This window comes from Nonomuraea sp. NPDC051941 (assembly GCF_044593615.1).
In genome coordinates this window covers 54,714-276,731 of record NZ_JBIUCF010000011.1, presented here as the reverse complement: position 1 = coordinate 276,731, position 222,018 = coordinate 54,714, and the positions used below count along the sequence as shown (strand labels likewise).

The window sequence follows — 222,018 nt, the reverse complement described above, 5'->3', positions numbered from 1 at the left end:
CGCCGTATTGCAGAGGACACAATCCGCTATGTCGGATCAATCACCTCTGTTGCCGATCGCGGCAAATGTGCAGCTCAAAGGTTAAACCTCAAGCTGAGGCGACGCGGGCGGGCCGTGCGCCCAAGGCCGGGAGCGGAAGGGGTGCGTACGGGATGAGCGGGGACCCCGCGACCGGGATGCTGCATCACGTCGAGATCTGGGTGCCCGACCTGCCGCGAGCCGTCGCGAGCTGGCAGTGGCTGCTGGAGACGCTCGGCTACACCCTGCCCCAGGACTGGGAGCACGGCCGCAGCTGGCGGCTGGGGGCCACGTACCTGGTGCTGGAGCAGTCGCCCGCCCTCAGCGCCGACCGGCACGACCGCTGCCGTCCCGGGCTGAATCATCTGGCCTTCCATGTGGGAAGCCGCGCCGAGGTGGACGCGCTGGTCGAGCGGGCACCCGCGAACGGCTGGACGCTGATGTTCCCCGATCGCCACCCGTACGCGGGCGGGGAGCGGCACTACGCGGCCTATCTGGAGGACGGGGACGGCTTCGAGATCGAGCTGGTCGCGCTCGGCGCCTCAGGGTAACCAGGGGTTCCGGTAAGAAGCGAGCGGCACTGCCCAGGTCACCATCACGACCCTGTCGGGGTCGAAGGCGGCGGTCGCCCGCGTTCTGGCAGGCCGAAGCCACTCAGCGCAGTACGGCCGTCAACAGGTCGGCGCCCAGCGCCATCAGATCGGGGAGATTGAGGGTGTGACGGACGTAACGACCGTGCCGCCGGGCCGTGAGCAGGCCCGCGCGGCGCAGGACAGCGAGGTGGCGGGAAACCTCCGGGGGTGAGAGTTCCCAGACGTGGGCCAGTTCACCGGTGGTGTGCGGGCCGCGGGCCAGGGTGCGCAGCAGCCGCAGTCGTACCGGATGTGCGAGTGCCTCCAGCCGTAGTGTGACCGTTTCCAGCGATACCGGCTCTGATGGACTTGCCTCGGCCACGGGGTACTGCACCACTGGCTGCCACCCGGGCGCGTGGACCACCACCAGGTGCGGGTGGCCGAAGACGCTGGGGAGGAAGGTTACCCCGGTGTCGTGGGCGGCGGTCGCCTTGTCCTGCAGCTTGTCCAGGATGATGCAGTTGCCGTCCTGTGCCAGGGTGACGGCGCTGGAGACCGATGCGAGTGCCGCCTCGATGCCCTGGCGCTTCAGCAGGTCGTTCTTCACGCGCAGGTCGGTGGCGAGTTGCACGGCGACGCCTGTCCAGGCGGCGTCGAAGAAGGCCTCGGCGCACTGTTCGAGGGTGTGGCGCACCCGCGCCCGCACGGCGGCCGGGTCCGTGAGCAGCCGTTCCGCGAAGGCCTCTTGGAGCGCGCCGCGGGCCTGGGCCAGGTCCAGGGCCCGCTCGCGCGCCGTCGCGTCGGTGAGTGGCGACGGCGTGGCGAAGTGGACCCGGTTGCTGCCGCACGTGGTGATGAGCGCAGCGGTCACATAGGTTTCATCGTCGATCCGGTCTACATCGTCCAACTCCTCGGCGAGGGTCGGCCGAGGACGAGCGGGGACCAGAAAGTCGGCTCGTGAGGAACGCCAGAGGAACTCCGCCTCCCGCAACCGCTCGGCCAGCTCCGGCCGCAGCCCAGCCCAGACGTCCCCGGCCCAGCCGGCGAGCTGCGGGTGATGCCCGGGTTCGGCCAGCACGTGCAGCATCGCGGTCAGCTCGGCCAGCGGGGAGGCGGCGAACCGCAGTCGCCCGGACGGCATCCCGCTGATGTCGATCCTCAACGTCATCCCCTCATCATCGCTGGTCGGATGGCCGACGACCGCGTCGGTTGACGGTGTCCGTCAAGCGACACTGTCGGCCCGGCGGCCGAACGCACTGTTGACGCCATGGCAACCACCACCAAGATCCGGCCCCGCGCCCTCGTCCGTGCCTCCGGAGGCCCCCGCTATGCCGTCGCCTTGGGCGTGGACGCGCTCGGCACCGGCCTGCTGCGGCCCTTCCTGCTGCTCTACGGGGTGATGGTGCTGAGGCTGTCCGCGCCGGCCACCGGCATCGCCATGACGGTCGGCGTCGTCGTGGGTCTGGTGTGCATGCCCGCGGTGGGCCGATGGTTGGATCGGGGCGCACGCAGCACGGTCGTGGCGGCGTCGATGCTGGTGCGGGTGCTGGGCGTGGCGCTGCTGCTGGCCACCCCGGCGGGGAACGTCTGGCTGTTCGCGACGGCGGCGCTCTTCCTCGGCATCGGCAACCAGGCATGGCCGGCCGCCCACGCAGCTCTCGTGGCCACGGTCGCCCACGGCCGGGAACGCGACGCGGCTCTCGCGGGAGGCCGCGCCCTGCGCAACGCCGGCCTGGGCGCGGGCGCGCTCCTCGCCACCGCGTGCCTGGCGGGCGGCACCACCGCATTGCAGGCGCTGGCAGCCGTCACCGGGCTCGCCTATCTCGCTGCGGCGGCCTTGGTGTGGTCGGTCCACCTGCACGCGCATCCGGCCGCTACCCCGTCCAAGGACGGGCCCGACGGGCCCGCACCCCGGATGCGCGCGCTGCTGGCCGCCAACGTGGTCTACGTCTTCTGCCTCAACGTCCCCGAAATCGCGCTCCCTCTGGTCCTGGTGACACAGTTGCACGCAACCCCGGTGTGGTCGGCAGCCATCTTCGTGGCCAACACGGTGCTGGTGGTCACCCTGCAGGTTCCGATCACGGTCCTGATGTCCCGTTTCGCCCGGCGGACCGTGCTGGCTGTCGCCGGCGTGATACTCGCCGCGTCCTACCTCGGCTTCCTCGCGGCCACCTCACTGGGACACGGCTGGGGTGCCCCGGCCGTCGCCACGGTGTCCGTGGTCTGCACCATCGGCGAGATCATCTATGCCGGCAGCGCCACCGCGCTCGTCACCGCCCTCGCCCCGGCCCATCTCCTGGGACGCGCCCTCGCCCGCTTCCAGCTCTCCACGGGCTTCGGCCTCGCCGTCTCCCCGGCGGTCATCACCGCTCTCGCCCCCCACGGCTCGGCAGCCCTCTGGGGCAGCCTCGCAGCCGCGACGCTCGTGTCCGCCTCCGCCGTTGCCACCGAGAAGGATCAAGGAACGCGGCTCAGCGATTGCCGCCGCCAGGCGCGAGCAGGCTCGTGAGCTCGGCGATCGCCTCTGGCGATGGTTTGAAGCAGCGGCGGACGTTGACCTGGGGCGCATCTCGACTGACGGGTGTTCCGGTTGAGGATCCCCTAACGGAACAGCCGCAAGCGGCAGCCGGTTTTGGACGGCACTCAGCTATGAGATCATCCATGACTTTGACGAGATATCACGTGCAACAGCAGGAGAGGACAACACATTGGCAGATATCGGCTTAACGGACTCCGGCGACGTCTCGCGGGAGAACACTCTGCGGCACGCCGCGTACTCGGGGGACCTGAAGGGCCTCAAAGAGCAGATAGCGGCCGGCGTCGATGTGAACGCCGCCGACGAGCGGGGTTGGACGGCGCTGCTGGCTGCGGCCCACGAGGCGTTCCGAGAGGGCGTCGAGGCGCTGCTCGCGGCGGGCGCGGATCCAGGGGGCGCTTCCACGGGCGGATTCACCGCGCTGCACCATGTGATCCAGCAGACCAAGGACCGGCCGGTGGCCATCGAGGTCACCGTGGTGCGCGACGGCGTCGAGACGGTTCTCACCGGTCGCGACGAGATCCGCGCGCAGATCGGATCCCACCCGGACGACTTGTACGATGACTGCGTCGCCATCGCGCGCATGCTGATCGACGCGGGGATCGACGTTGAGCAGGTGACTTCCCACAAGCAGACCCCGTTGTCGCACGCAGCCTCGCGGGGGACCGCTGAGATCACCGAGCTGCTCATCGCGACGAAGCGGGTCGATCTCGATTCGCGCGACAAGGACGGGGTCTCCCCGCTTCACTACGCCAGCCGCCATGGTCATATCGATCCGGTACGGCTGCTGCTCGAGGCCGGAGCGAACCCGAACATCACCGAGAACTACGGGTTCACCCCGCTGCACGAGGCGGCGGAGAACGGCCACGCCGAGGTGGCGCGTGTCCTGCTCACGGCGGGCGCGGACCCTGGGCGCGGCCTGACGAAGCCGTTCGAGAGCTACCCGGTGGGCACCACACCACTCGACATCGCGCAAAGCATGGGGCGCCAGACGATCGTCGATCTGCTCAACCGCCGGCACTGATCGCCGCGACGGTTTCCGCCGCTACACAGTCGTGTGCCGGCGGCGGAGGTCACCAGTTCGTGCAAATCGGCCCAGGCTTTGGGCATTCTCCTGCCAACGCCATCGCCGCCGATCGGCCCCTCGGAACAAGGAGGGGCCGTCACCGGGGATTGGCATGGGGTTGCTCGCCCGGGTGGCTCTGATCGGCCTTGAACGGCTGTATCGCCCATGAATGGGCAGTTCGGAGTGACTTCACTGCCAGTTCACGCATATGTCAGACAGCGACATTCGGTCGGTATACCGTCAGGTTTCGGTCTGATCCCTAACTGAAGACGGGTACGCAAACATGCGCAAAGTCCTGACGCTCGCCGTGGTCGCCACCGCATCGCTCGGCCTGTTCACCGCCCCGGCCACCGCCGACGACCGCCGTCCAGAGCTGCCGAACGAGATCTACGGCGGCGCCTGGACCGAGGGGCACGTCCAGGGGATCGCCATTGACGAGCGCAAGGGGTACATGTACTTCTCCTTCACCAACATCCTCGTCAAGACCGACCTCAAGGGCAACCCCGTGGGCTCGGTGAGGGGCTTCACGGGGCACCTCGGCGATCTGGACTTCAACGCCAAGGACGGCCGGGTGTACGGCTCCCTCGAGTACAAGGAGCAGGAGTCGTTCTACATCGCGATCTTCGACGTCGACCGCATCACCAGCATGGGCATGGACGCCCAGACCAGTGACGTCGTCAAGACGGTCTACCTCAAGGAGGTCGTCGCCGACTACACCGCCGACATGAACGGCGACGGCAAGTTCGACGGCAACGTGGGCAACACCCCGGATCACCGGTACGGGTGCAGCGGCATCGACGGCGTGTCCTTCGGCCCCGAGTTCGGGAAGAAGCACGGCAGGCAGCTGCTGACCGTGGCGTACGGGATCTACTCCAACACCACCCGGGCTGACAACGACTACCAGGTCCTCCTCCAGTACGACATCGAGCGGTGGAAGAAGTACGAGAAGCCGCTCACCGAGAGCGACCCGCACAAGAGCGGCCCCGAGCAGGTCGACGGCAAGTACTTCGCGTACACCGGCAACACCACCTACGGCGTGCAGAACCTCGAGTACGACGACTTCACGGGCAACTGGATGATGGCCGTCTACAAGGGCAAGAAGCCGCAGTTCCCCAACTACTCCTTCTTCATGGTGGACGGTCGCGAGCGGCCCAGGGAGGGCGACATCGTCGGGCAGCCGCAGCCCGAGCGGGGCCGGCTGCTCACGCTGGCGCCGGGCGGGCTCCAGCACGAGGCCACCGGCGTCAGGGGCTGGGAGTTCGGCGGCGAGTACGGCCTGATCTCGCTCGGCGGGGGACGCTACTACGTGTCCAAGTCCGCGACCATCACGGAAGGCGGGGTCAGCAAGTACACCGGCCACGCCCAGCTCTTCCGCTGGACGGGCCAGACGCCGACCCCGTTCGAGAAGGTCGGCTGATCCGAGCTGCCAGCGGGTGGTCAGTTAAGGCTGTTATGGTCGGTCCGAAATCCCCACGAACGCGTAAAGGCACGGGAGGGTCATGCGGACCACGAGCAAGATCGCGGCATTACTGATCGGGATGACGGCCCCGGTGGCCGTGGTGGCGCCCCCGGCCGGCGCGCAGGCGCGTCCGGCCTGGGTCGCCTACCACGGCCTCACCGCCGAGCAGAGCATGGCGCGGGTCAAGCAGCTCAGGGACCACGGCTTCCGGCCGATCACGGTGAACGTCTCCGACGGGGAGCGGTACGCGGCCGTGTGGGTCAAAGGCGGCTCGCCGGCCAATTGGGGCATCTGGCAGGGCATGTCGGCCGAGGAGTACCAGCAGCGGTTCGACCAGGGGCTGAAGGAGGGGGCGCAGCCGGTCTCCGTCTCCGCCACCGGGCCGGGTGACGCGCCGGTGTTCACGGCCGTCTTCGAGAAGCGGCGCGGGAAGTTCTTCGCCAGGTCGAACCTCACCCCCGCCCAGTTCGCCGCCGCCAACAAGCGGGCCACCGCCCAAGGGCTCGCGCTGACCTCGGTCGACGTGTACGGCACCCCGGACGACCTGCGGTACGTGGGCGTGTGGACGGTCAATACGGGCGGGGCCTGGTACTACACGTACGGGAAGTCCCGGCAGCAGCACGAGGCCGCGTTCTACGCCAAGAAGAAGCAGGGGTTCCGGCCGGTCAAGGTGGCCGTGGCGCCTGACGGGACGTACACGGCGGTGTGGCGCAAGGACGGCGTCAGGTCCTGGGCCCACTACGTCGACATGACCTCCTCCGGCTACCAGAAGCGGTTCGCCGACCTCAAGGCCAAGGGGCTGTCCCCGGTTCAGGTGAACGCCGAGAACGGGCTGTACGCGGCCATCTGGCAGTGAACGAGGTCACCGGGCCCGGAGGATGCGGACGTCTCCGGAGCCGCTCACGGCCTTGATGGCGTTGGGGCTCTTGGCGTCGTCCTTGAGCTCCGAGCGCTCGGTGCCGTCCGTGCTGCGGGCCGTGATCGCGTAGGCCGCACTGGGTACGGTCGCGGTCACCCGGCCGTCGCTGGAATGCAGGTCGAGGGCGGTGGGCGGGCTGGCGAACGACACGTCGATCGCGCCGTCCGACGTCCGGCACCGGACGCTCGGCGACTTCAGCCCTTCGCCCGTGATCGGGCCCTCGCTGCGCAGTCGCAGTTTGCCCGCGGCGCCCGAGACCTGGATGCGGTCCCGGCTGACCACGTCGACGTCCTGGGCGAGGCCGTTCAGGATGACGCCGTCGTCGGCCTCGATCGACAGCGGTAGGCCGGGCGGGACCTTGACGTGGTAGCGGGCGCCGCAGTCGCCGAAGACCATGGTGCAGTTGGCGCTCAGGCGAAGGGTGCCGTCCCGCAGGGACCAGGTGGCGTTGCCGTCGTCGGCGGCCTTGCCGCGTACCCAACGCTCCACCTCGACGCGGCCCCCGGTGCCCTGGAGGACGCGCACGCCGCCCAGGGAGGCATTGATCTTCAGCGCGGTGCCCGTGAACGGGAACGTCTGCGCGGTGTGGACCTCTTCGGCGTCCAGGTCCACCTTGCACCCGGTCAACGTCAGCGCCGCCGCCAGCGTCACCCCTGTCGCCACGACTCGCCTCATGGAGATGCTCATGCCGCCATGGTGGCCGAGCGCCGCCCGCCCGCCATCGACCGTCCGGCCGAACACGGGCAGGCCGCCATCGGCCTTTCGGCCAGAACGCGCGTCAGGCCCGGAGACGGCGCGTCAGGCCCGGAGACCGCGCGTCAGGCCCGGAGAACGCAGGGAACGCGCGTCAGAGGGCCGACAGCAGGGCCGTGACGTGCCGCAGCGGGTCCGGACCCAGCGGCCGCACGGCCACCGTGGCGGCCCCGGCCGCCCACAGCTCCTTGACGTGCTCGGCCGCGGCCTCAGGAGACCCCGACGCCATCGCCACCTCCTCGGGCGCGACCCCGAGGAACCCGGCCTGCCCCGCCACCAGGGCCCGGGAGCTCTCCGGGACCTCGGCCTCGGTGTTGAGGAAGGAGAAGACCACGAGCTCGTGATCCGCGGCACCCCCGATCTGGTCCAGGATCCCGGGCAGCTGCGCGGGCCCGACGCCCTCGGGGATGATCGTCCCCTGGGCGACCCGGCCCGACAGGGCCAGCGAGCGCGGCCCCTTCACTCCGGCCAGCACGGGCGGGGGCGCGGAGGGCGGGTGCACCAGGGAGACTCCGTCCAGGTGGACGGACCTGCCGTGCAGGGTGACCGTCTCGCCGCGCAGCAGCGCGCTTACGGACGTGATCGTCTCCTCCAGGAGCGTCAGCGGTGACGACGGGGCGGCGCCCACCTGGCGCATCCAGTCGCCCACGCCGTGCCCGATCCCGGCGGCCAGCCGCCCGGGGTGCACCCTGGCCAGGTTGGCCAGCTCCATCGCCAGCAGCATCGGGTTGCGCAGGGGAGCGGGCGTGATGCCGATGCCGACCCGCAGCCGGGACGTGACGGCGAGCGCGGTGGCGGCCGAAGAGACGCCTCCCGTCCAGCCCAGGTCCTCCACCACCCAGAGGTCGTCCACGGACGTCTCGTCGAGCGCCTTGGCGAACGGGATCAACTGCTCGGGAGGAAGGTCCCGGTCGAACATGACTCCGAGTCTCACTATGCCCTCCAGTAATAGCGGAACAACCGGCCGACCTCCGAGTATTCAGCACGCAGGAAGGCGTCGGCAGTCGGGACGTTCGCGACGTCCGTGACGGCGACGATGCGCTGCACGCCCGCCTCGGCCAGCGTGCGGGTGCCCCTGGCCAGCAGGTCGTCGACGTAGCCGTGGCCGCGGTGCTCGGGCACCACCCCGATGTACGCGATCGAGTGGTCGTCGGGGGCCACCAGGCCCACGGGGGAGTCGCCCAGGTAGCCGATCACGAACCAGTCGGGCTTGCCCCTGCGGTTGATGAGGTCCTGGTACATCCATCGGGCCTCGTGCTCGGCCCCCGACGTGGCCACCTCGATCCGCGTGTCGTAGTCGAGCGAGCCCTCCGAGATGCGTACGAGGACGTCGATCACCTCGTCGCCGGCCATGCGGCGCGCGGGGCAGTACGTCAGGCGGCCCGGGTCGACCGGGACGTCGTTGCCCGCCACCCATTCGAGCACCAGCCGCTCGACCTCCATGACGAACCCCGCGAGGGTCAGGGCCTCGTGCTCCACGGCGCGGTCGACCACGGGGTCGAGCCCCGGTTTGAGCGAGATGTCGTGGATCATCTTGGCCGGCCCCATCGTGCGCAGGCTGCCGCTCAGCAGCTCCGCGGCGGCGACCGGGTCGGGGCCCGGGTCGAACTGCCAGATGGTCACCGGCTCCGAGCCCGGGAAGGGCGCCCAGAACGCCAGGCGGGCCTGCCCCTTCACGAAGCACCACTCAGGCCGGGTCCTGCCCTCGTCGAAGGCGGCCGCGAGCTGGGAGCGCCCCGGCTCGGGGAACTGGTCGAACAACGCGAAGGCCTCCACACCTGAGGGGCTCCCCATCGGCCCCGTGATGACATGACCATGTTCTCGCACGGAAGCGATCACTCAGACCGTCCCCATCAAGGCTCGATCGAGGTCAGGCGGCGCTGCCGAAGGCCGAACACGCCTCGCCGAGGGATTCGCGCGTCTCGAAGTGCCGGTCGAGGTTGGTGATCGTCAGCAGGTGGCGGATCATGCCGGGGGCCAGCACCAGGATCAGGCGGCCCTTCACGCGCCGGACGTGGTTGAGCGTGGCCACCAGCACCCCGAGGCCCACCGAGTCGCAGAACGGGACCTCGGTCAGGTCGACGACGAGGTTGAGCGGGTCGGCGGCGGCGATGGCCTGTTCGAGCTCGTCCCGCAGCCGAGGGGCGCCTGCCACGTCGAGGTCGCCCACGACGTGCAGCACCGTACAGGGATCCTCCCGCCACGACCTGACCACCATGAGGGCTTCACCTGCCGAACCGCCGACTGTTATTACTGTTTCTTACATATGTTCTGCATTGCCGTTTTGGTGGTCGGTGTAACACTCGGTTTCGCTGACGGCATGGAAGCCGACTTGGATTTCGCGATCTTCGGCTGATCGCTGCCGATGATCACCTCGATGCCCTTGATGTCGGCCTTGTCGAGCTCGGCGCCCGGGATGGCGGCGGCCACGACCTTCGCCTCGTCCTCCTGACCCGCGCCGTAATGGACGACCGTCTTCTTGTAGTCCTTCTTGGTCGTGTTGCCGGGCTGGCCGGGGACCTTGAAGCCGTACGCGACCAGCCCCTCCTTGGTGCGGGCGCCGAGACCGGTGATGAGCGTGCCGTTCTTGACCTTGACCGTGATGCTGCCGGGCGGGATGGCCGACGGCTTGACCGAAGGAGTGGGCGAGGGGGAGGCGGCGGGCTTGGTCAGGTCCTGGTCGGCGTTGATCCGCGCGAACATGTCGCGGGCGGCCGGCTTGTCCCACAGGACCGCGGACTCACCCGTCGGCGCCTTGAAGTCGACGTTGGACAGCGGCACCTCGGCGAAGCGCACGTCGTCGAGCGAGACGTCCCGCATCTGGGTGGCCAGGCCGAGGAGACCGTCGTCGGGGTCGACCTTGACCGTGCTCAGCGTGGAGTTGACGAACGAGGCCAGCTTGGCCGGGTTGGCCAGGGTGTCGGCGCTGAGCGCCCGGTTGAGCAGGGCCGAGATGACCTGCTGCTGCCGGTCGATGCGATCGAGGTCGGAGCGCGCGGTGGCGCGGGTGCGGGCGTAGCCGAGCGCCTGCACGCCCTGGAGCTGGTGGGTGCCGGCGGGCAGGTTGAGCCCGGTCTTGGGGTCGTTGATCGGCACGGGCGTGCAGACGGTGACGCCGCCGAGGGAGTCGACGACGTCGATGAAGCCGAGGATGTTGACCTCGATGTAGCGGTTGATCTGCAGCCCGGTGGCGGCCTCGACGGCCTCCTTGGTGAGCTTGGGCCCGCCGAACTGGTACGCCGAATTGATCTTGTGTTCGCCCTTGCCGGGGATCGTCGTCCAGGTGTCGCGCGGCAGGCTCACCACGGTGACCCGCTTGTGGTCCTCCGACAGGTGGATGACCATCATGGTGTCGGTGCGCTGGCCGGACTCGCGGCCCAGCTTGAGCCGGTTCTGCTGCTGGCGGGTGAGGTCGTCGCGCTTGTCGACGCCCACCATCAGGATGTTCTCGGCGCCGCGGGCCGCCGGCACGGTCACCCCGGCGTCGACGGTGCCGATCTGGCGCGGAGTCGCCCACACCACGCCGGTGGCCACCAGGACCCCGGTGGACAGGAACCCGGCGACGAACACGTTGCGACGGCGGGCCTTGGCGCTCCTGAGCGGCCTGCGGGGACGCGGGTTCGCGAGCTTGACGCCGCCGTAGGCGTCGCCGCCCACGAGCACACCGCCGTCCTCCTCGCCCGGGTCGCGCATCCCGTCCCCCTTTTTGTCACCCGGAGGATCAGGCTTTCGATTGCCCGACTCCCCTGGTCGTACAGTAGCGTGAGCCCCGCCATGAAGCAGTTCCCCGACTCGCCGCAGGCCCCCGCGGAGACGCGTGCCTGGCCCCCCATCTCCGTCGTCATGCCGGTCCTCAACGAGGAGCGGCACCTTCGCGAGGCCGTCGACCAGGTCCTCGCCCAGAGCTACCCAGGTGAGATCGAAGTCGTGCTCGCCGTGGGTCCGTCCCAGGACCGCACCCAGGAGGTCGCCGACGCCATATCGGCGGCCGATCCACGGGTGACGGTCGTGCCCAATCCGACGGGCCGCACCCCCAACGCGCTCAACGCCGCCATCGCCGCCTCGCGCAACGGCATCATCGCCCGGGTCGACGGGCACGCCATGCTGCCCCCCGACTACCTGCGCGTCGCCGTCGAGACGCTGGCCGAGACCGGCGCCGACAACGTGGGCGGCGTCATGGCGGCCGAGGGCATCACGCCGTTCGAGCAGGCCGTCGCCTGCGCCATGACGTCCAAGATCGGCGTGGGCGCCGCCGCCTTCCACGTGGGCGGCACCGCGGGCCCCGCCGACACCGTCTACCTGGGCGTCTTCCGCCGCTCGGCGCTCGACCGGGTGGGCGGCTACGACGAGCACTTCCAGCGGGCGCAGGACTGGGAGATGAACCACCGCATCCGCCAGAGCGGCGGCCTGGTCTGGTTCCAGCCGCGTATGCGGGTCTCCTACCGTCCCCGCCCCAACGTCAAGGCCCTGGCCAAGCAGTACTTCCACTACGGCAGGTGGCGGCGCGTGGTCGCGCGCACCCACGAGGGCACGATCAACCTGCGCTATCTGGCGCCGCCCGCCGCGGTGCTGGCCATGCTGCTGGGGCTGGTCGTCTCGCCGTTCTTCCCCTGGACGCTCATCGTCCCCGGCGGCTACGCCGTCGCCATCGCGGCGGGCTCCGCGCTGACGGGCAGCGGGCTGTCCCCAGGGGCGCGGCTGCGGCTGCCGATCGTGTACGCCGCCATGCACTGCTCCTGGGGCTGGGGCTTCCTCACCAGCCCGAAGAAGCTGGCCAGGCCGCCCGGGTCATGACCCGGCGAAGACCCGCTCGACGGCGGCGTCGAAGCGGGTCAGCGCGTCCGGATATTCCGCCCCGAACAGGTAGCTCCTGAGCTTGATCCTGGCCCGGGCCAGCGAGTCCTCCCCGTCGAGGAACTCCGCGAGCCCGGCCAGGTCCTTCCCGATCAGCACGCCCGCCTCGGTGCTCGGGTAGCGCTCGTGGAAGGCGCGCTCGTCCAGGCCGGCGACGTTCGTCACCGCGTACGGCTTCTCGCTGGCCAGGAAGTCGGCCACGACGCTGGAGATGTCGCTGATCAGCAGGTCGCACCGGTTGAAGCAGTCGTACAGGTGCGGCTCGGGGCCGGTGACGATCAGATGCTCGATCCGCGGCGTCTCCCCGGTCGCCCGCGACGGGTGCCTGGCCTTCGACTTGGCCAGCTCGGCCGCCTCGATCATGGCCACGATCTTCCGGTGCGCGCGGCCGGCGCTGCGGTCGCGGTGGCCGGTCAGCGGGTGCGGCTTGTAGATCACGCGGACCCGCGGCCGGTGGTCCAGCAGCGCCCGCACGATGCGCGGGCCCATGGTGATCAGCGACGTGTGGAACAGGTCGTCGTTCCAGCCTTCCCAGGTGGGGGCGTACAGGACGGTGCGGTACGGCAGCTCCGGCCCCTTCGTCGAGATGCCTTCGAGCTGCGGCCGGCCGACCTCGTGGATGCTCTCGTCCCTGACGCCCACCCTGGCCCGGCGGTAGCGGTCGCGGCCCGCGGGACCGGCCACCCACACCTCGTCGTACACCCGGGAGAACGGGTTGAACGACGCCTCCTTGTCGCTGTCGCCGTGGTTGAGGAACGCGCTGCGCAGGGTCGGGATGCGCAGCATGTGGACGTTCCTGCCGACGTTGGAGACGTACAGGCAGAGCTTGGCGCTGGACAGGGCGCGGAAGCTCATCAGGTCGGCCGCCGACGGGATGCACAGCATCGGCAGCGTGGTCGCGTCGAGGTGGTTGGCCATGCCGCGCTCGCGCAGCACGACGATGGCGCGCCGGCCGATGCGCTCCAGCGTGGGCAGCCACATCCTGGCCTGGTAGGCGGCCGCGGTGGCGCCGGAGAAGTAGAGGATGACCTCGGGCCGGTACTTCTCGACCTGCTCGCCCACGACCGCCAGCACCCTGGCCTTGTCGGTGAGCGGCGTGGCGCGGCGCACGTACGGGATGAGCGCGAGCGCCCCCGCGATGCCCAGCAGGACCGCCAGGCCGGCGCCGATCGCGGCGGGCACGGCGCCGACGGCCGCGCCGGCCACCGGCAGCGCGTCGAGGTAGAGGAAACGCATGCTGCGGCTGTCACGCAGGGACGGCGGCGGCATCTTCGGGATGCGCAGCGCCGAGACGTCGAGGTTGCGGGTGGTCACCGGCATCCGGCTGAGCGTCCCCTTGAGCCGCAGCGCCAGCGCCGTGTGCCCGGCCCGCACCACGTGGATCGCGAAGATGCCCGACGCCAGCGCCACGAACCACGGCGAGTCGACCCCCGCCATCCGCGCCACCAGCAGCAGCGCCATGGTCTCCCTGGCGGCGAAGCGCAGCGTGACCCCGAGGTGCACCCTGCCGAGCAGTTCGGGCAGCGGCCTGGCGGCGCGCGAGGCCGCGTACTCCACCGCATAGGAGAGCACGGCGACCGCCCCGAACACCACCGGAGCGGGCCAGAGGGCCGACCACAACAGCGTGGGGTAGCAGCCGAGCAGGGCCGCGATCACGATGAGTCTCCTCATGTGATCGCACAGTAACAACTCTCAGGTCAAACGTCTGTGACCTATCTGGGCAAGTCGGAGATCGGCGGGGTTGCGGCGAGCTGGAAGAGCAGCTCGGCGATCCGCAGATCGAGGGGGTGGGTGACCTTGATGTTGTGCTCGCTGCCCGGCACGAGGTGGATCGGCACGTCGGGCAGGTAACGCAGCACCACGCCGCAGTCGTCGGTGGCCGGGCGGCCGGCGAACCCGGGGTCGGCCAGCGCCCGCTCGTACGCCTCGCGGATCACCGAGAGCCGGAAGCACTGCGGCGTCTGGCTGCGCCGCAGCACCGACCTGTCCAGCACGTCGCCGATCACCTCGCCGCCGGGCCCCGGCACGGCCACGAGGACCGTGTCGGAGCTCGGGATCGCCACGTTGACGGCCGAACGGGTCTCCAGCGCCTTGACGCACTCGGTGATGATCCGGGGCTCCACGAGCGGGCGTACGGCGTCGTGCAGCAGCACGTTGCACTCCTCGGCCCCCAGCGCCCCCAGGGCCAGCCACGTGCTCTCGGTACGGCTCGCGCCGCCCTCCACGACCTTGCTGACCTTGTCGTAGCCGCCCTTGTCCACGATCTCGCGGATCCGGTCGGTGTAGCCGGGCGTCATCAGCACCACGATCTCGTCGATCTCCGGCGCGTTCTGGAACACCGCCAGCGAGTGCTCGATGATCGGCTTTCCCGCGACCTCGATGAGCTGTTTGGGGGTGTCCATCCCGATCCGCTGCCCCACGCCGCCCGCGAGAAGCACCCCGACCGACCGCAACCGTGAATCCATATCGGCAGCGTAACGGTCCTGTTCCGTGATTCCGCCTTGACCTGTCGCTACGCTGTGCCTACGCACCCCCAAGCCACGCGGCTCCCGCGCGACCGGGAGGAGACCTGCGCTTTGCCCGACTCATTGACCCGCGAGACCACGGCCACATCGGTCGTCGTGCTCGCCACGACCCCGGCATGCAAGCTCTCCAGCTTCGACGTCACCCTGCTCGACCGCGTCACCGACCAGCTCGCCACGCTGCCCGTCCGGGAGATCCAGGTGGTGACGCCGGGTGGCGGCCTCGGAGCCGACCTCAGAGGCGTCGCCAAGATCGCCCGGATCTCCACGGGAGCGGTGGCCGTGCTCCCCGCGGACCTGGTGGCCCACACCGAGGCGCTGGCGCTGCTGCTCGACCACCCCGCGCGCGGCAGCGGGGCCCTGGTCTCCCATGACGCCGCCGCGGCGCCCATGCGGCCGCCCGTCCGCGTCGAAGGAGGCAAGATCGTCGCCGCGGGCAGTTCGTTCCATGTGGTCCCCGAGGCCAACGCCACGTTCAGAGGCGTGCTGAAGGCGGGCGAGGCCGACCTGGGCGCGCTGGCGGACATCGCGGAGGAGCTGGCCGAGCTGGCCGACACCGGCAGGCTCGGCCCGGTCACCCCCGTCGAGGCCGTCGACCTGCTCCTGGTCGGGCTGGTCAGATCGGGCGTGTCGGTGCGGGCGGCCGGGATCGGGCCGCTGCACGCCGACCGGGTGACCGGCCAGCACGCCGCCGACACCGCCGTCGCCAGGCTGGCCGAGGTGGACGAGGCCAAGGTCAGGCTCGACCTGTCCATCAAGGCGGACGACGGCTTCTTCGCCACCTTCTTCGTCTCCACCTGGACGCGCCACCTGCTCAAACCGGCGGTCCGGCTCAACCTGGCCCCCAACACCGTCACCGGCGCCTCGATCGGGATGGCCGCGCTGGCGGCCCTCTGGTTCTCGGAGGGCAGCCAGGCCGGCCGGCTGGCGGGGGCGCTGCTGTTCTACCTGTCGTTCGCGCTCGACTGCCTCGACGGGCAGCTGGCCCGCTACACGCGCACGTTCTCGCCGCTGGGGGCGTGGGCCGACGGCATGGCCGACCGGCTGAAGGAGTACGCCGTCTACGTCGGCCTGGCCCTGGGCTTCGCCGGCACCGGCATCTGGCAGCTCGCCGTGGCCGCCATGATACTCCAGGTCGTACGGCACGCCATCGACCAGTCGTACGCAGGGGCCCGCACCGACGCCGCCCGCGTCGGCGCGCAGTGGGGGCGCCCCGCGCGCTCCCTCCTGGAGTCGGCCGACGGGAGCCGGGCACGGGGCGTGCTCGGGATCGCCCAGCGCCTGGAGCGCGACGCGATCGCCCGCTGGCTCAAGAAGAGCGTCGTGCTGCCCATCGGCGAGCGCACCGCGCTGATCGCCGTCACCGCCGCGGGCTGGAACGCCAGAGTGACGTTCCTGTCCCTGCTCTGCTGGGGCGGCGTGGCGGCCCTCTATCAGCTCGCCGGACGGATCGCGAGGTCGGCACGGTGATTTCGGTCCACATGACGCCCGTCCCCCGCAGCACGGTCGTGGCCTACCGCGACGACGGCCCGCTCTCGCGCGCCATGGGCCTGCTGGTGGCCGGGCAGCTCCCGCCCCTGCCGCCGGTGATCGCGGGCACGTTCGTCACGGGCGTGCTGCTGCTGCTCGGCGTGGCGGGCACGGACGGGCTCGCGGTGTTCGCGCCCGCCGTGACGCTGCTGCTGGCCGGGCCGGGCAGCACGCACGCGCACGACGGCAGGTTCGACTGGCTCGTCCCGCCGATCCTGCGGCTCATCGAGTACACCTTCGTCGCGTCGTGCGGGTTCGCCCACGAGGTGCACCCGGTGGTGATCTTCCTGCTGCTCGGCGCGCTGGCGTTCCACCACTATGATCTTGTTTACCGGCTGCGGCAGCGCGTGTACGCACCGGCGTGGCTGTCCACGTTCGGCCTCGGCTGGGACGGCCGGATGATGGTGGTCTCGCTGGTCGCCCTCACGGGCTGGCTGACCGGCGGCTATCTGCTGCTCGCGCTCTATCTGTGGGCGTTCTTCGGCTGGGAGAGCCTCACGTGCTGGCTTGCCGCGCCCCGTTCCGGGGTGGAAACACCCGATACGGGAACGCAAGACTAACGCCGGATTACCCGCTCAGGGCCCAAAGACGAATACTCTTTGGGCTCACGAAGACATGCTCGACTGAGGAGTGCACGTTGCTGGGAATGGTTCTGGCCGCTGGAGCCGGACGACGTCTGCGGCCGTACACCGACACGTTGCCGAAGGCGCTCGTGCCGGTCGACGGCGAAACCACGATCATGGACATCTCCCTGCGCAACCTCGCGGCGGTGGACCTGCGGGAGGTCGTGGTCGTCGTCGGTTACGCGGCGCAGGCCGTCCACGACCGCAAGGAGGCCCTGGAGCAGCGGCACGGCGTCAAGCTCACCCTCGTCCACAACGACAAGGCCGAGGAGTGGAACAACGCCTACTCCCTGTGGTGCGCCCGCGACTACTTCTCCCAGGGCGTGCTGCTGGTCAACGGCGACACCGTGCACCCGGTCTCGGTCGAGAAGACGCTGCTGTCGGCTCCTGAGACGAGCGGCATCCTGCTGGCCGTCGACAACGTCAAGAAACTCGCCGACGAGGAGATGAAGGTCACGCTCTCGCCGGAGGGCTCGCTGCGCCGCATCACCAAGCTGATGGACCCGGCCGAGGCGTACGGCGAGTACATCGGCGCCACCCTCATCCGGCCCGGCGCGGCCGACCTGCTGGCCGACGCGCTCAAGACGACCTTCGAGCGTGACCCCCAGCTCTACTACGAGGACGGCTACCAGGAGATGGTCGAGCGCGGCGAGGTCATCCACGCCGCGCCCATCGGCGAGGTCGACTGGGTCGAGGTGGACAACCACGACGACCTGGCGAAGGCTCGTACCATAGCCGTCCGCTACTGAGGGGGCGCGCATGCCGCTTCTAGCGAGGATGCTGCCGGCGCCGCTGACCATGCAGGTCAGGCGGGGCGCGGTGGCCGAGCTCGGCGCCCTGCTGGCCGACAGCAGGGTGGCCACCTCCGGCCGGGTCGCGGTGGCCGTCGGCCGCGGGCAGGGCGACCACATCGAGAGCTTGATCACACCCCAGCTGGGCGAGGCCGAGGTGTTCCGGGTGGCCGACGGCTCGGTCGACGCGGCCGTCTCCCTCGGCGCCGACCTGCGCAAGGCCGCCTACGAGGTGGTGGTGGGCGTCGGCGGCGGCAAGACCATCGACGCCACCAAGTACGCCGCCTCGCTCGCCGGCATCCCGATGGTCGCGGTGGCCACCAACCTCTCCCACGACGGCATCTGCTCGCCCACGGCCTCCCTGGTCTACGAGGGCGGCAAGGGCTCGTTCGGGGTGCCGATGCCGCTGGCCATCCTGGTCGACCTCGACTTCGTGCACAACGCGCCGGAGTCGCTGGTCAGGGCGGGCGTGGGCGACGTGGTGAGCAACCTGTCGGCCATCGAGGACTGGCAGCTCGGCAACGTCGAGCGCGGCGAGCCCATCGACGGGCTGGCCTGCTCGATGTCCCGCACGGCCGCCGAGGCGCTCGTCGGCCGCGGCGACTCCATCGAGTCCGACGCGTTCCTGACCGTGCTGGCCGAGTCCCTCATCCTGTCCGGCATGTCCATGGTGATCGCAGGGTCGTCCCGGCCCGCGAGCGGTGGAGATCATGAGATCCTTCATGCCGTGGATCAGCTCTTCCCCGGCACCTCCAACCACGGCGAGCTCGCCGGGATCGGTGCCGCCTTCTGCTTCTTCCTGAGGGAGGACGAGGCCCGGGTCACGCAGGTGGTCGACTGCCTGCGCCGGCACAAGCTGCCCGTCGTGCCCGCCGACATCGGGCTGACCGGCCAGCAGTTCGCCGAGGCCGTCGCCCTGGCGCCGTCCACCCGCCCCGGCCGCTACACGATCCTGGAGCACCTGCGCATGCAGGACTCCGAGATCCACGATCGGGTGGGGGACTATGTCCGGGCCTTCGGTAGCTGAGATCCGGCGGGTCGCCCAGCCCGCCGGCCACCTCGAGCGCAGGAACGGCGAGCACTGGGCCGGCGTGCTCTACATGCGCCGGCTGTCCATCTACGTCACCTGGCTGTTCGCCAAGACCTCCGTCACGCCCAACCAGCTCACCTGGGTGATGACGGTGGCCGGGGCCCTGGCCGGGGTCGTGCTCGCCCTGCCGGGCCTGTGGGCCGCCGTGGGCGCCGCCCTGCTGGTGCAGGTCTACCTGCTGCTCGACTGCTCCGACGGCGAGCTGGCCCGCTGGACGGGGAAGACCTCGCTGGTCGGGGTCTACCTCGACCGGGTCGGGGCCTACTTCTGCGAGGCCGCGGTGCTGGCCGGGCTGGGCTGGCGGGCGTCGGCCGTCCTCCCCGACTGGTACACCGTGCTGGGCTTCGCCGCGGCGCTCGGCGCGATCCTCATCAAGGCCGAGACGGACCTGGTGGAGGTGGCGCGGGCCAAGGGCGGTCTGGAGGCCGCCACGGAGGCTTCCGCGGTGCAGTTCCGCTCCGGGCTCCTGGGCCTGGGCCGGCGGGTGCTCTCGGCGACGAAGTTCCACCGGATCGTGCAGCCGATCGAGCTGTCGCTGCTGGCGCTGGCGGCCGCCGTCGTCGATCTGATCCTCGGTGACCTGACGGCCTCGCGGGTCCTGATCGTGGCCTGCTTCGTAGCGGCATGCCTACAGGTTGTCCTGCATTTGGTAAGCATCATCGCCTCGAAGAGACTGGCGTGATCTGATGTCGGAACCGGAGGAGCTCCCCGTCCGTCGTATAGATCGGACGTCCGCCGTTCGGTGGGGGTTCATCCTCGGTTCCGATACGCTTAGCCCCAGCCTTTCCAAAACATGCAGACCAGCAGACTCGGTGATCATGAAAGAATGCTCCGCCCGTGTTCTCAACGCGTCAGGACAGTGATTCGTTGAAGATCTCGTGCGTCATCCTCACCATGGGTAACCGGGTCGCGGAGCTGAATCGGGCGGTCGAGTCCGCGCTCAACCAGGTCGACGGCGACGTCGAGGTGGTGATCGTGGGCAACGGCGCAGATGTGCCCGAATTGTCGGCGACGCCACCCGAAGGGTCGGCCGCGGTCGTGAAAGCGATCCGGCTCGACCAGAACACGGGCATCCCCGCAGGCCGTAACCGCGGCGTGGAGGAGTGCTCGGGAGACGTCGTGCTGTTCCTCGACGACGACGGCTGGTATGCCAACCAGAAGGTCGTCGCGCACGTACGCGACCGCTTCGCCACCGAGCCGGACCTCGCGGTGATCTCCTTCCGCGTCATGGACCCCGACGGCGGCATCGGCCAGCGGCGCCACGTGCCCCGGCTGCGCGCCGGCGACCCGCAGCGCTCGTCGCCGGTCACGACGTTCCTCGGCGGCGCCTCGGCCATCAGGCGCTCGGCCTTCCTCCAGGTGGGCGGGCTGCCCGAGCGGTTCTTCTACGCTCACGAGGAGACCGACCTGGCCTGGCGGCTCCTGGGCGAGGGCTACCGGATCGAGTACGACGCCGAGACGGTGATGTACCATCCGCAGGTCCCGCCGACCCGGCACGTCGAGTTCTACCGGCTCAACGCGCGCAACCGGGTCTGGCTGGCGCGGCGCAACCTGCCGTGGCCGCTGGCGTTCCTCTACCTCACCAACTGGGTCGTGCTCACCCTCGTGCGGGAGCGCGGGGCCGGGCCGGCGCTCAAGGCGTGGTTCAGCGGGTTCTTCGAGGGCCTGCGCACCCCGGCGGGCGAGCGACGGCCCATGGCGTGGCGTACGGCGTGGCGCATGGTCAAGCTGGGCCGTCCGCCGATCGTCTGACCGCGGCGGGCCATCGGGGCGTCAGACCTCGACGGCCTCGCCGAAGGACATCGCGGCCCGCGAGATCGTGCTGGTGAACATCGCCCGCCTGGGCAGCCCCAGCTCGCTCAGCTCCTTGGCGATGGGATGGTTGCCCAGCCGGATCAGCGCCCCGCTGGGGCGGATCCGGGCGCCGCGGGCCCGTACGGACCAGGGCACGCGCCGCGTGATCCCGTCCCGGTGCGTGTAGGCGTCGAGCGGCGCCATCACCGTCGCTCCCGGCGCGGGCACGCCCGGCTTGATCAGGATGTCCAGCACGAGCCGGCCGTCCCTACGCAGGACACACCGTTTGTACGGCGTGCCGAGCCGCAGCTCGATGTCCGCCAGCTCCTTCGGGAACCCCCACAGCGTGCGCCCGGCCTCCAGCGTGAACGGCTGGTCCACGGGCAGCCAGTGCACGAACACCCCGGCCTGGCGCAGGTCCCAGAGCCCTCCGGTCCCGGACACGCCTGGGGGACGCACCAGGAACGCCATGCCGAACTCGTGATACGGGTCCAGATCGCCGTCGCGGTAGTCCACGAACAGCAGCACGCAGACGGCCTTGCCGGGCAGGAACTCGGCCACGTCGAGTCCGGAGTACGCGATCACCGCCCTGGCGGCGTCGGCGCGCACCGCGTAGAAGGCGCTGCACACCTCCGCGTCCCGCACCCGCACCGGCATGGCCACCGTCCGGCCCTGGATCAGATGCGTTGCCATGGCCCCAGTACATCAACCCGTCAGTCGTGTCGCCATTCCCACCCCCGATGTCCTTCCGTGGTGCCGCACTCGCCGCCCGGCCTCCGGCGTGTCGCCCGCGCTCCCGGAAGGCCGGCCGTTCCGGTCAGACGGCCAGAGCGTGGGTGGGGAGACCGGCCCAGGACTCGGCGCGGTTGACGAAGGCCGCCGCGTGGTCCGGCCAGTGGTGGTGCAGCCGCGCCTCCGCGTGCCCCAGGGCGCCCAGCCGGGCCCGCCGCACCGGGTCCTCCTTGAGGTCCAGTACGGCGTTCAGCACGGCTTCCACGTCCAGCGGCACCACGAGCCCGCACCCGGTCCGCTCGACCAGCGCCGAGCCCTGGGGAGTCGTGATGACGGGCAGCCCGCGCCCCATGTAGTCCATGATCTTCGTCGGCACCGTCCGCACCGTGTCGTCCGCCAGCGAAAGACCCGCCAGCGCGCCCTCGGCCATGCGCAGCGCGTGCCGGTTGGGCACGTACCCGAACCAGTCGAGCAGCCCGACCCGCTGCGCGTCGCGCAGCAGCGGACGGACGTCCCGGGCCGCCGCGCCGATGAGGTCGAGCCTGACGCCGTACGGGACCAGCCGTTCGGCCAGCCCGATCAGCTCCGACACGCCGCGCTCGGACGAGAGGCGGCCGATGTGCACGACCCTGGTGTCGCCGGGAGGAGGCGGGCTGGGCGACACCAGGGTCGCCTCGGGAACCACCGCGGGCGTGATCACGCGGTGGCGCCTCCCCGCGCGGGCCAGCCGCCTGGGGGAGACCTCTTCGCGTAGGTCCCAGACGACCGGAGGACGCCTGTAGGGCAGCGCGCCCAGCAGCCGGTGCTCGTGCACGATCAGCAGGTCCGCGCCCTTCACGCCGCGTTTCAGCGCCGCGCGCGCCCTGCCGTACGAGGCGTGCCGCGCCACGTCGATCGCGGTGATCCCCATGGTGGGGGTCACGTTGAAGTACGTGAACGGTGCGACGTAGGTGACCTCGTGGCCCGCGTCGAGCAGCGCCCTGATCTGCCGGTGCATGATCCGGGCGTCCTCGGGATGATGGACGGTCGTGGCGACACATGTCCGCATGTGTCGATGCTCCGCGCCTACCAGGTCAAAGGCGTAAATGTGGGTAGAACTGTCGCTTAACTTCGTGATGGGCGGCGATAGAGCCAGATCAGGCGGGGTTCGAGCACCCACTTGAAGACCGTACGGGTCTCAGGCAGGCACAACACGATCGCCAGCGCGAAGGCGCTGGAGGCGATCGCCAGCACGCCGAGCGGCCCGAACAGCCACGGGAGCTCCAGCCAGCCCATCTCCTTGGCGACCAGCACGGGGATGCCGTGCAGCAGGTAGCAGTAGAGCGTGCGGGTGCCGAGGTCGGAGAACCACGTCTCGCCCCGGGGCACCAGCGCCAGGACGGCGAAGCACATGGCCAGCGCGCACACCAGCAGCCCGGCGCGCATGCCGAGGCCCATGTACCACGACAGGTGGAGGTCCTGGAAGCTGGCCTTGAAGTAGAACGGGGAGAGCTTCGCCTGCGGCGCGAGGAGGATCGCCACCCCCGCCGCGCCCAGGATCGTGAGGACCCCCAGGATCTTGATCCACCGCCGGTTGAGCATCTCGAAGTGCTCCGGCTGCATCACCAGGCCGATCACGAAGAACGGCATGAGACCGAAGAAGCGGTCCATGCTGAAGTCGCCCTCGATCTGCGAGAACCCGGAGAGCAGGTAGACGACGATCGCGACCGGCACCGGATATTTCATCCGCTTCCACACCGGGGTGGACAGCCGCCAGAACAGCAGCGCCAGCAGGTACCAGTTGAGCCACGCCGGGTCGATGATCGTCAGGCTCCACTTCTGGCCCACCGAGACGCGGAGCAGGGCGTAGCCGACCTCGACGATCACGTACGGGACCAGGAACGTGTCGACCAGCTTGTTGGTCTTGGCGTTCGAGTTCCAGAAATTTCTGGACAAATAGCCACTGATCAGCACGAACAGCGGCATGTGGAACGTGTAGATGAAGATGTACAGGGCCCTGGAGGAGTCCGCCGACAGCGTCGGCACCAGCGAGTGGCCGACGACCACCAGCGCGATCAGCACGAACTTGACGTTGTCGAGGTACGGGTCGCGCTTGCGCTTGGCCGGCTGGGCCTCCTGCTTCGGCTCCGGCTGCGGCTGGGCCGTGTCGTCCGCCGCGGCCTTCGCCCGCTTCCGCGGACGCCGCTCCTGCGCCGCCTGCGAGGGCTCGTCCGCCGCGGCCGGAGCCTTCGCGGGAGCCTTCGCCGGAACCTTCGCGGGAGCCTTCGCCGGGGCCTTCGCGGGACCCTTCGCCGGGTTCTTCGTCGGGGGCTCGTCGTCCTTGACGGCGGGCTGCGGCTCGGTCAGCTCGCCCGGCGCCATCCAGTGCGGATCGGCTTCCTCGCTCCAGAACGCCTCCTCCGGCAGCGGCCAGCGGGCTCCCGTCTGGGCGGGGCCGCCGGTCTCCTCCTCGGGGCTCCGCGGAGTCGTGACCGGTGGGGAGAATCTGGTGTCAGACACAGGGGAGTCGCTCAGCTTCGCTCGGGGCCGGGGAACACGACGGCAGCACGACCAACGGATGGCCTCTCGGCTCCGGGTCGCGCTGCGTCGCCGACCCGCAACAGACTATCCCGCCCACGCGCCTCCTGTCCCTCGCGTGAGGCGAGAACGCCCGATTCCACAGGGAACTTGGAGGCTCGTCAGGTGCAGGTGTTCTTCTGCTCGGAGGCCGTGATCGTGCTGTTGTTGACGCTGTCGGGCAGCTTGGTCACCTTGACCGACTCGAAGTCCTCGCCCACCACCAGCTGGATCACCGGAGTGCCCTTCGGCGGGGTGCTCGTGGGGGCCGTCGCGGGCGTGTACGGCTGCGGGTTGGTGACCGCGACCTTGCCCGATGCCGGGGCGGGCTTGGGCACGAGGGCCCCGGCCAGCGTCCCGGCGTGGTCGGGCGCCGACTCGATGGTCTTGGCGTAGTGGACCTCGGTCTTCGGCAGGCTCTTGCCGTCGGCGGCCTCGTAGTTGCCGACGCCGACGACGTTGAAGCCCTCCTTGGCGAGCTGGTCGGCGACCTCGCGGGCCTTGCCGAAGGTCTTGGTGCCGTTGAGCACCTGGATCTTCACCTGCTCGGGCTTGAGCGTGACCTTGGGCTTGGTGCCGGTGGCGGTGCCGGTGCTGGCGGACGGCGCCGGGGTGGCGACCTCGGTGTCGGTCTTGATCGAGGTGAACAGCGCGCTGGCGTCGGGCTGCTTCCAGACCACGCGGTTCTTGTCCTCGGGGTCGGGCCCCCACGGGATCGTCGTGAACTTGACGCCGCCGGCGGTCATCTCCTTGGCGCTCAGCGCGATGTTGATGAGCTGCTCGGTGTCGTTGGCCAGCTCCGGGTCCATGGTGACCGAGCCGGCCGCGGCCGCGATGAAGTCCCTGAGCTTGCCGACGTCGGTGAGCAGCTCGCTGCTGGTGGCCTTGGCGACGACCTTGCTCAGGAAGATCTGCTGCCGCTTGATGCGCTGGATGTCGCTGCCGTCGCCGTAGTGGCGCAGGCGCACGTAGCCCAGGGCCTTCTCACCGTTGAGCAGGCTCTTGCCGGGCGGCAGGACCAGCTTGGAGTTCTTGTCGTTGACGCCGGACTTCAGGCAGATCTCGATGCCGCCGAGCGCGTCCACGATGTTCTTGAAGCCGCTGAAGTCGACCTCGACGAAGTGGTTGACGCGGATGCCGGTGAGGGTCTCTATCGTGGAGATCGTGCAGGCGATGCCGCCGGAGTTGTACGCCGAGTTGATCATGTCCCGGCGCGGCGGCATCTCCTGCTTGGTGGTCTCGTTCTTGCACTTGGGGATCTGCACCATCGAGTCACGCGGGAAGCTGATCAGCCGCGCCTTGTCCCGGTTGGGCGAGATGTGCATGAGGATGATCGTGTCGGTGCGCTTGCCGCCCGCGTCCGCCTCCCTGGCCAGCTTCTGGCCGTACCGCGCGTTGCCCTTGCCCGCGCGGGTGTCGGAGCCGACGAGCAGGACGTTGAGGGCGCCGGTGTCCACGGGCCGGGGGTTGATGATGTCGCTGTTGACGCTCTTCTTCTTGATGTTGCCGAAGGCGTCGCGGTAGACCGTGTAGCCGGTCAGCGCGCCGGCCACCATGAGCGAGGTCACGCCGATGCTGACCCAGGCCAGGATGCGCATCTTGTTCTGGCCGCCGCCGTTGCCGCCGCCGCGGTGGCCGCGCGGCGGCCGGTCGTCGGGCGGGGGCGGCGGAGCCGCGGCGGCCGCCGCTCTACGCGCCATCCTGCTGCCGGGCTGGGTGGGGGCAGCCCGGTAGTCCTGCCCGGAGGTGACTACGGGCACGCTCCTGTAGTCAGTCATACGTCCCCTAGCCTCACTTCTCGCGCCTGACGCGCTGGCTTCGTCGCCTCGCGCCACGAGACGAGGTCACGTACGGCGTGCCAGGTGCCATGACCGCGGGGAACGACCGTGACCCGGGCGTGATGTTTCCGCGGCAAAGCATACTCAGAGCTGGACATTACGTGGAATATCATCGCCAAACTCTTTCTTGCTCACGCAGTGTTTTCGCACGTCAGGTCTGATGCTCAGGGCCGCCGCCAAACAGGCCAGGGGCACGGCCGGCAACACGTATCGGTAGTCGAACTCCGCCGCAGCGGCCGGTGTGACCATCAGCACCACGGCCGCTGACCAGGGCACCAGCCAGGGCGCGGGACGCCTGCGCCCGCTCCGGCGGATGGCGGCCGCCACCGGGGGCACCAGCAGCACCCCCAGGAGCACCGGGCCGGGCAGCCGCACCATGTTCTGGTAGGCCCTCAGCCAGCCGGCGTAGGGCTCGACGATCTCCGTGCCGATCTCGCCCCGCTCGTAGAGCTTGGCATAGTCGGCGCCGACCTGTGCGGGATAGCGGCCAGGCGGCCCCGGCTCCGTCACCGGGAACTGGTAGTAGCCGTAGATCTCCGGATCGGGGTAGACCGGGCGGCCCCACGTGAACGTGCGGCCCAGCTCCGTCAGCACCGAGGCGGCGTAGTCGAGCGGCTGCCTGGTGATCGCCAGCGTCGCGAACCGGCCCGCCAGGTCGTCGGTCTCCTTCGTGAACGTGATCCCGGGCAGCAGCACGAGCGGGGAGTCCTTCGCCCAGATGTACTCCTGCGACGGCGGCCGCCGCTCCGGGGGGCGCGGGTCGCACAGGACCCGCAGGTCCGGCGGCGGGTCCATCCTGGCGCAGTCGGCGAACGACATCGTGCGGGCGTACATGAAGACGCCGTTCGCGCCCACGAGCCCGACCCGCTGGTACGTGGCGTAGAACCAGGCGCCGTACGCGATGACCGGCACGAGGGCGGTGGCCAGCAGCAGCCCGGCCAGGCGCAGGCGCCCGCGCAGCACGTACCAGGCGGCCAGGAGCAGGATGAGAGGCTGGCCGACGGTCCTGGTGAGGGTGGCGGCGGCCAGCAGCAGGCCGATGGCGGCCACCGTGCGCCGCCGCTCCGACCCGCACAGCGCCACCGCCGCCACCACCAGGAACATGAAGAGCGTGTCCGAGACGAGCAGGTGCTCCAGCTCGATCTGGTACGCGTCGAGCAGCACCGGCACCGTGGCCAGCGTCGCCACCCACCTCGGCGCCCGTCGCGCGACCCGGTAGATCAGCACGCCGGTGGCCAGGCCGAGCAGGTGATGCGCGGCCGTGACCATCCCGAAGGTGTGGAACGGCTCCAGCAGCTTCAGGAACATCGAGTAGCCCGCCGGGCGGACCAGGTCGGGGCGGGGTTTGAAGACGGTGACGACGTAGGTGTAGGAGTCGGGGAACCACAGGGCCGGCCGGTAGCCCAGCATCGCCAGGGCGCGCAGGGCCGTGCCGAGGGCGAGGACCGCCAGGAACCACCCGTGCCGCCTCCACCGGGACGGATCCCCGACCCACGCCAGGCCTCCGCGAGCGGGCACGTCGGCGCGAGTCTCCGGCATCACCCGCACGCCCTCCCGCTGTCTCTCCGGCATGTCCCGTAGTGCCCACGTACGCTACCCGCCATTCAGTGAACCCCGTGCCAACCGGCCGATAAGGGGTACGCACGCCAGGTCTCCCCGGTTGAGATGAAGATCGCCCGCCGTGTGGCGGAACCCACCGGGACCTCCAGGTTGGATACGCTCGCTCACCGATGGGACTCGACCGATCCGGGCGGATGCTCGCCGTGCTCTCGGTGGCGCCCGCGCTCGCCGTGACGGGCTGGCTGGTGGCGGGGCTGCCGCTGCTGCTGCTCGGCCACTTCGCGCCGCTGCCCGCGGTGCTGCTCGGGCTGCCCGCCGCCGCCCTGCTCTGCCGGGCCGGCACCCGGCGGCTGAGCAAGGTGGCCGAGGCCACGTCCCGGCAGGTCATGGGCGTCGTGGCGGTGGCCGTGGCGTCCGGCGTGTTCAACACGCTCATGCACACCGAGCAGATCGTCGTCAGGCGCGACCCGGCCACGTACGCGCAGTACGCGGCCTGGATCGCGGGCCACGGCTCGCTGCCCATTCCCACGCAGGCCTGGGCGTTCGGCGGCCCGGACCCGTCGCTGATCTTCAAGAGCGTCGGGTTCTACGCGTTCGACGGGGCGGTGGTGCCGCAGTTCATGCCGGGGCCGCCGATCCTGTTCGCGGTCGGCGACTGGCTGGGGATGCCCTTCGCGATCCCGGCGGTGCTGGGCGGGCTGGCCGTGCTCACGGTGGCCGGGGTGGTGGCGCGGCTGGCGGGGGCGCGGTGGGCGGTGCTGGGGGCGGCGGTGTTCGCGGTCAGCCTGCCGATCCTCTACACCTCGCGCAGCACGTTCAGCGAGATCCCGTCGCTGATCCTGCTGTTCGGCGGGCTGGCGCTGGCACACGACGCGCTCGCCCGGCCGGGCCGGGCCCGCGGGCTGCTGGCCGGGCTGGTGTTCGGGCTGGCCGTGCTGGTCCGGGTCGACGGGCTGCGTGACGTGCTGCCCGTGCTGGCGTTCGCGGGGTTGCTGATCGCGATGCGCCGCTTCGCCAGGCCGCAGGGGGCGCTGGGCGTGCCGCTGCTGGCCGGGCTGGTGGCGGGCGCCGGGGCCGGGATGCTCGCGGCGTACCTGCTCTCCCGGCCCTACCTGTCGTACCTGTCGGGGTCGGTCAAGCCGCTGCTGGCCATCTGCGCCGCCGTCCTCGTGTTCACCGCGGTGGGCACGGCCGCCGCCCCGCTGCTGGCCAGGATCCGGCCGCCGGCGTGGGTCCCCGCGGCCGGGGCCGGGCTGGTCGTGCTGCTCATGGCCGGCCTGTACGCGCGCCCGTGGTTCCAGACCGTGACCCGCCAGCCCGTGACGGAGGACGACCGGCGCACGGCCCTGATGATCGCCCAGACCCAGCAGGCCAACGGCCTGCCCGTGGACGACACCCGGCTCTACTTCGAGAACTCCCTGCACTGGGTGACCTGGTACGTCGGCATCCCCGTGGTGGTGCTGGCCACGGTCGCGGCGGCGGTGCTGGTGCGCAGGCTGCTGCGGGACGGCGGACCGTTCGAGTGGCTGCCGCCCCTCGCGGTGATCGGCTGGACCACCGTCACCACGCTCCTGCGCCCCGAGATCACCCCCGACCACCCGTGGGCCGCCCGCCGCCTGGTCCCCATCGTGATCCCGGGCCTGATCCTGCTCGCCATGTACGGCCTGGCATGGCTGCGCGACCTGCTCCGGGCGCACCCGCCGTCCTGGCCGCGCGGGCCCCGGGCGCGGCGGTGGGGGATGGCGCTCGCCGTCCTGATCGTCCTCGCGCCGCCGGCCGTCACCTCCATCGGGACGGCGTTCACGCCGGTCGAGCGAGGCGAGGCGGCGGCGGTGGCGGGGATGTGCGCGAAGTTCCCGCCCGCCGCGTCGGTGCTGATCGTGGAGCGGGTGACCGGCGATCGGTTCACCCAGCTCGTACGCGGCATGTGCGACCGCCCGGCGGCGATCGTGGCCCGCGAGGGTTCGGTGGACACCGCCCCCGAGGCGCAGGTGCGCCGGCTGATCGGCCGGGTGCGCGCCGCGGGCCGCGTCCCCGTCGTGCTGGCCGCCGACAAGGTCCAGGTGGCGCCGTACGGATCTCCGACTCAGGTCTTCGCGCTGGCCTCCCGCCAGGACGAACGCTCTCTCGTGGACGCCCCGAACGGCACCTGGGGCCTGCAGATCGGCGCCTGGATGGCCCTCCCCGAAGGGAATGGATGATCTTGGAAGTGGGAGCTCCCAGTGGGCGCGCGTGGACTCGGCTTTGAGTTGGGCAGAGTACCCTCAAGGCCCGTGAGCACGCTAGAGACCCCGAAGAGTGGACCTGCCGTGGAAGAAGCGCCGTACGTCACCATCGTTCTTCCCTGCTACAACGAGCAGGATCACGTCATCGATGAAGTCGAGCGCATCACCAGGTCCATGGACTCGAGCGGCTACACCTACGAGCTCGTGGCCGTGGACGACTGCTCGACCGACGAGACGCTGGCCAGGCTGAAGCAGGCCGCTCCCGACTACCCCCACCTGCGCATCCGCGCCTTCCACCGCAACGGCGGCGCGGGCACCGTGCGGCGCATCGGCACGCAGGAGGCCAAGGGCGAGATCGTCGTCTGGACCGACGCCGACATGACCTACCCCAACGACCGCATCCCCGAGCTGGTGCAGATCCTGGAGAAGGATCCGATGATCGACCAGGTGGTCGGCGCGCGCACCAGCGAGGAGGGCTCGCACAAGCTGCTGCGGGTCCCCGCCAAATGGGTGATCCGCAAGGTGGCGGAGCAGCTGGCCGGGCAGAAGATCCCCGACCTCAACTCGGGGCTGCGGGCCTTCCGCAGGACGGTGGCCAAGCCCTACCTGCGGCTGCTCCCGCCCGGGTTCTCGTGTGTGACGACGATCACGCTGTCGTTCCTGTCCAACCAGCACGACATCTACTACCTGCCGATCGACTACGCCAAGCGGGCCGGGAAGTCGAAGTTCAGCTTCGTGTCCGACGCGTACCGCTACATCCTGCAGGTGCTGCGGATGATCATGTACTTCAACCCGCTCAAGGTGCTCATGCCGCCCGCGCTGTGGCTGGTGGGCATCGGGTTCGTGAAGGGTCTGTGGGACATGGTCATGCACCCGTTCTACTTCCCGGCCAACACCGTGATGATCTTCCTGTCCGGGCTGCTGATCGGGTCCGTGGCGCTGCTCGCCGACCTGATCGTGCGGTCGCGGGGGGAGTAGCGCGTGCGGATCGCGATCGTCGGCCCCACCTATCCCTACAAGGGGGGCGGGGCCCAGCACACCACCGAGCTGGCGCACCGCCTCGCGGCCCAGGGTCACGACGTGGTGATCGAGTCGTGGCGGGCGCAGTATCCGTCGTTCCTCTACCCGGGGCAGCAGACGATCTCCGCGCCGGAGGGCACGCCTTTCCCGAACACCCTGCGCAGGCTCGACTGGCGGCGTCCCGACGGGTGGGTGTCCGCCGGGAGGCGGCTCAGGTCGGCGGATCTGGTGGTGCTGGCCGTGCTGAGTCCGGTGCAGGTCCCCGCATATTTGGGGATTTTGTACGGGATAGGGCGAAAAGTCAGGACTATTGCCCTCTGCCACAACGTGCTGCCCCACGAGCGCAAGCCGTACGACGAGCCGCTCATGAAGGCGCTGCTCAAGCGGGTCGACGGGGTGCTGACCCACTCCGAGCAGCAGGCCGGGCTGGCCAGGGGGCTGACGGGCAGCCCGGTCAGCGTGGCGGCGCTGCCGCCGCACCTGCCCTCCACCAACGCCGAGAAGTCCACCCAGGTCCATCGCCGGTTGCTGTTCTTCGGCATCGTGCGGCCGTACAAGGGGCTGGACCTGCTGCTCAGGGCGCTGCCCGACGGGATCTCGCTGACCGTCGCGGGGGAGTTCTGGGGCGGGCTCGACGAGACGCGGGCGCTGATCGCCGAGCTGGGCCTCGGTGATCGGGTCGAGCTGCGGCCCGGCTACGTGGCCGCCGAGGACGTGCCGGGGCTGTTCGCGCGGGCGGACGCGCTCGTGCTCCCGTACCGGAACGCGACCGCCAGCCAGAACGTCTGGCTCGGCCACGAGCACGGCGTGCCGGTGATCGCCACCCGCGTCGGCGCGCTCGCCGACCACGTCACCGACGGCGTGGACGGGCTGCTGGTCGAGCCGGGTGACGCCGGGGCGCTGCGCGCGGCCCTCGAACGCTTCTACGCCTCGGGCGAGCCCGAGAGGTTGCGGTCGGGCGTCAAGGCCGTCGATCCCGAGCCGTTCTGGTCGGCGTACGCGGGGACGCTGCTGGCCGCCTGACGGCCGAGCACGAACGAGATGCCCGCGGCCGTCGCGTCCGCCAGCGTGAACGCCAGCCGCGACACGATCGCCACCGCGAGCGCCGCCGGGGTGCCGATGAGCGGCGCGAGCACCAGCACCAGCGCGCCCTCCCTGACCCCGACCCCCGCGGGCACGACGATGGTGAGGATCCCGGTGGCCCACGCGAACGCGTACGCTCCGGTCGCGACGAGGTAGAGGTCGGAGCGGCCGGAGAGCAACCAGATGTGCAGGCCGTACACGAACCAGCCGAGCGCGGTCCACGCCACCGCGACGACCACGGTACGGCCGGGCAGCACGCTCTCCAGCGGCTCCTTGCGCGCGATCCGCAGCGCCAGGTTGAGACCCCAGGTGAGCACCTTGGGATGCAGGCACACGATGATCACCGGCACGAGCAGCACGAGGTACCAGGCCTTGCGCACCGCCTCCAGCGAGCCCAGCGTCGCCGCGGCGATCGAGACGGCGACGCCGAGGTTGATCACCAGGCTCAGCGAGATCGTCGCGAACGTGCGCCGCGGCGGGCTCCCGTGGTCGCGCCCGAGGTCCATCATCGCCGCGTACGCCCACACGGCGCCCGGGATGTACTTGCCCAGCTGGCCCACGAACATGATCCGCCCGGCGATCCGCAGCGGCACCCGCGTGCCCAGCCCCGCCAGGATCTCCCGCCAGGCCACCAGGATGAAGACCTGGCCGAGCAGCACCGCCGCGAACGCCCCGAGCACCGCCCACGGCGACATCGCCGCCACCGCCCCGGTGGTCTCGTCCCAGTTCGTGGCCAGCCCGTAACCCAGGAAGCCGAGGGCGATCAGGGCGAGGACGACGCGCAGCAGGCGACGGAGCATTCGCTCAGGCTACGCGTGCTCCGCCGGGCAGGCCAGACGGCGGCGCCGGAGACCGCGGGCGCGGCCCGCACCGGCTTCGTACCCATGCCCATTTGGGTACTGTGGGTCCTCGTGGGTAAGCAACGAGTCGCGCAGCTCGAATACTCGGAGTTCCAGTCCGCCATGCTCGACGAGGGCAAACGGCGGCGGAAGGCTGCGAAGATCATCGCGGTGCTCGAGCACTTCCGCGGGCCGCTGAGCGGGCTGACGGTGGGCGACGTGGGCTGCTCCGCGGGGTTCATCGCCGACGAGCTCGCGCAGGCCGGGGCGAAGCACACGCTGGGCATCGACATCGACGTGCCGGGGCTGCGCAAGGCCGCCGACCGGTTCGGCGAGCGGGTGGCGTTCGTGTGCGGCGACGGCACCGCGCTGCCGTTCCCCGACGGGTCGATCGACGTGCTGGTCTTCAACCACATCTACGAGCACGTGGTCGACCCCGACTCCGTGGTGGCCGAGATGCACCGGGTGCTGTCCGACGACGGGGTCCTATACCTGGGGCTGGGCAACCGGCTCGGCGTCATGGAGCCCCACTACAAGCTGCCGTTCCTGTCCTACCTGCCGCCCGCGCTGGCCGACCGCTACGTGCGGGCGTCCGGGCGGGCCGACCACTACTACGAGCGGTTCAGGACGCGGCGCGGGCTGCGCAGGATGCTGCGGGCCTTCCACGTGTGGGACTACACCTTCCCCGTGCTGGCCACGCCGGGTCAGTTCGCGGGGGGCGAGCTGTTCCCGGGCGCGCTGGGGCGGATCGCGCAGACCGTGCTGGCCCGCACTCCCCGCGAGGTGCTCAGGCTGCTGCTGCCCCTGGTGCCCACGTACCTGTGGGTGGCCACCAAGACGCCGCGGCGGCCCGCGGGCGCGGCGCTGCCCCAGCCGCCCGAGCGGGTCCGCCCGCTGTGACGACAGTGAAAGAGGAGGCCGTCCCGCGGCGCTCGCCGGTCCGCAGGCTCGTCCGGTACGGCTTCCTGGCCGTCGCGCTCGGCTTCGGCGCCTACGCCGTGGCCAAGCAGTGGGACACCGTGGTGGCCGGGTTCGCCAGGCTGTCGTGGGCCGCGCTGGCCGGGTCGCTGGTCGCCGTGGTCGCCGCGCTGCTCGGTGCCATGCTCACCTGGCGCACCCTCCTGGCCGACCTCGGCTCCCCGCTGCCGCTGAGGCCCGCCGCCAAGGTCTTCTTCGTGGGCCAGCTCGGCAAATACATCCCCGGCGCCGTCTGGCCGGTGATCGCCCAGATGGAGATGGGCCGCGACCTCGGCGTGCCGCGCTCGCGCAGCGCGGCGGCGTTCTTCCTGATGATGCCCATCCAGCTGGCGACCGGCCTGCTCGTCTCGCTGGTCACGCTCGGCTGGGACCGCTACGGCTGGCTGCTGCTGTTCATCCCGCTGCTGCTGGTCCTGCTGGAGCCCAAGGTCATCAACGCCGTGATCGGGTACGCCCTGCGCAAGCTCAAGCGGGAGCCGCTCGAACGCCCGCTCACTCGGCGCGGCATGCTCGCCGCCCTCGGCTGGGCGCTGGCCGGCTGGCTCTGCTACGGCGTGCACCTCTACTTCGTCGCCCCCCAGGGCGGCCTGCTCTTCGCCGTCGGGGCCTTCGCGCTGTCGTGGTGCCTGGGCATCCTGACCTTCGTCGTCCCGGCGGGCGCGGGCGTGCGGGAGGTGGCGATGGTCGCGGTGCTGGCGCCTCACGTGGACGGCGGCGCGGCGATCGCGGTGGCTCTTTCATCCCGCATTGTCATTATTTTGGGGGACCTGATCTGCGCCGGTATGGCGGGAATCGCAGCGCGTCGCAACTCCGTGTGATTTGACCGGCGATTTAGGGGAGGCTGGTCATAAGCTGAACTTCAGAGGGGGACACCAGTCCCACGTTGATCTTGAGGGGAGAAGATCTACGTAATGCCTCGAGTGCTCGTCGACGCGGCGGCGGTCCCCGCGGACCGTGGCGCGTTGATCAGATATGTGGACGGGCTCGTGGCCGCGCTCGACCGGGCCGGCGCAGACCTCGCGGTGGTCTGCCAGCGATCGGAGGCCGAACGCTACCGGCGCCTCGCGCCCTCGGCCCTGGTCCTCCCGGGGCCCGTGGCGATCTCCAACAGGGCCGCCCGGCTCGCCTGGGAGCAGACCGGCCTGCCGCTGCTCGCCCGGCAGGCGGGGGCGGACGTGATCCACGCCCCCTACTACTCCATCCCGCTCGGTTCGGGCCTGCCGACCGTGGTGACGATCCACGACGCCACCTGGTTCACCGAGCCCGACCAGCACAGTCCGCGGGCGTCGTTCTTCCGCTCCGCCACCCGCACCGCCGTGCGCCACGCCCGGCGGGTGATCGTGCCCTCCAAGGCGACCAGGGACGAGCTCGTCCGCGTGCTCGCCGCCGACCCCACCCGCATCGACGTCGCCTACCACGGAGTCGACCTGGGGCAGTTCCACCCGCCGAGCGACGACGAGATCCGCCGGGTCGCGCTGCGGTGCGGGCTGCACGGCCAGCCCTATGTGGCGTTCCTGGGCGCGCTCGACCCCCGTAAGAACGTTCCCAACCTCATCCGCGGTTTCGCCGCCGCCGCGAAGCACCTGGACGCGCCGCCCGCGCTGGTGATCGGCGGCGGGGTCCACGAGGACGACGTCGACGCCGCCTGCCGGGAGGTGGAGGCCACCGTCAGGGTCATCCGGCCCGGCTACCTGCGCGCGCCCGACCTGCCCGGGTTCCTGGGCGGGGCGCTCGTGGTGGCCTTCCCGTCGCGCGGCGAGGGGTTCGGCCTGCCGGTGCTGGAGGCCATGGCCTGCGGCGCGCCGGTCCTGACGACACATCGCTCGTCTCTGCCAGAGGTCGGCGGCGACGCCGTGGCCTACACTGAGCCGGACGCCGACAGCATCGCCGTGGCGCTCGGACACCTGCTGGGCTCCCCCGCCCGCAGGGGGGAGCTGCGGGAGGCGGGGCTGGCAAGAGCACGCGAGTTCACCTGGGACGCCTCGGCCGAGGCGCATCTCAGCTCTTATCAACGCGCGATCGAATAGTTCGGTAACCTCACCGAGTGATGGAGAGCTCTTTGCCAGACCTCGAGGCGATCCTCCTGGTCGGGGGGCAGGGCACGCGCCTGCGTCCGCTGACACTGGGCACGCCGAAACCGCTGCTGCCGACCGCCGGAGTGCCGTTCCTGGCCCACCAACTCGCCCGTGCGCGATCTTTCGGGGTCCGCCGGATCGTGTTCGCCACCTCCTACAAGGCGTCGATGTTCGAGCCCGCCTTCGGTGACGGGTCGGCGTTCGGGCTCTCACTCGAATACATCACCGAGGAGACGCCGCTGGGCACCGGCGGTGCGATCCGCAACGCCGCCGAAGCCCTCACGGCGGGGCCGTCCGACCCGGTCCTCATCCTCAACGGGGACATCCTCTCCGGCCACGACATCGGCGATCAGGTACGCACCCACCTGGCACGACATGCCGCTGTAACGCTCCATTTGACAGAAGTCGATGATCCCTCCCGGTTCGGGTGCGTCCCTACCGACGAGACCGGGCGGGTGACGGCCTTCCTGGAGAAGACGCCCAACCCCGTCACCAACCGGATCAACGCCGGCTGCTACGTGTTCACCCGGTCGGTGATCGACTCGATCCCCCGCGACGAGATCGTGTCCGTGGAGCGGGAGACGTTCCCCGGGCTGATCGAGGCGGGCGAGCTGGTGCTGGGCTACGCCGACCGCACCTACTGGCTCGACGTCGGCACCCCGGCGGCCTTCGTGCGGGGGTCGCGCGACCTGGTGCTGGGGCGGCTCGACTCGCCCGCGTTGCCGGGGCCGACCGGGGAGTTCCTCGCTCTGGAAGGGGCTCAGGTCTCGCCTGAGGCCAAGGTGCAGGGCGGCACGGCGGTCGGCGCGCAGGTCGTGGTCGAGTCCGGGGCGACGGTGGTGGGCTCGGTGCTGAGCGACGACTGCGTCATCGAGGCGGGCGCCTCCGTGACGGACTCCGTGGTGGGGCGGGGCGCGCGGGTCTGCGCGGGCACGGTGGTGTGCGACGCGGTGATCGGCGACGGCGCCATCGTGGGGCCGGGCAACGAGCTGCAGAACGGCGTGCGCATCTGGCCGGGCGTGGAGCTGCCCGAGCGCGCGATGCGCTATTCGAGCGACGTCTGAGCCTCTGCCCTTGCTCCTGCGGCCCGGTCACGGGCAGCGCGGCGGTGGGGGCAGACTGGACGGGTGAGAGAGCGCAGGTGGGTGCCCGAGGGGCCGCTGGACGTGGGGCTGGCGTTGCAGCCGCACAAGCGCGGCGGCGGGGATCCCACCTGGCGGCAGGGCTCTGACGGGTCCGTGTGGCGCACGTCCAGGACGCCCGACGGGCCGTGCACGCTGCGGGTGAGCGTCAAGGCCGGGTGCGTGCACGGGCAGGCGTGGGGGCCGGGCGCGGAGTGGGCGCTGGAGGCGCTGCCTGCGCTGTTGGGGGCACTCGACGACGCTTCCGGATTTGTCGCCAAGCATGAGGTTTTGGCGGAGGTTGTCAGGAAAAATCCGGGTTTGCGGATCGGGCGTACCGGGCGGGTCATGGAGGCCCTCGTACCGGCCGTGCTCGAGCAGAAGGTGGTCGGGCAGGAGGCGTGGCGGGCCTGGCGGTGGCTGCTCGGCCGGTACGGCGAGCCCGCGCCCGGACCCGCGCCCGAGGGGATGCGGGTCGTGCCCGAGACCGTGGTGTGGCGGCAGATCCCCAGCTGGCACTGGCACCGCGCGGGAGCGGAGGCCGTCCGCGCCCGGACGATCGCGAACGCCGCCTGGCACGCCGACAAGCTGGAGGCCGCCGCGACCACCGAGGAGCTCGACCGGCTGCTGCGGGCGCTGCCCGGGATCGGGGTGTGGACCTCGGCCGAGGTGCGCCAGCGCGCGTTGGGCGACCCGGACGCGGTGAGCGTCGGCGACTACCACCTGGCCAAGCTCGTCGGCTACGCGCTGACCGGGGAGAAGACCGACGACCCTGGGATGTTGCGGCTGCTGGAGCCGTACCAGGGGCATCGGCACCGCGCGGCGGTGCTGGTCTGGCTCACCGGCCTGCGCCCGCCCGCGCGCGGGCCCCGGATGTCCGTACGCGACTATCGGTCCTTCTGACGCGCCGGGCCCCTGGGTGCGTGCGGCGAACTCAGCCGTCGTACTGTGCCCGTATGAGTCTCGTCAGTGATTCCGCACTCCGCCGGGCCCTCGCACGTGCCCGCGACGGCAAGGCCCTCGACGTCACGGAGGTGACCGTCCTCCTGCAGGCCAGGGGCGAGCACCTCGACGCCCTGCTCGAACATGCCTCCCGCGTGCGTGACGCCGGGCTGCGGGCGGTCGGCCGCGAAGGGATCATCACGTACAGCAAGAAAGTGTTCATCCCGTTGACCCGGCTCTGCCGGGACCGTTGTGGTTACTGCACCTTCGCGACCGCGCCGCACACGCTGCCCGCGCCGTTCCTGAGCCCTGACGAGGTGCTGGAGATCGCCCGGCAGGGGGCAGCCATGGGATGCAAGGAAGCGCTGTTCACGCTGGGGGACCGGCCTGAGGACCGCTGGCACCAGGCGCGCTCCTGGCTCGACGCGCACGGCTATGACGACACCCTTTCTTATGTGCGGGCCATGGCGATCGGAGTGCTGGAGGAGACCGGGTTGCTGCCGCACCTCAACCCGGGGGTGCTGACCTGGCGTGACCTGCAGCGGCTCAAGCCCGTCGCGCCGTCCATGGGGATGATGCTGGAGACGACGTCGCGGCGGCTGTTCGAGGAGAAGGGGGAGGCCCACTACGGGTCGCCGGACAAGGACCCGGCCGTACGCCTGCGCGTCCTGGAGGACGCCGGCCGGACGAACGTGCCCTTCACCACCGGGATCTTGATCGGCATCGGCGAGACCATCGAGGACCGGGCCGAGTCGATCTTCGCGATCCGGCGGGTGGCGCGCGAGTACGGCGGGATCCAGGAGGTCATCGTCCAGAACTTCCGCGCCAAGCCCGACACCGCGATGCGAGGGCTGCCCGACGCGTCCCTGGAGGAGCTGGCGGCCACGATCGCGGTCGCGCGGCTCGTGCTCGGGCCCCGGGTCCGCATCCAGGCGCCGCCCAACCTGGTGGACTCCGAGTACGCGCTGATGATCCGGGCGGGCATCGACGACTGGGGCGGGGTGTCGCCGCTCACCCCCGACCACGTGAACCCCGAGCGGCCCTGGCCGCAGATCTCCCTCCTGGAGACCCGGACCGCCGAGTCCGGGTTCCAGCTCCGGGAGCGGCTGACGATCTATCCCGAGTACGTGGTGGCCGGGGAGCCGTGGCTGGACCCCCGGCTCTTCGCCCACGTGGCCGCCCTGGCGGACCCCGCCACGGGGCTCGCCCGCCCTGACGCCGAGCTGCGGGGGTTGCCGTGGCAGGAGCCGGACGGCGGGTTCGCGTCGTCGGGACGGGTCGATCTGCACGTGGAGGTGGACACGGCGGGGCGCACGCACGATCGGCGGGACGACTTCGACCACGTCTACGGCGACTGGACCGCCCTCCGCGACCGCCTCCCCTCGGCCGCCACGTCATCGTCCACCGCGCCGTCGGACGGTGCGGGGTCGGATCTCGCCGCACGCGTTGCGCCGAGCACCGCCGCCGGGGTCCCCGCCGCGCCGGCGCCCGGAGCGCGGGTTGCGGAGGGCACGGACGCTGACCCCGTACACCCCGACGCGGGGCCGGCGGGCGCTGTGGCCGGGGGCGCTTCGCTCACCGGCGCCGGTGCGGGGAGCGGGACGCCTGGGGAAGTGCGGCGGGCGTTGCGGAGGGCGGCGGCCGATCCGGGTGGGTTGAGTGACGCCGAGGCCGTGGCGTTGCTGGCCGCCGAAGGCGAGGCGCTGGACGAGCTGGCCGCCATCGCCGACGACCTCCGCCGGCAGGCCGTGGGTGACGAGGTCACCTACGTCGTCAACAGGAACATCAACTTCACGAACGTGTGCTACACCGGATGCCGCTTCTGCGCCTTCGCCCAGCGCAGGACGGACGCCGACGCGTACACCCTGAGCCTGGACCAGGTGGCCGACCGGGCGCAGGAGGCGTGGGACGCGGGCGCGACCGAGGTGTGCATGCAGGGCGGCATCCACCCCGATCTCCCCGGCACCGCGTACTTCGACCTGGCCAGGGCGGTCAAGGAGCGGACGCCCGGGATGCACGTGCACGCGTTCTCCCCGATGGAGGTCATCAACGGGGCCAGCCGCACCGACATGTCCATCCAGGCGTGGCTGGAGGCGGCCAAGGAGGCCGGGGTCGACTCGTTGCCCGGGACGGCAGCCGAGATCCTGGACGACGACGTCAGGTGGGTGCTGACCAAGGGGAAGCTGCCCGCGAAGGAGTGGGTCGAGGTCATCACGACGGCCCACAAAGTGGGCATCCCGACCACGTCCACCATGATGTACGGGCACGTCGACAACCACCTGCACTGGGTCAGGCACATCAAGCTGATCCGCAGCCTCCAGGAGCGGACCGGCGGGTTCTCCGAGTTCGTGCTGCTGCCGTTCGTGCACACCAGCGCCCCCATCTACCTGGCCGGGATCGCCCGCCCGGGCCCCACGGCGGCAGAGAACAGGGCCGTGCACGCGCTCGCCAGGATCCTCCTGCACGGCTCGATCAAGAACATCCAGTGCTCCTGGGTGAAGCTCCGCGACGATCTGTGCCGCCAGGTGCTCCAGGGCGGCGTGAACGACCTCGGCGGCACCCTCATGGAGGAGACCATCAGCCGCATGGCGGGCTCGGAGAACGGCTCGTACAAGACGATCAGCGAGCTGCGCGAGATGGTCGAGGTCACCGGCAGGCCGGTCAGGCAGCGCACCACCGAGTACGGCGTCCCTGCGGACGAACGGCTCGCGGCGTCCGAGGCCAGCGACGGCGTGTGCAAGAGCGTCCGGAGGGTCCTGCCGATGGCGTAGTTGTAACATGTTCTAACAAGGCTTGCGCCCGCCATGGGAGGCGCTGGAAGAATCATCACTCCCCTGGGAGAGAGGTTCACCGTGCGGTTAGGTCGGCACCGCGCTCCGCTGCCCGCTGAGCTGCGACGCAGGAAGGCTTTACGGCGCGGCATGCTGGCGGGCCTGACCGCGGTGGCCATCGTGGCCGCCGGCCTCGTGGTGGTGTTCGGCAGTGGCGGCCTGCTGTGCAGCACACGAGAGCCTGTTCTGGTCAGCGTCGCGGCGGCCGTCGACGTGGCCCCGGCGGCCATGGAGGCCGCCGAGCGGTTCAACGAGACGAAGACGTCCGTGGGTGGCCGGTGCGTGCTGGTCCAGGTGACCGAGCAGTCGCCGGCCACCGTCCTGCGCACGCTGATCGGCGACCGCGCGGGCGTCCTGCGCGAGCGGCCCGACGGGTGGATCGCAGACTCGTCGGCCTGGATCAGGCTGGCCCGCCAGCAGGGCGCGAGCGCGCTGCCCGCCGGTGAGAGCGTGGTGGCGACCTCGCCGCTGGTGTTCGCCACCCGCTCGTCGCTGGCCCAGCGCTTCTCCGTGGGTAAGACCGAGATGAACTGGCGGATGGTCTTCCCCGCCACCGTGCGCGGGCGGCTGACGCCCAACTCGGACGAGCCGGACGTCGTACGCGTACCAGACCCGTCGCTGGCCGGGGCGGGCATCGCGACCGTGGCCGCCGCCAGGGACGTCGTCGGCACGGGGCCGGAGGCGGACAAGGCGCTGACCGCGTTCGTACGGTGGGCGCAGGCCGGCTCCGCCCCCGACTACCGCAGCATGCTGGCGGCGGTCGACGACCACACGTTCTGGCAGCGTCCGGTCGTCATCGTCCCCGAGCAGTCGGTCTGGAACCACAACCAGCGCCCCTCCGCCGACCCGGTCGTCGCGCTGCACCCGCGCGAGGGCACGATCAACCTCGACTACCCGTACGTCGTCACCGCGACCGACCCCACGGTGGCCGAGGCGTCCACGGTCTTCGCCGACTGGCTGAAGGGCTCGCAGGCGCAGGACATCGTCCGGCGGGCCGGGTTCAGGTCGGGCGACGGCACCCTGGGCCCCATCTCGCCGGGGCCGCAGATCCCCTCGGAGACCCCGAAGACCAGGTCGTCGGTGTCGTCGCAGGACATCGACGAGGCGCTGCGGGCCTGGAGCCGGCTGGCCCCGCCGACGAACATCCTCGTCCTGGCCGACACCTCCAAGCACATGGCCGAGTCGCTGAACGGCACCACCAGGATCAGCATCGCGCTGGACGCGGCCAAGATCGGGCTGCAGCTCTTCCCGGACTCGACGCACATGGGCCTGTGGGAGTTCGCCGAAGGGCTGGGCGGCCTCAAGCCCTACCGGGAGCGGGTCGGGCTCGGCCCGATCAACGAGCCCCAGACCGGACAGGTGGTACGCAAGAGCCGCCTCGCCGAGCTGACCGGCACGATCACCGCCCATCCCACCCTGGACAGCTCGCTCTACGACGCGATACTCGGCGGCTTCCGCAAGGTCACCAGCGAGTACCGCGAGGAGATGAACAACGCGCTCCTGGTGATCACGGCCGGCAAGGACGACGGCAAGGGCACGAAGCTGCCGGAGCTCCTCGACAAGCTGCGCCACGAGTGGAACCCCGACAAGCCCATACAGATCATCATCATCGCCTTCGGCAAGGGCGTCGATCACGACAGCCTGTCGCGGATCACGGCCGCCACGAACGGCTCGCTGCACGAGGCCCAGGAGCCGGGGGAGATCATCGACGTCTTCCTCGCCGCCCTGGCCCGCCGGCTCTGCCACCCCACCTGCAAGCCGACCCCATGAGAAAGGGGGCGCTCCTGGCGGAACGCCCCCTTCTGGCTGGCTAGACGCGCTGCCAGAGCGCCGGGACGTTGGGCGGCTCCCAGCCGGCCAGCGCGGTGTGGGCCTGGATGCAGCGGTACGTGACGCCGTTGTAGGTGACGGTGTTGCCGACCGCGTACGCGGTGCCGGCCTTCCACGTGCCCGACGGCGTCGTGGGAGTGGGCGTGGGCGTCGGGTTGGGGGTCGGCGTGACGGTCGGGGTGGGGGTCGGGGTCGGGTTGCCGCCACCGCCGCCGATCTGCAGGTCGATGCACGAGTAGAAGGCGTTGGCGGTGTCGGAGATGTTCCAGATCGCCAGGACCTTCTGCCGGCCCGAGTAGCCGGACAGGTTGACCGTGTGCGAGACCGTCGCGGGCGGCTGCTGACCGTTGCCGTTGAAGACGGCGACCCGCGTGTTGCCGATGTAGTACTCGTAGTTGAGCGTGGCGTGCCTGGCGGTGAACGTCCAGTTGAAGGTCACCGTGGTGCCCACCTGGGCGACCGGCCACGGCTTGCTCTCGTCGCTGAGCTGCGCGAACTGCGACAGGTTGGCGTGGCAGCTCCGCAGCCCCTTCGGGCCCTCCACGCTCTGCGGCTCGTAGATGATGTTGCCGCAGTTGGGGACCTTGCCCTGGGCGCAGTTGGCCTGCCGGCTGGGCGGGGAGTTGACGTAGCCGTGCGCGAACGCCGGCGCCGTGTTGAACAGCGTGGTGGCGACGGCGATCACCACCACGGCGACTAACGTGAGCGTCCTTCTCATGAAGTTGCTCCTTCACATGGGGGGATGCCCCAAATGTAAAGGAAACTTTCCTAACGGTAAATGCCCGTCTGACCTATCCTTTCGGGCCGCGGTCAGCGCGTGACGATGAAGTCGTCCGGGTCGCGGGGCGCGCGGTCGCGCGGCGGGGCGGCCGCGTGGCCGACGGCCACGCAGCCCATCGGGTCCCAGGAGCCGGGCAGGTCGAGCACCTCGCGGACCACCGGGCGGCAGAACATCGTGGACGACACCCACGCCGAGCCCAGCCCCTCGACGGCGAGCTGGATGAGGAGGTTCTCCACCCCGGCGCCGGCCGCCACGACGAACATCTCCCGCTCCGACGCGTTGCGCCGATCGTCGCGGTAGGTGTGGGAGCCCTCCATCACCAGGCACGGCACGACCAGACAGGGCGCGTCGCGCAGCACGTCGCCCCGCCTGATCCGCTTGGCGATCGACTGCTCGCTGAACCCGTCGCCGCGCAGGTCCTCGATCCACGCGTCGCGCATGGCGTCGAGCAGCTTGGTGCGCGTCTCCGGCGACTCGACCAGCACGAACCGCCAGGGGGTCGTGTGGTGCGGCGCCGGTGCGGCGATGCCCGCCGCGACCGCCCTGCGTACCTTCGCCGGATCGACCGGCCGGTCCGAGAACTCCCTGATCGTACGGCGGGCGAACACGACATCCCGCGACCCGTAGCGGAACAGGTCGTCGTCGGCCGGCCGCACCAGCGGCCTGACCCCGGGCCCGTCGTCGTCGGTGACCAGGTGGGACAGCCCGCGCACGATCGCCACCGGGACCCCGCCGAGCTTGCCCTTGACCAGCTCGGCCGCGCCCGCGATCTCGTCGGCCAGCGCGGTGACGGTGGCGTTGAGCTCGTTGCCGTAGCCGTCGGAGGTGCCACGGAAGTCGTCGAGCGGGCGCATGCCCGCCACCCCGATGGCCACGTCGGTGAGCCCGTTGCGCCACGGGCGGCCGAACGTGTCGGAGACGATCACGCCCGCCCGCACGGCCAGGCCCTTCCTGATGCGCCTGGCCGAGGCGTCGGAGTCTTCGGGGAGGAGGAGCACGGTGCCCGGCTCGGTGTTGGAGGCGTCGACCCCGGCGGCGGCCATGACGAAGCCGTGGCGGGTCTGGGAGATCACGGTGTCGCCCCGCCTGGCCACCACGCGCTCGGTCTCGTCCTCGATGGCCTGGGTGCGGTCGGGCGCCCGGCGGACGCGGCCCTCGGCCTTGCTTATGATCTTGGACGTGACGACCACGATGTCGCCGTCCCGCAGGCCGGCGTCCTTGAGCAGCTCCGCGACGTCGTCGCCGGGCCGCACCTCGCCGATGCCCTCGACGGCGATCACCTCGAAACGCCGGGGGGCGCTGGTCATCGGGCGAGCTCCTGGGCCAGGTCGAGCGCGGTGCGGGCGATGTCGGCGGCGGCGTCGGCGTCGTGCATGAGGATCGGCCGGGCGATCACCCGTACGCCGTCGAGCGCGACCCCTTCGTCCTCCTCCGCCACCAGCCACCCGTCGATCAGCTCCGGGCCGTACAGGTCGAGCACGGCCTGCGCCGTCGTCTCCACCCCGATGGCGGTCAGGCAGGCGTCGGCCATGCCCCTGACCGGCGCGCCGCCGATGATGGGCGAGACCCCGACCACGGTCTTGGGCAGCAGGGCGTCGCGGATGCCCGGGACCTGCAGGATCGTGCCGATGCTCACGACCGGGTTGGACGGCGGCAGGATCACCACGTCGGCCTGCTCGATCGCGTCGAGCACGCCCGGCGCGGGCTTGGCCGTGTCGGCCCCCACCAGCGCGAACGACTGCGCCGGGACCGAGGCGCGCAGCCGTACCCACCACTCCTGGAAGTGGATGGCGCGCTTGCCGTTTTCGTCCTCGATGACCACGTGGGTCTCGCAGCGGTCGTCGGTCATCGGCAGCAGCCGCACGCCGGGCTGCCAGCGCGCGCACAACGCCTGCGTGATCTGGGAGAGTGGGTAGCCGGCCTCCAGCATCTGCGAGCGCACGATGTGGGTGGCGAAGTCGCGGTCGCCGAGCCCGAACCACTGGGGCTCCACGCCGTACGCGGCCAGCTCCTCCTTGACGACGTGGGACTCCTTGGCGCGCCCCCAGCCCTGCTCCTCGTCGATGCCGTTGCCCAGGGTGTACATCACGGTGTCGAGGTCGGGGCAGACCCGTAGGCCGAACAGGGTGATGTCGTCACCCGTGTTGCCGATGACGGTGATGGTGGCATCCGGCGCGGTCGCGCGCAGTCCGCGCAGGAAACGGGCGCCGCCGATGCCGCCCGCGAGTGACACGATGTGCATGCCGCCAGTCTTCCATCGGCCCCTGACAGCCCCGTCTCGGGTGTGGTTTTACCCCACTTGTTATGAGAGAAGTGCCAGGTGTAGGCCGAATTGGGATGCAGGAGGTTCCTGGGACCCCCGCCACCCGAGTCGGTCATGTGGCAAACTCCCTTCGGGCTAAAGGGTCCGATGGGGGTACTTGTGAGCAAATTTGACGTCGCCCGGCTGAAGGAGCCAGGCGCATGGATCATGCTCGTCCTCGGCTTGCTGACCGTGCTGTTGACGGTCGGCGACGTCCTGGTCGGCTCGTCGTTGTCCCTGACGAGGCGGGCGGCGGCGAACGTCCTGGACCTGGCGAACCCCGTCGTGCCCGCACTGCTGCTCGGAGCCGTGCTGCTGGTCACCAAGGTCGGCGAACCGTCGCCCAAGGCCAAGCCGATCATGTACGGGTCGGCGGTCGGGCTGGTGCTGGCCACGGTGTTCGGCATGCTGTCGCTGATCCTCGGCCTGTTCTCCGGGCTCGGGGCCTGGCCGACGATGCAGCTGGTGCTCCTTGGCGTGCCTTCCGTCGCGTTGATCGCCGTCGCGCTGGTGTACCTGATCCCGCAGATCCTGCCGGAGCGGCCCGTCGCGCAGGTCTACCACCACCCGAACCTCGGCCAGCAGGCGCCCTGGCAGCAGCAGCAGTTCGGCCAGCCCGACCAGCCGCAGCACTTCGGTCAGCCCGACCAGGCCCAGCAGTTCGGCCAACCCGAGCAGCCTCAGCAGGGCTTCGGGCAGCTGGAGCAGCCGCAGCAGGCCCCCGGTTTCGGGCAGCCCGAGCAGGCTCCCGGCTTCGGCCAGGCCCCTTACGGCCAGCAGCCGCCCTCGGGCGCGTACGGCCCGCAGCCGGGCTTCGCCCAGCAGCCGCCGTCCGGCCAGCAGCCCGGCTACGGGCAGCAGCCCCCTTCCGGCCAGTACGGCCAGCAACCCCCGTCGGGCCAGTACGGCCAGCAACCCCCGAGCTTCGGCGGCCAGCCCGAGCCCCAGGCCGCGCAACCGGAGCCGCAGCCCCAGCTGCACGTGATCAGGGGCGCCCTGCCCGCCGCCCCGTCGGACCAGAGCCAGCCCGAGCAGCCCTACCCCGCGCCCAGCTTCGGCCCGCCGGAGCAGAGCCAGCCCGACCAGTCCTACTCCACGCCGAGCTTCAGCCCGTTGGAGCAGAGCCAGCCGGACCAGCCCTACGCGCCGCAGAGCTTCGGATCGGTCGACCAGAGCCAGCCCGAGCAGTCCTTCGGCCCCCAGGGCTTCGGGTCGGGCCAGCCCGAGCAGCCCTACGCTCCCCAGGGCTTCGGATCGAACCAGCCTGAGCAGCCCTACGCCCCGCAGGGTTTCGGGGCGGGCCAGCCTGAGCCGTCCTTCGCCCCGCAGGGCTTCGGACCGGGGGAGGCGGGCCAGGGCTATTCCTCGCCGAGCTTCCAGCCGGTGGAGCCGCCCGAGCAGTCCTTCGCTCCCCAGGGCTTCGGACCGGGCCAGCCTGACCCGTCCTATGCCCCGCCGAGCTTCGGCTCGTCGGACCAGGGCCAGCCGGACCAGGCCTACGCCCCGCAGGGCTTCGCCCCGTCGGCCTACACCCCCGCCGACACGGCCCCCTCGGCCTCCTCGGCCCAGGAGTACTCCACCCCGCCGGCCGTCGAGTACCAGCCCGCCCCGTACGTACCGGCAGACAGCCAGCCGAGCGCCTACGGCCAGCCCAGCCCCAACCCGTACGCGCCGCCCGGGACCGACCAGCCCAGCCCGTACGCCCCGGCCGCGGACCAGCAGCCCAATTCCTACGCCCCGCCCGCGGACCGCCCGAACCCGTACGCGCCCCCGGAGGCCGCGCCCAACGCGTTCGCCGACCAGGCCTTCCCGACGCCGGCCGGCGACACCGCGCCGAGCGTCCCCTACCCGCCGGCCGCCGAACAGCAGCCGCAGCAGCCGTACTTCGGCCAGAGCGCCTTCGACCAGCAGGGCGGCCAGCCGTTCACCGGCTACTCGGGCCGCGAGTACGCCACCCCGTCCGCGTACCAGGAGCCCGACCCGCCCGTGGACCCGCGCTCCCAGCAGCTCATGGACGCCTACCAGCAGGCGGAGACGTACCAGCACTCCACCGGCCAGCACTCGACGGCCCAGCACTCCACCGCGGGCACCCAGCCGGAGCTGCGCGTGCCCGACTACTCCAGCCAGGCGCCCAGGTCGTACGAGGACCCGCTCGGCCACCCGCAGCCCCAGCAGGGTGGTTACGAGCCTCAGCAGGGCCAGTACCGGCCCACCCACCAGGCGCCCCAACAGCAGCAGCCCTGGCCCCACCAGGCGGAGCCTGTCGGCGACGCGACAATGCGGCTCGACTCCACCCCCTACGGCGCGCGCCCGGGAGACGACCCCATCGACCCTACGGCCATATACACGCCCAACGAGCCCCGCAGGTAACGGACCGGTAATGAACGACTAGAGAGAAGGTGGGGCCTGGGCGGGTGTCTATCCCGCCCTGGTACGGTTCGGACCGCTGACAGGTTGAACGAGCCTTACGACGCCGCGCGCAAAAGGGTGTCGGCCGGGCGTGAACATCACATGCCAAGCACACCGGGGCGAGCTCTGGTCTTTCCCCGGATAGCTGCATGCCGCTTGACGTCAGCTACAGCACACGCGTGTAATTACAACCATGTTGTTACGCCTTCCGATGGGTGGGTAATAAGGAAGGCGTCCATGGGGGGCTCCATTGCGGGCGGGCGGCAGGGAGGTGTGCAGTGACCGATCCGGTCATCGCACAGGATCAGCTTGACGCTGAAGAACTCGGCTGGCAGGAGCGCGCGTTGTGCGCGCAGACGGATCCGGAGGCGTTCTTCCCGGAGAAGGGCGGCTCCACCAGAGAGGCCAAGAAGGTCTGCCGATCGTGCGAAGTCCGTGCAGAGTGTCTGGAATACGCACTCGAGCACGATGAGCGGTTCGGCATCTGGGGAGGGCTGTCCGAGCGGGAGCGCAGACGGATCAAGCGCCAGGCCGTTTAGGTATATGGGCGGAAGGGTCACGCGGTCGAACGCGTGACCCTTTCCGCATCTGCTGTCCCAGCTGTCACAGGTATATGGTGGGCGCGCCTGCTCTACCCCCCTCAGGAGCATCCGCCCATGTCACGTCCCTATGTCACCGTGATCGTCGTCGCGCACGACGGCGCGCGCTGGCTGGGGGAGACGCTGCGTGCTCTGGTGAACCAGAGTCGCAGGCCGGACCGCGTGGCCGGCGTCGACAACGGCAGCAGGGACGGCTCGGCCGACCTGCTCGCCCAGGCGTTCGGCCGCGGCAACCTGATCTCCCTGCCGCGCTCCACCGGCTTCGGCGAGTCCGTCGCCGAAGTCCTCGCCAAGCTGCCACCCGCCGGAAGCGACGAGTGGATCTGGCTGCTGCACGACGACTGTGCCCCCGACAGGCGCGCGCTGGAGGCGCTGCTCACCGCGGCGGCGCAGGATCCGAAGGCCGCCGTGCTGGGCCCGAAGCTGCTCGACTGGCTCGACCGCCGGCGGCTGCTCGAAGTGGGCGTCACCGTGGGCCGTACCGGGCGCAGGGAGACGGGGCTGGAGCCGCGCGAGTTCGACCAGGGGCAGCACGACGGGACGCGGGACGTGCTGTCGGTGTCCACGGCCGGGATGCTCATCCGGCGCGACGTGTGGGAGCGGGTCGGCGGGCTGGACCCGTTCTTCCCGCTGTTCCGCGACGACCTCGACCTGTGCTGGCGGGTGCGCAACGCCGGGCACAAGGTCCTGAACGTGACCTCCGCCGTGGCCTGGCACGCCGAGGCGGCGGCTCGCAGGCGGCGCAGGATCACGGTCAGCGGCGACCATCCCCGCAGGCTGGACAGGCGTAACGCGATCTTCGTGGTGATGGCGAACCTGCCGTTCGGCGCGATGCTCTGGGCGCTGCTGCGGAACGTGCTCGGCTCGGCCTTCCGCACGGCGCTGTTCGTGGTGAGCAAACAGCCCGCGAACGCGCTGGACGAGTTGGCGGCGATGGCGTCGATCCTGCTGCATCCGTTCCGGCTGCTGCGGGCGCGCCGGGCCCGCCGCCCCGCCGGAAACAGGCAGGCCCGCAAGAAGGGATATATCCGCATAAAGCGGTTGATGTCCCCTCGGGGTGCGGCCTGGCGGCGGCTCATCGACATGGTGCAGAGCTTCCTCGCCGGCGAGGCGCCCGTGGACTCGACGGGCCGCCACCACCACGCCACCGCCTCCACCTCCGCCGAGGACGAGTACGAGGTCGTGCCGGCGGACACCGGCGCGGTCAAACGCTTCCTCACCCGCCCCGGCGTCGTCCTCATGCTCGCGCTGACCGCGGTCGCGCTGGTCGCCGAGCGCTCCCTCCTCGGCGGCGAACGGCTCGGCGGCGGCGCCCTCGTCCCGGTCACGGGCGGCGCGGGCGACCTGTGGGCCTTCTACACCGAGGGCTTCCACGACATCGGGCTCGGCTCGAACGCCTGGACGCCCCCGTACGTCGCCGTGCTCGCGGCCCTGTCCACGCTCGCGTTCGGCAAGACGTGGCTGGCCGTGTCCGTGCTGCTGCTCGGCTCGGTGCCGCTGGCGGGCGCGACGGCGTGCCTGGCCACCCGGCACGTCATCCCGGCGGTGCCGGCGCGGGCCTGGGCGGCGGGGACGTACGCGCTGCTGCCCGTCGCGACGGGAGCGATCGCGGCCGGACGGCTGGGCACCGCGGTGGTGTTCGTGCTGGTGCCGCTCTACGCCTCGCTCGGGACGGTGGTGCTGTCCGGCGAACGCCGCCGCGCCCGCCGGGCCGCGTGGGCGCTCGGGCTGCTGCTGGCCGTGGGGACGGCGTTCGCGCCCCTGGTCTATCCGCTGTTCGCCGTGCTGGGGGTGCTGGCGGCCGTCGCGTTCCGCGGCGCGGTGACCTCGATGGCCATCGCGCTGGCGGTGCCTCCGGTGCTGCTCTTCCCCTGGCTGGCGGGGCTGGTGACCTCCCCGGGCAAGATCCTGCTGGAAGCGGGGCTGCACGATCCCGCCCTGGTGGACGCCGCGCTCGCCCCCGAGTCGCTGCCGGCGCTCAGCCCGGGAGGGCCCGGGCTGCCGCCGTTCTGGGTGACCGGGGGCCTGGTGGCCACGGCGCTGGCCGCGCTCCTCATGCGCCGCCAGCGGATGATCGTCGCCATCGGCTGGGGCATCACCCTGTACGGGGTGCTGGCGGCGATCCTGGTCAGCCGCGTCACCGTCGAAGGCGCACGGGCCTGGCCAGGGGTCCCGCTGGCGTTCGCGGGGACCGGGCTCGTGGTCCTCGTGGGCCTGACCGCCCACCGCCTGGCCGAACTCCGTGCCGGAGGCGCGCTGCGCCGGCTGGGGGCGATGGCGGTGGCGGCGGTGGCGTTCAGCACGCCGCTGCTGGCGGCCGGGTACTGGGTCGCCACCGGGGTGCGGGGACCGCTCGTGGGCGACGTGCCGGACGTGCTGCCCGTGCTGGCCGCCGCCCGTACCACGCAGGGGGAGCGCACGCTGGTGATCAAGGGCTCCTCGTTCACCGTGCTGCACGGCCGTACCCCGCTGATCGGCGAGTCGGAGCTCCCGATCGCGTCCGAGGCCCGCACCCGCCTGGGGGCTGCGGTCGAGGGCCTGGTCGGCGGCCGCGGCGGCGACGCGGCCACCCTGGGCAAGCTCGGCGTGGGCATGGTGGCCGTGGCGCCGCCCGTCTCCGCCGAACTGGCCAGAACGCTCGACTCGCAGCCGTCGCTGGCGCGCATGAGCCTGTCGGAGGCGGGCGGGCTGTGGCGGCTGGCCGAGCCGGTCGTCCGCGTACCCGCCCAGCCGGTCAGCGCCCTGCACACGCCCTGGCTGTGGACCCAGGCGGTGCTGGTGCTGGTGATCGCGGTGCTGGCGGCGCCGGGGCGGCGCGAAAGCGCCCCCGAGGCCGTGGAGGCGCCGCCGGCGGTCGCCGCCAGAATGGCTGTGAACGTGGCGGGTGGGCGATGAAGGCGTTCGTGGAGAACCGGTTCGGGCTGCTGACGCTGGTCGTCGTGGCACTGGCGGCCCTGTACGGCGTCGCGTACGTCACCAGGCCCTCCCCTCCGGCGGCGGCCGCCCCGCAACCGCAACCCAGGAAGGTCGCCGTCGAGTCGGTCACCGCGGTGTGCCCCGGCTCCAAGGGCGAGCGGGTCAGTGTCTACCTGCCCGGCACGCTCACCTACGAGCCGATGCGCGACGCCAAGCCGTACGTGACGAAAGGCCCCGGCGGGCTGGAGGCTGGCTACCTCACCCGCGCCACCCAGGGCGCCGGCCGCGGCCTCGCGGGAGTCCGCTGCACCGAACCCGCCCCCACGACCTGGCTCGTGGGCCCCGGCCCCGCCAACGCCGACGTCCGACTGCACCTCACGAACGCCGACAAGGCGCCGGCCCTGGCGGACATTCAGGTCTACGCGGCGGAAGGCCCCATCTCGGGCGACAAGGGCATCGGCCTGGAGATCGCGCCCGGCGAGCACCGCGAGATCGACCTCAAGACCATCGCCCCGTCGGCGGACATCATGGCCGTGAGCGTCACCACCGCCTTCGGCCGCCTCGCCGTCGCCGCCAGGACCGCCCTCGAAACCGGCGGCGTCGACTGGCTCCCCTCGGCCGCCCCGCCCGCCACCCGCGTCGTCGTACCCGGCCTCCCCGGTGGCGGCGGCCGCCGCGAACTCCTGGTCGCCGCCCCCGGCGAGAACGACGCCCAGGTGCGGATCAAGGCGGTGAGCGAGGACGCCGAGTACGCCATGAAGGGCCGCGAGTCGTTGGACGTGCCCGCAGGCAGCGTGGTCTCCCTGGACGTCACCACAGGTGTGGGCGGCTCCTCGGCGGCCCTGGTCCTCACCTCACCCACCCCGATCGTGGCCGGCCTCGTCATCACGGGCACGGGCGGACGCTCGGACGTCGCCTTCACCGCCGGCACCCCCGCGCTGGACCTGGGCAGCACGGTGGCCCGCAACGGCCCGGGCTCCAAGCTGATCCTCACCGCCGTCGGCGTCCCCGGCAAGGTACGGATCCAGGTGATACCCGAGAAGGGCCGGCCGGAGGAGCCGTTCGAGGTGTCGATACCGGCGGGCCGCACGAAGAACGTCAAACCGAAACCGAAGGGGGACTACGCGCTGGCGGTCACGCCGGTCGCGGGGGAGGTCTACGGCGCGAGAGTGATCGAGGACCACCTGAAAACCGGCCTCCTCCTCACCACCCAACCCCTGGCCCCTTCCCGCCTATGGACCCTGCTCCCACCCTTGACCGACACCCCCAACGTGGTTGCGCCTTAGACCCCGGGGACCGCATGGACCTCCGCGTTGCGAGGCGCTTCGCGCGAATCGGCTCCGGGCAGCGCTTCCCAAGGGGGCTCGCCCCCTTTCGATCCCCCAACGGCGAGGTCCTCGCACGGGGGCGCGCTTCGCGCGATGGAGAGCTCGGGCAGCGCCCTGTGGGGGCAAGCCCCCACACCCCCGGCGAGGGGCTTTCCAGCCCCTCGCGCTCCCCGGCCCCGGCCGTTCGGGGAATGCAGGAGTTGGCGGCGGAACAATCCGATATGCGGAGTGTGTGCGAGAAGCGATCTTGCCGTGCTGCATCGCTCCTGGTGGCCGTGGCCCTGGAACAACGAGGAATGCAGGCTGATCTCGAAAGCGACGAGGAAGCTTGGTAGCGCCGGAGGCCGATCAGGGGTCTCCCGCCAGGACTCGTCCACGGAGAGCCTCCAGCTCCCGTCGTAGGACACATGGGCCGACGACCATTTCACCTCGACGTTCCGCGATGAGTTTCGGGCGGTTCGCGAGTCCAACCAGGTGAACCGAACGACAGGAGGCCTGAAGTGGGCGAGCGAGTGAGTACGGGGGTCACCGGCGTCAGGACCGTCGGCGTTCCCGTCACCGACCAGGACCGTGCCGTCGAGTTCTATGTGGGCACACTGGGACTGGAGAAGCGGCTGGACGCGTCCGTAGAACAGCTCGGCGGGCGATGGATCGAGGTGGCGCCGACGGGAGCGACGACCACGATCGCGCTGATCCTGGCGGCTCCCGGAACGGCGGTCGGCGTCGAGACGGGCGTCCGGCTCGGCACGGCGGACGCGGCGTCCCTGCACAAGGAGCTGGTGGAGCGCAAGGCCGACGTGGACGAGCTGCTGCGGTGGGAGGGCGTCCCGCCGATGTTCGCCCTCCGTGACCCGGACGGCAACGGCCTCGAGATCGTCGAATAGCGGAGAGGGGAACCTGCGATGAGTGGCGCTACGCGAGCGGATGACGTGGTCCAGGAGCTGGACAAGGAGTTCACCGCGACACTGGTCAAGAGCCCGAACAAGGGTGGGTGGACGTACGTCGTGATGCCCGGGTCCGCCGAGTTCTTCGGCACCCGGGGACTGGTGAAGATTCGGGGGACCATCGACGGTCACCCGTTCCGGAGCTCGTTCATGGCTCTGGGGGACGGCACGCACAAGCTGCCGGTGAAGAACGACGTACGGGAGCTGATCGGGAAGGGGCCTGGGGACAGCGTCACCATTCGCCTGCTGGAACGAATCAAGTAACGGGGTGCAGGGAGTGCGAGTGTCTGTCGGCCTCCTTCGGCTCGGCTGCACCGGGCCGCATCTCCAGCCTTTGCGGGCCAGAGGACGGTAACCAGTCCGGGCCCTTGTCTCCATCCTGGTCCGATCGGTCAATGGGACAGGTGGGAGGTTTCCGTCGAAGTCCGGCAGTCGATTGCGGCCGCCTGACCGGCCAACTTCCATGGGTGTCATGACCGTCACTCGTGAGGAGATCAGCGCCGTCCTCATTGTCCGGCTCGGTGCCCAGCGGAACGTGCACGCCGACATTGGCATCCAACAGCGCATGAACGTACGTCGCCTCATATATTCGACCGCTCTGGCAGCCCCGGTTCTGTACGCCGCGGTCAACATGACCGCGCTCCAGCTGATCGCCCATCCGACGGGAGAACTCAATCCCTGGTACGAAGAGCCATGGAATGACATGCTGCTGGAACAGCTGGAGCAGGAGGTCACGCATGCGCGGAATGTCACGCTCGGCATCACCCTGGTCCTGGCCGCCGAGGCGATTCTCATCGCCGTGCTCGACCGGCTGAACCATCGATCACCCTCCAGGTCCACCGTGCCGACCGGCGTCTGGTTCATCCTGTACGAACTGACTCTGGTCATGGGAGCGCTGCTCTCTCCCCTGACACGGGTTTGGCTGCTCAATGACGATGGCGATCTTGAGATGATGGCTCCCGAGTGGCATTCTCCGGCGTTGATCGCCATTCCCGTCCTCACTCTTATAGGCCTGATCGCTTGGATGTCCGGCCCGCCGGATGCCGTACCGGGTCCGCGCGATGAGCGGTGAGGAGGTCGGCGTGCCTTGGGGAAGGCGGCGCGCAGGCTTGATCCGTTGACGATGAAGGCGACCGCGGTGCACGAGACCTCCGGCCGTTCGAGCTACACCCACTTCCGCTTTTGCCTTCAAGGCCACGGACACTCGGATCACGCCGCGGCTCGAAGAGGTCATCGCGGTCGCCTGGAGGAGGCCAGTGGATCTGCCTTCCGCGTGCCTCGCGGACAGCGTCGCCGCGATATGACCGAGGGAGAATGGCAGCCATGACCGTCATAGGGTTCGGTGGGGAGCCTTCGTTAGCGAGCGACTTCGGGGTTGTGCGCGGAGTGGTGCCGTCATGTTTCGAGGGGTGAGGCGGCGGGCTGTTTTGACGACTCTGATCCTGGTCGTCGTGGGTGTCCTGGTGGTCGCATGCGTCTTCTTTCTTCCCGCCTGGATCGTCCGGCACGACCTTGGGAGCGGTTCGTCAGGGTTTTCGGCCGGTGACCGGCTCAAGGCCATCAACGACGTACGGGTGACCCTGTTGCAGGGGTTGGCCGCGCTGGTGGCGCTGGGGAGTGTTGCGCTGGGCGCCGTGATGACGCTGCGCCAGATCCGGGTGAGCCGGGAGGGGCAGTTCATCGATCTGTTCACCAAGGCCATCGACCAGTTGGCGAGCGATCACGTCGGAACGCGGATGGGCGGTGTCTACGCGATGGAGCAGATCGCGGGTGCCGCGCCGCACTACCGCGGTCACGCCGCCGCCCTGCTGGCCTCCTTCGTCCGGTTGCACGCGCCCTGGCCGCCAAGCCGCCCGACGCAGGAGGTCGACCTTGAACGGAAGCGCTATCACGGAGGGCTGCGCGACGATATCGGCGCGGCGATGGCGGTGCTCAGCCGACGAACGATGGTCCTTCCAGGCGACAGCATCGAGCTGGAGAAGATCGATCTACGGGCTGCCGACCTGGCCGGGTACGATCTGAGCCGATTCTGCTTCGCCGGATCCAACCTCGAGGGCGCGATCCTGACCGGATGCAACCTCACGGAGGCCACCTTCGCCGGCGCCATCCTGCGGAACGCCGACCTGACCGGCGCCGGTCTTTCTGGAGCGGATCTGAGCGATGCCGATCTCGCAGGGGCTGTCGGCATCGATTCGGGTCGGGCGGAGCCGACTCCGGCTGACGGTCGTGGTGCGGCTGGAGGGCCCTAGAGCGGGGCCCATGGCAGCTGGTGAAACCAAGGGGAGCGCACCGAAACAACGACGCCGGGCTCTCTGTCCCTCACCCCGCCGGCGTGGGCGATCCCCTGAAGCCGACCTCTAAGCGGAGCGCCTGCGTACCGATTCCTTCTCTTCTGGCGGCAGGGCCTCGGCGACCAGCAGCCGCGGCAGTAGTTCCGGCTCCAAGGTCATCGCACGGAAGACCAGCGCGACGCTCACATCATGATCGGGCCGGTGCACGATCTCGACCGGGTCACCGGCGCGGATATCACCGGGCTCGATCACGCGCAGGTACGCGCCCGGCCGTGCGGCCTGTGTGAAACGCTTGATCCAGCCGTCACGCTCCAGCCAGCCCTGGAAGGTCCCACACGGGATCCGCGCGCACGACACCTCCAGGACGACGTCCGGCCCGATCCGCCAACGTTCACCGATCAGGGCACCGTTGACGTCCAGACCCAGACTTGTGAGGTTCTCCCCGAAGACGCCGTTTGTGAGCGGCCTGCCCAACTCGGCCTCCCAGGTGTCGAGATCCTCGCGGGCATACGCGTAGACGGCCTGGTGAACACCACCATGGTTCTTCACGTCGTACACCCGATCGCCGGCGAGACCGACCTCACCGGTGCCCTTCGGGCCCGGGGCTGTCACAGCGACCGGGCCGTGGACGGGCCGCTTGTCGATGCCCGTCGCGCTCAGGCCCTTCCAGGGGTTGGGCCGGGGGCTGCCGATGTTGACGGAGAGGAGCTTCATAAGGCGTGACGGTACGGCCCTCATCCACGCTCTCGCGACTGATTTCTCCTGGACCCGTTGGAAGCTCGTCGCGGGCCCCCGCAGGGCGCCGGCCGAGTTCCCCACCGCGCGAGGACCGCGCCTTCAGGCGATCCGGGCGAAGCGTCCCCCATGCGAGGATCGTGCCCCGGGGATCCGTACGGGGCTCAGCGGCGGTCGTCGTAGCCGGGGTCGACGGTTTCGGGGGAGAGGCCCAGGAGGGTGGCCACTTGTTCCACCACCGTGTCGTGGACCATGGCGCCGAGGGTGTCCCGGTCTCTGGCGCGTGCTTCGAGCGGGCGGCGGTAGACCACGATCGACGCCGGGTTCTGGCCGCTTGCGGCGTCGGCGCGGCCGAAGGGGATCGGGTCGGTGCCCAGGCTCGGGCCGTCGCCGAGTTCGCTCAGCGGAGGGACCTCTTCCACCGCGAACTCCACCGCCGACAGCTGGCGCTCCCAGCGGGGGCGCAGGCGGTCGACCGCGTCCAGCACGAGGTCGTCGAAGCGCTCGCTCCGGGACTTGGCCATGGGCACGTGGGAGGGAGCGAGCGGGCCGCGGAGGCCACGACCGTGGCGATCGCGCCGTCTGGGACCGCGCTTCTGTGTCACGCAAGCAAGTGTACGGGGATGGCCTGTCGATTCTGAGGAACGGTGTCACCTCTCCGCACCTCTGGGTGATGTTCCGAGGTTCTGGGTGGTTGTCGCCACCGTGAAAGGTCGTGGGGCGCTGAGGCGTCGGCTGTAGCCCGGCCTTCGGGTGGGGTGTCGGGGTGCCGGTCGTGCTTCGGCGTTCGGGTGGGCCGGGGTGTGTGATCTCTGGGGGTAGGGTGCGGCGTTGCCGCTCCCCACCGCGCGTTGATCCCCTTAGGCTCTGAGGATGCGTCACCGCTCACCACCTCTACGTGATCCCCCAAGGTCCGGAGGGCCGGTGTCTTCGGGGCATGTGGGTGGAAAGGCTGCGACAGGTGTCCGAATTGTGGCGACACGCTCGTTAAGAGCGCTCAGATAGTGGCGCCTCGCACACTTACCAGATACGGTCCCTCCGTGAGCCCCGTCCGCCGCTGTTCCCGCACCGCCTGCAGTCAGCCTGCCGTCTTCACGCTCACGTACGTATACGCCGACTCGACCGCTGTTCTCGGCCCCCTGGCGACGTACGCGGAGCCACACTGTTACGACCTGTGCGCCGAACATGCCGAGCGGTTGACCGCTCCCCGAGGCTGGGAAGTGGTACGGCTGCCGACGGACGGCAACTCCCCGAGTTCCGACGACCTAGAGGCGCTGGCCAACGCGGTCAGGGAGGCCGCGCGGCCCACGCCGTCCGGCGGTGGTGAGCCGGTCGGTCAGGGCGTGGAGGTCGGTCGCAGGGGGCACCTGCGCGTTCTGAGGTCGGCTCAGCAGCACCGCGACCGGTAGGCTCGATTACGCCGGAGAATCGACCCAAGGGCGGAGCTGGAGAGTGGGCGACCTCGCCAAGATCTTCAAAGCGTACGACGTTCGCGGAGTGGTGCCCGAGGAGCTCGACGAGCCGACCGCCGAGGCCGTGGGGGCTGCCTTCGTCGAAGTGACCGGGGCCGAGTCGATCGTGGTCGCGCACGACATGCGCGAGTCCTCGGTTCCGCTGGCGGAGGCGTTCATCAGGGGCGCCCGTTCGCGTGGCGCCGACGTGGTGCACGCCGGGCTGGGCTCCACCGATCTGCTCTACTACGCCAGCGGCAGCCTGGGGCTGCCCGGGGTGATGTTCACCGCCAGCCACAACCCCGCCCGCTACAACGGCATGAAGATGTGCCGGGCCGGTGCGGTGCCGATCGGCGGCGACACGGGGCTCATCGACATCCGTGACCGGGCCGCCGAGCTGGTGGGCGTCACGGCCACCCCCGGCGGGTCGGTGATCGAGAAGGACCTGCTGCAGGGCTACGCCGACCACCTGCGCACGCTCGTCGACCTGTCGCGCATCCGGCCGCTCAAGGTGGTCGTCGACGCGGGCAACGGCATGGGCGGGCACACCGTCCCGGCCGTGTTCGAGGGGCTGCCGATCGAGCTGACGCCGCTCTACTTCGAGCTGGACGGCGACTTCCCCAACCACGAGGCCAATCCGATCGAGCCGCAGAACCTCGTCGATCTCCAGCGGGCCGTGGTCGAGAGCGGGGCGGACCTGGGGCTGGCGTTCGACGGTGACGCTGACCGGTGCTGGGTGATCGACGAGCAGGGGCGGTCGGTCTCGCCGTCGGCCGTCACGGCGCTGGTCGCGACGCGGGAGCTGGCCAAACATCCCGGCTCGACGATCATTCACAACCTGATCACGTCGCTGGCCGTCCCCGAGATCGTGCGCGAGCAGGGCGGGGTGCCCGTGCGCACGCGCGTCGGGCACTCGTTCATCAAGGCCGAGATGGCCCGCACGGGAGCCGTCTTCGGCGGTGAGCACTCGGCCCACTACTATTTCCGCGACTTCTGGTTCGCCGACTCCGGGATGCTGGCGGCGCTGCACGTGCTGGCCGCGCTGGGTGAGCAGGAGCGCCCGCTGTCGGAGGTGGTGGGGGTCTACTCGCGCTACCACGCCTCCGGCGAGGTCAACAGCACCGTGGCGGACCAGGGCGACGCGTTGCGGCGGGTGCGGGAGGCGTTCGCGGCGCGGGGGGAGTTCGACGAGCTCGACGGGCTGACCGTGACCGGGCCGGACTGGTGGTTCAATGTGCGGGCGTCCAACACCGAGCCGCTGCTCAGGCTGAACGCCGAGGCGGCCGACGAGAGCACAATGAGGGCGATCAGGGACGAGGTCCTCGCCATCGTGGGAAGGGTGTCAGAGTGAAGATCGACGACTGGCTGCTGGAGATCCTGGCCTGTCCGGCCTGCAAGGCTGCCTTGCGTGCCGAGAACGAGGCCGAGGAGCTGGTCTGCACGGGCTGCGGCCTGATCTATCCGGTACGGGATGACATCCCCGTCCTGCTCGTCGACGAGGCCAGGAAGCCGTGACCTGGGAGCCGGAGCGGCTCGACGACCAGCGTCACCTCAGCGAGGCAGATCCCGGCGGGATGCTGCCGGCGGTCGCCTCCTCGGCGGCGCACGTACGCACCGGCTACCGCACCGCGGTCGAGGCCCGCGTCGGCCGCCTGGCCGACCACGGGCGCCCGCGCGCCATCGTGGTCGCGGGCATGGGCGGCTCGGGCATCGTCGGCGACATCCTGGCGGCGATCGTCGGCAACGGCGCGCCGCTGCCGATCGTCACGCTGCGTTCCTACCAGCTCCCCGGCTGGGTGGGCGCCACAGACCTGGTCGTGGTCGTGTCCGGCTCCGGCGACGCCGAGGAGACGGTGTCCGTCGCCACCCAGGCGGTCCGGCGCGGATGCGCGCTGCTCGGCGTGGGCGCCCCCGGCTCCCCGCTGGAGGCCGTCGCCACCCAGGCCTCGGCGATCTACGTGCCGGTGCCGGTCACCGGCCCGTCCAGGGCGAGCCTCTGGCTGCTGGCCGCCCCGGTCATCGTGGCCGCCGCCGCGCTGCGGCTCGTCCAGGCCGACGCCGACCTGTTCGAACGGGTGGCCAAGACGCTGGAGGACATGGCGCACCGGTGCCGGCCGTCCAGCGAGTCGTTCATCAACCCCGGCAAGTCGCTCGCCATGGATCTGGCCGAGAGCGTGCCGATGATCTGGGGGTCGTCGCCCGTCGCGTCGGTGGCGGCGTACCGGCTGGCCTGCCAGCTCAACACCAACGCGAAATACCCCGCCGTCCACGGCGAGCTGCCCGAGGCCGGCCACAACCAGGTCGAGGTCTTCGACGGGCCGCTGGCCGAGCGCGACATCTTCGCCGACACCGCCGGGCGCACGCTCAGGCTCGTCGTGCTGCGCGACGTCGAGGAGCATCCCCAGGTGGCGCGGCGGCGCGAGACGTCGGTACGGCTGGCGCGGGAGCGCGACGTGCCGGTGACGGAGCTGTCGGCGGAGGGCGAACATCCGCTGGAACGGATGGCCACGCTGATCGCGCTCGGCGACTACGCGAGCACGTATCTGGCGCTCGGATATGCCATCGATCCGACCCCTGTGTCAGCGATCACTGAGCTGAAGGCCAGAATTTCGCAATAGGATCCCTTTTCAGGCCTTTGTACGTGATCTTTATGAGTGGAGAAGACCGGTGAGCGCGAGCGGCGGTACTAAAGCGATCATTGCGGCCTTGACCGCGAACCTGGCAATCGCCGTGTCCAAATTCGTGGCCGCGTTCTTCACCGGGTCGTCCTCGATGCTGGCGGAGGGCATTCACTCGGTCGCCGACTCGGGCAACCAGGTGCTGCTGCTGGTGGGCGGCAAGCGGGCGGCCAGGGCCAGCACGAAGGAACACCCGTTCGGCTACGGTCGCGAACGTTACTTCTACGCCTTCGTGGTGGCCGTCGTGCTGTTCACGATCGGCGCGGCGTTCTCGATTTACGAGGGCATCCACAAGCTGTCCGCTCCGGAGCCGGTGGAGGCGCCGATCTGGGCGTTCGCGGTGCTGATCTTCGCGATCATCGCCGAGGGCTTCTCGTTCCGCACGGCCATCAAGGAGTCGAACGCCGTACGCGGCAAGCTGTCGTGGGTCGCGTTCGTCCGCCGGTCCAAGTCGCCCGAGCTGCCGGTCATCCTCCTGGAGGACCTGGGCGCGCTGCTCGGTCTGATCTTCGCGCTGTTCGGCGTGACGATGGCGGTCATCACCGGTGACGGCACCTGGGACGGCATCGGCACCCTGATGATCGGCGTGCTGCTGGCCGTGATCGCGGTGGTGCTGGCCATGGAGACCAAGTCGCTGCTGGTCGGCGAGGGCGCCACCCCCGAGATGGAGGCCCAGATCCGGTCCGCGCTGGAGGGCTCGCCCGAGGTGGCCAGGGTCATCCACATGCGCACGCTGCACCTGGGCCCCGAGGAGCTGCTGGTGGCGGCCAAGATCGCGGTGGCGTACAACGACACGGCGGCCGAGGTCGCGAAGGGCATCGACGAGGCCGAGCGGCGCATCCGCGAGGCCGTGCCGATCGCCCGCGTGATCTACCTGGAGCCCGACCTGGACCGCCTCCGCAGCAGCACCTCCGCCTCCTGACGTTCACGACGTGAGCTGGGCCGGGCGGAGGCGCGGGAGGCGCAGCCGGGGCCTGCGGGGCCGGCCCAGGGTGATGAACGCCTCGGCCTGCAACGCCGAGACACCGATGCGGGGCAGGTCGCGGGCGTTCGGATAGACCACGAAGCGGGGCTCCCAGATCGGCCGGAACTTGGCGTTGAACCGGTACAGCGACTCGATCTGGAACCAGTGCGACAGGAAGATCAGCAACGCCCGCCACGCCCGCAGCACTGGTCCGGCCCCGAGGCGCTCCCCGCGGGCCAGGACCGCGCGGAACATGGCGAAGTTCAGTGAGACCTGCGTGATGCCCAGGGCCGGCGCGGCCTGGAGGGTCTTGACGATCAGGAACTCGTTGAGCCCCGGATCGGCGCCGCGGTCGCGCCGCATCAGGTCGAGCGAGATGCCGTGCGGCCCCCACGGCACGAAGTGCAGCACGGCCTTGAGCTCGCCGTCCTTGTGGGCGGTGGCCACCAGGCACTGGGAGTCGGCCGGGTCGCCGAAGCGGCCGAGCGCCATGGAGTAGCCGCGCTCGGTCTCGGTGCCGCGCCAGGAGTCGGCCGCCTGCCGGACGCGTTCGCGCTCCTGGCCGGTCAGGTCGGCGCTGCGGCGCACGTGGCACGTGTAGCCGTTCCGCTCGGTCCTGTTGACCATCTGGCGGACGTTGCGCATGGCGCGACCCTCCAGCGTGAAGTCGGCGACGTCGACGATGGCCTCGTCGCCGATCTCCAGCGCGGACAGCTTGGCCTCGCGCGTCCACACCTCGCCGCCGGTCTCGCCGCAGCCGATGACGGCGGGCACCCAGGCGTGCCGCCTGGCCTCGTTCATGAACACCTTGATCGCCGCCGGCCACGCCTCGCGGTCGCCGATCGGGTCGCCGCTGGCCAGCATGACCCCGGACACGACGCGATAGGCGATGGCCGCCTTTCCCGAGGGAGAGAACAGGACGCTCTTGTCCCGCCGCAGCGCGAAGTAGCCGAGCGAGTCGCGTTCGCCGTGCTGGGCGAGCAGGGCGCGCAGGCGCCGCTCGTCGTCCTCGGTGAGCTCGGCGGCCGGGCGCTCGGGGCGCAGCGCCAGGTAGAGCGTGGAGACGGCGGTGAGCGTGCCGAGCGCGACCAGGGAGAAGTAGACCAGGTCGGAGATTCGCTCGACGGTGAACGTGACCGGGCCCTCGATCCCGACCAGGCCGAGCAGGACGTGTTCGAGGCGGTCGAGCACGCTCGGATGGCCCACGATCACGTGCGGGCGGGCGCTGATGATGAGGTAGCCGAGGCCCACGTCGATGGCGCCGAGCACGAGCAGGTTTCCCAGGGCGCGCCAGCGCGAGCGCGGGTCGGGCAGCGCGGAGAACTCGCTCCTGCCCCACACGAGCAGGACCAGCAGGGCGAGGCTGATCACGGCCGAGGCGGGACGCAGGTGGACGAAGCTCACGGCGGCGCTCACCGGGAGCAGCAGCACGACCGCGCGCCAGGCGCGCACCTTCCCGCGGCGCAGCGCGTGCGCGAGCATGATCAGCATGATGCCGACGACCAGGGAGGACGCTCGGGCGAAGGTCGTGACGATGCCCGGCAGGATGTCCGTCCACACACCCATGCGGCTGTGCTCGAAACGGGGGAACACCGCCTTGCTGATGTCCAGCAGGCCGACCACCAACGACGCGTAGGCGGCGACGGCACGAATCCAGGAGCGCTTCACACTCCGAGATTGAAGACCCGGCCGGGTAATCTCCATGTTAACTCCCTGCTTACGGCCCTCCCTGTATTCCATGCCTCATGGGACTGAACTCAATCGGCCTGCTGGTCACCTTCTCGGTGCTGGCTGTGGCGGCGCTGGCGACGACGGTGTGGCTGTGGCCACGGCTGAGCGCGGCGCGCCTGAGCGCCGTGCTGGGCCGGGTGGGCGCGCTGACCGTCTGCCAGGCGTTCACGCTGGCCGCCCTCGGTCTGGCGGTGAACCAGTACTTCGCCTTCTACAGCTCCTGGAACGATCTCCTGGGCACCGACACGGGGACGGCGCCGATCACGGTCGCCGCCTCGGGGCTGCAGGTGCTGAGCACCCGCTCGGTGCCGGGCGGGCGGATCGAACAGGTGATCATGCCGGGGCCGTCCACGCGCCTGAGCGAGGAGGCGTACGTGTTCCTGCCCACGGCGTACCTGAAGCACACCACGGAGCGCTTCCCCGCGATCATCGCGCTCACCGGCTACCCGGGGGATCCGCGGAACCTCATGACCCGGCTCGACCTGCCCGGCCGGATGGCGAAGGCGATCGCCCAGCACCAGGTCAAGCCCACGGTCCTGGTCATGATGCGGCCCAGCGTGGTACTGCCGCGCGACACCGAGTGCGTGGACGTGCCGAACGGGCCGCAGATCCAGGCGTACTTCACGAACGACGTCAAACATGACATGACCACTCACTACCGGGTGGCGGAGGGCCGGGACTCGTGGGGCATCCTGGGCGGCTCGACCGGCGGCTACTGCGCGCTCAAGATCGTCATGAGCCATCCCGACCAGTTCTCCGCGGCGGTCTCGCAGTCGGGCTACTTCAAGACGATCGTCGACAGCACCACCGGTGACCTGTTCCACGGGGACAAGTCGGTCGAACAGCGCAACGATCTGATGTGGCGGCTGGCCAACCTGCCCGCGCCGCCCGTGAACGTGCTCGTCACCAGCAGCAGGAAGGGGGAGAGCGACTATCCGGCGACCATGAGGTTCCTGAGCGCGGTGAAGCCGCCGATGCGGGCGTCCTCGCTGATCCTGCCCAGCGGCGGGCACAACTTCAACACCTGGAACCGCGAGCTCCCGCAGGCCCTCCCGTGGCTGGCCCAGCAACTCGTCACCCCCGCCGCCTGAATGGTCAGCGGCCGGAGGGGCGCAGGAGGCGCAACGCCTTCTCCTTCTCGAAGTCCAGGGCCCGGCGCGGCACCTGGATCCGCCCGATCCGGATCCCGAGGTCGCGGACGGCCGCCGCCACCGTGGGCTCGCTGAGCACCCGCAGCGCGAAGGCCAGCTCCGCGGGTGAGACGTCGAACTGCTTCTCCAGCTCCACCCCCTGCGCCACCGCCGCCAGCTCGTCGGGCCCGAACCGCCGGTGCGCCCCCTGCTCCCGCACGGGCGGCAGCAGACCGAGTGCCTCCCGATATCGGAGCATTCGAGGGGACATGCCGAGCCGCTTCGCGGCCTCCGTGATACGCATTCTTACATTCTTACGTCAGTTTCGGCCGCCCCGAGATGCGCACCCCTCGTAGAGCCACCTAAACTCGTCGGGACAACCATCAGTGACGCGAGGGGAAACCCGATGGACTTCAAGGTCGCAGACCTTTCACTTGCCGACTTCGGCCGCAAGGAGATCCGGCTCGCCGAGCACGAGATGCCCGGCCTCATGGCGATTCGCAAGGAGTACGCGGCCTCCCAGCCCCTTCGCGGTGCGAAGATCATGGGCTCCCTGCACATGACGATCCAGACGGCCGTCCTCATCGAGACGCTCGTCGCGCTCGGCGCCGAAGTCCGCTGGGTCAGCTGCAACATCTTCTCCACGCAGGACCACGCCGCCGCCGCGGTGGTCGTCGGCCCCAATGGCACCACGGACGACCCGCAGGGCGTGCCGGTGTTCGCCTGGAAGGGCGAGACGCTGGAGGAATACTGGTGGTGCACCGAGCAGGCCCTCACCTGGCCCGGCGGTGACGCGCCCAACATGATCCTCGACGACGGCGGCGACGCCACGCTGCTGGTGCACAAGGGCGCCGAGTACGAGAAGGCGGGCGCCGTGCCGGCCGCCACGGCCGACGACCCGGAGGAGTGGCACGTCATCATCGACCTGCTCACCCGCACGGTCGGCGACGACAAGCGGTGGACCAAGATCGCCGAGAGCATCAAGGGTGTCACCGAGGAGACCACGACCGGCGTGCACCGTCTCTACGAGATGCACAAGAACGGCCAGCTCCTCTTCCCGGCCATCAACGTCAACGACTCGGTCACCAAGTCGAAGTTCGACAACAAGTACGGCTGCCGCCACTCCGTCATCGACGGCCTCAACCGCGCCACCGACGTGCTCATCGGCGGCAAGGTGGCCGTGGTGTGCGGCTACGGCGACGTCGGCAAGGGCTGCGCCGACGCGCTGCGCGGCCAGGGCGCCCGCGTCATCGTCACCGAGATCGACCCGATCTGCGCGCTCCAGGCGGCCATGGACGGCTTCCAGGTGACCACGCTGGACGAGGTCGTCGGCATCGCCGACATCTTCGTGACCTCCACCGGCAACTTCAACATCATCACCGCCGCCCACATGGCGAAGATGAAGCACCAGGCGATCGTCTCCAACATCGGCCACTTCGACAACGAGATCGACATGGCCGGCCTCGCCAAGCAGCCCGGCATCACGAAGAACAACATCAAGCCGCAGGTCGACGAGTGGGTCTTCGCCGACGGCCACTCGATCATCGTCCTCGCCGAGGGCCGCCTGATGAACCTCGGCTGCGCCACCGGCCACCCGAGCTTCGTCATGTCCAACTCGTTCACCAACCAGGTGATCGCGCAGATCGAGCTGTTCGCCAAGACGGCCGAGTACCCGATCGGGGTCTACACGCTGCCCAAGCACCTGGACGAGAAGGTCGCCCGCCTGCACCTCGACGCCCTGGGCGTCAAGCTCACCGAGCTCACCAAGGAGCAGGCCGCCTACATCGGCGTCCACGTCGAGGGCCCCTACAAGTCCGACCACTACCGGTACTAAATCGTCTTGAGCTCCGGGAGGTGGTTTCTCGCCTCCCGGAGCTTTCCGCTATAACCCGTTTTTACGGCTGCGCACGGTGGGCCGCACGCGCCGACGTCAGTGGCCGTCCGTCATGGCCGGTCGTGAAGGCTCACGGGTCGCTCGCCGTGACGACGCGTGTTCTTGGCCGTCTTCTTCGCTCAAAGGGCTGGCATGGATCTCTGGGAAAGTGGCGAGCGGCAGATCTCCTGGGCCGCTCGTTCGATGCCGGTGTTGACCGCGATCGGAGAGCGGTTCGGCATCGAACGGCCGCTGGACGGGCTGAAGATCGCCGCCTGCCTGCACGTCACCGCCGAGACGGCCGTCCTGATGGGCGCGTTGAAGGCGGGCGGGGCCGAGATCGCGCTCGCCGCGTCCAACCCCCTGTCCACGCAGGACGACGTGGCCGAGGCGCTGCGGGTTTACGGGATCTCCGTGCACGCGCGGGCCGGCGTCGATCGGGCCACCTACTACCGGCACATCCACCAGGCGCTCGACCTCGAGCCCGACCTCGTGCTCGACGACGGCTGCGACCTGGTGAACATTCTCCACACCGAACGCACCGACCTGCTCGAACACGTCACGGGCGGGTGCGAGGAGACCACCACCGGGATCATCCGGCTGCGGCAGATGGCCGCCGAGGGCGCGTTGAGGTTCCCCGTCGTGGCGGTGAACGACACCCGGACCAAGCGCATGTTCGACAACCGCTACGGCACCGGGCAGTCCACGCTGGACGGCATCATGCGCGCCACCAACGCCATGCTGGCCGGGCGCACGGTGGTCGTGGCCGGGTTCGGGTTCTGCGGGCGGGGTGTGGCCGAGCGGGCCAAGGGGTTCGGCGCGCGGGTGATCGTGACCGAGATCGACGCCGTGAAGGCGCTCGACGCGACCCTCCAGGGATACGAGGTCCGGCCCATGGCGCAGGCGGCGATGCTCGGCGACCTCTTCGTCACCGTGACCGGCAACCGCGACGTGATCAGGGCCGAGCACCTGTCGGTCATGAAGGACGGCGCGATCCTGGCCAACGCCGGGCACTTCGACGTGGAGATCGACGTGCGCGCGCTGGACGAGCTGGCCACCGAGGTGCACCGCGGGGTGCGGCCCAACACCGACGAGTACGTGCTGCCCGACGGCCCCAGGCTGCTGCTGCTCGCCGAGGGCCGGCTGGTCAACCTCACCGCCGCCGAAGGCCATCCCGCGGCCGTCATGGACATGTCGTTCTCCGCGCAGGCCCTGGCCGTGGTCTGGCTGGCGGGCGAGCGTTCCCGCCTCGATCCCGGCGTCTACGACGTCCCGGAGGAGATCGACCACGAGGTCGCCAAGCTGAAGCTGGCCGCGGCCGGGATCGGCATCGATGAGCTCACGCCCGAGCAGGAGGAGTATCTCCACTCCTGGAGGGTCGGCTCCTAGAGGGGCCCGAGGGGGCTGTGGGGTTGGCGTGGCCGATGATATTGCAGGATGATCGGATGATCCTGGTATGTCCGGTGGAGAAAGGGTCTGCCACGTGAGTCCATCCCCCAAGTCCCTTCCGATGGGAGGGTTCGCGTTCTCCGCCCTCGGTGTCGGCGCCGTGGTCCTGCAGATGCTGTCCGTCGCCTACCCCGACGGCGACCCGGCCAAGGCGCGCGAGGCCGCACGCCTGTTGCGGCAGCTGGCCACGCGGGTGGACACGAGCCTGGACGACGTGGAGGACGTCGCGCGAACGGTGTGGCGGCCGCCCAGCTCCGGCGCGGGGGTCGACGCCTTCAGGAAATACTTCAACGAAGATCTCGCGCCCTATCCGCCGCACGTGTCCGCGTACCTCCGCGGGCTGGCCGACGCGGTCGACGACTACGCGGACATGCTGGAGCAGACCCAGCACGCGCTCCACACGATGGCCATGATCCAGTGGCTCGAGCTGCTGATGTTCTTCTGCTGGCCGGCCATCGACAGGAAGGTCCAGACGCTGATCAACTGGGCGATGCGCAGGAGGCAGGCGGGGCTGCTGCTCAGGATGTTCAATCACGCGGTGGGCAAGCGGTTCATCTACGCCACCGGGGGCACCCTCGCCTACACGGCCCTCGACCAGGTGCTCGTCGACGGGATCAAGCTGGCGAGAGGCGAGGACATGGGGTCGTGGGGCGACCGCGGCGAGTACATGGTGAAGAACTTCGCGGCGTGCATGGTCTTCTACCATGTGGATCCCGCCAACTTCAAGGCGGCCGCCAACCTGCTGTCGAAGAACAAGGCGGGGAAGAACGCCATCGAATTCCTCGGAAAGGGCGCCAACCTGCTGCCGAAGAACAAGGCGGCGCAGGACGCCATGTGGTTCCTGACCGGGTCCTCCATCTTCACCACCACGGCGAACGCGCTCAACCGCCCCGGCGACGTGATCGACGATCCGGCCAGCCTGCTGCCCACCTGGGAGCAGATGCTCGCCAAGCTGGGTGTCGCCGCAGGCCAGGACCAGTTCAGGCGCTGGCGCGGATACTGACGGCTGGTGACCACGTAGCTATTCCCGGCTGAAACGCCTGACCTCGTCGGCGAACGGGGTCAGGCCGTCCGTCATCATCCCGGCCATCTGCTTGGCCAGGTCCGCGGCGGCGTCGTTCGCGGCGGCGAGCACCGCCTCCGCCAGCGCGTCCGCGCCGAGCCGCATCGCCCGCGGGTCGATGCGCAGGCCGCCGAGCGCGCCGCTCGGCAGCACCTCGGCCTTCACCTGGCCATTGGCCGCCTCACCGCGGCCGCGGATGTCGTTGAGGCTCTCCCGCAGCTCTTCCAGCGGCCGAAGGTCGGCCTGGAACTGGGCGAGAAGGCGCTGCATCTCCTCGTCGAGGAAGTTGGCGCCGTCGTCTGGTGTGGGCATCAGGTCTCCGAACAACGTCAGGGGTTGAGCTTTCCGTCCGACTTCGAGTACTTGGGCGGGTCGGACACTTTCGGCAGGGACTGGATGCTGGCCCAGTGTGCGACGTCGAAGCCGGTCTTCATGCCGGCCAGCCGTTCGGCGATCCCGGGATAGACGTCGCGTAACGCGTTGACGTACGTCTCGGCCTTCTTCAACCCGGTGGAGTAGCCCTGTTTGAAGGTGTTCGCCGTCTCGTCCGTGCCGGCGAAGTCGCCCAGCGCGGTGATGGCGTCGAGGATCCGGCGGGCGTCCCTGGCCAGCTCGTCGTGCTCGGTGACGAAGCCACCGGCCGCCCCTGTGAAGGTGCTCCCGCGGACATCGATGTTCGGCATGCCCGGGCGGCCGAGGCCGGGTGAGCTGGGCGAAGGGGTGGGGACGGGATACGTGGGGGCAGTCGTGGGAGTCGGCGACGCCACAGGCGCTTTGGTCGGCGACGGCGATGGCGTGGGCGTCGGGGTGGGTGTGGGGGTGGGGGAAGGGCTTGGCGACGTCGGACTCTGGCTGGGCGTCGGGGATGGGGAGCTTGGGGTGGGCGTGGGGCTGGACGTGGGTGTCCCAGTGGGTGTTCCTGTGGGGCTCGGTGTGGGTGACCCCGTGGGGGTGGCCGACGGCGTGGGCGATGCGGATGGAGCGTTTGAATCTGCCATGAACGTGACATCCTCCTCGCACATTGCCTGCACTACCGGCAGGGATAGTGTACTTTAGCGCCGGGACGAGGCCCCCGTCCTCGAAGTTCCGGCCTTCCTAAAGGGCGGACTGCATCTGCTGCATGCGGCGGATCTCGGCGGCCTGGGTCACGCTGACGTCACTGGCCAGCTCCTCGACCCGGATGTGCGAGCCGCTCGTCAGCACCTGCTCCGACATCTTGATCGCCCCCAGGTGGTGGTTGATCATGAGCTCCAGGAACATCCGGTCGAAGTCCTTGCCCTTGGCCGCCTTCAGGGCCTCCATCTGGGCGGGCGTGGCCATCCCCGGCATGCCCTCGTGCGCGGCGTGGTGCTCGGGCACCGTCTGCTGCTGCTCCCGCAGCCACGTCGTCATGAACTGGATCTCCGGGCCCTGGGCGTCCTTGATCCGGCCCGCCAGGTTCTTGAGCTGGGCCGACTCGGCCCGGGTGGGCGCGAGGAGCGACATGTCCAGGGCCTGGCGGTGGTGGACGATCATGTCCTGGACGTACTTGATGTCGGACGCGTTGGCCGTGGCCGAGGGCACGGCGGTGGCGGCCTCGCTCGGCGACAGCGTCCTGGCCTGCTCCCCGGGGCGGCCGGGAGCGAGCACGGGCGCGGTCGAGTCGGCCCGTGGAGCCGGCGGCGGAGAGGAGGAGGTGCAGCCGGAGAGGGCAACGACCGTGCCCATGATGACGATGAGCGCGGCGCGCACCCACAACCTCCCTGACTGACTCGGTCGAGAATGCGCACTCTAGGCCATAAGTGGACAAATTAAAAGAGAGTGAACAGGAACAAAATTTGACAAGTTGTCTGCTTGGCCAGTCGAGGGGGGAAACGCGAGGATGGCGTAGATTTATGCTCTCTTTATAGGAGGATCCCTAGTGTTCTCCCTCCGCAGGGCCCTCACCCTGGTCACGGCGGTCGTGGCGATGGCCGGCGCCGTCTTACCGGCTCAGGCCGCGGACATCCCGGCTCCTGGCGAGATCGTCATGAGTCCCAACATCCAGCACGTCACCAACGTGCCCAAGCCCGAGGCTCTGGCCGACATCCACACGGACATGGCCTTCCAAGGCGACTACGCGTACGTCGGCAACTACTACGGCTTCTCGATCTACGACATCAAGCGCCCGAAGCGGACCTCGCTGGTGAGCTCGGTCGTCTGCCCCGGTGGCCAGATGGACATGTCCGTCTACGGCAACCTGCTCTTCGGCTCCGTCGACTCCTCCCGCAACGACGACTCGTGCAACAGCACCTCGCAGCCCGCGTCGGTCAAGGAGTCGTGGGAGGGCATCCGCATCTTCGACGTCTCCGACAAGGCCAACCCGAAGTACATCAAGTCGGTCGAGACCAACTGTGGCTCCCACACGAACACGCTGGTGCCCGACCGCAAGCGCGAGAACGTCTACATCTACGTCTCCTCCTACAGCCCGAACGCCTCGTTCCCCGACTGCCAGCCGCCCCATGACCTGATCTCGATCATCAAGGTGCCGCTGCGCGACCCGACGGCCGCCACCGTGATCGCCACGCCGAACCTCTTCCCCGACGGCGGCTACGGCGGCGTCCAGCAGCCCTACCCGAACGGGAAGTCCGCCACCACCGGCTGCCACGACATCACGGCCTACCCGGAGAAGGGCATCGCCGCCGGCGCCTGCATGGGCGACGGCATCCTGCTCGACATCCGTAACCCCGAGCAGCCCAAGGTCACCGCGACCGTGCGTGACGAGACGAACTTCGCCTTCTGGCACTCGGCCACGTTCAACAACGACGGCACGAAGGTCATCTTCACCGACGAGCTCGGCGGCGGGACCAGGGCGACCTGCAACGAGGCCATCGGCCCGAACCGGGGCGCCAACGCGTACTACGACATCGTGAACGGGCAGCTCCAGTTCAGGAGCTACTTCAAGATCTCGCGCCACCAGGCCGACACCGAGAACTGCGTGGCCCACAACGGCTCGCTGATCCCGGTCAAGGGCCGGGACATCATGGTGCAGGCGTGGTACCAGGGCGGGATCTCGGTGGTGGACTTCACCGACTCGGCCCACCCGCAGGAGATCGCGTTCTTCGAGCGTGGCCCGGACAACACCGCGCCGGCGCTCAGCGGCGGCTTCTGGTCCGCGTACTACTACAACGGCTACATCTACGGGTCCGACTTCAACCTGGGCCTGGACGTGCTGAAGATCAACGACTGGCGTACGAACCGGGCGAACGGCGTCAAGATGCGCTCACTCAACGCGCAGACCCAGACGTCGTATCCCGAATACGGCCACTGATCCCCAGGCGGCGAGGGCCCCGACCGGGTCCTCGCCGTTTTCACTTATCCAGACATATGCGATAAGGAGTCTCGGAGTGTTCAATCCGCGCCGTGCCCTCGTCATGGCCGCGGCCGCCGTCGCGTTAGCGCTGACGAGCGTTCCCGCCCTGGCCACCGACATCCCACCGCCCGACGCCGTGGTCACCAGCCCCAACGTGACCCACGTGCTGAACATCCCCAAGCCCGCCCCGATCGCCGGCACCATCAACACCGACATCGCCTTCCAGGGCGACTACGCCTACGTCGGCAACTACGGCGGCTTCTCGATCTACGACGTCAGCAACCCCAAGAAGGCCAAGCCCGTCAGCTCGGTCGTCTGCCCCGGCTCCCAGATGGACGTCAGCGTCTACGGCGACCTGCTGTTCACCGCCGTGGACTCCTCGCGCAGCGACGACTCGTGCAACAGCACGGCGCTGACCGCCGACCACAAGGAGGCCTGGGAAGGCGTCCGGATCTTCGACGTCTCCGACAAGGCCAACCCGAAGTACATCAAGTCGGTCGAGACCAACTGCGGCTCCCACACCCTGACCCTGGTGCCGGGCAAGGGCCGCGACCGGAACAAGAACGTCTACATCTACGTCTCGTCCTACAACCCGAACGCCACGTTCCCCGACTGCCTGCCGCCGCACGACAAGCTCTCGATCATCAAGGTGCCGCTCAGGAACCCGACGGCGGCGGCGGTCGCGGCCACCCCGGTGGTCTTCCCCGACGGCGGCAACGAGACCCAGCCCGGCCTGCTCCTGCCGACCAGCGGCTGCCACGACATCACCGCCTACGCCGAGAAGGACATCGCGGCGGGCGCGTGCATGGGTGACGGCGTGCTGTTCGACATCTCGGACCGGCTGAACCCGAAGGTCACGGCCAGGACCACGGACCCGAACTTCGCGTTCTGGCACTCGGCCACCTTCAGCAACGACGCCAAGAAGGTCGTCTTCACCGATGAGCTCGGCGGCGGCGGCGGGGCCACCTGCAACGAGGCCACCGGGCCGAACCGCGGCGCGGACGCGATCTACGACATCTCGAACGGGCAGTTCACGTTCAAGAGCTACTTCAAGATCCCGCGCTACCAGGCCGACAGCGAGAACTGCGTCGCGCACAACGGCTCGCTGATCCCCGTCAAGGGCCGGGACATCATGGTCCAGGCCTGGTACATGGGCGGGCTGTCGGTGTGGGACTTCACCGACTCGGCCAACCCGAGGGAGATCGGCTACTTCGAGCGCGGCCCGCGCTCGGCCGGCGGTGGCGGCGGCATCTGGTCCGCGTACTACTACAACGGCTACATCTACGCGGCCGACTTCCACGAGGGCCTCGACGTCGTCAAGGTCACCGACCCGCTCACGAACAACGCCAGGCACGTCCGCACCGACCGGTTGAACGTGCAGACGCAGGAGTCGTACCGCAACTGGTGACCGGTTCCGTCCCTGTGCGCCGCGCTCACTGAGGCGGCGCGAACCCGCCCGGAGTCGCCCTCGGCGGCTCCGGCGCGGGGGGCCGGGGCTGAGGCTGCGGCTGGTAGGACGCCGGGGGCTGAGGCTGGTACGGGCCTGGCTGCGCGTAGGGGGCCTGGGGCGGGCGGCCGGCGGCGCGTTGCGCGAAACGTACCTGCTCCCTCCTGCGGCGCTCGGCCAGGACGGCGCTCAGGTACGCGTGCGGCGGCACCCCGGCGGGCGCCGCGGGCGAGACGAAGGACGCCGTCTGGGTCGCGATCCGCACCCCCATCTCATGCTGGACCTGCGGCGACAGGTCGTGCCACCGCGACAGGTACTGCCGGGCCGCCTGCGCCACCTCGTCGGGGAGCTGGGAGAGCTCCAGCGTCGCCGCCCAGGCCGCCAGCGGCGGCGGCATCACGATGAGCTGACCGGAGTCGCGCGGAGCCCGGTCGGAGATCACGATGGTGCCGGCGAAGACGTCGCCGAGCCGCTTGCCCCGCTGCGAGACCAGCGACGCGATCAGCGCGGGCGCTCCGGAGAGCATCCAGAACTCCACGACCCCGGCCAGGCCGCGGAACAGTGCCTGCCTGAAGCGCTCGGGACTGCCGTCGTCGCTGACCACCCGGAGCCCGAGCGCGAGCTTGCCGAGGCTGCGTCCCCTGGTCAGCGACTCGAAGATCACGGGGTAGCCGACCAGCACGAGCACCATGAACACGATCATCGCGGCCCCGAACATGGCCGAGTCCGAGATGACCGAGAACGCGCCTAAGATCGCATAGGCGGCGATCAGCACCGTGAACTGCACGGCCATGTCGATGACGATCGCCAGCGCGCGCGAGGGCATCTGGGCGATCCGCACTTCGACGACGACCGCGTCGCCGGTCACAACCTCAGACATATGTGGAGCCTAACGGCTATGTACTGGTGTTTGAGCGGCCAGAATGTTCGGGTGGACATCGATGCGTTCGTCACAGCTCACCGCCCCGTGTGGGACCGGCTCGATCATCTGGTCAAGCGCCGTTCGTCGCTGACGGGTGCCGAGGTGGACGAGCTGGTGGACCTCTACCAACGCGTGTCCACCCATCTGTCCATCGTGCGCTCCTCGTCCGGGGACGCGATGCTGACCGGCCGGCTGTCGGCGCTGGTGGCGCGGGCCAGGTCGGCGGTGACCGGGGCGCACACACCCGCCTGGCGGGAGCTGGTGAGGTTCTTCACGGTGTCGTTCCCCGTGGTGGCCTACCGGGCGCGGTGGTGGTGGCTGGGGAGCACGGTGGCGTTCATCGCGGTCGCGTGGGTGATGGGCGCGTGGGTGGCGGCCAATCCCGACGTCCAGGCGACGATCGGCTCGCCGGACGAGATCGCCCAGCTCGTCGACCACGACTTCGCCGACTACTACTCCGAGCACCCGGCCGCCTCCTTCGCCAGCCAGGTGTGGGTGAACAACGCGTGGGTCGCGGCGCAGACGATCATCTACTCGGTGCTGCTCGGCCTGCCGATCCCGTACGTGCTCTACTCGAACGCCGCGAACGTCGGCATCTCCGGCGGTCTCATGGCCTCCCGCGACAAGCTGGACATCTTCTTCGGCCTGATCACGCCGCACGGGTTGCTGGAGCTGACCGCCGTGTTCCTGGCGGCGGCGGTCGGGATGCGCCTGGGCTGGACGGTCATCGACCCGGGGCCGCGCCGGCGGACGGAGGCCCTGGCCGAGCAGGGCCGGGCGGTGATGAGCGTGGCGCTGGGGCTGGTCGTGGTGCTGTTCGTGTCGGGCCTGATCGAGGCGTTCGTCACGCCGTCCGGGCTGCCGACGTGGGCGCGCGTGAGCATCGGCGCGCTCGCGGAGGTGGGCTTCCTGCTGTACGTGATCGCCTTCGGCCGCCGTGCCCTGCGCCAGAACGAGACCGGCGACCTCGAACGCGCCCCGGACGTCGCCCCGACGGCCTGACCCCCCCGGTCCAGGCCCTACAGCCGCCCGGCCGCCTTCAGCGCCAGGTACGCGTCCGCGAGCGCGGGGGCGATGTCCTCCGGGGGCGCGTCCACGACCTCCACCCCGTGCCGCCGCAGCCGCGCCGTGATGCGCCGGCGTTCGAGCTGGGCGTGCTCGGCCGCCGCCGCGTCGTACACCTCCTCGGCCGACGCCCGGCGCCCCGCCATGGCCGCCACCCGGGGGTCCGACACCCCGGCCACCAGCACCAGGTGGCGCGAGGAGAGCTGGGAGAGCACCGGCATGAGCCCCTCGTCCAGAGCCGCCCCGTTGAGGTCGGTGAGGAGCACGACCAGGCAGCGCCGCTTGGCCCGCGACAGGACGGCCGCGACCATGCCCTGCGAGTCGGCCTCGATCAGCTCCGCCTCGATCGGCGCCATCACGTTGACCAGCGACGACAGCAGCTCGGTGCGCGACGCCCCGCTCACCCAGGCGCGCACCGCCCGGTCGTAGGCGAGGAAGTCGACCTGGTCACCGGCCCTGGCGGCCAGCGCGGCCAGCAGCAGCGCGGCGTCCATCGACCAGTCGAGCCGCGGCCAGCCGGGCGCCGGCCGCGGATCCGGCCGTACGAGCAGCCCGGCGCCGCCCGCGGTGGCCCCGGCCATGGGGATGGGCGCGTCGCCCACCCGGCCCGCCGAGGTGCGGCCGGTGTCGAGCACGATCAGCACGCGGCGGTCGCGTTCCGGGCGCCAGGTGCGCACGACCACGTCGTGGCGGCGCGCCGTGGCCCGCCAGTCGATGGAGCGCACGTCGTCGCCCACCACGTACTCCCGCAGCGAGTCGAACTCCGTCCCCTGCCCGCGCACCAGCGCCGGGTGCTGGCCGTCCAGCTCGCGGAGCCGGGCCAGCCGGGACGGCAGGTGCTTGCGCGACAGGAACGGCGGCAGCACGCGTACCGACCACGGCGCCTGGTGGCTGCCCTGGCGGGCGGCCAGGCCCAGCGGCCCGACCGAGCGCACCGTGACCGCCACGGACGAGCGGTCGCCGCGCCTGGTCGGGGCGAGCGTCACGACGATCTTGCGGCGCTCGCCCTTGGGCACGTTCAGGTCGGCGACGCGCGGTGTGGCGCCCGCCGACGGCGGCCAGGCGTCCCTGAGCGCGCCGCGCACCCGGCGGGGGCCCGGGTTCTCGACGATCAGCTCGACCGTGGCCCGCTGGCCGAGCCGTACGAGCGTGTCGCCGGAACGGTGGAACCTCAGCGGGCGTACCGCGCCGGCGAACACCAGGTCCACCACGATCGCGGCGGCCAGCAGCAGGCAGACCCCGGCCAGCGCGGCCCCGGGCTGCGGCGCCAGCAGCACCACGACGATCCCGATCGCCGCGACCAGCCCGGCACGTCCCGTGAGAGCCATCAGCGCGGGACCGGTACGGAGGCCAGGATGCCGTCGAGCAGGCCGTCGGCGGTCGCGCCCTCCAGCTCGGCCTCCGGCCGGAGCTGGATCCGGTGCCGCAGCGCGGGCCTGGCCAGCGCCTTGACGTCGTCAGGAGTCACGTACGGGCGCCCGGACAGCCACGCCCACGCCCGCGAGGCCGCCAGCAGCGCCGTGGCGCCACGTGGCGAGACGCCGAGCTGCAGCGACGGCGAGTTTCTGGTGGCGCGGGCCACGTCCACGATGTAGCCGAGCACCTCGGGCGCCACGTGCACCTTCGAGACCGCCTCCCGCCCGGCCGCCATGTCGTCGGCCGTGGCGACGGGCTTGACCTCGCTCAGGTCGCGCGGGTCGAAGCCGCGGGCGTGCCGTTCGAGCACGGAGATCTCCTGCTCGCGCGGGGGCAGCGGCACGGTCAGCTTGAGCAGGAACCGGTCGAGCTGGGCCTCGGGGAGCTGGTAGGTGCCCTCGTACTCGACGGGGTTCTGCGTCGCGCACACCACGAACGGGTCGGGCAGCGGCCGCGCCGCGCCCTCGACGCTGACCTGCCGCTCCTCCATCGCCTCCAGCAGCGCCGCCTGGGTCTTCGGCGGGGTGCGGTTGATCTCGTCGGCGAGCAGCAGGTTCGTGAACACCGGCCCCTCGCGGAACTCGAACTCCGCGGTCTTCGCGTCATAGATCAGCGAGCCGGTCACGTCGCCAGGCATCAGGTCCGGCGTGAACTGCACCCGTTTGAAGTCAAGGGACATGGCGGCCGACAACGTGCGCACCATCAACGTCTTGGCCACGCCGGGCACGCCTTCGAGCAGCACGTGCCCCCTGCACAGCAGCGCGATGACCAGCCCCGTCACCACCGCGTCCTGGCCGACCACGGCCTTGGACACCTCGGCGCGCAGCGCGCCCAGCGCCTCCCTGGCCGAGTCGCCCGAGCTCGGGACGCGGAACGTCTCCTCAGAGTTCACTGACCTGCCTTTCGATGAAGTCCAAATATCCGGCCAACCCGACGAGCCCGGCGTCGTCCACCGGCGGTGGCCCGTAGAGCGCCGCGCCGACCTGGTGGGCGTCCTGGCCGGTGCGGGCGGCGAGCGCCGCGACGACCTCGTTCGGCCCGGCCCCCGATCCGAGCCCCAGCCTGGGCGTGAGCCGGTCGATCGTGCCCTCGCGCAGCGACTCCGCGGCCCGCTGCCGCGCGCGCCTGGCCCGGTAGAGCCTGCCGCGGCCCTCGACGGTCTCGGCCGCGCGCACGATGACCGGCAGCTTCTCCGTCACCACGGGGCCCAGCCGCCTGCCCCGCCAGAACGCCGTGAGAGCCAGGGCGATGAGGGACATGTAGACGGTCCAGCGGATGCTCTCGGGCATGAGGTCGTACATCGACTTGCCCCGCTCGCCCGGAAGCTCGGCGACGGGTGGCGGGGTCGCGGGGCGGACCAGCCAGGTCACGGGCCTGCCGGTGCCGATCAGGTTGAGCGCGAGCGCGGCGTTGCCGTCCTCGGCCAGGCGCTGGTTGGTCATGAAGCCGCCGTCGCCGACGACCGTGGTCACGCCGCCCGCCTGCGGGAAGCTGACCAGCGTGTATCCGTCGCCGGCCGGGTAGCAGCCGGTGGCCCCGGTGGGGCCCCGGAAGACGGCGCCGCCCAGGTAGGCGCTGCCGGCGGCCCTGGCGGCGGGGAGCGAGCACTCGGGCTCGCGCGAGCGCGTGCGCGCCGGGGCCGGCTCGCTGCGCACGCCGGGGGCGAGCGCGTCGAGACCGGGGAGGTCGCCGACGATCAGCCGGTCGCCCTGGATCCGGGTCAGGCTGTATTCGTCGAAGTACGACATGTCGGTGATCAGCAGCAGCCGGTTGCCGGTCGTGGCCTTGGCGGCGGCGGCTTCCACGGAGTCGACCCGGTCCACCGTCACGCCCCGTGACCTGAGCACCTCGGCCAGCGCCTTGGAGCCCGCCAGAGTGGTGTCGTCGGGATCCAGGGCCCGCGACGGGCCCCGCTCCGGGCCGAACAGGACGCCCGCGACCGCGATGAGCACGACGATGAGGCCGAGCAGGACGATGATCCGGCTGCCGCGCCAGGTGGAGCGCGCGGTGGGCGAGGTCGAGTAGGACGCGCCGTCGGCGGGGCGCGTGAGGACGCTCATGCGGTCCCGCCCGTCCCGGGCCGCTCGCCCGGGGCCGCGCCGACCGGGGTCCAGGCCGTGGCCGCCGCGCCGGCCCCGACCGGGACCGGGCGTGCCTGGCGGAGCTGCTCGTCCAGGTCGGCCATCTCCTCGTACGCCTCCCGCGTGCCCGCCACACCGCCGTACGTCACGTCGTCGAACGACCGGGCGGCCGCCGCCAGCCTCGTGGCGAAGCCGGGCAGCGAGAGGGCCGCCTCACTGGTCAGCTCGTCGGCCGTGCGTCCCGGCATGCCGTCGACGAGCGCGCGTTCCTCAAGGTCACGGGCGATGGCGCGGAGCCGTTCCTGGACGGCCTCGGTCCAGCGCTGCTCGGCGGCCAGCCCGGCGGCCGCCGCTCGGTGCTCGGCCGCCGTCATCACCCGCTCCCCGAACAGCCCGCCCACGGTGAGCGCGTTCTTGCGGCTGGCCTTGCGGAGTTGCCACGAGATCAGCACGATCAGCGCGAGGATGACCAGCACGATGATCACGGAGGCGATGACCCCTCCGGCGGCGCCCCCGCCCGCGGCCGTGTCCACCAGGTCGCCGAGGAACTGCATGACCCGCCGGTAGATCAGGTCGAGCAGGGACTCCTTCTCGTATGCAGGCTTGAGGAGCTCCTCCGCGGCCCGGCGCGCGGCCTCCTCCCTGTCGATCGGGCTCACGGCCTGGCGGAGTTGGAGGGGTGCCAGAGCTCGTCCGCGGAGGAGTGCACCCATCCCTGGCGCTGCTGCTCGATGGCCGCCGTCTGCAGCACGAGGTCGAACGCCTCGCTGCGCATGCGCCGGTCGGCGTAGAGCAGGCCGGCGACCCCGGCCTGGAACGGATAGGTGAGCATCGATCCGAGCGTGCCGCCGAGCGCGATGAGCACGGCCGACACGACGGTGGTGGCCACCGAGCCCGCGCCGAACATGCCGAACAGCGTGCCCGCCAGCGTGAAGGGCACCGACAGGACGCCCGCCACGAGCCCGACCAGCAGGGACGTGAGCAGCAGGATGCCGAAGACGCGCCAGAAGTCGCCGGTCACCAGGTGCCACGAGCGCCGCATGGCCTCGATCGCCCCCCTGCCCTCCAGCACCACGATGGGCGAGGCGAAGGCGAAGCGGGTCGTGAAGAACAGGTAGTAGCCGAGGTAGGCGATCATGAACAGGAAGGTCAGCCCGAGGACCACGCCTGCTCCGCCGGAGGAGACGTTCAACGCGACCACCACGATGAGCAGCACCATCACGACCAGCGGCACCAGCATGATGACGGCCATCAGCGCCACGACGCCGAACAGCGCGGGCGCCCTGCCCTTGACGAGCCGCCACGCCTCCCCGGCGGTGATGGTGCCGCCGAAGACGGCCCGGCCGAGGATCCTGGTCAGCACGCCGGTCAGCAGCGTGACCACGACGAACTGGACCATGTACGAGACGAGCGTGCCGCCGTACTGGGCGGCGACGCCGTACACGCTGGTGAGCTGGTCGGAGGAGGTGTACGCGCTCTCGGGGTCGGTGAACGCGCCGCTCATGGTGTCGAGCACGAACGCCTGGCCGACGGCCACGGGCACGGAGGCGAGCAGGGCGGCGACGGCCGACAGGCCGAGCACGGCCTTCGGGTTGGACCGGATCAGCTTGATCGTGCCGTCGAGGATGTCACCGAGGCCCAGGGGGCGCAGCGGGATGATGCCCGGCCTCAGCGCCGGTGGTGGCGGCGCGTAGCCGTAACCGGGCTGAGGATGCGGATAGGGCGGATAGGGTGTTTGGGGCCCGGGTCCCAGTGGCTGTTGTTGCTGAAGGGGCTCCCCGTACGGCTGCCCGTAGGGCATCTGCTGTGGCGCGCCTGGCGCGGTCCACGGGGAGGCCGGCGGGGCGCTGTAGGGCGGGGGCTGTTCGGCCGACCAGCCTGATGGCGTCTCGGGCGGGGGACCGTGACCGTCTGACATATCCCAATCCTGGCATGCTGAACGGGGCATTGGTGTCGCTGAGCGCATTCGCCGTCTCATCCTTGCCGTATTCGACGGAGAATCCGGTCGAGGTTCACGTCCAGGGGATGGCAGAAAGTTGCTCTGTTACCGCAGACTTGAGATTGCGGTCGCGGGAGGCGGACCTAAAATTCGCCTTTTGCATGGCTCATGTCACACTCATGGGCCCACCAAGGGTAACCTTCAGCGATCGTGCGGGTATGTCCCACAATGCGTAGAACGAATGAGGGGCCATGAAAGGTCGCGTGCTGGTCGTCGATGACGACGCCGCTCTCGCCGAGATGCTGGGGATCGTCCTGCGAGGGGAAGGCTTCGAGCCGTCTTTTGTCTCCGACGGCGACAAGGCCCTCGATGCGTTCCGGGATACACGCCCGGATCTGGTCCTGCTCGACCTGATGCTGCCGGGGGCGGACGGCATCGACGTCGCACGCAGGATCAGGGCTGAGTCGGGGGTTCCGATCGTCATGCTCACGGCCAAGAGCGACACGATCGACGTCGTTCTCGGGCTGGAGTCGGGGGCCGACGACTACATCGTCAAGCCGTTCAAGCCGAAGGAGCTCGTGGCCCGGGTGCGGGCGCGGCTCCGCCGCACCGATGAGCCGACCCCCGAGATCCTCCAGATCGGCGACATCACCATCGACGTGGCCGGGCACTCGGTCAAGCGGGGCGAGGAGACGATCAACCTCACGCCGCTGGAGTTCGACCTGCTGGTCGCGCTGGCCCGCAAGCCGCGCCAGGTGTTCACCCGCGAGGTCCTGCTCGAGCAGGTCTGGGGCTACCGGCACGCGGCCGACACGCGGCTGGTCAACGTGCACGTGCAGCGGCTCAGGGCCAAGATCGAGAAGGACCCCGAGCACCCCGAGATCGTGGTGACGGTCCGCGGCGTCGGCTACAAAGCCGGCCCCGCCTAGTCCACGTCCCGACCTGCCGTGCCCCCGGCGAAGAAGAAGCGTTTCCGCCGACGGACATTCCGCCAGATTCTGGGCGGCGTTCGCCGGCGGGTGCGCCGTGCGGCAGGCAGGACACGGAGCGTGTGGCGGCGCTCGCTCCAGCTCCAGGTGGTCACCAGCACGCTGGTGATCTCCGTGATCGTGGTGGTCGTGCTGGGCACGTTCCTGTCCGAGCAGATCAACCGGTCGGTCGTGCAGAGCAGCCAGCGCTCCTCCGCCAGCGAGGCCTTCGCCGACCGCCTCCAGATCGCCGACGCGCTGGCGCCCGAGACCGACGACCCGACCAAGCCCGCCGACAGCGGCAAGAAGGGCTCGGCCAACCCGCTCGACGACGTCATGGACATCGTCACCGGATCGGGTGAGAACGGCTCCAAGAAGCGCTACGACGTGCTGATACTCAACCAGGCGATCCCCGGCCAGTCGCGGGCGTCCGGGGGCGTCGTGCCGTCCAACGTGCCGGAGAGCCTGCGGCACAACGTGCAGAAGAAGACCGTCGGGTCCATCGAGAAGATCAAGTTCGCCGGCGAGAGCCAGCCCCGGCTCACGTACGTGGTCGGCGGCACCGTGCACGTGCCCTCCAGCGGCCAGAACTACGAGGTCTACCACTTCTTCCCGTTCACGGACGAAGAGGAGCTGCTGTCCAACGTCCGGCTGGCCATCGTCGTGGTCGGCCTCGGGCTCGTGCTGCTGCTCGCCGCCATCGCGTACCTGGTCGCCCGCCAGGTCGTCACTCCCGTGCGGCTGGCGCGCCAGGCCGCCGAGCGCCTGGCCTCCGGCAAACTGGACGAACGGCTCAAGGTTCGCGGCGAGGACGACCTGGCCCGCCTGGCGAACTCGTTCAACGAGATGGCCGCCAACCTGGCGCTGAAGATCCACCAGCTGGAGGAGCTCTCGCAGGTCCAGCGGCAGTTCGTCTCCGACGTCTCCCACGAGCTGCGCACGCCGCTGACGACCGTGCGCATGGCCGCCGACCTGCTCTACGACGCCCGCGAGGACTTCGACCCGATGGCCTCCCGCTCGGCGGAGCTCATGCAGGCCCAGCTCGAACGGTTCGAGTCGATGCTGGCAGACCTGCTGGAGATCAGCCGCTACGACGCCGGCGCCGCGACGCTCGACCTCGACCCCGTGGACGTGCGCGACGTGGTGCTGCGGGCCATCGCCGACTCCGAGGCGCTGGCCGAGCGGCACACGACCCGCTTCGAGCTCCGGCTGCCGAACGAGCCGTGCATGGCCGAGATCGACAACCGCAGGGTCGAGCGGATTTTGCGCAACCTGCTGTTCAACGCCATCGAGCACGGCGAGGGCAGGGACATCGTGGTCACCGTCGGCGCCGACCGGGACGCGGTCGCGGTGGCCGTGCGCGACCACGGGATCGGGCTGAAGGGCGGCGAGGACACGATGGTGTTCGACCGGTTCTGGCGGGCCGACCCGTCGCGGGCGCGGACGATCGGCGGCACCGGGCTGGGGCTGGCGATCTCGCGCGAGGACGCCACGCTGCACGGCGGCTGGCTGCAGGCCTGGGGACAGCCGGGGGAGGGCTCGCAGTTCAGGCTGACACTGCCGAGGACGGCCGGGGCCGATCTGAAGGGCTCGCCGCTGTCGCTGGTGCCGCCGGAGATCGAGATGCGGCGTACGTGGCGTACGGCCATGACGCCGGTGCTGCTGCCGGCCTCGGCGGATGGGGCCGACCATGACGACGACTAGACGGGTGACCGGGCGGCGTGAGCGGGTGGGGCGGCTCGGCGCGGTGTTCGTGATCGGGGTCGCGGTGGTCTGCGCGGGCTCCGGCTGCACCGTGATCCCCGTGACCGGTCCCCTCACCGTCAACGAGGCCGGCAGCGGCGACCCGCTGAGCAAGCCGTTCCACCGCATGATCGCCTTCCCGCCCGACAAGACCTGGAACGAGGAGCAGACGATCAGGGGTCTGCAGGCGGCCATGGCGGCCTACGCCGACGACCCGACCATCCTGCCCCAGTACCTGACCCAGGAGGCGCGGGCGAAGTGGAGCGCCTCGGGGCCGGTGACGGTGGTCGACGACGCGTTCGAGATCGTGCCTCCCACCGAGCGCGAGGCGACGGAGCCGGTGGAGAAGGTCACGGTCAAGGGCCGGTGGGTGGCGCGCATCAAGGAGGACGACTCGTACGCCCCCACCGCCGGTCCCTGGGTGGACTCCTTCGAGCTGGTGAAGGCCGAAGGCGGCGGTTACCTGGTCAAGAGCCTGCCCAACGGGCTGCTGCTCACCGACTCCGACGTGAGCCGCGCGTACCGGGCCACGAACCTCTACTACCTGAACGGCAACAGCCCGAACACGCTGGTCGTGGACCGCGTGCGCCTGCGGCTGAAGCCGACGGAGACGTACGCGCAGACCATCCTGCAGCGCCTGCTCAAGAGCCCCACCTCGGCCCTGCAGGGGGCGGTGACGACGAGCTTCCCGCTCGACACCAAGGTCGAGTCGATCAGGTCCGGCGAGGACCGCGTGGTGATCAACCTCTCCGGCCCCCTCGACACCCTTGACCTGGGCGCCGAGGACTCCCTGCGGGCCCAGATCAGGTACAGCCTGAACAAGAACGAGATCGCCAAGGGCCGCGTCATCGAGATCCAGGTGAACGGGGAGTCCTACTCCATCGACCGGCCCGACTCCGACGACGACTGGCTGGACGCCACCAGCGACGCCGCGTACTACATCAGCAAGGGCGCGGTCCACTACATGAGCAAGGACGGGCCCGCGGGCAGCGTGCCGGGTCCGGCGGGGCAGGAGCGCGACGGCTTCCACGGCTTCGCCCTGTCCAAGGACGGCGGGTACGTCGCCGCCCAGACCTCCACCGGCATCTCGGTGGCGGCGCTGACGCAGTCGGGGCGCTGGCAGGAGGTCATCCAGGGCACCCTGACCCCGCCCACGTGGCACCGCGACGGGTCACTATGGACCTACGACCAGACGAACTCCGCCCTGCTCCGGTACGACCCGCTCAGCGGGAAGGGACCCCAGCGGATCTCCGCGCCCAAGCTGACCGGGCTGGACGTCACCCGGCTCAGGATCGCCAGGGACGGCGTGCGGGTGGCGGTCACCACCGGTCAGAACACGGTCCAGATCGGCGCGCTCACGGGCGGGGCGGCGGGGATGATGCTGGGCAACTTCCAGGCCCTGACCACCACCGAGGGGGGAAACAAGATCCTCGACGTGGCCTGGGAGGATGACGAGCACCTGCTGGTGCTGGTGGAGGGCCAGGCGGGGCAGGTGCTCAACGAGATCAACGTGGGGGACGGGGAGATCGAGGGAGTGCCGCTGAAGGAGCCGCTCGCGGCGGTGGCCGCGGTGAACGACCGCGTGCTGGCGGAGGCGAAGACGGCCAAGGGCAACCAGATCATGGAGCTCGGCCAGGACCGGCAGTCCTGGACCACCAAGATCGAATCCGGCGCCAGCACGCCGCTCTTCCCCCTGGGTTAGCCGCTCGTCTCTCCCTGGGCCGGCCGCTCGTCGGCCCGGACGGAAATTGTCGGTCGCGGGCGGCATCCTGGCACGCGTGCTGACCACCGTGCTCGACCTTGTCCTCCCGCAGTCCTGCGCCGGGTGCGCCGCCGGAGGGGCGCGGTGGTGCGCCGGCTGTCAGGCCGAGCTCGTCGGCGCGCCCGCCAGGCGGTTGCCCGAGCCCGCGCCGGACGGCCTGCCCGACTGCTGGTCGGCGGCACCGTACGAGGGCGCGGTGCGCAGGGCGGTCGTGGCGTACAAGGAGCGGGGCGCGGTGGCGTTGGCGGAGGTGCTGGCGGAGGCCGTGGCGTTCACCGTCGTGACGGCGGTCAACGGCGCGAAGGCACCCTGGGCCGGCGGGCGGTTCGCGGTGGTGCCGGTGCCGAGCGCGCGGCGGACACGCCGGCACCGGGGCCACGACCCGGTCGGGCGGCTGGCGGTGCTGGCCGCGGGCCGGCTGCGGGCGTGGGGCCTGCGGGCCGAGGCCTGGCCGGCGCTGGGCCAGGCGCGGCGGGTGGCCGACCAGGCGGGGCTGAGTTCCGCCGAGAGGAGCTCCAACCTCGCGGGGTCACTCCAGGTACGGCGGGCCGCGAAAGGCCCTCCAGCGGCCTGTGCGGTGCTCCTGGACGACATCGTCACGACCGGGGCCACCCTCGTGGAGGCCGCCAGGGCGCTGAGCTCGGCGGGGGTGCGAGTGCCGCTGGCCGCGACCGTGGCCGCGACACGCCGAAGATCTTGAAAAGGATTACGGTTACGGTGAGTAAAGAAAGATCCACATCGCTATCCTCACCACGAGGCCACATGTCACTTCCCCCAAGGGGGCGGCAGGGCTGCTCAGTGGGCGGGAGCTCCATCCTCATAAGGGTTGCCGACCGGTTAAATAGGGCATTTGGGAGAGCATGAGGACCTCGGGAAAATCACGGTACGTGATCCTTTGGCCGATCCTCCGGCTGACATTCGCGCAGGATGCGGATAGCGTTCTGACATGGCACCCGTTCGGGTCCGTGGTTGCGCAGGGTCGGGGTCCCCGGCTCTGCTAGCCGATGCCAGCCGCAGGCAAAACGGTCCACGTAAGGCGACTCTTTGTCGACCGATCACGGTGCGGCTTAGGGGTAAGTCCTGCCTTCCCGAGGGTCCAGATGTCCCTCGCCAGAAGAGAAGGGCAGTAGTGGCAACAGAGCTGCGAAACCCTCAGCAGGCGGATGTGGGGTCGAAGACCAGGTCGGCCGGACGGGTGCCAACCGAGTTCCCGGTGACGCAGAGTCGGAAGAGGGTAACGGTGACAGAAAGGCAGACAGCAGACCCCGTCCGACAGGCACGTCGTCGGGCGCTCTTGCTCAGTCGCTAGACCGAAGGGGGGCTGTTGCATGGACATCATCGTCAAGGGCCGGCACACAGGTGTGAGTGATCGGTTCCGTGACCAAGTGACGACCAAGCTGGCCAGGATCGAACGTCTGGACAACAAACTCATCCGAGTCGATGTGGAGGTGTCGAAAGAACGCAATCCGCGCCTCGCTGACCAGCGCGAGCGCGTCGAGCTCACCATTCACTCTCGAGGACCGGCCATCCGCGCCGAAGCCTCGGCCGACGACCGATTCGCAGCCCTCGACATGGCCCTCGACAAGCTGGAAGGCCGCCTCAGGCGGCTGGCCGACCGGCGCAAGGTCCACCACGGCAACCACTGCCCGCCCTCTGTGGCGGAGATCACCGCGGCACTCCCCGACGTCGCGGACCTGACCCCGCGGGAGGCCACCGCCCCCGCCGAGGCCGAAGAGGACGAGCAGGTTCAGCGCGACCAGCGCTACGACGACATCGTCCCGATCGAGATGGACGGCGAAGGGCCGCTCGTCGTCCGAGAGAAGTTCCACAAAGCGGAACCCATGACCATCGACCAGGCCCTCCTCGAGATGGAGCTGGTCGGGCACGACTTCTACCTGTTCCGTGACAAGGAGAGCGGCCAGCCGTGCGTGGTCTACAACAGACGCGGCTACAACTACGGCGTGTTGCGGCTCGTAGAGCCATGATCGCGCGCTAAAAGATCTTCTCGACCACCCGAGAACCGTGGCTCCCGTGCCATCATTGCGGTTCAACGGCTCTGGCCCCCCGACGAGGAGGAGACGTGAGCGAGCTCAGTCAGGTTCAGATGAGCGAGCGAAGCGAAGCGAAGGCTGTCGCGAGGCGGATCAAGGAGGCCTCGTGACCGAGTCTGGCGAGGTCCGTACCTCAGCGACCGAGCCGATCCGCGTGTTGATCGTTGACGATCACGAGCTGATCCGGCGGAGCCTGGCTCTCGCGCTGGCCGCTGAGCCCGACATCGAGGTGGTCGGCGAAGCGAGCGACGGGCAGGAGGCGGTCGAGTTGGCCAACCGCCTCATGCCCGACATCGCGCTCATGGACGTGCGTATGCCACGGCAGGACGGGATCGAGGCCACGAAGGGCATCAAGGCCTCGGTCCCGAGCACGCGCGTCATCATGCTGACGGTGAGCGACGAGGAAGAAGACCTCTTCGAGGCCATCAAGGCAGGCGCCACCGGCTATCTGCTCAAGGACGTCCAGATCAACGACGTGCCGGCCGCGGTGCGCGGCGTGCACGAGGGCCAGTCCTTAATCAACCCGGCGATGGCCGCCAAGCTCATCAGCGAATTCCAGAACATGAGCCGCAAGGAGTCCGAGCGCCCTCCCCAGCTCCCCGTCCCCCGCCTGACCGATCGCGAGATGGAGGTCCTGCGGCTGGTGGCCAAGGGGATGAACAACCGCGAGATCGCCAAGCAGCTGTTCATCTCCGAGAACACCGTGAAGAACCACGTACGCAACATCCTCGACAAGCTGCAACTGCACTCGAGGATGGAGGCCGTGGTGTACGCGGTGCGGGAACGCATGCTGGAGATCACCTAGCCGTCCATGCGGGGAGCCTCACCCCGGCTCTCACCTGGACGGCTCAGGGGCAGGCAACCATCGCCACCCGCGAAGCCGGATCCCCCTGTCAGGGACAGCCAGTCCCCACGCCCCGGCGGCCGTGCCGCCCCCGTTCCCAGCCGGGCGGTCAAAGGACAGGCACAGCCATCGCCGCCCGCAAGCCGTCTCACTCCCGCCCCCATCTGGGCAGCCTGGAGATAGGCAGCTACCCGCGCTCGCTACCCGCGCCGCCCGTCTGGCGCCGTCGTGCTGGGGTGCTATCGGGCGGTGGCGGCGGCGTTCAGGATCGGGACGAGCTCGGGCGGATCGGCGTGCTCGACCCGTACGGAATCGCAGCCCACCCACTCCGCCGCAGACCACAGGGCGTCCGCCAGGGCGTCGGCCCACCTGGCGGGTGACAGGCCCGGCTCCAGGTGGAGCTGCCGGATCACCAGCGTGCTGCCCTCACGGGCCGGGTCGACGCGGCCGATCAGCCGGCCGCCCGCCAGCACGGGCATCGTGAAGTAGCCGTGGACCCGCTTGTGCTTGGGGACGTACAGCTCGAGCGTGTACTGGAAGCCGAAGACGCGCTCGGTGCGGCCGCGGTGCCAGATGAGGGAGTCGAACGGCGACAGCAGCGTCGTGCGATGGCGCCCGCGCGGCTCGGACTCCAGCGCCGCCGGGTCCGCCCAGGCGTTGGGGGAGCCCTTCTTGCCCGGCCAGCCCGAGACCGTCAAGGGGACCAGGCCCGCCGCGCCGCTGCGCAGGGCCTCGTCGAGCATGGCGGCGTACTCGCCCTTCAGGCGCAGGAAGTCGATGAGGTCGGTCCTGTTGGCCACGCCCAGGGACCGGCCCGCCACGGCGGCCAGGCGTACGACGCACTCCTCGTCGGAGAGGTCGTCGGCCAGGAGCTCCGCTGGGACCACGCGCTCCGCCAGGTCGTAGACGCGCCGCCAGCCGACACGGCGGCTGCAGACCAGCTCGCCGATGTCGAGCAGCCACTCCAGGCCGATCTTGGAGTCGGACCAGTCCCACCACGGGCCGCCGTTCTTGGCCCCGCCGACGTCCGAGGTCGTCAGCGGGCCCTGCTCGCGTACCTGCTCGAGCAGCTTGTCCACCCCGTCGGGGACCTCGTGCCAGCGGTAGCGCCGCTTACGGTACGCCCGGCGCCGGAACGAGTAGAGGGGCCAGTGCTCGACGGGCAGGATGCAGGCGGCGTGGCACCAGTATTCGAAGCTCTGGGCGGGGTTGTGCCAGTAGGCCCGTTCGATGCTGGCCCGTCCCACAGCGCCCAGGCGGGCGTAGGCGACCAGTTCGTGGGAGCGGGCGAGCACTGAGATCGTGTCGAGCTGCACGGCGCCCAGCCTGCGCAGCATCGCGTGCGCCCCGCCCTTGCGCGCGTCGGCGCCGATCATGCCCTGTGAGCGGAGGATGATCCGGCGCGCCTCGTCGAGGGTCAGGTCGATGGTGCCGGTCATGGCTGCGATTGCGTATGGCGATGCATGCGAGCAATGTAGCGACGGCCACCGACAAAACATCCCCGCCCGCCCCACCCTTGGGCACACCACCCGCCATCCGCGCCCGGTCTACCCACCGCCAACGCCACCGGCCCCACCAACACCGACCGCCCCCGCCGATGCCTCCCGCGCTGATGCCTCCCGCGCCGATGTGTCCCGCGCCGATGTGTCGCGCCGATGTGTCCTGCGCCCGCCTGACGCCTTGTCGACGTCACCCGCGCTCGTCGGCAGTGAAGGTCGCCCATCGCCCGCTAGCTGGCACCGCCCACACCTGGCCCGCCGCCGGCCAACGTCCGGACTGCCGCCAGCTACTGCCCGGACTACCGCCAGCCCACGCCAGGCGCCCCCGGCTCGCCGCCACTGACGCCATCCTCGCCCGGCGGGCCGCTCGTCAATATCGCCCGGTCCTCGACCGTCGGCGCCACCGCGTCTGGTCTGCGCCGCCGCGTCCGGTTGGCGTTACCGCGTCACCGCGTCAGGTCTGCCCGCCGTCAACGCCAGCCGTCTTGCCCGCCGATACCGACTGTGCCCGCCGATGCCATCTGAGGACGGCTGGGCGGTAGGCGACGGCGCCCGTAGCAGGCCCCAAGGCCTCCAGCGCCGTACGTCCGGCCCTGTGGCTCGTACGCCGCGTACGCAACCCCTCATCCCCGCCCGACACGCGCGACGGGCTCGTCGTTACGGGGATTGTGCTCGTCTATTACGAAAGGCCACGGTCGGCGCCATCGAGGTGCTCGCGGCCGGTGTGGGAGAACCGGTCACCGGCGGCGCACAGAGCGTGGGAGACGGGAGCCGGCGGGGCACCCGTGGGTGGGTGCCCGCCCGGTGAAGCGTGCGTCAGCGGTGATCTTCAGCGTGCATACCCACGCGGGGCGCGTCGATCACGACGTCGGTGAAGATATCGAAGACAAGGGCCAGGACGCCGCCCACGACGAACACTCCGGCGCCGATCCAGACGAGCGTCCAGTTGGCGGCCGTGAGGCCGAAGCCGGCCACCACCGTGCCCACCAGCATCACCGTCACCGCCAGCCACGATGACGCGCGCCCGGCGTGGCTGCCGAGATTCTCCGTATGCCCCGACTTCTTCCCCTCAACCATGATTAATCCTTCCTTTGCCGGTTATCGCGCTTATTGGTGCGAGCCGGCTCTCAACCGGCATACCCTCTGCCTTGACCCATTCTCCCAGATGGGTGTTGCGCCCTCGTCGTCACGGTGGCTGTGTCTGGTTGCGGAACCGCCTACGATGGCAACGGGGAAGTTTGTCTCGGCCTCTCCTCCTGGCGGCGCCGCCGGGGTAGACCTGCGAGGAGCTTTACATAAAGTGGCAGCCATTCTCGACAAGATCCTACGTGCCGGCGAAGGTAAGATCCTGCGCAAGCTCAAGCGGATCGCAGACCAGGTCAACTCCATCGAGGACGACTTCACGAGCCTGTCCGACGCGGAGTTGCGTGCGCTGACGGATGAGTTCAAGCAGCGCCATGCAGACGGTGAAACGCTCGACGATCTGCTTCCCGAGGCGTTCGCGACCGTGCGCGAGGCGGCCCGCCGCGTGCTCGGCCAGCGGCCCTACGACGTGCAGATCATGGGCGGCGCCAACCTCCATCTGGGCAACATCTCGGAGATGAAGACAGGTGAGGGCAAGACCCTCACCTGTACGCTTCCGGCGTACCTCAACGCCATCTCCGGCAAGGGCGTCCACGTCATCACGGTCAACGACTACCTGGCCAAGCGTGACGCCGAGACCATGGGCCGCATCCACCGGTTCCTCGGCCTCGAGGTCGGCTGCATCATCGCCAACCAGCAGCCCGACGAGCGGCGCAAGCAGTACGAGGCCGACATCACGTACGGCACCAACAACGAGTTCGGCTTCGACTACCTGCGCGACAACATGGCGTGGTCGCTCGAGGAGTGCGCACAGCGCGGCCACAACTTCGCGATCGTCGACGAGGTCGACTCCATCCTGATCGACGAGGCCCGTACGCCGCTGATCATCTCCGGCCCCGGCGAGCAGTCGGGCAAGTGGTACCAGGAGTTCGCCAAGATCGTGCCCCGCCTGCGCAGGGGCGTGGAGGCGAAGAACCCGGGCGAGGAGAGCACCGGCGACTACATCGTCGACGAGAAGAAGCGCACGGTCGGCATCCTGGAGGCCGGTGTCGAGAAGGTCGAGGACTGGCTCGGCATCGACAACCTCTACAAGCCCGAGCACACCCACCTCGTCGGCTTCCTGAACAACGCGCTCAAGGCCAAGGAGCTGTTCAAGAAGGACAAGGACTACATCGTCGCCGACGGCGAGGTCCTGATCGTCGACGAGTTCACCGGCCGCATCCTGCACGGGCGCCGCTACAACGAGGGCATGCACCAGGCCATCGAGGCCAAAGAGAGCGTGAAGATCAAGGACGAGAACCAGACTCTCGCCACGGTCACCCTGCAGAACTACTTCCGCCTCTACACCAAGCTGAGCGGAATGACCGGTACGGCCGCGACCGAGGCCAACGAGTTCCACCAGACGTACAAGCTGGGTGTCGTCCCGATCCCGACCAACCGGCCGATGGTCCGCAAGGACCAGGCGGACGTGGTCTACAAGACCGAGGACGCCAAGTTCGACGCGGTGGTCCAGGACATCAAGGAGCGCTACGAGGCCGGCCAGCCGGTGCTCGTCGGCACGACCTCGGTGGAGAAGTCCGAGCGGCTGTCCAAGGCGCTCAAGCGCCGCGGCGTGCAGCACGAGGTGCTCAACGCGAAGAACCACGCGCGTGAGGCGTCGATCATCGCCGAGGCCGGGCGCAAGGGCGCGGTCACCGTCGCCACCAACATGGCCGGTCGAGGCACCGACATCATGCTCGGCGGCAACTCCGAGTTCCGCGCCGACCTCGAGCTGCGCCAGCGCGGCCTCGACCCGGTCGAGACGCCGGAGGAGTACGAGAAGGCCTACCCCGAGGCGCTGGAGAAGGCCAGGGCGGCGGTCAAGGCCGAGCACGACGAGGTCACCTCGCTCGGCGGCCTCTACGTTCTCGGCACCGAGCGCCACGAGTCGCGCCGCATCGACAACCAGCTCCGCGGCCGCTCCGGCCGTCAGGGCGACCCCGGTGAGTCGCGGTTCTACCTGTCGCTCGGCGACGACCTCATGCGCCTGTTCAACTCGGCCAGGGTCGAGATGATCATGACCAGGCTGCAGATCCCCGACGACCAGCCGATCGAGTCGGGCATCGTCTCCAAGGCCATCGCCTCCGCCCAGCACCAGGTCGAGCAGCAGAACTTCGAGATCCGCAAGGAAGTTCTGAAGTACGACGAGGTCATGGACCGCCAGCGCAAGGTCATCTACGCCGAGCGCCACCGCGTGCTGGAGGGCGCCGACCTGCACGAGCAGGTGCGCGGCTTCGTCGGCGAGGTGATCGACGGCTACGTGCAGGGCGCCACGTCCGAGGGCTTCGCCGAGGAGTGGGACCTCGACAAGCTGTGGAAGGCGTTCGGGGAGCTTTACCCGATCTCGATCAAGATCGAGGACCTCGTCGAGGAGGCCGGCTCTCGCGAAGAGCTGTCCGCCGAGTTCATCTCCGAGAAGGTCAAGGCCGACGCGCTCGAGGCGTACGCCAGGCGCGAGGAGGAGTTCGGCCCCGAGACCACGCGCGACCTGGAGCGCCGCGTGATCCTCTCGGTCCTCGACCGGAAGTGGCGCGAGCACCTGTACGAGATGGACTACCTGCGCGAGGGCATCGGCATGCGGGCCTACGCGCAGAAGGACCCCAAGATCGAGTACGCCCGCGAGGGCTTCGAGATGTTCGCCGCGATGCTCGAGGGCATCAAGGAGGACTCGGTCGGGTTCCTGTTCAACCTCGAGGTGGAGGTGCAGGAAAACCCGATCGTCGAGGAGGAGGACGCGGCCATCGCGGAGACCCGCTCGATCATCGCGCGCGGGCTGCGCGGGCCTGAGCGCCCGGCCGAGCTCGAATACTCCGCGCCCGGCGAGCAGGGCGAGGTCGAGCACACCCGCGTCCGCACCACTTCGGCGGAGCGGGCCGCGTACGGAAACGTGGAGCGCAACGCGCCCTGCCCGTGCGGGTCGGGCAAGAAGTACAAGCGCTGCCACGGCGATCCCAAGAACGCCGCCTGACGCTTCTTTTTGAGACCCCCACCTCGTGTGGGGGTCTCTCTTTTTCTGCGTCTTTTCTGCGCCTTTTTATGCTGTTTCAAAGTCGGTGCAGAGCCATTGGACGCCTCTCCGTTCGAGACGTATCGCCAGGACGCGGTTGCGGTCGCCACAGTGCACCAGCATGCACATCTCCACGGCGCCGTCCCTGGGCTCCTTGACGTGCACGCTGCCGGCGAACGGGGGGCGGCTGGTCTTGATCATCTTGCCTGCCTGGACCAGCTCTCGGTAGGCGCGAGCTGTGAGCTTGTCGGCCACGGTCTCCGGCGGGCGGCGGCCCGCGAGCACCTCTGCCAGCGCCTGGCCGAGGTGGCGCAGCTTGCGCTCATCGGGGATGGACCCGGGCGGACCCCATACGAGGGGGTGCGGGTCGAGGGCCAGGGTGCCGTGGATTTCCGGGGGTGCGATTTCCGATGTCGGCTGCTCTTCGTCGTAGGGGGGTTCGGGGGTGGGGGTGACGCCGATGCGGGGGGTTGTTGACACGCATCCTCCAAATTCTTGGACGAAGAAAGAATCGTTATAAGGAGTTTTCGGTCTGGGCTAGGAATACAAATGCCGCCAACTTCTCCTGGGGGTGACTGGGTTTGTCCGTCTTTGATGGAGAAGATTTTTGGAAGTTGGATCCCCTTGGGGTGGGGGTGGGTGGCTATTCCGGACGTGATTGGCTTGGTTGCGGGCGCCCCAAACCCTTTTGGGCATGCGCGTAGTGGGATGGTGGTCGTCCCTTTTTCGGGCGCGCGAGTGGGCTCCCGCCGTTGGTTGGCGCTGGGCGCGGCCGTGGGGCGTCTCGCTGACGCGGCGCTTTGGAGGGCTGGGCGGGGCGAGGCACGTGGGGCGGCGGTGTGGCGCTGCGGCGGGGTGGCCTGGGGCTCGTGGGGCTCGCTCGCGGGGCGTTTGGCCGGGCGGTGGCCGGGGGCTGGGAGGGCGTGTCGTCCGTGGCGCGGTGGTCGTGGGGCTGCGTGGGCGTCCCGTCTATGGCGCCCGAGCGGGGCTGTGGTGGGTGTCGTGTTCCCGCCGTTGGTTGGGCGCCGGGCGCGGCCGTGGGGCGTCTCTGTGGGTGGGTGGAGCGGCTTGGGGCGGGGGTGTGGTGGGAGGTTAGGTTTCGCCTGAGTCGAGGTCGGGTTCAGGTTCGCGGCCCGGTGTGAGGATGTTGAGTTTGCGGATGAGGAAGGTGAAGACGGCGTAGTAGACGACGCCGTAAATCACCCCCAAGATCAGGATCCCGGGCAAATTCTGGGTGTTCGACTTGCTGGCGTTCAGGAGCATGTCGAGCAGGCCGGCGGAGAAGCCGAATCCCAGTTGTCCGCCGATCAACGTGGTCAGGGCCATGGCCAGGCCGGTCAGGATGGCGTGCACTACCAGGAGCAGGGGGGCCACGAAGATGAAGGCGAACTCGATCGGCTCCGTGATCCCCGTGACGAACGACGCCAGGGCGGCCGAGAGCATGATGCCGCCCACCGTGGCGCGGCGGTGGGGTGGGGCGGCGCGCCACATGGCGAGGGCGGCGGCGGGCAGGGCGAACATCATGATGGGGAAGAAGCCGGCCATGAACTGGCCGGCGTGCGGGGCGCCGCCGAAGTAGCAGTTCCAGTCCCCGCCCAGCACCCGGCCGCCCACCTCGCACTGCGGCACCACGTACCAGACGACGGAGTTGACGAAGTGGTGCAGGCCGAGGGGGATGAGCAGGCGGTTGATGAGGCCGTAGATGCCGGTGCCGATCGGGCCGATGGCGGCCAGGGCCTCGCCGGCGTGGCGGATCCACTCGCCGATCACCGGCCAGAGCCAGCCGAAGACCACGCCGATGAGCAGGGCCACGATGGAGGTGATGATGGGGACGAATCGGCGACCGCCGAAGAAGGCCAGCCAGGACGGCAGCTTGATGCGGTGGAAGCGCTGCCAGAGGAGGGCGGCGACCAGGCCCATGACGATGCCGCCGAGGACCTTGGTCGGGTTCTGCATGCCGTAGTTGATGATCTCCTTGATGCCCTGGGCCTGGGCCTCCTTGATGAGGACGGTGTCGCGGATGTCGGAGCCGAAGAACATCACCTTGGTCACCCGGTCGAAGACCAGGTAGCCGACCACGGCGGCCAGGGCGGTGGAGCCGTCGGCCTTGCGGGCGAAGCCGATCGCCACTCCCACGGCGAACAGCAACGGCAGGTTCTCGAACAGCGCCGCGCCGGCCGCGGCCAGCACCTCGGCGACCTGGTTCATCCAGGCGAACCCGGCCACGTCCGCCAGGCCGCCCGGCTCGGCGCCGTTGGAGCCGAGCATGTCGGGCTGGCCGAAGCGCAGCAGCAGGGCGGCGGCGGGCAGGGCGGCGATGGGCAGCATGAGGGAGCGGCCCAGCCGCTGGAGCACGGTCATCACGCGAGCGAACGGCGAAGGCCGGGCGGCGGTGGTCTCGTTCACCGGGCGTTCCTCCGAGCCGGGTGAGGCCTCAGCCCCGTCTTACGGGCATTTCCAGGATGGTGCGCAACTGGTAGCGATCCGCACGATACGTGGACACGCCCAGCTCCGCACAGACGCCGCCGGCGAACGACCTGCGCTGCAGCAGCAGTACGGCGCCGCCGCGCGGGAGCTTCAGCAGGTCCGCGTCGCTCGGGTCGGCGATGCCGCCGTCGATGGTGAGCTCGCCGGCGTCCATGACCAGGCCGTAGCGGCTCTCCAGCAGCTCATAAAGTGATTTATCCGACAAGTCGTGGGAACCCAGGTCGGGGGCGAGCTTGACCGGGATGTGCGCCCGTTCGATGGACAGCGGCTCCCCGTCGGCCATCCGCAGCCGCTCGATGAAGTGCACCTCCTCGCCCGGCTGGATCCCCAGCTCCTTGGCGAGGTGCGCGCTGGCCCGCACGATCCGGCGATCGAGGTCGCGCGAGCCCGGGATCATGCCCCGCGCCCTCATGTCGTCGGTGAACGACGTCAGCTGCAGCGCCAGCTCGATCTTGGGCCGGGCGACGAACGTCCCCTTGCCCGGCACCCGGTGCAGGCGACCCTCGGACACGAGGTGGTCGACGGCCTGCCGTACGGTCATCCTGGACAGGCCGAAGCGCTGGCAGAGCTCGCGCTCGGACGGGATGGCCGCCCCGATGCTCAGCTCGTCGCTGTCGATGAGGTCCAACAGGATCTCGCGGAGCTGGAAATACTTGGGCACCGGGCTGTCCGGATCGATGTGCGCCACGGATCCTCCCCTCGATCGCGACCTTGGCAATGGGTTATGGTTCGTACTGGTCTAGTCCGGACTAGACCACATGTCGCGAAAGACGGTCAAGTCCGCGTCGCAGTCGATCAAGGAAAGAGCCCGAGATGACCACGAAGATGCGCAGCGAGATCGCCGAGCAGCCGGCCGCGCTGCGGGCCACCCTGGACTCCCTGCTGCCGAGGGTCGACGAGGTGAGAGCAGTGGGCGAGCAGACTCGCCAGCTGCTGTTCATCGCGCGCGGTACCTCTGACAATGCTGCAGTTTATGGGCGATACCTGGTCGAATCACACGCGGGCCGCCTGGCCGCGCTGGCCGCGCCCTCGATCGCCACGACGTACAAGCGCAAGCTGGACCTGGACGGGGTGCTGGCCGTCGCGATCTCGCAGTCGGGGCGCACCGAGGAGATCGTCGAGACGCTGGCCTGGGCCAAGGACTGCGGGGCCAGGACCGTCGGCATCACGAACGGCGGCGAGCAGAGCCCCCTCGCGCAGGCCGCCGACGTGGCCCTGTGCACGGTCGCCGGCGAGGAGAAGGCCGTTCCCGCGACCAAGACGTACACGACGCAGCTCGCGGCCCTGGCGGTGCTCGCGCTGGGCCTGGGCGCCGATGTTGACGCGGAGGACCTGCGGCGGGTGCCCGAGGCGGTGGAGAAGCTGATCACCGAGCCGGGCGACCTGGAGGCCGTGGTCGAGGGCCTGCTGGACAAGCCGGGCGTGGTCGTGTCCGGGCGCGGGCTGGCGTTCTCGACGGCCCTGGAGACGGCGCTGAAGCTCAAGGAGGCCTGCTACCTGCACGCCATGGGCCTGTCCTACGCCGACCTGCTGCACGGCCCCATCGCCGTGGTCGACGCCGACACGCCCGCGCTGCTGGTCGCCGCCGAGAACAGCCCGACCCTGTCCGGTACGGTCGCGCTGGCCGAGCGGGTGGTGGCCGCGGGCGCGGCGGCGTACACGATCGGTGGCGGCGACGCGCTCGCACGGGCGGGCACCGCCGCGCTGAACGGCCCCGACCTGCCCGAGTGGGTGGCTCCAATGGGGTTGATCGTGCCCGGTCAGCTGCTCACCGAGGCGCTGGCCCGCAGGCTCGGCATCGACCCCGACGCGCCGCGCGGGCTGAACAAGGTCACCCAGACCGACTGAAATAGCCTGGTCACAAGAGCTCTAGGGAGGGCCGGATGGCGGCTGACGCGAACGCGATCATCGCCGGTTTGGGCGGGGCCGACAACATCATCGAGATCGAGCCCTGCATCACCCGGTTGCGCACGGAGGTGCACGACGCGTCCAAGGTCGATCAGGCCGCCCTCAGGGCGGCGGGCGCGCACGGCGTGATGGCCGCGGGGAACGTGGTCCAGGTCGTCGTCGGGCCGGAGGCGGACACCATCGCCAGCGACATCGAGGACATCATCGGCTAAGGGCGAGACCATGACGACTGTTCTCGCCCCGGTTGAGGGGGCAGCTGTGGGGTTGGCCGCCGTGCCCGACCCGGTGTTCTCCGCGGGGCTGGTCGGGCCGGGGGCCGCGATCGACCCGCTGCGCGGGCCGGGCAAGGCCGTAGCCCCCATTGCTGGAAAAATCATGAAACTGCATCCGCACGCGTACGTCATCGTCGGAGACGACGGCAGAGGCGTCCTGGTGCACCTGGGCATCGACACGGTCCAGCTCAAAGGCCAGGGGTTCGAGCTCCTGGCCGCCGAGGGCGACCGCGTGAGCGCCGGTCAGCCCGTCGTGGCCTGGGACCCGGCGGTCATCGAGGCGGGCGGCCGCTCGCCGGTCTGCCCGGTCGTCGCGCTCGACGCCCTCTCCGGGTCCGTGACCGAGGTCGCGGAGGGGGCGGTTCACGCGGGGGACGAGCTCTTCCGATGGGAATAGCTCCGGAGCGAGCGTGTTCGCCGAGACGGCAGAATGTACACGCGCTATCGCACGAGGGTCCGGCTGGTCTGGACCGGCACCAGAAGGAGGAGTAATGGGTGAGCGCAAGGTCACCGTGGCGGCGGAAGTGGGGCTGCACGCCCGGCCCGCCGCGACGTTCGTCCAGCGGGCGAAGAAGGCCCCCATGGACATCACGGTGACGAAGTCCCACGGCAGCCAGCAGGTCAACGGCAAGAGCATCCTCGCGATCATGGCCCTGGACGTCAGGCAGGGCGAGACCGTCGTGATCAGCGCGGAGGGCGAGGGGTCGGAAGAGGTCCTCGACGAGCTGGCCGCGATCGCCGCGGCGCCATGAACCTGCGGGGGGTCGGGGTCAGCCCGGGCATCGGGCACGGCCCCGCGTACGTGCTGACCGTCTCCGTGCCCGAACCCCCCGAGGGCGCCACCTACACCGGTGAGGCGGATCAGGAGAAGGAGCGCGCGATGGCCGCGCTCACACAGGTCGCGGGAGAGTTGGAGGCCCGGGGGAACCAGGCGGGCGGCGAGGCCGAGGAGATCCTCAAGGCCCAGGCGCTGATGGCCGAGGATCCCGGGCTGGTCGTCAAGGTGCGAACGTTGATCGACCGCGGCCTGGCCGCCCCGAGGGCGGTTTTTGAAGCTTTCACGAAATATCGGCACGTACTGGCTGGGTCCGGGGGCTACCTGGGCGAGCGGGCCGCCGACCTCGACGACATCAGGGACCGCGTGATCGCGCTGCTCTACGGGCACGCCATGCAGGGGCTCCCGGTCGCGCCCGAGGAGCCGTACGTGCTGGTCGCCAGGGACCTCGCGCCCGCCGACACGGCGATGCTGCGCAAGGAGGACGTCGCCGCGTTCGTCACCCAGGAGGGCGGCCCCACCAGCCACACCGCGATCATGGCCAGGGCGATGGGCGTGCCCGCCGTCGTGGCCTGCCCGGGCGCGCTGGAGATCCCGCCGGGCGTCCGGGTGATGGCCGACGGCACGTCGGGAGACGTACGCGTCGAGCCGGCCGAGTCCGACGTGGCAGAGGCGGTCGGCGCGGACGCCGCGCGGCAGGCGGCGATCGCCGCGGCGAAGGGACCGGGCAGGACCGCCGACGGGCACCCGGTTCCGCTGCTCGCCAACATCGGCGGCCCCGCGGACCTCGACGACGCCGTCAACGCCGGGGCCGAGGGGATCGGGCTCTACCGCACCGAGTTCCTCTTCCTTGACAGGACCGAGCCGCCGTCCACGGAGGAGCAGCGGCGGGCCTACCGCGCGGCGCTGGAGGCGTTCCCCGGCGGCAAGGTGGTCGTGCGGACCCTGGACGTGGGCGCGGACAAGCCGCTGGCGTTCCTGCCCGGGCCCGCCGAGCCGAACCCGGCGCTCGGTGAGCGGGGGCTGCGCAGGTTCAGGAGATTCCCCGACGTCATGGCAGCACAGCTCGGCGCGCTCGCGGCCGTCGCCTCCGAACGGCTCCAGGTGATGGCGCCGATGGTGGCCACGGCCGAGGAGGCCGCGTGGTTCGCGCAGGAGTGCCGGGCCAGGGGCCTGACGAACGTGGGCGCGATGGTCGAGGTCCCGTCGGCCGCGCTGCGCGCCCGCGAGTTGCTCACCCGGGTGGACTTCGTCTCGATCGGCACCAACGACCTCGCCCAGTACGCCTACGCCGCGGACCGCCAGGTCGGCGCCGTGAGCGCGCTGCACGACCCGTGGCTGCCCGCGCTGCTGGACCTGGTCGCCATGACCGCGGCCGCCGCCGCGAGAGCGGGCAAGCCGTGCGGCGTCTGCGGCGAGTCGGCCGCCGACCCGGCGCTGGCCTGCGTGCTCGTCGGGCTCGGGGTCTCCTCGCTGTCGATGGGCGCCGCGGCGCTGCCCGCCGTACGCGCCGTGCTGGCCGCGCACACGCTCGAGCAGTGCGAGCGGGCCGCCGAGGCCGCGCGGGCGCAGACGACGGCGGCGCAGGCGCGTGCGGCGGCCCGTGTGCACCTGTCCGGGCTCACCCGGCTGGGGCTGTAACCGGGTCCACATCCGGCCGTCTTGGTAAAGGGACGGTCTGGTGTGGGTTGTCTCATGGATACCTTTGGAGGCATGCTTCGACGGATCGGTACGGCAGGCCTCCTCGCGATCGCTCTGACAGCCTGCGGCGCAGGCGGCAGCCCGGCGGGTGCGACCCCGACCGGAGGAGGCAAGGCCGCACCGCCCGCGCAGACCCCGCAGACGACGCCTCCGCAGGCGACGCCGCAGAGCCCGCCGCAGGCGCGGCCGGGCGCCGTCGAGCGCGTCCTGGCGAAGATGAGCGTCGAGGAGAAGGTCGGCCAGCTCTTCATGCCCGTCCTGTACGGCACCGCGGCCGACACGGTGTCGGGCGAGAACCAGGCCAGGTACGGCGCCCAGACCCCGGCCAAGGTGATCGCGAAGTACCACCTCGGCGGTGTGATCCTCTTCCCGCACAACATCAAGGGCGTCGGCCAGGTCGTCGGCCTCACCAACGGCCTGCAGCGCGCGTCCGCGGACGTCCCGCTCCTGATCGGCACCGACCAGGAGAACGGCCTGGTGGCCAGGATGTCCGCGCTCATGACCGACTTCCCCGGAGCCGCCCGGATCGGCGCCACCAAGGACCCCGACCGGGCGCGGGCCGTGGCCAGGGCCACCGGTGAGGAGCTGCGCGCGCTCGGCGTCAACCTCGACTTCGCCCCGGTCGCCGACGTGAACGTGAACCCCAAGAACCCGGTCATCGGCCCCCGGGCCTACGGCAACGACCCCGCGCGGGTGGCGAAGATGGTCGCGGCGGCGGTCAAGGGGTTCGGCGAGGCGAAGGTGGCCGCCACCGCCAAGCACTTCCCCGGCCACGGTGACACCGACGTCGACAGCCACACGGGGCTGCCGGTGATCAAGCACACGAAGGCTCAGTGGGAGAAGATCGACGCGCCGCCGTTCAGGGCGGCGATCGACGCGGGCGTGGACGCCGTGATGAGCGCCCACCTCGTCTTCCCCAAGCTCGACCCGTCGGGCGACCCGGCCACGCTGTCCAAGCCCATCCTGACCGGCCTGCTGCGGCAGAAGCTCGGCTTCAAGGGCGTGATCTCCACCGACGCGCTCAACATGGAGGGCGTGCGCAAGAAGTACAACGACGGGGAGATCGCTGTGCGGGCCGTGCTGGCCGGGGCCGACCTGCTGCTCATGCCGAACGACCTGCCGAAGGCCTACCAGGCGGTGGTGGCGGCGGTGAGGTCGGGCCGGATCTCCAAGGACCGGCTCGACCAGTCCGTCACCAGGCTGCTCACGCTCAAGCAGGCCAAGGGCTACCTGCCCGAGGCCCCCGCCGCCGACGCGGAGAGGGCGGCCGGCGTGCTGCGCTCCACGGCGCACCGCAAGCTGGCCGCCCAGGTCACGCGCTAGCTAGTGCGCGCCGCGCAGGCCGCTGGCGATGAACATCCCGGCCAGCATGGCGAACAGGAACGCCTGTAGAAACTGGATGAACATCTCGAACGCGGTCATCACGATCGTCATCAGCACGCCGAGGACGCCGAGCCCCGCGCCCAGCGGGGTGAGCCGCTCGAACAGGAACCAGAAGCCCACCGAGCTGAAGAAGGCCACGAGGATGTGGCCGGCGAACATGTTCGCGAACAACCGCACGAAGTGGGTGAACAACGACGTGATGAACACCTCGGCCAGGATCAGCGGGGCATAGAGGCCGTACGCCCAGCCGGGCAGGCCCGGGAGGTGCACGATGCCCCTCAGGTAGCCGCGCACGCCGTGGTGCCGGACGCCGAGGTAGACCTTGATGCCGTACACGATGAGCGCCAGCACCAGGGGGAAGGCGATGTGCGCGGCGACGGGGAACTGGATGAGCGGGACGATGCCCATCAGGTTCCAGATGAGCACGGTCAGGAAGGTCGTGAGGAGGAAGCCCATCCATCGGTCGGAGTCGGCGCCGAGGCTGGGCCGGGCGATCTGGTCGCGTACGAACAGGTACGCGTACTCGCCGATGCTCTGCCAGCCGCGTGGGATGATCTTCGGCTTGGCGAACGCGGCCCAGCACAGGGCGATGGCGATGACCGAGCTGAGCAGGGCGATGAGGACCGGTTTGGTGAACCATTCCGGGCCGCCGGGAAAGATCGGCGCGAACTCGAAGAGTTCCAGTCCCGGGGCGGTCCATCGGTCGGGGGAGGTGATCAGGATCGTCGTCCGCACGGCGGTCCTTTCTGGGTAGCGACTATCGCTGGAAGCACACCTTAACTGGATATATCGGGCGACCTTTTTATAGGGTTTTAACGGTTTATAAGTGCCGGTGACGTTCTATTCTGGAACGGTGCTTACGGGTGTGCTCATCGACTGGGGCGGGGTGCTGACGACCAGCCTTTCCGACTCCATCGCGCGCTGGATCGCGGCGGACAGGATCGACGGCGACCACTACCGCCACGTGATGCGGAAGATGGTCGACCACGCTTACGGCGACGGTGTCGGCGAAAGCGTCGTCCACGCGCTGGAAAGGGGCGAGATCGACGGCTCCGCCTTCGAGCGCGACCTCGCCGCTCGGCTGCTGACCGTCGACGGGGTGCCGCCCGTGGCCGAGGGGCTGCTGGAGCGGATGTTCGCGGGATTCGAACGCGTTGACGCAATGTACGACATGCTCCGCGACGTACGGGAAAATGGTGTCAAAACGTGTTTGGTATCTAACTCTTGGTCAAATGAGTATCCCCGCGCCGACTGGGACGAGCTCTTCGACGCGGTCGTGATCTCCGGCGAGGTCGGCATGCGCAAGCCCGAGCCGCGCATCTACCACCACGCGGTCGAGCTGATCGGCCTGGCCTGCGAGGAGTGCGTGTTCATCGACGACATCGAGGCCAACATCCTGGCCGCCCGCGCGCTCGGCATCGCCGGCATTCATCACAAAGATGCCAACTCGACCATCGAGGAACTCGAGTCTCTCCTCCGTCTCACGCTGCGACGGGCATGATAGAGCCCTTGCACGCTGAGATGTGGCCGCCGCCGAGTGCGGACCTCCATCTCGGCACGCCGAGCTGAGCTCGGCCAGAAAGAAAGCACGAAAGGTTCGTCATGCGCGTCTATCTGCCGTGCACTCTCCCGGCACTGGCCCAGGCGGTCGAGTCGGGAGAGCTGGGTCCGGCCCCGCTGACCGGCTACGCGGTGACCCCCGCGCTGACCGAGTGGTACGCCTCGGGTGACACCGAGGAGCTCGAATACGTGGCGCTCACCGAGGCGGCCCGCGCGTCGCTGCGGATGCTGGCCGCCGACCGCGCCGACGGCGCCGAGACCGCGTTCCGGCGCGTGGTGGTCGCCGCCGAGGTGCGGGAGCGCTCGGTCGCCGCCGGAGTCGACCTGGAGGAACGGGCGAGAGTACGCCTCGCCGACCCGATCCCGCTGGCCAAGGTGGCCGCGGTGCACATCGACGACCACGAGGCGATCACCGACATCGAGGCCGCCGTCGCCGCGCTGCCGGCCGCGGACGAGGGCGACGACGACGCGAGATTCACCGTGGACGGGGCCGAGGCGCACGAGCTCATGTGGTATGCCACGCAGGAGATTTCCGACCTTCTGCGATCATAACAACGACGTTACATCGATCACACTTCCTTGACCGTTTGAAGCCGGGCCTCGCTAGTGTCGCGATCTAGCAAGTGTTGTTTACGCAAGGAGTCGGTCCAAGTGAAGCTTCGAGTTGCCGCTACTGTCCTGGGAGCCGTCGCGGCGGTCCTCCTGGCGGGCGCGCCCGCGCACGCCCAGGCCAAGCCGGGCGACCACAAGGACCCGGCCAAGTCGGGATGCTGGAACTCGGCCAAGGTGGTCAAGACCGGCAACATCAAGAGCCGCCTCGACGGCAACGTCGGGACGATCAAGCTCTGGTGGTCCGGCAAGTGCAAGACCAACTGGGTCGAGATCCGCACGGCCTCCTCGGCGACCGGCACCATCAGCGTCTACGCCGCCGACGGCCGCTACGACCAGTTCCGCTTCAAAGCGGGCAACAAGGGCCGGCACTGGGGCAACATGATCTGGGCCAACAACATGTGCGCCTGGGGCAGTGCCTCGATCCAGTGGAACGGCGGCCGCGGAGGCCAGAACGGCTCCGGCGCCACCGCGAAGGCCTGCGGCTAGCTCTCCCTCCAGGGGCCGTGGCCGGATGGTCGCGGCCCTTGCGCTGGGCGTTCATCGAAACGTCACACGTGCCGTCTAAGCTTGTCGCAACATGACAAAGCACATCATCTGGGATTGGAACGGCACGCTCTTCCACGACATCGACGCCGTGGTGGGGGCCACCAACGAGGTCTTCAAGCCGTACGAGCTTCCTGAGATGACCGCCGACGGTTTCCGCGCGGTCTACACCCGGCCCATCTGGGTCGCCTACGAGCGCATGCTCGGCCGCCCCCTGACCGAGGGGGAGTGGGAGCTGCTCGACGACGGGTTCCACGAGCACTACTTCCGGCTGAGCGACGCCTGCGCGCTGGCCGCCGACGCAGAGCTGGTCCTCGCGAACTGGACGGGCACCCAGTCGCTCTGCTCGATGGCGCCGCACGCGCACCTCGTGCCCAAGGTCGACTCGTTCGGCATCACCCGGCACTTCACCCGCGTCGACGGGCTGCTGGGCACCACAGGCGGCGAGAAGGCCGCGCACATGACGGCACACATCACGGCCCTCGGGATCGATCCTGCCGAGGTCCTGGTGATCGGCGACAGCGTGGACGACGGGCTCGCCGCGCGGCACGTGGGGGCCAGGGCGGTGCTGTACACGGGCGGGATGACGACCCGCGCCGAGCTGGCGAGCATCGGCTTTCCCGTGGTCGACACGCTGTCGGACGCGCTGAATTTCGCGTAAGACTCCAGCCGTAGATGGCAACCTTGCTGGTTGAGGCGAACCTGAGCACCCTGTCGCTGTGGAGTTCAAACCGCACTGGTGTGATGCATTGCTCAAGTGTTCTACGTAGCAGGATCTAAAAAAGGTAACCTAGCGCTCACTTAGAGTGAAGTCCGGAGCGGCGAGGCAGGGTTGCTGGTGAGGCGGAGACTGCTGCTGGCCAAGGGGCAAACCGCCCGAACGGCGTGTGCTCGCGTGCCGCTGCGCGGTGGCGTGGAGGAAAAGACCGGCGAGGTGCTGTCCGCGGCGGTGCTGGCCGAGCGGGTCGGTTGGTGCGCCGCGTTGGTGTCCGGGATCGCCGCGCGGCTGCTTGCCGAGCACTGGGTGGGCGCCGACGTTGCCTTGCTCGCGGGAGGGCTGGACGCCGGCGGGCGGAGGCTGCCGTCGAACGCGTGGATGGCGATGCGTCGGCTGGGCTGGACGGCGGGCGCGCCGGAGGGCGTGACGGTCAACGACCGGATTGTGCGTATGGCCCAAGAACAGGCTGGACGCCTGCTGCGCGCTGCAAACTGGCGGGTTCAGCTCACCGCCGGCGTGCTGGCCACTTGGCCCGCCGATGTGCGCAAGCGCACCGCTGAGGAATGGGAGCAGGTGCGCGCCGCGATCCCCGGCGGAGGGCACCTGCCTTCAGGCGTGATCAAGGCCCGTACCCGGCAGATCGCCACCTACCTGCGGGCCGGCGGACGGCTGCCGACCGATGTGTTCGAGCTGGAACACCCACCTCGGACGGCGCGAATGCTCCTGCTGGCCGCCTGCGACCGCCAGCAGGCCACCATCGAGCGCAGCGACGCCGACCCGCGGAGGGCGCTGCTACGGCTGCAACTGCCTACCCGCCCAGACCCGCGTAAGTACGCTGATTGGTCGTGGGTGGCCTATCCCGTCATGCTGCCACCCACAATCCCGGCCAACGCGGTGCTGCACCTCCCCACCCTGAGTCTGCATGGTGGGAACGTCCGCGCGGAGGTGGCGTACACCCACGCCGTCCTCCAGGCTCAACACATGGGCCACACCGTCGCGCTTGGCGTGGACTGGGGGCTGAACACGCTTTTGTCAGCAGGGGCGGTGCGGCTCCATGGGGACGGACGCTTGACTGCTCTGGGCGGCGGCGCTCAGTTTCGCGCTGCCGGAGTGCTGGCCAAACAACACCGCCTGCGCCGACACAGCGAGCAGTTGCGCGCCAAGGCGGACCACTACCAGCGCCTGATCGATGGGCGCAGGCCCGATCCGGCACTGGCGGACAAGCGCGCGCTGCTGGCAGAGGAGATCCGGCGTCTGTCCAAGCGCCGCAAGAACCTTAACGACGCTCTCGCGTGGGCAGCCGCCCGGTGGGTGGTCGATCAGTCCATCGCCGCCGAGGCCACGGTCATCTATCTGGAAGATCTGCGCTCGCTGGAAGCCTGCGGGATGGGCCGCACCCTGAACACGCGCCTGTCGCAGCAGGTGCGCGGCCAGATCACTGACCGCGTCCGGAGCATCGCCGCCGAAGTGGGCATCGCGGTGGTGATCGTCCCGGCGAAGAACACATCCCGGCACTGCCCGTACTGCCTGACTGTGCTGCGGCACTGCAAGGCGCCTGACCAGCCGGCGGTCGCCGGGTGGAAATGGGCGAGTTGCCTGGGCTGTGGCTGGCAAGGCGACCGTGACCACGGTGCCTGGCTCCGGATCGCCGCCCGTGGCCTCTCTCACCAGGCCACGACCACCGTGGACCGGGCAACTGGTGGGATGGTTATCCGCTCCGTGAGAGACACGCTTGAAGCTCAGGCGGTCATCGCCTCGCCCGCCTCAAAGACCATCCGGACGGATCGGTCGAAGACCGGACCAACACGACATCGCACTCCACGCCCTGTGCCCAGGCGACGCAGGGCACCCTCCCCAGTACGGTCTGTCGGCCAGGCTGGCCAGCGTCCGGAGGGACTCGAACCAACGGACCGGTCTCGGTTGCCGCGCGCAGCTCACCGGCACCAGGTCGGGATGACGATCAGCACACCCACCAGGCGGCACCAACCGCGAGGGGCGGCATTGGGCGCAGGATTTCACCTGCACGCCCATGCCTCCCCGCCACGGTGGGATACGATCGCAGGTGCTACATCTACCAAGGGTCGCTTAGCTGATTAGAGACGCTGCCATCAACCGCCTTGTGCTGTGGAACATCGACCTCACGCTGGTCGACGTCGCCATCGTGACCAGAGACGCCTACGCGGAGGCGTTCCGCGTCGTCACCGGGCGACCGCTGGTCAAACTCGTGCCCCCGCTGGGGCGTCCAGACTCCGAGATCGTCTTCGAGACGCTCGCCGTCAACGGCATCCTGGCCGAGGACGACCATCTGCCCAAGTTCCTGTCGGCGCTGGCCGTGGCCTTCGCCGACCGGCGCGGGCGGCTGGCCAAGGAGGGACGGGCGCTGCCGGGGGCCAAGGACGCGCTGAAGTCGGTGTCCAGGCTCGACGGCGTGATCCAGACGGTGCTGACCGGGACCATCAGGAGCAACGCCGTGCACAAGCTCAAGGCGTTCGGGCTGGACAAGCACATCGACTTCACGCTGGGCGGGTACGGCGAGGAGGTCTACCCCAAGGCGACGCTGCTGCAGGTGGCGCAGTCCCGGGCCAAGGAGCGCCTGGGCACGCCGTTCACCGCGGCGAACACCGTGGTGATCGGGGACTCCACGCGGGACGTCCAGGCCGCCAAGATCGGCGGCGCGGCGATGATCGGGGTCGCCTCGGGCCGGTCCATGGCGGCAGAGCTGCGCGAGGCGGGGGCCGACGTGGTGCTGCCCGACCTCTCCAACGCCTCCGAGGTCGTCGCCGCCGTGGCGGGCCTCACCTCGCCGGTCGGCCGCACCGCGTAGCATCACGTGCCGGCGTTGCCGAGGCTCTTGAGGAAGCGGGCGGCGGCCGGGGCGGCCACGCCGGCGCCGGTGCCCGCGCCTTCGGCGATGACCGCGAAGGCCAGGTCGCCGCGGTAGCCGATGAACCACGAGTGGGTCGGCGGCTCCTTGCCGGACCCGAACTCCGCCGTGCCCGTCTTGCCGGCCGTGCCCTCGGGGAACTGGACGGCGTGGGCGGTGCCGTCCGTCACCACGGCCGGCATCAGCTTGCGCAGGGCCGCCACCACGCCGTCCTCCAGCGGCTGGGGGTTGGTGGGCTGGGCGTCCGGGATCAGCTCCTCCTTGACGAGGGTCGGGGAGATCCAGGCGCCGGAGGCGATGGCGGCCGCGACCGAGGCCATGTTGAGCGGGCTGGCCAGGACGCGGCCCTGGCCGATGGCGGCGGAGGCGAGGTCCGTGTCGTCCTTCGTGTCCGGGAACTCGGCGCGGACCGCGGGCACGCCGGGGGTGATCGGGGTCCCGAAGCCGAAGCTGCGGGCGACCTGCGCCAGCCGGCCGCCGTTCAGCCGGCCCACGCTCATCTCCCCGAACGTCGTGTTGCACGAATGCGCGAACGCGTCCTGGAACGACAGCGTGCCGAAGTCCTCGAAGTCGGCGTTGTGGAACGGGAAGCCGCCGATGTTCTTCTCGGCGGGGCAGGTGACCTGGCGGGACGGCTCGATCCCGTCCGCGACCAGCGCGGAGGCCGTCACCACCTTGAACGTCGAGCCGGGCGGATACTTGCCGAGCAGGGCCCGGTTGAAGCCCCCCGGCTTGTTCACCACCGCGAGGATCTCGCCGGTCGAGGCGCGCAGCGCCACCAGGGACGCCGGTTCCGACACGTCCTCCAGGGCCTTGGCCCCGGCGCGGTGGACCTTCAGGTCGATGGTGGTCTGGAGCGGGCGGTATCCACTGGCGCGGACGACCGTCTGGATGGGTTTGTCCCCCTCGTACAGGTCGATCCGGGAGCGGGCGGGCTTCTTGAAGCGGTCGGGGAACGTCTGCCTGATGCCCTCCACGAGCTGCTGCACCGAGCCGGGCGCGGACGGCGTGTTGATCGCGGTGCCGTCGGCGGCCAGGACCCGCAGCGGGTCGCCCCGCTGGGAGATCACCCGCAGCGAGCGACCCTTCTTGAGCAGCGGGTGGATGGTGGCCGGCGTCCAGGCCACCTTCCAGGCGCGGTCGCGTTCGACGAGCTTGATCTGGCCGTCGTAGTCCCAGTCCTCCTGGCCGGTCAGTTTGGCCTGGAAGCCGATGTCGTCTCCGTAGGAAGCGAAGACGCCCGACGCCGTGGGGACGTAGAACCGCGCGTCTGTGAGCTTGAGGTCGGTGCGGAAGAGGCGGTGCCAGGTCTCGAAGTCGGCGGGCGGGTCCGCCACCAGGGCGCGCATCCCCGCGTAGTCCTGGGCCGACCACGCCGCCAGATACTTGTCGGCCGTCTCCTTCGGCGAGCCCTCCGTGCGGAGCGCCCATACGACGACTCCCGCCGCGACGACCGGGATCAGGAGCCCCGAAAGGATCCACGGCCAGCGACGCTTTATCCCCCTTTGTGGTGCCATGAGGCAGAGGACACCAGAGGGGCGGCAAGGGTGTCCAATACTGATATGAGCTCCTTACAGATATAAATCTGGATATAGTGGCTGGTCGTGGACCTCGTCCGGCACCTTCGCTACTTCACCGTCGTCGCGGAGGAACTCCACTTCGGCAACGCCGCCATCCGGCTCGGCATGGCGCAGCCGCCGCTCAGCCAGCGCATCAAGCGCCTGGAGGAGGAGCTCGGCGTGCGGCTGTTCGACCGCTCGGCCCGCCAGGTGCGGCTCACCGAGGCGGGCCGGCTGCTCCTGGGCGAGGCCCGCGAGATCGTGGCCCGGGTGGACCGGCTGCACGAGCTGGCCAGGCAGGGCGAGGGCACGGTGCTCAAGGTCGGCCTCCCGCCCGACCTGGCCGCCGCCGCCATCGCCGCCCTGGTCGCGGGCTTCCGCGAGACCAATCCCGCGGTACGCCTCGCGCCCGCCGAGATCTGGACCGCCGACCAGGTGACGGCGCTGGCCGAGGGGACGATCGACGTCGGCCTCGTCCGCCATCCGGTCGCCGCGCCCGGTCTGCGGTTCGGCCAGGTGCTGGCGCAGCCGCAAGGTGTGCTGCTGGCCGAGGGCGACCCGCTCACCGGAGTCGGCGAGGTGCACCTGGCCGACCTGGCGGGCCGGGAGCTGCTGATGCCGCCCCAGGAGGGCGAGCCGGGGCTGTACGCGGAGATGCTCTCGGAGTGCCGCCGCCACGGCTACGTCCCCGTACAGGTGCACGAAGGCGCCGGGCTCGGGCTGGTGCTGGCGGGCGCGGCGGTGGCGTTCGGGCCGAAGGTGGAGCTCCCGGGGCTGGTCTGGCGGCCGCTGCTAGGCTCGCCGATCACGTGCCGGGTCTCCACCGCCTGGCGCCAGGCGGTGGCCGCCCCGATCGACGAACTGGTCGACGACTTCTCGGCCGTCGCCGTACGCACGCTGAAGGAGAGCGCCGGGATGACGGACGAGGGCGCGGTGTCCGTGCGGCGGATCAGCCGCAGGCCGGGGATGCTCGCATGAGCACGCCCGACTTCGAGGCGCTGTTCCGTGCGGCGGGGGTGCGGGGCTGGTTGTACGCGGCCGACATCGACTCGGGGCGCGAGGTGGGGCACGGGCCGGACGAGCCGGTGCCCACGGCGTCGATGTTCAAGGTGCCGCTGCTGGTGGCGCTCTGCGGGCAGGCCGACGCGGGGCTCCTGGACCTCTCCGAACGCGTGACCGTGACGGCCGAGGACAGGGTCTCGGGGCCGACGGGGCTCTCGGCGATGCTCGACGACGTGACGATCTCGCTGCGCGACCTGGCGTACCTGATGATCGCGGTGAGCGACAACACCTCGGCCGACGTGCTGCTGGGCCGGGTCGGGTGCGAGGCGATCAACACCATGCTGGCCGGGTTCGGGCTCGACGGGACGCGGGTGACGCAGAGCGCCCGGGAGCTCCTCGGCAGCATGGCCGTCGACGCCGGGCACGCGTGGCCGTTCGTGGATCCGGAGGACATCGCGCGGCTGAGCGTGCTCGACCCCGCGCGGGCGAACCGGTCCACCCCGCGCGAGCTGGCCGCGCTGTTCGGGATGATCTGGCGGGACGAGGCGGCCTCGCAGGAGTCGTGCGCCTGGATGCGCGGCGTGCTCAACATGCAGGTGTGGCCGCACCGGCTGGCCTCCGGCTTCCCGTACGACGACGTCGCGGTCAGCGGCAAGACCGGCACGCTGCCCACGCTGCGCAGCGAGTCGGGGGTCGTCGAGTACCCGGACGGCCGGCGCTACGCCGTGGCCGTGTGCACGCGTTCGTTCAGCACCGCGCTCAACCAGCCGCGCGCCGACGCGGTGATCGGCACGGCGGCGCGTATGGCGGTGGACCACCTACGGAGATAGCAAGTTATGTGGGGGTCCGGGTATGACTTTCCCACCGACGGGCGACAGGATGGGCACATGGTTGCTGAGGGCGAGCTTCTCTGGGAGCCGAGCGAAGGGGTCGTCGCGAAGGCCGGGCTGACCCGCTACCTGGAGTGGCTGGGACGGCCGGGACCCTATGAGGACGTGTGGCGGTGGTCCGTCGAGCACCCAGGCGAGTTCTGGACGTCGATCTGGGACTACTTCGACGTGGTCGGCGACCGGGGCGACGGGCCGGTGCTCTCCGGGACGATGCCGGACGTCACGTGGTTCGACGGGAGCACGCTCAACTACGCCGAGAACGCGCTGCGCCGCACCGAGGGCACCGCCGTGGTGTTCGTGTCCGAGGACGGCGCCCGCCAGGAGCTGACCTGGGACGAGCTGCGCGAGGAGGTCGCCCGCGTCCGGGCGGGGCTGGCCCGCCTCGGCGTGCGGCGCGGCGACCGGGTGGCCGCCTACCTGCCGAGCATCCCGCAGGCCCTGATCGCCTTCCTGGCGACCGCCTCCCTGGGCGCGATCTGGTCGGCCGGCTCGCCCGACTTCGGGGTGCCGAGCATCGTCGACAGGTTCAAGCAGATCGAGCCCAAGGTGCTCATCGCGGTCGACGGCTACCACTACAACGGCAAGACCTACGACCGCTCCGACGCCGTCAACGAGATCGCCGCCCAGCTCCCCACGCTGCGCGCGACCGTGTGGATCCCCTACCTGGCGGCGCTCGACGAGGGCAGCGCGCCCCAGCAGGCCGGGCCCGCCGAGGCGCACACCCGGGAGGTGCCGCACGGCGAGGTGATCGGCTGGGAGGGGCTGCGGGCCGAGGAGGGGCCGCTGGAGTTCGAGCGGGTGCCGTTCGGCCACCCGCTGTGGATCCTCTACTCCAGCGGCACGACCGGCCTGCCCAAGCCGATCGTGCACGGGCACGGCGGCGTGGTGCTGGAGCACCTCAAGTCCCTCACCTTCCAGCAGGACATCGGCGAAGGCGATGTGTTCTTCTGGTACACCACCACGGGCTGGATGATGTGGAACTACCTCATCGGCGCCCTGCTGGTGGGGGCCACGCCGGTGCTGTACGACGGCGCGGCCACCTATCCGTCGCCGGCCGCGCTGTGGCGGATCGCCGACTCCGAGAAGGTGACCTACTTCGGGGTCGGGGCGCCGTACATCATGGCCTCGCTGAAGGCCGGGATCCACCCCCAGGGGCTGGAGCGGCTGCGCGGCGTCGGCTCGACCGGGTCGCCGCTGCCGCCGGAGGGGTTCTCGTGGGTGGCCTCGGAGCTGCCCGGGGTCCCTGTGGGGTCGTTCTCCGGGGGCACGGACGTGTGCACGGGGTTCGTCGGGGCGACCATGCTCCACCCGATCAGGGCGGGCATCATCCCGTGCCGGTCGCTGGGGGCGAAGGTCGAGTCGTACGACCCCGCGGGCAAGCCGGTCGTCGGCGAGGTGGGCGAACTCGTGCTGACCGCGCCCATGCCGTCGATGCCGGTGATGTTCTGGAACGACCCCGACGGCCGGCGCTACTTCGAGAGCTACTTCGACGTCTACCCCGGGGTGTGGCGGCACGGCGACTGGATCAAGATCAACGAGGACGGGAGCAGCGTGATCTACGGCCGCTCCGACTCGACCCTCAACCGGGGCGGCGTCCGGATGGGCACCAGCGAGTTCTACCGGGTCGTCGAGCGGTTCGACGAGATCGCCGACAGCCTCGTGATCGACACCGGGCAGCTCGGGCAGGAGGGGCGGCTGCTGCTGTACGTGACGCTCGCCGAGGGCGCGACGCTGACCGAGTCGCTCCAGCGGACCCTCTGCGACGCCCTGCGCAAGGAGCTGTCACCCCGCCACGTGCCCAACGAGATCCACGCCGTCCCCGGCATCCCCCGTACGCTCTCCGGCAAGAAGCTGGAGGTGCCCGTACGCAAGATCCTGCTGGGCACGCCCGTCGAGCAGGCGGCCAATCCCGACGCCATGGCCAACCCCGAGGTGCTGCGCCACTTCAGTCCGGCAGCAGAATGACCTTGCCGCGCGTCCGGCCCTGCCCGGCCGCGCGGTGGACCTCCTCCAGCTCGGTCAGGGGACGATACTCGGCCGCCTCGACCGTGAGCTCGCCCCGGTCGACGAGCTCGGCCAGCTCGGCCAGCTGAGCCGGGTCGTTGCGGGCCACGAAGTGGGTGCCGCCCTCGATCGGGGTGGCGATCGTGATCGTCCTGCGCCCGAGTCCGGCCAGGGCGGCGGCGTCCTCCTGGGGGAGCGCGGCCAGGTTCAGCACCACGTCCATGCCGCCGGGGAGCGGCGTGGACGTGTAGTCGATCACCTCGTCGGCGCCGTACCGCTCGACCGCCGCCGCGCTGCGCGGGCTCGCGGTGGCGAACACGGTCGCGCCCGCGAGCTTGGCGAGCTGGACGGCGAACATGCCGACCCCGCCGCCCGCCCCGTTGATCAGCACCCGCTCGCCACGGGCGACGCGGGCGTGCTCGTGGATCGCCTGCCAGGCCGTGAGCCCGGCCACCGGGACGGCGGCCGCGTGGGCGAGCGGGATGCTCCGCGGCGCTCTGGCCAGGACGCTCGCGGGCACGGCCGCGTATCCGGCGGCGGCGCCGTCCACCAGGCCGAACACGCGGTCACCCGGGGCCAGGCCCGTCACGCCCTCGCCGAGCGCGACGACCGTGCCCGAGACGTCCGCGCCGAGCGTGTACGGCAGGCTCACCGGGAGCACCTCGCGCAGCAGGCCCGCGCGCAGGCCGACCTCCGACGGGTTGAAGGAGGTGGCGGCCACTTCGAGGAGGACCTGTCCCGGGCCCGGGCGCGGCGTCGGGATCCGGTCGAAGCGGATCTCGTCCCCGTACTCGTGGATGCGGGCGGCACGCATGGTCTCGGGCGGTTCGCCGGGAACGCGGAACTCCTCGGCGTGGTCGGCCACCCAGGCGCCGAACGTGCGGGGTGCGGTCTTCGTGACCTCCTCGACCGCCGGCGTGACGGGGGCCGGGTGGCGGACCAGATCCGCCTGGGCCTGGAGCACGCCGTCCACCGCCTGCGGGGGCCAGCCCGTGGCCAGGAGCTCCGTACGGGTCCGGTTGGGCGGGACCTCCTCCCAGCGCGCCGGAAATTTCGTGATCTGGGAGATGATGCGGACCTGGTCGGCCTGGGTGATCGAGTCCGGGCCGGTCAGGTCGTGGACGGCGCCATGGTGTCCCTCCTCCAGCAGCGCCCGTGCCGCCACCGCCGCGAGGTCCCGCTCGTCCAGCATGGGCATGGCGGCGAGGCCGTACGAGCCGCGCACCACCCCCGCCCGCACCCGCGCCGCCCACCGCAGCGCGTTGGCCGCGAAGGCGTGCGGGCGCAGCACCGTCCACTCCAGGCCCGACTTCTCGATCAGCCGCTCGACCTCGCGTTCGTGGTCGCGTACCGCGGCGGAGGAGAGGTAGACCACCCGCCGCGCCCGGCGCGCGATCGCGTCGATCACCGCCCGCGCCCCTTCCGCCGTGGCGAACGGCCACACCAGGAACACCGACTCCACCCCGTCGAGCGGCAGCGACCCGGGGTCCGCCAGGTCGCCCTGGGCCCGGCCGAAGGGCCTGACCTCGGCCCCCGCCTCCGTCAACCGCGCCGCCACCAGCCTGCCGACCGTCCCGGTCGCGCCCGTCACCAGCACTGTTCTCATGCAGGCCACCGTATGGGCCGTCCGCGAGACAACCAATGCGTCATCGGGCCGGATTTCATACGCGATCGTCCTCCCGTAAGCTTCCTCCGTGGACGTGCTCAGCGATGTGATCGCCCTCATGCGCACCGGCAGCCCCCGATCGGCGCGCGTCGAATGGCGTGCCCCCTGGGGCCAGCGGTTCCCGACGGTTCCCGGCTCCGCCGGGTTCCAGGTCGTCCTGCGGGGGTCGGGCTGGTTGATCCGGCCGGACGGCGATCCGATCGCGCTGTCGGTGGGCGACGTGGTCTTCTTCCCCCACGGCCACGGCTACGCCATGGCGGACTCGCCGTCCACCCCGCTCGCCGAGCCCGACTGCGACCCGCTGGACGACGGTCCCGGCCTGTTCGCCTCCGCCACCGTCGATGAGCTCGTCGACGGGCCCGCTGCGACGGTGCTGCTGTGCGGCGGCTACCGCCTCGATCCGGGCCGAGCCCACCCGATCCTGCGCGATCTGCCCGACCTGATCCACCTCCCGGCCGGCGTCGGCCTCCACACCGAGCTGCGCGCCGCCGTCGAGGCCCTGGGCGCCGAGATCCAGCGCCCGCGGCTGGGCGCGGACACGGTGGTGTCGTCCCTCCTGGACCTGCTGCTGCTCTACATCCTGCGGGCCTGGTTCGAGGGGGAGCACGGCCAGTGCTCGGTCGGCGGGTGGGCGCAGGCGCTGGCGGATCCCGGCATCAGCGCCGCGCTGGACGCCGTCCATCGGGATCCCGCCCACCCGTGGACGGTCCAGGAGCTGGGCGCGCGGGCGGGGCTGTCGAGGTCGGCCTTCTCGCGCCGCTTCGGCGAGCTGATCGGCCGGCCGCCGCTGGCGTACCTCACCTGGTGGCGCCTGGCCACGGCGGCCCACCTCATGCGCGCGTCGGACGCCCCGCTGGGCCAGATCGCCGCCAAGGTCGGCTACACCTCGGAGTTCGCCTTCGCCAACGCCTTCAAACGGGAGTACGGCGTGGCGCCCGGCAGATATCGCCGCGAGATCTGCCCGGCCTGACTTCTTGCCCCTGTGCAAATAGGTTAAAACGTAACAATTTCCGAACGACTTCGGGTGCTTGGAAATCTTGTAATAGCCAGGCATTGACGCTTCGCCACTCGCTGATTTACCGTCCTCCCACCGCTTAAAACGATTTTGCCGGGAGTGCGGCAATGAATGAGACTCCCGTTCTATCCCTTTCGCAGGTCAGCAAGGCGTTCGGTGCGGTGCGCGCCGTACGCGAGGTCTCTCTTGAGCTCTTCCCCGGCGAGGTGCACGCGCTCGCGGGGGAGAACGGCGCGGGCAAGTCGACGATCGTGAAAATCCTGTCCGGCGTGCACCGGCCGGACTCGGGCCGGATCCTGCTGGACGGCGAGCCGGTGGAGTTCGGCGGGCCCGCGGACGCGCAGCGGGCCGGGGTCGCCGTCATCTACCAGGAGCCGACCCTCTTTCCCGACCTGTCGGTCATGGAGAACATCTTCATGGGCCGCCAGCCCCGCGGCCGCCTCGGCATCGACCGGCGGGCCATGCGCGCCGGGGCCGCCGAGCTGTTCGAGCGGCTCGGCGTGCCCCTCGACCCCGACCAGCCGGCCCGCGGCCTGTCGATCGCCGACCAGCAGCTCGTGGAGATCGCCAAGGCGCTGTCGCGGCAGGCGCGGGTGCTCGTCATGGACGAGCCCACCGCCGCCCTGTCCGGCACGGAGGTGGCGCGGCTGTTCGGCGTGGCCCGGACGCTGCGCGCGCAGGGCTGCGCGCTGCTGTTCATCTCGCACCGGCTGGAGGAGATCTTCGAGCTGTGCCGGCGGGTCACCACCCTGCGTGACGGCGCGTACGTGGCCGAGGACCTGGTCGCCGACATCACCCCCGACGACCTGGTACGCCGCATGGTCGGCAGGGAGCTGGAGGCCCTGTTCCCCAAGCAGGAGACGGAGGCCGGCGAGGTCGCGCTCAAGGTGCGCCGGCTCACCCGCGAGGGCGTCTTCACCGACGTCTCCTTCGAGGTGCGGCGGGGCGAGATCGTCGCGCTGGCAGGGCTCGTCGGGGCCGGGCGCAGCGAGGTGGCCAGGGCCGTGTTCGGCATCGACCGGTGGGACGCGGGGAGCGTCGAGGTGGACGGCAGGCGGCTGCGGCCCGCCAGCCCCACGGCGGCCATGGCGGCGGGGCTGGCCCTCGTGCCCGAGGACCGGCGGCAGCAGGGGCTCGTCATGGACCTGTCCATCGAGCGCAACATCGGGCTCGCCGGCCTGGCCGACGTGCGCCGGGGGCCGTTGGTCTCCCGGGCGGCCGAGCGGGAGCGGGCCAGGGACTGGGCGGTGCGGCTGCGGCTGAAGTTCGCGCGGCTGACGGACGCCGTGAACGTGCTGTCCGGCGGCAACCAGCAGAAGGTCGTGCTGGCCAAGTGGCTGGCGCGCCGGCCGTCGGTGCTCATCGTGGACGAGCCGACCCGCGGGATCGACGTGGCCACCAAGGCGGAGGTGCACCGGCTGCTGTCGGAGCTGGCCGGGAGCGGCGTGGCGGTGCTGATGATCTCGTCCGAGCTGCCCGAGGTGCTGGGGATGGCCGACAGGGTGCTGGTCATGCACGAGGGGCGGCTGGCCGCGGAGATCCCGCGCGCGGACGCCACCGAGGAGAGCGTGATGGCCGCCGCCACCGGAAGGAGCCGCGCGTGACCGCCACCGCCACCAGGACCGAGGCCGTGCGGCGCAACGGCGGGCGGCGGCTCGTGGACCGCGTCGCGCGGGTGCGCGAGCTGGGCATCGTGGTCGCGCTGGGCCTCCTCTTCGGCGTCACCGGCGCCGTCAACCCGTCCTTCCTCACCTATGCCAGCCTGCGCGACATCCTGCTGAACTCCGCCATCGTCGCCATGCTCGCCGTCGGCCAGACGCTCGTGGTCATCACCAGGAACGTGGACCTGTCCGTCAGCTCCGTGGTGGGGCTGTCGGCGTTCGGGGGCGCGCTGATCCTGGCCGACCACCCGGCAGTGCCGATCCCGGTCGTGATCGCGGGCTGCGTGGTGCTCGGCGCCCTGTGCGGGGTGGTCAACGGGCTGCTCGTCGGGGCGGCCAAGGTGCCCGCGCTGGTGGCCACCCTCGGCACCCTGTACGCCTTCCGCGGCATCGACTTCGCCTGGGCCGGCGGACGCCAGGTGAACGCGGCCGACATGCCCGACGGCTTCCTGTCCCTGGGGACGCGCTCGGTGCTCGGCGTGCCACTGCTCGCGCTGGTCGCCCTGGTCGTGCTGCTGGCGGTCGGGTGGATGCTGGGCAACCTGCGCGCCGGCCGCGAGCTGTACGCCATCGGCTCCAACCCCGAGGCGGCCGTGCTGGCCGGGATCCGGGTGCGGCGCAGGATCGTCGCGGCGTTCGTGGCCAACGGGGCGCTGGCGGGGCTGGCCGGGGTCATGTGGGCGGCCCGCTTCGGCACCGTGGACGCCACCGTGGCGACCGGCAAGGAGCTCGACGTGATCGCCGCCGTCGTGGTGGGCGGGGTGGCCATCTTCGGCGGCAGCGGCACGGTGTACGGGGCGGCGCTCGGGGCACTCCTGCTGACCGGCATCACCAGCGCGCTGGCCGTGCTCCGGGTGGACGCGCTCGCCCAGACCGCCATCAACGGCGCCCTGCTGCTGGCCGCCATCGTCCTCGACCGCGTGCTCGCGCTCCGCGTCGCCGCGGCCCTGCGCCGCCGCAGATTCCACGACCCCGCGGATCCCGTGGATCCCGCCGATCCCGCTTACCGTGCCGATCCCGCTCCCGGGAGGACCGCCGATGGCAGCTGATCTCGCTCGGATGGCGCGCCGCTGGGAGGGGCTCATCCTCGTGCTGCTCGTCGGCGTGACCGTCTGGGCCTCGCTCGGCGTGGACGGGTTCGCGAACGGGTCCAACGTCTCCTTCCTGCTCCTCGACACCACTGAGATCGCCCTCATGGCCCTGACCATGACACTGGTCATCGTGGCGGCCGAGATCGACCTGTCGGTGGCCTCCACGCTGGGCCTGTCGTGCGCGGTGCTCGGCCAGTTGTGGAACGCGGGGCTGCCGATCGAGGCGATCATGCCCATCTGCCTGCTGGTGGGCGCCCTGTGCGGCGCGTTCAACGGACTGCTCGTCACCCGCCTCGGCCTGCCCTCGCTGGCGGTCACCATCGGGACGTTCGCGCTGTTCCGCGGCCTGGCGTACGTCATGCTGGGCGACCAGGCGGTGGCCGACCTGCCGCCCGCGTACACGAGCCTGGCCACCGCGTCCGTCGGCCCGATCCCGCTGGCGTCCGTGCTGGTCGCGGTGCTGGCGGTGGTGGCGGCCACGCTGCTGCACGCGACCGGGCTGGGCCGCTCCATCGTCGCGCTCGGCTCGAACGTGGAGGCCGCCTACTTCGCGGGCGTCCGGGTCAAGCGGATCAAGTTCTGGCTGTTCGTGGCCTCCGGGGTGATGGCGTCGCTGGCCTCCCTCGTCTACACGTTCCGCTACGCCAGCGCCAGGGCGGACAACGGCGTCGGGCTCGAACTGGCCGTGGTGGCCGCCGTGCTGCTCGGCGGCGTGTCGATCTTCGGCGGGCGCGGCACGCTGCCCGGAGTCCTCATGGCGGTGCTGCTGCTCGGCGTCGTGCGCAACGCGCTCATCCTCGCCGACGTGGCCAACGAGGTCCTGAACTTCGTGACGGGCCTGCTGCTCGTCTCATCCGTGCTGGCGCCGAACCTGGGGGCGGTATGGCGGCGGCGCACCTCACCACAAGTGGAAGGGAAGTCCGTTTCATGACAACGCGCACCCCTTGGCGGCCGACGGCGCTCCTCGCCGGACTCGTCCTGCTGACGGCCGCCTGCGGCGGCACCACCAAGAGCGACGTGGCACAACAGTCCTCCGCCTCCGCCACGGCCGCCGCGTCCTCGGCCCCGGCCGTGGATCCCAATGCCCCGATCAAGCAGGGACTGAAGATCGCGTTCCTGCCCAAGCAGGTCAACAACCCGTACTTCACGATCGCCGACGGCGGCGGGATCGCGGCCGCCAAGGAGTTCGGCGGCGAGGGCAAGGAGGTCGGGCCGTCCGACGCCAGCGCGTCCTCGCAGGTCTCCTACATCAACACGCTGATGCAGCAGAAGCAGGACGCCATCGTCATCTCCGCGAACGACCCCAACGCCGTCGTGCCCGCGCTCAAGCAGGCGAGGGCCGCCGGGGTGAAGGTCGTCAGCTACGACTCCGACACCGCCCCCGAGGGCCGCGACGTGTTCGTCAACCAGGCCAGCCCCGAGGATCTGGGCCGGACCGAGGTGCAGTTGCTGGCCGAGCAGATCGGGCACAAGGGCAAGATCGCCGTGCTCTCCGCCACCCCCAACGCGACGAACCAGAACACCTGGATCGACTTCATGAAGGACGAGCTCAAGAAGCCCGAGTACAAGGACATGGAGCTGGTCAAGGTCGCCTACGGCAACGACGACGACCAGAAGTCGTTCACCGAGACGCAGGGGCTGCTGCGCTCGTACCCGGACCTGGCGGGCATCATCTCGCCCACGACCGTGGGCATCGCCGCGGCGGCCCGCTACCTGTCGGACTCGCCGTCCAAGGGTAAGGTCAAGCTGACCGGGCTCGGCACCCCCAACCAGCTCAGGAAGTTCGTCAAGGACGGCACCATCGAGGCGTTCGAGCTGTGGAACCCGGCCGACCTCGGCTACCTGGCCTCGTACGCGGCGGCGGCGCTGGCGTCCGGGCAGATCACCGGGGCCGAAGGGGAGAAGTTCAAGGCCGGCAAGCTCGGCGAGTACACGATCGGGGCCAAGGGCGAGGTGCTGCTGGGCAAGCCGACCGTGTTCAACAAGGACAACATCGACAAGTTCGACTTCTGACGCTCACGTCCGGCCGCGCGGCACGACCAGGCCCGTCTCGTACGCCATGACGACGGCCTGGGTCCTGTCGCGCAGGCCGAGCTTGTTCAGCACCCGGCTCACGTGGGTCTTGACCGTCTCCTCGGTGACCACCAGCCTGGCCGCGATCTCGGGGTTGGACAGGCCCTCGGCGACCAGGCGCAGGACCTGCGTCTCGCGCGGGGTCAGCGCGGACGGCGTCTCCGCCGCCGGTCTCGGGCCGCCCATGCGGGCGAACTCGCTGATGAGGCGGCGGGTGACGGCCGGGGCCAGCAGCGCCTCGCCGGCGGCGATCACGCGTACGGCGTCGAAGAGGCGCTCGGCGGTGACGTCCTTGAGCAGGAAGCCGCTGGCTCCGGCGCGCAGGGCGTCGTAGACGTACTCGTCCAGGTCGAACGTGGTCAGGATGAGCACCCTCGGCCCGCCGCTGAGGCGCCTGGTGGCCTCGATGCCGTCCATGACCGGCATGCGCACGTCCATGAGCACCACGTCGGGGGACAGCTCGCGGCAGACCCGCACCGCCTCGGCCCCGTCGGCGGCGGTGCCCGCGACCTCGAAGTCCGGCTGGGTGTCGAGCAACTCGGCGAACCCCGTCCGCACCACCAGGTGGTCATCGGCGATCACGATCCTGAGCCTGGCGGGCCCGCTCATCCGCCCTCCTCGTCCCGTCCGGGCAGGCGGGCCTCCACGAGGAACCCGCCGCCCTGGGCGGGGCCCGTGCGGAGCTCGCCGCCGACGGCCGCGGCCCGCTCGCGCATCCCGGACAGGCCGTGCCCACCATTGGGTCCGCCCTTTTCCGTGTCCACCGGCCCCGGGCCGTTGTCGCGGACGAGCAGGCGCAGGCCGGGGCCGGTGTAGTCGAGCTCCACGTCCACGGCGGCCCCGGGCGCGTGGCGGCGCGCGTTGGTGAGCGCCTCCTGGATGATCCGGTACGCGGCCAGCTCGACGCCGGGATCGAGCTCCACCGGCGAGCCCCGTAGGACGAGCCGGGTGGTCGTGCCTGACGCCTCGCGCGACTCGTCGAGCAGCTCGTTGAGCTCGTGGAGGCGCAGCCCGGGCTGGGGATGCCGGGCCGAATCGGCCTCGGCGTCCTCGCGCAGCACGCCGAGCAGCCGCCGCATCTCGGTCAGCGCCGCCCGCGCGGTGTCGCCGATGGCCAGCAGCCGCTCCGCGCCCGCCTCCGGCATGCCGGGGACGGCCAGCCGGGCGGTCTCGGCCTGGACGGCGACCATGGAGATGTGGTGGGCGACCACGTCGTGCAGCTCGCGGGCGATGCGGGCGCGCTCGCCTCGGGCGGTGTGCTCGATCAAGCTGTCGGCCATGACCTGCCGGGCGGCGGTGTCGGCCCGGGCCCTGCGGCGGGCCCGTACGGCGATCCCGGCCAGCGCCAGCGCCGGGGCCAGGCAGGCGAGCAGCAGCGTGAGCGCCCGCACGGGCTCGCCCGGCCCGATCGCCACCGCCAGCACCGGGTACGGCACCGCGAGGAGCACGGCCGCCGCCGGCGCACCGTGGCGGCCGGCCCGGTAGCCGGCGATCAGCTGCGCCGCCGCGCCCGCCACGGTCAGCGTGTGGAAGGCCAGGACCGACAGCGCGCCCGCCCCGGTCGCCAGGAGCGCCGCCACGGACGGCTGGGCCCACAGGAGGGGGAGCGGCAGCGTGGTGGCCAGCGCGAGCAGAGGGAACACCATGAGGAGCAGCGGGGCCGTGTCGTCACCGGCCGGCGGCAGCGCGTCGGGGCTCACGGGCTGACCGCCCACCGGCGCGCTCACGGTCTCCGAGAGCGCGGGCGCGCTCCCGGACTGCACGACCGACTCGGCCACCGCGAGCACCGCCAGTGCCACCCCGAGCACGACCGGCAGGTGCCGGGCCGCGGCGGGACCGTACGGCACGGCCGCCCCGATCCGGCGCGCCCACGCGAGCGGCACCGCGACGATACGGCTCCACCTCCGGTCCTGCACTCGTTCCACCAGGTCATTGTCCCGGGCGCGGGCAATTGTGGCATCCCTCGTAAGAGGGACGCGGCGTAGCTGGCGCCAGTGACGCCGCAGATCGCTCCGCCGCGTGACGACCCGGGCCGGGCCCGCTGCCTAGTCTGCCTGCCGTGGAAGCAACCATCGAAGTCAGCGGCCTGCGCAAGCGGTTCGGCCAGACCCGGGCGCTGGACGGGATGACGTTCACCGTGCTGCCCGGCCAGGTCACCGGGTTCGTCGGGCCGAACGGCGCGGGCAAGTCCACCACCATGCGGGTGGTGCTCGGCCTGGACGCGGCCGACGAGGGCCACGCCCTGGTCGGCGGGCGCCCGTACGCGAGCCTGCGCAGCCCGCTGAGCCACGTCGGCGCGCTGCTGGACGCGGCCGCGCTGCAACCGGGCCGCACCGCGCGCAACCACCTCCTGTGGCTGGCCCACTCCCAGGGGCTGGGCGCCAGGCGGGTGGACGAGGTGATCGAGCAGGTCGGGCTGACGCCGGCGGCCCGGCGCCGGGCGGGCGGCTACTCGCTGGGCATGCGCCAGCGGCTCGGCATCGCCGCCGCGCTGCTCGGCGACCCGCCGGTGCTCATGCTGGACGAGCCGTTCAACGGCCTCGACCCCGAGGGCATCGTGTGGATCCGGGGCTTCCTGCGGTCGCTGGCCGCGGAGGGGCGTGCCGTGCTGGTGTCCAGTCACCTGATGAGCGAGCTCCAGGACACCGCCGGCCATCTCGTGGTGGTGGGCAGGGGCCGGGTCGTCGCGGACACCAGCGTGGCCGACCTGATCGCGACCGCCTCACGGGACCGGGTCACGCTGCGTACGCAGGCGCGTCCGGAGGCGATGTCGGTGCTGGCCGCTGCCGGGGGCACCGTGACCGTCACCGATCGCGACACGCTGGTCGTCTCCGGGCTGGCGTCCGAGCACATCGTGCGGCTGCTCGCCTCGCGGGCGGTGCCGTTCTCCGAGGTGGCGGCCCACCGGGCGTCGCTGGAGGAGGCGTACCTGGACCTCACCAGGGACGCGGTCGAGTTCAAGGGGGCGGCGCGATGACCGCCGTGACCCCCTACCGCTCGGGCCTGCGGGCCGGGCGCGACGGCTTCGCGCAGCTGCTGCGGGCCGAGTGGACCAAGCTCCGCACGCTACGCGGCTGGATGGCGGGCCTGACGCTGACGACGCTGCTCATCGTCCTGCTCGGGGTGCTCTTCGCGACCGGCAGCCGCTCCTCCTGCATGAAAGGCCCGATCGAGGTGCCCTGTCCCGCGCCGCCGACCGGGCCCGGCGGCGAGGCCGTGGAGGACCGGTTCTACTTCGTCCACCAGCAGCTCGACGGCGACGGCAGCATCACCGTACGCGTGAACGACCTGACCGGGCAGCTCCGCAAGCCCGACGTGACCCCCGGTGTCCGGAACGTCGTCCCCGGCGTCACGCCGTGGGCCAAGGCCGGGGTCATGATCAAGCAGAGCGTCCGCCAGGGAGCCGCGTACGCGGCGGTGATGGTCACCGGGAGCCACGGGGTGCGGATGCAGCACGACTTCACCGAGGACGTGGCGGGGCGGCCCGGCGGGGCTCCGCGGTGGCTGCGGCTGACCCGTACCGGCGAGACGATCGTCGGCGAGGAGTCGGCCGACGGCTCGCGGTGGATCAGGGTGGGCACCGCCCGGATGGCGACCGGGAGGGTCCGCGTCGGGCTGTTCGCGGCCTCTCCCGGCGACCTGACCGTGACCTCCAACGTGATCGGCGGGGCCGCGACGGCCTCCCGCTTCGCCGAGGTCACCGCCGACATGGACCAGGTCAGCGTGCGGGGCGTGGCCTCCGGGGGTTCGTGGACCCGCGACGACATCGGCGTCACGCTCGAGGTCGACGGCACCCCGCACCATCCGGGCGGGCTCGTGCGCTCCGGTGACACGTTCAGGATCACGGGAGTCGGCGACATCGCGCCGGCTCTGGAGGGCATGCCCGCCGAGCGCGTCCTGACCGGGGTGCTGGCGGGGCTGGTCGTCGTCATCGTGGTCGCGGTGTCGTTCGTCACCGCGGAGCACCGGCGCGGGCTCATCCGCACCACCCTGCTGGCCGCCCCGCGGCGCGGCCGGGCGCTGGCGGCCAAGGCCGTCGTGATCTCCGTGGCCGTCTTCGTCTTCGGGCTGGTCGCCGCCGCCGTCACGGTGCCGGTCGGACGGGCTCTCCTGGCGGGCAACGGCAACGTCCTCGCGCCCCTGGCGCCGCTCACCGGGCTGCGGGTGATCGCCGGGACCGCCGCGCTGCTCGCCGTGGTGGCGGTCTTCGCGCTCGCTCTCGGGTCGCTGTTCCGGCGCAGCGCGGTGGCCGTCATCGCGGCCATCGTGGCGATCGTCGTCCCGTACCTGCTGGCGACCGCGTCCCTGCTGCCCGACGAGGTGGCGCGGTGGCTGCTGCGGCTCACTCCGGCGGCGGGCTTCGCGATCCAGCAGAGCACGGTCACGTACGAGCAGATGACCGCCCGGTTCGCCCCGGCGGAGGGCTTCTTCCCGCTGCCGCCCTGGGCGGGGTTCGCGGTCCTGTGCGCGTACGCCGCGCTCGCCCTGGCCCTGGCCGCCCACCGGTTGCGCCGGAGGGACGTATGAGACGCGAGATACACGCCGAGTGGACCAAGCTGCGGACGGTGGCGGGGCCCGGGTGGCTGCTGGCCGGGGCCGTCGTGCTGACCGTGGCCCTGAGCGCCCTCGCGGCGGCCGTCGTATCCTGCGCGACGGCGGGGTGCGGGCAGGACGCGGCCAGGATCAGCCTCGTCGGGGTCCAGCTGGGCCAGGCGATGGTGGCGCTGCTGGCCGTGGTGGCGGTCTGCGGCGAGTACAGCACCGGCATGATCCGCACCAGCCTCACCGCGATGCCGCGCCGGGCCACCGCCCTGGCCGCCAAGGCGGTGGTGGTCGGCGGGCTCACGCTGGGCGCGGGGACCCTCGCGGTGCTCGGGTCCGTGCTGGCGGGGCGGCTCCTGCTGCCGGGCAGCGGCTTCACGGCCGCGCACGGCTACCCGCCGCTGTCCCTGGCCGACGGGCCGACCCTGCGCGCCGCCGTGGGCTCGGTCCTCTACCTGGTGCTGATCGCGCTGCTGAGCCTCGGCCTGGCCACCGCCGTACGCGACTCGGCCGCGGCCGCCGGGGTCGTGATCGGGCTCCTGTACGTGTTCCCGGTCGTGATCCTCATGGTCGCGGACCCCGAGGTGCGGCGGCTGCTGTGGACGCTGTCCCCGACGAACGCCGGGCTGGCCGTCCAGACGACCGTGGATCTCGCGTCCCTCCCCATCGGACCGTGGGCGGGCCTCGGCGTCCTCGCCGCCTGGTCCGCCGCCTCCCTCGTGGGGGGCGGTCTGCTCCTCCGGTACCGCGACGCGTGACCGGATAGCGAATAAAGCGGAAATGCCGGTATTTACCGGAATTGATATTCTCGCGGACTTTGCTTGACAAAACCTCCCGTTGGATATGAATTATCGGCGATCTGGGTACGCGTCGATTTATGAGGATAAGGGGAATGGCGGCGCTGGCCGCGGGATGTTTTCTGCCGCTGCTGGCCGCGGCGCCCGCTCTGGCGGACGAGCTCCCGCAGGGGGACCCGGGCGTCCAGACCGACACGGGCGTCCCGGCGGTGGAGGCGGTGCCGGACGTGATGCCGGACCCGGCGGTGGAGACGGTGCCGGAGCCGGTGAAGCAGGTCCGGGTGGTCAAGGGCGTCAAGGGCTCCCGCGCCGGGAAGATCGGTGTGCTGCGGCCGGGCGACCGGGGCGAGATGGTCAGGCAGCTCCAGCGGCGCCTGCACGACGGCGGCTTCTACTTCGGCCAGGCGCACGGCGTCTATGACGAGCAGACGAGGTACGCGGTCTGGGGGTTGCACAAGAGCAGAGGGATGGTGCCGAGGGGCGAGGTGGGGCCGAAGACGTGGGCGGCGCTCAGGCGGAGCAAGGGCCTGCGCCCGCTGGTGCCGCAGGGCGGCGCGAACCGGATCGAGATCAGCCTGACCCACCAGCTGCTCACCATCTATCGCGACAACCGCCCGGTGCTGGTCACCCACGTCTCCACCGGCGCCGAGGTGCAGTACTGCGAGAAGGGCCACTGCGGCAACGCGGTCACGCCGGTGGGCGACTTCCGGGTGACCAGGAAGGCGCCCGGCTGGACGACGGGCCTGCTGGGCTCGATGTTCAACTCGCTCTACTTCGTCGGCGGCATCGCCATGCACGGCTCGACGGAGGTGCCGCTCAAGCCCGCCTCGCACGGCTGCGTACGCATGCCGCTGTCGACCTCCGTGCGCGTGTTCAACATGGTGAAGGAGGGGGAGCCGGTGTACGTACGCGGACAGATCTAGATGCCCTGGGGCAGCCGGAACAGCCGGCCGGGGTCGTACGTGGATTTCACCTCGGCCAGCCGGGCCGCATTGGGCCCGTAGTACGCATTTCGCCAATTACTCAAATCGGGGTCGATGTAATTAACGTAAGCATGATCCCCGAAAAATGGGGACATGTCGGAATGTAGCCCGCGCAGCCACCGCCGATCCGTCCCCTCCGCGTAATACTGCACGCTGTAAAGCGCCGCCCGATGCGGGAACGCCGTGTCCGCCGGACCGACCCGGCCGATGGCCCCGCCCATGGCGTCCATCAGCACCGAGTGCCGCCCGCCACGCGCCACCCCGTCCACCAGCGCCCGCACGCCGTCCGCCGGCAGCTTCCGGTACGCCATGTGCGACTTGGCCGCGAACGCCTCCCGCGGCATCCGCCGGCACTCGGCGATCGACATGGCCGCGCAGCCGCCCATGATCTTCATGCCGTCCAGATAGGGGACCGTCCGGGCCGAGCGGGAGGAGGGCTGCCCGATCTTGCCGACGAGCGGGGCCAGCAGCCGGTCGAGCGCGGGCCTGCCGCCCACGTACGTGCCGACGATCGCGACGTCCAGGCCGCCGCCCGAGCGTCCCAGGTGCAGCGAGGACCACAGCTCGTCCGGCGCCGAAGGCCCCCACGACTGCCACGCCTTGACCGCGGCCCCCGCCTTGGCCCACGGCCAGTGCAGGAAGAACACCGTGACGTCGCGCGCCGCGAACGTCCTGAACGTGAAGGACACCGCCACGCCGAAGTTCCCGCCGCCACCGCCCCTGCAGGCCCAGTAGAGGCCGGCGTTGCGCGCGGCGTCGCAGTCCAGCGTCCGGCCGTCGGCCGTGACGACGCGTACCGACTGGAGGTTGTCGCAGGTGAGCCCGTACTTCCGGGACACCACGCCGATGCCCCCGCCCAGCGTGAGACCGCCGACCCCGACCGTGGGACAGGAGCCCGCGGGGATGCTCACGCCGTGGCGGGCGAGCTTGTCGTAGACGTCGATCAGCTTGGCGCCCGCGCCGACCGTGGCCCGGCCGCCCGCATAAGCGACCGAGCTCATCCTGGACACGTCGATCACCAGCCCGGGGCCCGTGGACCAGCCGGCGTAGGAGTGACCTCCCGAGCGGGTGGTGACCGGCACGCCGCCGGTGCGCGCGAACGTCAGGCACGCCGACACGTCGGCCGCGCTCGCACAGTAAGCGACCCCGCCCGGCCGGATCCGGTCGTAGGCGGGGTTGTACAGGCGGCGCGCGGTGTCGTACCCGGCGTCGCCCGGCAGCACGAGCGTGCCCTTCAGCTGTCTCCGCAGCCTCGCCCAGTTGGGCGGCGGCGCGGACGTGCCGGTAGGCCGCTCAGCAGACAGCCCAGTAGACCGCACGGTGGCGGCCAGCGGGGCGAGCGCGGCGACATGCAGAAAGTCCCGGCGGTCCATGGACGCCTCCGTGTGATCGGTGTTGAGCCGCTCGGTGAGACGTCCGGATGACCCGCCAGGTTTGGTCACATCTCCATCACTTCGGGGTTCAGCCGGCGCTCCCTCCGAACGCGCTCCTGGGAGTGGCGCCCCCCACCCGGGTGAGCCGCGGCGGGCCGCTCTTCTCGGACTTCTTGAGGGCTCCGTCCTTGACGAGCCGCAGCGGCGAGGCGGCCGGCTTCGGAGCAGGACCACCGTGACCGTCTCCCGTGGTCTGGACCATCCGCAGGGCCAGCGCGGGGCACATCTCGACCGTGCGCCGCGCCTCCTTGGCCATCCAGCCCGGGACGGTCCTGAACGACGGGAACCCGTAGTCGTCCAGTTCCACGAACTCCGGCAGCAGATGGGCACAGAGTCCGTGTCCCGCGCAGCGGGACCAGTCGACCTCCAGCCGGTACTCCACGTAGTCCTTCTCGGGCTCGGGCATCGGCAGCGCGCCGCGGACCGGCCGGCCGCACGAACCGTGCTCGAGGTGGAGCGCGATCTCGCTCTCGAACGCGTCGAGCGCCGACAGCACGAACTTGGCCGTGCCGTCCGGGTGGAAGCACGCCCCCCGCCGCTCGACGCCGCGCACGCAGCGCCGTACGGCGTCCACGGAGCCGCTGCCCTCGACCAGCGCGTTCATGGCCCACGCCAGGTCCGGCAGGCCCAGCCGGCACGGGCCGCACTGGCCGGCCGACTCGCCCGCCAGGTAGGAGGTGACTCGGGCGGCCTCGCCCAGCGAGCACGTCGACTCGCCGAGCGGGACGATGATCCCGGCCCCCAGGGTCGCGCCGGCGAGCTTCATGCCCTCGCGCGAGATCACGGCCGTCTGCGCCACCTCGGCCGACAGCCAGGCGCCGTGGTAGCCCCCGATGAGCACCCCGTCGCCGATCTCGGCCTCGGTGAGCGCGAGCACGTCCGCCAGGTACGTGCCGGTCGGCGCCTCGATGACCGCGCCGTTGGCCGCACCGCCGCTGACGGTGAGCAGGATGGTGCCGGGCTCCTTGGGCGTGCCGACCTCGGCGTACCTCTCCGGGCCGAGCTCGGCCAGCAGCGCCAGCTGCGCGTACGTCTCCGTGTTGGACAGCAGGGTCGGCAGCCCGTCCACGCCGCTGATCGCGGCGCGCCTTTTGCGGCCGGGCGGGATGCCGATCTCGCCGTTGACGGCGTTGACGAGCGCGCCGCCCTCGCCGGAGATGAACCGCTCCTTGATCCCGACCACCCGGATCGGGATGCGGCTCTCCGCGCCGCCGGCGACGTTCGCGGCCCGGCGCTCGTCCACGGCGGCATTGACGGACGCCTCGGCGACCTCGCCGCCGGCCGTGGCGAGAACCACCTCGCGGGCGCCCAGCGCCTCGGCGGCCAGCACGGCGCCGTCGAGGACCAGGTGGGGGTTGCGGGTGAGCAGCATGGCGTCCTTGGAGCTGGCCGGCTCGCCCTCGGCGCCGTTGATGAGGACGACGCACTCGCCGCTCGAGCCCACCGCGTCGGCGACGGCCCGCAGCTTGCGCGCGAACGGGAACGCCGCGCCGCCCCGGCCGCGCATGTCCACCTCGTTGGCCATCGAGATGAGCTGATCCAGGTCGCGCGGCTTGGGGGAACCGTGGAGGGTGCGGTGGGCGGGCAGGTCCAGTCGGCGGGTCTGGTCCAGCCCGGCGGTCAGCCGGGCCGGACCCATCCGTAAGACCCGCGGCACTCGGGCCGGAATCACGATCGCTCCTGTCGGGTTGCGGGGGTCAACCGGGTCTCCTGAGGCGGTCTCATCCGGCCTCCCGATACCTGCGCCGCGCGTCGGCGAGGCTTACCGGTGCGTTCCTTCTCTGGGCCGGGCCCGGGCCCGCGGCCGCTGCCGCGGCTGCCGCGGCGGCGGCGTTCCCCGCCGCGACCTTCTGCGGCTGCTCGGCGGGTACGCCCATGGCGGCGGGGTTGGTCACCGCCGGCCCCTGGATCTTCTCGAGCGTGACCGGCGGCCGGAAGGCCGCGGCCAGCACGCGGATGACCAGCGCTCCGCCGACCGCCGCGATGCTGGCCACGTAGGACCAGGCCACCCAGCCGGCCGGCGGCCGGCCGGCCGTCAGGCCGTGCATGATGGCGACGGGCCAGCCCAGGTACGCGACCGAGTGCATCACCCGCCACATCCATGGCCTGGCCTTCGCCGCCCAGCGCCTCCTGAGCAGTCCCGTGGCCACGGCCACGATCATCATGTCGAAGGCCAGGATGCCGAGACCCTTGTTGATTCCGGCGATCGGGACGACCGCCGCGCCCGGCGGCACGTGACCCAGGCTGATCATGAGGGAGATGTGCGTGATCAGGAAGATCATCCCGAGAAGGCCGAAGGCCTTGTGGGCGAGCTGCGACCTGACCCGGTTGACCGGAGACAGGAAGACCCGCTCGGTGGTGATGATGCCGAGCGCGACGGTCGCGGTGAAGGTCACCAGGGCCATCACGCCCACGTAGAACTCGAGGAAGCCGACCACCCGGCCGAGGATTGCTATGCCACGGTCTGTCCTGGTCAGCGCGAACGCCGACAGCACGACTGCCATGACCATGGCGCTGGCTCCCAGTCGGACACTGCGGGTGTCTAACTTGGTGGGAGTGTGCCGGGGGTGTCGTCTGTGGAGCATCTAAGGTTCCCTCCAAGGTCGGGTGAGGGTGCGACTCGGAAGGCTGGGTAGCCCGTGAGGGCTTTCAGATCAGCATCGGCGGCCCCGGTTGATGCAAGAGACGACGAACTGCATCAGCCGGTCGGGCATCACGTTCGCGAAGTCGGCGTGGTCGGTGATGGGGTTGTGCTTCTGTTCAGGGAAGGCGTCCACGGCGAATGACGGGCCTTGCGGCACGGTGTACGTGAGGGTCATGCGCAAAGCCGGCACCGCCTTAGTTCCTTGCGGGCAGGCGCCACCCTGTCCAGGGAAGACCACGTGCGTTCGGTGATTGGCGCTATCAGTGTTCTGGCCGTCCCAGCAGCTAGGGAAGTCCAGAATACGAACGACTTGGCTGCCGCGCGGGCAAAGCGGATATTTGTCGGGACTTATGCGGTTTTGGAATCCCGTGCAGCTCCAGGCGGCCCTGGCGTTGCCGGCGCCGTTGGTGGCGGCCTTGGCGTCACCGGTGATCAGCCTGAGGAACCTCGGCATCGCGACGACCTGGGAGCTGGCGTTACCGCGGAACTGGAGCGTCACGGAGCGTGCACGCAGCACCTGGCCGACGTTGCCGTCCGGATCCTGAGTGTTCGCGTCCACCTTGCGGTCTCTGAGGACCGGCCAGAAGTAGGTGGATTTATCGCCCAGCCGGCACGTGGTCCCCGCGGCGGCCAGGCTCTCGTCCGTGGAGAAGCCGTCCGTTGACAGGTTGCCCACGTAGTCGTGGAGGTGGTGGGCTCCGTTGCTCACGCCGGGGGCGACGATGAAGTTGTCCGGGTTGTTGTGGCCGTTGCGGTTCGTCCCGCACGCGGAGACGAAGGTGCCGCGCGAGCCGCCCCTGCCGATGCGGGCGTCAAGCTGACGCGGCGCTACCTGGCGGATGTCGACGAAGTCCTCGACGAACGGGCCCAGGTCGGCGCACTCGTTCTCGTTGTGCTCCTCGGACGCCGTGGGGGACGGGCTGGGGGAGGCGCTTCCGTTGCCGTTGTTCCCGTTGTTGCCATTGTTCCCGTTATTACCGTTGTTGCCCTGGCCGGGGTTCCTGGTCGGCCGGTTGCGGCGGCCGAACGTCTCGGCGGTCTGCTCCGGGTCGGGGTTCTGGGCGTCGGGGTCCTGGGCATCGGGGTTCTGAGCCGGGTCGAGCACGGCGCGCCCGCCGCCCTGGCCCTGCTGGTCGGCGTTCTGCTGCTGGTCGCCGTTCTGGTCCTGCTGCTGGCCGTTCTGCTGGTTGTTGTTCTGGTCCTGCTGGTTCTGGTTGTTGTTCTGGCCTTGGTTCTGCCCGTTCTGATCCTGGTTCTGGTTCTGGTCCTGCTGGTTCTGATCCTGTCCCTGCTGATCTTGATCTTGTTGCTGGTCCTGGTTCTGATTCTGGTTGTTGTTCCGGTTCCGCTGACCCTGCTGCTGCTCCTGGGAGGCCTGTGCCGGGTCGCAGTGGTCGGCGCGCGCGGGGCCGACGCCGATGACGGCCGCGGACACCAATCCGCCGGCCACCACGGCCAAGGCGGACACGGCCGAGGCCATGCGTCTAGATCTCGTCATGCGTCTCTCCTCTTTTCAACCGCCATCGCGACGGGTGGAGCTGGTGAGGGCGTCGGAGGCTCGGGCAACTGCGTGTGATCGACCAGGCCGGTGGACTCCAGGAGCGTCATGTGGCGCATGACGAAGTTGATGCCTTCCTGGGCGAACTTCCTGATCTCCGCGTTGCGCGTACCGGCCCGTACAGCCGCCACGACGGTGAAGACCTTGCCGTGCGCGGCACGCAACAGGTTCGCGAAGTCCTGGTCGAAGGCGGGTCCGCGCTCCGCAGCCAGCTGGGCCATCCAGCTCTGCTGATCGGCGTTGGGCTCGCTGGGCAGTGCCACACCGAGCTTCTTGGCGGTTTGCCGTGTCAGCAGGTCCAGCCTCTGGTGGTCCTGCATGATCAGCCTGCCGACTTCCTTGACGCGCTGGGACTCGGCGCGGGTCTGGGCATAGTCGCCCGCGGGCATCTCCCAGAGACCGGCCTGCCGCACCTTGATGAGCAGGTCACGGTCGGCGGCCGTGACGGGCCCCGATGATGTCTGGGTCGCCGCAGTGGCGGCGGGATCGATCGAAGGCGGCATGACCAGCACGATCGTCACCGCGGCCGCCACGACGAAGCCACCGAGCATGAACAGCTCGCCACCGCGCAAAAGCCTGTGCATGGTCGGAGGTACGCGGGTCTCTCGGGCTTGGTTCAGCACATGGCCGGAGATAGTTAGAAATGACTGGAGTTATCGGAGTGGCTACCGCCGAGATAACGAAGGTGTAAAGATATGCCCCGTGCTAGGTCACCTCGACGGCAGGTTCGAGAGTGCGGATGCCGAGGCGGAGCATCGCATCGCGGTGCTTTACCAGGAGTTCGGCGGCCCTCTGCTGCGCCACGTACGCAAATCGACAGGTAACGACCTTCAATGGGCCGAAGACGTGGTGCAGGAGACGCTCGTCCGAGCCTGGAAAAACTCGGCAAGACTGCAGTGGGAACCAAGCCTTATATGGGCGTGGCTACTGACGGTAGCCCGCCGCATCGTTATCGATGGACGTCGACGGAAGAGCGTCCGGCCTCAAGAGGTCGAGCCGCCCGAAGTCGACATGATGGCCGTACCCGACGGCTCGGAGCGAGCTCTGTCGCGGATGGTCGTCGCCGACGCCCTTCGCAGCCTCTCTGAAGAACACCGCGAAGTCATAGAGCAGACCTACCTCCGAGACCGTACGATTAGTGAAGCGGCGGAGATACTGGGGATACCTCCGGGCACGGTGAAGTCCCGGCTCTATTACGGGATCCGGGCTCTCCGCGAACTGCTGCGGGACAAGGGGGTAGCCGGCTGATGCATGACGAGGTGGCTGCCTATGTCCTCGGAGTCCTCGATGAGGATGAGCACGAGGCCTTCGAACGCCACCTCGATACATGTGAGAGATGCCAGGCGGAGCTGATTGAGCTTGCCGAGCTTCCGGAAGAGCTCGACGAGCTCAAGAACGCTCCCGCAGCCTCCGATGACGACCCCCCGAGGTCGATGTCACGCTGACGTCTGTACGTTGACGTCTGTGCCCTTTTCGGGTGGTATCGGTACGGCGAGGCGTTGCGTCCGGTGTAGCGTGACCGGACGGTCAGGGGGAGGTGTTCGGTGGGCATCGACGGAGATGCGCCCGTTCCCCCGCATCGGCGGTTCGGCGAGGAAGGCGGCCGGCTGTCGTACGGCGGCTATCTTCGCCTGCCCGCGCTTCTCGCACAGCAACGGCCACAGTCGGAAGCGCCCGACGAGCTGCTCTTCATCACCATCCACCAGGTCTACGAGCTGTGGTTCAAGCTGCTGCTCCACGAGCTGGAGAACGCCCGCGAGGCCATGTTCGCCGGCGAGCTCTGGCGGGCCAGGCACCTGTTCCGACGGGTGCACGCGGTCGAGAAGGTGCTGATCGAGCAGGTGGACGTCCTGGAGACGATGACGCCCCAGGACTTCCTCATGTTCCGGGAGAAGCTGGCGCCCGCCAGCGGCTTCCAGTCGGTGCAGTTCCGGGAGCTGGAGTTCCTGTCCGGGCTGAAGGACGAGCGCTATCTCGGCAGCTTCAGGCACGCCAGCGACACGGAGCTCGCACGGCTGCGCCGCAGGCTGGAGGAGCCCTCGCTGTGGGATGCTTACCTCACCGCCCTCTCCCAGCGTGGCCTGCCGGTCTCCGACGACGAGATCATGGGCTCGCTGCTGGCCGTGGCGAGGGACCGCGGGTCGTACGACGACCTGTGGCAACTGGCCGAAGACCTGCTGACGCACGACGCGACCGCCGCGCAGTGGCGGACGCGTCATGTCCAGATGGTCGAACGTCAAATCGGCACCAAGTCGGGCACCGGCGGCTCGACAGGCGCCCCCTATCTACGCGGCAGAACGCGTTTGCACTACTTCCCGCTGCTGTGGGAGCTAAGGGCCTGGCTATGAACAGCTTTGGCAAACCCTCACAAAGGAGTGAGACCGAAATGCCCCTCGACGAGGCCAAGGACGAGCTGCTCCAGCGAGCCGCGGAAAGTTGCGCGGCGAGCAGCGAACATGTGGGCCCCGAGGAGGCCCTGTCCTTCCTCCGGTTCTACTACCGGCACGTCGCGCCGGAGGACCTGCTCGACCGCAACCCCGTTGACGTGTACGGCCCCGCGATGTCGCAGCGGCAGCTGGCCGAGGTCCGCCCCCAGGGCCGGGCGGTCGTCCGCGCCTACACCCCCACGCTGGACGAGAACGGCTGGGACCCGGGCCACTCGGTCGTCGAGGTGGTCACGGACGACATGCCGTTCCTCGTCGACTCCGTCACGATGGAGCTCGACCGCCACGACCTGGGCATCCACCTGCTGGTTCACCCCCAGATGCGGGTGCGCCGCGACATGACGGGCCGGATGCTCGGCCGCGGCCAGGAGGACGTCACCGGCCAGATGCTGGTCGAGTCGTGGATGCACATCGAGGTCGATCGGCAGGCCGATCCCGAGGCGCTCAAGGCGCTCGAAGCCGACCTGCAGCGGGTGCTCACCGACGTGCGCCACGCGGTCGAGGACTTCAGGAAGATGCGGGCGCTGGCCGTACAGACCGCCGAGGACCTGGGCATGAGCCCGCCGCCGCTGGAGCCCGCGGAGGTCGAGGACAGCATCGACCTGCTGCGCTGGCTCGCCGACGGGCACTTCACCTTCCTGGGCTACCGCGAGTACCGGCTCGAGCACACCGACGAGGGCGAGACGCTGCGGGCGCTGCCGGGCGCGGCGCTGGGCATCCTGCGCGACGACAAGGTCGGCTCGGAAAGCTTCTCGGCGCTGCCCGCCGAGGTGCGCGCCAAGGCGCGTGAGAAGCAGCTCGTGATCACCACCAAGGCCAACTCGAGGGCCACCGTCCACCGGGCGACCTACCTCGACTACATCGGCGTCAAGATCTTCTCGCCCGAGGGCGAGGTGATCGGCGAGCGGCGCTTCCTGGGCCTGTTCACGCACGTGGCGTACAACGAGTCGATCTCCAGGATCCCCGTGCTCCGCCGGAAGCTGGCGGAGGTGCTGGACAGGGCCGGGCTGGCGCCCGACAGCCACGACGGCAAGGACCTGATCGAGATCCTCGAGACGTTCCCGCGCGACGAGCTCTTCCAGACCTCGATCGACCAGCTCCTGCCGATCGCGCTGGGCGTGCTGCGGCTGCGCGAGCGCAAGCAGGTCAAGCTCTTCCTGCGCCGCGACGACTACGGCCGCTACATCTCCTGCCTGATCTACCTGCCGCGCGACCGCTACACCACCAAGGTGCGGCTGAAGATGCAGGAGGTGCTGCTGAAGGCCCTGGGCGGCAAGTCGCTCGACTACAGCGCGATGATCGGCGAGTCGGTGCTGGCCCGGCTGCACGTGGTCGTGCGGGGCGAGCGGGGCAAGCAGCTCCCGCCGCCGAGCGTGGACGTCGAGGAGTTGGAGGCGCGGCTGGCCGCCCTGACCCGCTCCTGGGAGGACGACCTGGCCACCGAGCTGGGGCGGAGGACCGCCGAGGACGAGGCGCCCGCGCTCATCAAGCGGTACGCCTCCGCGTTCCCCGAGGGTTACAAGGCGGACTTCCCGCCCAAGGTGGCGGTCGTGGACCTGCGCCGCCTGGAGGACCTCGTGGCCGTGGGCGACGGCGCGGAGGTGGACATCAACCTCTACGAGCCGTACGACGCGGCCGAGGGGGAGCGGCGGCTCAAGATCTACAAGGTCGGCTCGCCCATCTCGCTCTCCGAGGCGCTGCCGCTGATCCAGCGGCTCGGCGTGGAGGTCGTGGACGAGCGGCCGTACGAGATCGACCGCGACAACGACCCCAACACCAAGAACGCCTGGATCTACGACTTCGGCCTGCGGTACACGCCGACGGAGGAGGTCGGCAGGGACGATTTCAAGCGGCTGTTCCAGGACGGGCTCAGCGCCCTCTGGAAGGGGCAGATCGAGGCCGACGACTTCAACTCGCTCATCCTGAGCGCCGGGCTGACCTGGGAGCAGGTCGAGATCCTCCGGGTGTACGCCAAGTACCTGCGCCAGGCCGGGGGCACGTTCTCGCAGACCTACATGGAGCGGGTGCTGGCCGGGAACGTGCGGCTGGCGCGGCTGCTGGTGAGCTTCTTCGAGGCCAAGCTCGATCCGCGGCGCGGCGAGGACGTGCGGCTCGATCTCGCCGAGGCGCTCAACGAGGAGATCCTGGGCGCGCTCGACGAGGTGGCCTCGCTGGACGAGGACCGGATCCTGCGGGCGTACCTGGAGATGATTCAGGCGACATTGCGCACGAATTACTTCCAAACGGTCGATGGACACCGCAAACCGTACATATCCCTCAAATTCGACCCGCAGGCGATCAGCGTCCTGCCGCTGCCGCGGCCAAAGTACGAAATATTCGTCTATTCGCCGCGGGTCGAGGGCGTGCATCTGCGCTTCGGGAAAGTGGCGCGGGGCGGGCTGCGGTGGTCGGACCGGATGGAGGACTTCCGTACGGAGATTCTCGGCCTGGTAAAGGCGCAGATGGTGAAAAACACCGTCATCGTCCCCACTGGGTCTAAAGGCGGATTTGTCGTTAAACAGCCGCCTGTGTCCGGAACGCGCGAGGAGATGCTCGTCGAAGGCGTCGCCTGCTACCGGACGTTCATCTCCGGCCTGCTCGACGTGACCGACAACCTCGTGGACGGCAAGGTCGTGGCGCCGCCCGACGTGGTCAGGCACGACGGCGACGACACCTACCTCGTGGTCGCCGCCGACAAGGGCACCGCGACCTTCTCCGACATCGCCAACAGCGTGGCCAAGGAGTACGGCTTCTGGCTGGGCGACGCGTTCGCCTCCGGCGGCTCGATCGGCTACGACCACAAGGCCATGGGCATCACCGCCCGCGGAGCCTGGGAGTCGGTCAAGTACCACTTCCGGACCACGGGCCTGGACGTGCAGAGCACCGACTTCACGGTGGCCGGCATCGGCGACATGTCCGGCGACGTGTTCGGCAACGGCATGCTGCTGTCCCGCCACATCCGGCTGGTGGCCGCCTTCGACCACCGGCACATCTTCGTCGACCCCTCGCCCGACGCGGCCGCCTCGTACGCGGAGCGGCAGCGCCTCTTCGAGCTGCCGCGCAGCTCCTGGGAGGACTACGACGCCAAGCTGATCTCGGCCGGCGGCGGCATCTTCCCCCGCACGGCCAAGTCCATCCACATCACGCCGCAGATGCGCGAGGCGCTCGGCATCCCCGCCGGGGTCACCTCCCTGGCCCCCAACGACCTGATCAGCGCCATCCTTCGGGCCCCCGTCGACCTGCTGTGGAACGGCGGCATCGGCACCTACGTCAAGGCCGGCTCCGAGTCCAACGCGGACGTGGGCGACAAGGCCAACGACGGGTTGCGGGTCAACGCCGCGGACCTGCGCTGCAAGGTCATCGGCGAGGGCGGCAACCTGGGGTTCACCCAGCTCGCCCGCATCGAGTTCGCGCTGAACGGCGGGCTGGTCAACACCGACTTCATCGACAACTCGGCCGGGGTCGACACCTCCGACCACGAGGTGAACATCAAGATCCTGCTCGACCAGGTCGTCCGCGACGGCGAGCTGACCGACAAGCAGCGCAACCAGGTCTTCACCTCGATGACCGACGAGGTCGCCGACCTGGTGCTGCGTGACAACTACGCGCAGAACGTGGTCCTCGCCGCGGCCCGCACCCAGTCCGTCGAGATGCTCCACATCCACTCCCGCTACCTGCGCCGCCTCGAACGGGACGGCCTGGTCAACCGGGAGCTGGAGTTCCTGCCCTCGGACAAGACGCTGGCCGAGCGTCGCCAGGCCAGGCTCGGCCTGACCGCGCCCGAGTTCTCCGTCCTGCTGGCCTACACCAAGCTGGTCGCCGACGCCGAGCTGCTGGGCTCCGACCTGCCCGACGACCCCTATCTGGCCTCGTGGCTGGTGTCGTACTTCCCGTCCGCGCTGCGCGAGCGCTTCCGCCCCTACATGGACGCCCACCCGCTGCGGCGCGAGATCATCACCACCTGCGTGGTGAACGAGCTGGTCAACTCCATGGGCACCACGTTCATGTACCGCTTCGGGGAGGAGACCGGGGCCTCGACCCCCGACATCGTGCGTGCCTACCTCGTGGCGCGCGAGGTGTTCGACCTGCCCAGCTTCCACCGGGCCGTGGAGGCGCTGGACAACAAGGTCGACACGGCCACCCAGATCGCCATGCTGCTGGAGGCCCGCAAGCTGGCCGAGCGCGGCACCCGCTGGCTGCTGGTCAACCGCCGCCCGCCGCTGGACCTGGCAGGGTCGGTCGCCTTCTTCGTGAAGGGCGTCAACGGCCTGCTGACCCACATCCCCAAGCTGCTGACCGGGCCCGACCTGGCCGCCTACGAGGAGCGCCGCGACTCGTTCGTGGCCAGGGGGGTGCCACTGGAGCTGGCCGAACGGGCGGCCGCCATGGTGCCCGCGTACTCCATGCTGGACCTGGTGGAGGTGGCGTCGCTGACGGGCCGCCCGGTCGCCGAGGTGGCGGAGGTCTACTTCGACCTGGCGGACCGGCTCCAGCTGGCCCGCCTCCGGGAGCGCATCATCGCGCTGCCCCGGGACAACCGCTGGAACTCGATGGCCCGCTCCGCCCTGCGCGACGACCTCTATGCCGCGCACGCCTCGCTGACCCGCGACGTGCTGGCCCACAGCACGCCGGGGCTGCCGCCGGAGGAGCGGCTGGCCCGGTGGTCGGAGGCCAACTCGGCGGCGGTCTCCAGGGCGCGGCAGACGCTCTCGGAGATCTGGGAGAGCGACCACTTCGACCTGGCCACCCTGTCGGTCGCGCTGCGGGCGATCCGGACCCTGGTGGCGGCCAGCAACCTCCCGCACACGGAGGCGTAGCCAGGCCGCGCCGCGGCGACGGCCCGGCCGCCGTGCTTACAGCGGCCGGGGCCCGGCCGCCGTGCGCACGGCGGTCTGGGTCCGGCCCGGCTGCTGTGTCTACGGCGGCCCGGGCCTGGGCTCGGCCGTGCCCCGCTGGTGCGCCCGGAGCGCCGCGTGGCGTGGGGCGCCTTCCAGGGCGCTCCAGGGGGTCACCAGCTCCCGTTCGCCAGTACCTGCCGGAGGCGGGTCGCCAGCGCGGCCCGGTCCACCCCTGCCAGGGTGAGCGCGCGGGGCACGGTGCCGAGCTCGGCCTCCAGGATCCCGAGCACCAGGTGGCCGGGCCTGAGGTCCTTCTTGCCCGTGGCGGAGGCGAAGCCGCGTTCGAGGGAGAGCCGTCCCGAGGCCCCCAGGTTCAAGCGCCGGTCCGGGTCGGGGGTCGGCGCCGGGAGGCCGAACGAGGCGGCCGACACCCCGGCCGTGCCCAGGCTGTGCTCGAACTCCCGGTCCAGCGCGTCGCGGATCGCCTGGCGGTCCAGCCCCGCCGAGGTCAGGACCTCGCGGGCGGCGGTGTCCTCCTGGGCGGCGATGCCCAGGAGCAGGTGGTGCGCCTCTATCGCGGCGGACCCGTCCTGCCTCGCCTCGGTCTGGCCGTGCAGGATGACGGCCTGGATGTAGTGGTCGATCGCGCTCACTGTCGTCTCCTCAGCGTGACGCCGGCGGCGATGAGCCGCTTGACGTGCTTCTTGTGCACCGCTTGACGGGTGACTCCGAGCGCCTCGGCGACCTGCGGCCAGCTCCAGCCGGCCCGCATCGCCTGCTCGACGGCGGCGTCCTCCAGCTGATCAGCCAGGCGCCGCAGTGCAACCACGGCCGCCAGAGCGTCAGCGGGCTCCTGGGGTTCGGGAATGTCGGCCGACATGCAAGCAACCATAGTTGCCTACAGGCGAATTAGTCAACTCAAGTTGCTACTGGCCCGAGGCGCGTGTCAGGGCGCCGTCGTGGGCGATGACGTCGGCGGCGGCGGGGGCCTTCAGGGGAGGCACCACGGTGGCGTACTGGTGCGTCTCGATCAGTCGCAGCGTCTTGCGCACCTTCGGTTTGTCGAGCGCCCATTGGGCCGGCTCGGGCACCGAAATCCCCTCGTCCTCGGCCGCCTTCGTCACGGCGGTCGTGGTCGACGTCCGCGACAGCGAATACTGGATCAGCGCCCCGCCGTCCTTGGTCCGCAGCGAGTACACAGGGAAGTTGTCGGCGCTGAAGATCGAGTCGTAGCTGTAACCGCCTTGCTCTTTACTGTTCTTGAGAACATCCCGCAGATGGGCGATCTGCGCGGCCACCTCGGTCGTGTACGGCCCCGGCGCGAGCAGCCCGGCCGTGGGCCCGGCCGCCCCGGTCTCGGCCACGCTGGCGTGCACCGGACCCATGAACTGCGGGCTGATCGTGACCGTCTTGTCGTCGGGCGCCACCGCGGTCGCGTAGCCGTCGGCGTCGAGCTGGATCTCCGGCACCTCCTGCCTGGGCAGGAGCTCGGCCGCGGAGCTGAGCCGCCACCGGTCGGCGGACCTGGCGAACGTCAGCAGGGTCGGGCTGCCGTCGCGCGTCACCAGCGCGCTGAACCAGGGCGCCTGCTCCGTCGGCGCGAACCTCGGCACGAACAGCTTCGGCGTCCCCCACCTGTAGCGGGGCGGCGCGAAGTCATGCGACAGGAACGCCGCCGCGGTCAGCGGCGACTGCCCGCCCGTCACGACGTCCTTCAGCTCCATGTCCAGGCGTCCCTGGAACTCGCTCGGAGCCCGCAGCGTGTCGTCGGTGGCCGTGAACTTGAAGAACTCCTCCGTGGCCTCGGCCTGGGTGACGGCCGTCATGGCGGCGGAGGGCGAGGGGGACGCGGACGCCGACGAGGTCGCGGCCGCCTTGGACGGCTCGGCCGGGGCATTGCCCGTGCAGGCGGTCGCCGCGGCCAGTACGCCGGCGGCGAGCGCCAGCACCTTCCGCCGACCGTATGCACGCACCTCGCCATGTTATTCGCGACCGCAGGGCGACGGGCCCTCCGGTGCCCGAACAGAAGCCGCCTTTTGACGACGTGGGCGGGATGGGGGGCGCAGCCCTCCGGGGGAAGTAGGCTTGGGAGACGTGGCAGGCATCGATCCGGCAGAAGAGATCAACGAGCTCGCGGGCACGCTCCGCAGCATCCAGGACGTGCTCGACCTCGACGCGATGCGCAAGCAGATCGAGGAGCTGGAGCAGCAGGTTGCCGCACCGGACCTGTGGGACGACCCCGACCAGGCGCAGAAGGTCACCAGCAAGCTCTCGCACCTCCAGGGTGAGCTCAACCGCGTCGAGGGCGTCGCGCGCCGCCTCGACGATCTCAACGTCCTCTACGAGCTGGCGGCCGAGGAGGGTGACGACGACACGCGCGCCGAGGCCGACAAGGAGCTTGAGACGCTCAAGTCCGACATCGGGGCTCTGGAGGTGCGCACGCTGCTCTCGGGCGAGTACGACGCCCGTGAGGCGCTCGTCACGATCAACTCCCAGGCGGGCGGGGTCGACGCCGCCGACTGGGCCGAGATGCTGCTGCGCATGTATCTGCGCTGGGCCGAACGCAAGGGCTACTCGACCGAGGTCTACGACACCTCCTACGCGGAGGAGGCCGGCATCAAGTCGGCCACGTTCACGATCAAGGCTCCCTACGCGTACGGCACGCTCCGTGGCGAGCACGGCACCCACCGGCTGGTCCGCATCAGCCCGTTCGACAACCAGGGCCGCAGGCAGACCTCGTTCGCCGGGGTCGACGTCGTGCCGGTCGTCGAGCAGACCGACCACATCGACATCATCGAGGACGAGATCCGCGTCGACGTCTACCGGTCGAGCGGCCCGGGCGGCCAGGGGGTCAACACGACCGACTCGGCGGTGCGCATCACGCACCTCCCGAGCGGCATCGTCGTCTCCTGCCAGAACGAGCGCTCGCAGCTCCAGAACCGCGCCACCGCCATGAACGTCCTGCAGGCCAAGCTGCTGGAGCGTAAGCGGCAGGAGGAGGCGGAGAAGATGTCGGAGCTGCGCGGCGCCACCACGACGTCCTGGGGCACGCAGATCCGCAACTACGTGCTGCACCCGTACCAGATCGTGAAGGATCTACGCACGGCGACCGAGGCGGGCAACCCGTCGGCCGTGCTCGACGGCGACCTCGATGAGTTCATCGAGTCCGAGATCCGCTGGATGCGCCGCCAGGAGTCGGGGACCGCCGACTAGAGCCCGCTCAGGTGCTTGAGCACCAGGCTCACGAAGAGCAGGACGACCAGTAGCAGGGCGATCAGAGCGGGTGACAGCCCGGCGAAGCCGTGCTGGTGCATCCGCTCCCTGCTGGCTCGGCAGGTGGGGCAGCGTCCCTCGATCACAGGGTGGGCGCACTGCGCGCATACGAGGTGTTCACAACTCATGACAGCCCCAAGTCTAGCCGCACAATCGTTTTGTTTCCGTTATGGACTTTCCATGCCAGTCTTCCCCCTAGACTGTCGTCTGGCCAATCGGAACGTCGATCAACAGTAAAGACCGCGTAACCCGATCGGCCGGTGGCGGGAAGTGGGCATGTGCCACCCTCGCTTCCGTCCTGACCCCTAGACTGGCATGCCGTGATGCTCTCGTGATCCATTTCGATAATGTCACCAAGGTCTACGCGAACCAGAACCGGCCCGCCCTCGACCACGTGTCCGTAGACGTGGACAAGGGCGAGTTCGTGTTCCTCGTCGGTCCCTCGGGATCAGGCAAGTCCACGTTCCTGCGTCTGGTCCTCAAGGAGGAGCGGCCCAACTCCGGTGCGATCCATGTCGCCGGCAAGGACCTGGCCCGCCTCTCCAACTTCAAGGTGCCGCACCTGCGCCGCCGTATCGGCTGCGTGTTCCAGGACTTCAGGCTGCTCCCGAACAAGAACGTCTACGAAAACGTGGCGTTCGCTCTCGAGGTCATCGGAAAGCCCCGGCGGTTCATCCGCAAGGTGGTGCCCGAGGTCATCGAGCTGGTCGGCCTGGAAGGCAAGGCCCACCGCATGCCCGACGAGCTGTCCGGCGGCGAGCAGCAGCGCGTCGCCATGGCCCGCGCGTTCGTCAACCGGCCGATGATCCTGCTGGCCGACGAGCCCACGGGCAACATCGACCCCGCGACGAGCATCGGCATCATGAAGGTGCTCGACCGCATCAACAGGACTGGCACCACGGTCGTCATGGCCACGCACGACGCGGCCATCGTCGACTCCATGCGCAAGCGCGTGGTGGAGCTGGAGGACGGCAAGATCGTCCGTGACCAGTCGCGTGGCGTGTACGGCCAGGCGTACTGACAGGGAGCTGCAGACAGAACATGCGGGCGAATTTCATCTTCTCCGAGGTCTGGATCGGCCTCCGTCGCAACCTGACCATGACGATCGCGGTGGTGATCACCGTGGCGGTCGGCATGGCGATGCTGGGCGTCGGCTTGATGATCAACGCCCAGGTCGGCATGATGAAGGGCTACTGGGACGACAAGGTCGAGGTCTCGGTCTTCTTGTGCACCAAGGGCTCGGCCATGGAGTCCTGCAAGGGCAAGGAGGTCTCCAACGCCCAGAAGGAGGCCCTCAACACCCTGATCAAGGGCACCCCCGGGGTCAAGGAGGTGTTCTTCGAGGACCAGTCGGCGGCGTACCAGAACTTCCAGAAGCTGTACGCGACCAACAAGGCCCTGGTGAGCACCGCCAAGGTCGAGGACATGCCGCAGTCGTTCCGTATCAAGGTGGCAGACCCCAACAACTACAAGGCCGTCGTGCAGGCCCTTCAGGGGCAGCCGGGCGTGTCGCAGGTGCTGGACCAGGCCCAGTTGGTCGGTCCGTTCTTCGAGATGCTCGACAAGCTCGCGTTCTACGCGCTCGCGGTGGCCATCATCCTGGTGCTGGCGGCGGCGCTGCTGATCGGCAACACGGTACGGCTCTCGGCGTTCAACCGGCGTAGAGAAACGGGCATCATGCGCCTGGTCGGCGCGTCCAATCTCTACATCCAGCTCCCGTTCGTCATGGAAGGCGTCATCGCCGGCCTGATCGGCGGGGTGTTCGCGGCGGTCATCCTGATCGTCACGAAGGTCTTCCTCTTCGAGGAGCTCGGGCGCTACCTGGGCGACGCCACCGCGCAGCTGGGCTGGAACGATGTGGCCCAGACCATCACCATCACCATGGTCATCGGTGTGGTCATCTGTGTGCTGGCATCGTTCGTGACGCTCCGACGCTACCTGAGGGTCTAGGGATCGCCGGTAAAGTCGAAGCATGCCACGTGAGACCGGGCGTAAGGTCATCGCCCAGAACAAGCGTGCCAGGCACGACTACCTCCTCGAGGACACGTTCGAGGCGGGTCTCGTGCTCCAGGGCACCGAGGTGAAGTCGCTGCGTGAGGGCCGCGCCTCGCTCGTCGACGGCTACGCCAGCATCGACGGCGACGAAGCGTGGCTGCTCAACGTCCACATCCCCGAATACTCCCAGGGGACGTGGACCAACCACGCCGCCCGCCGCAAGCGCAAGCTGCTGCTGCACCGCAAGGAGATCGACAAGCTCGCCGCCAAGACGAAGGAGGGCGGGCTCACGATCGTGCCGCTGACGCTCTACTTCAAGGACGGCAGGGCCAAGGTCGAGATCGCGCTCGCCCGGGGCAAGAAAGACTGGGACAAGCGGCAGTCGCTGGCCGAGCAGCAGGCGAAGCGGGAGATGGCCCGGGCCCTGCGGCACCGCAACCGATGAGACGGCGGCACCGCACCCCATGACACGCGCTCGCCGCATCCTCTCCGCGGCCGCCACCCTGGCGGTCGCGAGCACGACCCTGACCGGCTGCTTCGAGGAGCCCTCACCGCACGACGCGGTGCGGGACTTCCTCGTGGGCTGGCAGTCGGGCGACTACGAGCTCGCCGCCGGCCGCACCGACGGCGATCAGGCCACCGTGCGCAAGACGCTGTCCGACGCCAAGCTGGAGCTCGACGCGGCCTCCTTCCGCTTCAAGATCAAGAGTCTCAGCATGACGGGCGAGGAGGCGAAGGCCGACTTCCGCGCCGAGGTCGACCTGGGGGAGAACAACCCCCTCTGGGAGTACGACGGGCTGCTCCCGCTCCACCTCGTGGACGGCACCTGGAAGGTGCGCTGGTCGCCTTCGGTGCTGCATCCACAGCTCAAGGAGGGGCAGCGGTTCGCCGTCGACACCGACCCGAGGCCGCGCAAGCCGATCGTCGACCGCACGGGCGAGCCGCTGCAGGGCAACACCGTGTTCTACAGCGCGGGTGTCTACCCGGCCAAGCTCGGCGACAAGGCGGAAGAGGTCGCCGCCAAGCTGTCCAAGATCACCGACTACGCGCAGGACCGCCTGCTGAGCCGCATCAGGTCGTCGCCGCCCGACAAGTTCGTGCCGCTGGTCACGTTCGGCCGCTCGCGCTACCAGACGATGCAGTCGAAGCTCGACGCCATCGACGGGATCGAGACCGTGCAGCAGGATCAGCCGGTCAACCCCGAGCCGCCGCAGCAGATCGTCGGCAGCGTCAGCGCGCTCACCCCCGAGACCGAGCAGAAGCTCGGCGGGCCCGAGCGGGCCGGTGACTCGGTCGGCAGGAGCGGCCTCCAGCAGGCCTACCAGGACTACCTGACCGGTTCGACGCAGACCAAGGTGATCACGCTCGACCTGAAGACCGGCAAGCAGGTCGCCCTGCTGAAGGAGTGGCGGGGCCGGGAGAACGTCTCGGTGAAGACCACCATCGACCGGTCCGTCCAGGCGGCGGCCGAGCAGGCGCTGGGCGACACGGAGGCCAGCCTGCTGGTGGCGGTGCAGCGCGACACCGGTCAGATCCTCGCGGTCGGGTCCCAGGGCGAGCTGACCCGGCAGAAGGACCTGAACCAGGAGATGGGCGCGCTGGCCGGCCGCTTCCCCGCGGGCACGGCGTTCTCGATCGTGGCCGCGAACGCGCTGCTCAAGAAGGACGTCAGCCCGAAGCTACGGCTGGCCTGCCCGGACGAGCGCACGGTCGGCGGCGCCAAGTTCGTGCAGGCCGCGGAGTCCACCGGGGTCACGCCCTCGGCCACCTTCCAGGAAAACTTCGCCAAGGGCTGCGTCACCGCGCTGGCCTCGCTGGCCCGCCGCGTCACGGCCGACGACCTGTCCGGGAGCGCCAAGGCGTTCGGCGTGGGCCAGCCGTGGCGGCTGCCGCTCAAGTCGTTCAGCGGCGCGCTGCCGCAGCTGGCCGGCGACGCCGACAAGGCCAAGGCCATCGCGGGCCAGAACGTCGAGGTCAGCCCGCTCGGCATGGCGCTGGTGGCCGCCGCGGTCGCCTCGGGCACCTGGCGTCCGCCGGTGCTGGTCACCGACCCCAGGTCGCCCGACCCGACGGTGGAGGCCGCGCAGGCCCCGCAGCCCGCCCCCGTACCCGTCGATCCCAAGGTCCTCGCGACGCTGAAGCGGATGATGGCGGCCGGGGCGACCAGCACGCCCGCCCAGGCGGGCAAGGGCAGGGTCTACGGCGTGACGGCCACGGCAGGCAATCAGCTGAAGTGGTTCGTGGGCTGGCAGGGGGACGTGGCGGTCGCCGTGCTGGCGCGCAACCACGACGCCGGAGCGGTCGCGGGCAGCTTCTTCTCGGCCCTTCGGAACTCTCCGTGAAATTGTCGTCACGCTGAGCAACCATTCGAGGGTCCGGCTGCGTCTTACTGAGTGACTGGACCCGCTCGGGGGGTTGCGGATCCAGTCGCCGTGATGAGATCAGGACTTCATCTCGGGGGAAGTCCTGCCGTCCGGACCGGCTCGACCCTGCCGGTCGGCCCCCGGGAGCGCGCGCCGCTGAGCCGCGCTCCCGGGGGTTTCGTCATGGGGAATCAAGTTGGCGTTGGGGGCGTTGTTCCCTGTAGATTCTTGTTGCTCACCTCCGCGGAGGTGTGTTGACAACTGCACAGGGGGTGACTGGCTTCGACTTCGACTTTGCAAGCCAGGTGAAGCGGGCCGAGGACTGCGGACATAACCTCGTTAATCCTGTGACCGCAAACAACAAGTGCCAATTCTAAGCGCACTGTGGCTGCCCAGGATTCCCTGGGCCTCGCTGCCTAAGTAGCGAAACCACTGTCAGCCCGGGAGTGCCTTCGGCCCGGTGTCTGGCATCGTTAGAAGGCTCAACCGCTCGACCCGGCCACGGGGGAGAGCGGGAAATCAAACAGTGGCTGGGCCCGTCGGCGACTCGCCTGCGTGATCGCCGGGGCCGAGAAAAGCACAGCAGGCTGCGCCCGGAGAAGCCCTGACTTGGGGTTGAAGGACGCGGGTTCGATTCCCGCCACCTCCACACCATCAGACCGCCTCTGATCTGCCGAGACCTCGGCAGGCAGGGGCGGTTTTTTGTGTTCAGGGGCCCCAATGTCCTCAGGGGCCTCAAGGTCCTCAAGGCGACAAGGGCGCCTCAGGCCCCAGGGTCCGAGGTGTGAGCAGGGGCTCAGGGGCGCGCAGGGCCCGCGCTGTCGAGCCTCGTGCCCCGGCCTGACCACACGGCCGGGGGCTTTCCTTGGCAGGACGCTTGATGCCGCTTGGAGAGGGGCGTCGCGGGCCGGGGCCGCCGGATACAAGTGGCCCCAGGCCATTCCCAAGGTGCGAGTGCCAAGCTCCCTGGAGCACCCCGAGGGAGGCACCGTCGCGCTGTCGGCCGAGGTGGACGACGGCATTCCCTGGCTGGTGGACCACCGGATCCTGCTCAGCGAGCTGGAGAACGACATGCGGCCGGTGGCTCCGGAGGAGGCGCGGCGGGCCGCCGACGAGTTCCGGCGACGGCGCGGGCTCACCGGTCGTGCGCAGACCCTGCGGTGGCTGGCTGAGACGGGCATGTCGGAGGACGCCTTCTGGAGCCACGTCAGAACGCAGGGCCTGATCGCCCGCGTCCGCGAGCGCTTCGCCGGTGAGCCGGCCCGTCGCCGTCTGGCCGAGCACCCGGAGGAGTTCACGGTGCGGCATGCGGTGTGGGTGATCGGGCCGGACGCCGATGAGCTGGGCGCCCTGCTGGACGGGCCGGAGCCGGGTTTCCACGCGCGGGCGATGGCCGCGCTGCCCGGGAGCCCGGCATCCGGACGGCGCGGGATGCGGTTGCAGGCCGCCGTCGCGCTCACCCCGGAGCTGCCCGAGCCCCTGCGGGCGCTGCCCGAACAGGCCTCGGCCGGGCCCGTTCCGTACGACGGCGGCTATCTGGCGGGGGTCGTCCACGAGGTCGTCCCGCCCGATCCCGAGGCTCCCGAGGTGCTGGATGCGGCGTTCCAGGCGTGGCTGGACGAGCGGCGGCGCACGTCGGAGGTCCGGTGGTTCTGGTTGTGAGAAGGCGCCCGCGGAGCGCCGGCGCTCACCTTCGCTGACAACATTTGGTACCGCTGACACCGCAGACCGTAACCAACGCGTGTTTTACATGTGCTTAGGTGGGTCTCTGACATTTTGCGGGCCGGAGTGAGGGTAAAGGGTGTCAAGGTACGGCTGGCGTCACTCGGTGTTCGCGCCTGTGGTGGGTGTGGTGTTCTCCGCGCTGCTGATGGCGGCCGGAATGGTGGAGGCTCTGCTGGTGTCCGTGGGCGCGACCACGGCCCCCGTGGCAGCGGAGCTTGTGGTCACGCTGATCATCGCGGTTTTCCTGACCGCGGTGCTCAGGATCGTCAGGGCAGTTCCGGACATCCGGCGTGAGAACGCCGCGACGGCTCGGGCCGTGTCGAACGTTCAGGCGGTGAAGCCGACGGACGACACGCTGGTGGCACGGCGGCTCAAGCTGTTCAGGGAGGCGGCCGACGCAGGGAACGACTGCGAGGCGGTGCTGAGCGCGCGGTCCGCGCTGGACGAGAGCGAGATGGCCAACAAGCACCATCTCGACCACGCGCTCATCTGGGCGCTGCCGGTCTTCGGGTTCATCGGCACCGCGCTGACGATGGGCGCGATGGTCAACTCGTTCTCGAACGCCCTGGACCGCGAGGGCGACCCCGGGGTGCTGATCGCCGCGCTCAAGCAGCACGTGCTGCCCGAGCTGGCCTCCGCGTTCGGCGTCACGCTGATCGCGCTGTTCCTGAGCGTGCTGGCGTTCAGCGCGATGGCCCTGGTCGAGCGGGGCGAGCGGGCCAACGTGGTGGCCGCCGACGAGGTGTTCCTGATCTACATCGCGCGGCTGCCCGCCAAGCAGGCGGCCCCCGCCATGCACGGGCTCACCCAGGAGCTGGCCCAGTCCAGGGGCCGGACCGAGGAGCTCGTCAAGGGCCTGGACGCGCTGCGTACGGCGGTGGAGCGGCTGAGCGCGGCCGAGAGCCGCCCGCAGAAGTACACGCTGGTGAGGGAGCCGTGAGGCGGCGGCCCGCCCGATCGTTCGCCCCGCCGCTCGATCTGCGCTTCATCGACCTGTTCATGGCCATCGTCCTGGCGCTGTCGTTCGTCGCGATCATGCTGACCGTCGTCGCGCGGATGCTCCCGACGGACACCCCCGCGACTCCTCCGCGCCAGGAGAGGAGCGTCGCCCAGCTGAAGAAGCAGCTCGACGCGGCCGTGGAGGCCAAGCGGAAGGCCGAGACGGAGCTGCGTACCACGCAGCGGCAGATCGCCGACCAGACCGCCTTCGCGCTGCCCTGGTGGCTGATCGGGTTCTGCGCTCTGCTCGGCGTGCTCGCCGTCTTCATGGGCTGGCGGATCCGGCTGTGGAACAAGGGGAATCTGCCGCGCCTGCGAAGCTGGCTGCTGGTCACCCTGGTGGTGGCCGTGGTCACGGCGGTGATCAGGTCGCTGAGCGACGGCGACGGCTATCTGCTGCTCGCCGAGATCCCCTGGTGGGCCGCCGACGCGCTCTGTCTCGGGCTGATACTGGTCTCGTACGTGCTGATCTCCGTCATCCGGGAGAACCACACCACGCTCGGCGAGATCAAGGCCCGCTCGGCGCGCACCGAAGCCCGGTAAATACCGTCGCATCGGTGCGAAAGGCCCGGTAGGGTCCGGACCAGACTGGCCGCGGGACTCAGGTACGACTTCCGGAACCCGCCTGTACAGCGATGCTTCGCAGCTCGTGCCCCCATTCCCCGGCCAGTCCGCCGACCCCCGGGGGAGCCCATGGAGACCTACGCCGACCTGATCGAGTGCGAGGACGTCCTGATCTTCGCGAACGCGGCCATCACCTCCACCGGCCAGCGCGAGTTCCACGGCACGGCCGGCGAGCAGCGGCTCTCCCTCGACTTCCTGCACCGCTACGTGCAGGGCAACTATCCCGACCTGTACGCCGCCGCCCTGGCGCTCGACATCAACGACCACAACGCCGCCCTGATCATCGCCAACCTGCTGAGCGGGCGCGCGGGCGACGGCCGGCTGATCGCCTGGCGGCTGGAACGGATGAGCCCGCCGAGGGTCTACCGGCTCTTCCGGCGCCTGCGCCGCGACGGCGTCAACAACCGGCGCACCAGGGCCGTCGTCCGCGACTGGCTCACCGGCCGCCCCGACCTGGCCTTCGACGCGGTCAAGTACCGCGCGCAGGTGAAGTCGGCGGTGCGCCACGCCCACCTGCGACTGCCGGGCGAGCTGGGCGACTTCCTGTTCGCGCCGTTCAGCCGGGCCCGCTACGAGACGCCCGTCCTGGAGGCGTGGCGCCGCGCGCACTTCGACAAGAGCGCCCTGTACGACCTCCCGTACACGGTCGCCGAGGGCTTCGCCGCCCGCCACGGCATCGGCAGGGAGATCTTCCTGGAGCGCATCGCGCCCCGGCTGACCAGGCTGGAGCGCCTGCGGCTGACGGAGTCCGCGAGCCGGGACAAGGTGGACACCGAGCCGGATCTGGCCGCGATGCCGCTGGTCAGGCTGGCCTCGTACATTCTGTCGCTGCGTGCCGACGTGCGCGCGAGCCGTCGCGCCGAGCTGGTGGGCGCGCTGCGGGCGGCGGCGGCCCGGGTGGCCGGGGCGCGGGCGGGCACGTGGGGGAGCGTCGCGGCGGTGCTGGACGACAGCTTCTCCTCGTTCGGCTCGCCGGTGAAGCGCCGCCGGCCGCTGGCGGTCGCGCTGGCCTGCCACTACCTGCTGGAGGCCCTGGCCGGCGACTACCGCGGCCTGTGGCTGTCGCGCCGGACCGACCCGCTCCAGGTGCGGCCGTACGGGCCGACGCCGCTGGGGCAGCGGATCCTCGACGCGCTCGAACACCGGCCCGGCCTGCTCGTCATCGTCTCCGACGGCTGGGACAACGCGCCGCCGGGGCTGGCGGGCGAGGTGCTGCGCGTGTGGCGGCGCAAGCTCGATCCCGGAGGCGAGGTGGGCATCGTGCACGTCAACCCGGTCTACGACGCCGACCGGTTCGACGTGCGGCGGCTGTCGCCCATGGTGCCGACGGCCGGCATCCGCGACGCCGAGGACCTGCCCGCGCTGGTGGAGCTGGCCCGGTTCGCGGAGGGGCGCACCGGGCTCGGGGAGCTGAGGACGTACCTGGAAGATCGGGCGGCACGGCGATGATGGATCTCACGGGGCTGGACACGCGGCCCGCGCAGACCTGGGGAGGGCTGCGGCTGGTGCCGCTCGTGCGCCGCGAGCCCGTCGAGGACCTGCGGCTGCACGCCAAGGTGTACGGCGACGAGCTGTCCATGGTCCACCTGCCGGACAAGACCCTCTACACGGCGTACATCCCGCACGCCTTCGTCGCGTCGTGGACCGGCGACGGGACCCCGGCGGCGGCCTACGGCACGCAGCTCGGGCAGCCGCTGCGCCACATGTGCATCAGGACCAGGCGCAGGATGGCCCGGCGGGTGGACAAGAACCGGCTCCGGTTCCTGCCGCTGCACCTGGCCGTGGAGGGATACCTCGCGCTGCACTTCGGCGGCCCCGTGGTCGCGTGGGAGGAGTGGTCGCGGCAGGCGCTCGTCCACGGGCTGTCCCCCCGCTCCGAGGAGGCCTACGCCGGGGCGGAGGTGCGCGGGCTGGAGGACGCGCTCAAGATCTTCGAGATCTACCCCGGGCAGTGCGGGCTGCTGCTGTACGCCGGTGACACGCTGGCCAGCGCTTTCGTGGTGCCGCACCCGGAGGACTACCGGGCGCTGCACCCGACGCTGGTCCGCGACATGTACGGCGAGCTGATCCACGACTATGCCCTGTTCTACCCCGCCAGGGACTTTCCCGCGGTGATCGACGAGAGCGCGGTCGCCTCGCTGGCCGACCTGCGGGCCGAGGCCGTACGCGCCGAGCGGGACTGGGCCGGCTTCCACGACTCGGTGATGGCAGCGGGCCTCCTCCGCGCCCCCGCGCGGGTGGAGGAGGTCTACCGGATGGGCGGGTTCACGCTGAGCCGGTTCCTGCCCGCGTTCGAGCGGAAGAGCGAGAACCACATCGGCGAGATGATCAACGACGCGGACGGGCGGACGGCCTACCTGAAGACGTTCAGGCTGTCGGAGGCGCAGGTCAGGCGTGGCCACCTGCTGAGCACGCTGGCCGAGCACGACTGGAGCCTGCCCGCCGCCGCGGAGAGCCTGCGGGTGAGCGCCGCCGAGCTGGGGCTGCGGCTGGAGCGGGCCGGGTTCGGGCACCTGCTGCGGCAGGACGTCCTGGACGGCTACCGCAAGGCGCTCAGTGAGCGCAGCCGGCGTACTCGTCGAGGCGGCGCAGCATCGCCGCCAGCATGAGCGGGAGCATCGCCACGTGCGCCGCCGTCATCATGGTCCCGGCGTCGATGGCGCCCAGCCAGAGCAAGGGGAACAGCGGCACCACCGGGACGAACATCGCGGCGCACATCTCCAGCGTCGAGGCCCAGCCGTGCCCGCGGATCCGCATCCACGCGGCCATGCCGATCGACATGTCGACCGCCATGACCAGGTACGCGAGCTCGGGCTGCTGCTCGTGGGAGAAGCCGATCCCCACGGCGGACTGCAGCATGCCGAGGGCCAGCATGCCGACGAACATGCCGACGAACATGGCGACGATCATCTCGACATAGTGAAGGGCGAACCTGCCCCAGCGGCGGCCGGTGCCGGTGTTTGTCGTTGTCATGCCTCGACTGTTGCCAGAGGGCCACCGCGTGCCAAGGGAGGTGGGCCGGGGAGGTCCGGAAACTTGGGCTCTCTGTCCTTCGGCCCTACAGTCATGGCCATGGAGGTACGACGGGTCGTCGTCGTGGCGTACGAGGCGGTGGGGTTACTCGACGTCGCCTGCGTCACCTCGACGCTGGAGGAGGCCAACTGGCACGGCGCGGCGCCCTGCTACGAGGTGCGCGTGGCCACGCCGGGCGGGCACCCCGTCACCTGCGGCACCGGGCTGACCGTCCAGGCCCAGCTGGCGCTGGAGCGGATCCACGGGCCGCTCGACACGCTGGTGGTGTCCGGCGGGGTCGGCCACGACGACGCCGCGGCCAGCCCGCTGATCGTCGGCCACGTCCGCAGGCTGGCCCGCGAGAGCCGCCGGGTCGCCTCCGTCTGCACGGGCGCGTACGTGCTCGCCGCCGCGGGGCTGCTCGACGGGCGGCGCGCCACCACGCACTGGCAGCTGGCGCACGACCTGGCGGCCCGGCATCCCGCGGTGGCCGTGGACGCCGACCCGATCTTCATCCGCGACGGCAACGTCGCCACGTCCGCCGGCGTCACCGCCGCCCTCGACCTCACGCTCGCCTTCGTGGCGGAGGACAACGGCCCCGAGCTGGCCCGCACGGTGGCCCGCAACCTGGTCACCTACCTGCAGCGACCCGGCGACCAGGCGCAGATGAGCATGTTCGTCAGCGCGCCCGTCCCCGCGAACAACCTGGTCAGGCGGACCATCGAGTACATCGCCGCGCACCTGCGCGACGACCTCACCACGGCCGCGCTGGCGAACGAGGCGGGGGTGAGCGAGCGGCACCTCACCCGGCTCTTCCTCCAGCACCTGCAGCTGACGCCTGGGCGATATGTCCGGCAGGCCCGCACCGAGGCCGCCGCGCACCTGCTGGCGTCCACGTCCCTGCCGATGGCGTCCGTGGCCGTGCGGTGCGGGTTCGGGACGGCGGAGACGCTGCGGCAGGCGTTCGTCGACCGGTACGGGATCCCGCCGTCGCGCTACCGGCTGACCCAGGCGGCCGGGTGACCCGATCCAGGGAAATGCCGGGAGCTGGCTAGTCTGTCTGCGATGAACGAGGTCATTGGCGGGTACACGCTGCGGCGCCTGCTCGGGCGCGGCGGCATGGGCGAGGTGCATCTCGCCTCGACACCCACCGGCGGCCTGGCGGCGCTCAAGGTCATCCATCCGGCGCTGGCCCGCGATCCGGCGTTCAGGCGGCGCTTCGAGCGGGAGGTCGCGGCGGCCCGCCGGGTGGCCAGGTTCTGCACCGCGCCCGTGCTGGACGCGGGGATCGACGGCGATATCGCCTACCTCGTCACCGAATACGTCAAGGGGCCCGACCTGGCGCAGGCCGTGAACGAGCAGGGGCCGCTGTCCGGCGGGAACCTGGAGGCGCTCGCGGTGGGCATCGCCACCGCGCTGAGCGCCATCCACGGGGCCGGGGTGATCCACCGCGACCTCAAGCCGTCGAACGTGCTCCTCTCGCCGCTCGGGCCCCGGGTGATCGACTTCGGCATCGCCCAGCTCGTGGAGCACGACAGCCTGGTCAGCCAGGCGATACTCGGGACACCCGCGTTCATGGCGCCCGAACAGGTGCGCGGGGAGCCGCTGACGCCCGCGGCCGACGTGTTCGCGTGGGGCGGGGTGATCGCGTTCGCGGGGACGGGGCGGCTGCCGTTCGGGGGCGGGGCGCCCGCGGAGGTGCTGTACCGGATCACGCAGGAGGGGCCCAGGCTGGACGGGCTCGACGAGGGGATCAGGCAGGTCGTGGAGCGGGCGCTGGCCAAGGATCCGCGCCTGCGGCCGACGGCCCAGCGGCTGCTGGCGGACCTGGTCGGCGGCACCCGCCTGGCCACGGCCACCGAAAGGGTCGAGCGCACCTGGACGGGCACCACGACGGCCGACGTGCGGTCCGGACCCGACGTGCGGCCCGCGTCCGGTATGTCGCCCCCGCCCGCGATGCCGCCCGCTCCGCCTGCGTCTGCGTCTGCGTCTGTGTCAGCGTCTGCGTCTGGGGCGAAGCCGAAGCGGAGGCGGTGGCCGTGGGTCGCGGGGGCCGCCGGGCTCGTGCTCGCCGTCGTCGCCGCCGCCGTGACCGTCCCAGCGCTGTCGCAGGAGAGCTGGCCGTACGAGGCCGACTTCGGCGACTCCTGGGCGCTCGGCGCGTCGGAGGGCGGGAGCGCGCGGCAGGCGGGCTCCGGCTACGAGCTGACCGTCAAGCCGGGCTGGCGGCTGTGGAAGTCGGCCCCCAGGCAGGAGCCGGAGGGCGGCGTGGTCGTCAGCGCGAAGGCCACCCTTGAGGAGGGGAGCGGGGAGTACGGTGTGTGGTGCCACGGCTCGGCGCGCTCCGGCGATCGTTACGAGTTCGGGGTGAGCGGCTCGGGCAAGGTCACGATCGTCAAGCGCCGTACGGGCACCCGGGGCACGACCCTGTACGGCCCGGCGGACGCGCAGGGCGCGGCCGTCAACCGCGTCGTTGCGGAGTGCGGCGAGAGCGGGGGCAAGGTGACGCTGCGCATGTGGCTGAACGAACGCCTGGTCGCGCAGGCGACCGACTCCGACGCGCCCTACGGCCCCGGCGAGTCCGGCGTCCACGCCGCCTCCGGCGCCACCGGGTCCGCACGCGTCCGCTTCGACTCCTTCGCGCTCAGGCCGGCGGGCACGTGATGCCGAGAGGTGCGTGAGCGTGCGCTTCGGCGTGCTCGGTCCGTTGCGGATCGAGTCCGGTCAGGTGCCAGGACCGGCCAAGCACCGCACGTTGCTGGCCGCGCTGCTGCTGTCGGCCCGTGAGACGGTGCCGGTCGAGCGGCTGATGTCCGTGGTGTGGGACGACCGGCCGCCGGCCTCGGCGGGGTCGGTGCTCCGGGTGTACGTCAGCGCGCTGCGCAAGCTCGTGGACGGCATCCGTACGGTTCCGGGCGGCTATCTGATCGACGTCGAGCGGGACGACGTCGACTGCCACCGGTTCGAGCGGCTGGTCGGCGGGGCGCGGCAGGCCCGGGCGGCGGGCCGGGTGGCGGAGGCAGCCGATGGCTTCAGGACGGCCTTGGCGCTGTGGCGGGGGCAGGCGCTGGCCGACGTCGAGTCGTCCCTGTTGCGCCGGACGCACGCCGTACCGCTGGAGGAGCTGCGCCTGACCGCGCTGGAGGAGCGGGTGGAGCTGGACCTGCGGCTGGGCCGGGGCGCGGAGGTGATCGGGGAGCTGCGGGCGCTGGTCGGGGCGCATCCGCTGCGCGAACGTGCCTGGGTGCGTCTCATCGAAGCCCTTCACCAGGCGGGACGCCGGTCGGAGGCGCTCGGGGCCTACCAGGACGCGCGCCGGACGCTGGTGGACGAGCTGGGCCTGGAGCCGGGCGCGGAGCTGGCCGACGCTCACCGGCGGGTCCTGGCCGGCGAGGACCGCCCCGCTGCACCGGCCGGTGGCGACCGCGGCCCGGTCGACGAGCTGCCACCCGACATTTCTGATTTTGTCGGCCGATCGCCCGTGCTCGACTGGATCGTTCGGACGGCTCGCGAGCACGCGTCGGCCCCCGTGCACCTCGTCCTGCACGGCCCGCCCGGCTGCGGGAAGTCGGCCGTCGCGGTGCACGCCGCCACCGGCCTCGAACGCCCGGACGGCCGGCTCTACGCCTCGCTGGGCGCCCGGCCGCCCGGCGCCGTGCTGGAGGACCTGCTGCGTTCGCTGGGCTGCCCGGACGGCGCGGTCCCGCCGGCGCCGGACGAGCGGGTGCGGCTCTACCGGAGCATGACGGCCCGCAAGCGGCTGCTCGTCGTGCTGGACGACGCCGCCGACGAGGCCCAAGTGCGCCCGTTGCTGCCGACCGGGCCCGGCAGCCTCACCCTGGTGACGAGCCGGTCGCCGCTGGCCGGGCTGGAGGCGGCGCGGGCGTACGAGATGGGGGTGCTCGACGGGGACGAGGCGGTGGCGATGCTCGGCGAGGTGGCCGGGCACGAGCGCGTGCGGGCCGAGCCCGAGGCCGCCCTGCGCATCGTACGGCTCTGCGGCCACCTGCCCCTGGCCCTGCGCATCGCCGGCTCCCGGCTGGCCAGGAAGCCGGGCTGGACGCTCGACCACCTGGCGGGCCGCCTGGGGGACGAGCGGCGCAGGCTCGACGAGCTCAGCGCGGGCGACCTCGCCGTGCGGGGCAGCCTCGCGCTCGGCTACCGGGGCCTGGCCGACCCGGAACGGCGGCTGCTGCGCGGGCTCGGCGCGCTGTCGGCGCCCGACTTCGCGTCGTGGGTGTTCGGCACGGACCTGGAGCCGCTGGCGGAGGCCGGGCTGCTGCAGTCGCGCGGCCTGGACGAGGCAGGTCAGGAGCGCTACGGCTGGCACGACCTGACCAGGCTCTACGCCGCCGAACGCCTCGCCGGGGAGGAAGGCGGCCCGGAACGCGTGCTGGCCGTCATCGCCGGCGCGATCCTCGAACGAACCCGGCAGGCCAGGGCCTCCCTCCTGCCCGCCGAGCCCGGCACCGGCCGCACGGAGGTCCACCTGCCCGGCGCAGAGCGGCTGGAGACCGGGTGGCTGCGGCACGAGGCGCGCTGGCTGAGCGCCGAGCGCCGCTTCCTGGTGGCGACCGTCGGGGACTTCTCCCGGGTGGGCCTGTACGAGGCCGCCTGGCGGCTGGCTTTCTACCTCACCCCGCTGTTCGAGCTGGGCGCGCACCACGACGACTGGCACGCCACCACGGCGACCGGGCTGGACGCGGCCAAGGCGGCGGGCCACCGGCACGGCGAGGCGCTCCTGCTGCGCGGCCTGGCCGACCTGCACCGGGCCGAAGGACGCACGGAGTCGGCAGCCGCGGCGCTGCGGGCGGCCCAGCCGCTGGTGGAAGGGCTGGAGCTGGCCAGGGTCACGCTCCGGCTCGGGCTGGTCCAGGCCCGTCCGGCGGAGGCCGAGCAGGCGTTCGTACGGGCCCTGCGGGTCTTCGAGGAGGCGGGCGACCGGCGCGGGCGGGCCGATGCCTTACGGGCGCTGGGCGCGTTGCGCCGGGACGAGGGCCGGCTCAACGAGAGCCTGAGCGCGTACCAGGACCTCGGCGACCCGCGTGGCGAGGCGGAGGCGCTGCTGGACCTGGGCAGGCTGCACCTGGGCGGGGGCAGGCTCGCCGAGGCCCGCGGGTGCGTGGAACGGCGGCTGCGGATCAACCGCCGCCTGGGCGATCGGCTGCCCGAGGCGGGGGCGCTGCTCGTACTGGCCGAGATCGCCAGGGCGGAAGGCACGCCAGGGGCAGCGGCCGGCTCCGCGAGGGAAGCGCTGGAGACGTTCGTCGCCTACGGGGACCGGCGGGGCGCCGCGCAGGCCCTGATGGCGCTCGCCCGGGCCGCGCTGGACCTCGACGACATTGACGGAGCGGTTGAGGCGCTTACGCGTGCTATGGGAGAGTTTGACCGCCTCAGTGACGAGCAGGGCAGGGCCGAGGCCGACCGGCTCGCGCAGGAGGCCCGTAGACGGCGTGGCCCGCGGATATAGCGGACTATGCGGATCCTGAACGCCGCCTCCCTACGGTGAGGGCCACATCCCCGACAACGAAGGTGATCTCAGAATGCGAAAGACGATCGCGCTGGCTGTCGCGGCCGTCGCGCTGGCCGGTTGCGGTGCGCTCCCGGGGCGGCAGGCCGGCGGTGGCGGCGAGGAGAAGCAGCCCCAGACCGTCGCGGAAACCACCACCGAACCCCCGGCCACGGCCGAAGCGACAGAGGCGCCTCCGCAGGAGACCAGGGCGATCGCCAGCCGCGAGGCCGACGTGTCCGCTGGCGGGCAGCACGGCAAGGCCCGCGCCGACATCCTCGGGCTCAAGCGCCAGGGCAGGACGCTCAGCCTCAACTGGTCGATCACCGCGCTCGACGGCAAGGTCAACGTTCACAACGGCCTGGGTACGGCCACGCTCGACTTCACGGTGTCGGCCGTCTCCCTCATCGACCCGGTGAACGCCAAGCGCTACCGCGTGGCCCGCAACGGCACCGGCCAGGACGCGAAGTGCGTCTGCTCCGGCACCCAGGGCCAGTTCCTGGAGAAGGGGCAGACGTCCACGCTGTACGCGGTCTTCGCGGCGCCTCCGGCGGACGTCACGAAGATCAACATTGAGATGCCCATGATCGGCGTGCTCACCGATGTTCCTATCTCTTAGCGTCGCACTGGCCCTCGTCCTGTCGCCCACCCCGGCGCCCGGCGCGCCGTCCGACGCCGTGGGGGCGGTGGAGGACCTGGTGCTGCCCGTCGAGGACATCATCGGCGAGGTCGAGTCGCTGGACGGCACCGAGACCGAGACCAAGCAGGGGCGCCAGGTGACGGTCTCGCTCACCAGCGACGTGCTGTTCGCGCTGGACAAGTGGCAGCTGACCGCGAAGGCGAGGCAGCGGCTGCGGGAGGTGGCCGCGAAGGTGAACGCCGACGGAGCGGGCGGGGCGGTCAGGATCGAGGGGCACACGGACGATCAGGGGAGCGACTCGTACAACCTCGCGCTGTCGCGGCGGCGGGCGCAGGCCGTGGAGACGGCCATGCGCGGGCTGCTCACGGGGGCGGGGGCGAGTCTGGAGGCGCGGGGGTACGGCGAGAGCCGGCCGCGGCGGCCGAACGTGGTGGGCGGGAAGCCGGTCGAGAAGAACCGGGCGCAGAATCGGCGGGTCGAGATCGTCTTCACCGCCAAGCAGTGACCCCCGCCGGTGCCGTGAGCGGGGGGTCAGTCGGTTCGGAGTTGGCTCAGGGTGACGGTGACCGTGCTCGTGGTGCCGTCGGAGTGTTGCACCCCGACCTTGGCCTGGTCGCCGGGCCTGAGGGTGGCGAGGGCCTCCGCGAGGGACGCCATCGTCGGCGTGTTCCTGCCGTTGATCGAGACGATCACGTCACCGGCCGCGATCCCCGCCTTGTCCGCCCCGCTGCCCGGCTCGACCCGGATGACGCCCACGCCGATCTCCTGCCCGTCCGTGCTGATCACCGTGCTGCCCTGGATGCCGAGCGCGGCCCGGTGGCTGTTGGTGACCTTGCCGTACCTGACGATCTGGGTGGCGATGTCCCTGGCGGTGTTGCTCGGGATCGCGAACCCGATGCCCGGCGCCGCGCCCCCGCCGAGTTCGGGGTCGGTGGCCGCGAGCGTGGGAATGCCGATCACGTTGCCCGACAGGTCCACGAGCGCTCCGCCGCTGTTGCCCGGGTTGATGGCGGCCGAGGTCTGGATGGCGCCGGCGATCGTGGCCCCGGGGGAGCCCGCCTCCTGAGGCTCGGAGACGGTACGGCCGAGAGCCGAGACGATCCCGTTCGTCACGCTGCCCGACAGGCCCAGCGGGTTGCCCATGGCGAGCACGATCTGCCCGACCCGCAGCTTGGACGAGTCCCCGAACCGCGCGGGCCGCAGCCCGTTCGGGTTGTCCACCTTGATCACCGCCAGGTCCCCCGCGTTGAAGGACCTGACCAGTTTGGCCGAGCGCGGCGCGCCGCCGGTGGCGATCGTGACCTCCATCTTGCTGGCCTGGCCGACGACGTGAGCGTTGGTGATGATGTGTCCCGCGGTGTCGAGCACGATGCCGGACCCGAGCCCGACCTTGGTGGTGATCTGGACGATGGACGGCAGGACGTCGGCGATGACGTCCTCGTACGCCGACTCCAGCGAGTGCAGCGACGGCGGCGAGGGAGAGGCCGTCGGCGAGCTGTGCGGGGTCGCGGTCGACGGCGTCGCGCTGGACGTGGGGGGAGGAGCGCAGCCCGCGAGCAGCAGCACGAAAGCGGTGGCCAGTCCCGCGGCGATCCTCCTCATGGGAGGACTGTTCCCAGCTCAGCCCGAAAGATACGCTTCCCGCACGTTGTGCCTGCTCAGCTTGCCGGTCGGCGTGCGCGGCAGCGACTCCCGGTACTCGATCAGCCGGGGATGCTTGAGCCTGGCCAGCCGGGGCGCGCAGTGCCGCAGCAGCTCCGCCGTGAGCTCGTCCCCGGCCACCGCGCCGGCCGCCGGCTGCACGAGCGCGACGACCTTGTGCCCCCACTCCGGGTCCGGCACGCCGATCACGGCCACGTCCGCCACGGCGGGGTGTTCGAGCAGCGCCGCCTCGATCTCGGCCGGGTAGATGTTGACCCCGCCGGAGATGATCAGGTCGGTCCGCCGGTCCAGCAGGAACAGGTAGCCGTCGTCGTCGAGGTAGCCGATGTCCCCGGGCGTGTACGCCTGGCCGCGCATCGCCGCCGCCGTCTTGTCCGGGTCGCGGTGGTACTCGAACCGGTTGATCCCGCCGATGTAGACCAGCCCCGGCGAGCCCGGCCCCACCTCCTGGCCGTCTTCCCCGACGATCGTGAACGACATCCCGTCCAGCGCCCTGCCGACCGTGCCCGGCCTGGCCAGCCACTCCTGCGAGGACACCATGGTCGCCACGGCCGCCTCGGTGGACCCGTAGTACTCCCACAGCACGGGCCCTAGCCAGTCGATCATCGCCTGCTTGGTGGCCTGCGGGCACGGGGCCGCCCCGTGGTAGAGGTGGGTGAGGGACGACAGGTCGTACGACTCCCGATCCGGCACCCCCAGCAGCCGGTGGAACATCGTGGGCACCATGAACGCGTTCGTCACCCGATGCCGCTCGATCAGCCGCAGCGCCTCGACGGCCTCGAACCGCTCCGGCGCCACGATCGCGTGCCCGAACTGCAGCGCCATCATGGCCTGCCCGTACGGCGCCGAGTGGTAGAGCTGCGAGCACACCAGGTGCACCCCGCCGAACGGCAGCCCGAAGTGGCGCCAGCTCTTGCGGACGAGGATCGGGTACAGCTCCTCCGGCGTCAGGTCCAGCAGCCGCCGACGTACCCCTTTGGGTCGTCCCGTCGTCCCGGAAGTGTAGAGCATCATGGACCCGGCCCGCCGGTGCGGCGGCGCGGTGGCGGGCTGCCCGTCGGCGAGCTCGGCGACCGAGCGGGCGTCCGGCGAGACCACCAGCCCGGCCCCGCAGTCGGCCACGATGTAGTCGATCTCCTCGGCGGTGAAATGCCAGTTGACGGGCACGAGGTAGGCGCCGGTCTGGTACGTCGCGAGCATCATGGTGAGGGCGTCGAGCCCGTTCTTCAGCACGGTGACGACGCGGTCGCCGGGGGCGACTCCACGTGCCGTCAGGCCGTTGGAGACCTGGTTCACCCGGGCGAGAAGTTCACCGTAGGTGGCGCCGGTGTCACCGAGGAGCGCGGGACGTTCAGGGTCATGGGCTGCGATCTCGTAAAAACCCCTCATGTTCGCAGACCTTACAGAATTAGATTCTGCAGGGGTATTGGAGGAATTATCCAGCTCTCTTGTGACGTAACCTCATGGCCATGGCGGACGTCGGCGACAAGAGACCTTCATACGATTCACCCACCACTCCGTTCCGCAAGGTCGTCCTGCCTGCCGAGGAGACGGTCCAGATCCCCCGCCCGCCGGCGGCGGGTCCGTCCGTCCCTCTCAGGCCCCCGGCGGGCGGCCCGCCGGTGCAGCAGACCCCTCCCCAGCAGGCGCCTCTCCCGCAGCCTCCTGCCCAGCGAGGCGGTCCCGGCCCGCTCCCCGGCCCGCTGCCGCAGCCTCCGGTGCAGCAGCGGCCGCTGTATCCGCCCCCGTCCCCGCCCCTGCCCCTGCCCAAGCCGCCGAGGCGCGGCATCGGCGACATTCCGATCAAGGTCGTCTATCTCCTCGGTGCGATCCTTGTCACCGTCCTCGCCGTGTTCCTGATCTTCGTGGTCTTCTCCGGTGACGTGCCCACCAACAAGTCGGCCGAGCAGGTGGCCTCCGTCGCCCCCGTGCCGAGCTCCGGCGCCCCTTCGGCGTCGGCCGCCCCGACCCCCACCGAGAGCCCGATCGTGCTGCCGCCGGTGCCGAAGAGCAAGGCGTACCCGACCCTGGCGGGCACCGCGGCCGTGGTCACCGGCATCATCAGCGACAAGAACGCCGGGATCAGCTACCCCAGGCTGGCCACGCCGTGGAAGGCCAAGTCGTTCCCGCCGTTCTCCATCGCGCAGCGCATCGGCAAGGTGGCCGTCCCGCACACGGTGGTCGCCTCGGCCATGTTCCCGGGTGACTCGCCCACGACGAAGCCCTCCAAGGACGCCGACTACCGCGAGCTGGCCACCCAGGCCGCCCGCTGGTCGCTCCGCACGCAGTACCCCGCGGGCGCCACGCTCGCCTGGACCGCCTCCCAGAAGGTCCCGGTCGGCAAGGGCTGGACGCTCGGCTACCAGGTCACCTACACCTTCAACGGCAAGCAGCAGGTCGCCCAGGCCATGGTGACGATCGTCGAGGTGGGCAAGACCAAGCCCGCGATGCTCCTGGCCTCCATCCCCGAGCCGAACAAGAAGCGCTGGGCGGACATCAACACCCTCGTCCAACGGGTTCGACCGCTCTAGGCCAGAAGCATCCTCTAGAATATGGTTCTAGGTATGGGTCGGACCTGGCATGGAGGATGAGCATGGCGATCGGGTTGAGCGAGGAGCACGAGGCGCTCCGTGAGTCGGTGAGCGGCTGGGCCGAGCGGAACATCCCGTCCGAGCTGCTGCGCGCCGGGACGGACGGGCGTCCGTCGTTCTGGGCGGGCCTCGCCGAGCAGGGGCTGCTCGGCCTGCACGTGCCCGAGGAGTACGGCGGCTCCGGCTACGGGCTGCTGGAGACGGCCGTGGCCGTCGAGGCGCTGGCCGAGCGCATGGCCCCGGGTCCCTACCTGCCGACCGTGCTGGCCAGTGCCGTGATCAGCGCCTCCAAGCGCCCCGAGCACCTCGAATCGTTCGCCGACGGCACCCTCACCGGCGCCGTCGCCCTGACCGGCTCGCTGACCGGCACCCGCACCGAGGACGGCTCCCTGGTCGTCTCCGGCACGGCCGACCCCGTGCTCGGCGGCTCGCTGGCCGACGCGCTCGTGCTGCCGGTCGCCACGGACGACGGCGAGGAGTGGATCCTCGTCGACGCCTCCGCCGTCACCGTCACCGAGGTCAAGTCGCTGGACCTGACCAGGCTGGTGGCCAAGGTGGAGCTGTCGGAGCTGGTGGTCCCCGCCGAGGGCATCCTGGGCGGCGTCCAGCGCCCCGACGTGCTGAACCTCGCCGCGATCCTGCTCGGCGCCGAGGCCGCGGGCCTGGCCTCGTGGTGCGTCACCGCCGCCGCCGAATACGCCAAGGTGCGCGTGCAGTTCGGCCGCCCGATCGGCCAGTTCCAGGGCATCAAGCACAAGCTCTCCCGCATGCTGGTCGCGCTGGAGCAGGCCCGTGCGACCGTTTGGGACGCCACCAGGGCCGACGGCAAGGAGCTGGAGTACGCGGCCGCCATCGCGGGCGTGATGGCCCCCGACGCCGCCGTCCAGTGCGCCAAGGACGCCATCCAGACCTTCGGCGGCATCGGCTACACCTTCGAGCACGACGCCCATCTCTACTACCGCCGCGCGCTCACCCTGCGCGCCCTGCTCGGCTCCTCGTCGGAGTGGGCGGCCAAGGTGACCGGGCTGGCCCTGGAGGGCGTCGCCCGCGAGATGCAGATCGACCTGCCCGAGGACGCCGAGGAGCTGCGCGAGTCGATCCGGGCCGAGATCGCGGAGATCGCCCGGCTGGAGGGCAAGGAGCAGAAGCGGGCCCTGGCCGACCGCGGCTTCGTCATGCCGCACCTGGCCCGGCCGTGGGGCCGCGACGCCAAGCCGCTGGAGCAGGTGCTGATCGCCCAGGAGCTCAAGGCCGCCAAGGTCAAGCTGCCCGCGATGATCATCGGCGCGTGGGTGGTGCCGTCCGTCGCCGCGTACGGGACCCGGGAGCAGCAGGAGCGCTTCCTGCCCAGGACGCTCAGCGGCGAGACGATCTGGTGCCAGCTGTTCTCCGAGCCCGGCGCCGGGTCCGACCTGGCCTCGCTGCAGATGAAGGCTGAGCAGGTCGAGGGCGGCTGGAAGCTGACCGGGCAGAAGATCTGGACCTCCGTCGCCCACGTGGCCGAGTGGGGCATCTGCATCGCCCGCAACTCCAGCGAGGGCTCCAAGCACCAGGGCATCACGTACTTCCTGGTGGACATGAAGGCCCCGGGCGTCACGGTCCGGCCGCTGACCGAGATGACCGGCGAGAACCTGTTCAACGAGGTCTTCCTCGACGACGTCTTCGTCCCCGACGACCTGGTCGTGGGCGAGGTCGGCGACGGCTGGAAGGTCGCCCGCAACACGCTCTCGAACGAGCGCGTCTCGCTGTCGTCCGGCTCCGGCGGCACCGGCGCGTCCGTACCCGACCTGCTGGGCCTGATCGGCCGCCTCGGCCGCGAGCTGACGCCGGCCGAGGCGCAGCAGGTGGCCGCGGTGGTCTGCGAGGGCCACTCGATCAACGCGCTGTCGCTGCGGGTCACGCTCAAGCAGCTCGCCGGGGCCGAGCCGGGCGCGGACGCGTCCGTACGCAAGCTGCTGTCCACCTCCCACGCCCAGCACGTCTCCGAGACGGCGGTGGACCTGCTGGGTGCGGCGGCGGTCGTGGGGGCCGACATGAAGCTCGGCGACGCGGGCTACTGGAACCGCGCGGTGCTCGCCACCAGGGCGATGACCATCTACGGCGGCACCACGGAGGTGCAGCTCAACATCATCGGCGAGCGCATGCTGGGCCTGCCCAGGGACCCCGAGCCCGGCAAGTGAGCGTCATCCCCCCACGGGCTGCGGGGGGACGGCGGTGGCGTTCACGGCCGGTCTGGGGATGCCGACCCTGATCTCGCCGACGCAGGTGGACCGGCCGTCCAGGGTGCGCAGGACCAGGTCGGTCCCGCCGCCCTCGACGGCCGCGTACGTCGAGCCCAGGTCCTTGCCCGCGGGCACCCGCGTCTCGGACCCGCCGAGCCGCACGGACAGCGTGGTCTCCACCGGGTTCAGGTAGCCGATCTGGGCCGTCCACGTGCCCTTGGGCAGGGACAGGGGAAGGCGGAAGCGGACCCCCGCGGGGCCTACCCGCGTGCAGGGGGACCGCCCGGGGACGACGGCGCCCTCGATGGACACCGGGCGCAGGCGGCCCTGGTCGTCGAACATGAGCGGGCCGCTGACCGGCCCGTTCAGCCGGCCGGTCCAGGTGACCGGGTGCGTGGCGATGGGGCCGAGCACCTTGGACGTCAGCGCGTACCGGTAGAAGAACGTGGCCACGACCACCTTCGGCGGCACGTACGCGTCCACGATGACGGCGCCGGGCGGCGTGCGCTTGAGCGCCACCCGTGCCGTCTCCACGTAGCTCTTGACGTGCTGCCCGAGGGGCAGGCGGCCGTAGGCCGTCACCGACCAGATCGAGCCCGCCGCGACGGCGGCGGCCAGCGGCACCCACACCAGCCTCAGCCGGGGCGCGGGGCGGAGCCAGGGCCGCTCCTCGTCCCGCAGCGGGATGAACGCCAGGCCGATCACCAGGGCCAGCACCATGGACGTTGAGGAGACGTAGCGCAGCTCGTAGCCGCCCAGGTCGGGGCCGAGCTGCTCGATGCGCCCGATCAGCACCGGCACCACGTCGGCGAGCAGCACGTAGCCGAGCAGGACCAGCCAGGCCAGCCAGGCGCGCCTGCGGTAGCGGATCGACACCGCCACGGCCACGGCCGCCAGCCCGAGCGCGGCCCAGGCCGGCGCGGGCGGCGTGGCGGCGATGGCGTAGTCGTCCCCGATGGGCAGCCACTTCCACGGCCCGCCGAACGCGCCGGGCACCAGCGAGCCCCACAGCAGCGTCCAGGCGAACCTGGCCGCGACCGACAGGCTCGGCAGGCTCGGCTGCACGGTGTCGTCCGTGAGCTGCACGGAGGTGAAGAGCTGCCGGAAGAAGATCACCGCGTAGACCGCGACCACCCCGGCGTACAGCACCCAGGCCGGCCACTGCCGGGGCCGGCGCAGCCACCCCACGCTCAGCGCGAGCGCGAGCACCAGGATGAACGGCGCCTTCACGAAGAAGGCCATGCCGGCCGCCGTCCACGCCGCGGCGGCCAGCGCGTGCCTGAAGCGGCCGGTCCGCGCATAGTGCACGTGCGAGCTCAGCGCCATCGGCAGCGCGATCTGGAACGGCAGCGTCTCGATCAGCACCGCCCACCACGACAGCGACGAGATCGTCATCGGGGTCAGCAGGTAGAACGCGAGCGGCACCAGGATGGCCGGGCGCGGCCCGAACAGCAGCCGCAGCAGCCGCAGCAGCGCCAGCCCCGCGGCGCCGAGCAACGTCATCGCCACGGCGTGGGCCAGCACGTCGTTGTAGACCCCCAGCCGGCCCAGCGCCCACTGGATCGCGAACGGCCCGGGCACGAGGTGGCCGTAGTCCACCCGCATGAGGTAGTCCCAGGTCAGGCCGTGCTCCAGGCCGCGGGCGATGAAGGTGAAGTCGTCCTGCCTGAAGTAGGAGCGCCGTACCAGGTCGAACTTCCAGACCAGCTGGACGGCCACCATGACCAGTCCGGCGGCCAGCACGGCGTCGCCGCGCGTCCACGGGCGACCCTCGGCGCCACGCGTCCGCGGGCGGCTCTCGGCCGTCGTCTCGCTCGTCGTCACCGGTCCCTCTGGCCCCGTCGCTCGCGTGGATCGGTCCCGCGCCGCTCCCCTGCGCGGCGTCGTGTCACCGAGAGAGCACCTGGATCTGCGGAAAGACTAACAATCGGGGGACATGCCGGGAATGTCTGTGGCTGGGTTGTGATGTCATAGCGGGATGCCGCAGACCAGGAGGGCCGGAGCAGCCTGCGCGCTGCTCGGACTCGTCCTGGGCGCTCTCGCACTGGGGCCCGGGCTGGGGTGGGGGTTCGTCCTCGTCCAGGACATGGTGTTCGTGCCGGAGCCGCGTTTCTCGCGCTTCACCTTCGGGCTGGCCGGCGGGGCGCCGCGGGTCGTGCCGAGCGACGCCGTCGTGACCGCGGTGGCCTCGGTGGTTCCCGCGGAGCTGGTGCAGAAGGCGGTCCTGCTGGGGGTGTTCGCGCTGGGCTGCGCGGGGGCGGGGCTGCTGGTCCCGTCGGCCGTGCTGGGGCCCCGGCTGGTCGCGGGAGCGTTCTACGTCTGGAACCCGTACGTCGCCGAGCGGCTGCTGATGGGGCAGTGGGCGCTGCTCCTGGGGTACGCCGGCCTGCCGTGGGTGGTGCGGGCGGCGTGCGCGCGCCGCCGCGTGGCCGTGGCGATGGTGCCGGCTGCGGTGGGCGGGTTCGCCGCGATGGCCGTCACCGCGATCACCGTCATCCCGTCGGCCTGGTACGCCCGGAGCGCGACCGTCGAGCACAGACGCCGGATGGTGGACACCGTGCTGGCGGCGAGCCTCGTCCTGGCGTTCAGCCTGCCCTGGCTGGTGCCCGCGCTGGCCCGGCCGGAGGCGCTGAACGGGGACGGCGTTGGCGTGGACGCGTTCGCCGCCCGGGCGGACGGCCCCTTCGGCGCGGTGGTGAGCCTGCTGTCGCTCGGCGGGATCTGGAACGCCGGCGCGGTGCCCGCCGGGTACGACGCACCGGTCGCCGCCCTGGCCAGGCTCGTGCTGGTGCTCGCCGGGATCGCGGCGGTGGCGCGCGCCCGGGACCTGCCCGGCCGGGCGGGGCTCGCCGTGGCGTCGGCCGCCGGGTTCGCGATCGCCTGCCTCGGCGTCACCGCCGCCGGCCGGGCGGTGCTCAGGTGGCTGGTGGAGCTGTGGGGCGGGTTCGGGGTGCTGCGTGACGCGCAGCAGTTCCTGGCGCCGCTCGCGCTGCTGGCCGCCGTGGGGCTCGGCCTGCTCGCCGCGCGGGCCGCCGCCGAGGGCGGGCGCCTGGTGCCGTACGGGGTGTCGCTCCTGGTGCTGGCGCCGGTGGCGGTGCTGCCGACGCTGGCCTGGGGGGCGTTCGGCCGGCTGGAGGCGGTGGAGTATCCGCGCGGCTGGTACGAGGCCAGGGCGGCGATCCTGGCGGACGGGGCGCCGGGGGACGTCCTGGTGCTACCGTTCGAGTCTTATCGCCGGTTCCCCTGGAACGGCGGGCGGGCGGTGCTCGACCCGGCCCAGCGCTTCTTCGCCGCGCCGGGGCGCGACGTGGTGGCCGACGACTCGGTGCGGGTGGGCAGCATGGTCGTCGCGGCCGAGGACCGCCGGGTGCGCGAGGTGGAACGCGTACTAGATGGATCTTCGCCAGACCTGGCCGCAGCGGGCTTCCGGTACGTCGTGGTGGACGCGGGGACGGCCGAGGAGCGTGCCGGGTTCGTCCGGTGGACCGAGGGGGCCACCCTGGTCGTCGATCGGCCTGAGCTGCGGTTGTACAGAATTCAAGCGCCTGCCGGGAACGATCATCCTACTTGATCGGCGACTTTGTGAAAATTCAGTCTGGCTACTAGCGAGTAAGGAGAATTGGTTCTAAGTTGGGTGCGCCCGGGTCATTGCCGCCTCAAAGGAGGAATTCCCGGTGATAAAGATCCTCTTAGCAGCGATCATTGGCGTCGCCCTGGCCGCACTGGTGGCGACCGTCACGACCGTGTCACTCACCGGTGCCACGGCGACACCGGTCAACCGTCCGCTCTACAACTACGGCGACCGGTAACACGGGCCATGCCGCCCTCCCGTCAAGGGAACGAGAGGACGAGCCGACCGACACTGCTTGAGATCATCGTTCCCGCGTACAACGAGGAACGGCGACTTCCTGGGGGGCTCCTGCAGCTGTGCGCGAAGCTTGCCCGCCTTCCGTTCCCGACAGCCGTCATCGTCGTGGACAACGCCAGCACCGACCGCACCGCGGAGATCGTCAGTACCTGGCCGCAGGAGCCGGTCCCCGTACGCCTCGCGCAGTGCCCCACGCCCGGCAAGGGCGCGGCGGTGCGCGCCGGGCTGCTGGAGACCACTGCGCCCTTCGTCGGCTTCTGTGACGCCGACATGGCCACCGACCTGCGGGCCGTCGAGCGCGCCTTCGGGCTGCTGCTCTCCGGCGAACGCATCGTCATCGGCTCGCGCGCGCATCCCCTGGCCGAGGTGGAGCACCGGCACAGCCCGATCCGGGAGCTGGGCGCGTTCGGATTCCGAGCGCTGGCCAGAGTGCTGGTGCCCGGGGTGAGCGACACGCAGTGCGGGTTCAAGTTCTTCGACGGGCTGCTCGCCCGCGAGATGGCGGCCCGGCTGCGGACCGACGGCTTCGCCTTCGACGTCGAGCTGCTCGCGCGCTGCGTCGCGGACGGCGCCTCGGTCCTGGAGATCCCGGTGACGTGGCATGACATGCCGGGCTCGCGGTTCTCCCCGGCCCGGCACAGCCTGGGCATAGTGCTGGAGCTCTGCCGGATCTGGGCGCGGCTGCGCGCGGAGTCGCGCGGCGCGCTCAGGGTGAAGCAACCGCTGGACTCCCTCGGATATCCGTGAACATCGCCATCGTCAACTGGCGCGACCCGTGGCATCCGGCCGCGGGGGGCGCCGAGGTCTACGCATGGGAGCTGGCCCGGCGCTTCGCGGCCGACGGGGACCGGGTGTGGTTCGTCACGGCCCGCGCTCCCGGGCAGGCCCGCGAGGAGACCGTCGAAGGGGTGCGGCTGGTCCGCATGGGCGGGCCGTTCACGGTCTACCCCCTGGTGCTGCTCTGGATGTCGGTCCGGCGCAACCGCTTCGACGTGGTCCTCGACTGCCAGAACGGCATCCCGTTCTTCACGCCGCTGGTCGTGGGGCGGCGTACCAGGGTGTTGTGCGTGGTGCACCACGTGCACGACCGGCAGTTCGACGTGCACCTGCCGTGGTGGCTGGCCGCGCTCGGCCGGTTCCTGGAGGGGCCGGTGTCGCGGTGGGCGTACCGGGGGCGCGAGTGCGTGGCCGTCTCGCCGTCGACCGTGCGCGCCATGCGGGAGCGGCTCGGCTGGCGCGGGCCCATCCACCTGGTCCCGAACGGGGTGCCCGGCCGGCTGCGGGCGCCGCGCGCGGGCGCCGCGCGGAGCCGGCGGCCGCGGCTCGTGTGCGTCGGCAGGCTCGTCGCGCACAAGCGGGTGGAGCTGCTGCTGGAGGCCGTGCCCGAGCTCAGGAAGCGCTGGCCGGACCTGGTCGTGGACGTCGTCGGCAGGGGACCTGAGGAGGCGCGGCTGCGCGCCGCGGCTCCCGAGGGCGTCGTCCTGCACGGCTATCTGACCGAGGAGGAGAAGGAGCGGCTGGTGTCCGCAGCCTGGCTGCAGGTCAACACCTCTCAAGGCGAGGGATGGGGGCTGTGCGTGCTGGAGGCGGCCGCGTTGGGGGTGCCGACGGTGGCGTACGACGTGGACGGGCTGCGGGACGCGGTGCGGCCCGGCGAGACCGGCTGGCTGCTGCCCGAGGGCGGGGACCTGGCCAAGGGCATCACCGCGGCCCTCGACGAGCTCACAGTGGCCTCCGACACCTATAGCGCGAAATGTCGGGAATGGGCGGCTCAGTTCTCCTGGGACCGCAGCGCCGAGCGGCTCTCCGCCCTCGTCCGCCGTCCCCCCGGCGCCCCCGCCACCCCTGTCGTCCTTGAGTGGGAGGAACGGTGACCGAGCGGGCCAGGCATCGGCTCTGGCTGGCGATCTGCTGCCTCGGCTTCGCCGTGCTGTCGTTCACCACCAAGCCCGGCAGCATCATCTCCGACACCAAGCTCGACCTCGCGCTCAACCCGATCGGCTGGCTGGAGCGCGTCGCCCACCTGTGGGACCTCCAGCACTTCGGGCAGCTCCAGAACCAGGCCGCCGGCTACGTGTTCCCGATGGGGCCGTTCTTCGCGCTCGGCGAGCTGGCCGGGCTGGATGCCTGGGTGACCCAGCGGCTCTGGCTGACGGCGCTGCTCTGCCTGGCGTTCCTGGGCGTGGAGCGGCTGGCCAGGCAGCTCGGCGTCGGCGGGCCCGGCACCGCGATCGCCGCCGCGCTGGCGTACGCGCTGGCACCGCGCACCCTGTCGATCCTCGGCGAGATCTCGATCGAGTGGCTGCCCGCGGCGATGCTGCCGTGGATCCTGATCCCGCTGCTCACCGCCGCGGAGACGGGCCAGCGCGCCCGCGGCGCGATCAGGTCCGGGCTGGCCGTGGCGCTGTGCGGCGGCGTGAACGCGGTGGCGGTGCTGGCCGTGCTGGTCGCCCCCGTCGTCTACATCCTCACCCGGCCGCGCCCGGTGCCCCGCTGGCGGCTGCTCGCCTGGTGGACCGGCACCGTGTCGGTGGCCACGCTGTTCTGGTGGCTGCCGCTGCTCCTGGTGGGCCGCTACGCGTTCTCCTTCCTGCCGTACACCGAGACCGCCTCCACCACCACGCAGGTCACCTCGCTGACGAACGTGCTGCGCGGGGCCTCCGACTGGGTGCGCTACCTGACCGTCAACGGCGTCGCCACGCAGCCGCCCGGGTACGAGATCGCCACCGCGGCCGCCATGGTCCTGGTCACGGGCCTGCTCGCCGCGCTCGGCCTGGCCGGGCTGGCCCGGCGCGACCTGCCCGCCAAGGGGTTCGTCGTCACCCTGTTCCTGATCGGCACGGCGGCGCTGGTCGCCGGGCACATGAGCGCGCTGGAGCCGGTCGTCGCCGAGCCCGTGCGCTGGCTGCTCGACGGGCCGCTCGCGCCGCTGCGCAACCTGCGCAAGTTCGACCCCCTCGTCCGGCTGCCGCTGGCGCTCGGCCTGGCCCACCTGCTGGCCCACGTGACGGCCCGGGCGCGGCTGCCGATCCGGTCGGTGGCCGTGGCGACGCTCGCCGCGCTGGTGCTGCCGGTCTTCAACCAGGGCCTGGCCCCGCCCGGCGAGTTCAAGGAGGTGCCGCTCTACTGGCGGCAGGCCGCGACGTGGCTCAACCAGAACGCCGGTGACGACGGGGTGCTCGTCGTGCCCGGTTCCAAGTTCGGCGAGTACCTGTGGGGCCGGCCCATGGACGACCCCCTGCAGCCGCTGTCCGCCGTCCGCTGGACCGCCCGGCAGGTCACGGCGGCCGGCTCCGTGGGCATGACCAGGCTGCTCGACGTCATCGACCAGCGGCTGACCGCGGGCCACGGCTCGGCGGGGCTGACCGAGGTGCTGCGCAGGATGGGCGTGCACTACCTGCTCGTCAGGAACGACCTGATGCGGGCCAACCTGCAGGGAGCCTGGCCGTCACGCGTCTACGAGGCGCTGCGCGAGTCGCCCGGCATCACCAAGGTCACCTCGTTCGGCGGCGAGGTGGGCGACACCGGCACCGACGACGCCATCGAGTCGGTGGACTGGCCCTTCCCGGCGCTGGAGCTGTACAAGGTGTCGGAGAGCACCGACATGGTCAGCGTGGAGCCCGCCGCGGACGCGCTGGAGGTGCGCGGCGGTCCGGACTCGCTGCTCACGATGGGTGACCTCGGCCTGCTCGGCGAGGGCCCGGCGCTGGTGAACGGCGACGGGGCCGACTCCGGCCTGCCCACCGTGGTCAGCGACGGGCTGCGGCTGCGCGAGCGGCAGTTCGGCGAGATCAGGTCCAACTGGTCACCCACCCTGACGGCGGACCGGCGCGACGACTTCACCGGCGTCAAGGAGCTCGACCTGCTGGAGGACGGCTGGCTGGAGGAGACGGCCACCGCCGAGTACGACGGCATCGCCGACGTCACGGCCTCCTCCTCGGTCGCCGACGCCGACGCCGTGCCCGGCCTCAGCACCCCCGGCCGCGGCCCCTGGGCCGCGCTGGACGGCGATCTGGACACCGGCTGGGAGAGCGGCGGCTGGAAGCGGCCGGAGAACGAATGGCTCCGGATCGACCTCCGCCAGCCCCGGGAGATCCCCCGGCTGCGGGTGACCTTCACCAACAACCTGCTGATCAGCCAGTCGGTCAGGAAGGTGGCCGTGGAGACCGAGAGCGGCCGGCTGGTGCAGGACGTGGCCAAGACCAACGACGCTCAAACGCTCCGCGTCCCCGCCGGGCCGACGGGCTGGGTGCGGATCAGGGTGCTGGGCACGTACAACGCGGAGTGGAGCTTCGTGCAGCGGGTCGGCATCACCGAGGTCGCGATCCCCGGGGTCCTGCCCGGCCGCACCATCAGGATGCCAGGCCGGGACGGGGACGTCTTCGTCATGGACCGCGGGCTGGACGAGCGGCCGCGCTGCATGCGCAACTGGGCCCGCTGGGTGTGCAACCCGCTGCTGGTCAGGTCGGGGGAGGAGGGCGCCGGGTTCGACCGGACGTTCACCTCGGACTCCGGCCGGAAGACCACCCTGCGGGGCTCGGCGGTGCTGCGGGACGTCGCGCTTGTCGACCGGTTCACCCGGTTGAGCGGCGACCTGACCACGGTGACCGGTTCGTCCGCGATGAGCAAGGACGCGGTGGTCGCGCCGAGGTCGGCGTTCGACGCCGACTCCGCCACCACGTGGGTGCCCTCGCCGGAGGACGCCGAGCCGACGCTCACGCTGGGCTGGAAGGGCCGGCGGACCGTCTCGCAGATCCAGGTCGCCCGCCCCGGCGGCGACCGGCAGGCGCTCGACGTGGTCGTGACCGGCGCCAAGGGCGAGGTCCGCGGCGGCCGGGTGGACGCCGGCGGGACGCTGCGGTTCAAGCCGCTCACCACGACGCGGCTGAAGCTGCGCTTCTACCCGGCCTCGCGCCGGCTCCAGGTCACCGAGCTGGTGATCCCCGGCCTCAGCCCGGCGAGCCGGCCAGCCGGGCCGGAGTTCCGGCTGGCCTGCGGGCTGGGCCCGACCCTCCAGGTGAACGGCGCGGCCGTGAAGACCAAGGTCACCGGCGTCTATGCCGACCTGCTGGAGGGGCGGCCCGTGCAGATCACCGCGTGCGGCCAGGTCACGCTGCGGGCGGGGGACAACCGGGTGCGGGCGGCCGGCTGGGAGCCGTTCGCGGTGGAGAACCTCGCGATCGGCGCGTTCCCGCCCGGGCGCAAGGCCGTGGAGAGCTCCGCCGTCCGCGGCGCCTGGTCCTCCGTCGAGCGCGAGGTACGGGTGAGCGCGCCGGAGGACTCCTTCCTCGTGGTCAACGAGAACTTCAACGCCGGCTGGCGGGCCGAGCTGGACGGCCGGCAACTGCGCCCGATCCGGATCGACGGGTGGAAGCAGGGCTGGCAGCTGCCCGCGGGCACCGCGGGGACGGTGCGGCTGACGTACGAGCCCGACCAGCCCTACCGGCTCGCGCTCGGGCTGGGCCTGGCCGGGATCGCGCTGCTCGCGCTCCTCTCCCTGGTGATGCACGGACCCCGCCCCGAGCACGTCAAGGAGACCGCCGCCGCGGCGGAGTCGCGGCTGTCGCGCTGGCGCGTGCCCTACGTCGTGGTGCTGGGCCTGGCGTTCGGCGGCTGGGTGGCGAACTGGCCCGGCATGCTCGTGGCGCTCGCCGCCGTCGTGGCCACCCTCTGGCTGCGGGTACGCCGGCCGCACACGCACTGGGCGACGGCGGGCCTGTTCGGCGCGGCGACGGTGGCGCTGGCCGCCGGGGTGTTCCTGCGCAACCGGGGCGTCGACGTCGATCCGCTGCTCGACCAGGTGCCGCAGCTCCTGTCGTGCGCGGCGGTGGGGTCGCTGTTCGGCCAGCTCGTCACGGCGCCGGAGCCGACACCGGAGCCTGAGGTTCCGGCCGAGCAGGAGGTGCTGACCGCCACCGGCGGCTGAGCCGCAGCGCGTTCTCCTCGACGAGGTGGTAGCTCACGGCGCTCACCAGCAGCGAGCCGACGAGCGTGGGCACCGCCACGCCCACGAAGTCGCCGCTGAACACCGGGCGGCCGGTGAGCTTGTAGAAGAGCGTGATCACCGGCGCGTGCCACAGGAAGAAGCTGTACGAGATGCGCCCCAGATAGGCGGTCACCGGGTTGCCCAGCACCCGGTGCGGCAGCGTGTCGCGCCGGGAGGCCAGCGCGAACGGGGCCACCAGCAGCACCGCCACCGCCGTCTCCAGGACCATCCGCCACAGCGACTGCGACAGGCTGGGCAGCGTGAGGGTGCGCGGCCCGGCCAGCTCCGTGCTCAGCACCGCGAACGCCAGCAGCGCCAGCACCAGGAGCTGCGGCGCCAGCGCGTCCACCACCTCGCGCCGCTTGATCCACACCGACAGCACGGCCATCGCCATGCCGGCGGCGAAGAAGATCAGGTGGTTCGGCAGCCACAGCGCCAGCTCCGGCTGGTCGAGCACGTGCGAGACGACCACGCCGGCCAGCGAGATCACCGGGAGCACCGCGATGCCGCCGAGCAGCCGGAGAGGCCGGTTGCCGCCGCGCGCCCACCGGTGCAGGAGCCAGGCGAGCACCGGCAGGACCAGGTAGAAGGCCATCTCGATGGGCATCGTCCACATCTGGTAGAGCCCGTCGGGAGCCCGCCCCTGCTCGAAGTAGTTCTGCAGCAGGAACAGCCACTTGAGCCAGCCCGTCCAGTCGAGCTGCCCCCAGGCCCAGAGCGCCGCCGCGGTGACCAGCCAGTAGGCGGGCAGCACGCGCATCGCCCGCCGCCACAGGTAGCGGCCCACCCGCGGCGACGGCGCGTCCTCCAGCACGGCACGGGCCCACGGCCGGTAGAGCAGCAGCCCGGACAGCAGGAAGAAGATCGGCACGGCGATGCCGAGCCGGGACGTCATCCAGGCGAACATGCCCTCCTGGTAGATCATCCCGGTGTTGCCGCCCACGTGCAGGACCCAGACGCCGAGCGCGGCCAGGGCCCGGATGCCGTCGAGCGCGGCGTCCCGCCCGGTGGCGGGGCCCTCCGCGGCGGCCGTCACCCGAGTTTCCTGAGCACCAGGACGAGGTTCCACGTGACGAACTCCCGGACGACGGGGACCTTGACCAGCGGACGGCACCACCACGGCAGGTAGCGCGGGAAGGCGTCGACCAGCTCGACGTCCCGCGCGGACCGCGCCCAGCGCAGGCCGTGCGCGACGGAGACGGGGAAGAGCGAGCGCCCGTAGCGGTTCTTGGGCTGCCTGCCGTGCACCCGCGCGTACCGGCGGGCGGCGTGCTCGCCGCCCAGATAGTGCCAGGGCGAGGTCTCGTGCCCGCCCCACGGGGAGAGCCAGTTCGTGTACGCGAGGAAGATCACCCCGCCCTCGCGGGTGACCCGGGCCATCTCGGCCGCCATCCGCCACGGGTCCGGAACGTGCTCCAGCACGTTGGACGAGAAGCACACGTCGACCGACCCGTCGGCGAGCGGCAGCTCCAGGGCGCTGCCCAGCACGCCGGAGCCCGGTGCGCCCTGGCCGGCCAGCTCTCCCGCGTCGACGTCCACGCACACGCACCGGGCGCCGGCCCGCCTGAAGGCGTCGGCGAAGTATCCGGGGCCGCCGCCCACGTCGAGCACGGTGGCGCCGGCCAGGGACACGCGGTCCGCGAGCTGGGCGGCGGTGTCGGTGGCGAGGGTGGTGTAGTACGCGTCCGGCTTGGCCTGCTCTGTCCTGAACGCGCGGAACAGCCGGATGGACCTGGCCAGATCGGCACGCATGCCCACGACTCCGTCCCGTCGAGAAGACACCCAGAATAGAACGCGTTCCGATGCCTGGGTACAGGCAATCGCCGGGGGCGTCAAGAGAGCGGTCGTCGGACAGGGTATGTTCGGTGCACCGACGGTCCTTCGTAGAACATGTTCCGATTTGTTACTCGGATGTGGCTGTGAAGACGTCTCGCCGGATGCTACTTTCCAGTAACGATCATGTTACGTACATCACACGCGCGACTTGAAGTCCGGGGGGCGGGGCGCTGAGTATGTAACCGGTTCTCGCACCTTCGACGCCAGGAGGATCTTGAATGCAGCGCACACCTGTACTCGTTCTCGTCGCCGTTGGTGCGTTTCTGGTGGTCCTCGCAGGAATGGTGAAATTCTGGGCGGCGGACCGGGTCATCTCCGCGCCGGCGGGCCAGTACAGCACCGTCGAGCTCGAGGCCCCGTCGTCCCAGTACTTCTCCGTCGCCGACGGGAAGGTGCTGACCGCGAACCTCAAGATGCTGGTCACCACCCGCGGCGACGTCTCGCAGGCCACCGACTCCCGCGTCGTCTGGGACGAGTTCACCGTGGTGGACGACGTCACCAACAACAAGCCGCAGATCAACATCTCCGAACGGCGCAGCGCCTTCGACCGGCACACCGGCGTGGGCGTCAACTGCTGCGGGGTGAGCGTCAACAAGGAGCCCGTGACCCTGGAGGGGCAGATCTACCTGTTCCCCTTCGGCGTGGAGAAGAAGACCTACAAGTACTTCAACCAGACGGCCAAGCACGCCTTCGACGCGACGTTCGTCAGCGAGGACACCGTGGACGGGCTGCCCGTCTACAAGTTCCAGCTGAAGGTGCCGCCGACCAAGATCGCGACGTTGAGCGCCCCCGCCTCGATGATGGGGATGACGGGGACCGGTGACGTCCAGGTCGACCGCTGGTACGAAGGCGTGGACACGTACTGGGTGGAGCCCACCAGCGGCGCGCCGGTCAAGCAGGAAGTGAGCAGGAACGAGACGCTCAAGAGCCAGGACGGGGTCGAGCGGGCCAAGGCCCTGGTCGCCACCGCCTCCTTCACTCCGAAGACCATCTCCAACCTGGTGGCCACGGCCAGGGACGCCAAGAACCAGATCACCCTGGTGAAGACCACGATCCCCATCGCGCTGCTGGCGTCGGGCCTGCTCGCGTTCGGCGCCGCGCTGGTGGTCGCCCGCCGCCGCACGCCGCGCGCCGTCGTCAAGGAGCCGGTCGACGCGTAACTGCTGGAACAGGTTGCAGTTCGGCCCGGCTTGCGCGAGCAGCCGGGCCGAACTCGTGACTAGAGCAAAGGTTCTAGGGTAGAACGCGTTGCAGTTCGCTGGTTTCGCGGCTTATGGTCGGCTCATGCGGACACGTGTCACGGACATGTTCGGAATCGAGCTCCCGATCTTCGCCTTCAGCCACTGCAGGGACGTGGTCGCGGCCGTGAGCCGCGCCGGCGGCATGGGTGTGCTCGGTGCGCTCTACTTCACCCCAGAGGAGCTCGAGACCGAGCTCAAGTGGATCGACGACCACGTGGACGGCAAGCCGTACGGCGTGGACGTCGTCATGCCCGCCTCCTACGAGGGCGCCGACTTCGCGCCCGAGGAGCTGGTGGGCCGCCTGCAGTCGATGATCCCCGACGGCCACCGGGGGTTCGTCGAGAACCTCCTGGCCAAGCACGGGGTCCCGCCGCTGTCGTCGGACGCCGACCCCGGCAAGGTGCTGCTCGGCTGGACGGACGCCACCGCGCGCCCCCAGGTCGAGGTCGCCCTGCGGCACCCCATCGCGCTGCTGGCCAACGCGCTCGGCCCGCCTCCCGCTGACGTGGTGGACCTCGCCCACGAGCACGGGGTCAAGGTCGCCGCCCTGGCCTCCACGCCCCGGCACGCGCTCAAGCAGGTGGAGGTCGGCGTGGACGTCGTGGTCGCCCAGGGCACCGAGGCCGGCGGCCACACGGGCGAGATCTCCACCATGGTGCTGATCCCGCAGGTGGTGGACGCGGTGGACGTGCCCGTCCTGGCCGCCGGCGGCATCGGCAACGGCCGCCAGATGGCGGCGGGGATGGCGCTGGGCGCCGAGGGCGTCTGGACCGGCTCGCTCTGGCTCACGGTCGAGGAGGCCGACACCCCGGAGATGGCCAAACGCCGCATCCTGGAGGCCACCTCCCGCGACACCGTCCGCTCGCGCAGCTGGACCGGCAAGCCCGCGCGGCTGCTCAAGAACGCCTGGACGGAGGCGTGGGAGTCGGAGGAGTCGCCCGGCACGCTGCCGATGCCCCTGCAGTTCATGCTGGTGTCGGACGCCCTGCGGCGCATCGGCCGCTCCGACGTGTCGGACCTGGCCACCTTCCCGGCCGGCCAGGTCATCGGCATCACCAACCAGGTCCGCTCGACCAAGGACGTCATGTTCGGCCTGGTGGAGGAGTACGGTGAGGCGCTCGAACGCCTGGAGCGCCTCACCGGCGACTAGCGCGCGTGGTAGGTCGGGGGGCGCTTCTCGCGGAAGGCCCTGGTGCCTTCCTTGGCGTCCTCCGACCCGATCACCGGCCAGCCGATCTCGTCCGACACCTTCAGCGCCTCCGGCTCCGGCATGCCCAGGGTGTCCCGGTACGTACGCAGGATCGCCTGCACGGAGAGCGGCCCCGAGGAGGCGACGTCCTCGGCCAGCTCCCGGGCCGAGGCCAGCGCCTGGCCGTCGGGCACCACGCGGTTGACCAGCCCCATGGACAGCGCCTCCGCCGCCGTGATCGGGCGGCCGGTCAGGAGGAGGTCCATGGCGTGGCAGTACGGGATCTGCCGGGGCAGGCGTACGGCGCTGCCGCCCATGGGGAAGAGCGCCCGCTTGGCCTCGAACAGCCCCAGCGTGGACGACTCCGCCACCACCCGCAGGTCCGTCCCCACCAGCAGTTCCGTGCCGCCCGCCACCGCGTAGCCCTCGACCGCGCTGATGATCGGCTTGGTGGGCAGCTCCTCCCTGAGCAGGCCCTTCCAGTGGAAGTTGGGGATCTGCGCGGCCCTGGCCTGGACCTCCGGGTCCGTGGACGGCTGCCCCATGGCCTTGAGGTCGGCCCCCGCGCAGAACGTGCCCTCGGCGCCCGTCAGGATCGCCACCCGGATCCCGGCCTCGGCCGACGCGTACGCCCATGCCGAGGCCAGGCCGATCAGCATGTCCGACGAGAGCGCGTTGCGCGCCTCCGGCCGGTTCATGGTGACGATCAGGACATGGCCGTCTCGTTCGATCCGGCAGTGGGGGGTGCTGATCGGCAGGAGCTCCACGTACGCCTCCGAAGTGTCTAATCAAGCGCTTGCTACGAACTTCGGCCCCAGGATACGCTCCCAGCAGCAAACGAGAACAGGTTCCTGTTTTGCTCGCGCCACGACTCCTGGGAGTTCAGATGGGCACGCTCGGTTTCTGGAGGCTCGCGCAGGCGGATCCCGAGTGGATCGCGGCCGTGGACCCCGACGGCACGGAGCATCGCGCGGGCGATCTGCTCGCCCGGGCCAACCGCCTCGTCCACGGCTTACGCGGGCTCGGGCTCCAGCCCGGCGACGGCATCTGCGGCCTGGTGCCGAACGGTGCCGACGGGCTCGTGCTCTATCTCGCCGCCATGCAGGCCGGCTGGTACTACACCCCGGTCAACTGGCATCTGACCGGCCCCGAGATCGCGTACATCGTCTCCGACAGCGAGGCCAAGGCGTTCTTCGTGCACCCCCGCTACATCGAGGAGGGCGCCAGGGCGGCCGAGGCGATCGAGCCGCACCGCCGCTTCCTCGTCGGGGAGGACAAGATCGATGGCTTCCGCCAGGTGAGCGAGCTGACCGACGGTCAGCCGGACACCGCGCCCGAGGGCCGCACCGCGGGCGCCACCATGCACTACACCTCGGGCACGACCGGCAAGCCCAAAGGGGTCAAGCGCCGGCTGAACGGCCTCGATCCGGACGACTCCGCTGAGCTCATGACGTTCCTGCTCGGACTGTTCGGCATCACCCCAGGCCGACCCAACGCCCACCTGGTCACCTCCCCGAACTACCACACCGCGGTCACCCAGTTCGGCGGCACCGCGCTGCACATGGGACACACCCTCGTCTACATGGACAAGTGGGACGCCGAAGAGCTGCTCCGGCTCTGCGAGCGCCATGGCGTCACGAACTCCCACCTCGTCCCGACCCACTTCAAGCGGCTGCTCGCGCTGCCGGAGGAGACCCGGACCAGGTACGACCTGTCCTCGCTCAAGTGGATGATCCACGCCGCCGCCCCCTGTCCGGTCCCGGTCAAGTGGGCGATGCTCGAGTGGTGGGGCGACTGCGTGTACGAGTACTACGCGGCCACCGAGGGCGGCGGCACCCTGGCCACGCCCGAGGACTGGAAGGCGCATCCGGGCACGGTCGGCAACGCCTGGCCCATCAGCGAGCTGCTGATCGCCGACGATCAGGGCGAATCCGTGCCGACCGGCACAGCCGGGACGATCTACATGAAGATGATGGGCGTCCCGTTCGAGTACAAGGGCGACCCCGCCAAGACCGCCGCGAACCGGCTCAAGGAGTACTTCACCGTCGGGGACATCGGATACCTGGACGAGGACGGCTTCCTCTTCCTCTGCGACCGCAAGGCCGACATGATCATCTCCGGCGGGGCGAACATCTACCCCGCCGAGATCGAGAACGAGCTCATGATCCACCCGAAGGTGGCGGACGTGGCCGTGTTCGGCATCCCGGACGAGGAGTGGGGCGAGCAGATCAAGGCCGTGGTCGAGCCCGCGCCGGGCGTCGAGCCCGGCCCCGAGCTGGCCCGCGAGCTGCTGGCCTCGCTGGAGGGCCGCCTGTCCAGGATGAAGTGGCCCAAGAGCGTCGACTTCATCGCCGAGATGCCCCGAGAGCCCAACGGCAAGCTGCTCAAACGCAAGCTCCGCGCCCCGTACTGGGAGGGACGAGACCGTGCCATCTGATCCGCTGGTCGCCCAGCACGTCCTGGAGTTCCCGGGCGGCTACACGAGAACCACAGGCCCCGTGATCGGCCGGTTCCTGAGCGAGTTGCGCGGCCGGCGCATCGTCGGGGTGCGGACGAACGAGGGCAAGGTGCTCGTGCCGCCCCTGGAGTACGACCCCGCGACCGGCGAGCCGGTGACCGCCGAGTACGTCGAGGTCGGTCCGGCCGGCACGGTCACCACCTGGGCGTGGGTGGACGAGCCGCTCGAAGGCCACCCGCTCGACCGCCCCTTCGCCTGGGCGCTGATCAAGCTGGACGGCGCCGACACCGCGCTGCTCCACGCCGTGGACGCGGGCAACGCCAAGGCGCTGGCCGTGGGCGCGCGCGTCTGGCCGGTCTGGAGCGACCGGCCCACCGGCCACATCCGCGACATCTCCCATTTCGCCCCCGAGGTCACGAAGATCGTCTCCAACGTGCGCGCCGAATACCGCCTCCAGGCGGGCGGCGCGCTCCGCGTCTTCCTGGAGGGCGTCCGGCGCGGCGTCTTCCTCGGCGGGCGCTGCGAGACCTGCGACAAGGTGTACGTGCCCTACCGCCAGTCCTGCCCCGAATGCGGAAGCGGCATCGCGGAGACGCTCGAAGTGCCCGACACCGGCACGATCACCACGTTCGCCATCAACAACCTGCCCGATCCCCGGGCCCCGCAGGTGCCGTTCGTGTCGGCGTACATCCTGCTCGACAACGCCGATATCCCCATGATCGCGCTCATCGGGGACGTACCCGCTCACGAGGTGCGCCAGGGCATGCGGGTCAGGGCGGTCTGGGTGCCGGAGAGCGAGCGTACGGCGTCAATGTCGAACATCCGCTGGTTCGCCCCCACCGGCGAGCCCGACGTGGAGCTGTCATGAGAGATGTCGCGATCGTCGCGTTCGCCCAGACCCGGCATACCGACCACGACGCCGGGCAGACCGAGCCCGAGCTGATCCTGCCCGTGATCGACGAGGTCAAGGAGCGCACCGGGCTCAAGAGGTTCGGCTTCACCTGCTCCGGCAGCTGCGACTACCTCGCGGGTGCCCCGTTCTCGTTCGTGTCGGCCCTCGACGCGCTGGGCGCCTGGCCGCCCATCTCGGAGAGCCACGTGGAGATGGACGGCGCCTGGGCCCTGTACGAGGCGTGGGTCCGGCTCCAGCACGGCGACATCGACTCGGCCCTGGTCTACGGGTTCGGCAAGTCGTCGCTCGGCGACCTGAACACGATCATGACGATCCAGCTCGACCCCTACTACCTGGCGCCGCTCGGCCTCGACCTGCTCTCCTACGCCGCGCTCCAGGCCGGCGCGGTCGGCGCGGACCGCAAGGAGCTCGACGAGATCGTCCGCAGGAGCCGGGCGGACGGGCGGGCCAACCCGTACGCGCTCGACCTGCCCGATCCGGACGGTGAGGACTTCGCGGTGCAACCGCTCAAGAAGACGGACGTGCCGCCCATCACGGACGGCGCGGCGGCGATCGTGCTCGCGGCCGGTGACCTGGCCGGGGAGCTGTGCCCGAACCCGGCCTACATCAGGGGCATCGCCCACCGCATCGAGCCCCACTACCTGGGCATGCGCGATCTCTCCGCGTCGGCCTCCGCGGCCGACGCCGCACGGGCGGCCGGGGTCGGCAAGGGGCCTGTCGAGGTGGCCGAGCTGCACGCCCAGTTCCCGCACGAGGAGATCATCCTGCGCCGCGCGCTGGAGCTGCCCGGCGAAACGGTGATCAACCCGTCCGGCGGCCCGCTGGCCGCCAACCCCGTCATGGCCACGGGCCTCATCCGCATCGGCGAGGCCGCGCGGCGCATCCTCGACGGCGACGCGAGCCGCACCGTCGGGCACGCCGCGGGCGGGCCCTGCCTGCAGCACAACCTCGTCACCGTATTGGAGGCGTGACATGGGCAACCGCTGTGCGGTCATCGGCGTCGGGCAGACGCACTACACGACCAAGCGCAGGGACGTGTCGATCGCCGGGCTGGTGCGCGAGGCGGCGCTGCGGGCGCTGGAGGACGCCGGGCTGTCGTTCAAGGACATCGACGCCGTGGTCATCGGCAAGGCGCCGGACCTGTTCGAGGGCGTGATGATGCCGGAGTCGTACCTGGCGGACGCCCTCGGCGCGGCGGGCAAGCCGATGATGCGGGTGCACACGGCGGGCAGCGTGGGCGGCTCCACGGCGCTGGTCGGCGCCAGCCTCGTCCAGGGCGGCGTGCACGACCGGGTGCTGGTGGTGGCCTTCGAGAAGCAGTCGGAGTCGAACGCCACCTGGGCGCTGTCCACGCACCTGCCGTTCAACGCGTCGCTGGTCGTGGGGGCGGGCGGCTACTTCGCGCCGCACATCCGCGAGTACATGCGCAGATCGGGCGCGCCCGATCACATCGGGACGCTGGTGGCGGTCAAGGACCGGCTCAACGCGCTCAAGAACCCGTACGCGCACCTCAAGATCCCCGGCATCGACCAGAAGATGGTCGAGTCCACGCCGATGTTGTGGGAGCCGATCCGCTACCTGGAGACCTGCCCGTCCAGCGACGGCGCCTGCGCGATGGTGCTGTCGTCCGAGTCGAAGGTCACCGGCACCCCGGCCTGGGTGCACGGCGCCGCCATGCGCTCCGAGCCGATCTTCCGCGCCGGGCGCGACACGGTCAGCCCGCAGGCGGGCAAGGACTGCGCGGCCGACGTCTACCGCCAGGCCGGCATCACCGACCCGCGGCGGCAGATCGACGTGGCCGAGACGTACGTGCCGTTCTCCTGGTACGAGCCGATGTGGCTGGAGAACCTGGGGTTCGCGGCGGACGGGGAGGGGTGGAAGCTCACCGAGTCGGGCGCGACGGCACTCGACGGTGACACCCCGTGGAACGCCTCGGGCGGGGTGCTGTCGAGCAACCCGATCGGGGCGTCGGGACTGATCAGGTTCGCCGAGGCCGCGCTGCAGGTGCGCGGGATGGCGGGCGAGCACCAGGTGGACGGCGCCCGCACGGCGCTCGGCCACGCCTATGGCGGGGGAGCCCAGTTCTTCGCGATGTGGATCGTCGGACGGGAGAGACCCTGATGGAGTTCAACCACGCTGACCTGTTCGAAGGGCTCGCGGACGCGATCGGGGACAGGACCGCCGTCGTCTGCGGCCCGGACCGGCGCACCTACGCCGAGCTGGAGGCCGAGTCGAACCGGCTCGCCCACTACCTCATGGACCTGGGCGTCCAGCCCGGCGAGCACGTCGGCCTCCACCTCTACAACGGCATCGAGTACGTGGCGGGCCTGCTGGCCGCGCTGAAGATCCGGGCCGTGCCGATCAACGTCAACTACCGCTACGTCGAGTCCGAGCTGCTCTACCTCTACCGCGACGCCGACATCCGGGCGCTGGTCTACGACGTGGAGTTCGACGCGCGGGTGGCCGCCGTGGCGGACCGGGCGCCGCTGCTGGAGCACCTGATCTCGGTGGGCGGGCCGTCGGCGATCGGCGCGGCGGTGCCGTACGAGACCGCTCTGGAACGCGGGCGGCCGGAGCGCGGTTTCCCGGCGCGCTCGGGCAACGACGTCTACATCATCTACACCGGCGGCACCACGGGCATGCCCAAGGGGGCGATGTGGCGCGTCGAGGACCTGTTCATGGCCTTCGGCGGCGGCAACCCGTACGGCGAGCCGCGCGCCACCCCGCATGAGGTGATCGACGAGGCCGTCAAGGCAGGCCCGATGGTGATGATGGCCGCGCCGCCGCTGATGCACGGGGCCGCGCAGATGGCCACGTTCATCGCCTGGTGGATGGGCGCGACCATGGTGTACGTGCGCAAGTTCGACGCCGAGGACGTGTGGCGGGCGGTCGAGCGCGAGCGCGTGCTCACTATGAACATCACCGGCGACGCCATGGCCAGGCCCCTGGCCGAGGCGCTGGAGAAGGGCGGTTACGACGTTTCCTCGCTGTTCGTGGTCAGCTCGACCGGGGCGATCCTGTCGGGCGCGGTACGCGACCGGCTCCAGAAGGCACTCCCGAACATCGGGATCCTGGACAACTTCGGCTCCACCGAGTCCGGCTTCACCGCGTCCGGCGTGGCCGGGTCCTCGCCGGAGAAGGGCCTGCGCTACCAGCCGAACTCCGTGGTCAAGCTGGCCGTACTCGACGAGAGGCACCGGCCCGTCGAGCCCGGCTCCGGGCAGCTCGGGACCGTCGCCAGGGCCGGGCGGGTGGCGTTCGGCTACTACAACGACCCCGACAAGACGGCCCGCACGTTCGTCACCGACGCGGACGGCACCCGCTGGCTGCTGACCGGCGACCTGGCGACCGTGGACACCGACGGGACCGTGAACGTGTTCGGCCGCGGCTCGCAGTGCATCAACACCGGCGGGGAGAAGGTGTTCCCCGAGGAGGTCGAGGCGGTGCTCAAGGGGCATCCGTCGGTGTTCGACGCGGTGGTGACCGGGGTGCCGGACGAGCGGTGGGGGAACAGGGTCGCGGCCGTGGTGGAGCCGCGGCCGGGCGTCGAGGTCACGGCCGAGGAGCTGGACGCGCACTGCAGGACGCTGCTGTCGGGGTACAAGGTGCCTCGTACGTACGCGTTCGTGGAGGAGATGGTGCGCTCGCCGGCCGGCAAGGCCGACTACCGGTGGGCCCGCGAGACGGTCCAGGCCAACGACGCCTAGAGCCGCTGCAGTTCCTCCTCGATCGCCGCCGTCTCGTCGCGCCTGCCCGTCTTCTCCAGCAGCGTCAGCCTGCCCCGCAGCACGTCGCGGAGCAGGTCGGGGACGCCGTCGTGGGCCGTCAGGTCCCGCAGCAGCCCCGCGGAGACGCGCAGCGCGGCGTCGGCGGCGTCGTCCCTGCCCAGCTCCTGCTGGCACAGGCCGAGCCGGGCGTGTGCCACGGCCCTGGACAGCTCGTCCCGGGTCACCTGCGTGGCGCGGTGGAAGACGAGCCCCGCCTCCAGCGCCCGGCCCGCCTCCATGAGGGCGTCGCCCAGCATGAGCATCGCCCTGGACAGCAGCTCGCGCTGCGTCGGGTTCCCCTGGCCGGAGCGCTGCTCCACGATGCTTCCCGGGCCGAACCACTCCAGCGCCGCCACCGCCTCCCGCAGCGGCTGGATCGCCTCGGCGGCCAGGCCCCGCATCCTGAGCGCCGACGCCATCGTGAGGCAGGCGCCCGCCCGGCTGGTGTGCAGGGCCTGCGCGTTCACGCCGGTGGTCAGCAGCTCGTCGTAGATGCCGATGGCCTCCCGGGCCCTGGCCTCGGCCTCGGTCCCCTCGTCCAGCCCGAGCAGGGGCAGCAGCTCGGAGCTCTGCGCCAGGGAGTCGGCGAGCACGGCCCGGTACGTGAGATCGTCCGGCGACCGCCGGGCCCGCGGGATCAGCTCCTCGACGAGCGCGTTGGCCTCGGCGAGCTCGCCGCGCATCATGTGGCACCGTACGAGCCGCTGGGTGGCCAGGGTGTGCTTGAGCGTGCCCGGCGGCTGCCCGGCGGCGGCGATCCCGGCGTACTCGGCGGCCTCCTCCGGCCGCCCGGCGGCCAGCAGGTCGTCGGCGATCACCGCGGCGGTCTCGGCGGCCTCCCGCTGCTCCGACAGGTCCGTATAGAGCCGCAACGCCTCCATGAGGTGCGCCAGCGCCTCCGGCTCCCTGCCGGCGGCCCGCAGCGCCCGCCCGCTCACCTGGATCGCCTGAGCGCGGACGCGGCGCAGCTCCGGCCTGGCTTCCGGGGCCCGGTCCAGCTCGGCCAGGGACCAGGTGATCGCCTCCAGGGCGGCCTGGGGGCGTTCGAGCATGGCCAGGGCGGCGCCGAGCCGGGCGTACGTGACGGCGGCCAGGGCCGGGTCGTCCAGCTCGTCGCAGAGGTCGGCGGCCCGCTCGCAGTGCGCCAGCGCCTCCACGGGGCGGCCCTGTTCGAGCAGCAGGACGGCGTAGCGGTTGAGGACGTCCGCCGGCACGTCGCCCGGCTGCCCGGCGAGGAGGTGGACGGCCTGCTCCAGGACGGCGGGATCGGCCTGGCCGTGCCGGGCGAGCGCGGCCAGCGCCAGGCCGAGCCGTCCGCGGTGGTCGCCGGAGAAGGCGGCCAGCCCTCGATAGACCCGGACGGCCAGCTCCGCGCACAGCACCGCCGCGTCTTCCTGCGCTGTGCCTTCCTGCGCCGTGCCTTTCTTCGCGGCTGCGCCGAGCCGTGTCAGGCAGCGCCCGTACCGGTCGTGCACCTCGGCGCCGCCGCCGCTCAGCGGCACCTCCCGCTCCAGCGCGTCCGTGAAGGACGCGAGCGACGGAAGCAGCTCGGACGGGTCGCCCGGATAGCCGGAGACCTCCTCGATGAGCGTTCCGAGCACATCCGTCCCGGGAAGTGGGCGTGTGTCGAGCATCCGGCGGTAGAGGGCGATGCCCGCGGCCGGTCCTTCCTCCTCGACCCGCATCCTGGCCAGCCGCGCGAGGGCCGGCAGGTGCACGCCGGCGAGCTCCGGCGGCGGGTTGGCCATCAGCTCGACGCCCTCGGCCAGCTTCGGCCCGGCCGCGCCGGGATCGTGCAGCTCGGCCAGGCACAGGCCGGCGAGCTCCAGGCAGGCGGCGGTGAGCACCCGGTCGTCCGCCGGCGTCATGACATCGAGGGCCCGGGTGGCCGACCGGAGCGCGCCTTCGACGTCCTGCCCGGCGAAGCGGGCGCCGCCCTGCAGGCACAGCGCCCCGGCGAGGGCGGAGGCGGCCGCGAGCCCTTCCGAGACGAGCCCGTCGTACAGGTCGACGAGCCGGTCGGCGGCAGCCTCCGCGCCGGCCCGGGGTAGCGCGGCCGTCTCCAGGATCAGCAGCTCGGCCAGCTCCGTACGGAACACGACGCTCGTCTCGGCCATCGGCTCGTAGGACTCGACGGCGGTGCGCAGGTGCGGCCTGGCCTCCTCGGCCCGCCCCAGGCTCACGAGCGCCCTCCCGAGCGCCGCCGCCACCATCCCCACGGCGATCGCGTGCGGCCGCTCCGGGCCGGGCTCGCGCTGCGGCGCGTCCGGTACGGGGTGGCGGCTCAGCAGCTCGGCGGCCTGCGTCGCGAGCACGAGTCCGTCCCCGGCCCGTCCCACGTCCGTCCAGGCCCGGGCGAGCACGGCCTGCGCGGAGATGTAGGCGTGGATCTCCGGCGTGCCGCCTCCCTCAGCGGCCTGCCGGCACTCCACCAGCCGCCGCTCCGCGCTGACCACGGCCTCCTCCGGCCGCGAGGTGACCAGCTCCAGCAGCCACGGCCGCCCACCCACGCGGCCCGCCGCCGGCTCCGGTCGTCGTGCTCGCGTCCGTGCCTCGGATGCGTGCCGCGCGGGGGAGCCGTTCTCGGCCGTCAGGTCCTCGGGGCTCAGCCCGTCGTACAGCTCGGCGGCGAGCTCCAGCTGAGCCCGGCCGTCGGCGGGCCGCCCGAGCTCGTCCAGGCACAGGCCGAGCAGCCGCCTGGCCCGCGCCTCCGTGGCCGGGCGCCGGTCGGCCGCCACGCTCATGGCCTCCTGCAACGGCCCCAGCGCCGCCTCGGGCCGGTCGTCGACCAGCAGCAGCTCGCCCAGCTCCAGCAGCTGCCCGGTCAAGGCATGACCGTGCTCGTCGGGTTCCAGGGCGACGAGAGCACGCAGGTTGCGTACGGCTTCGGCGGCGGACCGCACGGCGGCGTCCAGGTCGTCCAGCCGGGCGTGGAGCCCGGCCAGCAGCCCGGCGGCGTCGGCGAGCATGGACCGCAGGCCGGGCTCCTGGGCGGCGAGGCCGCGCAGCCGTACGACGGCCTCCGAGGCGGGGACGACCGCGTCGGCCGGCCTGCCCTGCCCTTCGAGCCAGGCGGCCAGGAGGTGGAGGTGGTGGGCCAGATCCGTGTTCGTGGGGGCCACGCCCTTGACGGCCGCGGTGATGGCGACGGCGAGGCAGGCGGCCAGCTCGGGCAGCGCGCCGCCGTCCGCCTCCTCGAACGGCACCAGCGGCCCGGGCACCGGCACCGCCGTCCCCGGAGACGACGCCACACCCGGGACGGGGAGCACGCCATGAGGCGGCGCGACGGGGAGCGCTCCGGGAGACGGCGCGAGGGCCGGTGCGGCGAGCAACCTCATCGGCGGCGTGTCGTCCGGCCGGAACCCGGCCCCAGGATCCGGCGAAGGCGAAAAGGCCGGGTGGGGGCGCACGCGTGGTTGCGTGGTCGGTTCGGGCCCCGGCCATGAGGTGACGGACGGCCCCGACCGCGGGGGTGCGGAGGCGAGCGCCGCCAGGTGGGCCGCGGTGCCGGCGTCGCCGCCCGCCGCCTCGAACGCCGCCACGGCCTCGTCCAGCCGCCCGAGCTCCAGCAGCGCGCACGCGACATTGTGCTGCGCCCGCGCCGCCTCCGCCGCGTACCCCGGGTCCTCCTCGGCCAGGATGCGGAACCTGGCCGCCGCCTCCTGCGCGGGCTTGAGCGCCGAACCGGCCTCGCCCGCCAGCAGCAGGCACGCCCCCAGGCTGAACAGCGCCTCCGCCCGCCCGGCCGCCGCCTCGTACGGGGGAGCGGCCGCGTAGATCTCGACGGCCTCCGCCGCCGCCACGACCGCCTCGCCGACCCGCCCGACGGCCACCAGCCGCCCGGACAGCGAGGTCAACCCCGCGGCCTGCGTGATCCGCTCGCCACTCGCCCGGCGGTGCCGTACGGCCAGCTCGCCGAGGGTGACGTGCAACGCCCGCAGCCCCAGCGCCGCGCCCCGCCCGCTCTCCAGCAGGCCGGACGCGGCCTCGGCGAGCTCCCGGTCGGCGGGGAACAGCGTGAGGGCGGCGTTGAGCAGGTCCCCGAGCCGGGTGGCGGGATTCGCGGCGGCCTCGGTGACCATCGCGCCGATCCTGGCCCCGACCAGGGAGCGCAGCGCCGACCCGACCCGCGCCCGGTCGGCGGACAGGCGCAGGACGTGCAGCAGGTGGACGAGGTGGTGGACCGTGCGGCCCTCGTGATCGTGGAGGGCGAGCACGAGCTCGTCCAGGCCCTCCGTCTCGGCCAGGAGCTCCTCGGCGACCAGGTCGGGGCCCAGCTCGCCGCTCGGGAAGACGGTGCCCAGCCAGCGGGCCGCGTTCGTGGTGTGCCCGTGGAGCCCGGTCCCGCCACGCAGCCCGGGTACGGCCGTCAGCAGGCCCGGCAGCTCGGCAGGCGCCGGCGCGGTGAGCGTGAGCACCGCCACGGCCTGGCGTGCCGTCACGTCGTCCACGCGTTCGTGCTCGGCGGGCCACACCCGCGCCCACTGGTCGCTCTCCCGCGCCAGGAACCGGTGGAGCAGGCCGTCCCCGTGCGGCCGCATCGGCTGCGTGCGCAGGTCGGCGTCGCGTGCGTGCGCGGGCGGTTCGCCGTCGCGGGAGGGTGTGGGGTGCTCGTCGTCGCACAGCCGGAGCAGAGCCGCCAGGTGGACGTGGAGCGGGAGGCCGTACTCCGGGTCGTCGAGGCGGGGAGGGGCGGGCAGCGCGGCCCGGCTGGGGGCGAAGGCCTTCATGGCGGCGAGCGCGTGGTCCGTGCGCTCCGCCAGGGTGAGCGGGTGGGCGTTGAGCTGGACCGTCGTGGAGGTGAGCCGTCTCAGCCAGCCGCCGGCCGCCGTGTCGAGCCGCCGCCACCAGTCCGCCTCGCCGAGCTCGCGGGCCAGCAGCAGGAGCCGTACGCGGGGGTTGCGCCCGTGCTTGGCCAGGCGCCGTACCAGCTCGCCCACCAGGGGCGGGGACGGGTCAGGATGGTCGACCACGAGCAGGGTCGGGCGTAACGCCTCCAGGGCCCGGCCGGCCAGCGGGCCGCCGGCGGAGTCCAGCGGCAGGAATCCGGTGTCCCACCCGGCCTCGGCCAGCTCCGCGCAGAGCTCGCCCGCCAGCCTCGTCTTGCCCGTGCCGCTCCGGCCGGTCAGCACCGCGATCGACAGGGCGGCCGGTTCGGCGGCCCACGAGCGCAGGTCCGCCAACTGCTCGTCCCTCCCCAGGAACGGCACCACCGCGTGCCGCGCCATCAGCAGCGTCCAGTCGGAGCAGTCCTGGGGCAGCCTCTCGCGGGCGGGGGCCAGGAGGTCGGCGAGGATCACCGAGGGGTCGTCCTCCGCCACGGTCTCCATCCGGCCGGGTGCCACGCCCGCCAGCTCGCAGAACCGTTCGTCGCCCAGCAGCGCGGTCGCGGGCACCGCGTCCAGCTCGTGCGGTGCGGTCCCGGACGGGCCGGCGGCGACCACGCCGATGATCTGCCCGGCCGGCTCGGCGAGCAGGACGGCACCCGACAGGCCCCGCGTGAGCGCACCCGGCGGCGACTCGGGCCCGGGGCTCAGCACGCTGACCGCCAGGACCTTCGACACCGCGCCGGTGGGGGCGTCGACCAGGCCCGTCACGGTGTCCGCGTCCCGGATCCCGGCCCGCCGCCCCAGCCACGGGAACCCTCTGGCCACGCAGCGCACCCTGAAGCCCGTTGCCGCGCCGGAGGAGGCGGCCACCCTGGCCCAGCGGACGTGTTCGATGCCGGGGACGCCGGCCCAGGGGGCTCCGGCGACCCGCAGGAGCACCGCGCCCGCCCGCCCGCGCCATACCTGCTCGGCCTCGGCCCAGTGGCCCGAATCGGCCGCGCGTACCTGGCACGGCAGCCCGTGGGCCACCACCAGGCCGGAGGTCAGCACCAGATCGGCGCCGATCGCATAGCCGGAGCCGGTCACGCCGACGAGGTCGTCGTGACCCGAGTAGACCTCGACGACCCGTTCGAGCCCGAGGCGGTGCGGTGGCGTGTCCATGAGGTCCGCCTCTTAGCTACGTCCCGACGTGCCGTCCCCCTGATCTGATCTCACTATCGCACTATGAGCCAGAAATTTCCTGGCTTGTCAGGCCTTCTCGGTTGTGAGCCAGGCCGCCAGCCCGAGGTAGACCAGCCCGCTGCTCACGTTCAGGCGGCGGCGCGCACGGGCGGACCCGCGCAGCCGGCCCGCCAGCGCCGACGAGAGCATCGCGTACGCGCCGTCGGACGCCATCCCCAGCACCAGCCAGAGCGCCCCGAACAGCAGGATCTGCGGGCCGACGGGCCCCACGTCCGGGTGGGTGAACAGCGGCAGGAACGTCACGAAGAAGATGGCCGTCTTGGGGTTGAGGACGTTCACCACGAAGCCCTCCCAGAACAGCCGCCGCTTCGACTGCACCTGCAGCTCCAGCACCTGCTCGCCCTCTTCGCGCTGCATCAGCTTGCGTACGCCGAGGTAGAGCAGGTAGGCCACGCCCACGTACTTCACAATGGTGAACGCCGTGGCCGAGGCCGCCAGCAGCGCGCTGAGGCCCAGCGCCGCGGCCGCGATGTGGACGAGCGAGCCCGTGTGCACGCCGAGCACCGAGATCACGCCCGCGGCACGGCCCTGGGAGACGCTCCGGGTGACGATGTAGAGGACCGCCGGTCCGGGGACCACGAGCAGGGTGAGAGTGGCCACGCAGAAGAGCGCGAGAGTCGAAATTTCCGGCATGGGGTCATCGTAGAGGCGGCGTCAAAAGACTTTCCCGCAGCGCCGCCAGCAGCGCCTCCGTGGCCGGTGGGTGGGGCGGCTCGCCGTAGACGGCGGCGTACACGTGCCGGGTCGAGCCGGGCACCTCGGCCACCTGCACGTCCGGGTTGCGGTGGGCCCGCAGCGCCAGCCCCGGCAGCATGGTCAGGCCCAGCCCGGCCGCCACCAGGGCCTGCACGGCCACGATGTCGTCGCTGGTGAACGAGATCTGCGGGGTGAATCCCGCCTTCTCGCAGATGTCCAGCAAGTGGCTCCTGCACCGGTCGCATCCCGCGATCCAGGCCGAGTCCGCGTGGTCGGCCAGTCCGCCCGCCGGACCCCTGGCCACCAGGTAGCTGGGGTCGTCGAGGAGGTGGATCATGCGGATGTCGGCGTCCTCGGGCGCGGTGTCGTCGTACCGGAAGATCACGGCCACGTCCACCCGCCCGGACCGCAGCAGCCTGAGCGCCTCCGGCGGCTCGATCTCGGTGAGCTGCAGGCGCAGCCCTGGATGAGCGGCCGACAGCAGCCCCGCCGCCTTCGGGATGAACGTGCCCAGCGCCGAGGGGAACGCGGCCAGCCGCACGCGCCCCGAACGCAGCCCCACGTGCGCGGCGAGCTCCTCGGCGGTGGCGTCGAGGCGGCCGATGATCTCGGCGGCCCGCTCGGCGAGCAGCCGGCCCGCCTCCGTGAGCCTGACGCCGCGCCCGACGCGCTGGACAAGCCGGGCCCCGGTCTCCGCCTCCAGCCGGGCCAGGTGGTGGCTGACCGAGGGCTGCGAGTAGTGGAGCTCCTTGGCGGCGGCGGTCAGCGAGCCCTTACGGGCGACCGCGACGAGAACGCGAAGGCGCACGACATCCAGCATTCATCGATCGTATCTATGAATGGGCCAGATAACTTCTGTTGGACCTATCGGTTGCGGTGTAGCACCGTAGAAGGGGAAGGATGATTGTCTGCTTTCCCTAGGGAGGTACCATGAATATGGCCGCCACCACCGCCGCGCGCCCCGGCCTGGACGCGCTCGTGACCGGGGTCTCCGAGATCGTGGCGCGGCGGCTCGGGCGCGCCGAGACCGCGTTCGCCGTCGCGGACCTGCTGCGCGGCCGGCTTCCCGGGCTCGACATCCTCACACCGCGCGAACGCGAGGGCTCGCCCGACGGCTACGTGTCCCGCCCGCTCCACTGCGAGGAGGACTTCTCCATCGTGAGCGTCGTGTGGCGTCCCGGCCAGGAGACGCAGATCCACGACCACGTGTCGTGGTGCGCGTTCGGCATCGTCAGCGGGATCGAGCACGAGACCCTCTACCGCGACATGGGCGATCACCTGGTCGAGATCGGGCGGGTCGATAACCGGTCCGGCGAGGTGAGCGGGTTCGCGCCGCCCGGCGACATCCACAAGGTCCGCAACACCAGCGACGAGGTGGGGCTGTCGATCCACGTGTACGGGGCGAACGTGGCCCGGCTCGGCAGCAGCGTGCGCCGCGTCTACGACCTGCCGGTGAGGTAGCCCTCCAGGCGGTCGGCCAGCTCCTTCGGCCGGGCCAGCATGGGGGCGTGGCTGCCGTCGATCTCGTCGGGCGTGATGCCGAGCCGGTCGCGTACGACCCCGCGCATGAAATCGGGCGTGAAGAACCGGTCGTCCCGGCACAGCAGGAATCTCGTCGGCACGTCGGGCCACGCGTCGAGCGGCCACGACTCTCCCATGGCCTTGTCCGCGTGGTCCCGTGACCTGGTCAGCAGCTCCTCGGCCACGTCTCCGGGCACGTCGTGCAGGAACAGGCCGATCGGGTCGGACATGTCCTTCGAGTCGAACCCCGTGTTGCCCCACCAGTCGGACGGCGGCTCGCCGGGGGCCGGGATCATGGCCGTGACCAGCACCAGAAGGTCGGCCGGCGTACGGGCGCAGACGAGCGGCCCGACGAAGCCGCCCCACGAGTGCGCCACGACGACCAGGTCGCGCCGGCCCCCGACCGCCTCCACCACTGCGTCGGCATAGTCGAGCAGGCCGGCGGACTCGTCCTCGACCGGCAGGCTCACCGCCACGGTGTCGTGCCCGCGGTCGCGCAGCTCGGGCTCCAGCAGATGCCAGTCCCACGCGGACCCGCCGCCCCCGTGGATCAGTGCGAACGTCGCCATGCCCCTCACCCTACCCCTCGATACGAAAATTTATTTGCGCAAATTTCCTTTCGCTTCTATGGTGGTTCCATGGCCACCGAGGAGAGTCGTCGGATCAAGGACCTCGACACGCTCAAGGCGTTGGGGCATCCGCTGCGCATGAAGCTCTACCGCGCGCTCAAGGTGACGGGCACGGCGACCGCCTCCCAGCTCGCCGACCAGGTCGACGAGGCCGTCTCGCTGGTCAGCTACCACCTGCGCAAGCTGGCCACGCACGGCCTCATCGAGGAGGCGCAGGCGCGCGGCGACGCGCGGGAGCGCTGGTGGCGACCGGCAGACGACGGCATCAGCACCAGGGACGAGGACTTTCGCGACTCCCCCGAGAGCGCGGCCGTCCACTCCGCGGTGACACGCATATACGCCCGCCAGCGTAACGAGATGTATGAGAGCTACCTCGACACCCAGCAGGCCTGGCCCGGCGACTGGCGCAACGCGGCCTTCAGCTCCGAGCATGTCCTCTCGCTGACGGCAGAGGAGCTTCAGCGGTTGGACGACGAGATCAACGAGGTGGTCGGGAAATGGCGGGCGCGCGGGAAGGCCGCTCGCGAGGCGGGCGACGTCGAGGGTCGCGAGAACGTGGCGGTGCACACGTACGGCTTCCCGTTCCGGACCTGACCGAGGAGGGTGTGATGTATCCGGAGTTGTATCTGTTCGTGGAGCGGGCGCGAGCCCGTGAGCTGAGAGCCGACGCGCGGCGGCACGCCCGCGCGGGCGAGCTGAGGGCCGCCATGCGGCGGCGGGCCCGGGTGGGTGGGCTGGGGGCCGACATGCGGCGGCGAGCTCAGGTGGGTGAGCTGCGGCCCAGTGTGGAGCGCCGTCGCCCGGGCGGTTCGGTGGTCCGCGCCGTGGAGGTGCGCCTGGGCTGGGTGCTGGTGGAGGCGGGCCTGCGGCTGGTGCACCGGTATCACTGATCCGGGCCGAGCTGATGGCGCATGGCCACCGAGTCCCTGATGGCCCAGTGCTCGACGATCCTGCCGTCCCGGACGCGGATCATGTCCATTCCCCGCACCTCGTAGCGACGCCCCGAGGCGGTGTGCGTGCCGCGGCTGAGGTAGACGTTGGTCGACAGGTCATCGGTGGAGATGTTCTGCTCCACCGTGACGGACATGTCATGAAAGCCCGTCCCGCCGGACAGGGCCCGTTCCCACTTCTCCCTCCACGCCGCCAGCCCGTGGTGGTCGCCGTCCGAACCGCCTCGGTGGTCGATCACGCCGGGATCGACGAGCGCCAGCCCCTCGTCGATCCGCCCGGCCCCGTAGAGCTCGACGATGCTCCGATGCACTTCACCGGCCGTCGCTGCCATGCCTGCCTCCCGCATTAAGTGGGGAACTCCCCGTTTAGTTGGCGTGACTAGACTAGATGGGGAGTTCCCCACTTAGCAAGGAGACGGATGGGATCGCGTCCTCGCCGGGCGGATGCGCAGCGCAACCACGACCGGCTGCTGGCCGCGGCCGCGCAGGTCTTCGCCGAACGCGGCACCGACGCGCCGCTCGACGACGTGGCCCGCCGGGCCGGGGTCGGCAACGCCACCATGTACCGACATTTCCCCACCCGTACGGATCTGCTGGTCGCCGTCTACGCGGACGAGGTCGCCCAGCTGTGCGCCCGCGGCCAGACCCTGTCGGCCGCCGGGTCGCCGGCGCAGGCGCTGCACGAATGGCTGCGGCTCTTCATGGACCACATCGCCTCCAAGCGCGACCTGGCCCTGGCGGTCACCGGCGACAGCGGCGCCACCGCGCTGGTGGCGCAGTGGCACGCGTCCATGCTCGCCACGGCCTCGGGCCTGCTGGACGCGGCCAAGCGGGCCGGCGCCGTACGGGCGGATCTCGACGTACGCGACCTGCTGACCCTGGTCAGAGGCATCGCCCTGACCGCCGCGGACCGCGCCCAGTCCGACCGCCTCCTGGCGCTGATCGACTGGTCACGCTGATCGACCGGCTACGGTGATCGGCTGAACCCGGCGCCCCCGACACGCCGGAACCATCCTTCTCTACTCGGCGGCGGTCGCCTGGACGTCCTGCAGCTTCCGCATGGCCACCTTCGCCGCCCGCTTGCTCAGGCCCGGGTCGAACGTCCCGAAGAACCCGTCGCTCACCAGCAGCATGACGCTGTTCCCGGTCCCGATGAGCACGACGTCCGCCGCGAAACTCGGCTTGGAGTTCAGGGCGGGGATCGTCTTGCGGTGCCTGATCCCGTAGGTCCAGGTGCCGAACTTGCCGATGGAGAGCTTGGTGATGCCGGCCTTGGAGGAGCCGGAGTTCGCCTTGACCCCGGCGCAGTCGCGGACCATGACCTTGCCCACGGGCTCCCAGCGGGCCAGCCGCGCGGGAGTCCCGCTGATCAGGAACTGCTTGACGCCGGACGGCTTGCCCTCCTCGTCGATGAAGGCCGCCGCCTTGCTCGTGAGAATGGGCTTCAGCGCCTTGATGGCGCTCCGGCACTTCTTCGTGTGCGCCGACTCGGAGTCCAGCGCCTCACGGATGTGCTTCGGGTTCTCCGTGTACTGCTCGCCCAGGTCGCCGGGCGTGATCAGGGCCTCGCTCAACTGATCCGGGGTCAGCGGCTTGGCGGGGGCGGCGGCCACGGCGGGAGCCGTGGCGACCAGCAGGAAAGAGGCGGCGAGGCCGCCTAAGATCGCGGAACGCATGGAACGGATCTTAGAGGTGACAGCGGCTCCCGGCCGTCGCGGACGTCGTAGCCGAGCGCTCGATCGTCCGGCAGCTCGGCGCGGACGCCGGCAACGGGTTCCTCGAAGACCTTGATCGCGTGTTCCCTGCTCATCACGTCGCTCCGGTGGCTCGTCGATCGCTGGTAGCCCGCTCGACCCCCCCTTCCTGATATGGACGGCCGACTATAATGACAAGTGACACTATAGATAAGTGACATCTACCGAAAGAGTCCCATGAACCACACTCCGCCATCGGTACGGCCGGATCCCCGCAGGCTCATCCGATCCCTGTTACCGGCGATCGTCGTCGATGCCGTGGTCCCGTACGCGATCTACGCGGTCGGGCACAACGTCCTCGGCTGGAGCCTGATCAACGCGCTCATCGTGGCCGCGGTCGTGCCGCTCGTACGGTTCGCCGTGCAGTTGGCGCGGACCCGGCGAGTGGACGGACTGGCGGTCCTCGTCCTGCTCGTCCTGAGCTTCGGCATCTGCGCCGCGCTCATCACCGGCAGGCCGGGCATCGCCGTGGCCAGGGAGGCCGTCTTCAGCGGAGGGTTCGGCCTGATCCTGCTCGGCTCCGTGGCCGTCCGCCGTCCGATGATCTACCTGTTCATGCGTAAGGTCGGCGGCACCCCCGAGGCCGAGGCGTTCTTCGCACGCCGCTGGCAGGTGCCGCAGTTCCGTCGCGCCGTCTACGTCATGACCGTGTACTGGGCCGTCGGCCTGCTGGTCGAGGCGGCGGCGCGGATCACCTTCGTCCTCGCTCTTCCCCCGGACCTCGCCTTCTCCCGGGCGACCGTGGTCCTCGTCGGCATCCTGGTACTGCTCGCCGTATCGTCCGGGATCTACATGCGTCGCGTACGGCGAGCATTGCGGTCGAGCGGGGATGACTAGCGTCGCGGCACCCGCCATCCAGACCGCCGACCTCCGCAGGACCTCCACGGGCAGCCGCGGCCAGGTCGACGTCGTACCCCGCCGACACGCATGCCGCTAACTCCTTTCGACCGTCCCGGCGTTGCCGTCCACGGTGACGGTCTCGCCGTCGCGCAGCCGTACGGTGGCCTCGCGCGTGGCCAGCACCGCGGGGACGCGGTACTCGCGCGCGATGATCGCCGGATGTGACAGCAACCCTCCCGTGTCCGTGACCAGCGCGCCCACGCTGGGGAAGAGCACGGCCCACTGCGGGGTGGTCTCGGGGCAGACCAACACGTCGCCCAGGCGCAGCCTGCCGAACTCCGCTTCGGAGGTGATCACGCGGACCACCCCGGTGTAGCGGCCAGGCGAGGCGCCGATGCCACGCAGCCCGTCCTGGCCGCCGACCGGCACGTTGTCCGTGCGGGTCGCCTGCCACACCCACCCCGCGACCTCGGACGCATGCCGAAGCTCCTCGGTCAGGTGCGGTTGCCCGTCGCCCGCCCCCACGGGGAACGCGCCATGGACGGGCGGGCCGGGGTGCTGCTCGGCCCACGCACGCATGCCTCTGCGGCGGGTGACGAGCTCGCCCACCGGGGAGCCCGCCTTCAGCACCGCGATGGCCTCGTCCCATTCGAGGAAGAACACGTGGTCACCGGTGTCGAGCAGGCCCCGCGCCGCGAGCCGGCGGCCCAGCTCCAGCATGCCGCGCCGGACCATCGCCCAGGCCGCGTTGGCGTAGTAGGCGCCGTCGTCGCGGATCGGGTAGGCCCGCTGGGCGCGGCCGAGCAACCGGTCGAACTGCTCGGTCCCGCCCGCCGGCCGGGCTCGCGCCTCGGCCAGCGCCGCGTCGCGCGAGGCCTGCTGGTGCGACATCTCCGCCCGCGGGTCGTAGCCCGTGGCGAGCTGGTCACGGATCAGCCGCGTGACCAGCTCGGGCTGCTCGGCCAGCGTCGGCTGGGTGAGATCGGCGCCCAGCGTACGGTGGCCGTACTCGTGCAGGTATCGGTCGAAGGCCTTGGCGAAGGCCAGGTCCGCGCTCCAGCCGTCGTCGGGCAGCCCGGCGGCCAGCCGCGCGAGCTCGGACAGGCGGAAGGTCGGCTCGGTGGTCTTGCCCGGCAGCCCGACCAGCAGTTGGAGCACCTGGACCGGTGTCCAGCCGAGCAGCCGCTCGCATGCCAGGCCGAACTCCCCCCAGACGAACTGCGCCGCCCCCGCGGTGCGGAAGTGCAGCTCCTGGGCCTCGGCGGCCAGGGTGCGGGCCTGGCGTACGTGGTCGATCAGCTCGTCGTCACCCATCTCGGCGAGCGCGCACCCGCGCAGGCCGGAGAGCCGGAGATCCAGGTCGGGCTGCCGGCTCTCGTACCACTCCGCGATGATCGAGCCGGGCTCGTCCCGTTCGGCCTTGCGGGCGATCTCGCGCAGCTTCGCCTCGATGGCCTCCGGCCGCGTCGGCACGGTGAAGCTGATGTACACCCATCCGCCGATCTCGCGAAACTCGATGCGTTCCGCCAGGCCGTAGGCGAGCATCTGCCCGGTGCTCGCGTTGAGCACGGGCAGGGCGAGCGAGCGCTGCAAGGGCGAGATCGGCGTGGACCAGTGGGAGACCCGGCTCCACAGCCCGTCCGGCACCTCGACGGGGATGGGCACGGGCTCGGGCGCCGGCTCCGGCAGCGCGGTGATCGGCCGCGACTGGAGCAGCCACAGCATGTCCCCGTCCGTCGCCCACTCGATGTCCTGCGGCTCGCCGTAGTGCCCCGCCGCCCTGCGCGCGAGCTCGGCCACCTGCACGGCGAGGGCGGCGTCGATGGCTTCGCCGGCGGCCGAGACGCAGGTGGCCGCGTCGCCCCGGACCGACCACTCGTCCGGGGTGACCGCGCCGGACACGAGCGCGTCGCCGAGTCCGGCCACGGCGCTGATGACGACCTCGTCCCGGGCTCCTGTCACCGGGTTGGCGCTGAAGGCGACCCCGGCCGCCGCCGCGGGCACCATCCGCTGGATCAGCACGGCCATCCTGCGGCTGCCACCGAGCCCGCGTGCTCGCTGGTAGACGTCGACCCGCGCGGTGAACGCGGAGCTCCAGCCGGCCGAGACGGCCTCGATCAGCGCCTCGGCGCCCACGACGCCGAGGATCGACTCGTACTGGCCGGCGAAGGACCTGTCGCCCAGATCCTCGGCGGTCGCGGACGAACGTACGGCGAGCGGCACGTCGCCGTACTCCGCGGCCACCCTCCTCAAGGCCTCGGACAGGTCCTCCGGCAGGGCGGCCTCCCGCACCTGGTCGGAGGAGGCGTGATCATCCAGTCCGTTGGCGCGCAGCGCCTGGCCAAGGGCGTCGGCTGTGACCACATGGCCGTCGGGGACAGGGAATCCGGCGGCCATCAGGTCGCCGAGGACGGCGGCCTTGCGCCCGACACGGTCGGTTGATCGCAGGCCGACAGCGGTGAGCGGTAAGACGGGCATCAACGACGCGACTCCTTCGAGAGGTGTGCGAACGCCTGCGGACCTCGGCTCATGCCTCCTTGACCACGCTGAGATGGTCACGGGGCGCGCTCTGGCCTTCCGCCTCTTTGATCATCTTGCTGAGGTCCCACGCCAGCTCCCCGGACCGCAGGTCGGCGATGACCCCGCGGATCCAGTCCAGCTCGGCGCGCGAGACGGTCAGCAGATGCTCGGACTCGAGCAGGGAGACACGCTGGACGTGATGCGCGGCCAGCTCCGCCTCGGCGGCGAGCCTGGCGATGCGCCCTTCCAGCGTGACGGCCCGCAGCCGGAGGGTTTCCGCGGCGCTGTTCGGGTCGAGATGGGCGATGAACGACATGGCCGCCGAAAACCCGCCGTGCTCGCCGCCGGGGGTGGAGAGCAGGTTGCTCAGCCGCAGGAAGAACTCCCTGCGGCCGTCGTCGGTCAGGCGGTAGACCGTGCGCTCGGGCCGGTTGCCGACCCGGGTGGTCTCCGCGGGCTCGATGAGCCCGGTCTTGTGCAGGCGGTCGACGGCGCGGTAAAGGCTGCGGGGGAGACCGGAGACGAACGTCTTCCTGCGCAGCTGGATCTGCGTGTTCATGTCGTAGGCGTGCCGAGGCGCCTCGGAGAGCAGGGCGAGCACGGTGAGATCGACCAGCCGTTGCCGCCCTGCGTCCTGCTCTGTCACAGCGCCTCCACTCATTATTGTCAGTTGACATTATAGCTGAGTGATCTATCGAAGGCCATCAGTGTCAGTACGCTCGCCTGAGCGCCGTCCTGAACTGCCGAGGGGCCCCCACCAGGGTGGGGGCCCCTCAACTTGTCACTACACCCCGAGCGCGGTGGGGAGGCTGAGCTCGTGGAGGAACAGGGCCTCCGTCGTCGCCACCCGCCGTAGCTCCTCAAGGTCCACCCGCTCGTTGGGCGCGTGGATGGCCGCGTCCTCGTCCTCCGCCCCGAACAGCAGGATCTCCGCCGCGGGGAACTGCTTCAGGAGCGTGTTGACCAGGGGGATCGAGCCTCCGGCGCCCACGTCCCTGGGCGGGCGGCCGAAGGCGCGCTCCATGGCCCGGTTGAGGGCGGCGCGGGCCTTGCCGCCCGAGTCCGCCTGGAAGCCCGAGCCCACCGTCAGGTCCGTGAACGACACCTGGACCCCCCACGGCGCCACCTTGCGCAGGAACTCGACCACGGCGTTCACCGTCGCCTTCGGGTCGCCCGCCGGGGGGACGCGGACGGTCACGCGGGCCCGCGCGGCGGGCTGGACCGCGTTCACCGCGCCCGAGACCGTCGGCACGTCCAGGCCCGTCACCGTGATCGCGTACGACGCCCAGAGCCGGTCGGCCAGCGAGCCCGAGCCCACCAGCGAGACGCCGTCGAGGACGCCGGCCGTCTTCCTGAACTCCTCCTCCGACGGCCCCTGCCCGAGGAAGGTGCCGCGCGGCAGGCCGGGCACGCGGATGTCGCCGTTGTCGTCGTGCAGCGAGGTAAGCATGCGCATGAGGGCGGCCAGCGCGTCGGGGGCCGCGCCGCCGAACGAGCCGCTGTGCACCGGCTCCCGCAGCGTGCGCGCCTCGATGGTGAACGCCGCCATGCCGCGCAGCGAGGTCGTGACCGCCGGGTCGCCGACCCGCGGGTTGCCGGTGTCGGCCACCACGATGGCGTCGGCCCGCAGCAGGTCGGGGTTGCGCTCGACGAACGCCTCCAGGCGCTCGCCCGCGTACTCCTCCTGGCCCTCGATGATGACCTTGATGCCCACGGGGAAGCGGCCCTGGAAGGCGCGCAGGGCGGTGATGTGGGAGAGGATGCCGGACTTGTCGTCCGCGCAGCCCCGCCCGTACAGCTTGCCGTCGATCAAGGTCGGCTCGAACGGCGGAGTGCGCCACGCGGCCGGGTCGCCCGCGGGCTGCACGTCGTAGTGCGCGTACAGCAGGACCGTGGGAGCGCCGGGCGGCGCGGGGGCCTCGCCGAAGATCGCCGGGAAGCTGCCCTCGACCGGCACCTGCTGGACACGCGGCAGGCCCACGGAGCGCAGCAGCTCCTCCGTCATCGCGGCGGCGGCGAAGACCGGCTCCTCCGGATGCCCGGGGAAGGCCACGGAGGGTATGGCGGCCAGCCGCCTCAGCTCCTCGACGGCCTGGGGCATCGCGGCGGCGACGGCGCTCTCAATCTGGTCAGGAGTCACGGAAGGGTCCCCCGGGGGTCGTTATCAGAAGGTTCTGGCTGGTCTCAACATGTTGGTCTCATTGGATCACACAACGTTCCACGTGCGAGAACGCCAAAGCGGCGCTGGTGACCCGCGCGCCAATCTACATGCGGATTTCGTCGCCGTTACATAGTCGATCTGCGGATACCGATTTTCTTGCATATTGCTACGACCGATTCGCTTGGCAAATCCCCAGGTGGGCATGCAGACTGTGGGGAGTTGAGACACGAGGGAAGATAACCATGACGCAGCCGGAAAACGACGTCCTGAAGGCCGCGCAGGACAACCTGTGGTTGCACTTCACCAGGCACAGCGCCTATCAGCAGTCCGAGATCCCGACCATCGTGCGCGGTGAGGGGTCCTACGTCTACGACATCCACGGCAAGCGCTACCTCGACGGACTGGCCGGACTCTTCGTGGTCCAGGTCGGCCACGGACGCCAGGAGCTGGCCGAGGCCGCCGCCAAGCAGGCTCAGGAGCTGGCGTTCTTCCCGCTGTGGTCCTACGCCCACCCGAAGGCCGCCGAGCTGGCCCAGCGGCTGGCCTCGTACACGCCCGGCGAGCTCAACCGCGTCTTCTTCACCACCGGCGGCGGTGAGGCGGTCGAGACCGCCTGGAAGCTGGCCAAGCAGTACTACAAGCTCATCGGCAAGCCGCTCAAGCACAAGGTCATCAGCCGCCAGATCGCCTACCACGGCACCCCGCAGGGCGCGCTGTCGATCACCGGCATCCCCGCGTTCAAGCAGATGTTCGAGCCGCTGGTGCCCGGCTCGGTCCGGGTCCCCAACACCAACCACTACCGCGCCGACGAGATCACCGGCGTCAAGGGCATGACGCCCGAGGAGTACGGCATCTGGGCGGCCGAGCGCGTGGCCCGCGCCATCGAGATGGAGGGCCCCGACACCGTCGCCGCCGTCTTCGCCGAGCCCGTCCAGAACGCCGGCGGCTGCTTCCCGCCCCCTCCCGGCTACTGGCAGCGCCTGCGCGAGATCTGCGACGAGTACGACGTGCTGCTCGTCTCCGACGAGGTCATCTGCGCCTTCGGCCGGCTCGGCACGATGTTCGGCGGCCAGAAGTTCGACTACGTGCCGGACATCATCACCTGCGCCAAGGGCATGACCAGCGGCTACTCGCCCATCGGCGCCATGATCGCGCACGAGCGGCTGTTCGAGCCGTTCAAGGGCGGCGACGCCATGTTCGCGCACGGCTACACCTTCGGCGGCCACCCGGTATCGTCGGCCGTGGCGCTGGCCAACCTCGACATCTTCGAGCGCGAGGACCTGCTCGGCCACGTCTCCAGGAACGAGCCGCTGTTCAAGGAGACCCTCGACGGCCTGCGCGATCTGCCGATCGTCGGCGACGTGCGCGGCTCGGGCTACTTCTGGGGCATCGAGCTGGTCAAGGACAAGGCCACCAAGGAGACGTTCTCCGCCGACGAGTCGGAGCGGCTGCTGCGCGGCTTCCTGTCCAAGGCGCTGTTCGACGCGGGCCTCTACTGCCGCGCCGACGACCGCGGCGATCCGGTCATCCAGCTGGCGCCCCCGCTGATCGCGGGGCCCGAGGAGTTCGCCGAGATCGGGTCGATACTCCGTGGCGTGCTCACCGAAGCGTGGACGCGTCTGTAGAGGCCCGACAGAACCACCCCTCAGTCCGGTACGACGGCGTGCCGGTTTCGCGAAAGGATCAACCATGAAGATCGGCGTCCCTGCCGAGGTCAAGAACCACGAATATCGCGTCGCCGCCACGCCCGCCGGAGTTCACGAGCTGGTGCGCCACGGCCACGACGTCCTGGTCCAGCGGGGTGCGGGCCTGGGCTCGCACATCCCGGACGAGGAATATCTCTCGGCGGGGGCGAAGATCCTCGACGGTGCCGACGCCGTATGGGGCGAAGCGGAGATGGTGCTCAAGGTCAAGGAGCCCATCGCCGAGGAGTACCACCGGCTGCGTGAGGGCCTCGTGCTCTTCACGTACCTGCACCTGGCCGCCTCGCGCCCCTGCACGGACGCGCTGCTGAAGGCCAGGACGACCGGCATCGCGTACGAGACCGTCCAGGTGGGCAACGCGCTGCCGCTGCTCGCCCCGATGTCCGAGGTCGCCGGCCGCCTCGCGCCGCAGGTGGGCGCCTACAACCTGATGCGCTTCAACGGCGGCCGCGGCATCCTGCCGGGCGGGGTGCCCGGTGTCGCCCCGGCCAAGGTGGTCGTGATCGGCGGTGGCGTGTCCGGACTCAACGCCGCGCAGATCGCCGTCGGCATGGGCGCCGACGTCACCGTGCTCGACACGAACATCGACCGCCTGCGCTTCATCGACGCCATCTACCAGGGCCGGCTCAAGACGCTGGTCTCGACGTCGTACGCGATCGAGCAGGAGGTCCTGCAGGCCGACCTGGTCATCGGCGCGGTGCTGATCCCCGGCGCCAAGGCCCCGACGCTGGTCTCCAACGACCTGGTCTCGCGCATGAAGCCGGGCTCCGTTCTCGTCGACATCGCCATCGACCAGGGCGGCTGCTTCGAGGACTCGCGCCCGACCACGCACGCCGAGCCGACGTACAAGGTGCACGAGTCGGTCTTCTACTGCGTGGCCAACATGCCGGGCTCCGTGGCCAACACCTCCACGTACGCCCTGACGAACGCGACCCTCCCGTACGCGGTCAAGCTGGCCGACCTGGGCTGGCGCGAGGCGCTCAGGACGGACGCCGGCCTCGCAGGCGGGCTCAACACGCACGACGGCCTGCTCACCAACGGGCCGGTGGCCGAGGCGCTCGGCCTGCCGTTCACCCCGGTGACCGAACTGGTGTGACGAGGAGCGCCCGGGCGTGCGCCGATCAGCGCACGCCCAGGCGCTTGCGCAGGTCGCGGGCCGTGGCCAGCACGTACTCGATCTCGCCGCAGCTCGGCCACGGCGCGGTCCCGGGACGCAGCAGCGTGCCGCGCACCGACGCCAGGTGCTCGATCGCGCTCGGGTGCAGCCCGCTGCGCCCCACCAGCCACCCGATCACGTCGGAGTGGTCGTGCAGCGGCCGGGTCACCAGATCCCACGTGCCGAGCACCTCGGTCAGGTCGCCTACGTCCAGCGCGGCGCCGCCCCTGCGGCCGGTGGCCGCCGCGGCCAGCTCGGCCCTGGCGGCCAGCTCCGGTTCGGCGTGCCGCCCCCATGTGGGCGGCGGCGGATCGGACAGCCATTCCTGGGCCTCGCCCAGCTCACCGGCCACCGACAGCAGCCCGCCCAGCTCGACGGCGGCCCCGCGGTGCCCGGCCCGCGCCGCCTGCCGGAACCAGTGCTGCCCGCCCGCCAGGTCGCCGAACTCGGCGATCAGCAGCAGGCCGTAGTTGAAGGCCGCCTCGGCGTCCCCGCCGGCCGCCGCCCGGCCGAACCAGTGGCTGGCCGCCGCGCAGTCCCTCAGCTCGACGCAGACGAACCCGGCCATCCGCTGGTCGTAGCCGCGCCCGGCGCCGGCGGCCTGCTCGAACCAGGCGCGGGCGATCCGCAGGTCGCCCATGGACAGCGCGATCTCGCCGAGCTGGGAGGCGGCGCCCGGGTGCTCGCTCTTGGCGGCCAGCCGGTAGTAGGCCTCCGCGCCCTCGGGGTCGCGGCTGGCGTGCAGGTAGAGGCCCATGCAGTACGCCGAGTCCGGGTGGCCGCCCCTGGCCGCGTACTCCCACCAGCGCACGGTCTCCTCGTCGTCGCCCGTCGCGTAGGCCAGGAAGCCCAGGTCGTGCGCCGAGGCCATGTCGCCTTCCGCGGCCGCCGTGCGGTGCCACTCGCGGGCCGCCGCCAGCTCGCCCGCGTCCTCGCACATTAGCGCCAGCCTGCGGGCCGCGGTGCTGGAGCCGCCGTGGGCGGCGACCTCGTACCAGCGCCGGGCCCTGTCGGGGTCTCCGCGCTGCTCCAGCAGGAGCGTCGCCAGGTTGCTCGCCGCCTCGGCGTCGCCGGCGCCGGCCGCGAGCTCGTACCAGCCGACGGCATCCACCAGGCTGCCGTGCATCTCGTGCCAGACACCCAGGTTGTACGCACTGTCCAGGTTGCCGCCCTCGGCCGCCCGCTCCCACCAGTGCTTGGCGGCCGCGCGGTCGCCGTGCTGGGCATAGAGCTTGCCGAGCCGGTGCGCGGCCTGCGCGTCGCCGGCTCCCGCGGCGGCCAGCAGCTCGGGCTCGTCTCCCACGCGCGGCGCCGGTATGGACGGCGCCGCGACCTCTCCTTGCCAGGCCATGGCGACCAGCGTGGCACGTGATCGCGTGATCACGAACGGTAATCGCCGACATGGCGTCACGAGAAGTCGATGAAGCCCGTGTACATGCCCATCCCGCACACGTACCGCAGCGCGCCCTTCGGCTGCGGCGGCAGGCGTACGGTGGCCGGCAGCGCGACGTCGCGCCCGCCGATCGTGACCGTGCCGGTGCACCCCCGGTCGACCAGCTTGAACACCACCTCGACCGGCGCTCCGGCGCGGGCCGCCACGACGGCCGGCCGGTAGCCCTCGCGGGTCGCCCAGACCGTCACGATCTGCTCGCCGGAGCCCGCCGTGGCGGGCAGGGGCCTGGACGCGGCCGGCGGGGTGCCGCCGATCCAGCCGCCCAGGGTGAGCCCGGCGCCGACGGTCCAGAGCCCGGCGGCGACGGCCACGACCGCGGCGAGCCGGGCCAGCCGGGTGCGCGAGACGCGCCGCAGCACGTACCCGAGCAGCGCGAACGCCGGAGCGGTGCCGAGCACGAACCCCGCCATGGCCGCCGCCCCCGCCACCGGGGAGCCGCTGGAGATCGCGATCATCTCCATGCCGAGGGTCACGCCGCAGGGCACCAGGATGGTGGCCGCGCCCAGCATCGGCGCCTTGTAGCGCGAGGGGGCGCCGGCCTCGGGCTTGGCCGCGCACTGACCGCGCCGCATCAGCCGGACCGCGAAGACGATCACCGTGAGCCCGGCCGTGACGAGCAGCACCGCGCGGGCCGCGGGCGGGAGGCTGACGGCCGAGCCGAGCAGCCCGAGCAGCGCTCCGGCCGTGGTGTACGAGACCAGCCGCCCCGCCAGGAACCAGCCGACCAGCGCGGGATCGCGCCCGTGGCAGTGATCGACCAGGCCCATGAGCAGGCTGCCCTGCGCCGCGGTGCACGAGGCCGTCCCCGCCACCAGCCCGGCGGCGACTCCGCCGGCCAGCAGGGTGACGGCGCTCAGCGGGCGAGCGCCAGACTGTCCAGAGACCCGCTCTTGGCGGCCTCGACGATCGAGCCGAACTGGTCGAGGCTCATCTCCACGCGCTGCCCGAAGTCGTCGGTGATGACCACCTGGCGCTCGACGGGCGCCGTTTCGTCCACGAACAGCTCGGGGCACCCGCAGCTGCACTGGCCGCAGAACCTGGCGACGGATCGCATACCTGTCCCCGCTCTCTATGTATCCGGTACACGAACCGTAACGCCGGTCCCTGAATGCGGCCAGTGACAGTAATTGCACCCTTAGTGATGTTTAGGATGTCCAGCCCTTGAGAACGGACACCTTCTCGAAGTACTCGTCCTCGCCCATCTCGCCGCGGGCGTACCGCTCGGCGAGGATCCGCTCCGCCGCGGCGGTGGGCGACGCGGCAGCCGCGACGTGCGCGTGGCGCGGCCCCCACCAGCCCTTGTGCCGGGCCGTGATGGCCAGCGCGACGACGGCGACCCAGAACAGGCCCCAGAAGAACGGGATGATCGGCCAGAAGCTGTGCATGTCTCCTCCTTGACGTGATGCCTTTCAGCGTGCCGGTCGGAGGGGCGGGCCGAATCGCACGTCAGGTCCTGTTCGGAGTCAGCCCGGGGGAGTGTTCACGCGGGTCGCCCGTACGCCTGTGGGGGTAGTGCGCCGGTGCGTTTGACCGTCCGGAGGACGGGGGCGGTCTCCAGCGTCTGGACGGCGTCCAGGGCGCTCACCCGTTCGGTGAGGTAGCGGTACAGGTCGGCGTTGTCGCGGCAGATGGCGGTGGCGAGGAGGTTGGTCGGGCCGGTGGTGACGCTGGCGAAGGAGATCTCGGGGTGGCCCGCGAGGGCCCCGGCCACGTGGAGCAGCTCGGAGGGGCGCACGGCCATCCACAGCCGGGCCTCGGCGCGGTAGCCGAGCAGCCTGGGGGAGTAGTCGAGCTGGATGGTGAGCGCGCCGGACCCGCGCAGCTGGCGCAGCCGGCGCTTGGCCGTGGCCTCCGACCAGCCGGTGGCCCTGGCCAGCTCCGTGTACCCGGCCCGGCCGTCCCTGGCCAGCACGTCCAGGAGGCGGTGGTCCTCTTCCTGGAGGATGATGCCGTCCGATCCGGTACGCGGCTCGGGGCGCAGCAGGTCGGCCTGCTCCGCGGTGAGCCAGGCCAGGCCCTGCCAGCCGTCGGGCAGGGCGAAGCCGCGCAGGAGCGAATGCGCGGTCATGGACAGGACGCGGCTGGTCCGGGGCAGCTTCTCCAGCAGGACCGTGTCGGGCGACTGGGCGAAGCACGAGATCTCGGTGCCGCCGGACAGCAGGTGCACCCAGTACGTGTCGGGCCTCCTGGCCAGGGCCTCGGCGATGGCGGTGCCCGCGTCGGGCGTGCAGCGTACGCGGATGGTCCACGGCGTGTAGCCGAGGAGCGCGCCGTCGAGGCCGCCCACCACCCTGATCACGCCGGCCGCCGTGAGCCTGCGGTAGCGGCGGGCGACGGTCTGCTCGGAGACGCCGAGCACGTCGGCGATCCTGGCGAAGGGGGCGCGGCCGTCGAGCTGGAGCGCGTGCACCAGACCGCGGTCCACGCCGTCGAGTTCGGCGGATTCCATCCGTTCAGGCTAATGCTCTGGAGGAAAGCCACCGAATATCGTGAAAAATTGGGGCAGCTTCGGCCCGCGGGCCAACCTTGAACCCATGATTCTCGTCACAGGAGCCACCGGAAACGTCGGCCGCCAGGTCGTCAACCAGCTCGTCGAGGCCGGCCACCCCGTACGCGCCATGACCCGTGACCCCTCCCGGGCGGCCCTGCCGGCGGCCGTCGAGGTGGTCAAGGGCGACCACGAAACCATCGACCGGTGCTTGGACGGCGTCGAGTCGGTCTTCCTCATCTGGCCCTTCCACACCGCGGACCTCGCCCCCGCCGTGGTCGGTGCGATCAGGCGACATGCCCGCCGCGTCGTCCTGCTCTCCTCGGGCGCGGTACGCGACCAGCCCGACTCGTCCGTCGGCCTTTCGCACAACGAGCTCGAACAGCGCGTCGAGCAGTCGGGCCTGGCCTGGACCATGCTCTGGCCCAGCACGTTCGCCGCGAACGCGTTCTGGTGGCGCGACCAGATCCGCTCGGGAGACGTGGTGCGCGGCGCGTTCGGCGCGGTGCCGATGGCGATGCTGCACGAGCGCGACATCGCCGCCGTGGCCGTACGGGCGCTGACCACGGACGGCCACGACGGGGCCCGCTACGCGCTGACGGGGCCGCAGGTGCTGACCCAGGTCGACCAGGTGCGGATCCTCGGCGACGCGCTCGGGCGCCCGCTGCGCTGGCAGGAGCTCTCCAGGGAGGAGGAGCGGCAGCGGCTGCTGGCGGACGACTCCTTCCCCGACTCGTTCGTGGACGCGCTGCTCGACGGCTACGCCCAGATGCTCGACGGCCCGCCACCTGTCCTGACGAACACGGTCGAGGAGGTGACGGGCCGGCCCGCGCGGTCCTTCGCCGAGTGGGCGAAGGACCACGTGGGCGACTTCTAGGGAGCCACCACCAGCGCGCTGCCGCCGCCGCGGCGGACAGGCTCGGCGACGGCCTGGATCCGGCCCCGGCCGACGAACTCCAGCGCCGTCGCCGCCCCGATCTCCGGGTTGAGCGCGAAGCTGTGCCCCTTGGCCTCCAGCTCGGTCCGATACTTGTCCAGGAACGCCTGCTCGGCCTGGGTCTGCGCGGTGTTGCGCTGCGTGGCGCGCGGCGCGGCGAGCGCGTCCGGCAGGCTCATCCCGAACTCGTACCGGTTGACCAGGATCTGCAGCACGGTCGTGATGATGGTCGAGCCGCCCGGCGAGCCGACCGCCAGCACCGGCCTGCCGTGCTCGAACACCAGCGTCGGCGACATCGACGAGCGGGGACGCTTGCCGGGGCCGGGCAGGTTGGGGTCGCCGGGCGCCGGGCCGAACGTGAAGTCGGTCAGCTCGTTGTTGAGCATTACGCCGCGTCCGGGCACCACGATGCCGTTGCCGCCGGTGGACTCGATGGTCAGGTTGTAGGCGATCACGTTGCCCCAGCGGTCGGCGATGACGAGATGGGTGGTCTCGGGGCCTTCGTCCGCGATCGGGGTGGCGGTGCCGGTGGGCTGGGCGCAGGGCTCGTACGAGCCGTCCGGGCTGCCGGGGGCCGCCGGGTGGGCCGTCGCCCGGTCGCCGATCAGGCAGGCCCGCTCCTTGGCGAAGCCGTCGGACAGCAGCTCCTTGAGCGGCACGCCGGGAATGTCGCCGACGTACTTGCCGCGGTCGGCGAAGGCCAGCCGGGACGCCTCCAGGTATTCGTGCAGGCCCACCTGAGGAAGAGCCTCAAGGATGTTGAGCGCCTCGCCGACTGTCGAGCCGCCGGAGGACGGGGGCGCCATGCCGTACACGTCCTTGCCCTTGTAGGAGATCTTGGTGGGCTCGCGCAGGAGCGCGCGGTAGGCCCGCAGGTCGGACAGCTCCATCAGGCCCGGCCGGACGTTGCGGGTGCTGCCGGGGGTGACCGGCGGCTGCTTGACGGTGGCCACGATCTCCTGGCCGAGCCGGCCGCCGTACAGCCAGCCGGGGCCGCGCTTGCCGAGCTCGCGGTACGTGGCCGCCAGCTCGGGGTTCCTGAACACCGAGCCGACGGGCGGCGGGGCGCCGTTGGGGAGGTAGAGCTTGGCCGTGGAGGTGATGTCCTTGAACCGGGCCGCGTTGTCGGCGGTCTGCTGGTGGAAGGTCTGGTCGACGACGAAGCCCTTGGAAGCCACGTCGATGGCGGGCTGGAGGGCCTCTTTGAGGGAGATCGTGCCGAACTTGCGGAGGGCCAGGTCCCAGTTCGCGACCGTGCCGGGAATGCCCGCCGACAGGCCGCTGGTGACGCCCTCCTCGAACGGGATGCCTTCTAACGTGGTCGAGGTCATGGCCTGCGGGGCGGTCTCACGGCCGTCGATCGTGAAGACCTTGCGCTGCCTGGCGTCGTAGTACACCATGAAGCCGCCGCCGGCCAGGCCCGCGGAGTACGGCTCCGTGACGCCCAGCACCGCGCCCGCGGCGACGGCGGCGTCGACGGCGTTGCCTCCCCTCCTGAGCACGGCGATGGCGGCCTTGCTGGCATCGAGGTCGACGGTGGCGACGGCGCCGCCGTACCCCTCCGCGACCGGGACCTTCTGTTGGGGCCCGGCCAGCGCGGGCGGGGCCGACACGAGCGTGATGAGGACTGCTGCTGCGGGGACGATCACTCGGCGCATGGTCCCTACGATGGCCCACGTACGCCCGTCGCGGTAGGCCCCCCTCACACGCTGGGATGATGCGCAGGTCAGAGCGCTGATCTAGCGTAGGGGTCGTGCGAGGAAAGTTCGGATTCGATCCTTATCTCGCCCTCATCGTGGCGGCCGCCCAGTTCGTCATCGCCAAGGGGGCGTCCTGGGGGCAGCGGTTTCTCAGGGAGCCGCTCGACCCTTACGCGTACGGGCTGCTGCTGATCGGGCCGCTGGCGATCCTGCTGCACCGCCGTTTCCCGCTGCTCACGACCGCCGCCGCGCTCGGCGCGTGCGACCTCTACCTGGCCGGCGGGTACGCCTACGGCCCCAGCTTCATCAGCCCCGCGATCCTGCTGTTCCTGCTGGTCACGCGGGGCAAGAGGGCGATGGCCTGGTTCATGGCGGGGATGACGGTGCTGTCGTTCCTCACCTACGCCTGGCTGATCGGCAACCGCGACCTCTTCCACAGCGTGTGGATCCTCACGTTCATCATGCTGCTCATGGTCGTGGCCGAGCTGGTCAGGATCGTCAGGGAGCGCCGGGCCGAGCGTGAGCGCGTCGCCGAGGAGGAGTCCAGGCGGCAGGCCAGCGAGGAGCGGCTGACCATGGCGCAGGAGCTGCACGACGTGCTCGCGCACAACATCTCGCTCATCCACGTGCAGGCGTCCACCGCGCTGCACCTCATCGACGACAACCCCGACCACGCCAAGACCGCTCTGGCCACCATCAAGACGGCGTCCAAGGAGGTTCTGGGCGAGATGCGCTCGGTCCTGAACGTCCTTCGCGAAGGGGCGCCCCGTTCCCCCACGGCCGGGCTCGACCGCCTCGACGACCTGATCGAGCGCTCGGGCATGGACGTGACGCTCAAACGCGTCGGCTCGCGGCCGTTGCCGCCGCAGGTGGAGCGGGCCGCGTACCGGATCGTGCAGGAGTCGCTGACCAACGCCGCCAGGTACGCGCCCGGCTCGTCGGTGAGCGTGCGCCTGGAGTACGGCGAGCAGGAGCTGGCCATCCACGTCACGGACACCGGCGCGACGACCGCCCCCGTGCTGTCCGAGGCGGGCAGCGGCAACGGCATCCCCGGCATGCGCGAGCGGGCCTCCGCGCTGGGCGGCACGCTGGTCGCCGGGCCGTCCGGCACGGGGTTCCAGGTCGAGGCCCGGCTGCCACTACCCGAGGAGACCTCATGATCAAGGTGCTGCTGGCCGACGACCAGGCGCTGGTCCGGGCGGGCTTCAAGGCGCTGCTCGACGCCCAGCCGGACATGACCGTGGTGGCCGAGGCCTCCGACGGCGCCGAGGCGGTCCGCCTGGCGGGCGAGCACCAGCCGGACGTGGTGCTGATGGACATCCGCATGCCCGGCATGGACGGCCTGACCGCCACCCGGCAGATGCCGCAGGGGCCGCACATCATCATCCTGACGACGTTCGAGCTGGACGAGTACGTCTTCGAGGCGCTGCGCGGCGGGGCCAGCGGCTTCCTGGTCAAGGACACCGAGCCGGCCGAGCTGATCCAGGCCGTCCGGGTGGTGGCGGCGGGGGAGGCGCTGCTGTCGCCGAGCGTGACGCGCCGGCTGATCGCCGAGTACGCCTCCCGGGCCAAGGAGCCCGTCGCCGCCGACGGCCTCGACCAGCTCACCGAGCGCGAACGCGAGGTGCTCGGCCTGGTCGGGACCGGCATGACGAACGACGAGATCGCGGCCAAGCTGTTCATGTCACCGGCGACGGCCAAGACGCATGTGAGCCGCGCCATGATGAAGCTGCACGCCCGCGACCGCGCCCAGCTCGTGGTGATCGCCTACGAATCGGGCCTGGTCAAGCCGGGGTGGCTGTGAGCCCGAACCACTCCTGGGCCGCTTCGGCGAGCCCTTCGGTGCCCGCCCAGGCGACGTAGCCGTCGGGGCGGATCAGCAGCGCATCGGTGGGCGGGTCGTCGGCGCGGGCCCTGACCACGTCGATCCAGTCGTCGTCCAGCGTCGCGCCGCCGCCCAGGTCGAGCAGCACGGGCCGGCCCTCGTGCATGAGCTCGGCCACCCGCCGCCCGCCGGACAGCGCCAGATCCGGGACGAACCGGCCCACCAGCGGGTGCGCGGCCGGGCCGTACCGGACGCCGGAGTCGTGCAGCAGCCCGGCCACGTGCCGCAGCGGCTCCTCGAAGGCGAACACCTCGGTGAGCAGCTCCCGCAGCGCCGCCCCGTCCTCGCCCTCCAGCCGGTCGAGCACCGCCTGTGCCCGCGTCTGCATGAGGGCGCGCTCGGCGACCGGCCGCCGCTCGGACTCGTACGTGTCCAGGAGCCCGTCGGAGGCCCGCCCCAGGAGCGCGGCGGCCAGTTTCCAGCCGAGGTTGGCCGCGTCCGTCATGCCGACGTTGAGCGCCGAGCCGCCCGCGGGGAACAGGTGCGCGGCGTCCCCGGCCAGGAACACCCGCCCCGCCCGGTACCGCTCGGCCAGCCGCGCCTGCGCGACCGTGCTGGACAGCCAGATCGGCCGAGCTCCGTCGCCCAACGGCAGGTCCCGGCCCAGCACGCGGCGCACGGCCGCCCGGAAGTCCTCCGGCGTCACGGGGCCGTCGCCGGGAGCCCCCTTTTCGCGCACACCGGCGATCAGCACGCCGTGCTGGAGCGAGGTGAGCAGCAGGCGGCCGTTCGGGGTGCGGTTCCAGCCGGGCGCCAGGCCATCGGTCTCCAGTGCCTCGAAGACGCCCGTGTCCGCGCCGGTCGCGAAGTGCCCGAGGCGCAGCACCTCGTCGTCGGTCGTGCCGGGGAAGCCGATCCCGGCCTCCCGCCGTACGCTGCTGCGCCCGCCGTCGCAGCCCACGACGTAGCGGGCCCGCATCCGCGTGCTGTCCGCGAGCTCCAGCGTCACCCCCTCCTCGTCCTGGGCCAGCGAGAGCACCTCGCGGCCCCGCCTGATCTCGGCTCCGAGCTCCTTGGCGCGCTCGGCGAGCAGCTGCTCCATCCGCGGCTGCTGGATCATCAGCAGCCGTAACGGCAGGTCGGCCGCCCCCGCGAAGCGCAGCGGCACCGAGCCGAACGGGAACCCGGGCGGCCGCCCGGCGAACGGGCTGCCCGCGCTGAAGCGCTCCAGCAGGCCGCGGTGGTCGAGCAGGTCGACGATCTGCCCGCCCAGGCCGTTGGCCCTGGGCAGCTCGCTCGGTTCCGGCCTCTTGTCCAGCACGATCGGGCGGACTCCCGCCAGGCCCAGCTCGCACGCGAGCATGAGCCCCACGGGTCCCGCCCCCACGATCAACATGTCATCCATGCCTGTCAGGCTAGATTGACAAATCGGCGGCTGTCAATCTAGCCTGACAGGGTGGACGTAACAGAGCTCTCCGAACGGATCAGGTCGAACGACCCGGCCTTGGGCCTGCGGGCGGTGGGCGCGCTGCACCGGCTGGCCGAGCAGGTCGAGGCGGTGTCGGTGGCGCTGGCCAGGGAGCAGGGCTGGACCTGGGAGCAGATCGGCGACGCGCTCGGCATGTCACGGCAGTCGGTGCACGCCAAATACGGGAAGTGAGGGGTTCGCGATGTTCGGCTTTGAGAAGAGCCGGTTCGGCGTGATCGTCAAGGCCGCGTTCGACGAGGCCAGGCAGCGGGGCGACCGGCGGCTGGGCACCGAGCACCTGCTGCTCGGCGTCCTGCACGACGCGGACCTCGCCCGCGCCCTCGGCGTGGACGTGGCGGGCGCGCGGGCCGCGCTCGACGAGCTCGACCGGGCGGCGCTGCGCATGCTCGGCCTGGAGGTCGGGGACCTGCTGCCGCGGACGCCCCGCAAGCACCCGCAGGTGCCCGGCACCGCGCTGACGTCGAGCGCCCGCGCCACCATCAACCAGGCCATCAAGGCCACGACGATGAAGACCAGGGCGGTCGAGGCGCCCCGGCAGCTGGTGTTCGCCCTGCTGGCGCAGGGGCGGCCCGACCCGGTCGCGGGGCTGATCGACCACCTCGGCATCGACCGAGCGGCGGTACGCGGCCGCTGCGCATGATGCGGAGCGTATGACGAAATTTGGTTGAACGTCCGGCGGGGCCGCTGACAAGGTCGAAGAATGAGCCGTACGTACGACGACCTCGTCCAGGAGGCCGCCACGGTCTCCGTGGACGGCTGGGACTTCTCCTGGCTCGACGGCCGGGCCAGCGAGGAGCGGCCCTCCTGGGGGTACGCCAGGCTGCTCGGCGAGCGGATGGCCGGGGCCGAGGCCGCGCTCGACGTTCAGACCGGCGGGGGCGAGATCCTGGCCGGCGTGCCCACGCTGCCGGCGGTGACCGTGGCCACCGAGTCCTGGCCGCCCAACCTCAAGCTGGCCGCCTCGCGGCTGCGCCCGCGCGGGGCGTGGGTGGTGGCCGACGACGACGATCCGCGCCTGCCGTTCCGGGACGGCGTCTTCGACCTGGTCACCAGCCGCCATCCGGTGGAGACCTGGTGGGAGGAGATCGCCCGCGTGCTGCGCCCCGGCGGCGTCTACTTCTCGCAGCAGGTCGGGCCGTGGAGCGTCGCGGAGCTGACGCACTACTTCATGGGCCCCCACGACGGCTCCTCCCGCGACCCCGACCGGGCCAGGGCGGCGGCCGAGTCGGCCGGGCTCGAGGTCGTGGACCTGCGGTTCGAGCGGCTGCGGATGGAGTTCTGCGACGTGGGGGCGGTGATCTACTTCCTGCGGAAGGTGATCTGGATCGTGCCGGGCTTCTCGGTCGAGCGGTACGCGGACCGGCTGCGCGAGCTGCACGACCGGATCGAGGCGGAGGGTCTGTTCGTGGCGCATTCCTCCAGGTTCCTCATCGAGGCGAGGAAGCCCGGTGGCCCGGCTGCGTGACGTGGTGGTCGACTGCCGCCACCCGGCATCGCTGGCCAGGTTCTGGGCGGCGGCGCTCGACGGTTACGCCGTGGCGCCGTACGACGAGGCCGAGTTGGCGCGGCTGCGCGGCGAGGGCATCGAGGACCCCGAGGACGACCCCACGGTGCTGGTCGAGGGCGGGCCGCCACGACTGTGGTTCCAGCACGTGCCCGAGCGCAAGGTCGTCAAGAACCGGCTCCACCTCGACCTGAGCGCCGACGACCTCGACGCCGAGATCGACCGGCTGCGCGGGCTGGGTGCCACGCTGCTGGCCACGTACGACGACTGGGTGACGCTGGCCGACCCGGAGGGCAACGAGTTCTGCGTGTTTCCTCAGTAGATGAGCTCGTACGCGCTGGGTTTGACCCTTCTGGTGCGCGTCCAGTACTCGAAGGTGAAGCCCGGCCAGATCGTCCGGTTCACTCCGTGCTCGTCCAGATACCAGGAGTCGCAGCCGCCCGCGTTCCAGACGAGGGGGTCGAGCCGTTCGCGCAGGCGGCGGGCGAACGCCCGCTGGGCGCCCGGCTTGACGTCCACGGCCCTGGCCTGCGTCCTCGACAGCAGGCGCAGGCAGTCGATGATGTAGCGGACCTGCGACTCGATCATGAACACGACCGAGTTGTGCCCGAGGCCCGTGTTGGGGCCGAGCAGGAAGAACAGGTTCGGGAAGCCGGACGTGGCGATGCCGTAGTAGGTCTCGATGCCGTCCTGCCAGGCGTCCTGGAGCTTGCGGCCGCCCTTGCCGACGATGTGCTGCTCCTGCAGCGCGTCCACGACCTTGAAGCCGGTGCCGTAGACGATCGCGTCGACCTCGTGCTCGGCACCGGAGGAGTCCACGATCGAGCGCGGCCTGATCTCGGTGATGCCGTCGGTCACCAGCTCGACGTTGTCCCTGGTGAGGGCGGGATAGTAGTCGCTGGAGATGAGGATGCGCTTGCAGCCGATCAGGTAGCCGGGGGTGAGCCTGCGGCGCAGGTCCGGGTCGGGGACCTGGGCTTCGAGATGCCTGAGGGCCAGCTTCTCGTGGGCCTTCATCAGGCGCGGATCGACGGTGAAGCCGAGCGCCCGCGTCTCCAGAGCCCAGTAGATGGCGTTGCGCATGGTCCTGGCCAGGCCGGGCAGGCCGAGGATCCGGCGTGTGGTGGGGGTGATGGCGAAGTCCGGCTTGGGGTGGATCCATGGGGGAGTGCGCTGGAAGACCGTCAGGTGGCTCGCGGCAGGCGCGATCTGGGGGACGAACTGGATGGCGGAGGCGCCGGTGCCGATGACGGCCACGCGCTTGCCGGTCAGGTCGATCGAGTGGTCCCACTCGGCGGAGTGGAAGGCGGGGCCGGTGAAGGACTCGCGCCCCGAAATTTCGGGAAATTTCGGTATATGTAGGGCACCGATGGCCGACACGACGGCGTTCACCCGCAACGTCGCCCCGTCGTCCGTGGTGACCGACCAATCGCGCCGGCCGTCGTCGTACTCGAGCGCGACGACGCGCTTGCCGTACCGGATGTGCGGGGTCACGCCGTACTTGTCGGCGCACGAGCGCATGTAGTCCCAGATCTCCTCCTGCGGGGAGAACATGCGGGACCAGCCCGGGTTCAGCTCGTACGAGTAGGAGTACATGTGCGAGGGGACATCGCACGCGCAGCCGGGATAGGTGTTGTCCCGCCAGGTGCCGCCCAGGTCGGCGGCCTTCTCCAGGATGACGAAGTCGTGGTACCCCGCCTCTTTGAG

At 70.9% G+C, this 222,018-nt stretch carries 191 protein-coding genes, 1 other RNA gene and 1 pseudogene (1 of these 193 cut by a window edge); 121 read left to right on the top strand and 72 right to left on the bottom strand.

Annotated features, from left to right (window positions below; all coding sequences use genetic code 11):
- Positions 1–152 precede the first annotated feature (152 nt).
- Positions 153–569 carry a VOC family protein gene (locus ACIHFD_RS20915; RefSeq protein WP_397368319.1) on the top strand — a complete coding sequence of 139 codons (417 nt, stop codon included), beginning with the start codon at positions 153–155 and terminating at the stop codon, positions 567–569.
- Between the two features lie 103 nt (positions 570–672).
- Here the strand turns inward: ACIHFD_RS20915 and ACIHFD_RS20910 are convergent, their stop codons facing one another.
- Complete coding sequence (locus tag ACIHFD_RS20910) at positions 673–1,758, bottom strand: DUF5937 family protein (RefSeq protein WP_397368318.1); 1,086 nt, start codon at positions 1,756–1,758, stop codon at positions 673–675.
- 99 nt (positions 1,759–1,857) lie between these two features.
- Here ACIHFD_RS20910 and ACIHFD_RS20905 point away from each other — a divergent pair, with 99 nt between their 5' ends.
- From ACIHFD_RS20905 to ACIHFD_RS20890, 4 genes are all read left to right on the top strand, one after another.
- Entirely contained in the window at positions 1,858–3,099 is a 1,242-nt protein-coding gene (locus ACIHFD_RS20905; RefSeq protein WP_397368317.1) for an MFS transporter, read from the top strand.
- Positions 3,100–3,298: 199 nt separating this feature from the next.
- Positions 3,299–4,150, top strand: coding sequence for an ankyrin repeat domain-containing protein (locus tag ACIHFD_RS20900; RefSeq protein ID WP_397368316.1), 852 nt, complete (start codon positions 3,299–3,301; stop codon positions 4,148–4,150).
- Positions 4,151–4,475: 325 nt separating this feature from the next.
- Positions 4,476–5,609, top strand: coding sequence for a hypothetical protein (locus tag ACIHFD_RS20895; RefSeq protein WP_397368315.1), 1,134 nt, complete (start codon positions 4,476–4,478; stop codon positions 5,607–5,609).
- 82 nt (positions 5,610–5,691) lie between these two features.
- The gene (locus ACIHFD_RS20890) at positions 5,692–6,507 is read left to right on the top strand and encodes a hypothetical protein (protein ID WP_397368314.1); all 816 of its coding nucleotides are present in this window, start codon (positions 5,692–5,694) and stop codon (positions 6,505–6,507) included.
- 6 nt (positions 6,508–6,513) lie between these two features.
- Here the strand turns inward: ACIHFD_RS20890 and ACIHFD_RS20885 are convergent, their stop codons facing one another.
- The 5 genes from ACIHFD_RS20885 to ACIHFD_RS20865 form a co-directional block, all read right to left on the bottom strand.
- A complete protein-coding gene (locus ACIHFD_RS20885; RefSeq protein WP_397368313.1) occupies positions 6,514–7,257 on the bottom strand; it encodes a hypothetical protein in 744 nt (247 codons plus the stop codon).
- A 160-nt stretch (positions 7,258–7,417) separates the two neighbouring features.
- The gene (locus ACIHFD_RS20880) at positions 7,418–8,242 is read right to left on the bottom strand and encodes an LLM class flavin-dependent oxidoreductase (RefSeq protein WP_397368312.1); all 825 of its coding nucleotides are present in this window, start codon (positions 8,240–8,242) and stop codon (positions 7,418–7,420) included.
- Between the two features lie 14 nt (positions 8,243–8,256).
- A complete protein-coding gene (locus ACIHFD_RS20875) occupies positions 8,257–9,117 on the bottom strand; it encodes a GNAT family N-acetyltransferase (RefSeq protein WP_397368311.1) in 861 nt (286 codons plus the stop codon).
- Between the two features lie 76 nt (positions 9,118–9,193).
- Positions 9,194–9,541 (bottom strand): STAS domain-containing protein, encoded by a 348-nt coding sequence (locus ACIHFD_RS20870; protein ID WP_350728352.1) that lies wholly within the window; start codon positions 9,539–9,541, stop codon positions 9,194–9,196.
- Between the two features lie 32 nt (positions 9,542–9,573).
- On the bottom strand, positions 9,574–11,016 hold the full coding sequence (locus tag ACIHFD_RS20865) for an LCP family protein (RefSeq protein ID WP_397368310.1): 1,443 nt from the start codon (positions 11,014–11,016) through the stop codon (positions 9,574–9,576).
- Positions 11,017–11,097: 81 nt separating this feature from the next.
- Between ACIHFD_RS20865 and ACIHFD_RS20860 the strand changes: the two genes are divergently transcribed.
- Positions 11,098–12,117 (top strand): glycosyltransferase family 2 protein, encoded by a 1,020-nt coding sequence (locus tag ACIHFD_RS20860; RefSeq protein WP_397368309.1) that lies wholly within the window; start codon positions 11,098–11,100, stop codon positions 12,115–12,117.
- Here ACIHFD_RS20860 and ACIHFD_RS20855 read toward each other — a convergent pair.
- The gene (locus ACIHFD_RS20855; RefSeq protein ID WP_397368308.1) at positions 12,112–13,848 is read right to left on the bottom strand and encodes a CDP-glycerol glycerophosphotransferase family protein; all 1,737 of its coding nucleotides are present in this window, start codon (positions 13,846–13,848) and stop codon (positions 12,112–12,114) included. The genes ACIHFD_RS20860 and ACIHFD_RS20855 overlap by 6 nt on opposite strands.
- 41 nt (positions 13,849–13,889) lie before the next feature.
- Positions 13,890–14,642, bottom strand: coding sequence for an IspD/TarI family cytidylyltransferase (locus ACIHFD_RS20850; RefSeq protein ID WP_355190710.1), 753 nt, complete (start codon positions 14,640–14,642; stop codon positions 13,890–13,892).
- 111 nt (positions 14,643–14,753) lie between these two features.
- On the opposite strand from ACIHFD_RS20850, the gene ACIHFD_RS20845 reads away from it, so the two are divergent.
- The 6 genes from ACIHFD_RS20845 (at position 14,754) to ACIHFD_RS20820 (ending at position 20,485) form a co-directional block, all read left to right on the top strand.
- Positions 14,754–16,169 carry a CDP-alcohol phosphatidyltransferase family protein gene (locus ACIHFD_RS20845; protein ID WP_397368307.1) on the top strand — a complete coding sequence of 472 codons (1,416 nt, stop codon included), beginning with the start codon at positions 14,754–14,756 and terminating at the stop codon, positions 16,167–16,169.
- An 11-nt stretch (positions 16,170–16,180) separates the two neighbouring features.
- Positions 16,181–16,789: a DUF5941 domain-containing protein gene (locus tag ACIHFD_RS20840; protein ID WP_397368306.1), complete on the top strand. Its 609-nt coding sequence runs from the start codon at positions 16,181–16,183 to the stop codon at positions 16,787–16,789.
- A 77-nt stretch (positions 16,790–16,866) separates the two neighbouring features.
- Positions 16,867–17,601 carry a phosphocholine cytidylyltransferase family protein gene (locus tag ACIHFD_RS20835; protein ID WP_350728359.1) on the top strand — a complete coding sequence of 245 codons (735 nt, stop codon included), beginning with the start codon at positions 16,867–16,869 and terminating at the stop codon, positions 17,599–17,601.
- A gap of 28 nt (positions 17,602–17,629) precedes the next feature.
- A complete protein-coding gene (locus ACIHFD_RS20830) occupies positions 17,630–18,670 on the top strand; it encodes an iron-containing alcohol dehydrogenase family protein (protein ID WP_350728654.1) in 1,041 nt (346 codons plus the stop codon).
- Positions 18,648–19,415 (top strand): CDP-alcohol phosphatidyltransferase family protein, encoded by a 768-nt coding sequence (locus ACIHFD_RS20825; protein WP_397368305.1) that lies wholly within the window; start codon positions 18,648–18,650, stop codon positions 19,413–19,415. Before ACIHFD_RS20830 ends, ACIHFD_RS20825 begins: the two co-directional genes overlap by 23 nt.
- Positions 19,416–19,600: 185 nt before the next feature.
- The gene (locus ACIHFD_RS20820) at positions 19,601–20,485 is read left to right on the top strand and encodes a glycosyltransferase (RefSeq protein WP_350728361.1); all 885 of its coding nucleotides are present in this window, start codon (positions 19,601–19,603) and stop codon (positions 20,483–20,485) included.
- A gap of 21 nt (positions 20,486–20,506) precedes the next feature.
- Here ACIHFD_RS20820 and ACIHFD_RS20815 read toward each other — a convergent pair whose 3' ends face one another.
- From ACIHFD_RS20815 to ACIHFD_RS20795, 5 genes are all read right to left on the bottom strand, one after another.
- Complete coding sequence (locus ACIHFD_RS20815; RefSeq protein ID WP_363962445.1) at positions 20,507–21,220, bottom strand: acetoacetate decarboxylase family protein; 714 nt, start codon at positions 21,218–21,220, stop codon at positions 20,507–20,509.
- A 124-nt stretch (positions 21,221–21,344) separates the two neighbouring features.
- Complete coding sequence (locus ACIHFD_RS20810) at positions 21,345–22,307, bottom strand: glycosyltransferase (protein ID WP_397368304.1); 963 nt, start codon at positions 22,305–22,307, stop codon at positions 21,345–21,347.
- Between the two features lie 56 nt (positions 22,308–22,363).
- Positions 22,364–23,758, bottom strand: a complete 1,395-nt coding sequence (locus ACIHFD_RS20805; RefSeq protein ID WP_397368303.1) for an acyltransferase family protein — start codon at positions 23,756–23,758, stop codon at positions 22,364–22,366.
- Positions 23,759–23,937: 179 nt separating this feature from the next.
- Positions 23,938–25,593, bottom strand: a complete 1,656-nt coding sequence (locus tag ACIHFD_RS20800; protein ID WP_397368302.1) for an LCP family protein — start codon at positions 25,591–25,593, stop codon at positions 23,938–23,940.
- Positions 25,594–25,737: 144 nt separating this feature from the next.
- Entirely contained in the window at positions 25,738–27,225 is a 1,488-nt protein-coding gene (locus ACIHFD_RS20795; RefSeq protein ID WP_397368301.1) for a hypothetical protein, read from the bottom strand.
- Positions 27,226–27,383: 158 nt separating this feature from the next.
- Here ACIHFD_RS20795 and ACIHFD_RS20790 point away from each other — a divergent pair, with 158 nt between their 5' ends.
- The 3 genes from ACIHFD_RS20790 (at position 27,384) to ACIHFD_RS20780 (ending at position 31,481) form a co-directional block, all read left to right on the top strand.
- Entirely contained in the window at positions 27,384–29,414 is a 2,031-nt protein-coding gene (locus tag ACIHFD_RS20790) for a hypothetical protein (protein WP_397368300.1), read from the top strand.
- Between the two features lie 72 nt (positions 29,415–29,486).
- A complete protein-coding gene (locus ACIHFD_RS20785) occupies positions 29,487–30,416 on the top strand; it encodes a glycosyltransferase family 2 protein (protein ID WP_357726325.1) in 930 nt (309 codons plus the stop codon).
- 3 nt (positions 30,417–30,419) lie between these two features.
- Entirely contained in the window at positions 30,420–31,481 is a 1,062-nt protein-coding gene (locus ACIHFD_RS20780; protein WP_397368299.1) for a glycosyltransferase family 4 protein, read from the top strand.
- Here ACIHFD_RS20780 and ACIHFD_RS20775 read toward each other — a convergent pair.
- Positions 31,382–32,341: a lysylphosphatidylglycerol synthase transmembrane domain-containing protein gene (locus tag ACIHFD_RS20775; protein WP_364243006.1), complete on the bottom strand. Its 960-nt coding sequence runs from the start codon at positions 32,339–32,341 to the stop codon at positions 31,382–31,384. The two genes, ACIHFD_RS20780 and ACIHFD_RS20775, sit on opposite strands and share 100 nt — an antisense overlap.
- 111 nt (positions 32,342–32,452) lie before the next feature.
- On the opposite strand from ACIHFD_RS20775, the gene ACIHFD_RS20770 reads away from it, so the two are divergent.
- From ACIHFD_RS20770 to ACIHFD_RS20740, 7 genes are all read left to right on the top strand, one after another.
- A complete protein-coding gene (locus tag ACIHFD_RS20770; RefSeq protein ID WP_397368298.1) occupies positions 32,453–33,280 on the top strand; it encodes a methyltransferase domain-containing protein in 828 nt (275 codons plus the stop codon).
- The gene (locus ACIHFD_RS20765; RefSeq protein WP_364243000.1) at positions 33,277–34,176 is read left to right on the top strand and encodes a lysylphosphatidylglycerol synthase transmembrane domain-containing protein; all 900 of its coding nucleotides are present in this window, start codon (positions 33,277–33,279) and stop codon (positions 34,174–34,176) included. The genes ACIHFD_RS20770 and ACIHFD_RS20765 overlap by 4 nt, the downstream gene beginning before the upstream one ends.
- Positions 34,177–34,269: 93 nt before the next feature.
- Positions 34,270–35,385 (top strand): glycosyltransferase family 4 protein, encoded by a 1,116-nt coding sequence (locus ACIHFD_RS20760; RefSeq protein WP_397368297.1) that lies wholly within the window; start codon positions 34,270–34,272, stop codon positions 35,383–35,385.
- 20 nt (positions 35,386–35,405) lie between these two features.
- On the top strand, positions 35,406–36,497 hold the full coding sequence (locus ACIHFD_RS20755; RefSeq protein ID WP_397368322.1) for a sugar phosphate nucleotidyltransferase: 1,092 nt from the start codon (positions 35,406–35,408) through the stop codon (positions 36,495–36,497).
- A 63-nt stretch (positions 36,498–36,560) separates the two neighbouring features.
- Positions 36,561–37,457, top strand: coding sequence for a DNA-3-methyladenine glycosylase family protein (locus ACIHFD_RS20750; protein WP_397368296.1), 897 nt, complete (start codon positions 36,561–36,563; stop codon positions 37,455–37,457).
- 53 nt (positions 37,458–37,510) lie between these two features.
- On the top strand, positions 37,511–40,267 hold the full coding sequence (locus ACIHFD_RS20745) for a bifunctional FO biosynthesis protein CofGH (protein ID WP_397368295.1): 2,757 nt from the start codon (positions 37,511–37,513) through the stop codon (positions 40,265–40,267).
- 81 nt (positions 40,268–40,348) lie between these two features.
- A complete protein-coding gene (locus ACIHFD_RS20740; protein WP_397368294.1) occupies positions 40,349–42,097 on the top strand; it encodes a substrate-binding and VWA domain-containing protein in 1,749 nt (582 codons plus the stop codon).
- Positions 42,098–42,137: 40 nt separating this feature from the next.
- Here the strand turns inward: ACIHFD_RS20740 and ACIHFD_RS20735 are convergent, their stop codons facing one another.
- The 3 genes from ACIHFD_RS20735 to cofD form a co-directional block, all read right to left on the bottom strand.
- On the bottom strand, positions 42,138–42,875 hold the full coding sequence (locus tag ACIHFD_RS20735; RefSeq protein WP_397368293.1) for a lytic polysaccharide monooxygenase: 738 nt from the start codon (positions 42,873–42,875) through the stop codon (positions 42,138–42,140).
- Between the two features lie 92 nt (positions 42,876–42,967).
- A complete protein-coding gene (locus ACIHFD_RS20730) occupies positions 42,968–44,245 on the bottom strand; it encodes a coenzyme F420-0:L-glutamate ligase (RefSeq protein ID WP_397368292.1) in 1,278 nt (425 codons plus the stop codon).
- Positions 44,242–45,180 (bottom strand): 2-phospho-L-lactate transferase, encoded by a 939-nt coding sequence (cofD, locus tag ACIHFD_RS20725; protein ID WP_355190746.1) that lies wholly within the window; start codon positions 45,178–45,180, stop codon positions 44,242–44,244. The genes ACIHFD_RS20730 and cofD overlap by 4 nt, the downstream gene beginning before the upstream one ends.
- A gap of 180 nt (positions 45,181–45,360) precedes the next feature.
- Between cofD and ACIHFD_RS20720 the strand changes: the two genes are divergently transcribed.
- From ACIHFD_RS20720 to ACIHFD_RS20685, 8 genes are all read left to right on the top strand, one after another.
- Positions 45,361–47,610, top strand: a complete 2,250-nt coding sequence (locus tag ACIHFD_RS20720) for a hypothetical protein (protein WP_397368291.1) — start codon at positions 45,361–45,363, stop codon at positions 47,608–47,610.
- Between the two features lie 317 nt (positions 47,611–47,927).
- Entirely contained in the window at positions 47,928–48,188 is a 261-nt protein-coding gene (locus tag ACIHFD_RS20715; RefSeq protein ID WP_020546325.1) for a WhiB family transcriptional regulator, read from the top strand.
- A 117-nt stretch (positions 48,189–48,305) separates the two neighbouring features.
- On the top strand, positions 48,306–51,143 hold the full coding sequence (locus ACIHFD_RS20710; RefSeq protein WP_397368290.1) for a glycosyltransferase: 2,838 nt from the start codon (positions 48,306–48,308) through the stop codon (positions 51,141–51,143).
- The gene (locus ACIHFD_RS20705; protein ID WP_397368289.1) at positions 51,140–52,450 is read left to right on the top strand and encodes a DUF5719 family protein; all 1,311 of its coding nucleotides are present in this window, start codon (positions 51,140–51,142) and stop codon (positions 52,448–52,450) included. The genes ACIHFD_RS20710 and ACIHFD_RS20705 overlap by 4 nt, the downstream gene beginning before the upstream one ends.
- Before the next feature lie 542 nt (positions 52,451–52,992).
- Positions 52,993–53,376, top strand: a complete 384-nt coding sequence (locus ACIHFD_RS20700) for a VOC family protein (protein WP_397368288.1) — start codon at positions 52,993–52,995, stop codon at positions 53,374–53,376.
- 18 nt (positions 53,377–53,394) lie between these two features.
- A complete protein-coding gene (locus tag ACIHFD_RS20695) occupies positions 53,395–53,700 on the top strand; it encodes a DUF1905 domain-containing protein (protein WP_397368287.1) in 306 nt (101 codons plus the stop codon).
- Between the two features lie 208 nt (positions 53,701–53,908).
- Positions 53,909–54,508 (top strand): hypothetical protein, encoded by a 600-nt coding sequence (locus ACIHFD_RS20690; protein WP_397368286.1) that lies wholly within the window; start codon positions 53,909–53,911, stop codon positions 54,506–54,508.
- 355 nt (positions 54,509–54,863) lie between these two features.
- The gene (locus ACIHFD_RS20685) at positions 54,864–55,685 is read left to right on the top strand and encodes a pentapeptide repeat-containing protein (RefSeq protein WP_397368285.1); all 822 of its coding nucleotides are present in this window, start codon (positions 54,864–54,866) and stop codon (positions 55,683–55,685) included.
- Positions 55,686–55,793: 108 nt separating this feature from the next.
- On the opposite strand, the gene ACIHFD_RS20680 is transcribed toward ACIHFD_RS20685, so the two are convergent.
- Both ACIHFD_RS20680 and ACIHFD_RS20675 read right to left on the bottom strand, forming a co-directional pair.
- Positions 55,794–56,441: an MOSC domain-containing protein gene (locus ACIHFD_RS20680; protein ID WP_397368284.1), complete on the bottom strand. Its 648-nt coding sequence runs from the start codon at positions 56,439–56,441 to the stop codon at positions 55,794–55,796.
- A 185-nt stretch (positions 56,442–56,626) separates the two neighbouring features.
- Positions 56,627–56,986 carry a metallopeptidase family protein gene (locus tag ACIHFD_RS20675; RefSeq protein ID WP_397368283.1) on the bottom strand — a complete coding sequence of 120 codons (360 nt, stop codon included), beginning with the start codon at positions 56,984–56,986 and terminating at the stop codon, positions 56,627–56,629.
- Between the two features lie 516 nt (positions 56,987–57,502).
- Between ACIHFD_RS20675 and ACIHFD_RS20670 the strand changes: the two genes are divergently transcribed.
- From ACIHFD_RS20670 to ACIHFD_RS20650, 5 genes are read left to right on the top strand one after another with little or no spacing between them, the layout of a single operon-like run.
- Complete coding sequence (locus ACIHFD_RS20670; protein ID WP_219466545.1) at positions 57,503–57,871, top strand: DUF3499 domain-containing protein; 369 nt, start codon at positions 57,503–57,505, stop codon at positions 57,869–57,871.
- 43 nt (positions 57,872–57,914) lie between these two features.
- Positions 57,915–59,264, top strand: coding sequence for a phosphomannomutase/phosphoglucomutase (locus ACIHFD_RS20665; protein WP_397368282.1), 1,350 nt, complete (start codon positions 57,915–57,917; stop codon positions 59,262–59,264).
- Positions 59,261–59,428: a Trm112 family protein gene (locus ACIHFD_RS20660; protein ID WP_185070977.1), complete on the top strand. Its 168-nt coding sequence runs from the start codon at positions 59,261–59,263 to the stop codon at positions 59,426–59,428. The genes ACIHFD_RS20665 and ACIHFD_RS20660 overlap by 4 nt, the downstream gene beginning before the upstream one ends.
- Positions 59,425–60,531, top strand: a complete 1,107-nt coding sequence (locus tag ACIHFD_RS20655; RefSeq protein WP_397368281.1) for an SIS domain-containing protein — start codon at positions 59,425–59,427, stop codon at positions 60,529–60,531. The genes ACIHFD_RS20660 and ACIHFD_RS20655 overlap by 4 nt, the downstream gene beginning before the upstream one ends.
- Before the next feature lie 49 nt (positions 60,532–60,580).
- A complete protein-coding gene (locus tag ACIHFD_RS20650; protein ID WP_350728389.1) occupies positions 60,581–61,513 on the top strand; it encodes a cation diffusion facilitator family transporter in 933 nt (310 codons plus the stop codon).
- 3 nt (positions 61,514–61,516) lie between these two features.
- Here the strand turns inward: ACIHFD_RS20650 and ACIHFD_RS20645 are convergent, their stop codons facing one another.
- Positions 61,517–63,223, bottom strand: a complete 1,707-nt coding sequence (locus ACIHFD_RS20645) for a phosphatidylglycerol lysyltransferase domain-containing protein (protein ID WP_397368280.1) — start codon at positions 63,221–63,223, stop codon at positions 61,517–61,519.
- Positions 63,224–63,300: 77 nt separating this feature from the next.
- On the opposite strand from ACIHFD_RS20645, the gene ACIHFD_RS20640 reads away from it, so the two are divergent.
- Complete coding sequence (locus tag ACIHFD_RS20640; protein ID WP_355190768.1) at positions 63,301–64,377, top strand: alpha/beta hydrolase-fold protein; 1,077 nt, start codon at positions 63,301–63,303, stop codon at positions 64,375–64,377.
- A 4-nt stretch (positions 64,378–64,381) separates the two neighbouring features.
- Here the strand turns inward: ACIHFD_RS20640 and ACIHFD_RS20635 are convergent, their stop codons facing one another.
- Positions 64,382–64,720 carry a MerR family DNA-binding transcriptional regulator gene (locus tag ACIHFD_RS20635; RefSeq protein WP_192790205.1) on the bottom strand — a complete coding sequence of 113 codons (339 nt, stop codon included), beginning with the start codon at positions 64,718–64,720 and terminating at the stop codon, positions 64,382–64,384.
- A 102-nt stretch (positions 64,721–64,822) separates the two neighbouring features.
- Here ACIHFD_RS20635 and ahcY point away from each other — a divergent pair, with 102 nt between their 5' ends.
- The 3 genes from ahcY to ACIHFD_RS20620 all read left to right on the top strand — a co-directional run bounded on the left by ahcY (position 64,823) and on the right by ACIHFD_RS20620 (position 68,741).
- Positions 64,823–66,250 carry an adenosylhomocysteinase gene (gene ahcY, locus ACIHFD_RS20630; protein ID WP_397368279.1) on the top strand — a complete coding sequence of 476 codons (1,428 nt, stop codon included), beginning with the start codon at positions 64,823–64,825 and terminating at the stop codon, positions 66,248–66,250.
- A 192-nt stretch (positions 66,251–66,442) separates the two neighbouring features.
- Complete coding sequence (locus ACIHFD_RS20625; protein ID WP_397368278.1) at positions 66,443–67,678, top strand: adenosylhomocysteinase; 1,236 nt, start codon at positions 66,443–66,445, stop codon at positions 67,676–67,678.
- Positions 67,679–67,772: 94 nt separating this feature from the next.
- On the top strand, positions 67,773–68,741 hold the full coding sequence (locus ACIHFD_RS20620; protein ID WP_397368277.1) for a hypothetical protein: 969 nt from the start codon (positions 67,773–67,775) through the stop codon (positions 68,739–68,741).
- An 18-nt stretch (positions 68,742–68,759) separates the two neighbouring features.
- On the opposite strand, the gene ACIHFD_RS20615 is transcribed toward ACIHFD_RS20620, so the two are convergent.
- The 3 genes from ACIHFD_RS20615 to ACIHFD_RS20605 form a co-directional block, all read right to left on the bottom strand.
- On the bottom strand, positions 68,760–69,113 hold the full coding sequence (locus ACIHFD_RS20615) for a YbaB/EbfC family nucleoid-associated protein (protein ID WP_397368276.1): 354 nt from the start codon (positions 69,111–69,113) through the stop codon (positions 68,760–68,762).
- Positions 69,114–69,130: 17 nt separating this feature from the next.
- Positions 69,131–69,484: a hypothetical protein gene (locus ACIHFD_RS20610; protein ID WP_355190777.1), complete on the bottom strand. Its 354-nt coding sequence runs from the start codon at positions 69,482–69,484 to the stop codon at positions 69,131–69,133.
- 412 nt (positions 69,485–69,896) lie between these two features.
- Entirely contained in the window at positions 69,897–70,532 is a 636-nt protein-coding gene (locus ACIHFD_RS20605) for a DUF305 domain-containing protein (protein ID WP_397368275.1), read from the bottom strand.
- 217 nt (positions 70,533–70,749) lie between these two features.
- On the opposite strand from ACIHFD_RS20605, the gene ACIHFD_RS20600 reads away from it, so the two are divergent.
- Complete coding sequence (locus ACIHFD_RS20600; RefSeq protein WP_397368321.1) at positions 70,750–72,090, top strand: LVIVD repeat-containing protein; 1,341 nt, start codon at positions 70,750–70,752, stop codon at positions 72,088–72,090.
- A gap of 103 nt (positions 72,091–72,193) precedes the next feature.
- The gene (locus ACIHFD_RS20595) at positions 72,194–73,540 is read left to right on the top strand and encodes an LVIVD repeat-containing protein (RefSeq protein ID WP_397368320.1); all 1,347 of its coding nucleotides are present in this window, start codon (positions 72,194–72,196) and stop codon (positions 73,538–73,540) included.
- A 25-nt stretch (positions 73,541–73,565) separates the two neighbouring features.
- On the opposite strand, the gene ACIHFD_RS20590 is transcribed toward ACIHFD_RS20595, so the two are convergent.
- On the bottom strand, positions 73,566–74,459 hold the full coding sequence (locus ACIHFD_RS20590; protein WP_397368274.1) for an RDD family protein: 894 nt from the start codon (positions 74,457–74,459) through the stop codon (positions 73,566–73,568).
- Between the two features lie 51 nt (positions 74,460–74,510).
- Here ACIHFD_RS20590 and ACIHFD_RS20585 point away from each other — a divergent pair, with 51 nt between their 5' ends.
- A complete protein-coding gene (locus ACIHFD_RS20585; protein WP_397368273.1) occupies positions 74,511–75,503 on the top strand; it encodes a stage II sporulation protein M in 993 nt (330 codons plus the stop codon).
- Between the two features lie 17 nt (positions 75,504–75,520).
- Here the strand turns inward: ACIHFD_RS20585 and ACIHFD_RS20580 are convergent, their stop codons facing one another.
- The 5 genes from ACIHFD_RS20580 to ACIHFD_RS20560 are packed head-to-tail and all read right to left on the bottom strand — an operon-like array spanning position 75,521 to position 80,981.
- Entirely contained in the window at positions 75,521–76,894 is a 1,374-nt protein-coding gene (locus ACIHFD_RS20580) for a DUF58 domain-containing protein (RefSeq protein WP_350728403.1), read from the bottom strand.
- Positions 76,894–77,874 carry a MoxR family ATPase gene (locus ACIHFD_RS20575; protein WP_350728404.1) on the bottom strand — a complete coding sequence of 327 codons (981 nt, stop codon included), beginning with the start codon at positions 77,872–77,874 and terminating at the stop codon, positions 76,894–76,896. The genes ACIHFD_RS20580 and ACIHFD_RS20575 overlap by 1 nt, the downstream gene beginning before the upstream one ends.
- The gene (locus ACIHFD_RS20570; protein WP_350728405.1) at positions 77,864–79,042 is read right to left on the bottom strand and encodes a DUF4350 domain-containing protein; all 1,179 of its coding nucleotides are present in this window, start codon (positions 79,040–79,042) and stop codon (positions 77,864–77,866) included. The genes ACIHFD_RS20575 and ACIHFD_RS20570 overlap by 11 nt, the downstream gene beginning before the upstream one ends.
- On the bottom strand, positions 79,039–79,722 hold the full coding sequence (locus ACIHFD_RS20565) for a DUF4129 domain-containing protein (RefSeq protein WP_397368272.1): 684 nt from the start codon (positions 79,720–79,722) through the stop codon (positions 79,039–79,041). The genes ACIHFD_RS20570 and ACIHFD_RS20565 overlap by 4 nt, the downstream gene beginning before the upstream one ends.
- The gene (locus tag ACIHFD_RS20560; protein WP_397368271.1) at positions 79,719–80,981 is read right to left on the bottom strand and encodes a glycerophosphoryl diester phosphodiesterase membrane domain-containing protein; all 1,263 of its coding nucleotides are present in this window, start codon (positions 80,979–80,981) and stop codon (positions 79,719–79,721) included. Before ACIHFD_RS20560 ends, ACIHFD_RS20565 begins: the two co-directional genes overlap by 4 nt.
- A gap of 272 nt (positions 80,982–81,253) precedes the next feature.
- Here ACIHFD_RS20560 and mtrA point away from each other — a divergent pair, with 272 nt between their 5' ends.
- The 6 genes from mtrA (at position 81,254) to ACIHFD_RS20530 (ending at position 88,331) form a co-directional block, all read left to right on the top strand.
- Positions 81,254–81,931, top strand: a complete 678-nt coding sequence (gene mtrA, locus ACIHFD_RS20555; protein ID WP_043620615.1) for an MtrAB system response regulator MtrA — start codon at positions 81,254–81,256, stop codon at positions 81,929–81,931.
- A gap of 18 nt (positions 81,932–81,949) precedes the next feature.
- A complete protein-coding gene (gene mtrB, locus ACIHFD_RS20550) occupies positions 81,950–83,674 on the top strand; it encodes an MtrAB system histidine kinase MtrB (RefSeq protein ID WP_397368270.1) in 1,725 nt (574 codons plus the stop codon).
- A complete protein-coding gene (locus tag ACIHFD_RS20545; protein ID WP_397368269.1) occupies positions 83,661–85,415 on the top strand; it encodes an LpqB family beta-propeller domain-containing protein in 1,755 nt (584 codons plus the stop codon). Before mtrB ends, ACIHFD_RS20545 begins: the two co-directional genes overlap by 14 nt.
- A 76-nt stretch (positions 85,416–85,491) precedes the next feature.
- Positions 85,492–86,175: a ComF family protein gene (locus ACIHFD_RS20540; protein WP_397368268.1), complete on the top strand. Its 684-nt coding sequence runs from the start codon at positions 85,492–85,494 to the stop codon at positions 86,173–86,175.
- Positions 86,176–86,803: 628 nt separating this feature from the next.
- Positions 86,804–87,460, top strand: coding sequence for a ribosome hibernation-promoting factor, HPF/YfiA family (gene hpf, locus ACIHFD_RS20535; protein WP_350728411.1), 657 nt, complete (start codon positions 86,804–86,806; stop codon positions 87,458–87,460).
- A gap of 172 nt (positions 87,461–87,632) precedes the next feature.
- Positions 87,633–88,331: a response regulator gene (locus ACIHFD_RS20530; protein ID WP_397368267.1), complete on the top strand. Its 699-nt coding sequence runs from the start codon at positions 87,633–87,635 to the stop codon at positions 88,329–88,331.
- Positions 88,332–88,609: 278 nt separating this feature from the next.
- Here ACIHFD_RS20530 and ACIHFD_RS20525 read toward each other — a convergent pair whose 3' ends face one another.
- A complete protein-coding gene (locus tag ACIHFD_RS20525) occupies positions 88,610–89,809 on the bottom strand; it encodes a winged helix-turn-helix domain-containing protein (protein WP_397368266.1) in 1,200 nt (399 codons plus the stop codon).
- Between the two features lie 876 nt (positions 89,810–90,685).
- Entirely contained in the window at positions 90,686–90,946 is a 261-nt protein-coding gene (locus tag ACIHFD_RS20520) for an HGxxPAAW family protein (protein WP_397368265.1), read from the bottom strand.
- 223 nt (positions 90,947–91,169) lie between these two features.
- Between ACIHFD_RS20520 and secA the strand changes: the two genes are divergently transcribed.
- Positions 91,170–93,959 carry a preprotein translocase subunit SecA gene (gene secA, locus ACIHFD_RS20515; RefSeq protein WP_397368264.1) on the top strand — a complete coding sequence of 930 codons (2,790 nt, stop codon included), beginning with the start codon at positions 91,170–91,172 and terminating at the stop codon, positions 93,957–93,959.
- Positions 93,960–94,025: 66 nt separating this feature from the next.
- Here the strand turns inward: secA and ACIHFD_RS20510 are convergent, their stop codons facing one another.
- The 3 genes from ACIHFD_RS20510 to ACIHFD_RS20500 form a co-directional block, all read right to left on the bottom strand.
- Positions 94,026–94,478: an Rv3235 family protein gene (locus ACIHFD_RS20510; protein ID WP_397368263.1), complete on the bottom strand. Its 453-nt coding sequence runs from the start codon at positions 94,476–94,478 to the stop codon at positions 94,026–94,028.
- 612 nt (positions 94,479–95,090) lie between these two features.
- Positions 95,091–96,404, bottom strand: a complete 1,314-nt coding sequence (locus tag ACIHFD_RS20505; RefSeq protein ID WP_397368262.1) for a PTS transporter subunit EIIC — start codon at positions 96,402–96,404, stop codon at positions 95,091–95,093.
- Between the two features lie 28 nt (positions 96,405–96,432).
- Positions 96,433–97,173: a GntR family transcriptional regulator gene (locus tag ACIHFD_RS20500; protein ID WP_350728418.1), complete on the bottom strand. Its 741-nt coding sequence runs from the start codon at positions 97,171–97,173 to the stop codon at positions 96,433–96,435.
- A 125-nt stretch (positions 97,174–97,298) separates the two neighbouring features.
- Between ACIHFD_RS20500 and ACIHFD_RS20495 the strand changes: the two genes are divergently transcribed.
- The 6 genes and pseudogenes from ACIHFD_RS20495 (at position 97,299) to ACIHFD_RS20470 (ending at position 102,464) form a co-directional block, all read left to right on the top strand.
- Entirely contained in the window at positions 97,299–98,333 is a 1,035-nt protein-coding gene (locus tag ACIHFD_RS20495; RefSeq protein ID WP_350728419.1) for an SIS domain-containing protein, read from the top strand.
- Between the two features lie 32 nt (positions 98,334–98,365).
- Positions 98,366–98,605, top strand: a pseudogene (locus tag ACIHFD_RS20490) (glucose PTS transporter subunit EIIB); the annotation flags it as partial.
- Positions 98,606–98,615: 10 nt separating this feature from the next.
- Positions 98,616–99,062 carry a PTS glucose transporter subunit IIA gene (locus ACIHFD_RS20485; RefSeq protein WP_397368261.1) on the top strand — a complete coding sequence of 149 codons (447 nt, stop codon included), beginning with the start codon at positions 98,616–98,618 and terminating at the stop codon, positions 99,060–99,062.
- 94 nt (positions 99,063–99,156) lie between these two features.
- Positions 99,157–99,417, top strand: coding sequence for an HPr family phosphocarrier protein (locus ACIHFD_RS20480; RefSeq protein ID WP_192790234.1), 261 nt, complete (start codon positions 99,157–99,159; stop codon positions 99,415–99,417).
- Positions 99,414–101,081: a phosphoenolpyruvate--protein phosphotransferase gene (ptsP, locus tag ACIHFD_RS20475; RefSeq protein WP_397368260.1), complete on the top strand. Its 1,668-nt coding sequence runs from the start codon at positions 99,414–99,416 to the stop codon at positions 101,079–101,081. The genes ACIHFD_RS20480 and ptsP overlap by 4 nt, the downstream gene beginning before the upstream one ends.
- 72 nt (positions 101,082–101,153) lie before the next feature.
- Entirely contained in the window at positions 101,154–102,464 is a 1,311-nt protein-coding gene (locus tag ACIHFD_RS20470; protein WP_397368259.1) for a glycoside hydrolase family 3 N-terminal domain-containing protein, read from the top strand.
- Here ACIHFD_RS20470 and ACIHFD_RS20465 read toward each other — a convergent pair whose 3' ends face one another.
- Positions 102,465–103,259, bottom strand: coding sequence for a FoF1 ATP synthase subunit a (locus ACIHFD_RS20465; protein ID WP_350728423.1), 795 nt, complete (start codon positions 103,257–103,259; stop codon positions 102,465–102,467). It abuts the gene before it with no gap.
- A gap of 91 nt (positions 103,260–103,350) precedes the next feature.
- Between ACIHFD_RS20465 and ACIHFD_RS20460 the strand changes: the two genes are divergently transcribed.
- The 6 genes from ACIHFD_RS20460 (at position 103,351) to ACIHFD_RS20435 (ending at position 108,781) form a co-directional block, all read left to right on the top strand.
- On the top strand, positions 103,351–104,025 hold the full coding sequence (locus ACIHFD_RS20460; RefSeq protein ID WP_397368258.1) for an HAD family hydrolase: 675 nt from the start codon (positions 103,351–103,353) through the stop codon (positions 104,023–104,025).
- Between the two features lie 101 nt (positions 104,026–104,126).
- Positions 104,127–104,636, top strand: coding sequence for a DUF6912 family protein (locus tag ACIHFD_RS20455; RefSeq protein ID WP_397368257.1), 510 nt, complete (start codon positions 104,127–104,129; stop codon positions 104,634–104,636).
- A gap of 99 nt (positions 104,637–104,735) precedes the next feature.
- A complete protein-coding gene (locus tag ACIHFD_RS20450; RefSeq protein ID WP_397368256.1) occupies positions 104,736–105,182 on the top strand; it encodes a DUF2690 domain-containing protein in 447 nt (148 codons plus the stop codon).
- Between the two features lie 91 nt (positions 105,183–105,273).
- Positions 105,274–105,900, top strand: coding sequence for an HAD family hydrolase (locus tag ACIHFD_RS20445; protein ID WP_397368255.1), 627 nt, complete (start codon positions 105,274–105,276; stop codon positions 105,898–105,900).
- 252 nt (positions 105,901–106,152) lie between these two features.
- Positions 106,153–108,054 carry a zinc ribbon domain-containing protein gene (locus ACIHFD_RS20440; protein ID WP_397368254.1) on the top strand — a complete coding sequence of 634 codons (1,902 nt, stop codon included), beginning with the start codon at positions 106,153–106,155 and terminating at the stop codon, positions 108,052–108,054.
- A 22-nt stretch (positions 108,055–108,076) separates the two neighbouring features.
- Complete coding sequence (locus ACIHFD_RS20435) at positions 108,077–108,781, top strand: haloacid dehalogenase-like hydrolase (RefSeq protein WP_350728428.1); 705 nt, start codon at positions 108,077–108,079, stop codon at positions 108,779–108,781.
- A gap of 2 nt (positions 108,782–108,783) precedes the next feature.
- Here the strand turns inward: ACIHFD_RS20435 and ACIHFD_RS20430 are convergent, their stop codons facing one another.
- A complete protein-coding gene (locus ACIHFD_RS20430; RefSeq protein ID WP_397368253.1) occupies positions 108,784–110,358 on the bottom strand; it encodes a penicillin-binding transpeptidase domain-containing protein in 1,575 nt (524 codons plus the stop codon).
- An 87-nt stretch (positions 110,359–110,445) separates the two neighbouring features.
- Here ACIHFD_RS20430 and ACIHFD_RS20425 point away from each other — a divergent pair, with 87 nt between their 5' ends.
- The 3 genes from ACIHFD_RS20425 to ACIHFD_RS20415 are packed head-to-tail and all read left to right on the top strand — an operon-like array spanning position 110,446 to position 114,257.
- Positions 110,446–111,378, top strand: a complete 933-nt coding sequence (locus ACIHFD_RS20425) for a LysR family transcriptional regulator (RefSeq protein WP_355190818.1) — start codon at positions 110,446–110,448, stop codon at positions 111,376–111,378.
- Entirely contained in the window at positions 111,375–112,232 is an 858-nt protein-coding gene (locus tag ACIHFD_RS20420; RefSeq protein ID WP_350728431.1) for a serine hydrolase, read from the top strand. The genes ACIHFD_RS20425 and ACIHFD_RS20420 overlap by 4 nt, the downstream gene beginning before the upstream one ends.
- Positions 112,233–112,289: 57 nt before the next feature.
- Positions 112,290–114,257, top strand: a complete 1,968-nt coding sequence (locus tag ACIHFD_RS20415) for an acetoacetate--CoA ligase (protein ID WP_397368252.1) — start codon at positions 112,290–112,292, stop codon at positions 114,255–114,257.
- Here the strand turns inward: ACIHFD_RS20415 and ACIHFD_RS20410 are convergent.
- Positions 114,238–115,902 carry a zinc-binding dehydrogenase gene (locus tag ACIHFD_RS20410; RefSeq protein ID WP_397368251.1) on the bottom strand — a complete coding sequence of 555 codons (1,665 nt, stop codon included), beginning with the start codon at positions 115,900–115,902 and terminating at the stop codon, positions 114,238–114,240. The genes ACIHFD_RS20415 and ACIHFD_RS20410 overlap by 20 nt on opposite strands.
- Positions 115,903–115,990: 88 nt before the next feature.
- Here ACIHFD_RS20410 and ACIHFD_RS20405 point away from each other — a divergent pair, with 88 nt between their 5' ends.
- From ACIHFD_RS20405 to rhaS, 5 genes are all read left to right on the top strand, one after another.
- Entirely contained in the window at positions 115,991–116,932 is a 942-nt protein-coding gene (locus tag ACIHFD_RS20405; RefSeq protein ID WP_397368250.1) for an AraC family transcriptional regulator, read from the top strand.
- 152 nt (positions 116,933–117,084) lie between these two features.
- Positions 117,085–118,581, top strand: coding sequence for a sugar ABC transporter ATP-binding protein (locus ACIHFD_RS20400; RefSeq protein ID WP_355190824.1), 1,497 nt, complete (start codon positions 117,085–117,087; stop codon positions 118,579–118,581).
- On the top strand, positions 118,578–119,687 hold the full coding sequence (locus ACIHFD_RS20395) for an ABC transporter permease (protein ID WP_397368249.1): 1,110 nt from the start codon (positions 118,578–118,580) through the stop codon (positions 119,685–119,687). The genes ACIHFD_RS20400 and ACIHFD_RS20395 overlap by 4 nt, the downstream gene beginning before the upstream one ends.
- The gene (locus tag ACIHFD_RS20390) at positions 119,677–120,660 is read left to right on the top strand and encodes an ABC transporter permease (RefSeq protein WP_397368248.1); all 984 of its coding nucleotides are present in this window, start codon (positions 119,677–119,679) and stop codon (positions 120,658–120,660) included. Before ACIHFD_RS20395 ends, ACIHFD_RS20390 begins: the two co-directional genes overlap by 11 nt.
- Positions 120,657–121,742 (top strand): rhamnose ABC transporter substrate-binding protein, encoded by a 1,086-nt coding sequence (gene rhaS / locus ACIHFD_RS20385; protein ID WP_397368247.1) that lies wholly within the window; start codon positions 120,657–120,659, stop codon positions 121,740–121,742. Before ACIHFD_RS20390 ends, rhaS begins: the two co-directional genes overlap by 4 nt.
- Before the next feature lie 3 nt (positions 121,743–121,745).
- Here the strand turns inward: rhaS and ACIHFD_RS20380 are convergent, their stop codons facing one another.
- The gene (locus ACIHFD_RS20380) at positions 121,746–122,411 is read right to left on the bottom strand and encodes a response regulator (RefSeq protein WP_397368246.1); all 666 of its coding nucleotides are present in this window, start codon (positions 122,409–122,411) and stop codon (positions 121,746–121,748) included.
- Positions 122,408–123,727 (bottom strand): sensor histidine kinase, encoded by a 1,320-nt coding sequence (locus ACIHFD_RS20375; protein WP_397368245.1) that lies wholly within the window; start codon positions 123,725–123,727, stop codon positions 122,408–122,410. The genes ACIHFD_RS20380 and ACIHFD_RS20375 overlap by 4 nt, the downstream gene beginning before the upstream one ends.
- 134 nt (positions 123,728–123,861) lie before the next feature.
- On the opposite strand from ACIHFD_RS20375, the gene ACIHFD_RS20370 reads away from it, so the two are divergent.
- The 4 genes from ACIHFD_RS20370 to ACIHFD_RS20355 all read left to right on the top strand — a co-directional run bounded on the left by ACIHFD_RS20370 (position 123,862) and on the right by ACIHFD_RS20355 (position 128,064).
- Positions 123,862–124,779 carry an ATP-binding cassette domain-containing protein gene (locus tag ACIHFD_RS20370; RefSeq protein ID WP_355190834.1) on the top strand — a complete coding sequence of 306 codons (918 nt, stop codon included), beginning with the start codon at positions 123,862–123,864 and terminating at the stop codon, positions 124,777–124,779.
- Positions 124,776–126,329, top strand: coding sequence for an ABC transporter permease subunit (locus ACIHFD_RS20365; RefSeq protein WP_397368244.1), 1,554 nt, complete (start codon positions 124,776–124,778; stop codon positions 126,327–126,329). Before ACIHFD_RS20370 ends, ACIHFD_RS20365 begins: the two co-directional genes overlap by 4 nt.
- Positions 126,326–127,102: an ABC transporter permease gene (locus tag ACIHFD_RS20360; RefSeq protein WP_355190838.1), complete on the top strand. Its 777-nt coding sequence runs from the start codon at positions 126,326–126,328 to the stop codon at positions 127,100–127,102. Before ACIHFD_RS20365 ends, ACIHFD_RS20360 begins: the two co-directional genes overlap by 4 nt.
- Positions 127,103–127,236: 134 nt before the next feature.
- Positions 127,237–128,064 carry a L,D-transpeptidase family protein gene (locus ACIHFD_RS20355; protein ID WP_397368243.1) on the top strand — a complete coding sequence of 276 codons (828 nt, stop codon included), beginning with the start codon at positions 127,237–127,239 and terminating at the stop codon, positions 128,062–128,064.
- On the opposite strand, the gene ACIHFD_RS20350 is transcribed toward ACIHFD_RS20355, so the two are convergent.
- From ACIHFD_RS20350 to ACIHFD_RS20330, 5 genes are all read right to left on the bottom strand, one after another.
- Entirely contained in the window at positions 128,061–129,497 is a 1,437-nt protein-coding gene (locus ACIHFD_RS20350) for an FAD-binding oxidoreductase (RefSeq protein ID WP_397368242.1), read from the bottom strand. The two genes, ACIHFD_RS20355 and ACIHFD_RS20350, sit on opposite strands and share 4 nt — an antisense overlap.
- An 88-nt stretch (positions 129,498–129,585) precedes the next feature.
- On the bottom strand, positions 129,586–131,229 hold the full coding sequence (locus ACIHFD_RS20345) for an NADH-ubiquinone oxidoreductase-F iron-sulfur binding region domain-containing protein (protein WP_364243883.1): 1,644 nt from the start codon (positions 131,227–131,229) through the stop codon (positions 129,586–129,588).
- Between the two features lie 49 nt (positions 131,230–131,278).
- The gene (locus ACIHFD_RS20340; protein ID WP_355190844.1) at positions 131,279–132,067 is read right to left on the bottom strand and encodes a hypothetical protein; all 789 of its coding nucleotides are present in this window, start codon (positions 132,065–132,067) and stop codon (positions 131,279–131,281) included.
- A 144-nt stretch (positions 132,068–132,211) separates the two neighbouring features.
- Positions 132,212–133,699 carry a DUF1996 domain-containing protein gene (locus tag ACIHFD_RS20335; protein ID WP_397368241.1) on the bottom strand — a complete coding sequence of 496 codons (1,488 nt, stop codon included), beginning with the start codon at positions 133,697–133,699 and terminating at the stop codon, positions 132,212–132,214.
- Positions 133,696–134,280 carry a DUF4142 domain-containing protein gene (locus ACIHFD_RS20330; protein WP_364243891.1) on the bottom strand — a complete coding sequence of 195 codons (585 nt, stop codon included), beginning with the start codon at positions 134,278–134,280 and terminating at the stop codon, positions 133,696–133,698. The genes ACIHFD_RS20335 and ACIHFD_RS20330 overlap by 4 nt, the downstream gene beginning before the upstream one ends.
- Here ACIHFD_RS20330 and ACIHFD_RS20325 point away from each other — a divergent pair.
- From ACIHFD_RS20325 to ACIHFD_RS20310, 4 genes are all read left to right on the top strand, one after another.
- Positions 134,261–135,007 (top strand): sigma-70 family RNA polymerase sigma factor, encoded by a 747-nt coding sequence (locus tag ACIHFD_RS20325; RefSeq protein WP_397368240.1) that lies wholly within the window; start codon positions 134,261–134,263, stop codon positions 135,005–135,007. The two genes, ACIHFD_RS20330 and ACIHFD_RS20325, sit on opposite strands and share 20 nt — an antisense overlap.
- Positions 135,007–135,204 carry a zf-HC2 domain-containing protein gene (locus ACIHFD_RS20320; protein ID WP_397222318.1) on the top strand — a complete coding sequence of 66 codons (198 nt, stop codon included), beginning with the start codon at positions 135,007–135,009 and terminating at the stop codon, positions 135,202–135,204. Before ACIHFD_RS20325 ends, ACIHFD_RS20320 begins: the two co-directional genes overlap by 1 nt.
- 99 nt (positions 135,205–135,303) lie before the next feature.
- A complete protein-coding gene (locus ACIHFD_RS20315) occupies positions 135,304–136,107 on the top strand; it encodes a tryptophan 2,3-dioxygenase family protein (protein ID WP_350728449.1) in 804 nt (267 codons plus the stop codon).
- A gap of 38 nt (positions 136,108–136,145) precedes the next feature.
- Positions 136,146–141,020, top strand: coding sequence for an NAD-glutamate dehydrogenase (locus ACIHFD_RS20310; protein WP_397368239.1), 4,875 nt, complete (start codon positions 136,146–136,148; stop codon positions 141,018–141,020).
- Positions 141,021–141,211: 191 nt separating this feature from the next.
- On the opposite strand, the gene ACIHFD_RS20305 is transcribed toward ACIHFD_RS20310, so the two are convergent.
- The 3 genes from ACIHFD_RS20305 to ACIHFD_RS20295 are packed head-to-tail and all read right to left on the bottom strand — an operon-like array spanning position 141,212 to position 143,014.
- Complete coding sequence (locus ACIHFD_RS20305; RefSeq protein WP_397368238.1) at positions 141,212–141,694, bottom strand: Clp protease N-terminal domain-containing protein; 483 nt, start codon at positions 141,692–141,694, stop codon at positions 141,212–141,214.
- The gene (locus ACIHFD_RS20300; RefSeq protein WP_394499368.1) at positions 141,691–141,921 is read right to left on the bottom strand and encodes a hypothetical protein; all 231 of its coding nucleotides are present in this window, start codon (positions 141,919–141,921) and stop codon (positions 141,691–141,693) included. Before ACIHFD_RS20300 ends, ACIHFD_RS20305 begins: the two co-directional genes overlap by 4 nt.
- 46 nt (positions 141,922–141,967) lie before the next feature.
- Positions 141,968–143,014 carry a hypothetical protein gene (locus ACIHFD_RS20295; RefSeq protein ID WP_397368237.1) on the bottom strand — a complete coding sequence of 349 codons (1,047 nt, stop codon included), beginning with the start codon at positions 143,012–143,014 and terminating at the stop codon, positions 141,968–141,970.
- 121 nt (positions 143,015–143,135) lie between these two features.
- Here ACIHFD_RS20295 and prfB point away from each other — a divergent pair, with 121 nt between their 5' ends.
- The 11 genes from prfB (at position 143,136) to ACIHFD_RS20240 (ending at position 154,629) form a co-directional block, all read left to right on the top strand.
- Positions 143,136–144,254: a peptide chain release factor 2 gene (gene prfB / locus ACIHFD_RS20290; RefSeq protein ID WP_350728454.1), complete on the top strand. Its 1,119-nt coding sequence runs from the start codon at positions 143,136–143,138 to the stop codon at positions 144,252–144,254.
- 391 nt (positions 144,255–144,645) lie between these two features.
- Positions 144,646–145,335, top strand: a complete 690-nt coding sequence (ftsE, locus tag ACIHFD_RS20285; protein ID WP_020541427.1) for a cell division ATP-binding protein FtsE — start codon at positions 144,646–144,648, stop codon at positions 145,333–145,335.
- 20 nt (positions 145,336–145,355) lie between these two features.
- Positions 145,356–146,264, top strand: coding sequence for a permease-like cell division protein FtsX (gene ftsX / locus ACIHFD_RS20280; RefSeq protein WP_355190861.1), 909 nt, complete (start codon positions 145,356–145,358; stop codon positions 146,262–146,264).
- 22 nt (positions 146,265–146,286) lie between these two features.
- Positions 146,287–146,754: an SsrA-binding protein SmpB gene (gene smpB, locus ACIHFD_RS20275; RefSeq protein WP_350728456.1), complete on the top strand. Its 468-nt coding sequence runs from the start codon at positions 146,287–146,289 to the stop codon at positions 146,752–146,754.
- 19 nt (positions 146,755–146,773) lie between these two features.
- Positions 146,774–148,651 carry a penicillin-binding transpeptidase domain-containing protein gene (locus tag ACIHFD_RS20270; RefSeq protein ID WP_397368236.1) on the top strand — a complete coding sequence of 626 codons (1,878 nt, stop codon included), beginning with the start codon at positions 146,774–146,776 and terminating at the stop codon, positions 148,649–148,651.
- A gap of 289 nt (positions 148,652–148,940) precedes the next feature.
- Positions 148,941–149,324: a transfer-messenger RNA gene (gene ssrA, locus ACIHFD_RS20265) on the top strand.
- Positions 149,325–149,626: 302 nt separating this feature from the next.
- Positions 149,627–150,334, top strand: coding sequence for a hypothetical protein (locus ACIHFD_RS20260; protein ID WP_397368235.1), 708 nt, complete (start codon positions 149,627–149,629; stop codon positions 150,332–150,334).
- A gap of 166 nt (positions 150,335–150,500) precedes the next feature.
- Entirely contained in the window at positions 150,501–151,337 is an 837-nt protein-coding gene (locus ACIHFD_RS20255; protein WP_397368234.1) for a hypothetical protein, read from the top strand.
- Positions 151,334–151,939 carry a hypothetical protein gene (locus ACIHFD_RS20250; protein ID WP_397368233.1) on the top strand — a complete coding sequence of 202 codons (606 nt, stop codon included), beginning with the start codon at positions 151,334–151,336 and terminating at the stop codon, positions 151,937–151,939. The genes ACIHFD_RS20255 and ACIHFD_RS20250 overlap by 4 nt, the downstream gene beginning before the upstream one ends.
- Before the next feature lie 150 nt (positions 151,940–152,089).
- Positions 152,090–153,469, top strand: coding sequence for a hypothetical protein (locus ACIHFD_RS20245; RefSeq protein WP_397368232.1), 1,380 nt, complete (start codon positions 152,090–152,092; stop codon positions 153,467–153,469).
- Complete coding sequence (locus ACIHFD_RS20240; RefSeq protein ID WP_350728462.1) at positions 153,466–154,629, top strand: ARPP-2 domain-containing protein; 1,164 nt, start codon at positions 153,466–153,468, stop codon at positions 154,627–154,629. The genes ACIHFD_RS20245 and ACIHFD_RS20240 overlap by 4 nt, the downstream gene beginning before the upstream one ends.
- Here ACIHFD_RS20240 and ACIHFD_RS20235 read toward each other — a convergent pair.
- A complete protein-coding gene (locus ACIHFD_RS20235; RefSeq protein WP_397368231.1) occupies positions 154,574–154,993 on the bottom strand; it encodes a hypothetical protein in 420 nt (139 codons plus the stop codon). The genes ACIHFD_RS20240 and ACIHFD_RS20235 overlap by 56 nt on opposite strands.
- 99 nt (positions 154,994–155,092) lie before the next feature.
- Here ACIHFD_RS20235 and ACIHFD_RS20230 point away from each other — a divergent pair, with 99 nt between their 5' ends.
- The 5 genes from ACIHFD_RS20230 to ACIHFD_RS20210 all read left to right on the top strand — a co-directional run bounded on the left by ACIHFD_RS20230 (position 155,093) and on the right by ACIHFD_RS20210 (position 161,686).
- Positions 155,093–156,055, top strand: coding sequence for a GlxA family transcriptional regulator (locus ACIHFD_RS20230; RefSeq protein ID WP_355190880.1), 963 nt, complete (start codon positions 155,093–155,095; stop codon positions 156,053–156,055).
- 42 nt (positions 156,056–156,097) lie between these two features.
- Positions 156,098–157,696 carry a serine/threonine-protein kinase gene (locus ACIHFD_RS20225; protein ID WP_397368230.1) on the top strand — a complete coding sequence of 533 codons (1,599 nt, stop codon included), beginning with the start codon at positions 156,098–156,100 and terminating at the stop codon, positions 157,694–157,696.
- A 13-nt stretch (positions 157,697–157,709) separates the two neighbouring features.
- Positions 157,710–160,502, top strand: a complete 2,793-nt coding sequence (locus ACIHFD_RS20220; protein ID WP_397368229.1) for a BTAD domain-containing putative transcriptional regulator — start codon at positions 157,710–157,712, stop codon at positions 160,500–160,502.
- 73 nt (positions 160,503–160,575) lie between these two features.
- The gene (locus tag ACIHFD_RS20215; RefSeq protein WP_397368228.1) at positions 160,576–161,160 is read left to right on the top strand and encodes a hypothetical protein; all 585 of its coding nucleotides are present in this window, start codon (positions 160,576–160,578) and stop codon (positions 161,158–161,160) included.
- Complete coding sequence (locus tag ACIHFD_RS20210) at positions 161,144–161,686, top strand: OmpA family protein (RefSeq protein WP_397368227.1); 543 nt, start codon at positions 161,144–161,146, stop codon at positions 161,684–161,686. The genes ACIHFD_RS20215 and ACIHFD_RS20210 overlap by 17 nt, the downstream gene beginning before the upstream one ends.
- A 26-nt stretch (positions 161,687–161,712) precedes the next feature.
- Here the strand turns inward: ACIHFD_RS20210 and ACIHFD_RS20205 are convergent, their stop codons facing one another.
- Both ACIHFD_RS20205 and ACIHFD_RS20200 read right to left on the bottom strand, forming a co-directional pair.
- A complete protein-coding gene (locus ACIHFD_RS20205; protein ID WP_397368226.1) occupies positions 161,713–162,783 on the bottom strand; it encodes a S1C family serine protease in 1,071 nt (356 codons plus the stop codon).
- Between the two features lie 18 nt (positions 162,784–162,801).
- Complete coding sequence (locus tag ACIHFD_RS20200) at positions 162,802–164,232, bottom strand: AMP-binding protein (RefSeq protein ID WP_397368225.1); 1,431 nt, start codon at positions 164,230–164,232, stop codon at positions 162,802–162,804.
- Positions 164,233–164,312: 80 nt separating this feature from the next.
- Between ACIHFD_RS20200 and ACIHFD_RS20195 the strand changes: the two genes are divergently transcribed.
- On the top strand, positions 164,313–165,374 hold the full coding sequence (locus ACIHFD_RS20195; RefSeq protein WP_397368224.1) for a hypothetical protein: 1,062 nt from the start codon (positions 164,313–164,315) through the stop codon (positions 165,372–165,374).
- 62 nt (positions 165,375–165,436) lie between these two features.
- Positions 165,437–167,614, top strand: a complete 2,178-nt coding sequence (locus tag ACIHFD_RS20190; RefSeq protein WP_397368223.1) for an acyl-CoA dehydrogenase — start codon at positions 165,437–165,439, stop codon at positions 167,612–167,614.
- Between the two features lie 3 nt (positions 167,615–167,617).
- On the opposite strand, the gene ACIHFD_RS20185 is transcribed toward ACIHFD_RS20190, so the two are convergent.
- Positions 167,618–169,480 carry a hypothetical protein gene (locus ACIHFD_RS20185; protein ID WP_397368222.1) on the bottom strand — a complete coding sequence of 621 codons (1,863 nt, stop codon included), beginning with the start codon at positions 169,478–169,480 and terminating at the stop codon, positions 167,618–167,620.
- Positions 169,481–169,634: 154 nt separating this feature from the next.
- Between ACIHFD_RS20185 and ACIHFD_RS20180 the strand changes: the two genes are divergently transcribed.
- The 5 genes from ACIHFD_RS20180 (at position 169,635) to ACIHFD_RS20160 (ending at position 177,450) form a co-directional block, all read left to right on the top strand.
- On the top strand, positions 169,635–171,227 hold the full coding sequence (locus ACIHFD_RS20180; RefSeq protein WP_397368221.1) for a hypothetical protein: 1,593 nt from the start codon (positions 169,635–169,637) through the stop codon (positions 171,225–171,227).
- A 103-nt stretch (positions 171,228–171,330) separates the two neighbouring features.
- On the top strand, positions 171,331–171,465 hold the full coding sequence (locus ACIHFD_RS20175) for a hypothetical protein (protein WP_318787313.1): 135 nt from the start codon (positions 171,331–171,333) through the stop codon (positions 171,463–171,465).
- Between the two features lie 8 nt (positions 171,466–171,473).
- Complete coding sequence (locus ACIHFD_RS20170) at positions 171,474–172,271, top strand: glycosyltransferase (RefSeq protein ID WP_363962543.1); 798 nt, start codon at positions 171,474–171,476, stop codon at positions 172,269–172,271.
- Complete coding sequence (locus ACIHFD_RS20165) at positions 172,268–173,398, top strand: glycosyltransferase family 4 protein (RefSeq protein ID WP_397368220.1); 1,131 nt, start codon at positions 172,268–172,270, stop codon at positions 173,396–173,398. Before ACIHFD_RS20170 ends, ACIHFD_RS20165 begins: the two co-directional genes overlap by 4 nt.
- Positions 173,395–177,450, top strand: coding sequence for an alpha-(1->3)-arabinofuranosyltransferase family protein (locus ACIHFD_RS20160; protein WP_397368219.1), 4,056 nt, complete (start codon positions 173,395–173,397; stop codon positions 177,448–177,450). Before ACIHFD_RS20165 ends, ACIHFD_RS20160 begins: the two co-directional genes overlap by 4 nt.
- Here the strand turns inward: ACIHFD_RS20160 and ACIHFD_RS20155 are convergent.
- Together ACIHFD_RS20155 and ACIHFD_RS20150 are read right to left on the bottom strand one after the other, a co-directional pair.
- On the bottom strand, positions 177,377–178,546 hold the full coding sequence (locus tag ACIHFD_RS20155) for an acyltransferase family protein (RefSeq protein WP_397368218.1): 1,170 nt from the start codon (positions 178,544–178,546) through the stop codon (positions 177,377–177,379). The two genes, ACIHFD_RS20160 and ACIHFD_RS20155, sit on opposite strands and share 74 nt — an antisense overlap.
- Complete coding sequence (locus ACIHFD_RS20150; protein WP_397368217.1) at positions 178,543–179,262, bottom strand: methyltransferase domain-containing protein; 720 nt, start codon at positions 179,260–179,262, stop codon at positions 178,543–178,545. The genes ACIHFD_RS20155 and ACIHFD_RS20150 overlap by 4 nt, the downstream gene beginning before the upstream one ends.
- A 302-nt stretch (positions 179,263–179,564) precedes the next feature.
- Here ACIHFD_RS20150 and ACIHFD_RS20145 point away from each other — a divergent pair, with 302 nt between their 5' ends.
- Complete coding sequence (locus ACIHFD_RS20145; RefSeq protein ID WP_397368216.1) at positions 179,565–180,506, top strand: DUF3068 domain-containing protein; 942 nt, start codon at positions 179,565–179,567, stop codon at positions 180,504–180,506.
- A 124-nt stretch (positions 180,507–180,630) separates the two neighbouring features.
- Positions 180,631–181,737 (top strand): nitronate monooxygenase family protein, encoded by a 1,107-nt coding sequence (locus tag ACIHFD_RS20140; protein ID WP_350728481.1) that lies wholly within the window; start codon positions 180,631–180,633, stop codon positions 181,735–181,737.
- Here ACIHFD_RS20140 and ACIHFD_RS20135 read toward each other — a convergent pair.
- On the bottom strand, positions 181,734–182,543 hold the full coding sequence (locus ACIHFD_RS20135) for a crotonase/enoyl-CoA hydratase family protein (RefSeq protein ID WP_350728482.1): 810 nt from the start codon (positions 182,541–182,543) through the stop codon (positions 181,734–181,736). The two genes, ACIHFD_RS20140 and ACIHFD_RS20135, sit on opposite strands and share 4 nt — an antisense overlap.
- Positions 182,544–182,662: 119 nt before the next feature.
- Here ACIHFD_RS20135 and ACIHFD_RS20130 point away from each other — a divergent pair, with 119 nt between their 5' ends.
- From ACIHFD_RS20130 to ACIHFD_RS20110, 5 genes are read left to right on the top strand one after another with little or no spacing between them, the layout of a single operon-like run.
- Complete coding sequence (locus ACIHFD_RS20130) at positions 182,663–184,213, top strand: acyl-CoA synthetase (RefSeq protein ID WP_397368215.1); 1,551 nt, start codon at positions 182,663–182,665, stop codon at positions 184,211–184,213.
- Positions 184,203–185,102, top strand: a complete 900-nt coding sequence (locus ACIHFD_RS20125) for a Zn-ribbon domain-containing OB-fold protein (RefSeq protein ID WP_397368214.1) — start codon at positions 184,203–184,205, stop codon at positions 185,100–185,102. The genes ACIHFD_RS20130 and ACIHFD_RS20125 overlap by 11 nt, the downstream gene beginning before the upstream one ends.
- Positions 185,099–186,118: a thiolase domain-containing protein gene (locus tag ACIHFD_RS20120; protein WP_350728485.1), complete on the top strand. Its 1,020-nt coding sequence runs from the start codon at positions 185,099–185,101 to the stop codon at positions 186,116–186,118. Before ACIHFD_RS20125 ends, ACIHFD_RS20120 begins: the two co-directional genes overlap by 4 nt.
- A 1-nt stretch (position 186,119) precedes the next feature.
- Positions 186,120–187,268: a thiolase domain-containing protein gene (locus ACIHFD_RS20115; RefSeq protein WP_397368213.1), complete on the top strand. Its 1,149-nt coding sequence runs from the start codon at positions 186,120–186,122 to the stop codon at positions 187,266–187,268.
- Positions 187,268–188,854: an acyl-CoA synthetase gene (locus ACIHFD_RS20110; protein ID WP_397368212.1), complete on the top strand. Its 1,587-nt coding sequence runs from the start codon at positions 187,268–187,270 to the stop codon at positions 188,852–188,854. The genes ACIHFD_RS20115 and ACIHFD_RS20110 overlap by 1 nt, the downstream gene beginning before the upstream one ends.
- On the opposite strand, the gene ACIHFD_RS20105 is transcribed toward ACIHFD_RS20110, so the two are convergent.
- From ACIHFD_RS20105 to ACIHFD_RS20095, 3 genes are all read right to left on the bottom strand, one after another.
- Positions 188,851–194,904 (bottom strand): tetratricopeptide repeat protein, encoded by a 6,054-nt coding sequence (locus ACIHFD_RS20105; RefSeq protein WP_397368211.1) that lies wholly within the window; start codon positions 194,902–194,904, stop codon positions 188,851–188,853. The two genes, ACIHFD_RS20110 and ACIHFD_RS20105, sit on opposite strands and share 4 nt — an antisense overlap.
- Before the next feature lie 87 nt (positions 194,905–194,991).
- Positions 194,992–195,618, bottom strand: a complete 627-nt coding sequence (locus ACIHFD_RS20100) for a LysE family translocator (protein WP_397368210.1) — start codon at positions 195,616–195,618, stop codon at positions 194,992–194,994.
- Between the two features lie 4 nt (positions 195,619–195,622).
- Complete coding sequence (locus tag ACIHFD_RS20095) at positions 195,623–196,501, bottom strand: LysR family transcriptional regulator (RefSeq protein ID WP_397368209.1); 879 nt, start codon at positions 196,499–196,501, stop codon at positions 195,623–195,625.
- A gap of 110 nt (positions 196,502–196,611) precedes the next feature.
- Here ACIHFD_RS20095 and ACIHFD_RS20090 point away from each other — a divergent pair, with 110 nt between their 5' ends.
- Positions 196,612–197,142 carry a cysteine dioxygenase gene (locus ACIHFD_RS20090; RefSeq protein WP_397368208.1) on the top strand — a complete coding sequence of 177 codons (531 nt, stop codon included), beginning with the start codon at positions 196,612–196,614 and terminating at the stop codon, positions 197,140–197,142.
- Here the strand turns inward: ACIHFD_RS20090 and ACIHFD_RS20085 are convergent.
- A complete protein-coding gene (locus ACIHFD_RS20085; RefSeq protein ID WP_397368207.1) occupies positions 197,121–197,771 on the bottom strand; it encodes an alpha/beta fold hydrolase in 651 nt (216 codons plus the stop codon). The two genes, ACIHFD_RS20090 and ACIHFD_RS20085, sit on opposite strands and share 22 nt — an antisense overlap.
- Positions 197,772–197,840: 69 nt before the next feature.
- Here ACIHFD_RS20085 and ACIHFD_RS20080 point away from each other — a divergent pair, with 69 nt between their 5' ends.
- Complete coding sequence (locus ACIHFD_RS20080; protein ID WP_397368206.1) at positions 197,841–198,425, top strand: ArsR/SmtB family transcription factor; 585 nt, start codon at positions 197,841–197,843, stop codon at positions 198,423–198,425.
- Between the two features lie 14 nt (positions 198,426–198,439).
- Complete coding sequence (locus ACIHFD_RS20075) at positions 198,440–198,721, top strand: hypothetical protein (protein WP_397368205.1); 282 nt, start codon at positions 198,440–198,442, stop codon at positions 198,719–198,721.
- Here ACIHFD_RS20075 and ACIHFD_RS20070 read toward each other — a convergent pair.
- Positions 198,715–199,113 (bottom strand): ester cyclase, encoded by a 399-nt coding sequence (locus tag ACIHFD_RS20070; protein WP_397368204.1) that lies wholly within the window; start codon positions 199,111–199,113, stop codon positions 198,715–198,717. The genes ACIHFD_RS20075 and ACIHFD_RS20070 overlap by 7 nt on opposite strands.
- 87 nt (positions 199,114–199,200) lie before the next feature.
- Here ACIHFD_RS20070 and ACIHFD_RS20065 point away from each other — a divergent pair, with 87 nt between their 5' ends.
- Complete coding sequence (locus tag ACIHFD_RS20065; protein WP_397368203.1) at positions 199,201–199,740, top strand: TetR/AcrR family transcriptional regulator; 540 nt, start codon at positions 199,201–199,203, stop codon at positions 199,738–199,740.
- Positions 199,741–199,800: 60 nt separating this feature from the next.
- On the opposite strand, the gene ACIHFD_RS20060 is transcribed toward ACIHFD_RS20065, so the two are convergent.
- A complete protein-coding gene (locus ACIHFD_RS20060; RefSeq protein WP_397368202.1) occupies positions 199,801–200,457 on the bottom strand; it encodes a hypothetical protein in 657 nt (218 codons plus the stop codon).
- Positions 200,458–200,712: 255 nt separating this feature from the next.
- Here ACIHFD_RS20060 and ACIHFD_RS20055 point away from each other — a divergent pair, with 255 nt between their 5' ends.
- Complete coding sequence (locus tag ACIHFD_RS20055; RefSeq protein ID WP_397368201.1) at positions 200,713–201,372, top strand: VC0807 family protein; 660 nt, start codon at positions 200,713–200,715, stop codon at positions 201,370–201,372.
- A 96-nt stretch (positions 201,373–201,468) separates the two neighbouring features.
- On the opposite strand, the gene ACIHFD_RS20050 is transcribed toward ACIHFD_RS20055, so the two are convergent.
- The 3 genes from ACIHFD_RS20050 to ACIHFD_RS20040 all read right to left on the bottom strand — a co-directional run bounded on the left by ACIHFD_RS20050 (position 201,469) and on the right by ACIHFD_RS20040 (position 206,035).
- Entirely contained in the window at positions 201,469–203,853 is a 2,385-nt protein-coding gene (locus ACIHFD_RS20050; protein ID WP_397368200.1) for a PEP/pyruvate-binding domain-containing protein, read from the bottom strand.
- Positions 203,854–203,902: 49 nt separating this feature from the next.
- Entirely contained in the window at positions 203,903–204,541 is a 639-nt protein-coding gene (locus tag ACIHFD_RS20045; RefSeq protein WP_397368199.1) for a PadR family transcriptional regulator, read from the bottom strand.
- A gap of 138 nt (positions 204,542–204,679) precedes the next feature.
- The gene (locus tag ACIHFD_RS20040; protein ID WP_397368198.1) at positions 204,680–206,035 is read right to left on the bottom strand and encodes a dipeptidase; all 1,356 of its coding nucleotides are present in this window, start codon (positions 206,033–206,035) and stop codon (positions 204,680–204,682) included.
- Positions 206,036–206,298: 263 nt separating this feature from the next.
- On the opposite strand from ACIHFD_RS20040, the gene ACIHFD_RS20035 reads away from it, so the two are divergent.
- Positions 206,299–207,681 (top strand): aspartate aminotransferase family protein, encoded by a 1,383-nt coding sequence (locus ACIHFD_RS20035; RefSeq protein WP_350728499.1) that lies wholly within the window; start codon positions 206,299–206,301, stop codon positions 207,679–207,681.
- Positions 207,682–207,745: 64 nt separating this feature from the next.
- Entirely contained in the window at positions 207,746–208,855 is a 1,110-nt protein-coding gene (ald, locus tag ACIHFD_RS20030; protein WP_397368197.1) for an alanine dehydrogenase, read from the top strand.
- 25 nt (positions 208,856–208,880) lie between these two features.
- Here the strand turns inward: ald and ACIHFD_RS20025 are convergent, their stop codons facing one another.
- The 5 genes from ACIHFD_RS20025 to ACIHFD_RS20005 form a co-directional block, all read right to left on the bottom strand.
- Complete coding sequence (locus ACIHFD_RS20025; RefSeq protein ID WP_397368196.1) at positions 208,881–210,266, bottom strand: tetratricopeptide repeat protein; 1,386 nt, start codon at positions 210,264–210,266, stop codon at positions 208,881–208,883.
- A 56-nt stretch (positions 210,267–210,322) separates the two neighbouring features.
- Positions 210,323–211,180 carry a sulfite exporter TauE/SafE family protein gene (locus ACIHFD_RS20020; protein WP_397368195.1) on the bottom strand — a complete coding sequence of 286 codons (858 nt, stop codon included), beginning with the start codon at positions 211,178–211,180 and terminating at the stop codon, positions 210,323–210,325.
- Positions 211,181–211,221: 41 nt separating this feature from the next.
- The gene (locus tag ACIHFD_RS20015) at positions 211,222–211,422 is read right to left on the bottom strand and encodes a hypothetical protein (protein WP_350728503.1); all 201 of its coding nucleotides are present in this window, start codon (positions 211,420–211,422) and stop codon (positions 211,222–211,224) included.
- 91 nt (positions 211,423–211,513) lie between these two features.
- A complete protein-coding gene (locus ACIHFD_RS20010) occupies positions 211,514–211,753 on the bottom strand; it encodes a hypothetical protein (RefSeq protein WP_397368194.1) in 240 nt (79 codons plus the stop codon).
- Between the two features lie 95 nt (positions 211,754–211,848).
- The gene (locus ACIHFD_RS20005; RefSeq protein WP_397368193.1) at positions 211,849–212,817 is read right to left on the bottom strand and encodes an Lrp/AsnC family transcriptional regulator; all 969 of its coding nucleotides are present in this window, start codon (positions 212,815–212,817) and stop codon (positions 211,849–211,851) included.
- 85 nt (positions 212,818–212,902) lie between these two features.
- Between ACIHFD_RS20005 and ACIHFD_RS20000 the strand changes: the two genes are divergently transcribed.
- Positions 212,903–213,733: an NAD(P)H-binding protein gene (locus tag ACIHFD_RS20000; protein ID WP_397368192.1), complete on the top strand. Its 831-nt coding sequence runs from the start codon at positions 212,903–212,905 to the stop codon at positions 213,731–213,733.
- Here the strand turns inward: ACIHFD_RS20000 and ggt are convergent.
- Positions 213,730–215,451: a gamma-glutamyltransferase gene (gene ggt, locus ACIHFD_RS19995; protein WP_397368191.1), complete on the bottom strand. Its 1,722-nt coding sequence runs from the start codon at positions 215,449–215,451 to the stop codon at positions 213,730–213,732. The genes ACIHFD_RS20000 and ggt overlap by 4 nt on opposite strands.
- Before the next feature lie 95 nt (positions 215,452–215,546).
- On the opposite strand from ggt, the gene ACIHFD_RS19990 reads away from it, so the two are divergent.
- Both ACIHFD_RS19990 and ACIHFD_RS19985 read left to right on the top strand, forming a co-directional pair.
- Positions 215,547–216,653 (top strand): sensor histidine kinase, encoded by a 1,107-nt coding sequence (locus ACIHFD_RS19990; protein ID WP_397368190.1) that lies wholly within the window; start codon positions 215,547–215,549, stop codon positions 216,651–216,653.
- A complete protein-coding gene (locus tag ACIHFD_RS19985) occupies positions 216,650–217,297 on the top strand; it encodes a response regulator transcription factor (RefSeq protein WP_350728509.1) in 648 nt (215 codons plus the stop codon). Before ACIHFD_RS19990 ends, ACIHFD_RS19985 begins: the two co-directional genes overlap by 4 nt.
- Here the strand turns inward: ACIHFD_RS19985 and ACIHFD_RS19980 are convergent.
- Positions 217,278–218,723, bottom strand: a complete 1,446-nt coding sequence (locus ACIHFD_RS19980) for an FAD-dependent monooxygenase (RefSeq protein WP_397368189.1) — start codon at positions 218,721–218,723, stop codon at positions 217,278–217,280. The two genes, ACIHFD_RS19985 and ACIHFD_RS19980, sit on opposite strands and share 20 nt — an antisense overlap.
- Before the next feature lie 51 nt (positions 218,724–218,774).
- Between ACIHFD_RS19980 and ACIHFD_RS19975 the strand changes: the two genes are divergently transcribed.
- From ACIHFD_RS19975 to ACIHFD_RS19960, 4 genes are read left to right on the top strand one after another with little or no spacing between them, the layout of a single operon-like run.
- Positions 218,775–218,978: a helix-turn-helix domain-containing protein gene (locus ACIHFD_RS19975; RefSeq protein ID WP_185071099.1), complete on the top strand. Its 204-nt coding sequence runs from the start codon at positions 218,775–218,777 to the stop codon at positions 218,976–218,978.
- A 10-nt stretch (positions 218,979–218,988) separates the two neighbouring features.
- Positions 218,989–219,447 carry a Clp protease N-terminal domain-containing protein gene (locus ACIHFD_RS19970; RefSeq protein ID WP_350728511.1) on the top strand — a complete coding sequence of 153 codons (459 nt, stop codon included), beginning with the start codon at positions 218,989–218,991 and terminating at the stop codon, positions 219,445–219,447.
- Positions 219,448–219,507: 60 nt separating this feature from the next.
- Positions 219,508–220,272, top strand: a complete 765-nt coding sequence (locus ACIHFD_RS19965; protein ID WP_397368188.1) for a class I SAM-dependent methyltransferase — start codon at positions 219,508–219,510, stop codon at positions 220,270–220,272.
- Complete coding sequence (locus ACIHFD_RS19960; RefSeq protein ID WP_350728513.1) at positions 220,256–220,633, top strand: VOC family protein; 378 nt, start codon at positions 220,256–220,258, stop codon at positions 220,631–220,633. The genes ACIHFD_RS19965 and ACIHFD_RS19960 overlap by 17 nt, the downstream gene beginning before the upstream one ends.
- On the opposite strand, the gene ACIHFD_RS19955 is transcribed toward ACIHFD_RS19960, so the two are convergent.
- On the bottom strand, positions 220,627–222,018 hold the 3' portion of the coding sequence (locus tag ACIHFD_RS19955) for a flavin-containing monooxygenase (RefSeq protein WP_397368187.1). Its footprint extends 57 nt past the window's final position; only the last 1,392 of its 1,449 coding nucleotides appear in the window; the start codon falls outside the window, past its right edge; it ends in the stop codon at positions 220,627–220,629. The two genes, ACIHFD_RS19960 and ACIHFD_RS19955, sit on opposite strands and share 7 nt — an antisense overlap.

Coding starts and splice junctions, on each gene's coding strand:
- ACIHFD_RS20915 (WP_397368319.1), top strand. CDS start 153: ATGAGCGGGGACCCCGCGACCGGGATGCTGCATCACGTCGAGATCTGG.
- ACIHFD_RS20910 (WP_397368318.1), bottom strand. CDS start 1,758: ATGACGTTGAGGATCGACATCAGCGGGATGCCGTCCGGGCGACTGCGG.
- ACIHFD_RS20905 (WP_397368317.1), top strand. CDS start 1,858: ATGGCAACCACCACCAAGATCCGGCCCCGCGCCCTCGTCCGTGCCTCC.
- ACIHFD_RS20895 (WP_397368315.1), top strand. CDS start 4,476: ATGCGCAAAGTCCTGACGCTCGCCGTGGTCGCCACCGCATCGCTCGGC.
- ACIHFD_RS20890 (WP_397368314.1), top strand. CDS start 5,692: ATGCGGACCACGAGCAAGATCGCGGCATTACTGATCGGGATGACGGCC.
- ACIHFD_RS20885 (WP_397368313.1), bottom strand. CDS start 7,257: ATGAGCATCTCCATGAGGCGAGTCGTGGCGACAGGGGTGACGCTGGCG.
- ACIHFD_RS20880 (WP_397368312.1), bottom strand. CDS start 8,242: ATGTTCGACCGGGACCTTCCTCCCGAGCAGTTGATCCCGTTCGCCAAG.
- ACIHFD_RS20875 (WP_397368311.1), bottom strand. CDS start 9,117: ATGGGGAGCCCCTCAGGTGTGGAGGCCTTCGCGTTGTTCGACCAGTTC.
- ACIHFD_RS20870 (WP_350728352.1), bottom strand. CDS start 9,541: ATGGTGGTCAGGTCGTGGCGGGAGGATCCCTGTACGGTGCTGCACGTC.
- ACIHFD_RS20865 (WP_397368310.1), bottom strand. CDS start 11,016: ATGCGCGACCCGGGCGAGGAGGACGGCGGTGTGCTCGTGGGCGGCGAC.
- ACIHFD_RS20860 (WP_397368309.1), top strand. CDS start 11,098: ATGAAGCAGTTCCCCGACTCGCCGCAGGCCCCCGCGGAGACGCGTGCC.
- ACIHFD_RS20855 (WP_397368308.1), bottom strand. CDS start 13,848: ATGAGGAGACTCATCGTGATCGCGGCCCTGCTCGGCTGCTACCCCACG.
- ACIHFD_RS20850 (WP_355190710.1), bottom strand. CDS start 14,642: ATGGATTCACGGTTGCGGTCGGTCGGGGTGCTTCTCGCGGGCGGCGTG.
- ACIHFD_RS20840 (WP_397368306.1), top strand. CDS start 16,181: ATGACGCCCGTCCCCCGCAGCACGGTCGTGGCCTACCGCGACGACGGC.
- ACIHFD_RS20830 (WP_350728654.1), top strand. CDS start 17,630: ATGCTGCCGGCGCCGCTGACCATGCAGGTCAGGCGGGGCGCGGTGGCC.
- ACIHFD_RS20825 (WP_397368305.1), top strand. CDS start 18,648: ATGTCCGGGCCTTCGGTAGCTGAGATCCGGCGGGTCGCCCAGCCCGCC.
- ACIHFD_RS20815 (WP_363962445.1), bottom strand. CDS start 21,220: ATGGCAACGCATCTGATCCAGGGCCGGACGGTGGCCATGCCGGTGCGG.
- ACIHFD_RS20810 (WP_397368304.1), bottom strand. CDS start 22,307: ATGCGGACATGTGTCGCCACGACCGTCCATCATCCCGAGGACGCCCGG.
- ACIHFD_RS20800 (WP_397368302.1), bottom strand. CDS start 25,593: ATGACTGACTACAGGAGCGTGCCCGTAGTCACCTCCGGGCAGGACTAC.
- ACIHFD_RS20795 (WP_397368301.1), bottom strand. CDS start 27,225: ATGCCGGAGAGACAGCGGGAGGGCGTGCGGGTGATGCCGGAGACTCGC.
- ACIHFD_RS20790 (WP_397368300.1), top strand. CDS start 27,384: ATGGGACTCGACCGATCCGGGCGGATGCTCGCCGTGCTCTCGGTGGCG.
- ACIHFD_RS20775 (WP_364243006.1), bottom strand. CDS start 32,341: ATGCTCCGTCGCCTGCTGCGCGTCGTCCTCGCCCTGATCGCCCTCGGC.
- ACIHFD_RS20760 (WP_397368297.1), top strand. CDS start 34,270: ATGCCTCGAGTGCTCGTCGACGCGGCGGCGGTCCCCGCGGACCGTGGC.
- ACIHFD_RS20755 (WP_397368322.1), top strand. CDS start 35,406: ATGGAGAGCTCTTTGCCAGACCTCGAGGCGATCCTCCTGGTCGGGGGG.
- ACIHFD_RS20745 (WP_397368295.1), top strand. CDS start 37,511: ATGAGTCTCGTCAGTGATTCCGCACTCCGCCGGGCCCTCGCACGTGCC.
- ACIHFD_RS20735 (WP_397368293.1), bottom strand. CDS start 42,875: ATGAGAAGGACGCTCACGTTAGTCGCCGTGGTGGTGATCGCCGTCGCC.
- ACIHFD_RS20730 (WP_397368292.1), bottom strand. CDS start 44,245: ATGACCAGCGCCCCCCGGCGTTTCGAGGTGATCGCCGTCGAGGGCATC.
- cofD (WP_355190746.1), bottom strand. CDS start 45,180: ATGCACATCGTGTCACTCGCGGGCGGCATCGGCGGCGCCCGTTTCCTG.
- ACIHFD_RS20710 (WP_397368290.1), top strand. CDS start 48,306: ATGTCACGTCCCTATGTCACCGTGATCGTCGTCGCGCACGACGGCGCG.
- ACIHFD_RS20705 (WP_397368289.1), top strand. CDS start 51,140: ATGAAGGCGTTCGTGGAGAACCGGTTCGGGCTGCTGACGCTGGTCGTC.
- ACIHFD_RS20695 (WP_397368287.1), top strand. CDS start 53,395: ATGAGTGGCGCTACGCGAGCGGATGACGTGGTCCAGGAGCTGGACAAG.
- ACIHFD_RS20690 (WP_397368286.1), top strand. CDS start 53,909: ATGACCGTCACTCGTGAGGAGATCAGCGCCGTCCTCATTGTCCGGCTC.
- ACIHFD_RS20680 (WP_397368284.1), bottom strand. CDS start 56,441: ATGAAGCTCCTCTCCGTCAACATCGGCAGCCCCCGGCCCAACCCCTGG.
- ACIHFD_RS20675 (WP_397368283.1), bottom strand. CDS start 56,986: ATGGCCAAGTCCCGGAGCGAGCGCTTCGACGACCTCGTGCTGGACGCG.
- ACIHFD_RS20640 (WP_355190768.1), top strand. CDS start 63,301: ATGGGACTGAACTCAATCGGCCTGCTGGTCACCTTCTCGGTGCTGGCT.
- ACIHFD_RS20635 (WP_192790205.1), bottom strand. CDS start 64,720: ATGCGTATCACGGAGGCCGCGAAGCGGCTCGGCATGTCCCCTCGAATG.
- ahcY (WP_397368279.1), top strand. CDS start 64,823: ATGGACTTCAAGGTCGCAGACCTTTCACTTGCCGACTTCGGCCGCAAG.
- ACIHFD_RS20625 (WP_397368278.1), top strand. CDS start 66,443: ATGGATCTCTGGGAAAGTGGCGAGCGGCAGATCTCCTGGGCCGCTCGT.
- ACIHFD_RS20615 (WP_397368276.1), bottom strand. CDS start 69,113: ATGCCCACACCAGACGACGGCGCCAACTTCCTCGACGAGGAGATGCAG.
- ACIHFD_RS20610 (WP_355190777.1), bottom strand. CDS start 69,484: ATGCCGAACATCGATGTCCGCGGGAGCACCTTCACAGGGGCGGCCGGT.
- ACIHFD_RS20600 (WP_397368321.1), top strand. CDS start 70,750: ATGGCCGGCGCCGTCTTACCGGCTCAGGCCGCGGACATCCCGGCTCCT.
- ACIHFD_RS20595 (WP_397368320.1), top strand. CDS start 72,194: ATGGCCGCGGCCGCCGTCGCGTTAGCGCTGACGAGCGTTCCCGCCCTG.
- ACIHFD_RS20590 (WP_397368274.1), bottom strand. CDS start 74,459: ATGTCTGAGGTTGTGACCGGCGACGCGGTCGTCGTCGAAGTGCGGATC.
- ACIHFD_RS20580 (WP_350728403.1), bottom strand. CDS start 76,894: ATGGCTCTCACGGGACGTGCCGGGCTGGTCGCGGCGATCGGGATCGTC.
- ACIHFD_RS20570 (WP_350728405.1), bottom strand. CDS start 79,042: ATGAGCGTCCTCACGCGCCCCGCCGACGGCGCGTCCTACTCGACCTCG.
- ACIHFD_RS20560 (WP_397368271.1), bottom strand. CDS start 80,981: ATGTCAGACGGTCACGGTCCCCCGCCCGAGACGCCATCAGGCTGGTCG.
- mtrA (WP_043620615.1), top strand. CDS start 81,254: ATGAAAGGTCGCGTGCTGGTCGTCGATGACGACGCCGCTCTCGCCGAG.
- ACIHFD_RS20545 (WP_397368269.1), top strand. CDS start 83,661: ATGACGACGACTAGACGGGTGACCGGGCGGCGTGAGCGGGTGGGGCGG.
- hpf (WP_350728411.1), top strand. CDS start 86,804: ATGGACATCATCGTCAAGGGCCGGCACACAGGTGTGAGTGATCGGTTC.
- ACIHFD_RS20525 (WP_397368266.1), bottom strand. CDS start 89,809: ATGACCGGCACCATCGACCTGACCCTCGACGAGGCGCGCCGGATCATC.
- ACIHFD_RS20520 (WP_397368265.1), bottom strand. CDS start 90,946: ATGGTTGAGGGGAAGAAGTCGGGGCATACGGAGAATCTCGGCAGCCAC.
- ACIHFD_RS20495 (WP_350728419.1), top strand. CDS start 97,299: ATGACCACGAAGATGCGCAGCGAGATCGCCGAGCAGCCGGCCGCGCTG.
- ACIHFD_RS20485 (WP_397368261.1), top strand. CDS start 98,616: ATGACGACTGTTCTCGCCCCGGTTGAGGGGGCAGCTGTGGGGTTGGCC.
- ACIHFD_RS20480 (WP_192790234.1), top strand. CDS start 99,157: ATGGGTGAGCGCAAGGTCACCGTGGCGGCGGAAGTGGGGCTGCACGCC.
- ptsP (WP_397368260.1), top strand. CDS start 99,414: ATGAACCTGCGGGGGGTCGGGGTCAGCCCGGGCATCGGGCACGGCCCC.
- ACIHFD_RS20470 (WP_397368259.1), top strand. CDS start 101,154: ATGCTTCGACGGATCGGTACGGCAGGCCTCCTCGCGATCGCTCTGACA.
- ACIHFD_RS20455 (WP_397368257.1), top strand. CDS start 104,127: ATGCGCGTCTATCTGCCGTGCACTCTCCCGGCACTGGCCCAGGCGGTC.
- ACIHFD_RS20445 (WP_397368255.1), top strand. CDS start 105,274: ATGACAAAGCACATCATCTGGGATTGGAACGGCACGCTCTTCCACGAC.
- ACIHFD_RS20430 (WP_397368253.1), bottom strand. CDS start 110,358: ATGGCACCACAAAGGGGGATAAAGCGTCGCTGGCCGTGGATCCTTTCG.
- ACIHFD_RS20420 (WP_350728431.1), top strand. CDS start 111,375: ATGAGCACGCCCGACTTCGAGGCGCTGTTCCGTGCGGCGGGGGTGCGG.
- ACIHFD_RS20415 (WP_397368252.1), top strand. CDS start 112,290: ATGGTTGCTGAGGGCGAGCTTCTCTGGGAGCCGAGCGAAGGGGTCGTC.
- ACIHFD_RS20410 (WP_397368251.1), bottom strand. CDS start 115,902: ATGAGAACAGTGCTGGTGACGGGCGCGACCGGGACGGTCGGCAGGCTG.
- ACIHFD_RS20400 (WP_355190824.1), top strand. CDS start 117,085: ATGAATGAGACTCCCGTTCTATCCCTTTCGCAGGTCAGCAAGGCGTTC.
- ACIHFD_RS20390 (WP_397368248.1), top strand. CDS start 119,677: ATGGCAGCTGATCTCGCTCGGATGGCGCGCCGCTGGGAGGGGCTCATC.
- rhaS (WP_397368247.1), top strand. CDS start 120,657: ATGACAACGCGCACCCCTTGGCGGCCGACGGCGCTCCTCGCCGGACTC.
- ACIHFD_RS20380 (WP_397368246.1), bottom strand. CDS start 122,411: ATGAGCGGGCCCGCCAGGCTCAGGATCGTGATCGCCGATGACCACCTG.
- ACIHFD_RS20365 (WP_397368244.1), top strand. CDS start 124,776: ATGACCGCCGTGACCCCCTACCGCTCGGGCCTGCGGGCCGGGCGCGAC.
- ACIHFD_RS20360 (WP_355190838.1), top strand. CDS start 126,326: ATGAGACGCGAGATACACGCCGAGTGGACCAAGCTGCGGACGGTGGCG.
- ACIHFD_RS20355 (WP_397368243.1), top strand. CDS start 127,237: ATGGCGGCGCTGGCCGCGGGATGTTTTCTGCCGCTGCTGGCCGCGGCG.
- ACIHFD_RS20350 (WP_397368242.1), bottom strand. CDS start 129,497: ATGGACCGCCGGGACTTTCTGCATGTCGCCGCGCTCGCCCCGCTGGCC.
- ACIHFD_RS20340 (WP_355190844.1), bottom strand. CDS start 132,067: ATGGTCATGGCAGTCGTGCTGTCGGCGTTCGCGCTGACCAGGACAGAC.
- ACIHFD_RS20335 (WP_397368241.1), bottom strand. CDS start 133,699: ATGACGAGATCTAGACGCATGGCCTCGGCCGTGTCCGCCTTGGCCGTG.
- ACIHFD_RS20325 (WP_397368240.1), top strand. CDS start 134,261: ATGACCAGCACGATCGTCACCGCGGCCGCCACGACGAAGCCACCGAGC.
- ACIHFD_RS20320 (WP_397222318.1), top strand. CDS start 135,007: ATGCATGACGAGGTGGCTGCCTATGTCCTCGGAGTCCTCGATGAGGAT.
- ACIHFD_RS20310 (WP_397368239.1), top strand. CDS start 136,146: ATGCCCCTCGACGAGGCCAAGGACGAGCTGCTCCAGCGAGCCGCGGAA.
- ACIHFD_RS20300 (WP_394499368.1), bottom strand. CDS start 141,921: ATGTCGGCCGACATTCCCGAACCCCAGGAGCCCGCTGACGCTCTGGCG.
- ftsX (WP_355190861.1), top strand. CDS start 145,356: ATGCGGGCGAATTTCATCTTCTCCGAGGTCTGGATCGGCCTCCGTCGC.
- smpB (WP_350728456.1), top strand. CDS start 146,287: ATGCCACGTGAGACCGGGCGTAAGGTCATCGCCCAGAACAAGCGTGCC.
- ACIHFD_RS20270 (WP_397368236.1), top strand. CDS start 146,774: ATGACACGCGCTCGCCGCATCCTCTCCGCGGCCGCCACCCTGGCGGTC.
- ACIHFD_RS20245 (WP_397368232.1), top strand. CDS start 152,090: ATGGAGACCTACGCCGACCTGATCGAGTGCGAGGACGTCCTGATCTTC.
- ACIHFD_RS20240 (WP_350728462.1), top strand. CDS start 153,466: ATGATGGATCTCACGGGGCTGGACACGCGGCCCGCGCAGACCTGGGGA.
- ACIHFD_RS20235 (WP_397368231.1), bottom strand. CDS start 154,993: ATGACAACGACAAACACCGGCACCGGCCGCCGCTGGGGCAGGTTCGCC.
- ACIHFD_RS20230 (WP_355190880.1), top strand. CDS start 155,093: ATGGAGGTACGACGGGTCGTCGTCGTGGCGTACGAGGCGGTGGGGTTA.
- ACIHFD_RS20225 (WP_397368230.1), top strand. CDS start 156,098: ATGAACGAGGTCATTGGCGGGTACACGCTGCGGCGCCTGCTCGGGCGC.
- ACIHFD_RS20215 (WP_397368228.1), top strand. CDS start 160,576: ATGCGAAAGACGATCGCGCTGGCTGTCGCGGCCGTCGCGCTGGCCGGT.
- ACIHFD_RS20210 (WP_397368227.1), top strand. CDS start 161,144: ATGTTCCTATCTCTTAGCGTCGCACTGGCCCTCGTCCTGTCGCCCACC.
- ACIHFD_RS20205 (WP_397368226.1), bottom strand. CDS start 162,783: ATGAGGAGGATCGCCGCGGGACTGGCCACCGCTTTCGTGCTGCTGCTC.
- ACIHFD_RS20200 (WP_397368225.1), bottom strand. CDS start 164,232: ATGAGGGGTTTTTACGAGATCGCAGCCCATGACCCTGAACGTCCCGCG.
- ACIHFD_RS20195 (WP_397368224.1), top strand. CDS start 164,313: ATGGCGGACGTCGGCGACAAGAGACCTTCATACGATTCACCCACCACT.
- ACIHFD_RS20190 (WP_397368223.1), top strand. CDS start 165,437: ATGGCGATCGGGTTGAGCGAGGAGCACGAGGCGCTCCGTGAGTCGGTG.
- ACIHFD_RS20180 (WP_397368221.1), top strand. CDS start 169,635: ATGCCGCAGACCAGGAGGGCCGGAGCAGCCTGCGCGCTGCTCGGACTC.
- ACIHFD_RS20170 (WP_363962543.1), top strand. CDS start 171,474: ATGCCGCCCTCCCGTCAAGGGAACGAGAGGACGAGCCGACCGACACTG.
- ACIHFD_RS20150 (WP_397368217.1), bottom strand. CDS start 179,262: ATGCGTGCCGATCTGGCCAGGTCCATCCGGCTGTTCCGCGCGTTCAGG.
- ACIHFD_RS20145 (WP_397368216.1), top strand. CDS start 179,565: ATGCAGCGCACACCTGTACTCGTTCTCGTCGCCGTTGGTGCGTTTCTG.
- ACIHFD_RS20140 (WP_350728481.1), top strand. CDS start 180,631: ATGCGGACACGTGTCACGGACATGTTCGGAATCGAGCTCCCGATCTTC.
- ACIHFD_RS20130 (WP_397368215.1), top strand. CDS start 182,663: ATGGGCACGCTCGGTTTCTGGAGGCTCGCGCAGGCGGATCCCGAGTGG.
- ACIHFD_RS20120 (WP_350728485.1), top strand. CDS start 185,099: ATGAGAGATGTCGCGATCGTCGCGTTCGCCCAGACCCGGCATACCGAC.
- ACIHFD_RS20115 (WP_397368213.1), top strand. CDS start 186,120: ATGGGCAACCGCTGTGCGGTCATCGGCGTCGGGCAGACGCACTACACG.
- ACIHFD_RS20110 (WP_397368212.1), top strand. CDS start 187,268: ATGGAGTTCAACCACGCTGACCTGTTCGAAGGGCTCGCGGACGCGATC.
- ACIHFD_RS20105 (WP_397368211.1), bottom strand. CDS start 194,904: ATGGACACGCCACCGCACCGCCTCGGGCTCGAACGGGTCGTCGAGGTC.
- ACIHFD_RS20100 (WP_397368210.1), bottom strand. CDS start 195,618: ATGCCGGAAATTTCGACTCTCGCGCTCTTCTGCGTGGCCACTCTCACC.
- ACIHFD_RS20095 (WP_397368209.1), bottom strand. CDS start 196,501: ATGCTGGATGTCGTGCGCCTTCGCGTTCTCGTCGCGGTCGCCCGTAAG.
- ACIHFD_RS20090 (WP_397368208.1), top strand. CDS start 196,612: ATGAATATGGCCGCCACCACCGCCGCGCGCCCCGGCCTGGACGCGCTC.
- ACIHFD_RS20085 (WP_397368207.1), bottom strand. CDS start 197,771: ATGGCGACGTTCGCACTGATCCACGGGGGCGGCGGGTCCGCGTGGGAC.
- ACIHFD_RS20080 (WP_397368206.1), top strand. CDS start 197,841: ATGGCCACCGAGGAGAGTCGTCGGATCAAGGACCTCGACACGCTCAAG.
- ACIHFD_RS20075 (WP_397368205.1), top strand. CDS start 198,440: ATGTATCCGGAGTTGTATCTGTTCGTGGAGCGGGCGCGAGCCCGTGAG.
- ACIHFD_RS20070 (WP_397368204.1), bottom strand. CDS start 199,113: ATGGCAGCGACGGCCGGTGAAGTGCATCGGAGCATCGTCGAGCTCTAC.
- ACIHFD_RS20065 (WP_397368203.1), top strand. CDS start 199,201: ATGGGATCGCGTCCTCGCCGGGCGGATGCGCAGCGCAACCACGACCGG.
- ACIHFD_RS20060 (WP_397368202.1), bottom strand. CDS start 200,457: ATGCGTTCCGCGATCTTAGGCGGCCTCGCCGCCTCTTTCCTGCTGGTC.
- ACIHFD_RS20055 (WP_397368201.1), top strand. CDS start 200,713: ATGAACCACACTCCGCCATCGGTACGGCCGGATCCCCGCAGGCTCATC.
- ACIHFD_RS20050 (WP_397368200.1), bottom strand. CDS start 203,853: ATGCCCGTCTTACCGCTCACCGCTGTCGGCCTGCGATCAACCGACCGT.
- ACIHFD_RS20035 (WP_350728499.1), top strand. CDS start 206,299: ATGACGCAGCCGGAAAACGACGTCCTGAAGGCCGCGCAGGACAACCTG.
- ald (WP_397368197.1), top strand. CDS start 207,746: ATGAAGATCGGCGTCCCTGCCGAGGTCAAGAACCACGAATATCGCGTC.
- ACIHFD_RS20025 (WP_397368196.1), bottom strand. CDS start 210,266: ATGGCCTGGCAAGGAGAGGTCGCGGCGCCGTCCATACCGGCGCCGCGC.
- ACIHFD_RS20015 (WP_350728503.1), bottom strand. CDS start 211,422: ATGCGATCCGTCGCCAGGTTCTGCGGCCAGTGCAGCTGCGGGTGCCCC.
- ACIHFD_RS20010 (WP_397368194.1), bottom strand. CDS start 211,753: ATGCACAGCTTCTGGCCGATCATCCCGTTCTTCTGGGGCCTGTTCTGG.
- ACIHFD_RS20005 (WP_397368193.1), bottom strand. CDS start 212,817: ATGGAATCCGCCGAACTCGACGGCGTGGACCGCGGTCTGGTGCACGCG.
- ACIHFD_RS20000 (WP_397368192.1), top strand. CDS start 212,903: ATGATTCTCGTCACAGGAGCCACCGGAAACGTCGGCCGCCAGGTCGTC.
- ggt (WP_397368191.1), bottom strand. CDS start 215,451: ATGCGCCGAGTGATCGTCCCCGCAGCAGCAGTCCTCATCACGCTCGTG.
- ACIHFD_RS19985 (WP_350728509.1), top strand. CDS start 216,650: ATGATCAAGGTGCTGCTGGCCGACGACCAGGCGCTGGTCCGGGCGGGC.
- ACIHFD_RS19980 (WP_397368189.1), bottom strand. CDS start 218,723: ATGGATGACATGTTGATCGTGGGGGCGGGACCCGTGGGGCTCATGCTC.
- ACIHFD_RS19970 (WP_350728511.1), top strand. CDS start 218,989: ATGTTCGGCTTTGAGAAGAGCCGGTTCGGCGTGATCGTCAAGGCCGCG.
- ACIHFD_RS19965 (WP_397368188.1), top strand. CDS start 219,508: ATGAGCCGTACGTACGACGACCTCGTCCAGGAGGCCGCCACGGTCTCC.